Genomic DNA, 214070 nt, shown 5'->3' with positions numbered 1-214070 from the left:
ATCATGTAATTAGCATGTCGTTTCTGCCGATCCCACCAGACAAAGTCGGTGACGGCTTTATCGTATGACATAGAGATGTTTCTGAGAGCTGTTATTTCCCTTGTTTTATAGCACCCCAAAGAGTCAAGACAGATTTTTCAACAATCCTTATTCCATATTCCTAAGCCGCTTCATTCTGCTGTTCATTAGCTAAAATACTTTCTCTATATACATTCATTGGTTTTTTATAGTCCAGGGTTTCATGAAACCGTTGATGATTATAAAACTCAATATAGTCATCAACATCTTCTATTAACGCTCTAATTGAACCATATTCATTTAAATAAATACGCTCACATTTTGCACTTCGCCAAAACCGTTCAATACAAATATTATCCGTTGCTCGTCCTTTTCCATCCATAGAAATAGTAATGCCTTTGTTTTTTAGTCGTTGGGTATGAATTTCACTGGTGTATTGACTGCCTTGATCCGTATTAAAAATTTCAGGTGTTCCGTAGAGAGAAAGCGCTTCATCTAATACATCCATAACTAAAAAAGAATCCATTGTGTTTGATATTTTATGGGCGAGCACTGCTTTTGAGTGCCAATCAATAATCGCCGCTAAATAAACCATCCCTTCTTTGGTTTTAATATAGGTTATATCTGTACTCCAAACTTGGTTAGCGTGTGATATATCAAGATCTCTAAGCTTATAAGTATATTTTTTATGTTCTTTTATGGGGATCGTTGTATTGACTTGTTTTACCGCTAATACGGCTTTCAAGCCCATCTGCTGCCGATAACTCGCCACCGTGTTTAAACTGACTTTAAAACCACCTTCAAGCAACTGCTGGTGTACTTTAGCCGCACCATAAATAGGGATGTCTTTAAAAATGTGATTAATCTGAGTTTTGATCTCTTCTTTCTTTTTATTCTCTCTTTTTTTGTAATAGAGATTGCTTCTATTTAATCCTAATAATGCACACTGCTGTGTTAGAGGTAGAGTGTTAAGCTTGGGCTCAATCAACTGTTTTCTATCAGATGAGTCCAAGCTTTTTAGCTTTTTTTCGAGCCACTCCTTTTCAACCGTCATTTTTCCTACGATTTTTGTGAGCATCTCATTTTGTTCTTGAGCTGCTAATAGATCCTCTTTGTAATCTTTAACGGCTTTGGAGGGCTCCATTGCTATTTCTGCATTGTCTAAGAATATTTTTTTCCAGTTTTGTAGGTTCTTAGGTGTGATGTTATTTGCACTGGCAATTTCTTGCAGTGTTTTTTCATTCTTTAAAACTTCTAATACCAACTTGCTTTTAAATTCAGCACTGTAGACCGTTCTTTTTCTGCTCATTTTAATACTCCAATTTTTTACAAATAGTAACTAATTTGGAATAAGATTGCTTTGATTTCTTGTCTGGATTTGCTGGGGGATTATATTTTGCTTTTCAATATGATCTCGTAACACAGGTATTTCTTGATGCCTCTGAGTTCCGTTTGTCACCAGACAAAGAAATCTGAGCAACCCACTTCTGAGATTCAACGCGTAAATCCCCCCGGCCGCATAAACTTTCCCCTTGCTGTTTTTTTCAGTATGGCAGGCATGATCAATAAAATGTCCATCCGCTGCTTCTATGGTGTATTCGTCAAGTTCCGGTAATGCTTTAAGATAATCAATGCCTTGCGATAGTAGTGTTCAGAGTGAAGATGATAGCTCTGCTGTTCAAATGCCTCAAGCATACTTGTTCGTCTATGCGACTTCAGTGATTTAAAATACGTTGAGTGGGGAAGCAGCTGGCCATAAATCTGTTCATTGGTTTGGAGGAAATGGCGACCACTATCGACTACACTGATACAGCGTAATAACCCAAGGCGAATAAAGTCGATATCCTTCAACTCTGGGCATGAACGAGCCCACAAAGGATGACGCTCTGCTAACAGGGCACATTCCATACTTTCATTGCAGTGTTGGTGAATATGTTCAGAGAGTGGTAGGTCTTTAAGCACGGGTGATATCCGTTTATGAGGTGATTAAAACGGAAATTTTTAGAAAAATTTTCTCGGCAATTGCAAGCTTTATTTGAAATTATTTGTTGTTTTTTTACGGTGCCTACAGAGTGTCTATTTGCTGTTATAAGTGATTATAATCAAAAAGATGGAAATATTCGAGTGATGCTACCTTCAGGTAGGTTATAGGCTGCTTTGTTTAGGTACTTCTTCTTTCAATGGGAACACTGATGAAAAACTTAGGGAGCAAACTATGTTTATCTTTCCTGAATTTGGCTGCCTGGTTATCGTGGGTTTAATGATCCTGGTTCCGGTGTACTTAATTTATAAGAAAGCAGGTTTCAATCCTGCCTGGGGACTGCTGGTTTTTTTTACCGGGATTAGGCTTATTAATGATTTTTCTGCAGCTCGCCTTATTACCCTGGCCTAACTTAAAAGAAGAGGAGCAAGAGTAATGGAATATGTGTTAATTTTCTTGTTTATGCTGTTTACTTTATGGTTAGGCAGTAAAATTGTAGAAAAAGCTGGCTATCCCAAGATTTTCATTTTATGCCTGTTAATTCCCATCGTAAATATTGTTATGATCTGGTTCTTTGCTTTTAGCAAATGGCCTAATTTAAAACCCGATATCGACCTACTCAATTAATTTCCATGTCAAAGAAAACCAGAACCTCAATCCGGGCAACGACCAACATCGCCAGTTCCAACAAAGCCACGAATGAGTCCTATGAGCTAACGACTGCGCCTATTTTAGACCAGCGCTTCCGTAACCTGCCGCAAGCAATCCAGGATGAATTTAACAGCTTATCAGAGATCGCCGAAGTAAATGGCGCAGAAGCTATTCCTCGATTACTGGAGCTAAAACAGCAATACCCCCTGCCCTTAATTTATAGCTGCCTTGCCATCGCATACGGGCGTGTAGATCCTCTGAAACAAAAACAGGTGATCCGTGAAAATTATCAGAAAAACCCAAAAAATATCTTTGCCCGCTGTAATTATGCACGCTTATGTTTAGCTGAAAACAATCCTGATGAAATTCCAAAAATCTTTGCCAACCACTTTGAACTCAAAATACTTTACCCGAAGAGAATCCAGTTTCATATCACCGAATACACTGGGCTAACATTCGTTATTTGCGAATATTATATCCACAAAAAGCAAACGGATCAGGCGCAAGAGTTATTTGAAAAATTACAGTCCATTGCACCGGGTGCAAGTGACACATCACGCATAAAAGCCCTTTTAAAATCAGGTTTTTTCAGCGTATTAGCAAGTTATTTGCATAGCGTTATACACTCGGAAGCGGGTTCTTCAGCCCCGCCTTATTTATGCGCGACTAAAGGTCTCATTTCCATTAAGATGCAGGCGCGCCATGCTACCTCACGAAATTCCGGGACTCCTGTCGCCGTAATTCGTTCACCTACGCAGCGAATCGGGGAGTCGCTATTTTTGCGAAAGCTTGTTTTGGGCATCCCAGCCCAAGCAAGCAGCAAAAACTTAACGCGACCACTTATGCCTCCGGCGGCCCCGATTCGTCCTCGTCACCTTGTCCCGACCCAACAAGGGTTCGGAACATAGGCTCCAAATGACTTGACGCCGTGTCGGATGGCCTTTTATTTTGTCTCCACCTTCGCTAACGCTCAGACTCCGACAAAACAACGGCCCTACGGCTATCGCGGACTAAAAATCTTCACTTCGCTAAAGCTCCGTTTCCAGGATTTTCAGCGCAGGCGCGCCATGCTACCTCACGAAATTCCGGGACTCCTGTCGCCGTAATTCGTTCACCTACGCAGCGAATAGGAGATGCTCCAGCCGCCCTGCGTCCGCCACAGACTGAGCACAAAGCAGCTCAGTCATGGCTACCACAAATGGCTCTACGGCTATTCGGGATAAAATTTTAGCCTCCCTCGCGCGCTATCGCGCACTTCGGATTGGCAAATTTCCCTGCGCCTTCTGGAGACTATCAGCCCGTCCGGGGCTGACAGCGTAGGAGATGCTCCAGCCGCCCTGCGTCCGGGGCTGACAGCGAACGCCCTGCGTCCACAACGACTACGCACAAAAGCCGCTTCGTCATTACTACCTCACTGGCTGGACGGCAATTCTTGCTCCTCTCGCGTGCTGCTAGCACACGTCGAATCAGCGAATTGCCCTGTCGCCTATCTCGGGGAGTCGCTATTTTTGCGAAAGCTTGTTTTGGGCATCCCAGCCCAAGCAAGCAGCAAAAACTTAACGCGACCACTTATGCCTCCGGCGGCCCCGATTCGTCCTCGTCACCTCGTCCCGACCCAACAAGGGGTCGGAACATAGGCTCCAAATGACTTGACGCCGTGTCGGATGGCCTTTTATTTTGTCTCCACCTTCGCTAACGCTCAGACTCCGACAAAACAACGGCCCTACGGCTATCGCAGACTAAAAATCTTCACTTCGCTAAAGCTCCGTTTCCATGATTTTCAGCGATTGTCGGAAAAGAACATACCTGATTTCACAGGATTTTTATTTGTCTTCAAGGCGTGATAACAACCACATAGTCATTCTATATAACTGCTGTCGCAACGCAGAAGACGGACAAAAAGACCAGTAAGTTAGAGCCTATTCACCTAACCAGTCTTGTAGAGCCACGATAATCTCTCTAGCCTGTTTTTCACTAGAGATATTAAATTTAGACTTTTGCTGATATTCGCCATCACGTTTTTGATAGCGGCGGATGGTGAATTTGTCTGGGCTATACTCTTCTTTGCTTCTATTCCAGTCTTGATAGCGATAGATAATGGTCGCCCATGCACCTTTGGTTAAGACTTTTTTATCTAGTTCTTTTACGGTTTCTATACCACCATCTTCATAGGTGACGGTTAGCTCTTCGACTGTCTCTGCCATTTCTTGCTTCTCTTATTGTTATTCCAAACTATAGAATTAATAGCTAATCATGCATAGCTACCGTTATATTTTCCAGCAGGTATAAAAAAGGCAGATTGAAAAACCTGCCTGTCTATAATCCCGCTTACTTTGTTGCTGTTAGGCCTTTTAAGCTCGTAAAATACGCGGCGATGTCCTTAATCTCGTCATTAGATAAACCTTGTAGCATTGACTGCATTAAGGCATTTTTTCGTGCGCCAGACTGATATTCCTGCATCGCTTTTTCCAAATAATTCGCATGCTGCCCAGCTAACCGAGGGTTAGCTGCCCCGTCATTAGTATCATCATTATGACAAGCCATACATGCAGCGGCTAAGTTTTTGCCATTTGCTGCATCGCCACCATTTGCATTTGCTTTAGTAGAGCCATCCGTTACCGTCGCTAAATAAGCAGCAATATCTTCGATTTTTTGCTCAGACAAATCATAGGTATTTGCCATCATTGTACCGTGCGGACGGCTTGACTGTTTATACGCAGTCAAAGCCGCAGCCGTATAAGCCGACACCTGCCCGCCTATTTTAGGAACATAATAGGTAGGGTAAACATTGCTATACCCCGGAGCACTATGGCAACCTCTACAGCTTTCAAAAGCATCTCTACCTGCATCTATATTTGCCGCCTGTGCTGTGAACTGAACACTTGATAATGCAGTAAAACCGATAGTCAATGCCATTGCTTTGTTATTCATAATAAAACGTTTTCCTGAAGTTAATAAATTTGCAGGTATTTTACGTAAAACAGTGACTTATTCATAGTGCATACTTGCAAATGCCCTTCGGTTTTAGAATAGAAAGTAGTGCTTATACAGACAAAGCCATAGCGGGCGCTATGCGCTTTTCAGAAAATATCGGCAGGTTTTTTTGGAGAAATATTAAATTCAGCAAATAGCCGCAGTAGAAATTCTTTTTCATCATGCCGGATTCGCTCACGCATGCCATACGGGTAATGCACGACACACGCGGCTGAAATATCCAGGCAATACTCCAGAATATTCATTTTACGGGGCGCTATCACGCCATTTCCCTTGGCAATAATATTATGAAGCCCTGTGAGAAGTTTTTGTGGTGGTTTCTGGTGCGCAAAACGATCCAGAAAATCATTGGCATCCTTAACCGTTAGAACCTGGATACCTGCTGCCTGATCAATATATGCGATATGCTCTACTACAAACTGATACAGAATATTTAACTCACTCTGCTGATTTTTACCATCTAGCCACATCACTTCAATGAGCGGAATAAGTTCCAGAAAATAATAATCTGCTGGTTTTAAATCAAAATCTTCCGCTAACTGTTCAAATACTTGTTGCCTACCCATTTCTGAATCTCATGATTATTATCGCTATATGCGTTGTTATACTTCTGCAAAAAAACGTCCCATATTCTAACACCCAAATACCCAGAATTTTTTAACTCTGGATATTTGGGCAATACATAAACAGCAGAATTCGCAGCATCATAGTATCGCCCTACATGTTCAATAAAAACAATTCAACAAATCTGTTAAACCATTTTTCAGTAAGGTAATCATGTCTAATAAGGGAACTGGAAAAGAATATACCAGATTGCGCAGGATTTTTGTTTGTCTTCAAGGCGCGATAACAGGCATTTCACACTCCAGAAAACTCTACTTAGTGCTTTTTCATATGGCTATTTTATTATTTTTCTATAAAACGTGAACTACTGCACATTTTAGATATTTTGACTAATTTACTCAGTTGAATGTCCTGAACAATAAACGTATAAATTTTATGTAAATAACAAGATAACTAATTGCTTATGAACCTTGGAAATTTATTCAAAATAGGCGATTTTAGAGAACTAAAAACTAGCCCTACTCGCCATATGGAACAGTTTATAACAAACTGGGGTAGCGAGATTATTAGGCTTTTTTACAAATGATAAAACCTTCACTAAGGAGAATGGGTATGAAAACTATAAACATAAAGGAAAAACGAATAATAGCCTCAATTATAGGCTGCTTTTTATTCTATGGGCTGGGGGTTGCATCTGCAGCACCTGTTAAATGGGCTGAAAACGGGCATTATTATGAGGGTGTTGTTATTGATGCTCCCTCTATATCCTGGGAAGAAGCAAGAGACTGGGCATCCGGACAAAGCTACACGGATGATTCTGGGCAACTATATAAGGGATATCTGGCTACTATTACGTCTGCAAAAGAAAGTGATTTTATTGCAAGCCTACCTTTTAGTGAAGTAAATTTTTTATTAGGAGGGTACCAAACTCCTACCACATATGAAACCACAGCAGCTGAAAAAGAGGCTGACTGGCACTGGTTGACTGGTGAAGAATGGAATTATACCAACTGGCGATCTGGAGAACCGAACAATTTCTTCCGCTGGGCAGGCGTTACTGGAGCAGGTCGCTCTGAGGAATATCTACAATATTTTCCAAGCCACCCCCCCTCCAATAACTATGCCATATGCGGGTAACACCCCAGCGGTATGGAATGATGTATACACCGGTACTTTTACTGACGCTAACGGAGAGCAATTTTTTGGCTCAAGAAATTTTATCATTGAATATGAGTTAACTTCGCAAAATGCTGAAAGTTGCCCTACAGAGCATCCTGAACTTTGTGAAAATTAACTACCACGCTTATAAAACGTGGTTTAAATTCGACCTAAAAGGCCGTTCTCAGCAAAACCCCTATGGGGCCTTGCTGAAATAAGATCAAGTTGTTCCCAATATTTTAGTGGTTATTTATTTTCTTGGAACTTTACATACTTTCTTATCATTTCTGCATCCATACCTACGGTATCAACACAGTAACCAGCCGACCAAAAATGATTCCCCCAATACTTCTTTGTTCGCAAGCACGGAAATTTCTGGAAAGCTTGAATTGCAGTTTTTCCTTTTACTCTTCCAACTATATCTGATACTGAAACCTTGGGGGTATTTTTACAAGTAAGTGGACATGATCAGTTTGTACATTTAATTCGATAACTTCACATCCAGCTCTCTCTGTATGAGCCTGAATTCGTATAATAAGTGCATAACCCTCTGCAAGTATTGGCTAGACTAACACCTGTTGAATTAAGACAAGACATAGGTGTAAAGTAAACAGCTACCAAACAATTTACAGAGGCTACAAATGAGCTATACACACCTATGTCCTGAAGAAAGATATTATATAGAAATTGAATTAAAAAAGGGAACTTCACAGAATAAAATAGCAGAAGCCTTAGAACGAAGCCAAAGCAATATTTCACGCGAGATTAAACGCAATACAGGTCAAAGAGGCTACAGGTATAAACAAGCAGAAGATTTTGCCCAAGAACGACACAAAAACAAGCCTAAAGAGGTTAAATTAACGGATGAAATAAAAGGCATTGTTAATGTTCGCATTGAGGATGACTGGAGTCCTGAGCAGATTGCAGGGCGGTTAAAACAAAAAGGTATAATTAGTCTTCATCATGAAACAATCTACCAGCATATTCTGGCGGACAAAAAGGCAGGGGGTGAACTATACAAGCATCTTCGGCATCAGAACAAAACCTATCGCAAGCGGTATGGGTCAGCCCATAATAGGACAGGAATCCCTAATAGAGTCGATATAGATGAGCGTCCTGAAGAGGTCAACAACCGTAAGCGTATAGGTGATTGGGAGGCAGATACAATCATTGGGAAAAATCACAAAGGGGCGATTGTAACGTTGGATGAGCGAGTCTCTAAATTACGGTTGACCTTCCCTTTAGCGGGGAAAAAGGCTCAATATGTATTAGACGCAACTATTTTAATGCTTGATCCTATAAAAAGCTTTGTTAAAACAATTACTTTTGATAACGGGAAAGAGTTTACCCTGCATGAAAAAATAGCAGAAGCACTAGGCTGTGATACGTATTTTGCGACTCCCTACAGCTCTTGGGAAAGAGGGCAAAATGAGAATGCTAATGGCTTATTAAGACAGTATTTCCCTAAAGTAATGGAGTTGATTGATGTTACGATAAAAGAGGTTTTTATAGCCGTTGATAAGCTAAATAGTCGCCCTAAAAAGTGTCTCAATTACAAAACACCTTATGAGGTATTTGAAGAGCTGACTGTGATACTCGATGTTCAAGTTTTCAGCTATAACTGGGCTAAGAAAAGTAAATTTTTCCGGCTTTGTTTTATAAGTGATTGATTTACAATGATGTTGATGCTTTCTTTGTCAGTAAAATTATCAATAAAATCAATCAGTTAAAAAACTTGAACATCGAGTGATAGATATGAAAAATTTATTGGGTTATGTACTTATGACTTGAATTCAGGGAGCATAAATGCTTTGATAAACATACTTACCAAGAGCCCTTTTAAAATTTGATAACGATATTTTGGTACAAAAACAATATGGTACGGGCAAAACCAGACGACATGTGATAATTTTTGAAATCTGCTCATTTGTTTTTCCTAGTTAAATTGCGGGAACAACTTAACTACTTGATACTCTTGAGCAGATCTTTACGCAAAGCTTTTTTTACCCCCGCCTACAGGGCGCGGTTATCTAAGTTGTAATATATGGTCGGTTCCAGCAGTTGATCATGCCTTCGAATATGCACCAATCGTATCACCAGTGAAAAGTAACAAACTTGAAACCTCCTTTCCTATAGGCCTAGGGTCGGTTGCTGAGAATGGTGAGTTATTAGACTTTTCGGTTGCCATGAATGGCTTTGATGCGCCTGTTGATGTCTATCTTGGATATCAATCTACAGCCATCAATCCTGCTGAAATTTATTTATTTACCGAATCAGGCAATATACAGGAATTATTTGCAAATGGTTTAACGCCCTGGAGAAAAAATAGCGCTGAAGCTATTACTCGATGTTCAAGTTTTCAGCTATAACTGGGCTAAGAAAAGTAAATTTTTCCGGCTTTGTTTTATAAGTGATTGATTTACAATGATGTTGATGCTTTCTTTGTCAGTAAAATTATCAGTAAAATCAATCAGTTAAAAAACTTGAACATCGAGTATTAGGGGAAGCATTTTATCAAAATTTCCGGTTACTAATTTGCCGCCAGGAACCTATACTACCTATTTAATGGTAACACCAGCAGGTGCTTTAGCACCATCCTGGTTGTGGTCAACTTCTTTTCAGCACTCCGATGGTGTAAAGGGTATTTTCGTAAATACGGTAAAAGAGGATAACTGGATCATGACAGCAGTTGATCAAAATGATCTTTTTTATTCTTTTTTTGGTGCTAAAGATGATGCGGGCGTGTTGCAACATTATACTCAACTAGTATTGGATAAAAAGGACAGTAATGGTGATTTTTCATTTTATTTGAGCATGGACTTTGACCAGTATAGTCGGCTCGTTGGTGTAACATCATCTGATGATGGCGGTAGAATGGTTTTAAAGTATATCTCCGAGTCTGAGGTGAATGTTTCAATTGAATTGGATAATGGCACTACTGAAAATATCAGGCGCGCCATGCTACCTCACGAAATTCCGGGACTCCTGTCGCCGTAATTCGTTCACCTACGCAGCGAATAGGAGATGCTCCAGCCGCCCTGCGTCCGCCACAGACTGAGCACAAAGCAGCTCAGTCATGGCTACCACAAATGGCTCTACGGCTATTCGGGATAAAATTTTAGCCTCCCTCGCGCGCTATCGCGCACTTCGGATTGGCAAATTTCCCTGCGCCTTCTGGAGACTATCAGCCCGTCCGGGGCTGACAGCGTGTGATTAATAACCCTTATACCAATACCTTTGCCCGCCGTTCTGAACTTGCCCCTACAATGTCTAGTCAGGCAATGACTGTGCAACCGAGAAGCTCGCTTGATGAAAATAATTGGTTTGTTGAGGGAGAGATTACAGATTGTAAAAATGGAAAAATACCTAAAGTGATTGTCAAACGTATACTTCCTGAGGCCAGGCGCGCCATGCTACCTCACGAAATTCCGGGACTCCTGTCGCCATAATTCGTTCACCTACGCAGCGGATAGGAGATGCCCTGAACGCCCTGCGTCCGCAACGACTACGCACAAAAGACGCTTCGTCATTACTACCTCACTGGCTGGACGGCTATTCGGAATGCAATTCTTGCTCCTCTCGCGTGCTGCTAGCACACGTCGAATCAGCGAATTGCCCTGTCGCCTATCAGGGACTAAAAATCACCACTTCGCTAAGCTACGTTTCCATGATTTTCAGCGAATGTTGAAAGCGCAACCTCAGCTAGCTTTAATCAAGCCTAAAATTTATCCCCCTGATGAATATACAGATACATTTTCCTATACATACGATCTTCAGGGCTTAGATGACTATGATAATTGGTATTTAAGCTGCGTATGGAATTACACAGGCGGTATAGTCACAGGTAAGGTTACAGGTGCTCTTGGAGCGGTCGCGAAGGATCTCTATGCAGGTTATCAATATATAAGTTCAATATTTACTGATGTTGGTAAAAGAAGTATTGATACTACTGCGAACACTTTTGTTGATAGTGTGGGAGATGAAATTTTACCCATATGGTCGTTTCTTAGAAAGCTGAATGCTTTGGGCGACCTCCCCATAGATAGCAAGAATGGTCCTTGTAGCGAAAAAGTATAAGACTACTTGAATCAGCTGCAAACAGCCGATCAACAGGCGCGCCATGCTACCTCACGAAATTCCGGGACTCCTGTCGCCATAATTCGTTCACCTACGCAGCGGATGGGAGATGCCCTGAACGCCCTGCGTCCGCAACGACTACGCACAAAAGCCGCTTCGTCATTACTACCTCACTGGCTGGACGGCTATTCGGAATGCAATTCTTGCTCCTCTCGCGTGCTGCTAGCACAGGTCGAATCAGCAAATTGCCCTGTCGCCTATCAGGGACTAAAAATCACCACTTCGCTAAGCTCCGTTTCCATGATTTTCAGCGTGGGTGTAAGCACTTCAATAATTGCGTCTTTTGTCAATTCAGATTCCCCGAATTCATATAATAAATGCAACACCTCTTAAAAAGGTTAGATGGTATAGTTTCCGTCGACTAAAACCTGAAACTAAAAGAGGTACTCAATGAATACGTTCAACCATCTAACCCAAGAGGAAAGATACCATATTTACTTGATGCGAAAACAAACTATTTCTATCGGCAAAATTGCTGAATGAATGGGGCGCCATAAGTCGAGTATAAGTCGCGAACTTAAACGCAATACAGGTAAGTGTGGCTATCGTTATAAGCAAGCTCAGAGCATGGCTACACAACGACATATTGACAAGCCTAAACTGATCAAACTGACAGCTGAATTGGGACAAATAATTACGCCGTTACTAAAGCAAAAATGGAGTCCAGACTGCATCTCAGGTAGGTTAAAAAGAGAAGGGAAAGCATCCGTCAGCCATGAAACCATTTATCGCTATATTACAACTTAGATAACCGCGCCCTGTGGGCGGGGGTAAAAAAAGCTTTGCGTAAAGGTCTGCTCAAGAGTATCAATTAGTTAAGTTGTTCCCGCAATTTAACTAGGAGAAACAAATGAGCAGATTCCAAAAATTATCACATGTGGTCTAGTTTTTCCAGTACCATATTGTCTTTGTGCCAAAGTATCGTTATAAAATTTTAAAAGGAGATCTTGGACGGTATGTTTATCAAAGCATTTATGCACATACCGAAAGAGCGGGATGTGAAGTCATCGAATTAAATGTTCAGGCTGATCATGTCCATTTACTTGTAAAAATACCACCAAAGGTTTCAGTATCAAATTTAGTTGGAAGAGTAAAAGGTAAGACTGCCATTCAAGCTTTCCAGAGGTTTCCCAGCTTGCGAACAAAGAAGTATTGGGGGAATCATTTTTTGTCGGCGGGTTATTGTGTTGATACCGTAGGTATGGATGCAGGAATGATAAGAAAGTATGTAAAATTCCAAGAAAATAAATAACCACTAAAATATTGGGAACAACTTGAATCTTATTTCAGCAAGGCCCCGGCAGGGGTTTTGCTGAGAACGGCCTTCTAGGTCGAATTTAAACCACGTTTTATAAGCGTGGTAGTTAATTCTGACTGATAAAGCTGCTGGTGGTGAATTGTATACGTATTTAAGGCATCAAGCAAAACCTTACCGTAAACGCTATGGAAAAGATGATTATCGGGGTACGATTCCCGGTCGTGTTGATATTGATCAGCGCCCTCAACTTGTCGACGATAAAATTCGGTTAGGTGATTGGGAAGCTGATACTGTCATTGGTAAAGGGCATCGCGGGGTGTTGGTTACGTTGACTGAACGTGTCTCAAAACTGAACTTTGCAGTCTCAATTATTCGGAAAGAACCCGGATTCAAGCTATAAATGCAACACCCTGTGATTTATTTAAACTGAAGTTTCCCAATAATTATTTATGGTAAAATTGAAACTATGCTACAACTATATGAAAAAAATAGTCTTTTCATTCGTTTCAAATGCTATTGCCTAAGGGGAATTAAGTAGGGGTTTGCTATAAACATGGCAAAACCACCTAAAATAAACCTCGATACACCAGCATTGTGTATTTCAGCTACTCAATAATTGGGAAACTTCAGTTATTTAAATTCAACCCAGTCATTTCACAAAAAACTTCCCAGGGTGTTCTGTACAATGAGCTACTGTTTACATTGATTCAAAAAACTGGACTACGCATTAGCGAAGCACTAGGTTTAAAAGTAAGTGATATTCGTGTAGTAGATGGCATGGCGCAATCAGTAAGATTAATAGGGAAGGTCAATAAGGAAAGACAAGTGCCATTGCCTGAAGGATTTATGCGAGAGTTAGCCTTGTTTATTGCTGATAAATCACGGGATGAATACCTGTTTGCAAAGAAACCAGGTGGTAAACCTATTGGCCAACATGCAGTCCGGGCATATTTGAAAAAGATGATAGATAAAGCTGGTACTCGATGTTCAAGTTTTCAGCTATAACTGGGCTAAGAAAAGTAAATTTTTCCGGCTTTGTTTTATAAGTGATTGATTTACAATGATGTTGATGCTTTCTTTGTCAGTAAAATTATCAATAAAATCAATCAGTTAAAAAACTTGAACATCGAGTGGTATTGATAAAAAAGTTACGCCACATAAATTGCGTCATACTTACGCAACCCGCTTGCTTGAAAAAGATGTACAGCTGATTGATATACAGGCTTTGTTGGGGCATGAAAGTATTGCTACCACTCAGATTTATACACATGCAGGGCAGGAGAGGTTGAGCAAGTTGGTGGCGGATATATAAAGTATAAACTATGATTACAAATGAACCATATTGAACCAAGGTATTTATTATGGCCACTGAAGCATTTACTGTTAGAGCAGAATCAAACATCGTACACCAACTTGATGATATAGCAGGGTCACTGGATAGATCACGTAATTATTTAGTAAACCAGGCCATTCAAGAATACCTGGAAACCCATGCTTGGCAGATTGAAAAAATCACCCAAGGAATAGAAGCGGCTGATCGTGGTGAGTTAGTCGAACATAATCAAGTCATGCAAGAAATGGATACTTTGATTGAACAGAAAGCCAAAAATAAAGCGTGAAAATAGTCTGGACTGAACCTGCTCGTCAGGATTTGCGGGAAATCTTTGAATACATCGCCGAAGAAAATCTTAGAGCTGCTCGTACTTTGCTTGCTGAAATTAAAGAGCACGTAACCGTATTACAAAACAATCCTCAGCTGGGACGAAAAGGTAGGGTGGAAGGGACACGAGAGTTAGTTTTGACAGGTACACACTACCTCTTGCCCTATCGAGTAAAAAACCAACAAATTCAGATTTTGTCTGTTTTTCACACATCCAGAGAATGGTCGAATACACTTAAAAAATGATTTTATAAAACAACCCGTTCACACAATAGATAGACATGAATGGACTCCAAAAATAATAACTGAACGGCATAATGAACAATAACAATAATATTCTTCAACAGGCGCGCCATGCTACCTCACGAAATTCCGGGACTCCTGTCGCCATAATTAGTTCACCTACGCAGCGGATGGGAGATGCCCTGAACGCCCTGCGTCCGCAACGACTACGCACAAAAGACGCTTCGTCATTACTACCTCACTGGCTGGACGGCTATTCGGAATCCAATTCTTGCTCCTCTCGCGTGCTGCTAGCACACGTCGAATCAGCGAATTGCCCTGTCGCCTATCAGGGACTAAAAATCACCACTTCGCTAAGCTACGTTTCCATGATTTTCAGCGTACGAATCAAAAATATGGAACACCGCTGATTTATTGCGAGGATCAGGAATCAAAGAATCCGAATGGCCATCTTTCATGATGCTTTTTTTTGCTTTAGCAATGATCGAAAGCCGCTTAATTAGAATGCAGGCGCGCCATGCTACCTCACGAAATTCCGGGACTCCTGTCGCCATAATTCGTTCACCTACGCAGCGGATGGGAGATGCCCTGAACGCCCTGCGTCCGCAACGACTACGCACAAAAGACGCTTCGTCATTACTACCTCACTGGCTAGACGGCTATTCGGAATGCAATTCTTGCTCCTCTCGCGTGCTGCTAGCACACGTCGAATCAGCAAATTGCCCTGTCGCCTATCAGGGACTAAAAATCAACACTTCGCTAAGCTCCGTTTCCATGATTTTCAGCGTTTGATGAATTGAAGGCGGATATTGGTGAAGATGCTATAGCCGATATTGATAAAGAAGATTTTATCGACCTGATACGAGATAGAGGGCAAGGCTACAACGTTTATATCTTTGAACATGGAAAGACTCTTAAAGATATATACGCGAACGATAAATCTTTTGATATTGATTTTGATGCTTATTTGCATGGTTTTGATGGTGAGATCAAAGACTTACTTGGCGTGGATGCCAGTGAAGGTGAAAAATTCCGGTGTTTTTCAAGATAGTTTTCGCCTAAATTATTTAAGCCGCTTCATCAGTCCTGTCAGGATTTAATGAAACTGGCCCTGTAGCATCCCAGTTTCTGGTTGAGCCAGACCATCTGGAAGGTTTTTCTTTTTTCTTCTGGAGATATAATTTATCTCGCATTTCAAGAATATTTTTGTCTTTTCCTTCATGTTGTTCCGCAGGTGTGACGAATTTTATTTTGCTGTGCCGGTGCTCGTTGTTATACCATTCGACAAAGTTACCTACCCATTCCCGGGCTTCATCAAGACTATCAAAGCCACTGCCAGGCCAGTCAGGACAATACTTTACCGTTCTAAACAAAGCTTCAGAATAAGGGTTGTCATTACTCACTCGTGGGCGGCTGTATGAGCTGGTTAAGTTTAAATCATACATTTTGCTGCGCAAGGTGAGTGATTTCATTGGTGCGCCATTATCAGAATGGAGCACCAATGGGTTATACATCATTTTTTCCTTTAATAGGCTACGCTCAAGTAGTGTAGCGGCATCTTCGCCACTTTCTTGTTCATACACTTCAGCCCCGACTATTTTTCGGCTATAAATGTCCTCTATCATATATAAATAGTAGAACTGACCCACGATGGGTGTTGGCATGTAGCTGATATCCCACGTCCATACCTGGTTCGCTTTTTCTGCGATATAACTCGTTGGTTTGGAGGTGTTTTTGCGCTCTTTAGCCCGCCCTCTATGTGTGACTTGTTCTGCTTTATGCAACACTCGATAAAATGATGATTCGGAGGCAATGTAGATGCCTTTGTCTGCCAGGATAGGGACGATTTGACTCGGTGGTAAATTGGCATACTCGTCCTCATTACAGGTCATTAAAATAGCAAGTTGCTCATATTCGCTTAATTTATTATTAGGAGATGAACGTATGGCATCCGACCTTCTATCGGCCTCTACTCCTCCGTTAACTTGCCAGTTTTGTAAGGTACGAATGCTGATACCAACAATATCACAGGCTTTGCCCTTTCTGGCACCTTGTCCAATGGCTTCATTGATCCATGTGACATAATTTACGCGCTCTGAGTGAGGAATTAAGCGTCCTCGTTTTCCTCCCAGAGCGCATCCAGCTTTTTTCTAAGCACCAATAAGGCCACTGTTTCTGCAAGTGCTTTCTCTTTGCGATTAAGCTCTTTCTTTAATTTTTTGTTTTCACTACGTAATTGTTTTAATACGTTTCTATCTGTTTTTTCTTGCGTCACGTTTTGCTCTGATCCTTTAATAAAATGGGTCTTCCAGGACTCAAGTTCAGCTTTATAAAGCCCATGTGTACGACAATATTCATTACACTCTTGCTCGCTCAGGGTACTTGTTTCTATAATGGCTGATAATTTTTTCTCGGCTGTCCACTGTATAGGAGAATGGCTTGTGTTTTTAGTGTTTTTGCACTTCTTATCAACATAAGTTTGCTTCCACGTATACAGCGTTCCGTAAGGAATATTTTCGGCCTTAGCTAATTCAGGTACGCTCATATTTAAGGGGGGAAGCATTTTGTTACTGAAGTTTCCCAATAATTATTTATGGTAAAATTGAAACTATGCTACAACTATATGAAAAAAATAGTCTTTTCATTCGCTTCAAATGCTATTGCCTAAGGGGAATTAAGTAGGGGTTTGCTATAAACATGGCAAAACCACCTAAAATAAACCTCGATACACCAGCATTGTGTATTTCAGCTACTCAATAATTGGGAAACTTCAGTTATTAAATACTCGCTCTTTAGTATCTGGCCAACAGGAAAGTGAAAAGAGCCTATATTTGTCCGTTGTCCTTAGCCCATATTCGTCACTATTGATGATGTAGTTGTTATAAATCAATTGGTTGAAATTTTAAAAAGTAGCCAGTTGGCACTACAGATTTTGTGTTTTTGTATAAAACGTTGGATTTTTTAGAGTATTTTTGTCGCATGTAAATTACACTCAAATAATGATGATTTTTTTGACAAAAGTCAATGAATTTATCGACAAAAATAATATAAATGGCACTACAAAACTTTCAAAAAAAACACCATTGATTTTAAAGAGAATTTTTCGACAAAAAATCGCTTAAACCGATGAATCAATGGCTTAGAAAGATGAAAGTGACGAAGATGGGTTAGCCTATTTTTCCAAATCAAATACTTTTTTAAAATACTCTTTCACCGCCTCACTCACCATATCTTGAGGATGTAGACCACCAAATGTCCACCAAGTACCAACTAAATTAAAAATTGCGTTATCGACAGTAACTTTTGTATCCGTGTCAATAAGTTCTAATTTAATTTTTGCCCTATCGCGTAAACCACTCCATTCAGTTGCTCTGTCTTCCCAGTGTAAAATAGTTTGGTAAATTAAAAAAACATACCCTTGTTGTTTGGCACTGAGAAGTGAGTCAATCTTGCTCAATGTTTTATCTGCCTTTTCAGTTTTAACACCTAGGGTAGATAGCTCATTGAATAATGCATCTCTCGTCATTTCACCTGAATTAACATAATTAATTTCATCATATTTCATCAGTGTTCCCATTGAAAGAAGAAGTACCTAAACAAAGCAGCCTATAACCTACCTGAAGGTAGCACCACTCGAATATTTCCATCTTTTTGATTTTAATCACTTATATCGGGGAGTCGCTATTTTTGCGAAAGCTTGTTTTGGGCATCCCAGCCCAAGCAAGCAGCAAAAACTTAACGCGACCACTTATGCCTCCGGCGGCCCCGATTCGTCCTCGTCACCTCGTCCCGACCCAACAAGGGGTCGGAACATAGGCTCCAAATGACTTGACGCCGTGTCGGATGGCCTTTTATTTTGTCTCCACCTTCGCTAACGCTCAGACTCCGACAAAATAACGGCCCTACGGCTATCGCGGACTAAAAATCATCACTTCGCTTAGGCTCCGTTTCCCTGATTTTCAGCGACAGCAAATAGACACTCTGTAGGCACCGTAAAAAAACAACAAATAATTTCAAATAAAGCTTGCAATTGCCGAAAAAATTCTTCTAAAAATTTCCGTTTTAATCAGCTCATAAACGGATATCACCCATGCTTAAAGACCTACCACTCTCTGAACATATTCACCAACACTGCAATGAAAGTATGGAACGTGCCCTGTTAGCAGAGCGTCATCCTTTGTGGGCTCGTTCATGCCCAGAGTTGAAGGATATCGACTTTATTCGCCTTGGGTTATTACGCTGTATCAGTGTAGTCGATAGTGGTCGCCATTTCCTCCAAACCAATGAACAGATTTATGGCCAGCTGCTTCCCCACTCAACGTATTTTAAATCACTGAAGTCGCATAGACGAACAAGTATGCTTGAGGCATTTGAACAGCAGAGCTATCATCTTCACGCTGAAACACTGCTATCGCAAGGCATTGATTATCTTAAAGCATTCCCGGAACTTGACGAATACACCATAGAAGCAGCGGATGGACATTTTATTGATCATGCCTGCCATACTGAAAAAAACAGCAAGGGGAAAGTTTATGCGGCCGAGGGGATTTACGCGTTGAATCTCAGAAGTGGGTTGCTCAGATTTCTTTGTCTGGTGACAAACGGAACTCAGAGACATCAAGAAATACCTGTGTTACGAGATCATATTGAAAAGCAAAACAAGGGAAATAACAGCTCTCAGAAACATCTCTATGTCTACGATAAAGCCGTCACCGACTTTGTCTGGTGGGATCGGCAGAAACGACATGCTAATTACATGATTTCAATGCTAAAAGAAAAGTAACTACTCAGCGTAATTTAAACTCATAACAGATTGATTTAAAATAATAATTAATGTATCTCTCTGAATTTTAGTCCAATTTTCACCCCTTTTTAAAGGTGAAAATGACTAAAGTCAGGTTAAATTAAAATATATCCATTTGATTTTAAAGTTAAAAAACACGCTGAGTAGTTACAAAGAAAATTCAATTGCGACTCTGGTTGAGTCTATCCCTTTTGACTCCCAGCATGAGATCAATACAGGAGTTGAAGCATACAGTGTGTACGAAAACAAGGGCATCAAATTTAACGTGGTGGATTACCGTGATCCAGAAACCGGAAAACTTTACCGGTTTGTGACAACCTTGCCAATGACTATTAACCCTGGAGCCATTGCCATGCTATATTTCAAACGATGGACGATTGAAAAGACATTCAATAACACTAAAAGTAATTTCAAGGAAACTTCAAAGCTTGGTCTTCCAATACCCGCTCACTTGAAAATCAAATGCGCCTGACTGCAATGAGCTATAATTTAATGCGCGTGTTTGAAGAGATTTCAAAAACACAACAGCCAGAATTGATTCATCCATCGGATAAAAAATATAGCGAGGCTCTGGAGATAAGGCAGCAACAGGCCCAAAAACGAGATCGTTTTGTGAATCCATTATTTTTCCATGCAAGAATATCTCGTATCAGCTCGTATACCATTCGAGCAGTTCAAAACGCAATAATAACAGGAATGTCTTTACAGTGCTTTATGAGCTCTCTTGTGGCGAGGTTAGTTTCACGGCCTCAATTGATAGGGGAACACTGATGTCATATTTACCATCTTTGGGGTTTGATATGTAATAGCTATCATTTATTGATAATTGCGTATTATCATACCTAATAGCGTCATACTTGGCGGTACATCCGGATAAAATAAACATTATGAATAACTGAAGTTTCCCAATTATTGAGTAGCTGAAATACACAATGCTGGTGTATCGAGGTTTATTTTAGGTGGTTTTGCCATGTTTATAGCAAACCCCTACTTAATTCCCCTTAGGCAATAGCATTTGAAACGAATGAAAAGACTGTTTTTTTCATATAGTTGTAGCATAGTTTCAATTTTACCATAAATAATTATTGGGAAACTTCAGTGAATAATAACCCTGATTTTTTCATTTATTGCCCAATTTAATTTAGTCAAAATTTAGGTTCTGTCGCAAAAACTAAATCACCTACGATCATACTCACATTGAGCGGGTATGGATTGATACTTTAATATAAAAACCAGAAAATAGACCCGCTCAATGTAAGTAATAACCCTAAAAGTCAACGTCATTAAATTGCCGTTAACATAATCGAGTCACTGGCAAAAAGTGGCTTTGAGACGCTAGGCTATTTCGGGTATATCATCAGCGATAAGTGCGCGTCTCTAAATAAGACAATGCAACCAAAGTCCGCACGGCGTGGGCTTTGTGAATCTTTTCGCAAGTCACTGGGCATTGAGAATAAAACAATGGCGGAGAGCAAGAGATTCGAACTCTTGATACGTTGCCGTATACACACTTTCCAGGCGTGCGCCTTCGGCCACTCGGCCAGCTCTCCACATAAGACTATTCAACGAACGTTGAATAATAGAGTATGATAAAACAGCTTTGATCTTATTGCAATCAATTATTCTGCCAAGGCTTCTAGCTCATCCCAGCGCGCATAGGCCTGTTCTAAATCGGTGTTGATCTTTGCCAGCCCTTCAAGTACCAGGTTTATTTTTTGCTGATCTTGTTGATAAAACTCTGGCATTGCAATTTGCTGGTTTATCTCTACTTGATTACTTTCCAGGTCTTCGATAACAACGGGCAATTCGGTCAGTTCTTTTTGCTCTTTATAGCTTAGCTTTTTCTTTTTGGTCGCTGTTTCGGGAGGCTGTTTTTTGTCTGCCTTGCTTATCTTATTGGCTTTAGCCTGTTGTTTTGCCTGCGCCTGGTTATAAGCTAACCAGTCCGAGTAGCCGCCAATATATTCACTGACCTGCCCATGACCTTCAAATACAATAACGCTGGTAACAACATTATCTAAAAACACCCGGTCATGGCTGACGATTAATAAGGTGCCCTTATATTCGACTAAACGCTCTTCCAGCAATTCCAGAGTTTCCATATCCAGGTCATTAGTCGGCTCATCCATAATGATTAAATTTGCGGTTTTGGTAAACAGCTTCGCTAGCAATAAACGGTTTTTTTCGCCGCCCGACAGGGTTTTTACCGGTGAGCGCGCTCGCTCTGGTGCAAATAGAAAGTCACTTAAATACGAAACAACATGACGCGGTTCGCCGTTGATCAGTACATGATCGTTACCTTCGGCTATGGTATCTGCTACGTTTATGTCTGGGTTTAGCTCTTCTCTAAGCTGGTCAAAATAAGCAACCTGTAATTTTGTCCCCTGGCTAACGCTACCGCTATCGGGCTCTAGCTCTTTTAGCAAGAGCTTTAAAAAGCTGGTTTTACCCGCGCCATTCGGACCGATTAAGCCTATCTTGTCACCCTGCTGAATAACGGTAGAGAAGTTCTTGACGATCACTTTGTCTGGATAAGCAAAGCTAACATCCTGCATTTCAATTACTTTTTTCCCTGACGCTTCACCACTTTCCATAGACAATTTACTGGTACCTTGTAAATTGCGTCGTTGTGAGCGCTCTTTACGCAATGCCATTAGCGCACGAACACGACCTTCATTACGCGTTCTACGCGCTTTGATTCCCTGGCGTATCCAGACTTCTTCTTCGGCCAGTTTTTTATCAAACAAGGCATTCTGGGTTGCTTCTTCTTCTAATGCTGCTGCTTTTTTTACCAGGTAGTCAGCATAATCACCAGGCCAGGAAACTAACTGTCCTCTATCGAGGTCAATAATACGGGTGGCTAGTTTTTGCAGGAAGGAACGATCATGTGTAACAAATAAAATTGCTCCTTTAAAACTCAGTAATTGCTCTTCCAGCCACAGTATGCTTTCCAGATCAAGGTGATTGGTTGGCTCATCAAGTAATAACACTTCGGGCTCGATGACTAATGCTTTAGCCAGTGATACCCGGCGCTTCCAGCCTCCTGACAAGCCTTTGACGAGGGTTTCTGCTGGCAGATTCAGACGGCTTAAGATATTTTCTACGCGCTGTTGTATTTGCCAGCCATTATGCACATCAAGTTTATGCTGCAAGTCACCCATTTCCTTCATCACGGCATTAGTATAGTCCGTCAATAGCGTCAGTTCGTGGTAGCGTCTAATCCACAAGCCGACTTCACCCAGGCCACCCGCAACCACATCATAAATGGTTTCTTCATCAGGTAAGTGCGGCATCTGCTCCAGCACCGCTATGCGTAATTCAGGCTTGTACCAGACCTCGCCTTCATCCTGATGAACTTCCCGCATTATTACCTTCATTAAGTTGGACTTACCTTCACCATTGCGCCCTAATAGCCCCACCCGTTCGCCATCGAGTAATTGAAATTCGGCCTGTTTAAGTAATGCATGCGTGCCAAATGCAATGGAGACTTTCTTTAAGCGTAGTAGTGCCATATGGTTTTATTCTAAATTCAGTAGATATGTTGCTTTGCTGTTAGCGGGCTGAAGTCCGCACTACACTATGCAAAAAAGAAGAGGAGCAATGCTCCTCTTTTTATATTGCATAGCAGGTGTAATATTTAAGCTGTCAGTTTTAGATACTTTTGATACAAAGAGTCCTGTTCTTCAGCTTTATCTGGATCTTTATCGATGCAGTCTACCGGGCAAACTTCAACACATTGTGGCAAGTCATAATGCCCTACACATTCCGTACATAGATCCGGGTCGATAATATAGATATCTTCACCTTGTGAGATCGCTCCGTTTGGACACTCTGGCTCGCAAACATCGCAATTTATACATTCATCGTCAATTAGTAGTGACATGATTATCCTCTATTAAACTTTTCAATTAAACGCTGTAGTACATTATCAGGAACAAACGCTGAGACATCACCGCCTAATCTGGCTATTTCCTTAATCATGCTCGAAGAAATAAACCCATATTGTTCAGCGGGAGTTAGAAACATGGTTTCCAGCTCAGGAAATAGGCGGCGGTTCATGCCCGCTAATTGAAACTCATATTCAAAGTCTGAAATAGCCCTCAAGCCACGCAGAACGACATTTGCCTCCTGCTGTTTAGCACAGTCAACCAGCAAATTATCAAAGCCGATGATCTCCACATTAGTGAACTCAGTCGTTACCTGTCCAATTAATGCGACACGTTGGTCGACATCAAATAATGGCTGTTTGTTTCTATTGACAGCAACCGCAACAATTACCTTATGATATAACTTTGCGGCACGGGCAATAATATCAAGATGCCCATTGGTAACGGGATCAAATGTCCCCGGGTATATCGCGGTTATATTCATGATGTTCTGCTAATCCGGCGGTATATAATGTACAGAATTTTTCTCAGCCGAGCATTATAGCTTGTTATGCTAATGACTGGGAATTATTTTATTTTCATGCTGTTAGCCTATCTTCGTGACATATACAGTCAATTTCCCATTATTTCAATGAGTTAAATTTTCAATCGGCCCCAGTTGGCACTACAGGTTTCATATCAACGATCGTTTTAACTTTTCCAATCGGGTCGGGGTTAATATTCAACGCAGTGTATATTTGTTTTTGTCTGGTTTCTGCTTTGCTTGTGGTTCGCAGGTGAATGATTGTATCGTTATCCGTGGGTAAAGTAATGGTCATGCGTTGCTGGGTCGACATCCTGTTGCGAATGCTTTCCCAGCTTAGATGGATGTCCTGCAATCTAAGTTGATAACGCAGTACATGTACCAGGTGGTAAGCTAATAATGTGATGAATAGGTGTCCGGTAACCCGCTCTTCTTTTTTGTGATAGACAGGGCGCAAGCCTAGCTCGGTTTTCAGGCTTCTAAAGGTCGCTTCAATCTCAGTCAGCATGGTATAGGTTAGCCATAACTGTTCTTCCGACCAGTCAGGGATATTCGTTCTTAGGCAGTAAACACCACAGTGCTTATCTTTTTGGTCACTTTCAGGTTTACGTTGCCATTCTATACCGATGGCTTTGTTTTTTTTGTCATCCGCGATAACGTTAATGGTGTAATCTGCAGCAACACGGCTATGTTTTTCACGTAGTCGTCCGATACGTTCCAGTATTTTGTCGTATTTTTTAAGGGTGCCTTTTTTGCTCAGACCTGTGTGCAGTTTTTCCAGGACCTCTTCCAGACGAGCATGGAAGCGATTACGGATACCTTGTTCTTTTTTTGCTTTTTGTTCTGAATGACAATAGAGTCGGGTTTCCCCGGTTTCTTGATCAACTTCACGATAAACAACAACATTGCTGTCCCGGGTATCCCTGACCGCTACCGGAGTTTTCTGATCTCTTGGGTTTTTTACATGTTGTTCTCGACTGACAACGAGATAATGATAATCTTGTTCGATTAACCAGGCAATATTGTCAGCGCTGGCAATGCCGGCATCCATGATAACCACCGGCTTTATTTGATGAAAGGGATCCTTCGCTGAAAATCAGGGAAACGTAGCCTAAGCGAAGTGATGATTTTTAGTCCGCGATAGCCGTAGGGCCGTTGTTTTGTCGGAGTCTGAGCGTTAGCGAAGGTGGAGACAAAATAAAAGGCCATCCGACACGGCGTCAAGTCATTTGGAGCCTATGTTCCGACCCCTTGTTGGGTCGGGACGAGGTGACGAGGACGAATCGGGGCCGCCGGAGGCATAAGTGGTCGCGTTAAGTTTTTGCTGCTTGCTTGGGCTGGGATGCCCAAAACAAGCTTTCGCAAAAATAGCGACTCCCCGTGTCTCGCAGTTCGTCAAGCATCAGTTTCAAGGTCGCGGGCTCACTGGCGTTGCCGGGAAAAACCTGACTACTCAATGGAAAGCCGCCACCATCCAGAACCAGCCCCAGAGTAACCAACGGGCAATCAGTGCGTTTCTCTTTAGAGCGACCGAATTTCGCTTTCGGGTTTCGGGCGCACTGGCCTTCAAAATAAGTATTGGTCAGATCGTACAATACAATCTTGCGGTTTAAATTGAACAACGTCTGCTCTCGGTCAGCCAGAAAATATTCAAGAGTTGCCTGATGTTTGAGTAGCTTGTCACTGACTGTATATAATCGCGTCAGGCTGGTGTTACCGTAGTCATGACCCAGTAATTCGCCCAGGCCTGTTTGATTTTGCAACCAGTCATGTGTTTGCAGTTCACTGCCGGGTGAAACCATACGTCCTATGATAGTGCCCAGGGCCGTCGCCGTATCTACTTTATTAAAGCCCAGCGCCATGAGTTTCTCGTCTAGCTGTAACTGCTGTGCGGGGCATGCAGTGCCAGGGTTTCAACACCAATACTACGGGCATTAATGGCTTCGACATGATTAATATCGACATGATGAAAATCTCGCGTTGTTGTTTCTGAATCTAGCGGTTGTGACAGTTTTGCAGTCATCAGTGAGCTATAGCGCCAGGCGCGCCATGCTACCTCACGAAATTCCGGGACTCCTGTCGCCGTAATTCGTTCACCTACGCAGCGAATAGGAGATGCTCCAGCCGCCCTGCGTCCGCCACAGACTGAGCACAAAGCAGCTCAGTCATGGCTACCACAAATGGCTCTACGGCTATTCGGGATAAAATTTTAGCCTCCCTCGCGCGCTATCGCGCACTTCGGATTGGCAAATTTCCCTGCGCCTTCTGGAGACTATCAGCCCGTCCGGGGCTGACAGCGTGGGCTGTTGCTTCCAGAAGTTGATTTAAATCATCGGCTAAATTGAATAGCTCTTCCTGATGTGGTTCCAAACCTTGCTGTAATTGTTCGATTCTGGCCGTCAGCAAGGGCCAGTACTTTTTATCAATCGTAAAGTCCGCACCTATATTGAGCAATGTACGTTGCTTGACTTGTTTTCCTATACGCACAGATTCTACAATGCGGTAAGTGAAATAAGCTGAGCCGTCTTCAAGGCTTTTTGTTTTGGTTCTTCGAATATACATACCACTAGCATCGGTGAAAAACCAGGGAAAATCAAGGGGCAGAGCAAGTTAAGATGGCACTACAGAGACCCTCAAAAAAACACCATTGATTCTAAAGGGATTTTTACCAGGCGCGCCATGCTACCTCACGAAATTCCGAGACTCCTGTCGCCATAATTCGTTCACCTACGCAGCGGATGGGAGATGCCCTGAACGCCCTGCGTCCGCAACGACTACGCACAAAAGCAGCTTCGTCATTACTACCTCACTGGCTGGACGGCTATTCGGAATGCAATTCTTGCTCCTCTCGCGTGCTGCTAGCACACGTCGAATCAGCGAATTGCCCTGTCCGCCTATCAGGGACTAAAAAATCACCACTTCGCTAAGCTCAGTTTCCATGATTTTCAGCGACAGAATCTTTGTCCTGCCTTTTCCCGTGACGTTTATCACCCTGACTCTTAATCAACGCAACTCACGGTGGTTTGATAACGACTACTGGAAGTCGTCACCGAAGGGCCATCCTTCATCTTTCTTACCGTTACGAGCAAAAATAAAAAATTTGCTCTCGTGGCACACCGTAGCCTGTTATGCGCCGGTTACTACGTCTTGAATACGAACAAAATCCTGCCCAATATTAGACAATTATTTATTTCCAGCTCCCTTTCGGTGTTTTTATTCAGATGTAATATAAATCGTGACTTTAGTCCGTCAACATAAAATATCAGCAGTCTAAAGCCACGCTCTACGATTCTGCTACCCGCTCAAATAAATAATAAGCAACTTCACCTGCTGTTTTGTATTTTAACTGCGTCCAGTTTTCTGGAAGACCGGTTAATTTTAATTGGCGCTCTACTTCAATATAAATTTTGGCATGACTTGCCAACCATAGTTTATCTTCTAACCAGTTTGCTGCTTGTACCGCATAACCCTGAGCAAAGGGCGGGTCTAAAAATACCAGATCAAAAAGCTCGGCATCCCCTGCAAGATAGCGAAACACCTCTTGTTGTATAATTTTCACCTGGGTTGCAGCAACTAATTCAGTATTTTGTTTTAGCTGTCTACATACCTGCGCATGGCTTTCTATCAGCACCACCTGCTTTGCCCCACGGGATGCTGCTTCCATCCCTAATGCACCGCTGCCTGCATATAAATCCAGGCAGCGACTGGCAAGCACATCATATTGCAACCAGTTAAAAAGCGTTTCACGCACTCTTGCAGGCGTTGGGCGTAAACCTTGCACATCAGGAAATAACAGATTTCGCCCACGCCATAGACCGCCAATAATCCTGATTTTATTACTCACTATTGACCGCCAACGCTAATGATTTGTAATAAATCAGTCTGCACCCAGCGCTGAAAGGCGGATTTAATGTCAGCAACAGTCACTTGCAAGACTTTACCCGGAAAACTGTCCAGGTAATCCAGCGGCAGCTGGTAAAAAGCGATTGTTGCGACATAGTTTAATAATTTCTTATTATTATCGAAGCGTAAGGCAAAGCCACCGGTCAGATTTTTCTGCGCTGCGGTTAATTGTTCTTGCGTCGGCCCTTTACTGATAAAGTCAGCCAATGTTTGTTGCATGACTTTTGTTGCCATAACGCGTTGCTTATTTTGCGTTTGCAATCCCATGGTAAATGGCCCCATCTTTTCTAATGGCGAAAAATAGCTATAGGCACTATAAGCCAGACCCCGCTGTTCGCGTATCTCATTAAACAACAGGGAAACCAGGCCACTGCCACCTAAAATATGATTACCTACATATAAAGGGAAATAATCAGCATCTTTTCTGCTTAACACTGGCAAGCCTGCCAGAATATGCGTCTGGCTCGAAGGAAACACAATATGCTTTTGCCTGGCTTTTGCAGGTGATTTTACCTGTGGCAATGGCTTGGCCTTTTCACCTGGCTCTAGCTTTGCATATAGCGTTTCCGCTATTTTCCGCGCCTGTTGCTCAGTGAGGTCACCGACTATGGCTAACACCGCATTCTTGCTAACATAGTACTGTTGATGAAATTGCCTGATATCCGCTAGCTGTATTGCCTTTATGGTATCTATTTCCCCGGCAACCAGATGTGCATAGGGGTGTTTGCCATAGATAAATTGATAAAAGGTTTTTTTTGCGATAAAGCCTGGCTTTTCCTGTTGCTGTTGAAGGCCAATCAATGTTTGCTCTTTGATACGCTGAAACTCGGCTACCGTAAATTGAGGCTGAGCAATGATTTGCTCAAAAGTATCTAAAGCCTGCGCTAATAAACCGGCCTGCGTCAAGCTACGTAAGCCCACCCAGCTAGTATCACGACTAGTAGACGCACTATATTTTGCACCAATAGCATCAAATCGCTGCGCAATCTGATCGGCATTCCACTGCCCTGCTCCTGTTTCCAAAAGGTTAGAGGTTAATGCCGCAATGCCATACTGTTTGCCATCTCGCGCACTACCCGCAGCAAACACTAAGCGAATATCCACCATCGGTAAACCCGGGCTGGGGACAAAATAGACTTGTCCACCCTGGCTGGTTTGCCAATGTTTAATAGCCTGGGCAAATGCAGATGCACTTGGCAAGCTGAATAATATACTGATTAATAATAATTTAATGCGCATGCTTAACTCCCTGCTGTGTATTTTCTGACATAGTTTGTGGTTCTAAATAGGCAATACTCAATTGTGATTCAACCAGATACTTATCTGCTACTAAGCGTACCTGCTCTGCAGTCACCTGATTAATTTTCTCTCTATATTGCTCGGCTGTTTGCCAGCCTAAGCCCACTGTTTCAGCCATACCTAATTTCATCGCCTGATAAAACAGTGAATCTTGCTCATAAATTGAGTTAGCCATGACTTGTGCTTTAACTCTTGCCAATTCTTCCGCGCTAATTACTTTGCGTTGCAAGGCGCGTATTTCTGTCTTGAGTGCGATTTCCATATCCAATAAGCTCTTACCTTTTATCGGCGTTGCCTCAAACATAAACAGCTCTTCTAAACGCCCGCCCAGGTCATAGCCTGCACCCACTGAACTGGCTAATTGCTGGCCACGCTGCAACCTGGCTGGTAACCGCGCACTTTCCCCACCATCGAGCACTGTGGCTAAAACATCTAAAGCATAGGCTTCCCATTCCTGACCCACAGTTTTCAGACTAGAGACTTTATACGCCATAAGTATATAGGGCACTTTAGCAGGCAGTTTAATGGTCATACGCCTGACTCCGACCTGTGGCACTTCAGTTTGCGGTTTTAATACTGCAATTTCCCGTGCTGGAATAGCGCCAAAGTATTGCTCAGCTAATTTAAATACCTTTTCAGCGTGCACATCCCCCACGACAATCAATATCGCATTATTCGGCGCATACCATTGCTGATACCAGCGCTGTAAATCATCTATCCGATAATTTTCTATATCGGCCGGCCAGCCTATGACTGGATTTCGATACGGAGAATTAGAGTAGGCCATGGCCATTAAATACTCTTGTAGCTTGGCACGAGGCTTATCTTCGGTACGCATACGTCGCTCTTCCATAACCACTTGCAACTCTTTTGTTAGCTCTGCTGCTAATAAATGTAGATGTTGCATACGGTCTGCTTCCAGCTCAAAGCTAATGGCCAAGCGAGACTTTTCCAACGCCTGAAAATATGCGGTATAATCACGCCCGGTAAAGGCATTTTCCCGCCCCCCGTTTGCTGCAATAATCTCGGAAAATTCGCCAGCAGGGTGACTATCTGTACCTTTAAACATCATATGTTCGAGCATATGAGATATACCCGTAATACCTGATGGCTCATAACTTGAACCTACCTTGTACCAGATTTGCGAAACAACGACAGGAGAACGATGCTCTTCTTTCACTAACACCTTGAGTCCATTTGCTAATACCCGCTCTTGAACTCTATTGGCATGGACACTAAATGAACAACACATTAACACCATCAAAACGCGGACAATCATAAATAAACGTCTCCTGAACAGCACAAAATAAAAAATCATTAAATAGAGTATTCTATCCCAGATACGAATGAATAAAACAAGCAAAGCATGACTAACGAAAAAATAACCATCAGCTGGAAAAACTACCTTGAACTGTGCAAACCCAAAGTCGTTGCATTACTGGTTTTTACTGCCAATGTCGGGATGTTGCTAGCGGTTCCGGGAATGCCGCCAGTAGCGCTATTTATCTATGCAACACTAGGTATCGGGCTGGCGTCTGCTTCGGCTGCGGCAATCAACCATTTTATCGACCAGAAAGCAGATGCTGAAATGGCACGCACACAGAACCGTCCCTTACCGCAAGGCGATCTCAGTTCAGGCAATGTGCTGATATTTGCCGGAATATTAGGTATTTCTGCAATGCTGATACTGGTTTTTCTGGTCAATACACTAACAGCAGCACTCGCCTTTATTTCGCTGATAGGCTACGCGGTTATCTATACCGTATACCTTAAACGCATGACCCCACAGAATATTGTGATTGGTGGTGCGGCAGGAGCAGCACCACCACTACTAGGCTGGTGCGCCATGACCGGCGAAGTACATCCCTATGCCTTATTATTATTCCTGTTGATTTTTGTCTGGACACCACCGCATTTCTGGGCACTCGCCATTGCCAGACGTGATGAATATGCAAAAGTAAATATTCCTATGTTACCGGTTACACATGGCACAGAATTTACTCGTTTACATATTTTGCTGTATACCATTTTATTATTTATCGTTACCCTCCTTCCCTATTTAACCGGAATGAGTGGCTTGATTTATGTGATACCAGGTAGTTTCTTAAGTTTAGGTTTTATTTACTTTGCGATTAAGATGATGCGCACCAAAGATGATAAAACCGCCATGCAAACATTTGGCTATTCTATAGTTTATTTGATGCTGATTTTTGCGCTATTATTAGTCGATCATTATTTCAAATATACGCTTGTTTGACGCTAACAACGTAGCATAAGAACCTGGAAAATACACCCTCATACGGAGTAAAACAGCTTTAGCTTTTTTGCTGCAGTAACAGCTAAAGCTGAAGTTTCCCAATTATTGAGTAGCTGAAATACACAATGCTGGTGTATCGAGGTTTATTTTAGGTGGTTTTGCCATGTTTATAGCAAACCCCTACTTAATTCCCCTTAGGCAATAGCATTTGAAACGAATGAAAAGACTGTTTTTTTCATATAGTTGTAGCATAGTTTCAATTTTACCATAAATAATTATTGGGAAACTTCAGCAGCTAAAGCAATCGCACCGTCTGTTCAGTGCTTTTCAAACACATGGATAACGACCACTCCGGAAATAATCAAAGCCATGCCTAGCATCGTCGGAACATCAGGTATTTCCTTGTAAACAATAGCACCCACAACAGCAACTAACACGATACCCAGACCCGCCCAGATTGCGTAAGTGATGCCGATTGGCATGGTTTTTAACACCAGTGTCATAAAGTAAAATGCCACCCCATAGCCAACTATGACAATCAGACTGGGAATAATCCGCGTGAACTCTGCCGATGCTTTTAAAGCACTGGTTGCTGAAACTTCTGCCAATATTGCAATAGCTAGATATAGATAAGCGAGTGTCTGCGATGTTAACCCATCTTCGTCACTATTGATGATGTAGTTGTTATAAATCAATTGGTTGAAATTTTAAAAAGTAGCCAGTTGGCACTACAGATTTTGTGTTTTTGTATAAAACGTTGGATTTTTTAGAGTATTTTTGTCGCATGTAAATTACACTCAAATAATGATGATTTTTTTGACAAAAGTCAATGAATTTATCGACAAAGATAATATAAATGGCACTACAAAACTTTCAAAAAAAACACCATTGATTTTAAAGAGAATTTATCGACAAAAAATCGCTTAAACCGGTGAATCAATGGCTTAGAAAGATGAAAGTGACGAAGATGGGTTAAGTTCATAGTGCCATTGTTTAAAAACTGAAGTTTCCCAATAATTATTTATGGTAAAATTGAAACTATGCTACAACTATATGAAAAAATAGTCTTTTCATTCGTTTCAAATGCTATTGCCTAAGGGGAATTAAGTAGGGGTTTGCTATAAACATGGCAAAACCACCTAAAATAAACCTCGATACACCAGCATTGTGTATTTCAGCTACTCAATAATTGGGAAACTTCAGCTTTTAATTGTCGAGCCAAAAATTCAATTAACAATAAGTGATGACGTTTTTTATATTCCTCTGACTCTGAGTTGGCTCGTTGTTGAAAAGTCTCTATCATAGAGCGCATTAAAGGCTCAGAAATACCACATTCAGTTACACAGTTTATAAGGTCAGCCCGAACGCCATAGTCATCTGTTTCAGATAGCTTTAATAGCAAAGTAGTGATTTTTTCTTGTCTTCACAGCGCAGAGCATAATCAACAAATAAATCCTTAGCGTCCGCAAATATACCCCCGATAGAACCACTGGAATCATCGCAACGCTCAAACACACTACGGAGATAGCTGACCATGCTATTCGATCCCGGCCTGATTCACTCGCATCATGGCCTGATTGATTCACAACAAACTGCTGGCGAAAGATAAATTCATTTTTCGCCACCGGCAATGCGGTGTTAAAAGTGACTGGAGCACTCCAGCTTATTCGGCTAATACCAATCAATAGCATCAGCAGTAATAATAAGCCGTTCAAACAACCGCGTTTACCGGCTGGGCGCATAAGGTTTATCTTCGTTCATATAACTGGCTCAGATTGGGATACTTTATTCTTTAATCTGTTTAAAAGAACGCAAGGTAAATCCAGCATCAGTGACAGCCTGTTGAGCCTGTTTTTTATTGAAGAGTCTATCTTGCTGCATGGTGACATTAACCAGACCCTTACTAATATCCACCACAACGCTGTCAACACCGTCAATTGCACTCAATTGCTTTTCTATCCCATAAGCACAAAAGGGACAGCTGAGTCCATCGACCTGTATCGTATAAACTGCTTCATCTGCCTGGGCGATAGATAACATCAATAAAATACCAACGCCTGTTAATATTTTTCGCATCATTTTCATATTGACTCCCTAAAAAATAATCGTTTTTCTAAAACAAGTAAGAGTAGGATGTGCTGAGGTACGAAGCGCATCACCCATATAGTTTTAAAGTATAGTTAACTCAAGGTCAAGAAGTTTAAACTTTTTTCACTTCCAACCCTTCCAATAAGAATAAACTACTGGAAAAACCAGCAAAACGATAAAAAGAGAAGAAACTATGCCACCCACCATAGGCGCTGCAATACGTTTCATGACATCAGCTCCAGCACCTCTACTCTACAAAATAGGTAATAAATCAATAAAAGAGGCCAGACTGGTCATTAGCATAGGGCGGATACGCTGGCTTACTGGCTTCAAAAAGAGCTGCCTTAGTGAGTAAACCTTTGTTGGTTTGTAACTACTCAGCGTACGCTTAAGATCAGGGAAACGGAGCCTAAGCGGAGTGATGATTTTTAGTCTCTGGTAGGCGACAGGGCAATTCGCTGATCCGAAGTGCGCTAGTAGCGCGCGAGGGAGGCAAGAATTGCATTCCGAATAGCCGTCCAGCCATTTGAGGTAGACTTAACTAAGCAGGGTTTTGTGCGTAGTTGAGTAGTTGAGACGGACGCAGGGCGACCAGGGCATCTCCCATTCGCTGCGTAGGCGAATGAATGTTGGTGACAGGAGTCCCAGAATGTTGTGAGGTAGCATGGCGCGCCTGAATAATTAAAAAAGTTCTTGACAGGGTTTTAGTCTGGTTTTTGTGATTTTTAGTAAACTGCCCAACAGTCGATTAATCCACGCTTTATTGCTTCTATCGCTATAGTCATCACAAAATGTCCCCTTAAACATCTACGACCTCGAAGAACTTTTTTATTCGCCTTACAATCGCTTAAAACAAGGAAAATTCGGGATTTAAAACCCATGAGATAATAAGCCTGTCCTTAAAGCAATACAGGTTACCCTTTGAAAATAGACTTCATCGATGTTGATTCCGCAATCAGTCATGCCAAACAGTTACTTGAAACTGAGCGTGATATATCGCCTGCGCTAAAATCAGCACTGGAAGTGATTCTATTATTAGTCACGGTATTACTCAATCGAGTGACACTGAACAGCAAAAATAGCAGTAAACCACCTGCAAGTGATCCCAACCGTAAAAAAGGGAATCGAAAAAAATCAGATAAGCCTTCTGGCGGACAAAAATCGCATGTCGGCACGACACTTCAAAAAATAGATGACCCGGATGAAATCGAGATCATTACCATTGATCGCCGTACCTTGCCAAAAGGGCGATACACGGCAGATGGCTTTGAAACACGCCAGGTATTCGATATTGATATCTCAAGGGTAGTGACAGAATACCAGGCGCAACGGTTGATAAATGGAAAAGGTCAGTGTTTTATCGCTCCTTTTCCAGATGAGGTTACTAAGGCTGCGCAATATGGTAATGGGATAAAAGCCCATGTGGTTTATCTTTCGCAATATCAGTTATTGCCCTACAACCGAATACAGGAGTATTTCGCTGATCAATTAGGTATGCCGATTAGTGAAGGCTCTATCTATAATTTCAATGAACTGGCCTATGAGAAGTTGGCTGGGTTTGAAACTATCAGTAAAGAACACTTAGTCGAATCAGCGTGCATTCATGCGGATGAAACAGGCATTAATATTAATGGTAAGCGCCATTGGCTACATGGGGCCTCCAATGTTCAGTGGACACACTTCTTTCCCCATGCCAAACGTGGCACAGAGGCAATGAATGACATTGGTATTTTACCCCATTTTCATGGGATTTTATGTCATGATCATTGGAAGCCCTACTATAAATATGATTGTACTCATTCGCTTTGTAATGCACATCATTTGAGGGAATTAACGCGCGCCTGGGAGCAGGATAAACAGGAGTGGGCGCTTGAAATGAAACGACTACTTGAAAAAATGAATGATGCCGTCAATGAAGCAGGTGGCATGCTACTACATAAAGAAGCAGAAAACAGGCGCGCCATGCTACCTCACGAAATTCCGGGACTCCTATCGCCGTAATTCGTTCACCTACGCAGCGAATAGGAGATGCTCCAGCCGCCCTGCGTCCGCCACAGACTGAGCACAAAGCAGCTCAGTCATGGCTACCACAAATGGCTCTACGGCTATTCGGGATAAAATTTTAGCCTCCCTCGCGCGCTATCGCGCACTTCGGATTGGCAAATTTCCCTGCGCCTTCTGGAGACTATCAGCCCGTCCTGGGCTGACAGCGATGGAAGGTACAATACAGAGAATTACTTGGCAAAGCGGAGATCGAATGCCCACCACCCGATAAGCCTAAAGAAGTAAAACGGGAGCGAATAAAACGCAGTAAAGCTAGAAACTTACTGGAAAGGCTGATTAATTATGAAGAGGATGTCTTGCGCTTCATGACAAATACCTGGGTGCCATTTACCAATAATGCCGCAGAAAATTCGATTCGGATGACCAAGGTTCAACAGAAAATATCCGGCTGCTTTCGTAGTACCAAGGGTGCAGAGATATTTTGTCGTGTCAGAGGGTATTTATCAACGTGCCGTAAACAAGGTCTAAGTGCAACTCAGGCAATGACCTTGGTCTTTGAGGGAAAGTTACCTGAATTTGCTTTATAATTTCATTGAACTACTCAGCTTCGCTGAGTAGTTACGTTGGTTTTATGCTGCTGATAACTTAAGGTAACTCGCAAGAAATAACCCACCCACCTTGCTTGTCTTTTTGTCTGTCTTCTGCGTTGTAGAAAAAGTTACGTAGCCGGCTATGCGCCGTGTCTACGCCTTGAAGGCGAACAAAAATCCCAGGCGCGCCATGCTACCTCACGAAATTCCGGGACTCCTGTCGCCGTAATTCGTTCACCTACGCAGCGAATAGGAGATGCTCCAGCCGCCCTGCGTCCGCCACAGACTGAGCACAAAGCAGCTCAGTCATGGCTACCACAAATGGCTCTACGGCTATTCGGGATAAAATTTTAGCCTCCCTCGCGCGCTATCGCGCACTTCGGATTGGCAAATTTCCCTGCGCCTTCTGGAGACTATCAGCCCGTCTGGGGCTGACAGCGTGCGCAATATTGGTAGGTTATTTATTGCATGTTACCTAAGCCTAAATAAAGCATCATTAACACGCCCATTTCAGCGGCCAGTACAATCATACCAACCCCCACTGCAATGCTTATATTGTAATCCAGTGCTGCAAGTAACCACACAGCGCCTGTAAATGAAAAAGGAATCGTGATCAAAATAATCAGGGCTTCGACCATTGATCCGTGATTGATGACGAGTAAGAAAATAACAATGATCAATAAAGTGATAGTCACCAGCATAATTAATTTCTCTTTAGCGCGTTCAAATTACTAGAATTGTCCCGCCCAGGCTATCCGAATCCCTTGAGGAAGAATGGCTTTTTCATTCAACACTTGTTTGGCAGCCACCACATAATCAACGATGCACAGTTTATGTACATCAACAAAAACAACCGTGGCCCACGGCGAAACCGTTCTAAAGTCAAGAACTTTAGAACGGTTTCGCCGTGCTCTTCATGCCCTTCATGGTGAACAACATTTATTATAAAATAAAAAAATGGCCAGCTTGCTTTGATAAGCAAACCAGCCCTTTCTTAAACAATCGTGCATCCAAATACTTACATGGTTTCTACACCAGACTCTTTAGCAATCAGCACCACATCAGCCGGTCTTACGCCAAAAATACCCACGGTAACGACACCGGCAATATTATTCACCAGTCGTTCCAGAGCAAGTGGCTCGGCTATTTCCATATTATGCACATCGATAATTTCACAGCCATTATCGGTAAGATAGTTTTCCCGCCAGATAGGCTGACCACCAAGCTTAACAATTTCCCGCGCTACATAGCTACGTGCCATGGGAATCACTTCAATTGGCAATGGGAACTCACCCAGCACTTTAACTGTTTTGCTTTCATCCACGATACAAACAAATTTCTCGCTGGCGCCAGCAATGATTTTCTCTCGTGTTAAGGCCCCACCGCCGCCTTTAATAAGCTCTTTTAGTGGGTTAACTTCATCTGCACCATCGACGTACACATCCAGGTTACCTGATTCACTGAGTTCCATCACCGGAATACCAATTTTCTTTAGTCTCTCAGTGGTCGCAATTGAGCTGGAAACAGCGCCTTTAATATCATTAGTCAGGTTAAAGTCGGCTAGACAGTCAATAAAATGATTAACCGTTGAGCCAGTACCTACGCCTAAAATTTCAACATCTTTAATATAAGGTAAAGCCGCTTCTGCAGCTTTACGCTTGCTTTCGTCTTGTGCCATGCGTTTATCTTCCTAAACATTATGTAAGAACAAATTGGGGAGTAGGCTTTAGACTACCTGTAACCGTTTTGTGTAAGCTAAAGCTGACTCCCTCGCTGTTGCATTAAAGCAGTAACGCCTATGCTTTTGCCAATTCAGCACGCATTTCGTCGATAACCGTTTTATAATCTGGCTGACTAAAAATCGCTGAGCCAGCTACAAACATATCTGCGCCCGCTGCTTTGATTTCACGAATATTATCAACTTTTACGCCGCCATCAATTTCCAGACGTATATCAAAGCCACTGTCATCAATTCTCTTTCTTGCTTCACGTAATTTATCGAGTGTCGAAGGAATAAAAGACTGCCCACCAAAGCCAGGGTTGACTGACATTAACAAGATAACGTCTACTTTATCCATCACATAATCAAGATAAGATAATGAGGTAGCCGGGTTAAATACCAGGCCTGATTTACAGCCTAGGTCACGTACCATTTGTAAAGATCGATCAATATGTCTGGATGCTTCAGGGTGGAAAGTAATCATACTCGCACCAGCTTTAGCAAAGTCGGGGATAATGCGGTCTACCGGTTCTACCATTAAATGCACATCAATAGGCGCTGTGACACCATGTTTTCTAAGCGCATCACAAACCAGCGGGCCAATCGTTAAATTAGGAACAAAGTGATTGTCCATTACATCAAAATGCACTACATCTGCACCATCAGCCAGAACTTTATCAACTTCTTCACCTAGTTTTGCGAAATCCGCAGATAGTATTGAGGGTGCAATCCAGTTATCAGTCATATCATTTCTCCAATTTAATAATTTTTGTTATTATACATTGTGTTATAGCTTAATGTTGTGCTTTTTATAGCGCACATTAAACAATAGCAAAGAGCCATTCGTTCTGTAACACCGTCGCCATTCCCACTTGTTTTAACACAAGAATAAGCGTTGCATATACTTAACGCACTGTATATATTGCCGGGTTACGTTTTTAGTGCTACGCAATAAAAAAATCTAACCCGGCCTACGGCTATCAATTTATTTACCTTCCTGACTTAAGGCCTCTGCCAGTTTTTTAGCAGGCATATATCCAGGGTAAACCGCTCCTTTGGGGCTAATCATCATCGGTGTACCACGTACACCTAATTCATCACCTAAAGCCATCTGCTCATCCACCGGGTTGTCACAGTTTTTTTCAGGTGGAGGGTTTTTATTGGATTTAGCTGCGGTTAATGCTGCATTTCTATCATCAGCACACCAGACTGAAACAGCCTTTTTGTACGACTCTGAGTCTTTTCCTGCTCTAGGGAAGAATAAGTACCGTACGGTAATGCCTTCAGCCAGATATTGATCAATTTCTGAATGTAACTTACGACAATAGCCACAATCAATATCGGTAAACACATTAATCACATATTTCTGCATCGGTGCTTTGAAAATGATCATTTCTTCTAATGGAACTGCATTGATCATTGCCGCTTTTGCCACTGCCAGTTTTTCTTCAGTTAGGTCTTTTTTATCCACTAAATCAAACATGCGTCCCTGAATCAGGTATCTGCCATCTTCAGACACATAGTAGATTTCAGCGCCGACCATTACCTCGTATAAGCCAGGTATGGCCGATGCAGTAATATTGGACTCCTCTACCGTGAGTGACGGCATACTCTGCATCAGTTTTTTTTTCAATGCTGTTTTATCCACTTCCGCATGTGCGCAAAAGGACAAGTACAGGCTAGCAATAAATAAGGTCTGTATAATTTTTTTCATAACAATCCATAGAATTTAAGAACAAGACTTTAAGGAATGTGCATGGATAAAAATCTACAACTATTTATGGAAACGGGTCTTTAGCCCCGCACCAAGCTACGGGGCTAAAGACCCCGTTTCCAAGTTGCCTAAGTTATTTCACGCACGCTCTTAATGTGTTGTTCATTACTGAAATAAACGCTCTATATCTAAAAACATTGCCAAAGCCATCAATGCTAGCAATGCTGTCATACCAATTTGCTGAAAGAATATTTGCACAGCATCAGACACCGGACTACCTTTGATTGCTTCTATAGCAAACATTAATAAATGCCCGCCATCTAACACCGGAATCGGTAATAAATTGAGAATTCCTAGACTAATGCTGACTATCGCCAAGAATTTTAAAAATGATACCAGCCCCATTTCTGCTGACTTTCCTGCGTAATTTGCAATGCTAATCGGTCCACTCAGGTTTTCAACTGATGCTTTGCCAACAAACATATAGCCCATCATTTTCAAGGTGGCGCCAGAATAATACCAGGTGCGCTCCACTGCTGCTTTAAGCGCAGTCAAAGGCGGCAGGGAGTATTCAACCATTAATGACTCGCGCAAGCCTTCTGGAACCTGTACTCCGACCCCAATTTTACCGATAATCTTTTCATTCTCGATCACACTGTCCGGTGTTAGCTTAATCGCCAATATCTGACCATCACGCTCGATCAGGATATCCATAAGCTGCCCAGCATGAGTTTGCACATAATCCACCCAGACCATCCATTCAGTAAATTCAATGCCATCCGCACTCATAATCAAGTCACCCGGCTGCAATCCAGCCTCGACAGCAACGCTGTTTTCAATCACTCGACCTATCACCGGAAAAATAGCAGGCTGCCAGGCTGTTAAGCCCAGTTTTTTAAATAAGTGCTCGGGTTGCTGACTGTCTTCAACGTGAATAAATAATGTGCGTGTTAATAAAGTACCATCTGCGGTTTTTACTTCTACCGGCAAGCCATCTTCTGCGTCCATCGCCGAAGACAAAATAGTTTCGTTCGTTTCTCGCCAGGTTTTGGTCTTGATATTATTCACCGCAACGATCTCTTCGCCTTCAATAAAACCAGCCTGTGCAATTAATGTACTCGGCTCCACTTTACCGACTAGCGGGCGTATTCCTGTATCGCCGATCATAAAAACAGCCCAATACAGAACAACGGCCAGTAACAAGTTGAATACGGGACCAGCCGCCACTATCGCTGTTCGAGCCCACAGGGGTTTCTGGGTAAATGCATAAGGCAAATCCTCGGCAGAAACATCGCCTTCACGCTCATCAACCATTTTCACATAGCCACCCAGCGGGATTGCTGATAATACATATTCTGTAGAGCCGCTATCTTTCTGGTATTTCCAGATAACCTTGCCGAAGCCGATTGAAAAGCGCAGTACTTTTACCCCAGTTTTTTTCGCCACCCAAAAATGGCCAAATTCATGAATTGCAACCAGCAAACCGATCGCGACTATAAAGTAAAACAGGGCGTTGAAGGTTTCCATTAAACGACCAAGGCCTTAATTACTTGCTGCGCCTGTTCACGCGCTTGTTTATCTGCTTCAAGAATATGCTCCAGGGTGTCGGCCTGAGTTGCTGTGAATTCATTCATGCTGCGCTCAATCACCACGGGAATATCTGTAAAGCGTATTTGCTCATTTAAAAAGGCTTCTACAGCAACCTCATTCGCAGCATTTAAAACAGTCGGCATAATACCCCCTGCTGAAATGGCTTCCATCGCCAGACGCAGGCATGGAAAGCGCTTTAAATTAGCAGGTTCAAAATCCATCCGCTGAACTGAAAAGATATCAAGCGGTGCAACGCCAGAATCAAAGCGTTCCGGCCATGCCATCGCATGGGCAATCGGAATGCGCATATCTGGATTACCCATTTGCGCCAGCACACTGCCATCGACATAATCCACCATTGAGTGAATAATGCTTTGCGGATGAATTACCACCTGGATTTTCTCTGGACGCATATTAAATAGTAGACAGGCTTCGATTAATTCCAGACCTTTATTCATCATGGTCGCAGAATCAACTGAAATCTTTCTGCCCATATCCCATTTGGGATGCGCAACAGCCTGCGCCACCGTGACTTTAGACAAGTCTTTTAACGGCGTTGTTCTAAACGGGCCACCCGATGCAGTGAGCAAAATACGTCTGGCTGTCGGCGCATCATGCCCGGCTGTATAATTAGCAGGCATGCATTGAAAGATGGCGTTATGTTCGCTATCAATCGGTAATAATACTGCACCTGCGTCTTTAATTGCCTGCATAAAAATATCACCCGACATCACCAGCGACTCTTTATTAGCCAATAATACTGTTTTTCCCGCTTGTGCCGCAGCTAAAGCAGAGAGCAGCCCGGCCGCACCGACTATCGCCGCCATCACCGAGTCAACTGAGTCCAGAGTCGCCACTGTGACCAGCGCCTCTGCACCAATCAACACAGTCATATCAGCAATTTTAGTACCGACTATCTGGGCTTTAAATTCTTCGCCTTTTGCCTCGTTAACCACCACCGCATAGTCAGGCTTAAATTCCATACACTGGTTAAATAAAGCATAAATATTAGTATTTGCCGTAAGTACAACGACCCGATATTGGTCATCATGACGCTTAACAACATCTAAAGTACTAACACCGATAGAGCCCGTTGCTCCTAATATACATATGCCCTTCATGAGTACATCCATCTAATAAACCAAACTCCGGCATAAAACACCGGGATTGCCGCAATAAAGCTATCTAGTCGGTCCAGAATGCCACCGTGTCCCGGCAATATAGAGCCACTGTCTTTGACCCCCCGGATACGTTTTGCCGCACTGAAAAACAAATCTCCATAGATAGAAACCATAACGGTAATCACCGACAACAGAATAAAATCGATTATGGTTAATGCAGAAAAATTGAAATACAGGGTAAAGCATAAACCCATGACTATAGCCGAAGCTATCGCGCCATACATGCCTTCCACAGTTTTGCCCGGGCTTATTTCAATTGCTAACTTGGTAATACCAAATTTTTTACCTGCAAAATAAGCAGCTACATCAGCCGCCCAGATTAATAAAAATAAATACATCGTCATCGGTGGCTCTTCTAATATCATTAGCCGGGTTAAAAAGAACCATGCCGACACTAAGACAAAGCCACCAATAAATAACTTCTTACCCTTGCTTAATTGCATTTCTAATAATTCAGCACCAGATTTGCGGATTTTAAGCATCATCCAGAACCAGAACAGCACAATAGGAATCATCAACGACTCTATTATTCCTGAATAATTTCTAATTTCAGGATAATCCGTTAACTGGGTGATGATTTCCAGGACATAAGTCCAGAAGTGCAGAAATAACATCGGCAACACCAGCGCAAATAAAAATGCAAGCTTTCCCAGGAATGACTTAACCTCTGCCAGGTTTGCCCATTCCCAGGCGGCAATAAGCATAATCACCGCCCACAAGATTGAAAAATAAAGGTGGTCTAATTTAAACACAGCCAATGCCACCAAGGGGGCCAGGATCGAAGCTGTAATAATGCGTTGAAGTAACATATTTTATTATTTTTTCTGAAAGGGGTTATAACAAAGACAGGTAAACAGTAAACTGAAGTTTCCCAATTATTGAGTAGCTGAAATACACAATGCTGGTGTATCGAGGTTTATTTTAGGTGGTTTTGCCATGTTTATAGCAAACCCCTACTTAATTCCCCTTAGGCAATAGCATTTGAAACGAATGAAAAGACTGTTTTTTTCATATAGTTGTAGCATAGTTTCAATTTTACCATAAATAATTATTGGGAAACTTCAGTTTCATAAGCTAATGATTTAAAATACAACACACATCTATTGAACCGTCTAACACAGTGCTGTACTAGCTCGACAGGTTTTGCACTTGTTCGCTGGTTCGGCCAAAGCGCCGCTCGCGAGTGAGAAAATCATCGATCGCTGCCTGCATAGTTTCCGCTTTGAAGTCTGGCCAGAGTTCGGAAGTAAAATAAAATTCGGTATAAGCCAGCTGCCATAATAGAAAATTACTGACGCGTTCCTCACCACCCGAACGAATGAATAAATCAGGGTCAGGTAAGTCCGGAATAGATAAGGCATTGGCAATCATGCTTTCATCGATGTCCTCTGGCTGAATAATTCCCTCTTTAACCCGTTGCGCAATTACCTGCATCGCCAGTGTTATATCCCTATGCCCGCCATAATTTGCGGCTATAACCAGCGTTAGACCGGTATTATTTTCCGTTTGCTGCTCACTGTCTGCCATTTTCTGCTGAATTTTCTCAGAAAAATCAGCACGCTCTCCGATAAAGCGCAGGCGAATATTATTTTTATCCAGCCGATTGACTTCCTTTTGCATGGTCATCATAAACAGACTCATAAGCTTGGAAACTTCATCTTTAGGGCGGCGCCAGTTCTCACTGCTAAATGCAAATAAGGTGAGTACCTGTATTTCCTGTTCCGCACAAAACTGAACCACTCGTTTAACCGCTTTAACCCCAGCTGGATGACCCATAATCCGAGGTAAATGGCGCTGCTGAGCCCAACGACCATTACCATCCATAATAATGGCAATATGTCTGGGGTAGCGAGACTTATCCTTATCGCCTGGTTCATTTTGCATAATCAGGTCCCTTATATCGACAGTAAATCCGCCTCTTTTTCCTCTAAAAGCCGTTCTACCTGCTTGATGTAATCATCGGTAATTTTCTGCACTTTTTCTTCACCTGAGTGCGCTTCATCCTTAGATACCATTTTTTCTTTTAAGGCTTCTTTAATTTCAGTATTTGCATCACGACGGATGCTACGAATCGACACGCGGCCATTTTCTGCTTCGGCTTTAACAACCTTAACCAGGTCTCGTCGACGTTCCTCTGTCAGCATCGGCAGTGGCACACGAATAATATTGCCATTAGTCACCGGATTCAAACCCAGATCCGAGGACATAATCGCTTTTTCTATCGCTTGCATCAGACTTTTTTCCCAGGGCGTTACCGCCAATGTACGTGAATCATCAACCGTTACATTCGCGACCTGAGATAAAGGTGTATCCGCACCATAATAAGAAACCACTACCTGATCCAGCAAGCTGGGGTGCGCGCGCCCTGTTCTTATTTTAGTAAAACTTTTTTTCAGAGCTTCGATGCTCTTATCCATCCGGCTGGATGCGTCTTGTTGAATATCACTAATCATTATTATTATCCTCGCTCTATCAGAGAGCCTATCTCTTCACCTTGCATCAGGCGCATCACTTCACCTGATTCAAAAATATTCATCACCCGCATGGGCAAATGATTATCCCTGCATAACACTAATGCCGTTGTGTCCATAACGTTCAGGCGCTGATCTAATGCTTCATCATAAGTGAGTGTCGGATAAAAAACCGCATCCGCCACTTTTTCTGGATCAGCCGAATAAACGCCTTTCACCTTGGTCGCCTTTATCATCAGCTGCGCATCAATCTCTATTGCCCGCAAACTGGCTGCCGAATCAGTAGTGAAAAAAGGGTTCCCGGTACCTGCAGCAAAGATCACTACACGCCCTCTTTCTAAATGCCTAACCGCCTTTCTGCGGATATAATCTTCACAAACCTCATTGATTTGCAGCGCACTCATCACTCTGACAGGCTGACCTAAAAATTCCAGCGAGTCCTGCATTGCCAAGGCATTCATCACCGTGGCCAGCATCCCCATTTGATCTGCAGTAACACGGTTCAGGCCTTCAGTTTCCTGCTCTGCACCGCGTAATATATTTCCACCACCGATAACTAAGCCAACTTGTACACCTGCATCACAGAGGTCTTTTATTTCTGTCGCCAGGCGCTTTAAGATTGCAGCATCGATATTCCCGCCATTCTCGCTCATTAGCGCTTCGCCACTTAATTTAAGCATGATTCTTTGGCAAATAAGTTTAGTCATCAATGTCTCCTGTTCTGGCTAATGATTAGAATTTTTTAAATCTGTATTTCTATAAACGGCAGCGCATAGATTTATCCTTAATCTATGTCTGCAACACTCCTGTATTTATCTATACTGTATATCTCTACGGTTTTTTAAAGCAGCTGGCTAACTACTATGCTTTAACACAGCTGCTTTAATGAAGATCTAAAGCGTTATTAACCGCCTCTAACTTGCGCCATTACCTCAGCAGCAAAATCTTCTTCCACTTTTTCTATGCCTTCACCCACTTCAAAGCGATAAAAACTTAGAACTTTATTGCCTTTTCCACTTACCAGTTTGCCCACAGTGACTTTATCATCTTTAATAAATGCCTGACCTTCCAGCGTTACTTCGGCCAGGAATTTACGAATACGACCGCCAATCATTTTTTCAATAATTTCTGCCGGCTTGCCACTTTCTTCAGCCTGCGCAACAAAGATCGCTTTTTCTTTTTCCACAGTTTCTGCAGGTACATCAGCTTCAGCAACACACATAGGTTTACTTGCAGCAATATGCATAGCAACATCTTTAGCTAGTTCCGCATCTGCTGTGGCTAATTCTACTAATACGCCAATTTTCTCTCCATGCAGGTAAAAACCAGTGCCGCCCTCGCTAGCCACCTTTTGGAAGCGTCTTAAAGTGATATTCTCACCCAAAGTAGAAATTAAGCCGCGACGTGTTTCATCTATGCTTTTACCATCCGCAAGCTTGAGTTCCTGGGCTTCTTCTACCGTGCTAACATCTGCTACCAGAATTGCGGCTGCAATTGCATTAGCAAACTCTTTGAAAGCATCACCTTTAGCAACAAAATCAGTTTCACTATTCACATCGATAATCACCGCGTTTTTAGTATCTGCACTTTGCGCGACAGCTATGCGCCCTTCGGCAGCAACACGACTCGATTTTTTATCTGCTTTTGCCAAACCTGCTTTACGCATGTTTTCAATCGCCAACTCCATATCAGCATTGGCTTCAACCAATGCTCTTCTACATTCCATCATGCCAGAACCCGTTCTTTGACGCAGTTCCTTAACCATTGCCGCAGTAACACTCATGCTCTTAACCCTTAAATACTTTAACCTACCTCAGTGACATCACGCGCCAGCAGACTCAGGTCTAATTCTATAAAAACGCCCCCAAATGGAGGCGTCAAAAAAACAAAGCAATCCGCAACTGTTCAGTTGCGGATTGTTGCAAACTGTTTTATTCAGCGTCCGCTACTTGTTCTACAAATTCATCCGCTTTAGCAGAGACATCGAGTCTTGCTGCTTTCGCTTCTAAAATAGCAGTTGCAATGCTTTCCGTATACAGCTTAACGGCACGAATTGAATCATCATTACCAGGAATAATATAATCAACTCCATCAGGTGAGTTATTAGTATCAACAACACCAATAACCGGGATACCTAATCTTCTCGCTTCGCTTAGTGCATTCTTTTCATAACCAACATCCAGTACAAAAATTGCATCCGGTGTACCGCGCATATCTTTAATACCACCCAGGCTACGCTCCAGCTTTTCAAGTTCACGCTCCATACCTAGCGCCTCTTTTTTGCTAAATTTTTGCAGCATAGTTCCATCGACTTTCATTGCTTCCAGTTCTTTTAAACGAGCAATTGATTTTTTAATCGTTTTAAAGTTAGTTAGCATACCACCTAACCAACGGTGGTTTACGTACGGCATACCACAACGAGCAGCTTGCTCGGCAACTGCCTTACGTGCAGATTTTTTAGTTCCAACAAACAGGATGTTGCCTTTGTTTGCTGTCATTTGCCCAACATAATTCATTGCATCATTAAACAACGGAAGTGTTTTTTCCAGGTTAATGATATGAATTTTGCTGCGTGCACCAAAAATATAAGGTGCCATTTGCGGGTTCCAGTAACGAGTCTGATGTCCAAAATGAACACCCGCTTCTAACATTTGACGCATTGATACTGCGGCCATTTTCTTCTCCAATAATTTTCGGAATTTCTCCGAAAGGGTTACGCCTCCACCTACCCCAGCTGGAAACCAGTTTAAAAAACTGGCACCCTACCAACTGTGACGATAGATGTGAGTTTTAACGCGCTTCACACAACTATCTTTCTAATCACGCAAAACACTAATGAACTTACCTTTATATCATATTTATCTTTTTACAACAACGAAAAAACTGTTAAAGCTCCACCATCCCTAAAGTCTGCTAACATACTTGCTCACTTACATTCATTAAGCTTACAACCATGACCATCACCCTTAAAACAGCAGCTGAAATTGGAAAAATGCGCCTCGCTGGTAAGCTGGCTTCAGAAGTACTGGAGTTCATTGAACCCTATATAGTACCGGGCATTACGACCAATGAAATTGACCAACTTTGTCATGATTACATCATTAATGAACAGGACGCGATTCCGGCACCACTGAATTATCGAGGTTTTCCAAAGTCAATTTGTACCTCCGTCAATTATACTATTTGTCATGGTATACCTAATGATAAAAAGTTAAAAAAGGGGGATATTGTCAATGTGGATATTACTGTACTCAAAGACGAATATCATGGCGATACCAGTAAAATGTTTTACCTGGGCGAAGTTTCCCCACACGCCAAGCGTCTGTGCAAAATCACTCAGGAATGTTTAATGCTGGCAATAAAGCAAGTCAAACCTGGGTGCACATTGGGCGACATAGGCTATGCCATACAAAAACATGCCGAATCAAATCGTTATTCTGTGGTGCGTGAGTTTTGCGGTCATGGCATAGGCAAAAAATTTCATGAAGAACCTCAGGTTTTACATTATGGTAAGCTAGGCACCGGCATTGCCCTGCAAGAAAACATGATTCTCACCATTGAACCTATGATCAATATTGGCAAGCGCCATATCAAAGTATTAAAAGATGGCTGGACTGCAGTAAGCAAAGATCGCTCGCTCTCGGCACAGTGGGAACATACTATCCTGGTCACCCCTACGGGACATGAAATCCTGACTTTACGCAAAGAAGAACAGTGAATACTTTTAACCAGCAGAACCTAAATAATGCCAGGCAAATCAAACAGGCCATCAAGCACCACAACAACTATCTGAAAGAAACTTTTTCACCAGACAAGCCGATACTAGATTTTTTACACGCCAAGTCACTGTTTGTAGATAAAGCACTGAGCATGCTATGGAATCGCTTTATCACTCAGAATACTGAAAATTTTGCCCTGATCGCTGTTGGCGGATATGGTCGCCAGGAGATGTTCCCCCATTCCGATATTGATATTCTGCTGCTGTTCCACGACCAGACACCGGAACAAGACAAGCAGCAACTCAGCAAGCTCTGCACTTTTCTCTGGGATATAGGCCTAAAGCTAGGCTTAAGCGTGCGTAGCACCTCCGAGTGCATTCAAGCCTGTAGCGACGATCAAACTATACTCACTAACCTGATGGAGTCCCGACATCTCGCAGGCAATGCTGAGTTGCTCTCAGACTTTAACACCCAGCTAACAAAGCTTCGCCCCTGGTCATCCAAAGACTTTTATGATGCAAAAATTGCAGAACAACAATTACGTTACACCAAATACCATAATACCGTCTACAATCTAGAACCTAATATAAAGGAAGGTCCTGGGGGGTTGCGCGACCTGCAAATTTTAGGCTGGGTTTTTAAGCACCACTACCATTGCAAAACCCTAAGCGAATTAACTCAACACAATTTTCTCCCACTAGCAGAGTATGAGGAACTGCATGCTGCACAGGAATTATTATGGAAAATTCGCTTTGCTCTGCATTTACTGACTGACCGCTGCGAAGACCGCTTATTATTCGATTACCAGCGGGATATAGCCTCGCTATTCGGCTTTACCGAGCAGCAAAATAACGCTGGCATAGAGCAATTTATGCAGCATTATTTTAAAACAGTCATGCAACTGGAGCGTTTGAATGAAATGCTGTTGCAGTTATTCAATGAATACTGCCTACCACACGACGGCAAAGCGTATCAGGCGAAGGTCATCAACCAAAGATTTGACAGCATAGCCGGATATATTGCGGCGCGCAGTGCAACCACCTTTCAAACTCATCCGCACGCACTCTTAGAAATATTTATCCTGCTGCAAAAAATACCATCTCTAAAAGGCATCAGAGCGACCACAATCCGGCTGATTAGAAGTAACCTGCATCTGATCGATGACAACTTCCGTAAAGACCCGGAAAATCGCCAGATTTTTATTAATATACTGCATCAGCCACGCGGGATTACCACCGTGTTACGGCGCATGAATCGCTATGGATTACTGCCTACCTACCTACCAGGCTTTGCCAACATAGTCGCGCGTATGCAATACGACTTATTTCATATCTATACTGTTGATGAACATACAATGTTTGTCATCCGTAATCTGCGTCGCTTTGCCCTGGCTAAACATAATAACGAACTGCCTTTTTGCAATGATATTTTTCTGTTAATTCCCAAGCCCCATATTCTTTATATCGCCGGTTTATTTCATGATATAGCCAAGGGAAAAAAAGGCGATCACTCTGAACTAGGACAGGTGATAGCAGAGCAGTTTTGCATAGATCATAATATTTCAGAGCACGATACCCTACTGATTTGCTGGCTAGTCAAAAACCACCTGATCATGTCCTCCACAGCCCAACACAAGGACCTTAGCGATCCGGAAGTCATCCATGAATTTTCGACCAAAGTTAGCAAAGCAGAAAACCTGAACTACCTATACCTGCTAACCGTCGCTGATATTCGGGCAACCAACCCAAAGCTCTGGACTTCGTGGAAAGACTCCTTGCTGAAAGAGCTGTATACCGCAACCCTCAATGCCTTGAGGCGCGGCCTGGAAAACCCGATAAATCAGCAAGACACTATCAATGAAACTAAAGCCGAAGCGCGTAAAGAACTGATCAGAAAAGGGCTATCGGAGAGCAGCATAGGTAAAGTATGGCAGCATATTAGCTCGGATTACTTCCTGCGCTATTATTCCAATGAAATCATCTGGCATACAATTGCCATTAAAAACTGTTCAGAACAAGATTTGCCACTGGTACTGTTACGCCCGCAAAACCAGCGTGGTAGCGCCGAAATCTTTATCTACGCACGCGACCAGCAGGAGGGCTATATATTCTCAAACACAACAGCTGCGCTAGACAAACTTGGTCTGACCATTCTGGATGCACGGATTATTAGTACGCAAAATCAATACGCACTGAATAGCTTTCAGGTATTAGAGCAATCGGGTGAGCCGATCAGTGATCTACGCCGGGAGCTACATATTTGCGCCACCGTAAACCAGCAACTCCATGGACAGTCCAGCAGGCAAGTGCTTAACATAAACCACCCATCACGCCAGGCCGAGTACTTCCCGATCGCAACAAAAGCGCATTTTCGGCAAGATCCACAAAACCGCCATCATACTTTAGAGTTGGTAACTACAGATCACCCTGGGCTATTATCAAAATTAGGCCGGCTATTCCGCAAGTATCACTTTAACCTGTTGAATGCAAAGATCACCACTATCGGCAGCCGTGCAGAAGATATGTTTACCCTGACCACGCAAGATAGGCAACTGATCAGCCCTGAGCAACAGCAGTCTTTTATTGATGAGCTAAAGCAACTATTGGCAAATTAGCAACAGTGTAGAAAAATTTAGGTGACGATTTATGCGGTAGCTCATAAGTACAAACTACCGCACAAACGTCATTGTATGACTTATAACAAGTCTAAAATCAGAAATAAGAAAACTGTTAAGCCAAGACCACTATAGATAACACCATTAACACTAGTGTAAAGCTTCATATTGCCGCCTTCAGGCAGTTTTTTGAATGCCTCTATATGCTTAATAGCAGGATATGCTCCATTAAACTCTAGTGCAACGATAGCAACAACGGCAACAATAAATGCCAATATGCTAAAACTATGCGGATAATGCGCTGACGCACCCATGAAAAATAGCATTGGAATAGAAAATAAGGTATTAGTTCTTGAAGCCAGGCCTGCAGTTGCCAATGCACCTGCCGCTTCTGGCAACGCTTCGCCGCCTTCCGCCACTTGTGTAGCCGAAGCTATAACAATTTGCTGACTAGGCCAGATGATTAACCAGACATTTAAAAACATAAACAATCCGAGTAACGCGCCTACATAAATATCCATAGACATCCCGCCACCCCGTATAGCGAAGATTCCCAAGCCGGTGATTAAAGTAAACATCGCACCCCAGCGAAACCACAATAGTGCCTTGGGTACTAACTTTTGTATCGCATCAGACTTTGATGCAGGCTCTGCTTCTTTAAAATATTCAGTTTGAACGAAGTTAAAATAATACAGTAACCCTATCCAGGTAATTCCCGCCATAAAATGTCCCCAACGCAAAAGCATTTCAAAGCCGAGACTCGTCGTAATTAATTCCATACTCATTCCTCTTTATTCTTATAGTAAACCCACACTTCCCAGGAAAGCGCGCTGCCCAGTATATGCACGGTTATAGCTTTTTCGTCAAATAATTATGTTAAATAAAAATGATATGTTTTTTAGGGTATTATGCGAGCTGTTGCCAGTAAAGACTTTCTGGCATATTAAAGATAATAATTCAGCCATCAACATTCCGCCATCATTGCCCAATAACCCTATAATTTATAAGCAAATTATTTTTCAGGTTTACAAGTAAAGGCACTGGTACTTCATTTATATCCGCATCAATATTTGAAAAAGTGATATAGATAACATCCACGCCTTTATACCACCACTTGCATACACCTATAGTTTCTCAGATAAATAATTTCCAAATTTGGAGCGCTTAAACTTAGGCGGTAACAACGAAATCTTTCCGCAATTTTTGCATAACACAAATCACTTTACTGGCATCATGCATATAAGTGTTAAAAGTTTGCACAACTGAATCATGAAGATCTTCAAAAGTTTTAAAATACTTCATATGAGTCGAATCGCGTTTCGTATTTTTCCATAATTTCTCAATCGGATTAAAATCCGGCGAGAACGCAGGGAGACGTTCTACTGTCAAACGATCTACATTAGCTAACTTAAATTCCTTAATAACACCGCTTCCATGATACGGGGCACCATCTTCAATTAGAATAATCTTGCCTTTATAATAAGCCAGCAATTGTGTTAAAAACTCAACATAGCTTTCACCATTAAAACGCCCAGATGTTTCAGCGTGTTGTAATATCATTGGCTTATAACTCTCGATTAAGACGTTGTCGGCAATAGAATATATCGCTTCCATAAAAAGCTTCTGTGTTGGATATTTCTCATTTTTTAAGCTTTTAAGAATAGCTAAAAATTCTTGAGGCAGCCCAGCTTCTTTTAAAAGTCTAAGTGACTTTGGTTTTATCTCATAAGCCAATGATTCTCGGTATTGAAAACTCCCTCCTTCGAGTTCGATCGTACCAAACATTTTCAACCCTTTTCGAATCCCTGATGTTTTCACTGTGGGTTGCTCTCCTATTGGAGCCCAGGTTCGTGCCAATGAACCCCACATAGCAAATGACACCTCATCACCGAATAAAACGACACTCTTTTCTTCTACCGCCTTTTCCATAATGGCAGGCAATGTTTCTTCCAGCCACGTTTTTCTTTCAAGCTCGTACTTTTCTTCTTCTTGGCGATCAGTCACAAAACGAGCTTTTTGATAACTGAAGCCCAGTTTTTTCATTAGGCTTGATAAATAGTTCAAGTTATAACGAACTTCAAATTTTAACCAAATAAGCTCGGCAATCATCGCAGTATTCCATATTCCACAATGAAATCCATTGTCTTCTGGGCCTTTCTTTATCAACTCAACCAATCTATTTTTCTGGTCTTTAGTTAACTTTGACTTCCGACCACGTCCTTGATAGTGTTGCCCTATTAACCAACCGACACCTTTATGCATGAATGTTTTCAGCCAATTTATAATGGTTTTTTCACAGACTCCCATTAGGCGTGCTATTTCTTTGATTCCCATGCATTCACTGAACCAGAGTAAAGCTTGAGTTAATCGATATAAACAAATATTACTTAGCTTGAGAGCTGTCGCCATATTTTTTTTAGTCGGTCTACAATTGACTTTGAAAAAGTGAGGGATACCATTTTTGACTGTTTCCGTTAGTGTTGGGACGAAAATTATAAGCCAGTTTCCCCTCTGTCGTTTTTGTTTGTTCGGAAATTAATTTTCTGAAAGTCTATAGGTAACTTGTATAATCTTTAGCGCCCAAGCTAATTTACACGTACTGTACATAGCGCGCCACACATACCAACAACATCTTTTATTAAGCTGAAGTTTCCCAATTATTGAGTAGCTGAAATACACAATGCTGGTGTATCGAGGTTTATTTTAGGTAGTTTTGCCATGTTTATAGCAAACCCCTACTTAATTCCCCTTAGGCAATAGCATTTGAAACGAATGAAAAGACTATTTTTTTCATATAGTTGTAGCATAGTTTCAATTTTACCATAAATAATTATTGGGAAACTTCAGTTATTAAGGACACCTCTATTAAAACTAACACTCGATGTTCAAGTTTTTGATATTGAGAAGGTAAAATCAGGTATTCTGAGGTTGTTGTAATTTTATCGGTGTAAGCCCATGTTAATGAATGCCCCAGCCACCTTTATCCAAAGCTATATTGACGATTTAAATGATGCGCTCAATCAGCTAAAACCCGGAGCCGCTTTGACACGGATTCAAGCCGCTTGGTTGGGCACTTGTTTAACGGGCATACTGCTAATGAACTCTGTTTGCTGGGCTAAGTTTGAGCGAGCAAGCCTTGGAGATTGCAAAGTAGCCGCATTATCCTGGGTGTTTCGTAAAGCAAGTATACCCTGGGACTGGTTGCTACGGGTGAGTGTGGTCTTAATTTTAAAACGTTATGGCATTACTGAAGGTGTGTTGGCCTTTGATGAATCAGACCGAGCACGATCTAAGTCTACAAAACGTATTTATAAAGTTTACAAGCAGAAACACAAAGGCTCCGGCGGGTATGTTAATGGACAAACGATAGTATTATTGCTGCTAGTTACCTCATCCATTACAGTGCCTGTCGGTTTTTTCTTTTATATGCCGGATCCAGCCTTAAAGCAGTGGGATAAAGAAGATAAACGGTTGAAAAAGAGCGGTATAGCAAAAAAAGATCGGCCTATTAAGCCTGAACGTGACAGTGCCTACCCGACCAAAACAGAGATTGCATTAGGCTTATTAAAAGAGTTTAAAGTTGCGCATAGCCTGATTAAAATTAAAGGCGTACTGGCTGATGCGCTGTATGGTGAAAAAGCCTTTATGGACGAAGCCGCTAAAGAATCTGGAGGCTCGCAGGTGATTAGCCAATTACGTAAAAACCAAAATATTGAATATAGAGGTAGAATAAGGTCAGTCGAGAGCTACTTTAATTCGATTAACAAAGGCATTGATCAGATAATACGTGTACGTGGCGGCAAAGAGATTAAAGTGACTGTCAGCAGTGCACGATTAAAGGTGAGTTCTCACAGTAAAAAACGCTTTGTCATTGCCTTAAAATATGACGGTGAAAACTACTATCGCTATTTAGTGGCGACAGACCTGACTTGGCGCACACAAGATATTATTCAAGCCTATACGTTGAGATGGCTGATTGAGGTTTTCTTTGAGGACTGGAAGCTTTATGAAGGATGGGGGCGTGAGGCCAAACAATTAGATGAAGAGGGATCAAGCCGTGGCCTGATTTTGAGTCTTTTGTTTGACCATTGCCTTCTCCTTCACCCAGAGCAAATAGCCCGCATTGAAAGCAAACTACCTGCGTATACCCTAGGAAGCTTACAGCGCAAGTCTCAAATGGATGTACTGCTTGAGTTCATCACGTCATTGCTAGAGTTTCCAGATCCTGGTGATAAGCTGAAAGAGTTAGGTGAATTAATAAAGGATGTGTTTCAACTGATGCCATCAGGAAAACATATGATTGGCAGAGATTTAGGTCGCTTAGGGCCAACAGCATCATTAAAGTATTGTTGTGCTGGGTGAAGGTAAGAGTTTGATGGCAATGGGATGGAAAAACTTGAACATCGAGTAACAGCAAACCTTCTTCAGTGTTGTACACAGTAGTTTAGTAAAATATAATCAAGCGCTCGCATACTAGTTTATTTAAAAATGAAGCTTTGGCAATCAAAACACGACCCTCACTGCAAACTATCACAACAAAGCTTGCTAGATATTAGCGAGAAAATCACTCAGGAATATGCGCCATACGACTCTCACCATCAACCAGAACTCGTGTTAATGCCGGTTGACCCGGTTAATTTGTATGCCTACTGGAATTTAAAACAGCATGAAACGGACCAGACCATAGAGCATGTAGACAAGCCCCTAGCCCTGAGAATTTATTCTTTGACTGAATCTGACACAGATCCCGAGAATATCAAATTAAGCTTTGACATTACGGTTGAAGGCTTGCAAAAACAACAGAAAATTCACTTGCCGCTCGCCGCATCTGCCTATTCCGCAGTTATTGGCGAGATCAATGCTGATCATAGTTTTAGCCCTTTAGCCTCATCCGACACCATTCATGTACCACGTGAGCACCCGGCAACTGAAAACATTGCCAATGACCTTGTGAATATGCCGCAAACCGATACACAACAGCAAGCAATCTTTGCTACAGATCAATCACAGGTTCCATGCCAGTTACCGCTAGACTACCTAGAAAATAATGCCCCTACTCTGGTAACAGAACAATTACCGGACAAGCTCACTATCGTTATGCCTCCCCCGGCAGAGCCTTATTCCGAAACATTGATTTTGCAGAACTTTAAAGGCTACGGATACGATTTAAAAGTTCATCAGCCTCTCTTCGACATTGAAGCTGATGCAATATTGCAGCGATCAACTGAGCCTATGCAAGCTGGCAAGCCACAAACTCGCTCGACAAATATCAGCAATAATCAGAAAAATACATCTGGTCACGGTCGTTTATCCTAGTGCACATGGAAAGAGGCTTTCTCAGCATCATTCTGCATGCGCACTTGCCGTTTGTGCGTCACCCGGAATACGACAGTTTTTTCGAGGAAATCTGGCTTTTTGAGGCGATTACCGAATGTTATGTGCCGCTTATTCGTTCGCTAACACGCTTGCGCCAGGATCGCGTTAACTATAGATTAACCCTGTCGCTGTCACCGCCACTTATTTTAATGCTCAGTGACCCTTTGTTGCAGTCGCGCTACCTCAGCTATATTGATAACCGCCTGGCACTGGCTGAGAAAGAAATTGTACGCAGCAAAAATACGCCTGAATATCAAAAGCTAGCCCGCTTATACCGCCGATTTTACCTGGATACGCGAGATATTTTTGCAAACCAGTACGACTGTAATTTATTAACTGCTTTTAAGCAGTTTAATGCCACTGGCAATCTGGAATTAATCTCCTGCGCAGCCACCCACGGATTTTTACCTTTACTTAATAAGAGCGAAGCCGCTGTGCGTAATCAAATCAATACAGGCGTAGAAACCTTTATAGCGCATCTTGGCCTTCCCCCTAAAGGCTTCTGGTTACCCGAGTGCGGTTATTACCCGGGGCTGGAAAAGCACCTGAAAAATGCAGGCATTGATTATTTTTTTGTTGATTCCCATGGCATCGAGAATGCCAGCATACCACCTCGAAATAGCGTCTACGCACCGCTAGATTGTGGCAATAATGTAATGGCATTTGCCCGCGACCCAGAATCATCACGTCAAGTCTGGAGCTCTCATGAAGGCTATCCGGGCGACTATGATTATCGTGAATATTATAGTGATATCGGTTTCGATCTGGATATGGATTATATTGCCCCGCATATCCTGGATGGGCATATCCGCATCAATACCGGGATTAAATATCACCGGGTCACCGGCGCAGACCTGCCTAAGGAAATATACCAGCCCAGACAGGCACTGCATAAAGCCCAATTACATGCCCACGACTTCATCAGCAAGAGCCAGTTGCAGATCAACAGGATAAGTCCGGCTATGGACCGCCCACCAGTAATTGTATCACCCTACGATGCAGAGTTATTCGGCCACTGGTGGTTTGAAGGGCCGCACTGGCTGGAATGGGTATTGCGTTTTGCGGATGAAGATAGCAACCGGATAACAACGACTAGCTGCACTGATTATTTACAGCAGATTCCAGCTCATCAGCAAGCAACGCCCTCTGCGTCTACCTGGGGTGACCAGGGATATTCGAGCTTCTGGATTAATGAAACCAATGACTGGATCTACCCTTTATTACATAAAGCTGGGGCAGATATGGAGCAACTAGCAACAGTTTTTCACAAGGTCAAGACCAGTCCTTTGCAAGCAAGAACCTTAAATCAGGCGGCACGTTCGCTATTACTGGCACAAGCATCGGACTGGCCATTTATTATGCAAACTGGCACCACTGTTGAATATGCCACAAAGCGAATCACTGACCATTTAGCGAGATTTAATTACTTACGTGATAGTATTCGTAATAATGCAATTGATGAGCGTAATTTAACTGCCCTGGAAATTTTAGATGATGTTTTCCCCGAGCTTGATTTCCACAATTATTATCTGCCCAAAAGGACAAAGTAATGCCGTTAACAACAATGACTAGTAAGGAGTACCGTTAAGCATGAATAAAATCCAATTGCTCTATGTGGAAAATGTCATTGTTCGCAAAGCTAAGCAGGTACAACAACAATTAACCTTCTTCCTGGCGCTGGAAAATATCGACTATAACAAGCAGGTAGATATTTTTTGGGCGGGAGAAGACAAGAACTGGCAGGAATTAGCTGCGCATTTTCACAGCATACGGGGTAATGACCAGGAGTACTGGCGCGCAAGCATTAGCTTAAACCTGACTGAAAAACAGTCTCTGCCAGGAAATATTGAGTTTAATATACGTTACCGGGCGGCTGATAACGAATTTATACTCAATAATCACGGCCATAATTTCACCAGCGATGCGGATTCCGGCATTCAATTAACTGATAGGCAGGTGCTGCAAAATGCCGCTTTTAGCAACCAGTTACAAGCTGGGCAGCAAACCATTACACTCACTGCCGCTGTCGACCAGTCTTTTGCTGCAAAAAAAGTCACCATACACTGGACCACCAATGACTGGAAAACCACCCGGGAAACGGTATGTGAACTGCAGCGCACGTATTGGAATAAAGCATTCCACAGTAATGCGCGCAACCCTAACCAATATGGTACGCAAATCTGGATTGGAAAAATCCATCATGCAGAATTATATAAAATAAAATATGCCATTGGCTGTGAAAATAGCCAGGAAATAATCTGGGATAACAATAAAGGGCATAATTATTCCTTTCAGCGCGAGCAACTCAAGGTATTAATCTTAAACTTGCATTGCTATCAGGAAGAAAATCAGGATGCTAAATTGACTACCATTGCCAACACTATTCACGAACTAGAAGTGGATATCGTCTGTCTGCAAGAAGTGGCGGAGAACTGGAATGATGGCCAGGGCGATTGGGAATCTAATTCTGCCAGAATCATTAATGAACGCCTACCACAGCCATATCACCTGCATCACGACTGGTCACACCTAGGCTTTGACAAATACCGCGAGGGGGTGGCAATATTAAGTCGCTATCCCTTATCAAATCAGGACTCTGGCTATGTATCTGACAGCCAGGATATCTACGACATTAATTCCAGAAAGGTAGTCACTGCTCGTGTCTCCGTACCCTATATAGGTTTTATCACAGTTTTTTCTGTGCATTTAAGCTGGCTGGAAGGCGGCTTTCAGGAGCAATTTCACCGGCTACGTGAATGGGCGGCTAACACTAACACTAACACTAACACTAATGATATCAAGGCGACCTTATTATGCGGTGATTTTAATATTACCGCAGGTTCAAATGGCTATCAACAAGTGGTTGCATCGAAGGAATACGAAGACCAATATTTGGCGGTGAATAAACAGGGCGTGTTTGATAAAATATTCAAGGTACGCGATGCGCACTGGCAAGACCTGCTTGCAGATGATTACCGGATTGACTATATTTTCATGCATAAGAAAAGTCAGTTACGCCCCACCTCCGCGAGAGTCATTTTTACAGATGAAGATTATGGCCGTGTCTCCGATCATTGTGGTTACTTAATGACATTTGAATCCCTTTAATAAAAATAAAAAGGAAATGGTATGCAACAAATAGCTGAGCACTTTGCCAAACCAGTTCATGGTGAGCTGGGCGGATCATTTGCACGCGTTAATGATTTTAACCATCAGTTCTTTCTGCGCTGGGGGAAGATTGACTTTGAAATGTATCATGGCGAGCAGGTTAACCTGAAAGCCATCCTTAAAGTCTATCGTCAGCATAATATTTGCGAAACCTATGTGGTCGATACCGATGCCTATGATATTAAATGGAATCATCACAGACGGCGCACCCGGGATTTTTATATCCATCCTTATTCCAATTCTTTTGGCGTGATCAATTGCGTCAAGTTCTCCTTTCTTATCCATAAAGATGAGCGCTCGATCGCTTCAGAGAAAGAGTATATTTTTATGGACTGGGGGCAATTACATCCCGATGCCGATACCCCGCAATACCGAGAAATAAACGGCCTGCATTCCACCCAGAACCACTACCGCACTTATGAATTACAGGAGCATGAATTGCAATCCGATGTAGACTGGATCAATCACCATTTTGAATCACTGCACCTGGTACCTAAATTTACCAAAGGACAGCCAAATCATCCGTATCATCCCAAGCGTTATATCCATGACCTGATCGACAAAGTTATTCATAATAAACACGAATTTCAGGACAAATTTTGCACTATTAAAGTCAGTGTCGATTGTATCGATGACGCCGACTTTGCCAGCCACCTGATTTATGCCAGCGAACAGGGCGTGTTTGTGCAGTGCATCGTAGACTGGCGCAAAATGACCATGACTAACAGCGACAACTATGCGCGCTTAAAACGCGCAGGTGTCGAATTGATTGGCGTAATCTGCAGTCCGGATCACCATTTAATTGAAGTCGAGCCCGATATGCATACTAAATTCATTATTTTTAATGATGAAGATTGCATCCTCGGATCGTTTAATATTACCTTTGACCGCTGGTGGGCCAACTGGGAATCCGGCATGACCTTTCACTCCCAGGGCATGTGCCGACTGCTGGATAATATTTTTCAGAGCCAGCGTGGCGGCGTCATTCAAGGCTATGGTATCGATCCTTTCAGCCAGTTTAATTTACTGTATACCTTTGGCAGACATCATATGCAGAGCGGTGAAAACTATCTGCCGCATCATGCTATTCTGGCTGAAATCAACCGTGCTCACCATTCCATCAAAATTAGCTTGTTTCTGATCGGTGAACTACTAGGTAATTACAATGACAGTGTAATATGCGCGTTAATTAATGCGAAGAACCGGGGCGTGTATGTGCATATCCTGTTCAATGGACATTTGGCCAGACAAGGTAAAATTGGTATCGAACGTAGCATGGAAGAAGAACTCAATCGACCGCTATTACCGGTTATTGAGCGCTTAAGAAATTCTGGCGTGCATGTAGGGCTGGTATATGGGCAGGACGACCACGCAGTACCTTATTCTCCGATCCACTCCAAATATTGTATTATTGATGATTATATAGTGATCGACGGTAGTTTTAACTGGTATAACACGTCAGTGTTCTCCCATGATCTAGTGATTATCGCCGCGAACCACGAAGTTGCAAAACCCTATCTGTATGAATTCGAACAGATTCAGCAGTCGTTCAGGATTTATTAGGTTTATTTTTCTATCAGGAATCGGGAGCGCAATACTTGTGAACGAGACTTTTTGACTTATATTTTCATCACGAAGATCATGAAGGACACGAAGTTTGTTTTCTTTTTCTTCATGATCTTCGTGGTGAGTTTTGTCTGATTTAGCAACTTCTCGAAACACTATGTGCGCTCGCTGAAAATCATGGAAACGGAGCTTAGCGAAGTGGTGATTTTTAGTCCCTGATAGGCGACAGGGCAATTCGCTGATTCGACGTGTGCTAGCAGCACGCGAGAGGAGCAAGAATTGCATTCCGAATAGCCGTCCAGCCAGTGAGGTAGTAATGACGAAGCGGCTTTTGTGCGTAGTCGTTGCGGACGCAGGGCGTTCAGGGCATCTCCCATCCGCTGCGTAGGTGAACGAATTATGGCGACAGGAGTCCCGGAATTTCGTGAGGTAGCATGGCGCGCCTGGAAACGGCAGTACCTATTTGCATCACACCGGCAAAGCCGGTAACTTAATGTTTGGTGTGAAATATTCACTCACCAAAAGCCTTGCTCGGATTTCTTGATCGCTGCCAGCTTTTTACGCAAAGACTTACGCGCACTATCGGTAATATCGGGTTTAATAAATTCAGAGTCTTTACGCAGCAAATAGCGCTTCACCATATCTAGAAAATCATGATCAATAGCATCTGCTTCCCAGGACTCAGTATACACTGAAAAATGGCTGTAGTTATTAATCATCACCTTGATCAGTGAATTTTCATAGTCTACTTCAAAGCGAAAGCGCACCGGTATTTTACGTAATACCTGGAACTTAAGTGCATCATTTTGCCTATGTCCGGGAACTCTCTTCGTACTAGAAGCCAGCCGCTTGGCATGAAAAAAAGAGATTTCATGCTCAATATCCACCTTGGTACGTACGATATACTCAAACGTCCCCTCTCCTGCACAGTAAAAAGTTATATCGATATGTCTTATTTTTTCTATATCAGCCAGGCCGCCAAAGTCATCCGTGCTAATCCTGTAATCCTTTTGCATCAGGGTACCTAGATCAGGATAGCGCGAACTATAGTGCTATACCAACACCGGCACTTCAAGATAATTTAAGTATTTCACTAGTTCCTGCATATAGGCAAATATCTCCTGCATTTTAGGCAAAATTTCATTTTTATAGCGTTGCGCCTGTATTTGCTGCTGATCTACCTCTTTTTGTTCAGAATACTTCTTCTGGCAGGCGCGCCATGCTACCTCACGAAATTCCGGGACTCCTGTCGCCATAATTCGCTCACCTACGCAGCGGATGGGAGATGCCCTGAACGCCCTGCGTCCGCAACGACTACGCACAAAAGCCGCTTCGTCATTACTTCCTCACTGGCTGGACGGCTATTCGGAATGCAATTCTTGCTCCTCTCGCGTGCTGCTAGCACACGTCGAATCAGCGAATTGCCCTGTCGCCTATCAGGGACTAAAAATCACCACTTCGCTAAGCTCCGTTTCCATGATTTTCAGCGTCTGTCTGCACTCTTAACTGATCAAAAATGCCCACCACTACGCTCCCAATCTTTGTCTAAAAATCTCATAAATCAATACACCTGCAGCAACTGAAACATTCAAGCTTTCTACACTACCTTGCATAGGAATTTTCACTAAAAAATCACACTGCTCCCGAGTCAATCGGCGCATACCCCTTTCTTCTGCGCCCATCACCAAAGCCAGCGGCATATTAACATCCATTTCGTAAATCGTTTTTTCAGCTTCCCCTGCAGCGCCAGCAATCCAGATGCCCTGCTCCTTCAACCAACCTAGAGTGCGGCTTAAATTAGTCACCTGGTAGACTGGCACGGTTTCCGCCGCGCCACTCGCCACCTTGCATACCGTCGGTGTTATCCCTACCGCCTGATCTTTAGTTACAATCACACCTTGTACACCAGCTGCATCTGCCGTTCTTAAGCAAGCGCCCAGATTTTGTGGATCCTGCACATGGTCAAGAATCAACCAGAAAGGAACTTGTTTATTGCTTTCTACTACTGCATTTAAATCACTCTCGGAGCGCATCGCGGGCATTTCAACCTCTAACACAATCCCTTGATTATTACTGCCCTTGGACAAGTTATCCAGCTTCTTACGGTCTGCTTTTTCCGCTCTTATATTATGTTTTTGCAAGCCCTTCAGCAAAGAGAGTAGACGCTCATCCTTGCGATTTTGGTCTACCCAGGCTTGCTTGATCTTTGTAGGCGCATAATCCAGTGTTGCCTGTGCTGCGTGTACGCCAAATATTTTAGCTACACTCATTTAGCTACCTTTTTACGCGCTCTGGCTTTGCTTTTGCTCTTTTTATATTTGGATTTTTTAGGTTTCTTGTTGGCCGCTGACAAACTACCTCTACCCTGCACACCTACCAGGTCAAAGTCAATTTTCTTATCATCCAGATTGACGCTGGCAACCGTCACATTAACACTATCGCCCAACCGATAACGTACCCCGGTACGCTCCCCTTTTAGTTGGTGACTGGTTGGGTCAAATTTAAAAAAGTCCTGCCTTAGAGACGTCACATGCACCAGTCCTTCCACATAAAGATCTGATAGCTCGACAAAAAAACCGAAACTGGTCACCGCAGATATAACACCAGCAAATGACTCGCCAATTTTATCCTGCATATATTCGCATTTCAGCCAGCTAACCACATCTCGTGTTGCTTCATCCGCACGCCGCTCATTTGCTGAACAATGCTCACCCAGAGTCGCAATCTCGGGGAATCCACAATAAAAACTTTCCGGTGATTTACCTTGCAAGCAATGGCGAATAGCCCGGTGCACCATTAAGTCAGGATAGCGGCGTATCGGTGAGGTAAAGTGCGTGTATGCATCCAGTGCCAGACCAAAATGGCCTTTTTTCTCCGGGCTATATACCGCCTGCGACATAGAGCGCAAAAGCACGGTTTGAATCAAGTGCGCATCTGGCCTGTCCTTGATACTGCTGGTCAAATGCATATAGTCAACTGGTGTCGGCTTATCTCCGCCCCCCATATGCAAACCAACTTCACCTAGAAAGATTTTTAAGCTGCGAATTTTTTCTTCTGATGGCCCTTCATGGATGCGCAACAGGCGCGGCATTTTTTTCCGATTCAAGTAGCGTGCAGCAGCGCTATTGGCAGCAATCATAAACTCTTCAATCAATTTATGCGCATCATTACGCTGCACCGGAATAATTTTTTCTATCTTTCGGTCTGCACCAAAAACAATCTGCGTTTCCTGTGTGTCAAAGTCCATTGCACCACGAATTTCACGTTGTCCACGCATGGCCTTATATAAGGCATACATTTCCTCTAAGTGGGGCAAAACAGCGCTATATTTTTTACGTAATTTAGTGTGATTATGCTCCAGCATTGCGGACACCTTGTCGTAGGTTAACCGCGCATGCGAGCACATAACAGCATCAAAAAACCTGGCGCGAGTCACTTGCCCTTGCTCATTAATGAGCATCTCGCAGACCATGCTCAGGCGATCCTCATCCGGATTTATCGAACATAAGCCATTGGATAACACCTCAGGCAGCATTGGGATTACCTGTTCAGGAAAATACACCGAGGTGCTGCGTTTGCGTGCCTCTATATCCAGCGCACTGCCAGGCTGTACATAATGTGATACATCGGCAATAGCAACCAGAAGCTTCCAACCCTTGGTCGTTTTACTACAAAATACTGCATCATCAAAGTCTCGCGCATCAGCACCATCGATAGTCACTAACGGGACATCGCGTAAATCAACCCTGCCTTGCTTGGCATCCTCTGAAACCACTTTAGCAAATGGCTTAATTTGCTCAACCACGTCATCCGGCCAGACACTAGGTAAATCATAACTGCGTATTGCAATATCGATTTCCATTCCAGGCGCCATATGTGCACCCAGCACCTCGCTAATCTTGCCGATAGGCTGGCTTCTTGATGTTGGCTGCTCAATAATCGTTGCAACGACCATTTGGCCTTTTTTTGCACCACCGCCCTTGCCTTTAGGAATCAGTATATTTTGCGTGATCTTTTTATTATCCGGCTGCACAAATTGTACGCCGTGTTCTTTTATAAAACGCCCGACAACTTGCTGAGTATTACGTTCCAGCACTTCAACTATCTTGCCTTCTCTACGCCCTTTTCTATCGACCCCGGAGACCCGTACTAAAGCACGGTCATTATGCAGCACCCGATTCATTTCCCTAGGGGATAAAAATAAATCTTCACCCGCATCATCAGGCCTTAAAAATCCGAAGCCATCGGCATAGCTTAAGATTCGACCAGGAATCAGATCATGATTATCCACCAGGCAATATTGCTGACGACGATTAAATAATAACTGCCCGTCGCGCTCCATTGCTCTTAGCCGCCTGCGTAAAGCTTCTAACTGGTCGTCTGATTCCAGTGCAAAAGCCTCTGCAATCTGCCTGCGCCCTACAGGCCGACCACCTTTTTCCAGCAGTTGTAAGATCAACTCCCGACTAGGTATGGGCTGTGCATATTTCTCAGCTTCACGCTGAGCATAAGGGTCAGTTATGCTACTAAAGTCCAGACTATTTTCAGCACCTTGCTGCATAATTTTAATATTATTTTTTTTATTCAATGTTTTTTTCTGTTATAAATTTATTAAGCCATCATACCCCAAGATACATAGTGTTGCGTAAAAGTTTCTCCTGCTTTATAGCTCTACATTATCAAGTCCATCTGGAAATTATTTTTACTGGAACTATGCCTACGGCTTTGTGCCGTTAGGATTCCTGGTTTGTTTTTTAGGCTCTATGTGATTTGTAGTGGGTTGTTGCGATGACTAGTACAGGCATCCCTTAAATGCAACTAAATATGAATCCTAATGAGATCATCAGTGTTCCCATTGAAAGAAGAAGCACCTAAACAAAGCAGCCTATAACCTACCTGAAGGTAGCACCACTCGAATATTTCCATCTTTTTGATTTTAATCACTTATAACAGCAAATAGACACTCTGTAGGCACCGTAAAAAAACAACAAATAATTTCAAATAAAGCTTGCAATTGCCGAAAAAATTCTTCTAGAAATTTCCGTTTTAATCACCTCATAAACGGATATCACCCATGCTTAAAGACCTACCACTCTCTGAACATATTCACCAACACTGCAATGAAAGTATGGAACGTGCCCTGTTAGCAGAGCGTCATCCTTTGTGGGCTCGTTCATGCCCAGAGTTGAAGGATATCGACTTTATTCGCCTTGGGTTATTACGCTGTATCAGTGTGGTCGATAGTGGTCGCCATTTCCTCCAAACCAATGAACAGATTTATGGCCAGCTGCTTCCCCACTCAACGTATTTTAAATCACTGAAGTCGCATAGACGAACAAGTATGCTTGAGGCATTTGAACAGCAGAGCTATCATCTTCACTCTGAACACTGCTATCGCAAGGCATTGATTATCTTAAAGCATTCCCGGAACTTGACGAATACACCATAGAAGCAGCGGATGGACATTTTATTGATCATACCTGCCATACTGAAAAAAACAGTAAGGGGAAAGTTTATGCGGCCGGGGGGATTTACGCGTTGAATCTCAGAAGTGGGTTGCTCAGATTTCTTTGTCTGGTGACAAACGGAACTCAGAGACATCAAGAAATACCTGTGTTACGAGATCATATTGAAAAGCAAAACCAGGCGCGCCATGCTACCTCACGAAATTCCGGGACTCCTGTCGCCGTAATTCGTTTACCTACGCAGCGAATAGGAGATGCTCCAGCCGCCCTGCGTCCGCCACAGACTGAGCACAAAGCAGCTCAGTCATGGCTACCACAAATGGCTCTACGGCTATTCGGGATAAAATTTTAGCCTCCCTCGCGCGCTATCGCGCACTTCGGATTGGCAAATTTCCCTGCGCCTTCTGGAGACTATCAGCCCGTCCGGGGCTGACAGCGAAGGAAAATAACAGCTCTCAGAAACATCTCTATGTCTACGATAAAGCCGTCACCGACTTTGTCTGGTGGGATCGGCAGAAACGACGTGCTAATTACATGATTTCAATGCTAAAAGAAAAGTAACTACTCAGCGTGTTTTTTAACTTTAAAATCAAATGGATATATTTTAATTTAACCTGACTTTAGTCATTTTCACCTTTAAAAAGGGGTGAAAATTGGACTAAAATTCAGAGAGATACATTAATTATTATTTTAAATCAATCTGTTATGAGTTTAAATTACGCTGAGTAGTTACAAAGAAAATTCAATTGCGACTCTGGTTGAGTCTATCCCTTTTGACTCCCAGCATGAGATCAATACAGGAGTTGAAGCCAGGCGCGCCATGCTACCTCACGAAATTCCGGGACTCCTGTCGCCGTAATTCGTTCACCTACGCAGCGAATAGGAGATGCTCCAGCCGCCCTGCGTCCGCCACAGACTGAGCACAAAGCAGCTCAGTCATGGCTACCACAAATGGCTCTACGGCTATTCGGGATAAAATTTTAGCCTCCCTCGCGCGCTATCGCGCACTTCGGATTGGCAAATTTCCCTGCGCCTTCTGGAGACTATCAGCCCGTCCGGGGCTGACAGCGATAGTGTACGAAAACAAGGGCATCAAATTTAACGTGGTGGATTACCGTGATCCAGAAACCGGAAAACTTCACCGGTTTGTGACAACCTTGCCAATGACTATTAACCCTGGAGCCATTGCCATGCTATATTTCAAACGATGGAGGATTGAAAAGACATTCAATAACACTAAAAGTAATTTCAAGGAAACTAAAGCTTGGTCTTCCAATACCCGCTCACTTGAAAATCAAATGCGCCTGGCTGCAATGAGCTATAATTTAATCCGCGTGTTTGAAGAGATCTCAAAAACACAACAGCCAGAATTGATTCATCCATCGGATAAAAAATATAGCGAGGCTCTGGAGATAAGGCAGCAACAGACCCAAAAACGAGATCGTTTTGTGAATCCATTATTTTTCCAGGCAAGAATATCTCGTATCAGCTCGTATACCATTCGAGCAGTTCAAAACGCAATAATAACAGGAATGTCTTTACAGTGCTTTATGAGCTCTCTTGTGGCGAGGTTAGTTTCACGGCCTCAATTGATAGGGGAACACTGATGGTTTCAATAGTGTACTTCATGAAAGGTGATGAACGGGCCGGACTTGTCCAACAAACGGTTCGGATGATGGCTTCGCGCTACGCGCGAATCAGCATCTAACGCTGAAAATCAGGGAAACGGAGCCTAAGCGAAGTGATGATTTTTAGTCCGCGATAGCCGTAGGGCCGTTATTTTGTCGGAGTCTGAGCGTTAGCGAAGGTGGAGACAAAATAAAAGGCCATCCGACACGGCGTCAAGTCATTTGGAGCCTATGTTCCGACCCCTTGTTGGGTCGGGACGAGATGACGAGGACGAATCGGGGCCGCCGGAGGCATAAGTGGTCGCGTTAAGTTTTTGCTGCTTGCTTGGGCTGGGATGCCCAAAACAAGCTTTCGCAAAAATAGCGACTCCCCGACACGCGCATTAAATTATAGCTCATTGCAGTCAGGCGCATTTGATTTTCAAGTGAGCGGGTATTGGAAGACCAAGCTTTAGTTTCCTTGAAATTACTTTTAGTGTTATTGAATGTCTTTTCAATCGTCCATCGCTTGAAATACAGCATGGCAATGGTTCCAGGGTTAATGGTCATTGGCAAGGTTGTCACAAACCGGTGAAGTTTTCCGGTTTCTGGATCACGGTAATCCACCACGTTAAATTTGATGCCCTTGTTTTCGTACACACTGTATGCTTCAACCCCTGTATTGATCTCATGGCGGGAGTCAAAAGGGATAGACTCAACCAGAGTCGCAATTGAATTTTCTTTTAGCATTGAAATCATGTAATTAGCATGTCGTTTCTGCCGATCCCACCAGACAAAGTCGGTGACGGCTTTATCGTAGACATAGAGATGTTTCTGAGAGCTGTTATTTCCCTTGTTTTGCTTTTCAATATGATTTCGTAACACAGGTATTTCTTGATGTCTCTGAGTTCCGTTTGTCACCAGACAAAGAAATCTGAGCAACCCACTTCTGAGATTCAACGCGTAAATCCCCCCGGCCGCATAAACTTTCCCCTTGCTGTTTTTTTCAGTATGGCAGGCATGATCAATAAAATGTCCATCCGCTGCTTCTATGGTGTATTCGTCAAGTTCTGGGAATGCTTTAAGATAATCAATGCCTTGCGATAGCAGTGTTTCAGCGTGAAGATGGTAGCTCTGCTGTTCAAATGCCTCAAGCATACTTGTTCGTCTATGCGACTTCAGTGATTTAAAATACGTTGAGTGGGGAAGCAGCTGGCCATAAATCTGTTCATTGGTTTGGAGGAAATGGCGACCACTATCGACTACACTGATACAGCGTAATAACCCAAGGCGAATAAAGTCGATATCCTTCAACTCTGGGCATGAACGAGCCCACAAAGGATGACGCTCTGCTAACAGGGCACGTTCCATACTTTCATTGCAGTGTTGGTGAATATGTTCAGAGAGTGGTAGGTCTTTAAGCATGGGTGATATCCGTTTATGAGGTGATTAAAACGGAAATTTTTAGAAAAATTTTTTCGGCAAATGCAAGCTTTATTTGAAATTATTTGTTGTTTTTTACGGTGCCTACAGAGTGTCTATTTGCTGTTATAAGTGATTAAAATCAAAAAGATGGAAATATTCGAGTGGTGCTACCTTCAGGTAGGTTATAGGCTGCTTTGTTTAGGTACTTCTTCTTTCAATGGGAACACTGATGATAAACATGGCAAAACCACCTAAAATAAACCTCGATACACCAGCATTGTGTATTTCAGCTACTCAATAATTGGAAAACTTCAGCTTTATATAGAATTAAGCACTTTAATAATGGGCTTAATAATACCATTACACATTTATGTTGACCATTAGCCATTACCCGATTCAGTCTTCGCAAGCAGTTTTTATCTACACTACTGAACACACGCAATATTAGACACCTAAAATAGTTTACATCGTTTGGGATTGAAACGCAATCAGCTACTTGAACGGTTTGCCCCCAGCAATATTTGAGACTGTACAAAAGTCTCTAATAAAAGTGTCCGGTTTGACTTGACCGGTACATTCTATGGTTATGCGCATTTATCGAGTGATCATTTAAAATGAGTATGCTCCAAATATAGAAAACAAAAACCAGATACTTGAGACAAATTTACTACAGTTAAAAAATAACAACTTAGGTAACACGCAATAAATAACCTACCAATATTGCGCAGGATTTTTGTTCGCCTTCAAGGCGTAGAAGACGGCCAAAAAGACAAGCAAGGTGGGTAGGTTATTTCTTGCGAGTTACCTTACTTTCTGCCAAAACCCCATACTCCGTTGCAAAGCGCTACACCGCGTGACGGTCTAATTTCAAATCGTTGTACCCAATATCAGGATCCTATAAATAATTTTCGAGTAAATCGTTAGCCCAATTTGGTAAGGGTATTTTCTGTCGTAATTGACCATTACGAATTACCGCCACTTGCTGGAATGGATTTTCAATGCTGGAATTATTACGAATATGAACCTGATCGCATAATGGCAGCGTTTTTTTAATATTTTGCAGTAATTTTGGGATTCTACTAGCTATTTTTTCATCAGAAACATTATGTCCACCTTCACTGACACGCTGAGCAACACGTGCTTGGTTTAGAGAAACTGTATCCAGATGAATAAACACTAATATAATCTCATAAGCTAATACTTTCGCCTGAGCAACAAAATCGATTTTTGATGGATGGGAGAAAACTGTTTCAAAACAGAAACGCCTCCCTTCATGTAGGAGTCGAAAGCGCATTTCAGTTGCAAGTTTAGCAGCATCATAACTATGCTCTTCAGGTGATTGTGGATATAACTCTTTTGCCAGAATATCTGCATTAATAAATGGTAACCCTAATGGTGCTAATTGCGTTCGATAAAAGGTACTTTTTCCAGCCCCATTACCGCCTGCCAAAATCCATAATTGCTTACGTTCCGTCAAGAGGTGAATTTTTCAGCAGATATAAATTCACCATTTTCAAACTGCCCCACTAAAACATTTCCATGCTGATCAATTCGCTCCAGATAACCTGGCTGAGTTAAAGAGGATTGATACTTAAAGGCACTGCCTGTCACTGCTTGCGTTAATGCTCCCTGTTGCTGTTGGGCTTCAAGCAAATTAAAAACATCATCAGGATCAACTGGCTTGCCATAGATGGGTTCAACCTTTACTTGTGTCAGCCCTGTTGCAATAGATATTAATGTATCAGGGCCTAGCACTGTAGATACTTTTCTACCTATATCGGCCCAATATTCTATCTGTTCAGCAGTGCTACGATGAAATCGCTCTCCAGTTGATTTTGCTGCTTGCATCAAATCATCCTGTAAACGTACTGGTGATGAGGCTTTAGCCATTGTTGTAACCTATAAATTAATAACCAATAGCTTAATTGTAGCATAATGCTACAAATCTTACGTTAAGTTTTATTGCTCTTTGCCACAACAAAACTGGACTGATTTTTCATCCCGTTCTAAATCTTGGAATAGCACTCTAATTTTTGGTTATATCTATAATCAGCGTAACTACTCAGCGAAGCTGAGTAGTTACAAAAAACAATCCTGACATTAGCTATTAACAGACCCAAAGCATTGAATTTAATAATATTTATTGATCTGTATAAAATTAATACAATTTAACAACAAGGTAAGAACACTAAGTGTTAAGGTTACTTTTGTACTCTTAATCCACAGACTTATCCACAGATAATGTGCACAAGTATTTTTCTGTATGCATGTTAAATATTTAGCACAATAAGCAAGAAACAAACTTTACAATATCACTAAAATGACTGCCATAATGTACAGGTGATTAGATTTCATGATTTACTTCTGTGCCCCAGAGTTATCATGCGTTGCTCCTGCTAGTGCTGCATCCATTTTTGACAGGTGGATAAATGGATGAAATTTTCAAGTTAAATCAACAATGATATAATTCTTGGCTAACTTCGCAAATTCTATCTATTATTAAATGACTACAGCTAATCAAGACAAACTTTCCAGCGCGCGCTTTTCCGAAGCGACTGATGCGTTTGTTGAAGTATTTACTGCCTCGGTTGATTTTGACCAGCGTATGGCACAACAAGACATTCAAGGCTCGGTTGCTCATGCAAGCATGCTGTGCAAAATTGGTATTTTGACTGAAAAAGAACGTGATGCTATTTTTCAGGGTCTACAAAAAATTAGTGAGGAAATAGAGCGCGGTGAATTTGCCTGGTCGATCAAGCAGGAAGATGTGCATATGAATATAGAGGCACGTCTAACTGACTTAATTGGCATGGCAGGTAAAAAGCTGCACACTGGTCGCTCACGTAATGATCAGGTAGCGACTGACATCCGCCTCTATATGCGTGCTGAAATTAATGCGATTATTGCGGTCATTACTCGCCTGCAATCTGCTTTACTGGATCTGTCGGAACGCGAGGCAGATACTATAATGCCAGGCTTCACCCATTTACAAGTAGCTCAGCCAGTGACGTTTGGACATCATCTAATGGCCTGGTTTGAAATGCTCGTACGTGACAAGCAACGCCTTGAAGATTGTTTGAAGCGGGTTAATATCATGCCTCTGGGGGCCGCCGCTTTAGCAGGCACTAGCTATCCTATTGATCGCGAAATGACCGCTGAATTATTGGGTTTTTCCCGCCCGTCTGCAAACTCTCTGGATTCGGTTAGTGACCGTGATTTTGCTATTGAATTTACTGCCGCAGGTAGTATTATCATGATGCATTTATCACGCTTTTCAGAAGAGCTGGTGTTATGGGCGAGCGCGCAGTTTGCATTTATTGAATTGCCCGATGCCTTTTGCACCGGCTCTTCGATTATGCCACAAAAGAAAAATCCCGATGTACCCGAATTAGTTCGCGGTAAATCAGGCCGGGTTACAGGTCATCTGGTTTCCTTGTTAATGTTAATGAAGAGCCAGCCACTAGCATACAACAAGGATAACCAGGAAGATAAAGAGCCTTTATTTGATACCGCAGATACCCTGAATAATTGCCTGCGTGCCTTTGCTGATATGGTGCCCCATATTACCGCTAAGCGTGAAAATATGCTTAATGCAGCAAAAAAAGGCTTTGCTACCGCGACCGACCTGGCCGATTACCTGGTACGTAAAGGCATGGCATTCCGTGATGCACATGAAGTAGTGGGACTCGCCGTGCGTTTGGGACTCGATTCTGAGCGTGATTTATCTGAGCTATCATTAACCGAGTTACAGGGGTTTTCCGAGATGATCGATGAGGATATATTTGATGTGCTCTCACTGCAAGGCTCTGTTTTTGCACGCAGGCATATCGGCGGCACTGCTCCTGACACAGTGCGCGCTGCCATTCAAACGGCAAGATCTGCTTTATCTTAAAATAACGAGTAGACTAACGTCTACCCTCCCCCTAACTGATTTTTAATTCTGGCGCTAAGCTATGCATTCTGAGCAACGAGCACACCCAAGAGTTGAAACTGAAAATTTAACCGCACATATTACGCTGACCCGCCCACCCGACAAAGAATTAGTGATGCAGGGAACGGTTCTGGATTTAAGCTATTCGGGCATCAAGATCAAGCTAAACTCTCCGCTACAGGCCGAAGTCAATGATAAAGTCAGTATTAAATTGCAACTACCTAAATCTGGCATTCCCATTAATATTCACGGCACTATAAAACATTGCCAGTCGCAGTCAGAGTATGGCCTACATTTTATCCAGCAGTTGCCCAAACAAGCCATGGATGATTTAATTTTCGAATGCGTACTCCGCAGCGCCTAGTCTCCAGACTGTTTTAGCAAATCAAATCAATACTTTAAAAACCAAAAACTAAAAAAATGAAAGGAATAATTTTAGCCGGTGGCTCGGGAACACGCCTATACCCAATTACTAAAGGAATCTCCAAGCAAACGCTTCCAGTGTATGACAAACCCATGGTTTATTACCCCTTATCGGTATTAATGATGGCAGGGATTACAGAAATACTGGTGATTACCACCCCCGATGACCAGCCTAGTTTTAAGCGCTTACTAGGCAATGGTACAGATATAGGCTTACAGATTGAATATATCATACAGCCCTCTCCTGATGGATTGGCTCAGGCTTTTATCCTGGGCGAGGATTTTATTGGTGGTGAAGACGTCTGTCTAGTGTTAGGAGATAATATATTTTATGGTCACGACCTTAAGAAAACCCTCGCTACAGGGGGGGCTACCGCTAGAGACGATAACAAGGCAACTGTATTTGGCTATCGTGTTGCCGATCCTGAGCGTTATGGTGTAGCAGAATTTGATCAGCAAGGTAATGCTATCAGCCTGGAAGAAAAACCTAGCTATCCAAAAAGCAATTATGCGGTAACCGGTATGTATTTTTACCCCAATGACGTGATAAAAAAAGCTGCGTCAGTCAAACCTTCGGCACGCGGGGAGCTGGAAATCACCACAGTCAATCAACTATATCTGGATGAAAACCGCTTAAAAGTACAATTACTGGGCAGAGGTTATGCCTGGTTGGACACGGGGACCCATGAAAGCCTGCTGGAGGCATCGCAATTTATCGAGACAATTGAAAAACGCCAGGGGCTAAAAGTCGCCTGTATTGAAGAAATAGCTTTTGAGCAAGGCTATATCAGCAAGGAAAAATTAATTGAACTCGCCAAACCGCTGGCAAAAAACCAATATGGCCAATACCTGCTATTAAGAGCAGAAGAAGGCAAAACCCGATAAGGCTAGTCCTGTTCGTACTTTCTAAGGTAACACGCAAACTACCGGCTATCGAACCGGTAGCCTGCAAAGCATAAATTTATCATTCCTCCCCATAGCTGATTTATGCTAGGCTAATATACTAACGATATTTCATCAGGAGTCCGCATGTCCGTAGTCAGTCTAGACAAACCAGTTGCCGATTTTTCAGTCCCCTCTACCGGCGATAAAAACATTCAGCTTTCCGATTATAAAGGCAAATATGTGCTGTTATATTTTTATCCTAGAGACAATACACCTGGCTGTATTACTGAAGGACAGAACTTTCGCGATAATATTACCCAGATTGAGCAACACAATACTGTCGTTCTTGGTGTTTCGCGTGATAGCGTACGCGTGCATGAAGGCTTTAAGAGCAAGCAGAATTTTCCATTTGATTTGCTATCTGACAAAGACGAAGAGCTATGCAGACAGTTTGATGTGATCAAAATGAAAACCATGTATGGCAAGAAAGTTCTGGGTATAGAACGCAGTACTTTTTTAATTGATCCCAATGGAATATTGATTTATGAGTGGCGTAAAGTAAAGGTTAAGGTTCACATCGATGAGGTCTTACAAAAACTTGCGGAATTAGGGGCTTAATATGAATATATCAGCGACTAAAAAATTATTTGTTCTGGACACCAATGTTTTAATGCATGATCCAACTGCCTTATTTCATTTTCAGGAACATAATATTTTTCTTCCCATGTGGTGCTGGAAGAACTAGATCATGGTAAAAGGGGCAGAAGCGATGTTGCACGTAATGTTCGTCAAGTTAGTCGCTTTATTGATGATTTATTAAAAGACCGTAACCAGGATGATATTAAAGACGGCCTGCGCTTATCGCAATTACAAAGTTCGGGGCAAAATGAAAACGCGCTGGATGGCCGACTGTATTTTCAAACCAGGCGCGCCATGCTACCTCACGAAATTCTGGGACTCCTGTCGCCATAATTCGTTCACCTACGCAGCGGATGGGAGATGCCCTGAACGCCCTGCGTCCGCAACGACTACGCACAAAAGCCGCTTCGTCATTACTACCTCACTGGCTGGACGGCTATTCGGAATGCAATTCTTGCTCCTCTCGCGTGCTGCTAGCACACGTCGAATCAGCGAATTGCCCTGTCGCCTATCAGGGACTAAAAATCACCACTTCGCTAAGCTCCGTTTCCATGATTTTCAGCGGCAGCAGATGACTGCCGCCCTGCCTGATTCTATGCCAGGTAGCCTGGCAGATAACTCGATTCTTAGTATCGTACTCACTTTAGTGAAACAATTTCCTGATACTCGATGTTCAAGTTTTTGATTCGGGGAGTCGCTATTTTTGCGAAAGCTTGTTTTGGGCATCCCAGCCCAAGCAAGCAGCAAAAACTTAACGCGACCACTTATGCCTCCGGCGGCCCCGATTCGTCCTCGTCACCTCGTCCCGACCCAACAAGGGGTCGGAACATAGGCTCCAAATGACTTGACGCCGTGTCGGATGGCCTTTTATTTTGTCTCCACCTTCGCTAACGCTCAGACTCCGACAAAACAACGGCCCTACGGCTATCGCGGACTAAAAATCTTCACTTCGCTAAAGCTCCGTTTCCCTGATTTTCAGCGATTGAGAAGGTAAAATCAGGTATTCTGAGGTTGTTGTAATTTTATCGGTGTAAGCCCATGTTAATGAATGCCCCAGCCACCTTTATCCAAAGCTATATTGACGATTTAAATGATGCGCTCAATCAGCTAAAACCCGGAGCCGCTTTGACACGGATTCAAGCCGCTTGGTTGGGCACTTGTTTAACGGGCATACTGCTAATGAACTCTGTTTGCTGGGCTAAGTTTGAGCGAGCAAGCCTTGGAGATTGCAAAGTAGCCGCATTATCCTGGGTGTTTCGTAAAGCAAGTATACCCTGGGACTGGTTGCTACGGGTGAGTGTGGTCTTAATTTTAACCCATCTTCGTCACTATTGATGATGTAGTTGTTATAAATCAATTGGTTGAAATTTTAAAAAGTAGCCAGTTGGCACTACAGATTTTGTGTTTTTGTATAAAACGTTGGATTTTTTAGAGTATTTTTGTCGCATGTAAATTACACTCAAATAATGATGATTTTTTTGACAAAAGTCAATGAGTTTATCGACAAAAATAATATAAATGGCACTACAAAACTTTCAAAAAAAACACCATTGATTTTAAAGAGAATTTTTCGACAAAAAATCGCTTAAACCGATGAATCAATGGCTTAGAAAGATGAAAGTGACGAAGATGGGTTAAAACGTTATGGCATTACTGAAGGTGTGTTGGCCTTTGATGAATCAGACCGAGCACGATCTAAGTCTACAAAACGTATTTATAAGGTTTACAAGCAGAAACACAAAGGCTCCGGCGGGTATGTTAATGGACAAACGATAGTATTATTGCTGCTAGTTACCTCATCCATTACAGTGCCTGTCGGTTTTTTCTTTTATATGCCGGATACAGCCTTGAAGCAGTGGGATAAAGAAGATAAACGGTTGAAAAAGAGCGGTATAGCAAAAAAAGATCGGCCTATTAAGCCTGAACGTGACAGTGCCTACCCGACCAAAACAGAGATTGCATTAGGCTTATTAAAAGAGTTTAAAGTTGCGCATAGCCTGATTAAAATTAAAGGCGTACTGGCTGATGCGCTGTATGGTGAAAAAGCCTTTATGGACGAAGCCGCTAAAGAATCTGGAGGCTCGCAGGTGATTAGCCAATTACGTAAAAACCAAAAAATTGAATATAGAGGTAGAATAAGGTCAGTCGAGAGCTACTTTAATTCGATTAACAAAGGCATTGATCAGATAATACGTGTACGTGGCGGCAAAGAGATTAAAGTGACTGTCAGCAGTGCACGATTAAAGGTGAGTTCTCACAGTAAAAAGCGCTTTGTCATTGCCTTAAAATATGACGGTGAAAACGACTATCGCTATTTAGTGGCGACAGACCTGACTTGGCGCACACAAGATATTATTCAAGCCTATACGTTGAGATGGCTGATTGAGGTTTTCTTTGAGGACTGGAAGCTTTATGAAGGATGGGGGCGTGAGGCCAAACAATTAGATGAAGAGGGATCAAGCCGTGGCCTGATTCTGAGTCTTTTGTTTGACCATTGCCTTCTCCTTCACCCAGAGCAAATAGCCCGCATTGAAAGCAAACTACCTGCGTATACCGTAGGAAGCTTACAGCGCAAGTCTCAAATGGATGTACTGCTTGAGTTCATCACGTCATTGCTAGAGTTTCCAGATCCTGGTGATAAGCTGAAAGAGTTAGGTGAATTAATAAAGGATGTGTTTCAACTGATGCCATCAGGAAAACATATGATTGGCAGAGATTTAGGGCGCTTAGAGCCAACACCATCATTAAAGTATTGTTCTGCTGGGTGAAGGTAAGAGTTTGATGGCAATGGGATGGAAAAACTTGAACATCGAGTGATACGCACGTCATATTAGTGTCTAAAGATCATCAGTGTTCCCCTATCAATTGAGGCCGTGAAACTAACCTCGCCACAAGAGAGCTCATAAAGCACTGTAAAGACATTCCTGTTATTATTGCGTTTTGAACTGCTCGAATGGTATACGAGCTGATACGAGATATTCTTGCCTGGAAAAATAATGGATTCACAAAACGATCTCGTTTTTGGGCCTGTTGCTGCCTTATCTCCAGAGCCTCGCTATATTTTTTATCCGATGGATGAATCAATTCTGGCTCTTGTGTTTTTGAAATCTCTTCAAACACGCGCATTAAATTATAGCTCATTGCAGTCAGGCGCATTTGATTTTCAAGTGAGCGGGTATTGGAAGACCAAGCTTTAGTTTCCTTGAAATTACTTTTAGTGTTATTGAATGTCTTTTCAATCGTCCATCGTTTGAAATATAGCATGGCAATGGCTCCAGGGTTAATAGTCATTGGCAAGGTTGTCACAAACCGGTAAAGTTTTCCGGTTTCTGGATCACGGTAATCCACCACGTTAAATTTGATGCCCTTGTTTTCGTACACACTGTATGCTTCAACTCCTGTATTGATCTCATGCTGGGAGTCAAAAGGGATAGACTCAACCAGAGTCGCAATTGAATTTTCTTTTAGCATTGAAATCATGTAATTAGCATGTCGTTTCTGCCGATCCCACCAGACAAAGTCGGTGACGGCTTTATCGTAGACATAGAGATGTTTCTGAGAGCTGTTATTTCCCTTGTTTTGCTTTTCAATATGATCTCGTAACACAGGTATTTCTTGATGTCTCTGAGTTCCGTTTGTCACCAGACAAAGAAATCTGAGCAACCCACTTCTGAGATTCAACGCGTAAATCCCCCCGGCCGCATAAACTTTCCCCTTGCTGTTTTTTTCAGTATGGCAGGCATGATCAATAAAATGTCCATCCGCTGCTTCTATGGTGTATTCGTCAAGTTCCGGGAATGCTTTAAGATAATCAATGCCTTGCGATAGCAGTGTTTCAGCGTGAAGATGATAGCTCTGCTGTTCAAATGCCTCAAGCATACTTGTTCGTCTATGCGACTTCAGTGATTTAAAATACGTTGAGTGGGGAAGCAGCTGGCCATAAATCTGTTCATTGGTTTGGAGGAAATGGCGACCACTATCGACTACACTGATACAGCGTAATAACCCAAGGCGAATAAAGTCGATATCCTTCAACTCTGGGCATGAACGAGCCCACAAAGGATGACGCTCTGCTAACAGGGCACGTTCCATACTTTCATTGCAGTGTTGGTGAATATGTTCAGAGAGTGGTAGGTCTTTAAGCATGGGTGATATCCGTTTATGAGGTGATTAAAACGGAAATTTTTAGAAAATTTTTTTCGGCAATTGCAAGCTTTATTTGAAATTATTTGTTGTTTTTTTACGGTGCCTACAGAGTGTCTATTTGCTGTTATAAGTGATTAAAATCAAAAAGTCGGGGAGTCGCTATTTTTGCGAAAGCTTGTTTTGGGCATCCCAGCCCAAGCAAGCAGCAAAAACTTAACGCGACCACTTATGCCTCCGGCGGCCCCGATTCGTCCTCGTCACCTCGTCCCGACCCAACAAGGGGTCGGAACATAGGCTCCAAATGACTTGACGCCGTGTCGGATGGCCTTTTATTTTGTCTCCACCTTCGCTAACGCTCAGACTCCGACAAAACAACGGCCCTACGGCTATCGCGGACTAAAAATCTTCACTTCGCTAAAGCTCCGTTTCCAGGATTTTCAGCGATGGAAATATTCGAGTGGTGCTACCTTCAGGTAGGTTATAGGCTGCTTTGTTTAGCCTATCTTCGTGACATATACAGTCAATTCCCCATTATTTCAATGAGTTAAATTTTTCAATCGGCCCCAGTTGGCACTACAGGTTTCATATCAACGATCGTTTTAACTTTTCCAATCGGGTCGGGGTTAATATTCAACGCAGTGTATATTTGTTTTTGTCTGGTTTCTGCTTTGCTTGTGGTTCGCAGGTGAATGATTGTATCGTTATCCGTGGGTAAAGTAATGGTCATGCGTTGCTGGGTCGACATCCTGTTGCGAATGCTTTCCCAGCTTAGATGGATGCCCTGCAATCTAAGTTGATAACGCAGTACATGTACCAGGTGGTAAGCTAATACTCGATGTTCAAGTTTTTCCATCCCATTGCCATCAAACTCTTACCTTCACCCAGCAGAACAATACTTTAATGATGGTGTTGGCTCTAAGCGCCCTAAATCTCTGCCAATCATATGTTTTCCTGATGGCATCAGCTGAAACACATCCTTTATTAATTCACCTAACTCTTTCAGCTTATCACCAGGATCTGGAAACTCTAGCAATGACGTGATGAACTCAAGCAGTACATCCACTTGAGACTTGCGCTGTAAGCTTCCTACGGTATACGCAGGTAGTTTGCTTTCAATGCGGGCTATTTGCTCTGGGTGAAGGAGAAGGCAATGGTCAAACAAAAGACTCAGAATCAGGCCACGGCTTGATCCCTCTTCATCTAATTGTTTGGCCTCACGCCCCCATCCTTCATAAAGCTTCCAGCCCTCAAAGAAAACCTCAATCAGCCATCTCAACGTATAGGCTTGAATAATATCTTGGGGAGTCGCTATTTTTGCGAAAGCTTGTTTTGGGCATCCCAGCCCAAGCAAGCAGCAAAAACTTAACGCGACCACTTATGCCTCCGGCGGCCCCGATTCGTCCTCGTCACCTCGTCCCGACCCAACAAGGGGTCGGAACATAGGCTCCAAATGACTTGACGCCGTGTCGGATGGCCTTTTATTTTGTCTCCACCTTCGCTAACGCTCAGACTCCGACAAAATAACGGCCCTACGGCTATCGCGGACTAAAAATCATCACTTCGCTTAGGCTCCGTTTCCCTGATTTTCAGCGTGTGTGCGCCAAGTCAGGTCTGTCGCCACTAAATAGCGATAGTCGTTTTCACCGTCATATTTTAAGGCAATGACAAAGCGCTTTTTACTGTGAGAACTCACCTTTAATCGTGCACTGCTGACAGTCACTTTAATCTCTTTGCCGCCACGTACACGTATTATCTGATCAATGCCTTTGTTAATCGAATTAAAGTAGCTCTCGACTGACCTTATTCTACCTCTATATTCAATATTTTGGTTTTTACGTAACAGGCGCGCCATGCTACCTCACGAAATTCCGGGACTCCTGTCGCCGTAATTCGTTCACCTACGCAGCGAATAGGAGATGCTCCAGCCGCCCTGCGTCCGCCACAGACTGAGCACAAAGCAGCTCAGTCATGGCTACCACAAATGGCTCTACGGCTATTCGGGATAAAATTTTAGCCTCCCTCGCGCGCTATCGCGCACTTCGGATTGGCAAATTTCCCTGCGCCTTCTGGAGACTATCAGCCCGTCCGGGGCTGACAGCGTACGAAACACCCAGGATAATGCGGCTACTTTGCAATCTCCAAGGCTTGCTCGCTCAAACTTAGCCCAGCAAACAGAGTTCATTAGCAGTATGCCCGTTAAACAAGTGCCCAACCAAGCGGCTTGAATCCGTGTCAAAGCGGCTCCGGGTTTTAGCTGATTGAGCGCATCATTTAAATCGTCAATATAGCTTTGGATAAAGCAGGCGCGCCATGCTACCTCACGAAATTCCGGGACTCCTGTCGCCGTAATTCGTTCACCTACGCAGCGAATAGGAGATGCTCCAGCCGCCCTGCGTCCGCCACAGACTGAGCACAAAGCAGCTCAGTCATGGCTACCACAAATGGCTCTACGGCTATTCGGGATAAAATCTTAGCCTCCCTCGCGCGCTATCGCGCACTTCGGATTGGCAAATTTCCCTGCGCCTTCTGGAGACTATCAGCCCGTCCGGGGCTGACAGCGGTGGCTGGGGCATTCATTAACATTGGCTTACACCGATAAAATTACAACAACCTCAGAATACCTGATTTTACCTTCTCAATATCAAAAACTTGAACATCGAGTTATAATGTGATGAATAGGTGTCCGGTAACCCGCTCTTCTTTTTTGTGATAGACAGGGCGCAAGCCTAGCTCGGTTTTCAGGCTTCTAAAGGTCGCTTCAATCTCAGTCAGCATGGTATAGGTTAGCCATAACTGTTCTTCCGACCAGTCAGGGATATTCGTTCTTAGGCAGTAAACACCACAGTGCTTATCTTTTTGGTCACTTTCAGGTTTATGTTGCCATTCTATACCGATGGCTTTGTTTTTTTTGTCATCCGCGATAACGTTAATGGTGTAATCTGCAGCAACACGGCTATGTTTTTCACGTAGTCGTCCGATACGTTCCAGTATTTTGTCGTATTTTTTAAGGGTGCCTTTTTTGCTCAGACCTGTGTGCAGTTTTTCCAGGGCCTCTTCCAGACGAGCATGGAAGCGATTACGGATACCTTGTTCTTTTTTTGCTTTTTGTTCTGAATGACAATAGAGTCGGGTTTCCCCGGTTTCTTGATCAACTTCACGATAAACAACAACATTGCTGTCCCGGGTATCCCTGACCGCTACCGGAGTTTTCTGATCTCTTGGGTTTTTTACATGTTGTTCTCGACTGACAACGAGATAATGATAATCTTGTTCGATTAACCAGGCAATATTGTCAGCGCTGGCAATGCCGGCATCCATGATAACCACCGGCTTTATTTGATGAAAGGGATCCTTGTCTCGCAGTTCGTCAAGCATCAGTTTCAAGGTCGCGGGCTCACTGGCGTTGCCGGGAAAAACCTGACTACTCAATGGAAAGCCGTCACCATCCAGAACCAGCCCCAGAGTAACCAACGGGCAATCAGTGCGTTTCTCTTTAGAGCGACCGAATTTCGCTTTCGGGTTTCGGGCGCACTGGCCTTCAAAATAAGTATTGGTCAGATCGTACAATACAATCTTGCGGTTTAAATTGAACAACGTCTGCTCTCGGTCAGCCAGAAAATATTCAAGAGTTGCCTGATGTTTGAGTAGCTTGTCACTGACTGTATATAATCGCGTCAGGCTGGTGTTACCGTAGTCATGACCCAGTAATTCGCCCAGGCCTGTTCGATTTTGCAACCAGTCATGTGTTTGCAGTTCACTGCCGGGTGAAACCATACGTCCTATGATAGTGCCCAGGGCCGTCGCCGTATCTACTTTATTAAAGCCCAGCGCCATGAGTTTCTCGTCTAGCTGTAACTGCTGTGCGGGGCATGCAGTGCCAGGGTTTCAACACCAATACTACGGGCATTAATGGCTTCGACATGATTAATATCGACATGATGAAAATCTCGCGTTGTTGTTTTTGAATCTAGCGGTTGTGACAGTTTTGCAGTCATCAGTGAGCTATAGCGCTGGGCTGTTGCTTCCAGAAGTTGATTTAAATCATCGGCTAAATTGAATAGCTCTTCCTGATGTGGTTCCAAACCTTGCTGTAATTGTTCGATTCTGGCCGTCAGCAAGGGCCAGTACTTTTTATCAATCGTAAAGTCCGCACCTATATTGAGCAATGTACGTTGCTTGACTTGTTTTCCTATACGCACAGATTCTACAATGCGGTAAGTGAAATAAGCTGAGCCGTCTTCAAGGCTTTTTGTTTTGGTTCTTCGAATATACATACCACTAGCATCGGTGAAAAACCAGGGAAAATCAAGGGCCAGAGCAAGTTAAGATGGCACTACAGAGACCCTCAAAAAAAACACCATTGATTCTAAAGGGATTTTTACGATGAATTTTTAATGCGAATTATAAATCAATGACTTGAAGAGATAAAAGTGACGAAGATAGGTTAGGTACTTCTTCTTTCAATGGGAACACTGATGCTAAAGATATTAATATGCGTATTAAGGCCGCAGCTCTGGAATTAAAAGCCGAAGATTATCATACCGACCAGACCCTGGATGATATAGACTTACTGTACAGCGGTGCAACTGCCCTGCCGGATGATTTCTGGGAAACCCATGGTAATAAAATGCAGTCATGGATAGAAGAGGGGCCCACCTATTACAAACTTGAAGGCCCACTAGTCACTGACTGGCACCCCAACCAGTATCTGTATATAGAGAACAACTCAGACTTTGAAGCCATCGTACGTACCGTAGATAATGACCAGGCAACCCTGGAACTGGCCATTAATTACCGTAAAGGTCATCACTCTGCCTGGGGCGTTTTTGCTAAAAACCGGGAACAAAACTTTGCCTTTAATGTATTAATGGACCCTGACATTGACTTCGTTACTTTACTGGGTACCGCCGGTACCGGTAAAACATTATTAGCCTTGGCAGCTGGACTGACGAAAACCATGGATGACAAGCTCTATCACGAAATCGTCATGACCCGTGAAACAGTTCCAGTCGGTGAAGATATAGGTTTTCTACCTGGCACTGAAGAAGAAAAAATGGCTCCTTGGATGGGCGCGCTGATCGATAACCTGGAGCTCCTAGGCAAGCAAGAAGATACTGACTGGGAAAAAGATGTCACAAAAAATATTTTGATGAACAAAATCAAAATTCGCTCACTTAATTTTATGCGTGGCCGCACCTTTCTAAACCGCTACCTGATTATTGATGAAGCGCAGAATTTAACTCCTAAGCAACTTAAAACACTGATTACCCGTGCGGGCCCTGGTACAAAAATAATCTGTATCGGAAATTTATCGCAGATTGATACACCTTATTTAACTGCAACCAGTTCAGGCCTGACCTATGTGGTGGATAAGTTTAAATCCTGGCAGTATGGCGCACATATCACGCTAAAGCGTGGTGAACGCTCACGGCTGGCAGATCATGCTTCAGATGTATTGTAGAAAAGCGTAGATTAGGGTTGAGGTACGAAACCCGGCAAAGGAATTTAAAGAAATTATAAGAACTCACCACCCTATGCAAACCATATTTAATGAGAAGTCGGGGTTACGCTTGTGCCGCACAAGTTTCATCTCAGCTTACGGAAAACAACTATGGATAACGTCAAGTCCTTCATGGTAAAAGCAATTTAATCATTGCAGCTACGCACATAAACAAAGGCTTAGCATTAACATCAGCAAATAACTTAGCTTCTCAATTTGACATATCAAGCTAACAACAGTAAGTTATTGGGTTGAATTAAAACCTTACCCAACACCACTTTAAAAGAGTCCCAAGCCCCAATGGAAGAATTTCACCGTATTAGTCGCCTACCGCCTTATGTCTTTAACATAGTTAATGATTTAAAAGCAAAAGCACGGGCTCAGGGCGAAGATATCATTGATTTTGGTATGGGCAACCCAGACCAGCCGACACCAAAGCATATAGTAGATAAAATGGTGGAAGCGACGCAACGTACTGACACCCATCGTTATTCAGTGTCGCGTGGTGTTCCAAGACTAAGACGCGCTATCTGTAACTGGTATAAAAATCGCTTCGATGTAAATTTAGATCCTGAAACGCAGGCAATTGTAACAATCGGCTCGAAAGAAGGCCTGGCGCATCTGGCATTAGCCACCCTAGGGCCTGGCGACACAGTGATGGTACCTAACCCTGCCTACCCCATCCACCCATACGGCATAGTGATCGCAGGTGCCGATTTAAGACATGTAAAAATGGTGCCCGGGGTAGATTTTGTCGAGGAATTGCATAAAGCCATTGCCGAATCCTGGCCCAAGCCTAAAATGCTGATTCTTAACTTTCCCGGCAACCCGACTACCCAATGCGTAGAACTGGATTTTTTTGAGAAAATTATTACTGTTGCCAGAGAACACAAGATCTGGGTGGTGCATGATATAGCTTATGCGGATATTGTATTTGATGGTTATAAAGCCCCTTCCATTCTTCAAGTCCCTGGCGCCGAAGAAGTGGCAGTGGAGTTCTTTTCGCTATCAAAAAGCTATAATATGCCCGGCTGGCGGGTCGGCTTTATGTGTGGTAATAAAGAGTTGGTGGCCGCCCTCGCTCGCATTAAGTCATACCTGGACTATGGTATGTTTACACCAATTCAGATTGCTGCGATCACTGCACTGGAAGGACCGCAGGACTGTGTGGCAGAAATTTGTGCCATGTATAAAGAACGCCGCGACGTGCTATGTGATGGCTTAAATTCAATCGACTGGGCTATAGAAAAACCCAAAGCAACCATGTTTGTCTGGGCACCTATTCCCGATGCCTATAAGGAAATGGGCTCTATCGAATTTTGTAAAAAAATGATCACCGATGCCAAGGTTGCGGTTTCGCCAGGGATTGGTTTTGGCCAGTTTGGCGATAATCATGTGCGCTTTAGTTTAATAGAAAACGAACACCGCACGCGTCAAGCCATACGCGGTATACGCGCCATGTTTAAAAAAGATAGTTTGATTTAATCTACAACACTCAGTAGAGCACGGCTTTAGCCCGCCTGTTATACACAAGAAATTTTCCATATCAGCTTAGGAGTTTGATTTGAAGCCAGTAAAAGTTGGCATTTTAGGTTTAGGTACTGTCGGAGGCGGTACGGTAAATGTCTTAAAACGCAATGCACATGAAATCTCACGTCGTGCTGGAAGAGAAATTATCATTACCCGCGCGTCAGCAAGAGACCTAACGCGCGATCGTATCTGCGACACTCAGGACTTAGCACTAAGCACTGACCCTTACGATATTATTAATGACCCTGAGATTGAAATCATCCTGGAGTTAATTGGCGGCACTAGTCTGGCTAAAGAGCTGGTTTTACAGGCAATAGCCAATGGCAAGCATATAGTCACTGCCAATAAAGCGCTAATTGCTTTACATGGCAATGAAATATTTGCAGCTGCCAGCAAAGCCAATGTGATGGTCGCTTATGAAGCGGCTGTGGCCGGTGGTATTCCGATTATCAAAGCTATCCGCGAAGGGCTTAGCGGCAATCAGATTGAATGGCTAGCGGGCATTATCAATGGTACGGGCAACTTTATCCTGACCGAAATGCGCGATAAAGGCCGTGACTTTGCAGATGTACTCACCGAAGCTCAGGAGCTAGGTTATGCAGAAGCCGATCCGACTTTTGATGTCGAAGGTATAGATGCCGGGCATAAATTGATGATCCTGGCCTCTATTGCATTTGGCATTCCACTTCAGTTTGATAATGTATTTACCGAAGGCATTACTAAAATTACGCGTACAGATGTTGAGTATGCGGGTGAATTAGGCTACCGCATCAAACATTTAGGCATTGCGCGTAAAACCGCAAAGGGTATAGAACTGAGAGTCCACCCTACCCTGATTCCTGAGCGCCGCTTAATAGCCAATGTCGATGGCGTAATAAATGCGATTTTAGTGCAGGCCGATGCGGTTGGCTCTACTCTGTATTATGGTGCGGGGGCTGGCGCTGAAGCGACGGCTTCAGCAGTGGTTGCAGACGTGATTGATGTAGTTCGTGCATTAACCCTGGATGTAGAAAATAGAGTACCTTACTTGGGCTTTCAGGAAAATGCGATTATTGATTTGCCAATCCTGCCTCGCGAGGAAATAGAAACCACCTATTACTTGCGTCTAACCGTTGATGATAAACCCGGCGCATTAGCAGATATTAGCAATATCCTGGCGCAACAAAATATTAGTATCGAAGCACTAATACAAAAAGAACCGCAACATGGTGAGCCCCGAATCCCTATCATTATGCTCACCCAAAAAACCATAGAAAAAGAAATGGATGCAGCGATTGCTGCTATCGAAAATTTAGCGTCTGTTACAGGACAGGTAACGCGCATCCGTCTTGAAACCTTAGGATAAAAAAATGCCAACATCCACACGTTATACAGGCTTAATCGAACGCTACCGCGACCGCCTTCCGGTTATTGAATCTACACGTATTATCAGCATAGGCGAAGGCGACACGCCCCTGATTCAATTACAAAACATTCCAAAACTGATTGGCAAAGATGTTGATATCTATGTTAAATTTGAAGGTTTAAACCCAACAGGCTCGTTTAAAGATCGCGGCATGACTATGGCGGTGACTAAAGCGGTTGAAAATGGGAGTGAGGCCATTGTTTGTGCGTCTACCGGAAATACCTCTGCCTCCGCGGCGGCCTATGCGGTACGTGCGGGTATTACTGCTTTTGTATTAATTCCGGAGGGTAAAATCGCCCAGGGGAAGCTTGCACAAACCTTAATGTATGGCGCACAAATTATTCAGATCAGAGGCAACTTTGACCAAGGCATGAGCCTGGTTAAAGAAGTAGCTGACCACGCACCCGTAACGATTGTAAATTCAATTAACCCATTCAGAATTGATGGCCAGAAAACTGCGGCCTTTGAAATTGTAGATGCCTTAGGTAAAGCACCTGATTACCACTGCCTACCCGTGGGTAATGCAGGAAATATTACTGCCTACTGGAAGGGTTATAGCGAATATGCAACCGAAACCAATGGTATCGCAGCTGTCTGTGACAAACGTCCGGTTATGTGTGGTTATCAAGCGGCTGGTGCTGCGCCTTTTATCGCGGGAAAAATGATTGATAACCCGGAAACAGTTGCAACGGCAATTCGTATTGGCCATCCGCAATCCTGGGATTATGCCTGGGCTGCACAAAAAGAATCCGGCGGTTGGTTTGATAGCTTTGCGGATGAGAAAATTCTTGCTGCGCAAAAAATGCTGGCCAGCTACGAAGGTATCTTCTGTGAACCTGCTTCAGCCGCCTCATTAGTAGGGGCACTCAAAGATATAGGCTCAGGTAAAATTCCTGAGGGCAGCACTATCGTTTGTACCTTAACGGGTAACGGCTTAAAAGATCCTGAGACCGCTATTTCACAATGCTCTGATACCCACCCGGTATCGATTGATGCATCGCTGGATGCTGTGAAAAAAGAAATTCTGGATAATATGTAATTACAATTCCAAACAAAAAAAGATAACCCAAAACCATGTAGGTTGGGTTAGATTATCAAGCGTAGAGTAGATAACGACTTGTTAAAGCGCGAAGCGAAGCCCGTATATAGTAATACCTTATTTGCTGGGTTACGTTTTTTAATGCTTCCAATAAAAAATCTAACCCAGCCTACATGTCTATATACAATAAGGAATATAATAATGAGCAATGTTTTCAGTTTCACTGGAACGATAGGCAGAGATGCCGAAGTAAGAACTACCCCCAATGGACAAACTGTACTGAATGTTACTGTAGCGAATAATATAGGCTTTGGAGATAGACAGCAGACCCTATGGATTCGTGTCGCTTTATGGGGAAGACGCGCAGAAGGCCAGCTACATAATTACCTTAAAAAAGGCCAACAGGTATTTGTTTCAGGTGAGTTAAGCCAGCGAGAATATCAGGCGAATGATGGTACCACAAAATCCAGCCTGGAATTGAATGCCAATATTATTGACCTGCTCGGTAACCGTAATGAACAAAGTAGTGTTGCCCAGCCTCAGCAGAGTTATCAAGCTCAGCAACCAGCTCAGCCTAGTATCCCCGCTAATGATAGCTATGATGATGTGCCGTTCTAAATCCAGGGTGGAATAGCGTAGCGTTTTCCGCCACAAGGTTTAAATCAACTCTTCAACAGTGTAACTGTATGCCGGAAAACGCTACGCTATTCCGGCCTACGGTGACGGCTACATAGTATGCGTAGAGCGCTCTGACTCCAAAGAACCTGCGAGGCAGGTTTCGATTTTACTTCTCGCCAGCCCTCCGTCCTGATCACTAAACTGCACGCCTATTCCTGCCGTTCGATAGCCTTGCGCGCCAGAGGGTGTCAGCCAGATCGCCTTGGCCGGCGACAGGGATGCGCTCAGTCTCTTCCATTAAATTGAGCAACATAAACACTTCTTGTCCCATTTTATAAGCGCGGTTTGTTGGAATAACAGGCGCGCCATGCTACCTCACGAAATTCCGGGACTCCTGTCGCCATAATTCGTTCACCTACGCAGCGGATGGGAGATGCCCTGAACGCCCTGCGTCCGCAACGACTACGCACAAAAGCCGCTTCGTCATTACTACCTCACTGGCTGGACGGCTATTCGGAATGCAATTCTTGCTCCTCTCGCGTGCTGCTAGCACACGTCGAATCAGCGAATTGCCCTGTCGCCTATCAGGGACTAAAAATCACCACTTCGCTAAGCTACGTTTCCATGATTTTCAGCGATAGCCCCCCGTTTTCAACAAAGGGCATATAAGCGGTATAGAGAGCATGCTTTTCTTTGATGGACAAGGATAAAATTCCCTGCCGTGCGGATGATTCTGCCATAATTATTTATTTACGGTTACTTGCGACCAGGTAATAAGCATTTCTTCAAATAATAGTTGCTTATTCAATTGCGTTTTTATTCTATAAGTATCTTTTAATAATAAGTCATAAAAACCAAATAATCTATTTAAGTCTAGTCGCATTGCCAATACACGCAAGTGTTTTTCTAAATCAACATTAAGCAGCAGGCTTTTATCTATTTGAAAATAGCACTTGATTAAATCTTCTGTCCAGCTCAGTAGCCAGTGTACTAATTGATTATCCGGAATTTTTTGCCATTTTTCTGCAATCTGAACCGGGCACGCTTTTTCCTGGGAAACCTTTTGCCATTCAGTAAAGCAGCTATTACGCTGCGCTAGTACATTTTCCTGCGCATAAGCGAGCGCCCTAAGTGGCGCGCCTTGTGCCAAATGTAATAACAAGGTCTGCTCTGCATCGATGCCCTGATCCTGTAACCAATGTACAGCACTATTAATTTCAGGGGGTTTTATAAGCATTTTTTGACAGCGACTTCTAATGGTCGCTGGTAGAGCCTGCATCTGCTCGCTGAGCAATAAAAAAACTGTACGCTCTGGTGGCTCTTCCAGACATTTCAGAAAGGCATTGGCTGCGTTGATATTCATCTTATCTGCTGGCCTGATGATCACCACACGATAGCCGCTATACTGCGGCTTTAAGTTTAACTTGCTGATTAACCCTCTGATGGCAGCAACCACAATTGCCTTGCCTGGCTCTTCAGGTTGCAGAAGCAAAAAATCAGGATGGGTATTCGCGCTAAATAATTTACAGCTAGCACATTTACCACAATAAGTAGTTTCTTGCTTATCCAAACAGATTAAATATTGTGCAAACTGCTTTGCCAGCTCATGCTTTCCTAGTCCGGCAATGCCATTAATTAACAAAGCCTGTGGAATGCGCTGTTGCTTAACACAGGAGGATAAATTCTGTCTATAGGCTTGCAGCCAAGGATAAAACATATCACTCATGGACAAACCGGGCTTGTGCAGTATCTATTTTAGATAGATTAATAAATGCTTGTAATTTTAGTATCAACGACATACAAATATTTTACCCCTCAAACTTAAATAGCTGCTGCATTAATGTTTGTTTGATCTGCTTTTGCACACTTTCCAGGCTTTGCGTGGCATCAATAATCATCACCCGCTCCGGTTGCTGTTCGGCGATATTTAAATAGGCCTGGCGCACTTGCTCAAAAAAAGTCATCTGCTCTGACTCAAAGCGATCCAGCTTACCGCGTTGTACCGCTCTCTGCATTCCTAGCTGTATAGGCGCATCCAGCAATAAAGTTAAATCCGGGCGAAAATCACCTTGCACAAAATTCTCCAGCCATTGAATAGTGGACAGATCCATATTTCTGCCCCCCCCTTGATACGCATAGGTGGCATCGGTAAAACGGTCACACAGCACCCAGGTTCCTTTGTCTAGTACTGGCTGTATCACATGTTTGATATGTTGCGCCCGTGCAGCAAACATCATCAGTAATTCGGTTTGTTCAGCAATCGCTTCCTGCTCATTATCGAGTAGTAATTGCCTTATACTTTCAGCCAGGGCCGTGCCGCCAGGTTCACGGGTCAGCAAAACCGAAATGTTATGTTCCGCTAATAATGCCTGGATATAGGCGATATTAGTCGTTTTACCCACGCCTTCTCCACCTTCCAGCGTAATAAATCGTCCTGACATTAGCGTTGTTTCCTTTGAAATTTATTGACTGCCCGATTATGTTCTTTCAAGGTCGCTGAAAAAATATGGCTGCCATCCCCATTCGCCACAAAATAAAGGCTATTTCCTTTAGCTGGGTGCAGTACCGCATTAATCGCCTCGAACCCTGGCATAGCTATAGGGGTTGGGGGTAAGCCGTTAATTCGATAGGTATTATAAGGCGTTACAGTTTGTAAATCTTTTTTACGGATATTCCCCAGATAGCTATCTCCCATACCATAGATTACCGTAGGATCTGTTTGCAGGCGCATGCCCTTGTTGAGCCTACGGATAAAAACCCCGGCAATGGCAGGCCGTTCCGTAGCAAGCCCGGTTTCTTTTTCTACGATTGATGCTAATATTAATGCCTCATAGGCTGCTGTCAAAGGTAAGCCTTGCTCTCTACCTACCCATTGTTCGCTAAGTACCTGCTGCATTTTCTGATAGGCTTGCTGCAAAATAGCAAAGTCTGTGGTATTTTTCTCAAAGCGATAGGTGTCAGGGAAAAACAGGCCCTCTGGATGCGTATAATCACTGTTTAGCTTATGTAAAATTTCAGTATTGCTTACTGCTGTGATTATCGGCTTTAAATTGTTATCTGCTTCTAGCGCCCGACGTATTTGTTTAAACGTCCAGCCTTCAGGAAAGGTAATGCTATGCTGCAGTGTTGCTCCACTACTAAGCAAAACTAAAAACTCTTTTGGTGTGGTGCCCACAGGTATCTCGTACTCACCTGCTTTTAATTGATTAATCAAACCTTGCTGGCGTGCCAGTATTTTAAACCAGAGTTTAGCCATACCAGGGCGCTGAAAATCTATCTGGCTATTAAGCTGCTGAATGATACTGCGAAAGGAACTCCCTCTGGCAATATCCACAATAATCGCTTGCTGTACTACCAGTGGTTTTGTGATAAACCTTTGATAGTCCTGCCATCCCCATCCCAAAGCAGCACTTATAATAAGTAACAGGGCAATAGCAATTCGTACAATCATGCGACAAACTCTCTTGCTTTATAATTCTCTAAAGTCGCCTGTATTTTTTTCGTCAGCATACCAACAGCGTAAGCTTTATTTTCTAAAGATCTAATCGGCCAGATGCCAATAACCGAATTACTGACAAATAACTCATCTGCCTGCAGGACAAAGTCCTTGCTTAACAATGCTTCCTGTAGCGGTATATTGTTGTGCTCGGCAATATTGATAATAACCTGGCGCATCACCCCTTTTATCCCAGAGACCTTAATCTCCGGCGTATAGACTATTTGCTCTTTAATGACAAACAGATTGCTCATCGTGCCTTCGATAACATACCCATCTAGATTAAGCATCAGCCCTTCCTGAAATTCATCCTGCCATTCAGCACGGGCCAGCACTTGTTCCAGACGGTTATTATGTTTTAAACCTGCAAGCAGCGGATTAAGACCTAATCGAGTACTGCAAAAACGCGCCTGTATCCCTTGCGTTTTGTTGTGTTCTGGGTAATCTGGAAAGGGGTATAATGCAATAATTCGGGTAGGCGTTATAAGCTCTGGCTGGCGATAGCCCCGGCCACCTGAGCCACGCGTTAGCATTAATTTAATAACACCTTGCTCGCAGCCAGTACTGACTTGCTTGAATTCATCCAGCAGAAGAGCTGCATCTGGGTATGGAATTTTCAGAATTTGGCAGCCTGTTTTTAAGCGTGCTAAGTGCTGCTTTAAAAAAATAGGTTTTTGCTGAATAACTTCAATGGTTTCAAACAGACCATCACCATAGTGTATACCACGATCTGTGGCGTCTAATGTATTTTTACGTTCGCCATTGATTAAGATCATTAGGGGTATGGAAAAAAACAATCATTCAGAATAAATGGATTAAATATCACCCCAGCCTTTCAAGTTCTACCACTCAGTTAAGGGAGGGAGTGTAGAATGTGCTGACGATAGGAAGCCCATCCTACGTTAACCCTTTTAAAGCGGTAACTTATGAATCTGAAGTTTCCCAATTATTGAATAGCTGAAATACACAATGCTGGTGTATCGAGGTTTATTTTAGGTGGTTTTGCCATGTTTATAGCAAACACCTACTTAATTCCCCTTAGGCAATAGCATCTGAAACGAATGAAAAGACTATTTTTTTCATATAGTTGTAGCATAGTTTCAATTTTACCATAAGTAATTATTGGGAAACTTCAGTTATGAATTTAACACATTGGATAATTAATTACTTCCATTTCCCATTGCAAAGCTTAACCACTATTCGTAGCGTTTAAATACTAGTGTGCCATTGGTACCACCAAAACCAAATGAATTGGAAATGGCAACATCAATTTTCATATCCCGCGCAGTATTAGGTACAAAATCAAGGTCACATTCCGGATCCTGGTTTTCAAGATTAATCGTAGGAGGAGCTATTTGATTTTTAATGCTTAAGGCACCAAATACAGCCTCAATACCACCCGCAGCACCCAGCAAATGACCAATCATTGATTTTGTGGAACTAACTGCAACCTTATAAGCATGATCACCTAGTGCCGCTTTCATTGCCTGCGTTTCACCTAAATCACCTGCAGATGTAGAAGTGCCATGAGCATTGATATAATCTACATCAGCCGGATTTATACCAGCATCGCGCAAAGCATTTTTCATACAACGCGCAGCCCCTTCGCCGCCTTCTGATGGTGTGGTCATATGATAGGCATCGCCACTCATACCATAACCCACCACTTCAGCATAAATTTTAGCACCTCGTGCTTTGGCATGTTCCAGCTCTTCCAGTACGACTACGCCTGAGCCATCACTTAAGACAAAGCCATCACGATCTTTATCCCAGGGACGACTCGCGGCCTGTGGGTCATCATTACGACGAGAAAGTGCTTTAGCCGAACAAAAGCCCCCCATCGCTGTTGCGGATGATGTACAACGCTCTGCTCCCCCTGCCACCATAACATCCGCATCACCATATTTAATAATACGTGCTGCATCACCAATATTGTGTGCGCCTGTGGTGCATGCAGTCACAATTGCAAAATTGGGCCCTTTTAGTCCATATTTTATGGATAGGTTCCCTGAAATCATATTGGTGATGTTTCCCGGTACAAAGAAAGGCGATATACGTCGTGGACCACTTTTCGTATAAGTTGCATGACATTCCTCTATGCCTGTTATCCCCCCAATACCTGAACCAATCGCGACACCTATTCTTCCTGAATTTTCATCTGTTACTTCTATTCCCGAGTCTTCAATTGCCTGACTCCCTGCGGCAATCCCATAATGAATGAAGCCATCCATACGTTTTGCATCTTTTGCCGGAATATATTCGCTGATATCAAAATTTCTGATGACGCCGCCAAAGGTTGTGGCAAAAGGAGAGATATCAAAGGAATCAATCGGGCTAATACCACTTTTTCCGTTAATAATACCATCCCATGTTTCAGAAACTGTGTTTGCAAGAGGCGTAATTGCGCCTAGCCCTGTAATAACAACGCGACGTGTACTCAATGGAGGATACCTGAAATAGAGAGAGAAATAAGAAGGGGATATTAATGGGTAATATCAATTACCCATTAATTCGTAACAAGCCAGGATATTAGCCGTTAGCATTTACGTAGTCTATAGCTTGTTGTACAGTTGTAATTTTTTCAGCGTCATCATCAGGTATTTCACATTCGAATTCTTCTTCTAATGCCATAACTAATTCAACTGTATCAAGTGAGTCAGCGCCTAAATCATCGACAAATGATGCGTCATTAGCGATATCTTCTTTAACACCTAGTTGCTCAGCGACAATCTTTTTTACACGTTCTTCAATGCTACTCATATTATTTTTTCCTTAATGGATGCTGATTTCAATGATTCAGCATCGCTATTATTATTAATCTGGTTCGGCTTATAGGTATTTTTTATAAGCCGTGCAATTATACTTGAAAATTATGCGTTGGCATAATTTTACGCCATAAACATACCACCATTCACATGCAGAGTTTCACCGGTGATATAGGCAGCACCATCAGACGCTAAAAATGCAACCGCGTGTGCTATTTCCTGTGCATCTCCAAGACGTGCCAAGGGGATACCCGCCAATAAAGCCTGCTTAACTTCATCAGATAATTCACGTGTCATATCAGTACCGATAAAACCAGGTGCCACTGTATTAACAGTGATACCACGAGAACCTACTTCTTTAGCCATAGATTTAGCAAAGCCGAGCATACCTGCTTTTGCTGCCGCGTAATTTGCCTGCCCGGCATTACCGGTCGCGCCCACGACAGAGGATATATTGATAATACGCCCTGACCTGGCTTTCATCATACCTCTTAATACCGCCTTGCTCATTCTGAAAACCGAAGTTAGATTGGTATTGATAATATCGTCCCATTCGTCTTCTTTCATGCGCACCAATAAATTATCCCGGGTAATTCCGGCATTATTGACCAGGATTTCCGGAGCACCATACTCATCAGCAATACTTTTTATGACTGTAGCGATTGAATCAGGATCAGAGACATTCAACTTCATGCCTTTGCCGTTATCTGCCAGATAAGTAGAAATCGCATCAGCCCCATTATCTGAGGTTGCAGTGCCGATAACAAAACAACCATCTGCAACTAATTTCTCTGCAATGGCACGGCCAATTCCACGGCTGGCACCGGTTACTAAAGCGACTTTTTTAGTCATTTGCGTAATGCTCCAATAATTTATTTAAGGTATCAGGGTTATAAACAGTAAAGTGGTCTGCTGCTTTAACAATACGTTTATTCAAGCCCATAAGTACTTTGCCTGGAGCAATTTCAGCAATCGTCGTTACACCTTGTTCAGTCAAGGCCTTCACTGTATCTACCCAGCGCACCGGCATAAATAGCTGCTGCTGCAAAGCCAGGCGGATCTCTTCTGCCCCCTTGTGCACACTAACATCAACATTATGTAATAAGGTAACATCAGGTTCAGCAAACGGCATATCCTGCATTTTGGCATACAGTTTTTCAGCTGCAGACTGCATCAAAGCGCAGTGTGATGGCACACTAACAGGTAATTTAAGCGCACGCCTGGCAACGGCTTCTTTTGCTGCCGCCATCGCTCTATCAATTGCTGCACTATTGCCGGCAATCACCACCTGTCCCGGTGAATTAAAATTCACTGCTGCACAAACTTCACCTTGTGCAGCATCCCTACACACTTGTATTACTTGCTCATCAGCTAGCCCTAGCACTGCCGCCATAGCACCCACACCTTCAGGAACAGCTTGCTGCATAAACCGACCTCGCGCTGCTACCAGCTCAATTGCATCGGCAAAATCCAGCACCCCTGAGCAAACTAATGCGGTGTATTCACCGAGACTATGCCCGGCCATATAAGCAGGCCGAATATCAGAGTGCGCACACCAGACTTTCCATAATGCAACCCCTGCTGCCAGCATGGCTGGCTGAGTATTATGCGTCTGATTTAAGTCTTCTGCAGGCCCATCAGCCACCAAAGTCCATAGATCCAGACCTAGCACCGACGATGCCTGTGCAAAAGTATCTTTAATATCCGGATAGCTCTCAGCCATTTCGGTCAGCATGCCCACTGATTGCGAACCTTGCCCCGGAAAGACAAAGGCGAGTTGATTGTTTTGTGTACTCATAATTATCCTAAAACTTGATAAGCGCAGAACCCCAGGTAAAGCCTGCACCAAATGCTTCTAATAACACGATATGTCCACGCTGTATGCGCCCGTCCCTGACTGCTTCATTAAAAGCCAGTAACACCGATGCTGAAGAGGTATTACCCTGGTTTTCCAGAGTTAATACCACATGATCCATAGACATTTTTAATTTTTTAGCCGTGGCAGCGATAATACGACTGTTTGCCTGATGGGGTACTAACCAGTCGATATCTTCTTTTTGCATATTATTCGCTGCCAGCGTTTCATCGACAATCCGACCCAGCGTATTCACTGCAACTTTAAATACTTCATTACCCTTCATGGAAATATAGCTTGGCGTATCCGTTTTTCCTAAAGCCTGATGATTAGGGCAGTTTAATAAATCTTCAAATCGACCATCCGAGTGAATATGCGTGGATAAAATCCCTGCTTCATCAGCTGCCTGCAATAACATTGCGCCTGCGCCATCACCAAATAAAATACAGGTTCCACGGTCGGTCCAGTCAACAATTCGTGAATTAATTTCAGTTCCAACGACTAAAACGAGTTTAGCAGCTCCTGACTTGATATATTGACTCGCCATATCCAGACCAAAGATGGATCCTGAGCAAGCGGCCTGTATATCAAAGGCCACACATTCTTTCACACCTAAGCGGTGCTGCAACATACACCCGGTACTGGGGTAAATATTATCCGGTGTTCCAGTGGCAACAATAATTAAATCGATATCTTTAGGATCGATATCCGCCATTGCTATTGCTTGCCTGGCAGCGACTTCTGCCATACTTGAAGTGGTTTCATCCTTTGCAGCGATGCGTCGACTTTTAATACCGGTACGCTCAAAAATCCAGCTATCAGAGGTATCGACTGTACGTGAAATATCCTCATTAGTTCTTATTTCAGCGGGTAAATAGCCACCTGTACCAATTACTTCTGCATACGCTGTCATGTGTTTTCTCTCCTGCTTAAAGCGTGCTCGACTTGCTCGCTAATTTTTTGGATCACATTTTTTTCTACTTCAATTTCTGCCACATGGATAGCCGTTTTGAATGCCAAAGCATCCGCTCCGCCATGACTTTTAATCACAAGACCTTTCAGACCTAAAAAGCTAGCGCCATTATACAGCCTGGGGTCTATACGGTTCTTAATCGCTTTTAATACTGGATATGAAATTAATGCAGCAACTTTAGTAAACAGACTACTGGAAAACGACTCCTTCATCACAGAAGTAATCATCTTTGCTGCTCCTTCAATCGATTTTAAAGCGATATTCCCGACAAAGCCATCACAAACAATCAAATCGACTTTTTCATCACCGGCATTCAGCGAATTCCCTTCCACATAACCAATATAATTAAGCTTGGAATTTTCCAGTAACTTTGCTGCGGCTTTAACCTGCTCATTACCTTTGGTTTCTTCTTCACCAATATTTAGCAAGCCCACAGTCGGGTCACTAATATTTTCCAGAGCCTTGACGACCTCTGCGCCCATCACCGCAAATTGAAATAGACTTGCTGCCGGACTGTCTACATTAGCACCTAAATCTAGCACATGCGTATGCCCAAAAATTGATGGCATAGACGAGATAATCGCCGGCCTGTCTATGCCGGGAATCATTTTTAATACAAATCTTGCAGTCGCCATCAGCGCACCTGTATTTCCGGCACTAACGCAGGCATCCGCCTTACCTTCACGCACCAGATTAATAGCTACGCGCATTGATGAGTCTTTTTTATTTCTCAACGCCTTGGATGGCGATTCATCCATAGCTACACACTGCGATGCATGTTGTAGAGATAAGCGCCCTGAAAATTCTACTAACGCATGCTCTAGCAAAGGCGCAAGTATCTGCTCATTACCCACCAATATAAGCTGCAAATCCGGATTCTCGCGCAAGCAATCCAGTGAGGCTGGGATGGTCGAATCTGGGCCATGATCGCCCCCCATCGCATCAATCGAAATTATTAAACTCACCTACAAACTCCAGTCGCTATTATAAAAAAGCCGGACATATAGCCCGGCTTTTTAAACTGATAAAACCAGGCGCGCCATGCTACCTCACAACATTCTGGGACTCCTGTCACCAACATTCATTCGCCTACGCAGCGAATGGGAGATGCCCTGGTCGCCCTGCGTCCGTCTCAAATGGCTGGACGGCTATTCGGAATGCAATTCTTGCCTCCCTCGCGCGCTACTAGCGCACTTCGGATCAGCGAATTTCCCTGTCGCCTACCAGGGACTAAAAATCATCACTCCGCTTAGGCTCCGTTTCCCTGATTTTAAGCGTAAGCTGCACAATACAAATGCGCATTCCTAAGCAATCAAGTCTTAATCTTCTTCACTTACAACTATTTGACGGCCTTTAAAAAAACCATCAGGCGTCATATGATGACGTAAATGCATTTCACCAGTCGTTGGATCTTGAGATAATGTTTTCGAAGTCAATGAATCATGCGAACGACGCTGACCGCGTCTTGAACGAGTTACTTTACTTTTTTGTACGGCCATTATTGGTCTCCAGTAATTTTTAGTTTAGCTAAAACAGCAAAAGGGTTTTCAGATTTTTGTTCAATAGTCCTGGCATCGGCAGACTGAACATTGCCTTTATATTGCAAACATTGATGCGCATGCCGTGGATAGTCAGGCAGTGAAATAATCACTTCATCCTCAATAAGCCCCGGCAGTGACATTTTTTCTTCTGCCACCATCAACGGTTCAAACCCGTCTTGCAAGCGGTCCGCCTGCTCAATGGTTTGCACCATAGCTATTTTGACTAGCTTATCCACATCCCAAGCTAATGTTTCCAGGCAACTTTGACATATTAAATTTATATTCCCTTCCAAACACCCTTCTATAACAGGCACTTTCCCTTGTTTATAAAAATATAAATCAACTTTCAGCTCACCCTGTTCATCAAAAAGCATTTCGGCAAGACGATCCAGACGCTGCAGTCCCAGCAGCCCCTGTATAGAACTTTGCCGCTCAGCAAAAACCACAGGATCTATAAGTTCAGGTATTTGATCTGACATATCTATGCAATAATAGCCGGTATCAACACCTTCTGTCAATTGAATTCTTATGCAAGCCAATCAGCTAGTACAGCACCGTAATGGAAATATCGATAAATATTTAAAACTAGTATGTTAAATAACCTGAATTCGTATAAATAAGTGCATAACCCTCTGCAAGTATTGGCTAGACTAACACCTGTTGAATTAAGACAAGACATAGGTGTAAAGTAAACAGCTACCAAACAATTTACAGAGGCTACAAATGAGCTATACACACCTATGTCCTGAAGAAAGATATTATATAGAAATTGAATTAGAAAAGGGAACTTCACAGAATAAAATAGCAGAAGCCTTAGAACGAAGCCAAAGCAATATTTCACGCGAGATTAAACGCAATACAGGTCAAAGAGGCTACAGACATAAACAAGCAGAAGATTTTGCCCAAGAACGACACAAAAACAAGCCTTCGGGGAGTCGCTATTTTTGCGAAAGCTTGTTTTGGGCATCCCAGCCCAAGCAAGCAGCAAAAACTTAACGCGACCACTTATGCCTCCGGCGGCCCCGATTCGTCCTCGTCACCTCGTCCCGACCCAACAAGGGGTCGGAACATAGGCTCCAAATGACTTGACGCCGTGTCGGATGGCCTTTTATTTTGTCTCCACCTTCGCTAACGCTCAGACTCCGACAAAACAACGGCCCTACGGCTATCGCGGACTAAAAATCATCACTTCGCTTAGGCTCCGTTTCCCTGATTTTCAGCGAAAGAGGTTAAATTAACGGATGAAATAAAAGGCATTGTTAATGTTCGCATTGAGGATGACTGGAGTCCTGAGCAGATTGCAGGGCGGTTAAAACAAGAGAGTATAATTAGTCTTCATCATGAAACAATCTACCAGCATATTCTGGCGGACAAAAAGGCAGGGGGTGAACTATACAAGCATCTTCGGCATCAGAACAAAACCTATCGCAAGCGGTATGGGTCAGCCCATAATAGGACAGGAATCCCTAATACTCGATGTTCAAGTTTTCAGCTATAACTGGGCTAAGAAAAGTAAATTTTTCCGGCTTTGTTTTATAAGTGATTGATTTACAATGATGTTGATGCTTTCTTTGTCAGTAAAATTGTCAATAAAATCAATCAGTTAAAAAACTTGAACATCGAGTAATAGAGTCGATATAGATGAGCGTCCTGAAGAGGTCAACAACCGTAAGCGTATAGGTGATTGGGAGGCAGATACAATCATTGGGAAAAATCACAAAGGGGCGATTGTAACGTTGGATGAGCGAGTCTCTAAATTACGGTTGGCCTTCCCTTTAGCGGGGAAAAAGGCTCAATATGTATTAGACGCAACTATTTTAATGCTTGATCCTATAAAAAGCTTTGTTAAAACAATTACTTTTGATAACGGGAAAGAGTTTACCCTGCATGAAAAAATAGCAGAAGCACTAGGTTGTGATACGTATTTTTCGACTCCATACAGCTCTTGGGAAAGAGGGCAAAATGAGAATGCTAATGGCTTATTAAGACAGTATTTCCCTAAAGTAATGGAGTTGATTGATGTTACGATAAAAGAGGTTTTTATAGCCGTTGATAAGCTAAATAGTCGCCCTAAAAAGTGTCTCAATTACAAAACACCTTATGAGGTATTTGAAGAGCTGACTGGGATAGATATGAAAAATTTATTGGGTTATGTACTTATGACTTGAATTCAGGTAAGAAGCTTAAAAACACCTCACCACCTCAAAGCAACACTGATGCTGAACTAGTCCTGGCATCCAGCTCCAGTTACCGAAAAGCGCTATTACTCGATGTTCAAGTTTTCAGCTATAACTGGGCTAAGAAAAGTAAATTTTTCCGGCTTTGTTTTATAAGTGATTGATTTACAATGATGTTGATGCTTTCTTTGTCAGTAAAATTATCAATAAAATCAATCAGTTAAAAAACTTGAACATCGAGTATTAGAAAAATTATACTTGAACTTTACTTGCGCAACGCCTGCTATTAATGAAGCTGCAAAAAAAGACGAGACTCCCAGCATGCAGGCTTTACGCCTAGCCAAAGAAAAATCCCGGGCACTGGCTAGCGATTACCCTAGTCACCTGATTATTGCGGCAGACCAGGTTGCGATGTCAGGTCAGATACAGCTGACAAAGCCAGGCAACAAACATAATGCGATCAAACAATTACAACTTTCGTCCGGCTCTAAAGTTATTTTCTACACCAGTATCTGCATACTTGACAGTGCCACAGGTAAGATAATCAGCGATCTTGATATTTGTACGGTGTACTTTAAAAAACTTAGCGATCAGCAGATTGCAAATTATATAGCCCTTGAGCAACCCTATGATTGCGCGGGCAGTTTTAAGTCTGAAGGTCTGGGTATTGCCCTGTTTGAGCGCATTGAAGGTGATGACCCTAATGCACTGATAGGTTTGCCATTGATCAAGCTGATTGCCCTGCTTGCAGCATTAGATATCAATGTATTAGAAAAAATATAAGCGCGATTGTTAACCAGGCTCAACAGTCATATTTTGTTTAATATGCAGTTACTGCAAGATCGACTCTAGCGAGTAGCCACTCACTTCAATAATCTCTTTGAGCTTTTTCAAGCCATCCATTTGTATTTGTCGCACCCGTTCACGCGTAACGCCTAATTCACAGGCAACAATTTCAAGTGTTGCATTTTCGTAACCACACAAGCCATAGCGGCGACAGATCACTTCAGCCTGTTTTTTGGATAACTTTGCAGGCGCGCCATGCTACCTCACAACATCCTGGGGCTCCTGTCACCAACATTCATTCGCCTACGCAGCGAATGGGAGATGCCCTGGTCGCCCTGCGTCCGTCTCAACTACGCACAAAACCCTGCTCCGTTAAGACTACCTCAAATGGCTGGACGGCTATTCGGAATGCAATTCTTGCCTCCCTCGCGCGCTACTAGCGCACTTCGGATCAGCGAATTGCCCTGTCGCCTACCAGGGACTAAAAATCATCACTCCGCTTAGGCCCCGTTTCCCTGATTCTAAGCGACAGCCAAGTTTTAATATTTTCTTTAACACCCTCATCATGAATCTGCTCCAGCAACGTCATCGCCTCATTATCAGCAATTGAATCCACCAGCGCTCTCTCCGAATCAAATGGACTAGGTGCATCCATCGAAGTCACTCGCTCATTCAGCTTGAGCATTTTCTCCACCAACTTTACTGGCTTATCCAGGTATCTGGCTATATCTTCGGTACTAGGCTCGGTTTCCTGAGTCTGCAGTAAATATCGCTGCGCCTTTAAAAACACGCTCATTTCCTTCAGCACATGAATAGGCAGCCTTATAGTACAAGTCTGATTCATCACTGCACGTTCAATCGTTTGTCGTATCCACCAGGTAGCATACGTTGAGAAGCGAAACCCCAGCTCAGGATCAAATTTTTCTACTGCGCGAATTAAACCCAGACTCCCTTCTTCAATCAAATCAAGCAAGGGCAACCCTCGGTTTAAATAGCGCAGGGCTATTTTTACCACTAGACGCGAATTACTCTCGATCATGATCTGCCGCGCTTTTTGATCGCCCTGCACGACCTGCATCCCGTATAACTTCTCTTGCTCTGCGGTTAATTCGGGGAGTCGCTATTTTTGCGAAAGCTTGTTTTGGGCATCCCAGCCCAAGCAAGCAGCAAAAACTTAACGCGACCACTTATGCCTCCGGCGGCCCCGATTCGTCCTCGTCACCTCGTCCCGACCCAACAAGGGGTCGGAACATAGGCTCCAAATGACTTGACGCCGTGTCGGATGGCCTTTTATTTTGTCTCCACCTTCGCTAACGCTCAGACTCCGACAAAACAACGGCCCTACGGCTATCGCAGACTAAAAATCATCACTTCGCTTAGGCTACGTTTCCCTGATTTTCAGCGAAAGTCGAGTGACTCAGTTCACTAAGATAAAACCGGGTAGCATCAAAGTTAAGGTCTTTTTTCTCTTGTATCTCTGGCACCGGCTCAACCGGAGCCTCACTTACCGCCGGCACATCACTGTCAGCGTTGACAATATCATCAGAAGACTGCACATCTGTGCTTTCAGGTAGACTATTGTCTGAAGTACTCATTAATTCTTCCATCGTTATTAACTCCTACTTTTCTTATTACTGAAGTTTCCCAATAATTATTTATGGTAAAATTGAAACTATGCTACAACTATATGAAAAAAACAGTCTTTTCATTCGTTTCAAATGCTATTGCCTAAGGGGAATTAAGTAGGGGTTTGCTATAAACATGGCAAAACCACCTAAAATAAACCTCGATACACCAGCATTGTGTATTTCAGCTACTCAATAATTGGGAAACTTCAGCTTATTATTCCCGGCTGCAATACCCTATGCCTATTTAGGCAAATAATTTATAGGGTTAACCGATTTACCATTTCTTCTGATTTCGAAATGTAGTGCAGGCTTAGCATTAGCCCCTACCCCCATCTCTGCGATCAACTGCCCTTTTTTAACTTTATCGCCGTCCTTAACCAATAAGCGACGATTATGCGCATAGGCACTTAAATATAAATAATTATGCTTAATAATTAACAAGTTGCCATAGCCAACTAAACCACTACCGCTGTAAACCACAATACCCGATTCGGCTGCTCTAATTTTCTTACCTGCGTAGCCGGCAATATCAATTCCTTTGTGACCTGTCCCGTAAAAACTCCGCAACAATTTCCCTCGTACCGGCCACTGCCAGTACAACTTTAACACCTTTTTGTTATTAATTGAAATACTTGATATTTTTTTATTATATTTTTTCTTATTTCGTACTTTGTTAGACGCAGTTCTAGGAAATAATTTTATTTTTTGCCCCTGATAGACTTTATAGGGTGGGGGGATTTTATTCCACGCTGCCAGGCGCTTATAACCGTGTCCCGAGCGAAAGCCAATAGAGTACAAAGTATCGCCTTTTTTAACCGTGTAATACTTGACTTTAGTCAGGTCACGCTTATACGGCTGTATAGGCGCTTTGGGCTGCGTACCTACACAAGCCAGCAGACAGATAAACAGTATGATAAAGCTAACAGCTCTAGTTAAACGACGCATAAGCGAATTTAAACCTGCCGGAAAAAAACGGTTCTGTCGCATAAATCCCCCTTCCCGACGTTATCTGCTATCATAATTATCAATTTCAATAAAAGGTGGATCACATGCTCAGCTTCAAAGGCACTCACTTTCCAAAAGATGTCATTCTTTATGCTGTTTTCTTTTATGTCAGGTATGGCGTTTCGTATCGCGACCTTGAAGAAATTATGGAAGAAAGAGGCGTTGAAGTGGATCATGCTACGCTCAATCGTTGGGTTATCCGTTATTCTCCTGCCATTGCTGTAAAAGCTAAATCTCAGAAACGAGAAACCAATAAATCGTGGCGCATGGATGAAACGTATATCAAAGTGAAGGGTCAGTGGACCTATTTATACCGAGCTGTTGATAGTCACGGGGATACGCTTGATTTCATGCTTTCTGAGCGCCGTGATGAAGAGGCTGCAACCGCATTTTTTAAACAAACGATTAACAATAATGGATTTCCTGATAAGGTCGTTATGGATAAAAGTGGCGCTAACTATGCAGGATTAGCCAATATTAACCTCTTGTTAATCCTCGCTGGGTTTGCCACTATGATTGACATATTACAAGTTAAATATTTGAATAACATCATCGAACAGGATCATCGCTTTATCAAAAAAATAACAAAACCGATGATGGGCTTTAAAGCGTTTCACTCCGCCCAAGCAACAATTGATGGAATTCAAACGGCACATATCATCCGAAAGGGGCAATTGTCTGAGGAAAATATTCCTGCTTATAAGCAGTTTATGGCTTTAGCAGGATAGTTATGCCTCAGGCGCGCCATGCTACCTCACGAAATTCCGGGACTCCTGTCGCCATAATTCGTTCACCTACGCAGCGGATGGGAGATGCCCTGAACGCCCTGCGTCCGCAACGACTACGCACAAAAGCCGCTTCGTCATTACTACCTCACTGGCTGGACGGCTATTCGGAATGCAATTCTTGCTCCTCTCGCGTGCTGCTAGCACACGTCGAATCAGCGAATTGCCCTGTCGCCTATCAGGGACTAAAAATCACCACTTCGCTAAGCTACGTTTCCATGATTTTCAGCGGAAGACCAGGAGGTCTGTGCTTTTGATAATTATTGCGACAGAACCGATTCAAGTGATATTTCTGTTTTGCAGATAGCCAGCTAAAAACTGTATCAATAAATATAAACTCAGCAGTGAAGAAATGATCAATATGCTATAAACCGGCATAAAATATAACTTTGCCAGTGCTGGAAATGAGCTGATATGTACCAGAAATAAAATCGTTAGTCGCGCTAAAACTGCGCCCCACATAGCCGCACTGAATATAAATAAAGTAGAAAGAGATCTCTGCTTGATAGCGATAACAGACAACACTACAAAAGCGATTAGGCCCAAAATCAGCATGACAGGAAAAATAATTTTAAACATCTCAAATAGCCGCTGGCGTAGTTTGAGGGTTCGTATTTCACCCGCGCCGACAATACCAGTAATTTGCCTTTTTCCACTCTCTAGCTGATCAAAAAAAACCAGTAAATTTCCCAGTTCTATGGCTTGTTCCTGCTTAAATGATTGATCACGATCAGGAATCACTGCATTAATTTTGTCCAGCCCATCAATACTAATTGCAAGACGACACCCGTTAAGACAAGAAGTTTGCAGACTAAAAGGGTAAAATTTATTCACATCTGCTATACCAGAAAGCTGCCTGAGAGTATGCGCATAAGTCTTACCCTGTTTATCTGTTATTTGGAAATCTAACTCTTGAATTTTTTTATTTACAATCGCGTATCGGCCAAAAACCTCTACGTCTTTATTATCCAGATAAAATCGCTCCTGACTATGTAAAAAATTCAGTACAGATTGTTTACCTGAAAAACTACCATCTATCTCCGAGTGCAAGCGCATATTGTTCGCTGAAAAATGACTCAATAGCAACATATCAATTAACTGCTGTAAGGTGTCAGGAATATTTTTTATATCTCGCTGGGAAATTTCAGGCATAAAAGCTGTGAGACTTTTACTGCAACTAAGCCTCTTATCAGCACAGGCCTGGTTAATTTCCTGCTCGACTTTAGCATAAAAAGCAGCTGCTTTTGCAGGAGTCTTATAATAGCCTTTGCTCGCTACAGCCTCCCTTAAAGCCCAGATAAACCAGCCCCCAGCAATCTCATTACAGGCCCAGGGATAGAACCAACACCCAAGTTTGCGCCAGTTCAACCCAGTAGTGGCAAAAAAATCCTGCAGTTCAGCAAAGCCTGGGCTAACCTGATAAATTTCCTGCATGGTTGCATCCGTAACCGGCACGTGTGAAATGGCTTCCTCAACACGCACACTCTGTAATGCAGCTAAAGCGGCCTTAAAGTTCTGCTCTTTAATATCAACCCCCACATACTGACCATAGACACGCCAGTTCATCAATTGAAAAGTAATGTGTATGCTAGAAAAGCTCAAAATAAGCACGAATACTGAACTAATTAATCCTTGTTTTAAGGTATTGTTGCGCCAATACTTCCAAACCGCAAATATCGTCAGTACAGCAATAGAAGGAAGAATCCACACACCTTCTTCACGTGTCAGCCAGAGCCAGGCAAACATCACCCCAGCCAATAAGGCTGAGCAAATTCTTTGCATATTACTTGTTGCCACAAACAAACTAAATAGCAAGGCAGAAAAACCTAACAAAAATTGATCGGGATAAATCTGGTCACGGATAATACGCCCGCTCGAAATAACCAGGGGTAAGAATAATAGCAATACAAACAACAGCACTACCAATATGCGTGACTGACTAAGCCGAAACAAAGTCCATGCAAAGAAACTGACCGCAAGACAATGAAAAATAGCGGTTAAGGAATATAAAGAGATACCCACAAAATGAGTCAATACCAGAAAGAAAGGATATCCGGGGCCTTTCATCAAGGTATATTGAGAATATGTTCCCAGCCAGTCTCCCACAGCCAGAGAATTTGCCAGTCTGATAAATAAGCCATCATCATGCCCTGAATATAAATTGACACTCCAAGGCATATAATAATATAGATTAATATAGACTATGCAGAGCAGTAGCCATGCTGATATTAGCAGCATGCTTCGCCAATGATGCTGTATTGACATTACGGGACGTATGCTTGAAAAAGCCAAATCTGCAGATATATTTGTTTCAGCTTCTTGCTCCGATGCATCCGCAAACACCCAGCAAGAAGAAACAATATAGCTAGTACCACTGGTCAATACGGTAGCCAGACCTGAGAGTAATAGAGGTGATACGTTAGTATACGAAACAAATGCTTGAGTAAAGGTGGCCGCGAATGTCGCACAACAGGCCTGCAATACCGCATAGCGAAACAGCGTTACTGAATGTGGCGCAATGCACCGAAAAGCCCAAAATTTCTGGCCTAAATAGGCAAAACCAAACGAGCAGGCATAGGCCAATAAACTTGCTATAAAAGCGGGTAGTTCTGTATAGGTTAAAAACAGATAACTAGCAATAAAATAGACCAGCGCGCACAAAACGCCAACGACTATAAAGCGCACCGTTTTCCAGTTTAATTCGATCACTCAGCTATCTTTTTGGTATTGAATATTACTTTTAATTTCCAGAATTTCAGCTAGAAAAGAGGTAAAGGCTAATTGCACTGCAATCGCCACGGAAGTACCCGAAAGCATTAACACGCGCACCAGACTTCCGTATTCTAACACCCCAAGGTGTACTAAAAACCAGTTACTAACACAGTAAATTAATCCACCCAAACCGCCAAGAAAGAATATCGCAGCTACAATCAACACTCGTTCAAGTGTTACGGCGTCGACCAGATAGCGAACCTGATTGGTAAACGGTAAAAAACCCCGTAAAGCGGCATATCGTCTGGCAACAATAGCAAAAGATACTCCTTGCATACCCACTAACACACAGAAGCAACCGACAATCATACTGTGAATATCCAGAGTAATAGTCGGTGTGATATGGACGGCTCCCTGTGCTAATAACACAGTAAGAGTAACGCCTACTAATAGAATAAATAAGGAAGGATAAAAAAATAGCCAGCGCGGGCTGAACATCAATAAAAACCTTAAATGCCGCCAGCCATCCTGCCAGGTATTTAAGTGCGGTGGACGGCTGCGCCCGTCTTTAGAAAGTGTTGTAGGCACTTCTTTGATTGAACCGCCTGCCAGAGCCATTCTAACGACTAATTCACTGGCATATTCCATACCCGGAGTTGTCAACCCTAAGGAAAGCGCTGTATCACGACGAAAACCACGTAATCCACAATGAAAATCACCGACCGGAATTTTAAAAAACAAGCGCCCCAGAAAGCTCAGTACCGGATTACCCAGATATTTATGCAGAAAAGGCATGGCACCTTTGGCAATTCCACCTTTAAAGCGATTGCCCATCACCAGATCATAACCCGCACGTAATTGCTCGACATAAGGCATTAAGTTGCTAAAATCATAGCTATCATCGGAGTCCCCCATAATAACAAACTCGCCTTTTGCTTCTTCTATGCCTTTTTGTAAAGCCGCGCCATAACCCCGCATAGGTACATGCACAACTCTAACACCTAGAGACTCGGCAATCTCTATCGAGCCATCAGTACTACCATTATCAGCAATAACAACTTCACCAACAATATTATTTTGTTTAATAAAAGAGTGTGCCTTTTCTATACAAACAGCGAGTGTTTCCGCCTCATTCAAGCAAGGCATTAAAATTGTTAGTTCCACATTAAATTCCTGATTATATTATTAATTTTTCTGTAAATAATTATACAAAGATTATTGTCTGGTTTACACCAATACCTTCGCCAAAAATCATACAACATTTTCATGAATCTTACCAAGTTCTGCGGCCTGAAAAACCGGATTATTTATTAAAAACTCCTCTGCATTTAAGCTGAGGGAATTAATAACTGAAGTTTCTTAGAAATTCATCAAGCAACCATTCGCAATAAAACGGCTACCACCGAATTTACAGGGGAGCTGCTGTATTTGGGGCAAACCCTTTCAAAATCCGGATCCAAAGCCGCTTCGGCAATGATGCGGCGGATATCTGAAAAGGCGAAACTGGCTCGCCCCTTCACTTTGTGCCGACGACGTTCCGGATCGGTTTTTAAACGATCCGCGTAAATCCACGTCAGCATTGTTGCCATCATACAGAAGTTCAAATGGCTGGTCACTGCCGCGTATTTCGAGCCCTTGTTTTCGTACACACTGTATGCTTCAACCCCTGTATTGATCTCATGGCGGGAGTCAAAAGGGATAGACTCAACCAGAGTCGCAATTGAATTTTCTTTCGGGGAGTCGCTATTTTTGCGAAAGCTTGTTTTGGGCATCCCAGCCCAAGCAAGCAGCAAAAACTTAACGCGACCACTTATGCCTCCGGCGGCCCCGATTCGTCCTCGTCACCTCGTCCCGACCCAACAAGGGGTCGGAACATAGGCTCCAAATGACTTGACGCCGTGTCGGATGGCCTTTTATTTTGTCTCCACCTTCGCTAACGCTCAGACTCCGACAAAACAACGGCCCTACGGCTATCGCGGACTAAAAATCTTCACTTCGCTAAAGCTCCGTTTCCAGGATTTTCAGCGTTAGCATGTCGTTTCTGCCGATCCCACCAGACAAAGTCGGTGACGGCTTTATCGTAGACATAGAGATGTTTCTGAGAGCTGTTATTTCACTTGTTTTGCTTTTCAATATGATCTCGTAACACAGGTATTTCTTGATGTCTCTGAGTTCCGTTTGTCACCAGACAAAGAAATCTGAGCAACCCACTTCTGAGATTCAACGCGTAAATCCCCCCCGGCCGCATAAACTTTCCCCTTGCTGTTTTTTTCAGTATGGCAGGCATGATCAATAAAATGTCCATCCGCTGCTTCTATGGTGTATTCGTCAAGTTCTGGGAATGCTTTAAGATAATCAATGCCTTGCGATAGCAGTGTTTCAGCGTGAAGATGATAGCTCTGCTGTTCAAATGCCTCAAGCATACTTGTTCGTCTATGCGACTTCAGTGATTTAAAATACGTTGAGTGGGTCGAAGCAGCTGGCCATAAATCTGTTCATTGGTTTGGAGGAAATGGCGACCACTATCGACTACACTGATACAGCGTAATAACCCAAGGCGAATAAAGTCGATATATCCTTCAACTCTGGGCATGAACGAGCCCACAAAGGATGACGCTCTGCTAACAGGGCACGTTCCATACTTTCATTGCAGTGTTGGTGAATATGTTCAGAGAGTGGTAGGTCTTTAAGCATGGGTGATATCCGTTTATGAGGTGATTAAAACGGAAATTTTTAGAAAAATTTTTTCGGCAATTGCAAGCTTTATTTGAAATTATTTGTTGTTTTTTTACGGTGCCTACAGAGTGTTTATTTGCTGTTATAAGTGATTAAAATCAAAAAGATGGGAATATTCGAGTGGTGCTACCTTCAGGTAGTTCATAGGCTGCTTTGTTTAGGTACTTCTTCTTTCAATGGGAACACTGATGATAGCGATAGAAGCAATAAAGCGTGGATTAATCGACTGTTGGGCAGTTTACTAAAAATCACAAAAACCAGGCTAAAACCCTGTCAAGAACTTTTTTAATTATTTACGCTGAGTAGTTACCATTAGGGTAGGTAAAATAGGGGGATAACTTTTGGTTCTGTCGCATAAATCCCCCTTCCCGACGTTATCTGCTATCATAATTATCAATTCCAATAAAAGGTAGATCATATGCTCAGCTTCAAAGGCACTCACTTTCCAAAAGATGTCATTCTTTATGCTGTTTTCTTTTATGTCAGGTATGGCGTTTCGTATCGCGACCTTGAAGAAATTATGGAAGAAAGAGGTGTTGAAGTGGATCGTGCTACGCTCAATCGTTGGGTTATCCGTTATTCTCCTGCCATTGCTGTAAAAGCTAAATCTCAGAAATGATTAAAACTCTCGTTATAACCAAAGCTATCTGAACCCGTGTTATAAGGCGGGTCGATATAAATCAACTTCACCTTTAGTACTTGAGGTTTATGAAAAATTTAAAATCAGACACCATTAAAAGGATCTTACAGGGCGAACATTAGATTCCGAATTTCTACCAAGTCCAAAATTTTGACCAGTTGAAAAAGATTTTTCTCGCGAGAAAATTCTTGACCCCCCATCCGTGGATGATCGGTAAGAGCCATAAGTGACAAAGTTACCCAGCCCATTTACTTCCAAATTGGTGTACATCAAGCCAATTTCGTCCTCAGATGGTAAATACCAATCATTAAAACCCTTTAGTTCATAAGAATCCGCTAACCGTGCTGCAATTTCTGTACTATAAGTATATTCACCCACACACCCCGCCTCTAATATAGCCGTAGTGTTTTTCTGGCCATCTCCAACCGCAGAACTACCTGCGCCTGTAATATTAACGTCGTAACATCCCCATTCAGCTTGTGGAAGATCAACTGGAGCCGCTTCCAAGCCATGTAGGCCACCTTCAGAAACACTGAATACCCATCCCCCTGCTGGACCAACCTCGCCAACCTTATAGGTTAGACAATCACCCCACTGAAGTCCACCAGGATTAGGACAAAGGGTTAAGACCAGAGGCTCGGTTCTATTCTGAGGTATAGGGGGTAAGAATTCACCCAATCCCACCATAGCTACTCTATTGGCTTTCAATCCTATAGAGTTCATTAAAACACCCTCTGAATTGACCTTTATAGTAGCAAGTCTCTTTTCCTCTTCAATGTCAATAACCACACCCCCTCCAGGAACACCTGGAGGTACAGGGAGGTCAGGATTACCGGGGGTATTGCCGTAAGCCATCACGGACTCCGATAAAACCATACACATAACGCAAACTACTTTTCTCAATCTTAATTTTTTCATAATTTAAACTTTTTTAAAAATATCCAACAAACATCCGACGTGATGTCCTATCCGGCAAGTCGTCAAATGCCCAGATTAATCCTAACAAAGGAGGTGGAGTTAAAGCTAAGACCTTCAACATTTATGGACAATTTATCCCCTACAAATCTAACATCTGAATCTTCTAGCCCAAGTGTCGTGACGGATCTATCAATTGTGGCGCTTGTGATCTTGCCGGACTCTATGACATCCTTTAACTCAAGAAGATAGGTATTTTCAATCCCAGACGTAAACTGCCCTGCGGAAACATTACTAAAATCAATTTCTATAAGATCAACACCAACATTTATCGCCACATTAGCCAAGGAGAGCCCATTACCTTCTATACATAAATCAGCAATGCTTGGAAAGTCAATCCCTGGTTCAACGACGTTAGCAGTAGTGTAGTACGTCAATATTCTGGGGTTGATGGACTGCGAAGGCTGGAAGATAACTTTTAAATCAATTTCCGTACCAATTAGGTTTAAAGGGCATGTCCCCCAATGAATGACATCGCTCCCCTTGCAAATTTTAGGAGTCATGGATTTAGTTATTTTCGAAGGTGTATCCAAAAGTACATCTTGTAAGTAATCTATGGACTCTGAGTTAGATTTTATAACATTCGAATTTCTAGTAATAGCCTCCTTGTTCATCTCAACTTGATCCGAGAATACAGGGACAGCCGTGAATGCAGCTAATGTAGCTGCTAGAATTTTAATTGGTTTTTTCATTTCATATGGTTAAAGAAAGGAAGAGTTTTAATTTTCAAACTCTTCTTAAAAAGGTTAGAAGGTCTAGTTCGGTACTACTAAAACCTGAAAGAGTGGAGCCTTAATTCAAGGAGTCTGTCAAGATGTTCTTTGATCTTACGGACTGTAGTTATCTGACAAATACCGTAAAAACAAAAACGACAACATATAATCCCTAAAGTCATCTGTATTCATTGCGCCGCGTAATTAAAATTGGTGAGTTATGATTGAATCTGGTGTTTGGAAAAAGAAAGATTGACGTATTCTGTTGCAAATTATCCTGCAAGATAAATTTACAACAAAGGAGCACGTCATTAATAATGATAATATCATTCTCCTAAAACAACCAGAAGAAAATAGCATTGATGTACTAACTGAGCTTTTACGAAATGGAGCTAGAGAACTCATCAGCAAAGCCATCCTCACTGACTTGACGGCTTATCGGGATGAAACTTTAGCTTCTCTTGCGTGCTGCCGCACACGTCGAATCTGAAAATTTACCTGTCGCCTACTGCGGACTAAAAATCATCACTTCGCTTAGGCTCCGTTTCCCTGATTTTCAGCGATCGATTGAGCTTTAGCGAAGGATAAGGGCTATGGGTAATCGGGTAAATTTAAGTATTCGTGTCAGAAGGTTCTTTTAGTGGTGGTAGGATTCTGATCGTCCCAAAATAATTTAAGGACTTTTTTATCAACCATAGAATTCTAGGACTCTTATAATCCCAAAAATATTTATCTTCAGCTTTATCGTAGTAAGTATCCCAGTAATACACTTTTATTAACAGTGAACATTCCTCTAGCGCTTCTTTTATACCTTTACTAGTTATGCTCCAAGGAAACTCAGCATGCACCACAGTTACTGATTTGATGTTACTAAAATCACATGAGGATTTATATGAGTACCATTTATCCCCTGGGGGGTCAATCCAACCAGTATAGAACTCATCTGTATTACTTGCATTGGCATGGATTGATAGTATCATTGTTGCAACTAAAATTAAAAATTTCATTTTATTTTCCTTTAAATTTCATTCAAATATAGTACCTTATTTGGCAACCAACTTAAGCTGAGACAGCTTATAAAGCTGAATAACTAAAATAATTCTTGAGATGCCTGAATTCTCTTCTGTCGCCATAATTAATTCGCCTACGCTGCGGGAATGGGAGACACCCTAGCTCAACACTGCACTCTGGTTTCAACTCCGCAAAAAAACTGTTCTGTAAAGACTAGATCAATGGCTAGGCGGCTTCGGAATGTAATTCTTCTCTTTCCTAGCTCACTACAGGTCAGAGAATGTCCTTATCGCCTAACCAAGGACTAAAAATCATCACTTTGCTTAGGTTCCGTTTTCCTAATTTTTAGCGGTTAATTTTACAGGTGTCTCATCTTAAACTGAAGTTTCCCAATAATCATTTATGGTAAAATTGAAACTATGCTACAACTATATGAAAAAAATAGTCTTTTCATTCGTTTCAAATGCTATTGCCTAAGGGGAATTAAGTAGGGGTTTGCTATAAACATGGCAAAACCACCTAAAATAAACCTCGATACACCAGCATTGTGTATTTCAGCTACTCAATAATTGGGAAACTTCAGCAATTATCATCAGTGTTCCCCTATCAATTGAGGCCGTGAAACTAACCTCGCCACAAGAGAGCTCATAAAGCACTGTAAAGACATTCCTGTTATTATTGCGTTTTGAACTGCTCGAATGGTATACGAGCTGATACGAGATATTCTTGCCTGGAAAAATAATGGATTCACAAAACGATCTCGTTTTTGGGCCTGTTGCTGCCTAATCTCCAGAGCCTCGCTATATTTTTTATCCGATGGATGAATCAATTCTGGCTGTTGTGTTTTTGAAATATCTTCAAACACGCGCATTAAATTATAGCTCATTGCAGTCAGGCGCATTTGATTTTCAAGTGAGCGGGTATTGGAAGACCAAGCTTTAGTTTCCTTGAAATTACTTTTAGTGTTATTGAATGTCTTTTCAATCGTCCGTCGCTTGAAATACAGCATGGCAATGGTTCCAGGGTTAATAGTCATTGGCAAGGTTGTCACAAACCGGTGAAGTTTTCCGGTTTCTGGATCACGGTAATCCACCACGTTAAATTTGATGCCCTTGTTTTCGTACACACTGTATGCTTCAACCCCTGTATTGATCTCATGGCGGGAGTCAAAAGGGATAGACTCAACCAGAGTCGCAATTGAATTTTCTTTTACTCGATGTTCAAGTTTTTGATATTGAGAAGGTAAAATCAGGTATTCTGAGGTTGTTGTAATTTTATCGGTGTAAGCCCATGTTAATGAATGCCCCAGCCACCTTTATCCAAAGCTATATTGACGATTTAAATGATGCGCTCAATCAGCTAAAACCCGGAGCCGCTTTGACACGGATTCAAGCCGCTTGGTTGGGCACTTGTTTAACGTGCATACTGCTAATGAACTCTGTTTGCTGGGCTAAGTTTGAGCGAGCAAGCCTTGGAGATTGCAAAGTAGCCGCATTATCCTAGCAAGTATACCCTGGGACTGGTTGCTACGGGTGAGTGTGGTCTTAATTTTAAAACGTTATGGCATTACTGAAGGTGTGTTGGCCTTTGATGAATCAGACCGAGCACGATCTAAGTCTACAAAACGTATTTATAAGGTTTACAAGCAGAAACACAAAGGCTCCGGCGGGTATGTTAATGGACAAACGATAGTATTATTGCGGGGAGTCGCTATTTTTGCGAAAGCTTGTTTTGGGCATCCCAGCCCAAGCAAGCGGCAAAAACTTAACGCGACCACTTATGCCTCCGGCGGCCCCGATTCGTCCTCGTCACCTCGTCCCGACCCAACAAGGGGTCGGAACATAGGCTCCAAATGACTTGACGCCGTGTCGGATGGCCTTTTATTTTGTCTCCACCTTCGCTAACGCTCAGACTCCGACAAAACAACGGCCCTACGGCTATCGCGGACTAAAAATCATCACTTCGCTTAGGCTCCGTTTCCCTGATTTTCAGCGGCTGCTAGTTACCTCATCCATTACAGTGCCTGTCGGTTTTTTCTTTTATATGCCGGATCCAGCCTTAAAGCAGTGGGATAAAGAAGATAAACGGTTGAAAAAGAGCGGTATAGCAAAAAAAGATCGGCCTATTAAGCCTGAACGTGACAGTGCCTACCCAACCAAAACAGAGATTGCATTAGGCTTATTAAAAGAGTTTAAAGTTGCGCATAGCCTGATTAAAATTAAAGGCGTACTGGCTGATGCGCTGTATGGTGAAAAAGCCTTTATGGACGAAGCCGCTAAAGAATCTGGAGGCTCGCAGGTGATTAGCCAATTACGTAAAAACCAAAATTCGGGGAGTCGCTATTTTTGCGAAAGCTTGTTTTGGGCATCCCAGCCCAAGCAAGCAGCAAAAACTTAACGCGACCACTTATGCCTCCGGCGGCCCCGATTCGTCCTCGTCACCTCGTCCCGACCCAACAAGGGGTCGGAACATAGGCTCCAAATGACTTGACGCCGTGTCGGATGGCCTTTTATTTTGTCTCCACCTTCGCTAACGCTCAGACTCCGACAAAACAACGGCCCTACGGCTATCGCGGACTAAAAATCATCACTTCGCTTAGGCTCCGTTTCCCTGATTTTCAGCGATGAATATAGAGTAGAATCGGGGAGTCGCTATTTTTGCGAAAGCTTGTTTTGGGCATCCCAGCCCAAGCAAGCAGCAAAAACTTAACGCGACCACTTATGCCTCCGGCGGCCCCGATTCGTCCTCGTCACCTCGTCCCGACCCAACAAGGGGTCGGAACATAGGCTCCAAATGACTTGACGCCGTGTCGGATGGCCTTTTATTTTGTCTCCACCTTCGCTAACGCTCAGACTCCGACAAAATAACGGCCCTACGGCTATCGAGGACTAAAAATCATCACTTCGCTTAGGCTCCGTTTCCCTGATTTTCAGCGAATGTGAGTAATAACCCTAAAAGTCAACGTCATTAAATTGCCGTTAACATAATCGAGGGTTCTGTCTGAAGACCAAGTTTTCTGCGTTTTCAATAACCTATGCGACAGAACCAATAGCCGAAACAAATCTTAAATTCAAAACAAAAGCTCAACAGAACCTAGGCTCTCTGCGTTTTCAATATCTTTTGCGACAGAGCCATTTATTTCCTCCATCCTTCGCTAAAAATCAGCTAAAACTGAGCTTTAGCGAAGGATAAGGGCTATGGGTAATCGGGTAAAGTTAAGTATTCGTGTCAGAAGGTTCTTTTAGTGGTGGTAGGATTTTGATCGTCCCAAAATAATTTAAGGACTTTTTTATCAACCATAGAATTCTAGGACTCTTATAATCCCAAAAATATTTATCTTCAGTTTCATCGTAGTAAGTATCCCAGTAATACACTTTTATTAACAGTGAACATTCCTCTAGCGCTTCTTCTATACCTTTACTAGTTATGCTCGAAGGAAAATCAGCATGCATCACAGTTACTGATTTTATGTTACTAAAATCACATGAGGATTTATATGAGTACCATTTATCCCCTGGGGGGTCAATCCAACCAGTATAGAACTCATCTGTATTACTTGCATTGGCATGGATTGATAGCATCATTGTTGCAACTAAAATTAAAAATTTCATTTTATTTTCCTTTAAATTTCATTCAAATATAGTACCTTATTTGGCAACCAACTTAAGCTGAGACAGCTTATAAAGCTGAATAACTAAAATAAATTCTTGAGATGCCTGGATTCTCTTCTGTCGCCATAATTAATTCGCCTACACAGCGGGAATGGGAGACACCCTAGCTCACACCCCTGCACTCTGGTTTCAACTCCGCAAAAAAACTGTTCTGTAAAGACTACATCAATGGCTAGGCGGCTTCGGAATGTAATTCTTCTCTTTCCTAGCTCACTACAGGTCAGCGAATGTCCTTATCGCCTAACCAAGGACTAAAAATCATCACTTTGCTTAGGTTCCGTTTTCCTGATTTTTAGCGGTTAATTTTACAGGTGTCTCATCTTAAAGTAAGCACTCAAAAAATAGTGCTAGAAATCTCGAATAGCACGGACGTTAAGCTTACGGGACTTACCGTACCCGTGCTGGTCTCCATAGTTGAAGTTCTGAGACCAAGCTAAAGCAAGGTTACCATGGCTATACTCAGACGAGCTCCAATAATTCCCATTAGAAAACCCCCCTAAACCTACGGTTTTTAGATTCACAAACATTAAATTTAATGCATCCTGTGATGGCAAATACCAATCGTCGAATCCTCCGTGTGCATAATCAGATGCCGCTTTAGCGGCAATATCTCCACCATCTCCGCTTTTGCATTGATTACTTATAATGGTTTCTGTGTTTTCTTCTCCTGTACCTATAGCTAGGCCGTCAGCTCCATTACCTCCGCTAACATTAATACGATAACACCCCCATTCTGAGCTTACTTGATCCTTCGGAGCTGCTTCTATCCCATGTAAACCCGCATCGGTAACATAAAACACAAAACCTCCTGCCGGCCCAATATCTCCTATTTTGTAAGTGATAATATCACTACTCTTAGGGTCTATAGGTTTTAACTTTTGAGTCAGTGGTATAAATGTTACAGAGCCATAACTCTGAAGAAGGGATATTGTCATTTCTGAGATAACGTCATTATCCTGATCCCAACCAAAAACAAATTCAGAAAACGTACGCTTATCTACTCTTATCACAACCGAACATTCATCTAGTGCTGTTTTCTCAGCTTCACTCCCTATCCACCAAGTAGAGTATTCACTTACCACAGTTGCTGATACGCTGTCCGTCAAACCACACTTAGTTTGATAGCTACCCCAAGGGGTTTGGCCTTCATTAGAATAGTCTGCGCTAGCCTGTATTGATACCATCATCATCACCGCTAAAATTAATTTTTTCATTTTATTTTATTTTCCTCTATCTAAATTTCGTGGATTCAACTTTGACCTAAAGCTTCTTGATTTTGTTCGGTTCTGTCGCATAGGTTATTGAAACGCAGAAAACCTGGTCTTCAAGCATAACTATCCTGCTAAAGCCATAAACTGCTTATAAGCTGGAATATTTTCCTCAGAGAACTACGCCTTTCCAATCATATGCGCTGTTTCAATTCCATCAACTGTTGCTTGAGCGGAGTGAAGCGCTTTAAAGGGTTCTGTCGCAAAAACTAACGCTGTCAGCCCCGGACGGGCTGACAGCGAATGTAAGTAATAACCCTAAAAGTCAACGTCATTAAATTGCCGTTAACATAATCGAGTCACTGGCAAAAAGCGCCTTTGAGACGCTAGGCTATTTCGGGTATATCATCAGCGATAAGTGCGCGTCTCTAAATAAGACAATGCAACCAAAGTCCGCACGGCGTGGGCTTTGTGAATCTTTTCGCAAGTCACTGGGCATTGAGAATAAAACAATGGCGGAGAGGCAGGGATTCGAACCCTGGGAGGGGATAAACCCTCAACGGTTTTCAAGACCGCCGCTTTCGGCCGCTCAGCCACCTCTCCGTAAAAGCTGGTATAATACGCAATTTTCAGCTAAATGAAAAGCGTTTTATCAAGAAAAATTTGCTGCAAATTGTTTTAATTAATAATTCAAGGATTTAACAGCTATACACAATCCTGTGGCTAGTCATTAAGGCCCGTATTTAAGGCTCCTTACTTCTAGCATGCCCTGTCTTGTGTATCAAAGTATTGTAGACTTTCATACATAAAATTAGCGATGCAAGAAACAATGTAATTGCATTCGCATAAATAATAGCGACATCGTCAAGGTATATTCCATAAATAAGCCACAGCAACACTCCGGTTGTGAAGGTACTGTACATGCCTAATGAGAGCGATTCCGTGTCTCTGGTTCTAAGTGTCATTATGGCTTGTGGTAGAAAGGATATGGTTGTCAGCGTTCCTGCCACATAGCCTATTATTTCCGGGCTGATCGTCGTCATTTTTTTGCTTGATTAATATTATTCTGAAGTTTCTTAGAAATTCATCAAGCAACCATTCGCAATAAAACGGCTACCACCGAATTTACAGGGGAGCTACTGTATTTGGGGCAAACCCTTTCAAAATCCGGCTCCAAAGCCGCTTCTGCAATGATGCGGCGGATATCTGAAAAGGCGAAACTGGCTCGCACCTTCACTTTGTGCCGCCGTTCCGGATCGGTTTTTAAACGATCCGCGTAAATCCACGTCAGCGTTGTTGCCATCATACAGAAGTCCAAATGGTTGGTCACTGCCTGCGCATTTCGACACTGACTTTTCTGACTCCCTATGTCTTGCTTGAGCTCTTTGAACCCGGATTCTATTTTCCATCGCGCACCATAATACTCAATAATCTGTGTGAGGGATAAACTTAGATCGGTCGCAAACAAAGCAATCCACTGTGTGCGACGAAACACCCAGACAACCTGAACGGGTCGTTTCAATGTTTTCAGCATGACAACGCGACTATAAGCCCTGACTTCACGCTGTTTTCCATAGAGATTCACGGTATACGATCGGGCCTTTTCAGGCGCGCCATGCTACCTCACAACATTCTGGGACTCCTGTCACTCGATGTTCAAGTTTTTCTATCCCATTGCCATCAAACTCTTACCTTCACCCAGTAGAACAATACTTTAATGATGCTGTTGGCCCTAACCCATCTTCGTCACTTTCATCTTTCTAAGCCATTGATTCATCGGTTTAAGCGATTTTTTGTCGAAAAATTCTCTTTAAAATCAATGGTGTTTTTTTTGAAAGTTTTGTAGTGCCATTTATATTATTTTTGTCGATAAATTCATTGACTTTTGTCAAAAAAATCATCATTATTTGAGTGTAATTTACATGCGACAAAAATACTCTAAAAAATCCAACGTTTTATACAAAAACACAAAATCTGTAGTGCCAACTGGCTACTTTTTAAAATTTCAACCAATTGATTTATAACAACTACATCATCAATAGTGACGAAGATGGGCTAAGCGCCCTAAATCTCTGCCAATCATATGTTTTCCTGATGGCATCAGTTGAAACACATCCTTTATTAATTCACCTAACTCTTTCAGCTTATCACCAGGATCTGGAAACTCTAGCAATGACGTGATGAACTCAAGCAGTACATCCATTTGAGACTTGCGCTGTAAGCTTCATATGGTATACGCAGGTAGTTTGCTTTCAATGCGGGCTATTTGCTCTGGGTGAAGGAGAAGACAATGGTCAAACAAAAGACTCAGAATCAGGCCACGGTTTGATCCCTCTTCATCTAATTGTTTGGCCTCACGCCCCCATCCTTCATTAAAGCTTCCAGTCCTCAAAGAAAACCTCAATCAGCCATCTCAACGTATAGGCTTGAATAATATCTTGTGTGCGCCAAGTCAGGTCTGTCGCCACTAAATAGCGATAGTCGTTTTCACCGTCATATTTTAAGGCGGGGAGTCGCTATTTTTGCGAAAGCTTGTTTTGGGCATCCCAGCCCAAGCAAGCAGCAAAAACTTAACGCGACCACTTATGCCTCCGGCGGCCCCGATTCGTCCTCGTCACCTCGTCCCGACCCAACAAGGGGTCGGAACATAGGCTCCAAATGACTTGACGCCGTGTCGGATGGCCTTTTATTTTGTCTCCACCTTCGCTAACGCTCAGACTCCGACAAAACAACGGCCCTACGGCTATCGCGGACTAAAAATCATCACTTCGCTTAGGCTCCGTTTCCCTGATTTTCAGCGACTGTGAGAACTCACCTTCAATCGTGCACTGCTGACAGTCACTTTAATCTCTTTGCCGCCACGTACACGTATTATCTGATCAATGCCTTTGTTAATCGAATTAAAGTAGCTCTCGACTGACCTTATTCTACCTCTATATTCAATATTTTGGTTTTTACGTAATTGGCTAATCACCTGCGAGCCTCCAGATTCTTTAGCGGCTTCGTCCATAAAGGCTTTTCACCATACAGCGCATCAGCCAGTACGCCTTTAATTTTAATCAGGCTATGCGCAACTTTAAACTCTTTTAATAAGCCTAATGCAATCTCTGTTTTGGTCGGGTAGGCACTGTCACGTTCAGGCTTAATAGGCAGATCTTTTTTTGCTATACCGCTCTTTTTCAACCGTTTATCTTCTTTATCCCACTGCTTTAAGGCTGGATCCGGCATATAAAAGAAAAAACCGACAGGCACTGTAATGGATGAGGTAACTAGCAGCAATAATACTATCGTTTGTCCATTAACATACCCGCCGGAGCCTTTGTGTTTCTGCTTGTAAACTTTATAAATACGTTTTGTAGACTTAGATCGTGCTCGGTCTGATTCATCAAAGGCCAACACACCTTCAGTAATGCCATAACGTTTTAAAATTAAGACCACACTCACCCGTAGCAACCAGTCCCAGGGTATACTTGCTTTACGAAACACCCAGGATAATGCGGCTACTTTGCAGTCTCCAAGGCTTGCTCGCTCAAACTTAGCCCAGCAAACAGAGTTCATTAGCAGTATGCACGTTAAACAAGCGCCCAACCAAGCGGCTTGAATCCGTGTCAAAGCCGCTCCGGGTTTTAGCTGATTGAGCGCATCATTTAAATCGTCAATATAGCTTTGGATAAAGGTGGCTGGGGCATTCATTAACATGGGCTTACACCGATAAAATTACAACAACCTCAGAATACCTGATTTTACCTTCTCAATATCAAAAACTTGAACATCGAGTATCAGGGACTAAAAATCACCACTTCGCTAAGCTCCGTTTCCATGATTTTCAGCGTAGGATCGCAAAAAAAGCACTGCCCCAAAATAATGTCTGAAATTTGATTATCTGAAGTTTCCCAATAATTATTTATGGTAAAATTGAAACTATGCTACAACTATATGAAAAAAATAGTCTTTTCATTCGTTTCAAATGCTATTGCCTAAGGGGAATTAAGTAGGGGCTTGCTATAAACATGGCAAAACCACCTAAAATAAACCTCGATACACCAGCATTGTGTATTTCAGCTACTCAATAATTGGGAAACTTCAGTTGATTAAGTGCTCTGTTTTATGGTCTGTTGCCATAGCTTTAGTCTTTTCACTTAATAGAGTGGCAAAAAAGAATACCGGCGACATCAATAACCAATAAAAAACGCCCGCCCTATCTGAAACCTCCATAAGAACTTCACCAAAAAAGCATAATAATACTAACCCAGCAAACATGATTTCATTAAAATAAATATGCTGTAAGGCTGCATGCATATTCCACTTCGCTTTGTTAGTACCCTGCTCACTCATAGAAACACCCTATTAAATTACTTTAGAAAATTGTTGCGTTTTCGCATTAAGGTAACGATCAAAGGCCATACAAATATTACGAATCAATAAGCGTCCTGCTGTTAATACCTGAATGCCCTTTGGATCTATAGTTAGTAGACCATCATTTTGCATCGTTTGTAAAATATTTAATTCAGCGGAAAAATAATCTCTAAATTGAATGCATATTGCTGCTCTATTTGCCTAAACGACAAGGAAAAATGACATATTAACTGCGTAATAACTGCACGACGCAAGCGATCGTCCTCATTTAATACTAACCCGCTGAAAACAGGAAGCGCTCCTTGCTGAATCGCTGTATCATAAGCCTCTAGGTCTTTTACATTCTGCACATAGCAATCTGCAACACGACCTATAGATGTTATCCACAGGCCAACAAGATCACAATCTGAATGCGTTGAGTAACCCTGAAAATTTCGGTAGAGCTTATTTTCACTTTGCGCAATCGCCAGCTCATCATCCGACCTAGCGAAATGATCCATGCCTATATAAATATACCCTGCTTCCTGCAAGCGCTGCATAATCATTTGCAAAATATCCAGCTTAACTTCTGCACTAGGCATGTCTGCAGCATTCATCTGTCGTTGTGTCTTAAACCGTGCTGGCAAATGCGCATAGTTAAAGATTGAAAATCGATCCGGCGCTACACTGAGAATTTTATCCAGTGTTACCCAAATGATGCCACCGTTTGCAATGATAAGCCATAAATTAAATCAATGCTGGTTGAGCGAAAGCCGTGCTTGCGTGCGGCTTCTAATACAGCAAAAGTCTGTGCCTCTGATTGAATCCGGTTAACCGCTTGCTGCACGGCTGGATCAAAATCCTGCACCCCCAAGCTGATACGATTAAACCCCAATTCACGTAGCTGCCTAATCGTCTGATCATCCGTTGCACGGGGGTCAATTTCAATCGAGTACTCGCCACTATCATCGTCTTTTAGATTAAAATGCTGGCGGGTTACAGCCATTGGGCGACTCATCTGCCCGCAGTCTAAAAAGGTCGGCGTTCCTCCACCCCAGTGCAATTGATTGACTATGCGCTTATTGTCAAATAACGCCGCCTGTAGCACTACCTCTTTAAATAAATTTTCCAGATATGGCTCGGCATGCGCCCTGTTCCTGGTAATAATTTTATTACAGGCACAGTAATAGCAAACGGTATCGCAGAAGGGAATATGAAAATACAATGAAGCTGAAGTTTCCCAATTATTGAGTAGCTGAAATACACAATGCTGGTGTATCGAGGTTTATTTTAGGTGGTTTTGCCATGTTTATAGCAAAACCCTACTTAACTCCCCTTAGGCAATAGCATTTGAAACGAATGAAAAGACTATTTTTTTCATATAGTTGTAACATAGTTTCAATTTTACCATAAATAATTATTGGGAAACTTCAGACAATGAAAGTGATCCACCACGCACATTTGATAATGCTATTTGCTGCTTGTAATCTTGCTCGCTAAAGCCGTCATGTAGCTCTAACGCGGTATGATAAGACGTATAGCGTGGCCCGGATTTATCGTAGCGTTTAATTAAACCTATAGTTTCTCAGATAAATAATTTCCAAATTTGGAGCGCTTAAACTTAGGCGGTAACAACGAAATCTTCCCGCAATTTTTGCATAACACAAATCACTTTACTGGCATCATGCATATAAGTGTTAAAAGTTTGCACAACTGAATCATGAAGATCTTCAAAAGTTTTAAAATACTTCATATGAGTCGAATCGCGTTTCGTATTTTTCCATAATTTCTCAATCGGATTAAAATCCGGCGAGAACGCAGGGAGACGTTCTACTGTCAAACGATCTACATTAGCTAACTTAAATTCCTTAATAACACCGCTTCCATGATACGGGGCACCATCTTCAATTAGAATAATCTTGCCTTTATAATAAGCCAGCAATTGTGTTAAAAACTCAACATAGCTTTCACCATTAAAACGCCCAGATGTTTCAGCGTGTTGTAATATCATTGGCTTATAACTCTCGATTAAGACGTTGTCGGCAATAGAATATATCGCTTCCATAAAAAGCTTCTGTGTTGGATATTTCTCATTTTTTAAGCTTTTAAGAATAGCTAAAAATTCTTGAGGCAGCCCAGCTTCTTTTAAAAGTCTAAGTGACTTTGGTTTTATCTCATAAGCCAATGATTCTCGGTATTGAAAACTCCCTCCTTCGAGTTCGATCGTACCAAACATTTTCAACCCTTTTCGAATCCCTGATGTTTTCACTGTGGGTTGCTCTCCTATTGGAGCCCAGGTTCGTGCCAATGAACCCCACATAGCAAATGACACCTCATCACCGAATAAAACGACACTCTTTTCTTCTACCGCCTTTTCCATAATGGCAGGCAATGTTTCTTCCAGCCACGTTCTTCTTTCAAGCTCGTACTTTTCTTCTTCTTGGCGATCAGTCACAAAACGAGCTTTTTGATAACTGAAGCCCAGTTTTTTCATTAGGCTTGATAAATAGTTCAAGTTATAACGAACTTCAAATTTTAACCAAATAAGCTCGGCAATCATCGCAGTATTCCATATTCCACAATGAAATCCATTGTCTTCTGGGCCTTTCTTTATCAACTCAACCAATCTATTTTTCTGGTCTTTAGTTAACTTTGACTTCCGACCACGTCCTTGATAGTGTTGCCCTATTAACCAACCGACACCTTTATGCATGAATGTTTTCAGCCAATTTATAATGGTTTTTTCACAGACTCCCATTAGGCGTGCTATTTCTTTGATTCCCATGCATTCACTGAACCAGAGTAGAGCTTGAGTTAATCGATATAAACAAATATTACTTAGCTTGAGAGCTGTCGCCATATTTTTTTTAGTCGGTCTACAATTGACTTTGAAAAAGTGAGGGATACCATTCCTGACTGTTTCCGTTAGTGTTGGGACGAAAATTATAAGCCAGTTTCCCCTCTGTCGTTTTTGTTTGTTCGGAAATTAATTTTCTGAAAGTCTATAGGTCGAATTTTACGGAATGATTCATGGTATTTTATTGAAACTTATATAAGTTTATTCTTATACTGAGCATAAGGAGTAGAATATAGCCGATACCACAGCTTATTTATAACTCGCGTGTGGCACTAAATGTAATATCCGGCCAGCGCTCTTCAGTCAGTTGTAAATTCACCCGACTACTCGCCAGATAAACTAGGTACCCACCCCCATCTTCAGCTAAATTATCAAAGGTTTTTTTCTTAAACTCTTCAAATTTTGCTGAATTATCCGAACTTACCCAACGCGCGGTATTAATAGCGACATTATCGTAAACACATTCCACATTATATTCTGCTTTTAAGCGAAAGGCCGTCACGTCAAACTGCAGAACCCCGACCGCACCCAATATTAAATCATTATTTTTTAAAGGCTTAAATAATTGCGTTGCACCCTCTTCGGTTAATTGTACTAAACCTTTCTGTAATGCCTTACCACGTAATGGATCTTTCAACACTACACGACGAAATAATTCAGGGGCAAAATAAGGAATACCCGAGTATTTTAAAATTCCACCTTCGGAGAAAGTATCGCCCACCTGAATAGTGCCGTGATTATGTAAACCAATGATATCGCCAGGATAAGCCTCTTCAATATTTTTTCGACTCGCTGCTTTAAAGGTAATTGCATTACCCACCTGAATCTTTTTCCCTATGCGCACATGATTAATTTTCATGCCTTTATCAAACTTGCCCGAACAGACGCGCAAAAATGCAATTCTATCGCGGTGGGATGGATCCATATTCGCCTGTACTTTAAACACAAAGCCAGTAAATTTATCTTCCTGTGCATTCACGAAGCGTTGATCTGCTTCTCGCCCTTTAGGTGCAGGCGCATAATCTGCAAAGGCATCCAGCAATTCCAGAATACCAAAATTATTAATTGCCGAACCAAAGAAAACAGGTGTTTGCTCGCCTGCTAAATAGGCTTGTAAATTAAACTCATGACTGGCGCCTTTAACCAGCTCGATTTCTTCGCGCAATTCATCCGCCTGATCACCCACCAGAGCATCTAACTCAGGATTATCCAGACCCTTGATAGTTTCACCCTGCATAATTTTCCCACCATGCGTGGCGCTAAAAATATGCACTGTATCTTCAAACAAATGATAAACACCCTTAAAGCGTTTACCCATGCCTATCGGCCAGGTTATCGGAGCACACTCAATATTTAAAACCGATTCAACTTCATCCAGTAGCTCAATCGGTTCCTTGCCTTCCCGGTCCAGCTTATTGATAAAGGTTAAAATCGGCGTAGTACGTAAGCGGCAGACTTCCATTAACTTAATGGTGCGATTCTCAACACCTTTTGCCACATCTATCACCATCAATGCGGAGTCAACGGCAGTCAGGGTACGGTAGGTATCTTCGGAGAAATCCTCATGACCTGGTGTATCCAATAAATTCATAATGGAATTTTTATGTTCAAACTGCATAACAGACGTAGTCACAGAAATACCCCGCTGTTTTTCCATTTCCATCCAGTCTGAGGTTGCATGCCGATCAGCTTTACGCCCTTTAACAGAACCCGCCTGCTGTATCGCACCACCGAATAATAATAATTTTTCGGTTAGCGTCGTTTTACCCGCATCGGGGTGAGAGATGATAGCAAACGTGCGCCTACGCTTGATTTCATTGAAAAAATTGCTATCAGCCATACCCTGTAAATCCTAATTTGTACTTAAATTTTTACTTGTTTATTAATTTACCTTTTGAAGCAATTTCAAAAGGTGTGTCATGTTACGTGAAACTTAATTTCTTCCCTGACAGCACTCAGCCATTATTTAAATGGTTATGTCTGTCAGAAGTTTTATTAAGCTGAAGTTTCCCAATAATTATTTATGGTAAAATTGAAACTATGCTACAACTATATGAAAAAAATAGTCTTTTCATTCGTTTCAAATGCTATTGCCTAAGGGGAATTAAGTAGGGGTTTGCTATAAACATGGCAAAACCACCTAAAATAAACCTCGATACACCAGCATTGTGTATTTCAGCTACTCAATAATTGGGAAACTTCAGTTATTAAGTACACTATTATTTCATACCTTAACCAATCCATAAACTGGCGTGTGTGTTTATAATAGCCAACATATAGATAACAAATGTGGCTTTAAGCCAACATTTTTCATATTTTATAATTGACTTCACCCATAAGTCAATGATACGTTGAAAATATAGAACATTTAACCTACTGAAGTTTCCCAATAATTATTTATGGTAAAATTGAAACTATGCTACAACTATATGAAAAATAGTCTTTTCATTCGTTTCAAATGCTATTGCCTAAGGGGAATTAAGTAGGGGTTTGCTATAAACATGGCAAAACCACCTAAAATAAACCTCGACACACCAGCATTGTGTATTTCAGCTACTCAATAATTGGGAAACTTCAGTTAACCTATATAAGTGGATTAAAAGAAACCTGAAAATCATGTCACGCACAAACAAAATAGCGAAAGCCCCTCCCGCTGCCGTAGAACTGGCGCTAATCCAGTTAGGGAAAAATATCCGTACCGCAAGATTGCGCCGCAAGTTGCGATTAGAAGATATGGCAGGGCGCATTGGTGTTTCGCGCTATGTCATGTCAGATATTGAAAAGGGCAAACCCTCCACTGCTATCGCCACCTATATGGGGGCTTTATGGGTTTTGGGGTTATTAGACGATATGAACCTTATCGCCGATCCAGATCATGATGATGAAGGCCAAATATTAGACAGGCGCGCCATGCTACCTCACGAAATTCCGGGACTCCTGTCGCCGTAATTCGTTCACCTACGCAGCGAATAGGAGATGCTCCAGCCGCCCTGCGTCCGCCACAGACTGAGCACAAAGCAGCTCAGTCATGGCTACCACAAATGGCTCTACGGCTATTCGGGATAAAATTTTAGCCTCCCTCGCGCGCTATCGCGCACTTCGGATTGGCAAATTTCCCTGCGCCTTCTGGAGACTATCAGCCCGTCCGGGGCTGACAGCGAAAGTCCCGCGCACCAAAAACCGCAGGGAAACGGAAAAAGGCATTAGATAATGACTTCTGAGCGTGAATGTTTTGTGTATATCGTCTTACCTAATGAAACAGAGTTTGTCACTGCGGCACGTTTTCGCATTTCACGCACCCGTGATGGTGAGCCAGTTGGCGAGCTGGTCTATGGTAAAAGCTACTTAACCAGAGCCAACGCTGTAGAGCTTGATCCAACGGAACTAAAGCTCAGTAGCACTAAATATGAAACCGCTCGCATGAGTGGTTTTTTCGGTGCCATTCGGGATGCTATGCCTACTATTGGGGGCGGCGCGTAATTGAGCGTAATGCTGGGCAAACAGGATTGGAAGAGTTTAATTTTCTCATGCAAGGTGCAGATGACAGAGCAGGTGCGTTAGGCTTTGGGCTAAATGCTGAACCTCCTGCGCCACGCCGCACCTTCAATTGCACCCTTGATCTGGGAAAGCTTCAAGCTACAGCGGAAGCCATTTTAAATAATCAAACAGACGACATTGAAAACCAAGGTGACGCTCAGCAAGTTCAAGAATTGCTGTTGGAAGGAACATCAATGGGTGGTGCTCGCCCAAAAGCTGTTGTGGAGGATGACAACAGCCTTTGGATAGCTAAATTTTCCAGCCCTCAGGATCGTTGGAATCATCCACGTGTTGAACATGCTTTTTTAAAGCTAGCCAAACATTGTGATCTTAATGTTGCAGATAGAAAAATTGTTGATGTTGGCGGCAAAGACGTACTACTTGTACGGCGCTTTGACCGTGACCATACCGATGAAGGTTATCGCCGTCACCGTATGGTGAGTGCGTTAACATTGCTTCGCTCGGAAGAAAGCCCTGCGGCTAAAAACGATTGGTCATATCTGTTACTTGCCGATGAAATTCGCCGCACAAGTAATCACCCAGAACAGGACTTAACAGAGCTTTATGGGCGCATGTGCTTTAACGCACTTGTCTCAAATCTTGATGATCACCCACGCAATCATGCCATTCTTGCTAAAAATACCCATTGGCGTTTAAGTCCAGCCTATGATTTAACACCCACTCCCACTATTGCACTGGAAAATAGGGATTTAGCAATGGCTTGCGGTTTGCATGGCCGTATGGCGAATAAAGAAAATCTTTTGAGCGGTCATGCTCGCTTTCTCCTCAATGAGGAGAAAGCGAATTTTATCATAGACGATATGATAAACATCATAAGGTCTGAGTGGGACTCCTGCTTACATCGAGCAGGAGTCAGCCATCAAGATTGTGAAACCATTCGTAGTAGCTATATTTATGAAGGATTTTTTAATCCAATATCCGAATATTAAAATAGCATAAAGCAGGGTTTAAACCCCTGCTTTATCATTAAGGTAATCTATAGAGCCTTTTGCGCCTGCGCGGATGCCTTGAAGATAAACTTCTTATCATTTTTAAGGGCTTGTAACCATGATTTTATATATCTTGCATGATCGTCTCTTCCTTGCTGTTTGATCTCAAATTGAGCACATAAAAAAGCACTTCCAAGCTCGGTGCATCTCTCCATATCGAGATGCCAATACCGCTTTTGGGGATAAGGCGTGGCGCAGGAGGAGCCGTTAACAATCCAGTGACTCCTTCACATTGACAGCCCTGAACATACATCTTTCGTTTAACACAACGGATATAGCTTTTAACCTTGATTTCAACAATACTTGAATCCTCTGTCTGTGACAGAAGCTTGTAGGGTTTGTACAAACTGAGCACAACGCGTCTTCTGCATCTTCAGCAGCAATATCTTCAATAATCGGCAAATCAGGACGCTGCGTCCATCCATGCGAGGCCGGGGGGGGGCTCTGTATGATAATATTTTCCAGAGCTATCTCTCTTGGTAACGCCCTTTTCAGTTTTTTTGCCAAATAGACGCTGTTTCAAGTCTCGGATGCGTGCATAGGCAGGTTCAAGTTCTCGCTTGAAATCGTCATTTTTCTGTTTGACTTGCTGGTACTCGATGTTCAAGTTTTTCCATCCCATTGCCATCAAACTCTTACCTTCACCCAGCAGAACAATACTTTAATGATGCTGTTGGCCCTAAGCGCCCTAAATCTCTGCCAATCATATGTTTTCCTGATGGCATCAGTTGAAACACATCCTTTATTAATTCACCTAACTCTTTCAGCTTATCACCAGGATCTGGAAACTCTAGCAATGACGTGATGAACTCAAGCAGTACATCCATTTGAGACTTGCGCTGTAAGCTTCCTACGGTATACGCAGTCTGATCAATGCCTTTGTTAATCGAATTAAAGTAGCTCTCGACTGACCTTATTCTACCTCTATATTCAATATTTTGGTTTTTACGTAATTGGCTAATCACCTGCGAGCCTCCAGATTCTTTAGCGGCTTCGTCCATAAAGGCTTTTTCACCATACAGCGCATCAGCCAGTACGCCTTTAATTTTAATCAGGCTATGCGCAACTTTAAACTCTTTTAATAAGCCTAATGCAATCTTTGTTTTGGTTGGGTAGGCACTGTCACGTTCAGGCTTAATAGGCCGATCTTTTTTTGCTATACCGCTCTTTTTCAACCGTTTATCTTCTTTATCCCACTGCTTTAAGGCTGGATCCGGCATATAAAAGAAAAAACCGACAGGCACTGTAATGGATGAGGTAACTAGCAGCAATAATACTATCGTTTGTCCATTAACATACCCGCCGGAGCCTTTGTGTTTCTGCTTGTAAACCTTATAAATACGTTTTGTAGACTTAGATCGTGCTCGGTCTGATTCATCAAAGGCCAACACACCTTCAGTAATGCCATAACGTTTTAAAATTAAGACCACACTCACCCGTAGCAACCAGTCCCAGGGTATACTTGCTAGGATAATGCGGCTACTTTGCAATCTCCAAGGCTTGCTCGCTCAAACTTAGCCCAGCAAACAGAGTTCATTAGCAGTATGCACGTTAAACAAGCGCCCAACCAAGCGGCTTGAATCCGTGTCAAAGCCGCTCCGGGTTTTAGCTGATTGAGCGCATCATTTAAATCGTCAATATAGCTTTGGATAAAGGTGGCTGGGGCATTCATTAACATGGGCTTACACCGATAAAATTACAACAACCTCAGAATACCTGATTTTACCTTCTCAATATCAAAAACTTGAACATCGAGTATAAGGTTTACAAGCAGAAACACAAAGGCTCCGGCGGGTATGTTAATGGACAAACGATAGTATTATTGCTGCTAGTTACCTCATCCATTACAGTGCCTGTCGGTTTTTTCTTTTATATGCCGGATCCAGCCTTAAAGCAGTGGGATAAAGAAGATAAACGGTTGAAAAAGAGCGGTATAGCAAAAAAAGACAGGCGCGCCATGCTACCTCACGAAATTCCGGGACTCCTGTCGCCGTAATTCGTTCACCTACGCAGCGAATAGGAGATGCTCCAGCCGCCCTGCGTCCGCCACAGACTGAGCACAAAGCAGCTCAGTCATGGCTACCTCAAATGGCTCTACGGCTATTCGGGATAAAATTTTAGCCTCCCTCGCGCGCTATCGCGCACTTCGGATTGGCAAATTTCCCTGCGCCTTCTGGAGACTATCAGCCCGTCCGGGGCTGACAGCGAGCGCAAGTCTCAAATGGATGTACTGCTTGAGTTCATCACGTCATTGCTAGAGTTTCCAGATCCTGGTGATAAGCTGAAAGAGTTAGGTGAATTAATAAAGGATGTGTTTCAACTGATGCATCAGGAAAACATATGATTGGCAGAGATTTAGGGCGCTTAGGGCCAACAGCATCATTAAAGTATTGTTCTGCTGGGTGAAGGTAAGAGTTTGATGGCAGTGGGATGGAAAAACTTGAACATCGAGTTTTACAGGTTTATTATCACCCACATATAATCGCTTTAAAGCAATACGCGCAGCGGTTTCTGCCACATTACGTGCTTTTATAATGGTTGTTTCCAGTTGTTTACGGAGTTTTTTATCTAGGGATTGTAGGCTCATATCCTTGCATGCCTCAGTGTTTTATGTTCTCGTTCCCATATTCTGCACCACTGCCATTAAATAAGTAGGATGTGCTGACGATAGGAAGCGCATCCTACATCAACTTGCTTAACTTAATGACAGTGATACTCTGAGTCAGTCACGATACGCAGAGCATTCCCGTATGAATTCCCACGGAGACCGTGGGAGTTAGGAAGGCTTGGTTTTATATTCTTAAAAACCGTATTGCAAGTAATGATGGCATATCACGTCTTCCATGCCCTTTGTTGTTGCGAAAATACGCTGTCAACACTACTTGATTTATGTGTATGCGCTTGTGTTGAGTTAAACAGGGGGACTTTCATTATTTCACCGCCCCATCTTCAATTAGCTTGTCTTCATTTCCTGTTTCTCGCTGTTGTGTATAACTTCGGTTTTTATGCTGGTTTTTTAAATCTAAAATAAGTTTAGGCGTATGGGGTGCCCGTTCAGTATGAATCCGTTGTTCAATAGGGAAAGGCAAAGACCACAAACAATATGAATATGGCAATAAAGTCTCCATAGTCAGCACCGCAAAAACCAATATTATCGTGGGCGCCGTCAGTCACGAGAGTTATATCCATGACAACCATACCTTACCCGAAGTACTGACCCATATTGAGATCAGCCGTGGTACGACCGTCAAACCGGCGGTGTGTGACAGAGGTTATCGTGGCAAGAAAAAATTTGGAGAGATCGAGATCATTCTTCCCGGTACATCCCTCAAACGGGACAATCGCTATCAACGTGATAAAAAGTGAAAGCGTTGCCGAAGACAAGTGGCGATAGAACCTATCATCAGTCACTTAAAAAAAGGTTTCAGGTTAACCCGAAATCTTTCTCAAAGGCACCGTTGGCGACAGTATTAACCTACTGATGGCAGCCTTGTGCCTGGAATATGGCAAAATGGATAAGGGAGGCCATTTTGTTCTTTTTGTGCTTACTTTTTAGTAGGAATAAGGCTTGGTACGAAAATATCAACTATTAAACAACTAATTATGGGGGTTAGTATATTTTCAATCTCAGGCAATCAAAAATAATCAACTTTTCCAGGGCTGACTAAGTATTGTAGTTTATTGGGAGTTGTTATCCTGAAGTGACCCCATGAGTGCCCCACAGGCATAAAAAAATCCCTACATTCGCATGTAAGGCTTTAGTATATATGGCTCCCCCGGACGGGCTCGAACCGCCGACCTAGTGATTAACAGTCACCCGCTCTACCAACTGAGCTACAGGGGATTAAACTTTTTTGATAAATGGCGCGCCCGGAGAGATTCGAACTCCCGACCGCTCGGTTCGTAGCCGAGTACTCTATCCAGCTGAGCTACGGGCGCCTTATTTATCTATTCAATTATCCTTTTAATTTCTTTCCTTGTCAATAAATTTTATCACTCAATTTTATCGACCCCAGTGTATGGCGAAGAGGGAGGGATTCGAACCCTCGATGGGAGATAAAGCCCATACTCCCTTAGCAGGGGAGCGCCTTCGGCCTCTCGGCCACCTCTCCAGTTCTAAACCTTATTTAATACAGAAGATATTTCTCTTTAATAATAGGCGAATGTGTGTTTATATTGTTGACTTAACACTAATATTTCATCCATTAATCTATGCTGTATTAATCGTCTGACCCCATAAGACCCGCAGATCCAGAGCCATCATCAGAGCTAGTATCAGGCACAGAAGTTGGTGCTCCACCTGATTGTTCATTTTTAATTCTTTCGTATATTTCTTCTCTGTGTACCGAAATATCTTTCGGCGCATTAATCCCGATACGAACTTGATTGCCTTTGACTCCAAGGACAGTGACAGTAACATCGTCTCCAATCATTAAAGTCTCTCCTACACGACGCGTTAATATAAGCATCTCTCGTCTCCCTGTTTATAATAAAAGCCCCGCCACTCGACATAACTGGACTTAGCTGATTATTATAACAGTGATTTAAAATAAATAAATACCTGTTTTAATTTTTTTATCATCTATTGCTATTTATTATTCGCTACGTGAGTCATTGCATCCAACAAGCTGTTTACTGCATAACTCTCGTTACTTGAGACTAACTTGTTGTATCTTGTGGCTCCTGATCTAACTCAAATGCAGCATGCAATGCTCTTACTGCAAGTTCCAGGTATTTTTCATCGACTACAACCGAGATCTTTATTTCCGAGGTAGCAATCATTTTGATATTGATCGCGTCATCTGCCAATACTTTAAACATCTTACTGGCTATCCCCGCATGCGAGCGCATTCCAACACCCACAATGGATATTTTAACAATACTATCATCCGTTGTTACTGCTCGCGCAGCCAGTTCTTTACAAGTATTTGTCAGTATGTCTCTGGCTGTTACAAAGTCGTTTCTATGCACAGTAAAAGTAAAATCCGTGGTCGCATCATCAGCGACGTTCTGGATAATCATATCGATTTCGATATTTGCATCGGCAATCGGTCCCAGTATCTTGGATGCCGCACCGGGAATATCAGGTACACCTGTAATCGTAAGTTTTGCCTCATCTTTATTAAATGCGATACCTGAAATTAACGCTTGCTCCACAGCTGATTCCTCATAAGTAATGAGCGTACCACGCCCTTCTGAAAATGATGATAAGACGCGTAATGCGACATTGTATTTACCGGCAAATTCCACCGATCTAATTTGCAGTATTTTCGAACCCAGGCTGGACATTTCCAGCATCTCTTCAAAAGTGATCTTATCTAAGCGCCGTGCCTTAGGTTCGATCCGTGGATCGGTGGTATAAACACCATCGACATCAGTGTATATATGACATTCATCTGCCTTTAAAGCTGCGGCCAATGCGACAGCCGTGGTATCCGAACCACCACGCCCCAATGTAGTGATATTGCCATGCTCATCCACTCCTTGAAAGCCTGCTACTACAACGACCTTTCCAGCATTTAAATCAGCATGAATTTTTGCATCATCTATACGTTTAATGCGCGCTTTAGTATGTGTGCTATCGGTTTCTATACGCACCTGACTACCTGTGTATGAGCAGGCAGGACAACCTAAATGATCCAGTGCCATGCTCAATAATGCCATTGTGACCTGCTCACCCGTAGACAACAACACATCCATCTCGCGAGAAACGGGGCGTTGTTGAATTTGTCCAGCTAGATCAGTTAAGCGATTGGTCTCACCACTCATTGCCGAAACAACAACCACGATTTGATCGCCTTTATCGTGAGCCAGCTTTACTTTTTCTGCAACTGCTTGAATACGCTCTACTGATCCAACAGACGTGCCGCCAAATTTATATACATAAACCGCCATTTACTTACTACCTAATTGTTCACGTACCCACTCAGGTACTTGTTTTAATGCCACGTCCAGTTTATCCGGCTCACTACCCCCTGCCCTTGCCATATCGGGACGACCACCGCCCTTGCCACCGACCTGAGAGGCGACAGAGTTAACTAGATCACCCGCTTTGAGACGCTTAGTTTGTTCTTTGGTAACTCCCGCAATTAAATTAACTTTATCCTTGCTTACCGTAGCTAAAACAATCGCAGCACTGCCTAGTTTATTTTTTAACTGATCCAGCACATCAACCATGGCTTTTGGCTCAACATCATCCAATTTAATTGCCAGTACCTGAATACCATCAATATCAACCGCCTGATTAGCCAGCTCACCACCAGCTGAACTCGCCAACTTAGCCTGTAAACGCTCCAGCTCTTTTTCCAGCAACTTACTTTTATCCACCAATTGCTGTACTTTTTCTGCAGCCGCTTCAGGTGCCGCTTTCACTACAGAGGAAATCTCGTTGATGGTTTTTTCCCGGGATTCCAGCCACTGTATCGCCGCTTCGCCAGCAATGGCTTCTACTCGTCGAACACCCGAGGCAACGCCTGTTTCACTGATAATTTTAAACAGCCCGATATCACCTGCGCGCTGCACATGTATACCGCCACACAATTCGGTTGAAAAATCGCCGATTTTTAACACCCGTACCTCATCGCCATATTTTTCACCGAACAACGCCATCGCCCCCGCATTAATAGCTTCGTCTTTAGACATAATATCTGCAGTTACTTCTGCGTTATGACGAATCTGCTGGTTCACCATACGCTCGATGATTTTTATTTCATCAGCAGTCATAGGCTCGAAATGAGAGAAATCAAAGCGTAACCGCTCGGCATTAACTAATGAGCCTTTTTGTGTGACATGATCACCTAATACCTGACGTAATGCCGCATGCAATAAGTGTGTCGCCGAATGATTCAGAGCAATAGACTGCCGACTTACCGGCTCGACCATTGCCGTGCATGTCACCATGTTTTTTAATTCGCCGCTAAGCACTTTACCGTAGTGTAAGAATAAGCTATCACCCTGCTTTTGCGTATTTGTCACTTCAAAAACAGCACCATCAATCTCAATACGCCCCAAGTCTCCTACCTGCCCTCCAGACTCAGCATAAAATGGCGTGCTATCTAGCACAACAACTCCTTTCGCGCCCTCTGTAAGCACATCGACCGCTATGCTGTTTTGGAATAGGCCTATAATTTGCGCCTGATCATTGAGCTTCTGATATCCAGTAAACTCGGTTTCAGCATCCAGTTTTATAGTTTGGTTATAATCTGCACCAAAATTTTTAGCTGCTCGCGCCCTGTCTCGCTGCGCCCCCATTGCAATATCAAAGCCCGCATGATCCACAGTCAGGTTATTTTCGCGTGCATAATCAGCGGTTAAGTCGACTGGAAAACCATAGGTATCATAAAGTTGAAATACCACGTCTCCGGGTATGACTTTGCCGCTCATTTTTTCGACACAGGCTTCCAGAATCTTCATGCCCTGCTCAAGTGTTTCTGCAAAGCGCTCTTCTTCAACTTTTAGCACCCGCTCAACCTGCCCCTGCGCAGCGGCCAATTCAGGATAAGCCTCACCCATTTCATCAACTAAAGGCGCGACTAATTGATAAAAGAATACTTCACGAATCCCCAGCCGATAACCATGCCGGATTGCACGACGTATAATACGCCTTAGCACATAGCCGCGCCCTTCATTTGATGGCAAAACGTCATCTACAACCAGAAAAGCACAGGAACGAATATGATCTGCGATGACTCTTAAAGAGCTTTCGCTTAGGTCATCAACACCCGCGAGCCTGGCCGCTGTGGTCAGTAATTTCTGAAATAAGTCGATTTCGTAATTATTGTGTACCCCTTGCAAAACAGCGGCAATACGTTCCAGCCCCATGCCGGTATCTACTGAAGGCTTGGGCAGCGAGGTTAAAACGCCGTCTGCATTCCGGTCATATTGCATAAACACCAGGTTCCATATTTCAATATAACGATCGCCATCTTCCTCCGGTGTGCCAGGCGGTCCACCAGCAATATTCTCACCGTGGTCATAAAAAATTTCGGTACAGGGACCACAAGGACCAATATCACCCATCGACCAGAAGTTATCTTTAGCACCGATACGCGAAAACCGGTTCGAGTCAATCTGGATATCTTCTAGCCAGACTCTTTCCGCTTCCGAATCTTCATTAAACACGGTCACCCAGAGTTTTTCGGCTGGAATTTCCAGTTCCTTGGTAAGAAAATCCCAAGCAAAATGAATGGCTTCCTGCTTGAAATAATCGCCAAAACTAAAATTCCCCAGCATTTCAAAAAAAGTATGATGCCTTGCGGTATAACCCACATTTTCCAGGTCATTATGTTTACCACCTGCACGCACACAACGCTGGCTGGTCGTTGCCCGCACATAATTACGTTTTTCTCTGCCTAAAAATACATCTTTAAACTGCACCATACCCGCATTGGTAAATAACAGGGTGGGGTCATTACCTGGCATTAATGAACTAGAAGACTGGATTGAATGCTCCTGGTTTGCAAAGAATTGTAAAAAGGCAGTACGTAATTCTGCACCGGTCAGTTTTTTCATAATTTATTAGACTGTATAAACGTTTTTCTAATTATTAGCTCTATAGTAAGAGCATGTTTTTTCCTGGTCGCACACTTGGTTAACTTATCAAACAAAGCGTGATAACAATTAATTTTACTTGGCTCAAAAAGCAGATTAAAACGCTGGTTATACCGATCAACAGGCGCGCCATGCTACCTCACGAAATTCCGGGACTCCTGTCGCCATAATTCGTTCACCTACGCAGCGGATGGGAGATGCACTGAACGCCCTGCGTCCGCAACGACTACGCACAAAAGCCGCTTCGTCATTACTACCTCACTGGCTGGACGGCTATTCGGAATGCAATTCTTGCTCATCTCGCGTGCTGCTAGCACACGTCGAATCAGCGAATTGCCCTGTCGCCTATCAGTGACTAAAAATCACCACTTCGCTAAGCTCCGTTTCCATGATTTTCAGCGATGGTATCATTTCTTATGCATTTTTTGCAAAACCTCTAATTCTGGATCTATAAAATCCCAAGACTGACTACTTGAAGCCCAAAATACTCTCTGAGGATTAAAAATATTGGGGCTTTCTAATGTTGCCGCATGAAAGAATAGCAAGCTAGGAAAACCAGCTGATTTTTTATAAATTGGATTTCCACAAGTAGGACAAAATTGACTAACGACCGTGTTTCCATTGTCTGATTTCATTTCATAGCCTTGCAATTTCCCTGCAATCGATACTACCTTTTCAGAAACAACCAATTCAGCTGAATGACCAGTTCCGGTAATTTTTTGGCATTGCCTACATTGACACAAAAATGATAATTGTGGCTCACCTTCAATTTCATATTGCACCGAACTACAAAGGCACTGGCCTTTTAATAAATTCATATTTTATCAATTCCTATTGTGGCGCATAATAAGCTGCTAGCCCAAACTGTACCACCCTACTTTTAGGACCAACTCTGCTTTGCCGGATAACATTTTTGATTGCTATGCAATAAAAAAGCTAACCCATATATGGACTCCTCGTTTATTGCAAGCCAAGTTTTACATAATTGATGCTAATAACAGTGAACAAGATTGCAGCCATATATTCGGTCTCTAACAGAGGCTTTTTGCCTCAGGACTCCTGATGAATCTATTCGCATACTTTTTGACCCTACCAGCCTAACGGTCTCGCAATGGACTCTCTGGGTTGCACGGGTTCTGTAAAAGTATCGGTCTGACCTGTTGTTGTCATCAATATTGGTTAACTTGCCTCCACAATCTTGGTTACTCGGTTATCTCAGGGTTATCCACGCTTTGTCCACAGACGAAGAGCCCTCCTAGCTCGCAGTCGGTGGGCAAAGGGTGGGCAACCCTGCTTATGCACTCTAACTATGTCAGAGCTGCATCATATTCTTTATCCTGACTCGCCATCGCCCACAGTATTCGGGCATTTTTATTGGCCAGCGCAACGGCGGCTTTATTAAATCCACGCCGCTCAATGAGTGCTTGTAGCCATAGGCTTAATTTATCTTTTTTACCACTACAGTGCTTTAACACCGATCGTGCTCCATGAATTAACATCGTACGAATATAGCGGTTACCTCGCTTACTAATTCCTAAATAAACCTGATTATCACCACTGCTATGTTGTCTCGGAACAATCCCTAAGCTGGCTGCATAATCTCGGCTACTCTGATAGCTTTTACCTGCCCCTATGTCTGAGGCAATGATGGTGGCTGTTATTGCCCCAATACCTGGCACATCAAGAAAACGCTGGCTTAACTGATTGCTATTACATAGCCGGCTAATACGTCTGTCCTGTTGTTTAATCTCTTCATCTAGTGCAACTAGTTTTTCATATTGCTCAGCAAACATTTCTCGACTTAAATCAGTCAAATCATTGTCGCTATCTTCTAAAATCAACGGTAATTCTACTCTTACTTTCTTTATACCTTTAGGAATAACAATGCCTCTTTCACTGAGTAGCCCTCGCACTTGATTAACCAGCGCAGTACGTTTGCCAACAGGGCCTTCACGTATTCTATGAACAAGTTGAATGTCTTGCTGTTCAATCGTTTTTATCGACACTGTGCGCTTATTTGGACGGGTAACCGCATCAAATATAGCAGCGGCATCATTAAAGTCATTTTTGTTCCCCACCACAAAACCCTTTACATAACGGGCATTAAGCAAAATGACTTCATGCCCTTGTTTAGTTAACTCTCTTGCCCAGTGATGAGCTCCGCCACAGGCTTCTATTCCAATTAAGCTCACTGGATAATTTGCAAAAAATATTAAAAGCTCAGCTCGTTTTAGCTTTTTCTTAACAGGTTGTGATTTTTTTTCATCAAATGTATACATGTGAAAAATATTTTTTGCTATATCCAATCCAATTACGCTATTATTCATGTCGGGCTCCTCTTTGCTCCGTTATTACTCTTAGGTGCATTATGACACTGTTGGTGGGAGAGGAGTCCATATCATCAGCCTACATTATTTTATAAGGCTAGCTGTTTAAATAGCTGGCGCACTAGCTCATTCGGAAAGCCTCGCTGCTGTAAAAATAGACTACGACGGAATTTTTCCTTAATATCCAGACCAGTCTCCTTACCAAATTTTTTGCTATAAACTTCAGCTAATAGCTCTTGCCAGCTACCAGCAATATCTTCCACTGCCATTTCAAACGGACAACCGCTGACACCACGCTGTTGCAGTTCTGCCTTTATGCGCAACGGCCCAAAGCCTTTATGCACCCGGCTTCTTGCATAGCTTTCGGCAAACCGCGCATCACTTTGCAGACCTTGCTCGACTAACTCGCCTATAACCGCCTGTATCTCCTGCCTGACAAATCCTTTAGCAGATATTTTTTGCAGTAACTCGTGCTGACTGTGTTCGCGCCGTATTAAATACCGTAAACAGGCTGCTCTGATTACCTGGTAATTTTCAGATTCATCGGGCAATACAGACATATAAGTATGACTAAATTAAAGATTAAACAAGTCCATCCGCATCATCTGATTCTACTTTCGTGCCTTCTGTTTCTTTTACACCAAATACTTCAGCTCGAATATTCGCTTCCAGCTCTTCGACAAGCTTTGGATTATCTTTTAAATAGCTACGCACATTATCTTTACCCTGGCCAATTTTGTTTTTGCCATAGCTGTACCACGAACCTGCTTTATTAATAAAGCCATACTTCACGCCTAGGTCTATTAACTCCCCCAGAAAGGAAACGCCCTCACCATAGAGAATTTCAAACTCGGCCTGCTTAAATGGCGGTGCCACTTTATTTTTAACGACTTTAACCCGAGTTTCATTACCGACAATCTCATCGCCTTTTTTAATCGCGCCGATACGACGTATATCCAGACGAACCGAAGCGTAGAACTTTAAAGCATTACCACCGGTTGTGGTTTCCGGGCTACCAAACATCACGCCGATTTTCATACGAATCTGGTTAATAAAAATCACCATCGTATTTGAGCGCTTAATATTTGCAGTGAGCTTACGCAATGCCTGGGACATAAGTCGCGCCTGCAAGCCCATATGCGAATCACCCATATCACCTTCAATTTCGGCTTTGGGTGTTAAAGCTGCCACTGAATCAACCACGACTATATCAACCGCATTGGAACGCACTAGCATATCGACAATTTCCAACGCCTGCTCACCAGTATCGGGCTGTGAAACCAGCAAGTCATCCACATTAACCCCTATCTTTTCGGCATAAGCAGGATCTAGCGCATGTTCTGCATCAATAAAAGCAGCAGCCCCCCCTGATTTTTGCATTTGCGCAATCGTGGATAAAGTCATCGTGGTTTTACCGGATGACTCAGGCCCGTAGATTTCGATCACTCGCCCACGAGGCAAACCGCCAACGCCCAGGGCAATATCCAATGTTAAAGAACCAGTAGAAACAGTCTGTATATCACGTGATGTAGTATCATCACCCATACGCATAATTGCGCCTTTACCAAACTGCTTTTCAATTTGCATTAAGGCCGCGCCTAATGCTTTCTGCTTATTCTCATCCATATATTGAAGCCCTAAGATACGCATTAAAATGCGCCATTATCACATAGCCTGATTAAAGCGCATAACAAAATTAACGTATATCTTTTAAATAACAAAAAAGCCAGCATATAGCTGGCTTTTTTGGGGCTTAAATTTGAAATATCTCAGTTCAAATTAGAATGTTAGCTGTGTACGTAGTGTAAAACCATGAATACCAGTTCCAGCACTCTGACCATTTCTTAGTACAGCTGAATCCTGTATATCAAATGCATAACGGTAATCAGCCATTAAGCGTATATTACGGTTTAAATACCAGTTCAGTGCTAGTGTTAGAGCTGTTTCCTTACCACCTTGAATATTACCAGAGTTCAGGTCATTACCATCAATCCGGGTTGCCAATTCCCAGGCTCCCCAAGTACCTTTTGCCCAACTAAACGGATTGTTTGGCTTTAAGCGTTTGAACTTACCCTGCGACCCTTTGTAACTTCGTGACTCTCCTGTTAAGGTCCAGGCGGCTTGCACATAATAAGCACCAAAATCCAGTCCACTCAGGCCATTATTCCGAGAAAGCCAGGTATGCGCATATTCACCCTGTACAGAGAATGGACCAAACATATATGCAGTATCTAAGCCTGCTAAGGTTGCACCATCGACATTCGTTATTGCGTTAGTATTAGTAAAATACACACTCGACATATGAGTTGTTTCGTACGCAAAGCGAACATTTCCATTATTTAGGCTACGATAACCAATACTTGCTCCTAGATGTAGTAGATGCGTAGGCGTCATGATGGGTGCAAAAGTTGCTCGCGATGTAATTGCCCAACTACCTGTCTGGCTTTTATTAATTGACGAACCAAAACCACCGAATTGTGCTGACCAGTTTTTACCTGAAGAACTGGCTCTCACACCCAGCGCACGATCAAATAGCGGCTCGGTTAATGAGTAAATCAGTGAACGCTCAGTAAACATAATATCGTTAGAACTTTCTTGCAACTCCTGACTAATAGTTTGTTTCTGGTTACCTACAGTAAGTTGAAGCCAGTCAAAACCAGTGTATTTTACGAATAAATCTTTGATTCTAACTTTATTGCCTGCAAAATCAAATTGTGCTTTGTAGTCAAAATCACTCCATACGGTTCCTGAAGCATATAAACGCGCGCGCCGCAGATCAAAGCCTTCCGTAGGCGTAGGGTCAAAATCCTGGCCGTTAGCGCTAAAATTCACATCCGCCTGAATACGGCCACCCATTTTAAATTTAAATGCTTTATCTCTCGTTTCTACCCGAAAGCCTTTAGAGTCCAGTTTTACGATAACATCATCACCGCTTTCTTTATTAGCTTCTTGCTTAACGGCTTCCTGTTTAGCAATCTCCTTGTTGAGCAGCTGATCGTATTGAGCCTGATTAATCAGCTTATTTCTCAGCATTATATCCAGCAGCGCCAGATCTTCTGCATTACTGCTTTCCGCTTTTTTTTGCTTGGTCAGATCATTGTACTGTGTCTGGGTAATCTTGCCATTTTCTAGCAGTATTTCATATAACCCCTGACCTTCAGCATGAACCACCGGATTACCCAGCAGCAGCAGCAGCATAGACCCCAAAGCCAGAGCTTGAGCTGTTTTGTTAATCACCATTGTTTATGTACTCCGAAATCAAAATTAAATAAATTTTGACTGATAATAGGTGATTTTTGTGACAGCATTATGACAAGCAAATGATTAAGCTTCTATTCTAAAAACAGCAGTTGGGTACAGGTATTGTGGAAAATGGGCATGAAAGACAAACAAATATACTTCGCGCGGTCACGGATGCGGAAAATATAGTGAGCTGATTTTTGTCGAGAGCAAGGCGCTGAAACTAGCGCATAGCTGGCTACGTAACGGTTTCAGCAACGTAGCTATTGGCAAAAACTCAGCCGCTAGAAATCCACAGTCGTGACCGTGCTAACCCATCTTCGTCACTTTTATCTTTCTAAGCTATTGATTCATCGGTTTAAACGATTTTTTTTCGAAAAATTCTCTCCTGAATTCGTATAATAAGTGCATAACCCTCTGCAAGTATTGGCTAGACTAACACCTGTTGAATTAAGACAAGACATAGGTGTAAAGTAAACAGCTACCAAACAATTTACAGAGGCTACAAATGAGCTATACACACCTATGTCCTGAAGAAAGATATTATATAGAAATTGAATTAAAAAAGGGAACTTCACAGAATAAAATAGCAGAAGCCTTAGAACGAAGCCAAAGCAATATTTCACGCGAGATTAAACGCAATACAGGTCAAAGAGGCTACAGGCATAAACAAGCAGAAGATTTTGCCCAAGAACGACACAAAAACAAGCCTATAGCAGAAGCACTAGGTTGTGATACGTATTTTGCGACTCCCTACAGCTCTTGGGAAAGAGGGCAACAGGCGCGCCATGCTACCTCACGAAATTCCGGGACTCCTGTCACCGTAATTCGTTCACCTACGCAGCGAATAGGAGATGCTCCAGCCGCCCTGCGTCCGCCACAGACTGAGCACAAAGCAGCTCAGTCATGGCTACCACAAATGGCTCTACGGCTATTCGGGATAAAATTTTAGCCTCCCTCGCGCGCTATCGCGCACTTCGGATTGGCAAATTTCCCTGCGCCTTCTGGAGACTATCAGCCCGTCCGGGGCTGACAGCGAATGAGAATGCTAATGGCTTATTAAGACAGTATTTCCCTAAAGTAATGGACAGGTGCGCCATGCTACCTCACGAAATTCCGGGACTCCTGTCGCCATAATTAGTTCACCTACGCAGCGGATGGGAGATGCCCTGAACGCCCTGCGTCCGCAACGACTACGCACAAAAGACGCTTCGTCATTACTACCTCACTGGCTGGACGGCTATTCGGAATGCAATTCTTGCTCCTCTCGCGTGCTGCTAGCACACGTCGAATCAGCGAATTGCCCTGTCGCCTATCAGGGACTAAAAATCACCACTTCGCTAAGCTACGTTTCCATGATTTTCAGCGATAGTTGTGGACTTATCCAGAACTGAATAAACAGTTCCTACCTTATCTTGCCCACAAGATGCGTGAGCAGGAAGATCAGGCTACCAGCTTTGTGCTACACGATCTAAGCACCCGATTGGGACAGGTTATTCTAAAGCATATCGATAAAATTCAGAGTTATACCGGGTCTAAACAGGATGAGCATAAAACGCACTTAATTAATGGTTTATCCGATGAAACTCTGGCGCGTATGGTCGGCTCGGTACGTCAGGTTGTCAACAAGCAATTACAGCATTGGAAATCTCAGGGGATTCTGAATAAAAAACGCAACCAGATCATGATTAATGACCTGGATGCGATTTATAAAGCCTCGGAAATGACTTTACTGAAGTTTCCCAATAATTATTTATGGTAAAATTGAAACTATGCTACAACTATATGAAAAAATAGTCTTTTCATTCGTTTCAAATGCTATTGCCTAAGGGGAATTAAGTAGGGGTTTGCTATAAACATGGCAAAACCACCTAAAATAAACCTCGATACACCAGCATTGTGTATTTCAGCTACTCAATAATTGGGAAACTTCAGCTTAGATAAAACCAGCACCTGGATAACACCAGGTGCTAGCTGAGACAGCTTATTAGAAATTAATTAGCGTTAAAAACAAATTGCTCGTTTTCAACCGTTACCGCAATAGTATCCCCAGGAAGAAATTTACCCGCGAGTATTTTGTGCTAAGGGGTTTTCAATACTGGTTTGTATCGCCCTTTTTAGAGGACGAGTGCCATAGGCAGGGTCAAACCCAGCCGCACTCAACAAGTCTAACGCAGCATCTGATACCTGCAATTGCATCTCTCTGTCTGCCAAACGTTTATCCAGATTTTGCAACTGTATTTTAGCCCCCTGGTAGATCGCCTCTTTATCTAACGGTCTGAAAACCACTGCATCATCAATCCGGTTGATAAATTCAGGTCTAAAATGCGCGCCAACAATTTCCATTACAGCCGCTTTCATCTTGTCATAATCACCCTCTTCCGCCATTTCCTGAATCACATGCGAACCCAGATTTGAGGTCATAATAATCACTGTATTTCTAAAATCAACGGTACGCCCCTGACCATCGGTTAAACGACCATCACCCAATACCTGCAAGAGGATATTGAATACATCCGCATGCGCTTTTTCCACCTCGTCCAGTAAGATTACCGAATAAGGTTTACATCTGACTGCCTCGGTCAAATAACCGCCTTCTTCATAACCCACATAGCCTGGGGGTGCGCCGATCAAACGTGCCACTGAATGTTTTTCCATAAACTCGGACATATCAATCCGTACCATCGCATCTTCGGTATCAAACAGAAAAGTTGCCAGAGCTTTACTCAATTCAGTTTTACCCACCCCGGTTGGCCCTAAAAATAAAAATGAACCATTGGGACGGTTTGGGGAGTCGCTATTTTTGCGAAAGCTTGTTTTGGGCATCCCAGCCCAAGCAAGCAGCAAAAACTTAACGCGACCACTTATGCCTCCGGCGGCCCCGATTCGTCCTCGTCACCTCGTCCCGACCCAACAAGGGGTCGGAACATAGGCTCCAAATGACTTGACGCCGTGTCGGATGGCCTTTTATTTTGTCTCCACCTTCGCTAACGCTCAGACTCCGACAAAATAACGGCCCTACGGCTATCGCGGACTAAAAATCATCACTTCGCTTAGGCTCCGTTTCCCTGATTTTCAGCGTAGGGTCTGACAAGCCTGCACGAGAACGTCTGATTGCATTCGCTACAGCAGCCACCGCTTCTTGCTGCCCGATCACACGCTGCGCAATTTCAGTTTCCATTCTGAGCAATTTATCCCGCTCACCCTCCAGCATCTTGGATACTGGAATACCTGTCCAGTGCGCTACCACTTCAGCAATTTCTTCCTCACCTACTTTATTACGCAATAACTGAAAATCAGTGGTTTCCGCCACAGATGCTTGCTCAAGCTGCTGTTCAAGCTCGGGTATACGCCCATATTGCAATTCAGACATACGCTGCAAATCTCCAGCTCTACGCGCTGTTTCCAGCTCCATTTTGACTTGCTCCAGAGACTCCTTAACCTATCTTCGTGACATATACAGTCAATTTCCCATTATTTCAATGAGTTAAATTTTCAATCGGCCCCAGTTGGCACTACAGGTTTCATATCAACGATCGTTTTAACTTTTCCAATCGGGTCGGGGTTAATATTCAACGCAGTGTATATTTGTTTTTGTCTGGTTTCTGCTTTGCTTGTGGTTCGCAGGTGAATGATTGTATCGTTATCCGTGGGTAAAGTAATGGTCATGCGTTGCTGGGTCGACATCCTGTTGCGAATGCTTTCCCAGCTTAGATGGATGTCCTGCAATCTAAGTTGATAACGCAGTACATGTACCAGGTGGTAAGCTAATAATGTGATGAATAGGTGTCCGGTAACCCGCTCTTCTTTTTTGTGATAGACAGGGCGCAAGCCTAGCTCGGTTTTCAGGCTTCTAAAGGTCGCTTCAATCTCAGTCAGCATGGTATAGGTTAGCCATAACTGTTCTTCCGACCAGTCAGGGATATTCGTTCTTAGGCAGTAAACACCACAGTGCTTATCTTTTTGGTCACTTTCAGGTTTACGTTGCCATTCTATACCGATGGCTTTGTTTTTTTTGTCATCCGCGATAACGTTAATGGTGTAATCTGCAGCAACACGGCTATGTTTTTCACGTAGTCGTCCGATACGTTCCAGTATTTTGTCGTATTTTTTAAGGGTGCCTTTTTTGCTCAGACCTGTGTGCAGTTTTTCCAGGGCCTCTTCCAGACGAGCATGGAAGCGATTACGGATACCTTGTTCTTTTTTTGCTTTTTGTTCTGAATGACAATAGAGTCGGGTTTCCCCGGTTTCTTGATCAACTTCACGATAAACAACAACATTGCTGTCCCGGGTATCCCTGACCGCTACCGGAGTTTTCTGATCTCTTGGGTTTTTTACATGTTGTTCTCGACTGACAACGAGATAATGATAATCTTGTTCGATTAACCAGGCAATATTGTCAGCGCTGGCAATGCCGGCATCCATGATAACCACCGGCTTTATTTGATGAAAGGGATCCTTGTCTCGCAGTTCGTCAAGCATCAGTTTCAAGGTCGCGGGCTCACTGGCGTTGCCGGGAAAAACCTGACTACTCAATGGAAAGCCGTCACCATCCAGAACCAGCCCCAGAGTAACCAACGGGCAATCAGTGCGTTTCTCTTTAGAGCGACCGAATTTCGCTTTCGGGTTTCGGGCGCACTGGCCTTCAAAATAAGTATTGGTCAGATCGTACAATACAATCTTGCGGTTTAAATTGAACAACGTCTGCTCTCGGTCAGCCAGAAAATATTCAAGAGTTGCCTGATGTTTGAGTAGCTTGTCACTGACTGCATATAATCGCGTCAGGCTGGTGTTACCGTAGTCATGACCCAGTAATTCGCCCAGGCCTGTTCGATTTTGCAACCAGTCATGTGTTTGCAGTTCACTGCCGGGTGAAACCATACGTTCTATGATAGTGCCCAGGGCCGTCGCCGTATCTACTTTATTAAAGCCCAGCGCCATGAGTTTTTCGTCTAGCTGTAACTGCTGTGCGGCATGCAGTGCCAGGGTTTCAACACCAATACTACGGGCATTAATGGCTTCGACATGATTAATATCGACATGATGAAAATCTCGCGTTGTTGTTTTTGAATCTAGCGGTTGTGACAGTTTTGCAGTCATCAGTGAGCTATAGCGCTGGGCTGTTGCTTCCAGAAGTTGATTTAAATCATCGGCTAAATTGAATAGCTCTTCCTGATGTGGTTCCAAACCTTGCTGTAATTGTTCGATTCTGGCCGTCAGCAAGGGCCAGTACTTTTTATCAATCGTAAAGTCCGCACCTATATTGAGCAATGTACGTTGCTTGACTTGTTTTCCTATACGCACAGATTCTACAATGCGGTAAGTGAAATAAGCTGAGCCGTCTTCAAGGCTTTTTGTTTTGGTTCTTCGAATATACATACCACTAGCATCGGTGAAAAACCAGGGAAAATCAAGGGGCAGAGCAAGTTAAGATGGCACTACAGAGACCCTCAAAAAAAACACCATTGATTCTAAAGGGATTTTTACAGAGAAGTTTTATCCATAAAGAGAAAGCATTCATCAACCCCGGATCACGGTTGCAATCGAAGTTTTTGGTCTAAATATGAGGTGCGTTAGTCTCCGCTTAAGCTGACTAAAGCAAATGATTAAAAGCAGCGGTATAATCCAGGCATAAAAAAAGCCCTGTTACATGATTTTGCAACAGGGCTTTTATATATGGAGCTGGTGATGGGAATCGAACCCGCGACCTGCTGATTACAAATCAGCTGCTCTACCGATTGAGCTACACCAGCCAAAGAGCGATTATTATAGTCGCTTTTTTAATACTTGAAAAGACTTTTATTGGGAATTATCTAGATGCTTTAAAAAATCTAAAAAATATCGGGGAGTCGCTATTTTTGCGAAAGCTTGTTTTGGGCATCCCAGCCCAAGCAAGCAGCAAAAACTTAACGCGACCACTTATGCCTCCGGCGGCCCCGATTCGTCCTCGTCACCTTGTCCCGACCCAACAAGGGGTCGGAACATAGGCTCCAAATGACTTGACGCCGTGTCGGATGGCCTTTTATTTTGTCTCCACCTTCGCTAACGCTCAGACTCCGACAAAACAACGGCCCTACGGCTATCGCGGACTAAAAATCTTCACTTCGCTAAAGCTCCGTTTCCAGGATTTTCAGCGGGTGCCTGGTATGGCTTCCGCCCCAAATATATAAAGGTTTTCCATCGGAAGGACGGACTGAAAAGATTGCAAAAGTATTCAATGTAGACTGAGGTGCGAAACCCAGCAATGTTAAAACCAAGATTACACTATAGTTTCACCCCAGCCTACAGGAGTCCGTCCCCCGGATATAGGCTAATATTTTTACAGCCTCTGAAGCCGTGCCTACGTACAAGTCTTATAAATCTGAAGTTTCCCAATAATTATTTATGGTAAAATTGAAACTATGCTACAACTATATGAAAAAAATAGTCTTTCATTCGTTTCAAATGCTATTGCCTAAGGGGAATTTCGGGGAGTCGCTATTTTTGCGAAAGCTTGTTTTGGGCATCCCAGCCCAAGCAAGCAGCAAAAACTTAACGCGACCACTTATGCCTCCGGCGGCCCCGATTCGTCCTCGTCACCTCGTCCCGACCCAACAAGGGGTCGGAACATAGGCTCCAAATGACTTGACGCCGTGTCGGATGGCCTTTTATTTTGTCTCCACCTTCGCTAACGCTCAGACTCCGACAAAACAACGGCCCTACGGCTATCGCGGACTAAAAATCTTCACTTCGCTAAAGCTCCGTTTCCAGGATTTTCAGCGAAGTAGGGGTTTGCTATAAACATGGCAAAACCACCTAAAATAAACCTCGATACACCAGCATTGTGTATTTCAGCTACTCAATAATTGGGAAACTTCAGTTATAAATAATTGGCTTATTGATTACAGGTTGCTATCATGCCCCCTTCTCGTTGGCGCGCGGCGTTGTTTATTATCTGTGCGCTGGGTTCTGAAGGTTTGGCTTTTACCTTTAATTCTGTCGTTTTTGCCACCTTCTTTTGGCTGCCAGTTAGGCACGAGCTGCCGCTTACCATTGCCAATTAAATCTGCACGCCCCATGTTTTTTAACGCCTCACGCAATAATGGCCAATTTTTAGGGTCATGATAACGTAAAAAAGCCTTATGCAGCCGGCGCTGCTTTATACCTTTGGGAATGGACATATTGGAAATATCCCGCCGACTGACTTTATTCAAGGTATCTTTGCCCGAATGATACATGGCTGTGGCAATTGACATCGGCGATGGTAAAAAGGCCTGTACCTGATCAGCCCGAAAACCGTTACGCTTTAACCACAGCGCAAGATTAAGCATATCCAGGTCATCTGTACCCGGGTGTGCAGCTATAAAATAAGGAATCAGGTATTGCTCTTTCCCCGCTTCTTTAGAATATCTTTCAAACATTTTCTTGAAATTATTATAGGTTCCCATACCGGGCTTCATCATTTTAGATAAGGGGCCTTGCTCGGTGTGTTCCGGTGCAATTTTCAAATAACCACCAACATGATGCGTAACCAGCTCTTTCACATACTCAGGTGACTCGACTGCCAGATCGTAGCGCAGCCCAGAGGCAATTAATATTTTCTTGATACCCGGCAAGGCACGCGCACGTCTATATAATTTGATTAATGGCGTATGATCCGTATTCAGATTTTCACAGATTCCAGGGAAAACACAGGACGGTCTGCGACACGCCTGCTCTATTTTTTCATCTTTACATGCCAAGCGGTACATATTAGCCGTGGGGCCTCCCAGGTCAGAGATATGCCCGGTAAAATTAGGTGAGGTATCTCTAATCGCTTCAATTTCCTTGATAATGGAATCTTCTGACCGGCTTTGAATAATACGGCCTTCATGCTCGGTAATCGAACAGAACGAGCAACCACCAAAGCAACCGCGCATGATATTTACCGAATGCTGAATCATTTCAAACGCAGGAATATTAGCCTTGCCATAACGAGTATGTGGCACGCGCGAATAAGATAGGTCAAACACACCATCCATTTCGCTCATGGTCAAGGGTATCGGTGGTGGATTAACCCAGATATAGCGCTGCATATGCTTTTGTAATAAGGGTCGGGCATTACCTGGATTTGTCTCACCATGCATCACTCTTGACGCATGAGCATATTGTATGGGGTCGTCTTTGACAGTATCAAAGTCAGGCAGACGAATAACGGTCTTGGCGCGCTGCGCATTACTAATCCTAGAATTTAACGACGCTTGTCGCGGCATATCTGTTTGTTTTTCGTCACAAACAGCTTGCTCTTCCATTTGATAAGGGTCTTTAGGTTTCATGACCTTGCCAGGCATATCGATATCCGAAGAGTCTTTAACTGCCCAGCCTACTGGCACCTGTTTTACAAAGTGCACTGTGCCGCGTATGCCTTTAATATCAGCCATAGCCTCGCCCTCAGCCAGACGATGGGCAATTTCTGTAATCTGTCGCTCAGCATTGCCGTAAACCAGTAGGTCTGCCTTGGAATCAAGCAAAACTGATTTTCTAACCTTGTCCGACCAATAGTCATAATGCGCAATACGCCTTAAACTCGCCTCGATGCCGCCGATGATAATAGGCACGTCCTTATAAGCTTCGCGGCAGCGATGTGAATACACATTCACCGCTCTATCCGGTCTTTTTCCTCCTTCCCCATTGGCGGTGTACGCATCATTGGAACGTATTTTCTTATCCGCAGTATAACGATTAACCATCGAGTCCATATTTCCCCCGGTCACGCCAAAAAATAAATTAGGCCGTCCTAACTGGGTAAAATCATCCGCACTATGCCAATCGGGCTGGGAAATAATACCCACACGAAAGCCCTGAGCCTCGAGCACCCGACCAATCAAAGCCATGCCAAAACTGGGATGATCGATATACGCATCCCCAGTGACTAATACGACATCGCAACTGTCCCAACCCAGAATATCCATTTCTGTTTTACTCATTGGCAACTCTTGTGCCGTACCGAATCGTTGCGCCCAATATTTCCGGTAGGAAAATATATGTTTGGCGTCTAAAATATTCATGCTTTGATAACTCGTTTTAATTCTTTACTATTGTTTCTCTTTAAATCTTTAAGAAAGTCTATATATTCAATCTGATACTGCTCTTCAAGTAGCCTGGCGCGTAGCTTTAATGCCCGCATGGAATACTGATCGCCCCCACCTGCAAAGGCTATAGCAATAATATTGCCGCGCCCCCGCACCGGTAAAAACAGTACTTTTCCCTGAAAAACAACATCCATTTCCCAACTTATTTGCTTAAATAATTCCTTACTGGTTCCCCATAAATTTATCACCAGCAAACCTTCATCTGTTAGTAATTGCTTACATGCAGAAAATAAATTGATGCCTTGCATAGTGTCAGCCATATCAACTTCATTAAAGGCATCAATGATAATTAAATCATGTAGTTCTGATTGGTTCTCGCTTTGCCGTTTGATATAGCGCGCACCTTCACTTATTTTTACTTTTAGGCGAGGATCAAGGGGTAAAGCAAAAAAACGCTGGGCAATCTTGATAATAGCCTGGCGCAACTCTACCGCCTTTATCTGGCATTGGGGAAAATGGTAGAGCAAGTATTTGCTTAATGACCCACCTCCTACCCCGACCATTAAAACACTATCCGGCTGCTGTTTAAACAATAGCCAGACCATCATTGCCCGGACATACTTTGAGTGTAATTCGTTGGGCGCACTCAGCAACATACTGCTTTGCCTTGGATCAGTACCAAAATGCAAGGCTCTAACACCTTCAGTTTCAACGATTTCTATTAGACCTTGCTCATCAACTTCTTGATGCACCAGGAGGCCGTCATATTTGTACATCTGAAGTTTCCCAATAATTATTTATGGTAAAATTGAAACTATGCTACAACTATATGAAAAAATAGTCTTTTCATTCGTTTCAAATGCTATTGCCTAAGGGGAATTAAGTAGGGGTTTGCTATAAACATGGCAAAACCACCTAAAATAAACCTCGATACACCAGCATTGTGTATTTCAGCTACTCAATAATTGGGAAACTTCAGTTTGTACATAACAAAAAGGTTAATAAGACATCAAGCCATGGATATTTATTGCAAACTTAGAATCAGCTCATAAGTGCAACTCATTTTTAAGGGGCAGAAAGGACTAGCAAATATACAGTGCGGGCTGTATCAGCCCGGCCAAAGATGAAGAAGTTGAGTTGAGCAGCCAATGCAATATTATAACCGACACACCTGTTAACTACTACGAGCAATAGTTTAAGCTGTGCTTTCTTTGCAGGCGAATTTTCAGTTTAGAATAATTTCTCAAAATTGATTACACCCACCAGAAACAAAAAAGGCTTTTACTCGATGTTCAAGTTTTTCCATCCCATTGCCATCAAACTCTTACCTTCACCCAGCAGAACAATACTTTAATGATGCTGTTGGCCCTAAGCGCCCTAAATCTCTGCCAGTCATATGTTTTCCTGATGGCATCAGTTGAAACACATCCTTTATTAATTCACCTAACTCTTTCAGCTTATCACCAGGATCTGGAAACTCTAGCAATGACGTGATGAACTCAAGCAGTACATCCATTTGAGACTTGCGCTGTAAGCTTCCTACGGTATACGCAGGTAGTTTGCTTTCAATGCGGGCTATTTGCTCTGGGTGAAGGAGAAGGCAATGGTCAAACAAAAGACTCAGAATCAGGCCACGGCTTGACCCCTCTTCATCTAATTGTTTGGCCTCACGCCCCCATCCTTCATACGCTGTCAGCCCCGGACGGGCTGATAGTCTCCAGAAGGCGCAGGGAAATTTGCCAATCCGAAGTGCGCGATAGCGCGCGAGGGAGGCTAAAATTTTATCCCGAATAGCCGTAGAGCCATTTGTGGTAGCCATGACTGAGCTGCTTTGTGCTCAGTCTGTGGCGGACGCAGGGCGGCTGGAGCATCTCCTATTCGCTGCGTAGGTGAACGAATTACGGCGACAGGAGTCCCGGAATTTCGTGAGGTAGCATGGCGCGCCTGAAGCTTCCAGTCCTCAAAGAAAACCTCAATCAGCCATCTCAACGTATAGGCTTGAATAATATCAGGCGCGCCATGCTACCTCACGAAATTCCGGGACTCCTGTCGCCATAATTCGTTCACCTACGCAGCGGATGGGAGATGCCCTGAACGCCCTGCGTCCGCAACGACTACGCACAAAAGCCGCTTCGTCATTACTACCTCACTGGCTGGACGGCTATTCGGAATGCAATTCTTGCTCCTCTCGCGTGCTGCTAGCACACGTCGAATCAGCGAATTGCCCTGTCGCCTATCAGGGACTAAAAATCACCACTTCGCTAAGCTACGTTTCCATGATTTTCAGCGATTGTCATCCTGCATAACAGGCGGAAATAGGTGCGGTAAAAAAGTAGCAATAACACTGTATATCCAGGCAACGCCTATGCCTAGCGATACCAGGGTAAACATATTTAAACTACGATGAATAATAGATGCCCAGCCACGCTGGGAAAAGGGTAATCCACACCAGAGTACTACTGGTGTTGCCAAGACAAATTCAAACCACTGTATTTGCTGTAAGGAGATGCTTTCCGGTATTAAATCAGGTGCCATATCATGGACCATGGCTATGGCAAACACGGGGAAAGAAAGCAGTAAACTAATCCAGAAACGACGATTCATATTAATTAATTCAAAATTTTCAGAATCGTCTGTAATAGTGCGTGCTTCTAAAGCCATACCACACAAAGGACAATCCCCCGGGTGGTCTTGTTGTATTTCAGGGTGCATAGCGCAAGTGTAGCGTTAAGCATGTTCTGACATATCTGGAGTATGCCCATTTTTATGTTGATGGTGACCGTGGTTCGAATCCATAATGTTCTCCTATTACAATCAAAAATAAGCCATTATTATCATTCTTCTACAAGCTGAATCTGTCGGCGTTTCATCCACTCCTGAAACTCTAATACCAGGCTATAAATCACAGGAAAAACCAGTAAGGTCAACAATAACACCGTGAACATGCCGCCCAATACTGGTGCTGCAATTCGTTGGGTCACATCTGCGCCTGTCCCGGTACTCCACATAATGGGAATTAAGCCAATCATGGTAGAAAAAGCCGTAATAGCAACGGGGCGAACACGCAACGCAGTTGCTGACTCAACCACTACTCTGATTTCTTTCGAAGACAACAATTGTTGCTTTTGCCTGCGTAGTTTAGCCATTTCTATATCAATAAAGTTCAACACCATCACACCTGTTTCTGCTGCTGTACCCGCCAGCGCGATAAATCCGACATAGACGGCGACCGATAAATTAAAACCATAGACATACACAATCCAGATCCCTCCGATCAACCCAAAAGGAACACTGAGCATGACAATAACCGGTTCCATCATGTTACCGAAGGTGAGATAGAGTAAAAAGAAGATAAGCATCAGGGTAATAGGCACGACTATCTTTAAGCGTTTCGCCGCCCGTTCCATATATTCAAACTGACCTGACCAGGTAACAGTATAGCCAGCAGGAATTTTAACCTGTTCCGCCAATACTTTTTTTGCCTTTTCAACAAAGCCCCCAATATCAGAACTACTAATATCCACATAAATCCAGGCATTTGGGCGGGCATCTTCACTTTTAATAGAGGGGGGGCCGCGCCTTAGATTTAATTTAGCGACTAATGTTAAAGGAATCTGACTGCCTGTCGGTGTAGGGATCAACACGCGTTTTAAGCTCTCCATATTATCGCGTAGTTCACGCGGATAACGCAGGTTGACAGGGTAACGCTCCAGACCTTCGACGGTTTCGGTAATATTCATTCCACCGATAGCACTTTGTATCACATCCTGAACATCACCGACGGTTAAGCCATACCGTGCAGCCGCTTCTCGATCAATATCAAAATCCATATAATAGCCACCCACAGCTCGATCACCAAATGCAGAGGTGGTTTCAGGCAGGGTTTTCATGGCCATTTCTATTTGCTCTGACACGTTTTGTAATACATTCAAATCGGGGCCTGATACCTTAATACCAATCGGTGTTTTAATCCCCGTTGATAACATGTCAATACGCGTTTTAATCGGCATGGTCCAGGCATTTGCCACCCCCGGGAACTGAATAGCCTTATCCATTTCACTCATCAGTTGCTGCATGGTTTTATCAGGATCAGGCCATTGCTTTTTAGGTTTTAGGCGAATCGTTGTTTCCATCATGGATAATGGTGCGGCATCGGTTGCTGTCTCAGCACGTCCTACTTTACCAAAAACATGATGAACCTCTGGAAATGTTTTCAAAATCTTATCAGTTTGCTGCAATAACTCCCTGGCTTTAGTAATAGAGATGCCTGGAAAAGTTGTGGGCATATATAAAATATCCCCTTCATTTAAAGGCGGCATAAATTCGCTGCCAATTTTCGACAAAGGGTAATAGGTTGACCCTAGTAATAGCACGGCTAAAAGCAATGTGATACCGCGAAAACGCATGGCCATGTTTAAAACGGGGCTATGTAGAAAATGTAAGCCACGATTAATGGGGTTTTTATGCTCGGGAATAACTTTGCCGCGAATAAAATAGCCCAGTAATACAGGCACAACAGTCACGGTTAAAATAGCCGCCGCTCCCATCGCATACGACTTGGTAAAAGCAAGCGGGCTAAATAAACGTCCTTCTTGCGCCTGCATGGTAAAAATGGGGATAAATGAAACAGTAATAATCAGTAACGAGAAAAATAAAGCCGGCCCTACTTCACTTGAGGCTTCACGAATGGCTTGCCAGCGTTCTTCAGAAGTCAAATCCCGCTGCTTTTGCTCGCGCATCTTGGCCAAATGCTTATGCGCATTTTCGACCATGACAATAGCGCCATCGACCATGTCTCCAATCGCAATTGCGATTCCCCCTAATGACATAATATTGGCATTTAAGCCTTGAAAACGCATCACGATAAAGGCACACAAAATACCCAGCGGTAAACTGATGACAATAACTAATGACGAACGTAAATGTAATAAAAATAAGCCAACCAACACACTGACAATAATTAACTCTTGTATCAATGCGGTATTTAAGGTTTCAACTGCCCGACTAATTAAATCACTACGGTCATAAACGGGAATAATTTCAACCCCGGCGGGTAGACCTTTTTTGAGTTCTTCCAGTTTATCTTTAACGGCTTGAATGGTTGCCTTTGCATTTTCACCAAAACGCATAATAATAATCCCGGCGGCGACTTCACCCTCGCCATTTAATTCAACCAGACCACGGCGTAATTCAGGCCCTAACTGGACATGAGCAATATCCTGCAAGCGTATTGGCGTACCGTTAGCATCAACGCCAACGGGAATCGTATTTAAATCAGCGATGGAGCGAATATAGCCTAAGCCCCGTACCATATACTCCGTTTCTGCCATTTCGACCAGGCGTCCTCCCACATCATTATTGGAGCGAATAATCGCTTGTTTAACTTTAGAGAGTGGAATGTTGTAGGCTTGTAATGCATTTGGGTCGACTTCAACCTGGTATTGTTTGACAAAGCCACCGATGGAAGCCACTTCAGAGACACCTTTAACCGTTTGTAACGGATAACGTAAGTACCAATCTTGTATTGAACGTAATTCCGATAAATCATGTTTTCCGGTTTTATCAACCAAAGCGTATTCGTACACCCAGCCGACTCCCGTTGCATCGGGGCCTAAGGTGGGAGTGACACCCTTAGGTAAATCACCACTGACATAATTTAGTGATTCTAAAACACGTGAACGCGCCCAATAGAGGTCTGTGCCATCTTCAAAAATAATATAAACAAATGAAAGGCCAAAAAAAGAGTAACCCCGCACTACTTTGGAATAAGGAACAGCCAGCATCGCGGTGGTTAAAGGATAAGTCACCTGGTCTTCAACGACCTGGGGAGATTGCCCCGGGAACTCGGTAAAGACAATCACTTGCACATCTGATAAGTCTGGAATGGCATCTAGCGGCATATTTTTATAAGACCAGTACCCCCCCACGCCAAGCAAGATAGCCATAATCAGCACGATCATGCGGTTTTTAATCGAGCTTGCAATGATTGAACTAATCATTTTTTATCTCCTTGAGTGCCATGGTCCATACCTTCATGATTCATACCTTCGTTATTCTTACTTTCAGGATTGACTGAAGAATCATTGGTATCAACTGAATTCTCACCCATCACATCATTAAGCATTTTAGCCGTCGCTTCACGTAATTTTGACTCTGAGTCTATTAAGAACTGTGCTGAGGTGACAACGCTCTCCCTCGCATTAACACCTTTTAATACAATGACTTTTCCTCTTGATGCAAGACCTAAGGTTACTAGTCTAGGTTCAAACTTACCTGGCTCTCGCACGACAAAAACCTGGTTTCGCGCACCTGAACGAATCACTGCCTCAGATGGAATCACGATGGCATCCATTTGCTTGCCTGCATAAATAGTCACTTCGGCAAACATCTCTGGTTTTAATAGTAATTCCTCATTATCAAAAACCAGGCGCACTTTGATGGTGCGTGTTTTTGACTCTGCATAGGGATAGATATAAGCCAAATGTCCTTTAAAGGTTCTTCCCGGAATACCCGCCAGCTGCATTTCAACCGGATCGCCTTCTTTAACCCAGGGTAGCTCATATTCATAAATATCGGCGTAAACCCAGATCTTGCGTAAATCAGAAATCATATAGATTTCAGTGGCTGGTGTCACAAACTGGCCTTCACGCGCACCAATTTTCATCACAATGCCCCCTTCGGGAGCATGGATATGTAAACTTTTTTTAATTTTATGGCTACGTTGTAATTCGCGTAATTGATGTTCAGGAACATCCAGTAATTTCAGACGTTCACGTGAGCTTGCAACTAGTTCTTCTGCACCACGTCGAATATCTTCAATTGGACTGTTTTCCAAGGCTTTCAAATTACTCAAAGCCAGGATATATTCCTGTTGACTGGATACCAGTTGTGGAGAATAAATACTCAATAAGTCGGTATCCTTTTTCACCCACTGGCCTGTTTTATCAACATTTAAATGTTCAATCCAGCCTTCAATTTTAGGGTGCAGGTGCACCATGCGCTCTTCATCATAGGTGACTCTACCGACAGCACGTACCGTATGAGATAACGATGTTTTAACAGCCTTGGCGGTACGTACACCGATAGTCTGTATCATTGTTCCATCAATTTCTACAGTACCCGCCGGTGATTTTGTATCGCTATCATCTTCTGCGTAGACTGCAATATAATCCATTCCCATGGCATCTTTCGCTGGAGTGGGCGATGTAACGGATGGGTTCATTGGACTACGGTAGAATAGTATCTTACGTTCTTTCTGTTGATCTTCTTCCGCATAAACAGGGACATAATCCATACCCATCGAGTCCTTCATAGCAACAGCTGATGTCACAGCAGGGTTCATCGGGTTACGATAAAACAAGGGTTGCCTGGCCTGCAGTTTTTCATTAACAGGCATGTTCTTGTGTCCCAGCGGGTAAGGTGTGTTTTCAAGGATATAGTCTAGCGAACTGCCAATGCCGATACCTAAAAGTAACATCAAGATAGCGGTTAACAATACAGACTTATTCATAAATTTCTTCCTTGCCGACCACGGCAGTCAATTGTGCGAGTGCCTGATTAGCTTGCGTTAAAGCTTTCCAGTATTGGGTTTCATAGTTATAGAGTGTGATTTGGCTACGGACCAGATTTAAAAAATCGACCTTATTGACCTGATAGCCTGCCAGCATGGACGCTACGGTTTGTCTTGCCTGGGGGATAATGCCACTTTTAAATAACAAGGCCTGATTTTTAGTTTGCTGAAAATCACTATAGGCGGTGGAGATTTCAACGCGAACATTATTCCATTGATCCTGTAAAGCGTAGCGTTGTTGCATCAGTTCGCTATGACGCTGATCCACGGCTTTACTTTGTTTACTGGCGGCAAAAATAGGTACCGTCATACTCAGCTTTAAGCTCAGAAAATCAGCACGCTCTTTACCAGAAAGCGTGTCGGCACGCCCGCCATAATAAGCACCAACTTTAAAATCAGGGTAGAAGTCTTTTTCCGCCAGAGCAAGGCGTGATTGGGCTGCATGAATAGTCTCACGCCTGGAAGCTAGTAAAGCACGATAGCTTTCCGCTTGTACGAACAAGGCCGATTCTGACTGCAGGACAGGCAGGTTTTCTGCTATCTGCTTCGGGATGTTGATTTTGCGATTTGCTGGCAGATCAAGCAGAGCGTTTAATTGTGCTTTGCTTTTAGCTATCGCACCTGTCAATACGATTTCAGAATCTAATAGTTTAGATAATTCTAGTTGTGCCAATAATACATCTTGTTGCAAGCCCTCACCGACTTCATATTTGGTGCTCGCAATTTTAACGAATTGGCGTAACAGATCCTGGTTGACGATAATAATTTCTAAGGCCCGTTCCAGATAAAACAATGCCCACCAGGCCTTTTTAACATCGCGTAACAGACGAAAACGGGCTTCGGTGACATCATGTGTGGCGGCTTCTGCCTGATAAGTGGCCGCTTCTTCACGCAAGGCGAGTTTGCCGAAAAAGGGAAACGCCTGAGAAATACCGCCCTGCATCTGGGTCATATTTTCCTGACCTAGATTAAAAGTATCCACTGGTAAATTTAAGGCATTAAAACTAATCACTGGGTCAGGCAAACTGCCAAGTTGTGAGGGAATAGCCGCTAGGGCTTCGGAGCGTGCCTGAATTTGTGCCAGACTGGGGTTGTCTTGCACAGCAATATCAACGGCTGATTGCAGCGTTAATAAAGGCGCTTGTTCAGCGTTAACAATGCCGGATAAAACCAGTAGCATCAAAAATAGCGTGGTTTTGTTGGATAAAATCATAAAATCCTCTTACACAAGAGAAGAAAAAACTGGCATAACCAGAGTGTGTATGCAGAGGAATGTAATCAGCGGTAGGATGTGCTGAGGTACGAAGCGCATCCTACATATGGTATACAAATCCTCTGTTAGAGGATAGCTATTGGCGGTCTTATTTCTGAAGTTAAAACGGCGCTATAGAGTGAGGTGTCTTCAAAAATTGAAAAGTTACTAGTAGTAGCAAGATTTAGCGTAGGGGCAGAAGTGCTCACGGCATAAGACCCACACAGATGAAGCGTACAACTGCCACTGCTGTGGCAGTCCATATTCATTTGCTTAGCTTGCGAGCTATTAAGCATTATTTGATGCTCTAAAGAACTTACCACATCCATTGACTGGACGATAGACATCTTTTGATTTACAGAGTCATGAGACATATCCATCCCTGCACAATGTTCAAACGCCGATGCAATAGGCGTAATCAGCATCATCAGTATAAGTAAAATGGACAGACTCTGTTTTTTCATTTGATTCAGTTATTTATTATGTCTATTTTTAGATTAGGCTAATTGATAATCGTTGTCAATTACTATTTTCGTCATCAGTGTTCCCCTATCAATTGAGGCCGTGAAACTAACCTCGCCACAAGAGAGCTCATAAAGCACTGTAAAGACATTCCTGTTATTATTGCGTTTTGAACTGATCGAATGGTATACGAGCTGATACGAGATATTCTTGCCTGGAAAAATAATGGATTCACAAAACGATCTCGTTTTTGAGCCTGTTGCTGCCTTATCTCCAGAGCCTCGCTATATTTTTTATCCGATGGATGAATCAATTCTGGCTGTTGTGTTTTTGAAATCTCTTCAAACACGCGCATTAAATTATAGCTCATTGCAGTCAGACGCATTTGATCTTCAAGTGAGCGGGTATTGGAAGACCAAGCTTTAGTTTCCTTGAAATTACTTTTAGTGTTATTGAATGTCTTTTCAATCGTCCATCGCTTGAAATACAGCATGGCAATGGTTCCAGGGTTAATAGTCATTGGCAAGGTTGTCACAAACCGGTGAAGTTTTCCGGTTTCTGGATCACGGTAATCCACCACGTTAAATTTGATGCCCTTGTTTTCGTACACACTGTATGCTTCAACTCCTGTATTGATCTCATGCTGGGAGTCAAAAGGGATAGACTCAACCAGAGTCGCAATTGAATTTTCTTTTAGCATTGAAATCATGTAATTAGCATGTCGTTTCTGCCGATCCCACCAGACAAAGTCGGTGACGGCTTTATCGTAGACATAGAGATGTTTCTGAGAGCTGTTATTTCCCTTGTTTTGCTTTTCAATATGATCTCGTAACACAGGTATTTCTTGATGTCTCTGAGTTCCGTTTGTCACCAGACAAAGAAATCTGAGCAACCCACTTCTGAGATTCAACGCGTAAATCCCCCCCGGCCGCATAAACTTTCCCCTTGCTGTTTTTTTCAGTATGGCAGGCATGATCAATAAAATGTCCATCCGCTGCTTCTATGGTGTATTCGTCAAGTTCTGGGAATGCTTTAAGATAATCAATGCCTTGCGATAGCAGTGTTTCAGCGTGAAGATGATAGCTCTGCTGTTCAAATGCCTCAAGCATACTTGTTCGTCTATGCGACTTCAGTGATTTAAAATACGTTGAGTGGGGAAGCAGCTGGCCATAAATCTGTTCATTGGTTTGCAGGCGCGCCATGCTACCTCACGAAATTCCGGGACTCCTATCGCCATAATTCGTTCACCTACGCAGCGGATGGGAGATGCCCTGAACGCCCTGCGTCCGCAACGACTACGCACAAAAGCCGCTTCGTCATTACTACCTCACTGGCTGGACGGCTATTCGGAATGCAATTCTTGCTCCTCTCGCGTGCTGCTAGCACACGTCGAATCAGCGAATTGCCCTGTCGCCTATCAGGGACTAAAAATCACCACTTCGCTAAGCTCCGTTTCCATGATTTTCAGCGGAGGAAATGGCGGCCACTATCGACTACACTGATACAGCGTAATAACCCAAGGCGAATAAAGTCGATATCCTTCAACTCTGGGCATGAACGAGCCCACAAAGGATGACGCTCTGCTAACAGGGCACGTTCCATACTTTCATTGCAGTGTTGGTGAATATGTTCAGAGAGTGGTAGGTCTTTAAGCATGGGTGATATCCGTTTATGAGGTGATTAAAACGGAAAATTTTTTCGGCAATTGCAAGCTTTATTTGAAATTATTTGTTGTTCTTTTACGGTGCCTACAGAGTGTCTATTTGCTGTTATAAGTGATTAAAATCAAAAATATGGAAATATTCGAGTGGTGCTACCTTCAGGTAGGTTATAGGCTGCTTTGTTTAGGTACTTCTTCTTTCAATGGGAACACTGATGATTTTCGTTTGAAAAAGTTATTGTCTGATTCTGCACATGGAGTATAAAAACAAGTATTTATACTTCCTGAACTGAAGTTTCCCAATTATTGAGTAGCTGAAATACACAATGCTGGTGTATCAAGGTTTATTTTAGGTGGTTTTGCCATGTTTATAGCAAACCCCTACTTAATTCCCCTTAGGCAATAGCATTTGAAACGAATGAAAAGACTATTTTTTTCATATAGTTGTAGCATAGTTTCAATCTTACCATAAATAATTATTGGGAAACTTCAGTTCAGGTTTAATTAATTTTTTATTTTTGATAACAATTTTCTTTGACCTTTAACTGATTCTTGTTATCATTTAAAAAATGAAACGAATGAGTATTTATTTTTTAGCATTTTTGACGTTCTGGGTGTCTACCTGGATGGTGACGGATATCCATGACTGGTCTATAGCCAGTGCGGATCAAGCTCACCCTGTTTTCTCTGCGCAACAAACTCAGCTCGTTTCTGATGATCATACGCCAACTCAAGATCATCAACCACATTGTGGTGTTTGTATTTATGACCATGGCGGACATATGGGACAAACACTTGCAAGCAGTGATTTTGTAGCAAAAAGTCTTGTTATACAAAAAGCTATCAATTCCCCCCTCCCTGCTGATTTCTGGTATTCCAGAAATACCTTACCTAAGTTACGACCTCCTATTGCCTGAACGTTTTGGCGTTTGGTAAAGGAGTAGGATGCGCTGAGGTACGAAGCGCATCAAATATAAGCACACTTGCGTATCAACGATACGCACACCTGCACATCATTGATGCGCTTCGTGCCTCAGCACATCCTACACTAACCTTTATCTAACGCCGCCCTATTTCATTTCTCAAGTATGACTTGAGGTTTTGTTATCAGTTCAGGAGGTTCAATGAACCCACGAGTAAAAAATAGTTCTTACGCGCGTGCGATAGTCTCGCTCACGGCGGTAGGATTTTGTTTATCCTTTTCTCAAGCTTATGCAGAAACAGTCGTTAATGGCTCTCAGCATCAGCTTAGCTTACAATCGCCCGATATAACGGCACAGCGCCCTATTACTTTAGTGCCTATTAAAGAGCCAACGGCTCAACTGGTGTTAGCACAAGCACTGGCACAGGTATTAACGGGTAACCCTAAACTTGCGGCATTTTCTCAGGAAACCCGCGCCCGCGAAGCAGCGACCCTACAAGCCACTCTGTTACCCAACCCGAAGTTTCGCGTGCAAGCCCAAAATTTCGGCAATAACAAGTTTAAAGGAGCCGATGGCGATGCAATTACCATCGTATTAAGTCAATTAGTTGAATTAGGTGGCAAGCGCGCTGCCAGAACCGAAGTCGCTATATTAAATCATGAACTGGCTAATTGGGATTATGAAACGCAACGCATTAATGTTTTAACTCAGGTCACACAGGCTTATATTGAAGTGCTTGCGGCTCAGCAGCGCCTGCATTTAGCAGGGCAATTACTGGATTTAGCCAGAAAAATGGTTGATATTTCGACGGCAAAGGTTCGCTCAGGAAGCGTGGCACCACTGGAAGAAACTAAAGCAAAAGTAATCAAGGCTTCTGCTCAGATAGATCTGCAACGTACCCAGAAACAATTACTGGCCAGTCGCCAGCGCCTGGCCAGCACTTGGGGAAGCACGGAGGCATTATTCCAGTCTGCACTGGGTGACTTGGAAGATATTCAGCCCCCCCCTGAATTACAGGATTTAATCCAGCGCATTCAAGAAAATCCCGATCTAGCGCGATGGGCAACGGAAATTAATCAGCGCCAGGCATTCATCAGTATGGAGAAATCCAAAGCAATTCCAGACATCACCTTTAATTTTGGCACTAATACCTATCTGGATGGGCATGATTACAATATGAATGCCGGATTTTCCATGCCGCTGCCTTTATTTGACCGTAATCAGGGCAGTATTCTTGCTGCACAACGGCGCTTGAACAAAGCAGAGGATGAGCGTAGAAATGCCGAAATCAATACCATGACAGCGCTCAATGTCGTTTATCAGCAACTCCATTCAGCTTATGTAGAAGTCACAACTTTACGCAACGATGTCATACCCGGCGCAGAAAGCGCTTTTAAAGTGGCAAGCCGTGGTTACCGTTTAGGTGAATACGATTTTCTGCAAGTGCTCGATGCCCAGCGCACACTTGTCGGTGTAAAAACACAATATATACAGGCTCAAACAGATTATCACCTGAATGTTGCCAGAATTGAACGATTAATCGGTGGAAGTCTCAACCCATCGTCTATAACAATGAGCGAGGACATCCAATGAAGCGAGTCACTACAAAATTAATAGCCTGTGTTTTTTCCCTATGCATTTTTTTATCTGTACCGCCTTTCGCTTTTGCCGAGGAACATGGACATGAGCATGGGGAACACGAAAACCATGAGGAACATGAAGACCATGAAGAACCTGAGCTCAATTTTTCTGCCGCTCAATTGCAAGAGTTCGATATAAAACTGGCTCAGACAAAATCAGGAGTCATTAATAAAACCCTGAGTTTAACCGGAGAAGTCATTGTTGCACCTGAACGTTTGTTTCATATTGTCCCGCGTGTTTCAGGCGTGGTACGCCAGGTATTTAAACATTTAGGTGATAAGGTGATTGCAGGCGACCTTTTGGCGACACTTTCCAGTCGTGAACTGGCAAATGCCAAAGCGGAATTTGTCGCTGCAGAAAGTCGATTACAGCTGGCTAATACCAATCTAAAACGTGAGCGGGATTTGTACAAAGGCAACATCACGGCAAAGCGAAACTATCTGTCAGCCCAGCAAGTTCAGGCTGAAATGTCGATTAAACGTAAAGCGGCCGAACAGCGGCTATTGGCTATCGGGTTGACTAAAAAATCTATTCTTGCTGTGCTGCAGCATGCCGATAAAGACCTGACTTTATATGAATTACGCGCACCTGCAGAGGGTGTTATTATTGAAAAACATGCCGTTCAAGGTGAAGTACTTACGACCAATACCCGTAGCTTTACAATCGCGGATTTATCTCAAGTCTGGGTAAACCTAACGGTTTATCAAAAAGACTTATCCTTTATTCATCAAGGGCAACAAGTTTTAATCAGTACGCGCTTTGGCGTAACGGACAAACAAACGGTCGCAAAGAGTGATATCAGCTGGTTAAGCCCTACATTAAATGAAAAAACTCGTAGCGCAATGGCCGGAGTGGTCATTGACAACCCTAGTGGTTATTGGCGGCCTGGGTTATTTGTTAATGCTAAGGTGGCTATCGCACAAAAACAGGCTGACATTGTGATTCCTTTAACCGCACTGCAAACCATTGACGGACAAACCAGTGTTTTTATACAACATGATGATGGCGGCTTTGAACCTCAAGCGGTACAAATTGGACGCCAGGATTTTCTACAAGTAGAAATTATCCAGGGCTTAAAACCTGGGCAAACCTATGTCAGCCAGAATGCTTTTTCTTTGAAAGCACAATTGCAGAAAGGTGAATTTGGCGAAGGCCACAGCCACTAATATACCTAACAAAGTAGGATGTGCTGAGGTACGAAGCGCATCAATGATGTACAAATATGCATATATTTGATGCGCTTCCTATCGTCAGCACATCCTACACTAGGGTCAGACAAAATGTTTTTTCCTTGAAAGCACAGTTGCAGAAAGGTGAATTTGGCGAAAGCCACAACCACTAATATACCTAACAAAGTAGGATGATGAGGTACGAAGCGCATCAACTATGTACAAATGTGCATATATTTGATGCGCTTCCTATCGTCAGCACATCCTACACAAAACTCCCTTTGGAGATTTTATGATCAATCAAATAATTAATTTATCTTTACGCAGTCGGCTGTTAATACTGGTACTTGCCGTTGTGGTAGTTGCAACGGGCTATCGAAGTTATCAGGGTTTACCCGTCGATGCCTTTCCTGATGTCTCACCTAATCTGGTACAAATATTCACCATTACTGAAGGTCTGGCACCTGAAGAAATTGAAATGTACGTCACATACCCCGTTGAAGCTGCCATGACCGGCTTACCGGGTATAGAGAAAATCCGTTCAGTGTCGAATTTCGGCTTATCAGTAGTCAATCTCTATTTTGATGATGATGTCAGTATTTACTTTGCCAGGCAACTGGTGGGCGAACGCTTACAGGAAGCCCGGAATCAGATTCCCGCCAGTTTTGGTGAGCCATCCATGGGACCTATCTCAACCGGGATGGGTCTGGTACTGTTTTATTATCTAAAAGATGATACCCATAAATATACACTGGAAGACCTGCGTAGCATGCAGGACTGGGTTGTTAAATTCAATTTGCAAACAGTACGTGGAGTCACGGAAGTACTGGGTATTGGTGGGTTTGAAAAGCAATTTCATGTAGTGGTACAACCCGATGCATTATTACGCTATCAAGTTACCTTAAATGAGTTAATCGAGCGTGTACGTGCTAATAACCTTAATGTCGGCGCTCAATATCTGGAAAAAAACAATGAACAATTTATTATTCGCTCAGTAGGTTTGGCAAAAGGTATACCCGATATTGAAAATATTGTGGTAAAAACCGTTGATGGGCGTCCCATTTATTTATCGGAACTGGCGGAAATAAAAATTGGCGGAGCGATTAGACGCGGACTACAGACTCGTAATGGTGAAGGTGAAGTGGTTGCCGGTATGGCCATTAAATTATATGGCACCAATGCCTCTACGGTGATAGAGCGAGTTGAACAAAAAATACAAGAGATCAATCGAACTTTGCCCAAAGGGGTCAGTATCGTCCCCTATTATCAACAGAAAGATATTGTTGAAGGAGCTGTTAATACTGTCAGTAGTGCTTTGATACAGGGTATTATTCTGGTTGCCTTGGTGTTATTGGTGTTTATGGGCGGTTTTCGCCCTAGTATAGTGGTTGCTCTTGCCATTCCCTTTTCGGTGATGTTTGCATTTATCGCCATGGGTTTATTGGGCATGTCGGCTAATTTAATGTCATTAGGCGGACTAGCGATTGCCATTGGTATGATGGTCGATGGCACGATTGTAATGGTCGAGAATGTAGACCGTTTATTGCGCGAATCAAAGCCAGATGAATCACGTTTACATGTCGTGGGGAGAGCCTGCCGTGAAGTAGGAAAACCCATTTTATTTGCCATTGCCATTATCATTATCGTTTTTTTACCTTTGTTTACTTTGGAGGGTGTGGAAGGTAAAACCTTTAGACCTCTGGCTTATACGGTAGCATTAGCCATGCTGGGTTCTTTGATTTATGCACTATTTCTGGCTCCTGTCTTATCTGACGTATTAATGCGACGCAATTCAACAAAGGATGGGAAACCAGGGTTGGATGAGCGTATTCTCAATGCTTTGCTAAAACCGTATCGACCTTTGGTTGAATACTTTGTCAATAATCGAAAAATTGCAGTTGCATTATCAGCTGGACTATTATTATTGGGTATGGTGATTTTTCCTTTTCTAGGCTCTGAATTTACCCCGAAACTACAGGAAGGCACTATTGTAGTGCGTTTGACCATGGCTCCCTCAATATCCATCAATGAAAGTAAACGCAATACCTTGATTGTGGAAAGACGCTTGTTAAAGATTCCTGAGGTGATCGAAGTCACTAGTCGAATTGGGCGAGGCGAAGTAGGTGCTCATGCAGATCCTATTAATTCAGCGGAAATGTATATCATCCTTAAAGATAAGGATGAATGGCGAGATCCGGGAAATCAAGGACTTATCGAAAATGGAATTCGAAAAATTGTGGCTGATTTACCGGGTATTACCGCGAATTTAACCCAGCCGATTGAAATGACTGTGGATGAGCTAATGGAAGGCGTTAGGGCGGAACTGGCCGTTAAATTATTTGGTGATAATTTAGCACAGCTTAAAACTAAAGCCGATGAAATCGCCGCTGTGATTAAAAAGGTTGAGGGTGCGGCTGATGTTCAGGTTGACCAGGTTTCTGGTACACCACAGCTGGTTATCACACCAGATCGCCTTGCCATTGCCCGTTATGGTCTTAATTTAATTGATGTGCAAGAGGTTATTAGTGGTGCTATTGGAGGTATAACTGCAGGGCAAGTCTTTGAAGGCATACGTCGTTTTGATATTCTCGTGCGTTATCAAAAGCAAGACCGAGATAGTATCGAAGCAATTCGTAATTTATTGATCAGTGGACCAGATGGGATCAGTGTTCCATTGGTTCAAATTGCCCGCATTGAGGAAATAGTAGGCCCTAGACAAATCACCAGGGAAAATAACCAACGCTTTATCAGTATTCAAGCCAATGTGATTGATCGGGATATAGTGTCGTTTGTTGAAGAGGCTCAACAGGTGATTGATAGTGAAATTAAATTGCCACCTGGTTATTTCACTACCTGGGGCGGACAGTTCCGTTTGCAACAGGAAGCGAATAAACGTCTGGCGATAGTGATTCCAGTGACTTTGGTCATTATTTCATTATTGTTGTTCAGCAGTTTTGGGTCGGTTAAAAATGCGGCGTTGATTTTACTCAATATTCCATTAGCGCTAGTTGGTGGAGTGATTGCCTTGTGGCTCAGCGGACAAAACCTTTCTGTTCCTGCATCGGTAGGTTTTATTGCCTTGTTTGGTATTACGCTGGAAAATGGCATGGTGTTAATGACTTATTTAAATCAACTGGTTAAAGATGGAATTCCTATTGATGAAGCCTCCATTAAAGGCGCTTGTTTAAGAGTGAGGCCTGTTTTAATGACCACGGTAACCACCGCATTAGGACTGATTCCATTATTGCTGGCATCCGGCACCGGATCTGAGGTGCAAAAACCTTTAGCAACCGTGGTTGTTGGAGGTCTGGTGACTTCGACCTTTCTGACTTTACTGGTGATTCCTGCCTTGTATAAATGGTTTGTATCATCTGATAAATAAATTGATGCACTTCCTATCGTCAGCACATCCTACGGCGGTGGTAATACCACAACCATTAAATACCCCCTTTGTAGGATGTGCTGAGGGACGAAGCGCATCAAATTAAATATTTAAAATTAAGCGTAAATATTATGAAACAAGTTATTGCCTATACTGAAGTTTCCCAATAATTATTTATGGTAAAATTAAAACTATGCTACAACTATATGAAAAAAATAGTCTTTTCATTCGTTTCAAATGCTATTGCCTAAGGGGAATTAAGTAGGGGTTTGCTATAAACATGGCAAAACCACCTAAAATAAACCTCGATACACCAGCATTGTGTATTTCAGCTACTCAATAATTGGGAAACTTCAGTTTAAAAATTGCGATCTGTCTGTTTGATCTGATAAACCAGAAAGTTACTACAACGCAGAATACGGACAAAAAGAGCAGCAGTTCTGGATGATAAGTGTCTCCATCTCCCTCATCAGTGTTCCCCTATCAATTGAGGCCGTGAAACTAACCTCGCCACAAGAGAGCTCATAAAGCACTGTAAAGACATTCCTGTTATTATTGCGTTTTGAACTGCCCGAATGGTATACGAGCTGATACGAGATATTCTTGCCTGGAAAAATAATGGATTCACAAAACGATCTCGTTTTTGAGCCTGTTGCTGCCTTATCTCCAGAGCCTCGCTATATTTTTTATCCGATGGATGAATCAATTCTGGCTGTTGTGTTTTTGAAATCTCTTCAAACACGCGCATTAAATTATAGCTCATTGCAGTCAGGCGCATTTGATTTTCAAGTGAGCGGGTATTGGAAGACCAAGCTTTAGTTTCCTTGAAATTACTTTTACTCGATGTTCAAGTTTTTCCATCCCATTGCCATCAAACTCTTACCTTCACCCAGTAGAACAATACTTTAATGATGCTGTTGGCCCTAAGCGCCCTAAATCTCTGCCAATCATATGTTTTCCTGATGGCATCAGTTGAAACACATCCTTTATTAATTCACCTAACTCTTTCAGCTTATCACCAGGATCTGGAAACTCTAGCAATGACGTGATGAACTCAAGCAGTACATCCACAGGCGCGCCATGCTACCTCACGAAATTCCGGGACTCCTGTCGCCGTAATTCGTTCACCTACGCAGCGAATAGGAGATGCTCCAGCCGCCCTGCGTCCGCCACAGACTGAGCACAAAGCAGCTCAGTCATGGCTACCACAAATGGCTCTACGGCTATTCGGGATAAAATTTTAGCCTCCCTCGCGCGCTATCGCGCACTTCGGATTGGCAAATTTCCCTGCGCCTTCTGGAGACTATCAGCCCGTCCGGGGCTGACAGCGTTTGAGACTTGCGCTGTAAGCTTCCTACGGTATACTCAGGTAGTTTGCTTTCAATGCGGGCTATTTGCTCTGGGTGAAGGAGAAGGCAATGGTCAAACAAAAGACTCAGAATCAGGCCACGGCTTGATCCCTCTTCATCTAATTGTTTGGCCTCACGCCCCCATCCTTCATAAAGCTTCCAGTCCTCAAAGAAAACCTCAATCAGCCATCTCAACGTATAGGCTTGAATAATATCTTGTGTGCGCCAAGTCAGGTCTGTCGCCACTAAATAGCGATAGTCGTTTTCACCGTCATATTTTAAGGCAATGACAAAGCGTTTTTTACTGTGAGAACTCACCTTTAATCGTGCACTGCTGACAGTCACTTTAATCTCTTTGCCGCCACGTACACGTATTATCTGATCAATGCCTTTGTTAATCGAATTAAAGTAGCTCTCGACTGACCTTATTCTACCTCTATATTCAATATTTTGGTTTTTACGTAATTGGCTAATCACCTGCGAGCCTCCAGATTCTTTAGCGGCTTCGTCCATAAAGGCTTTTTCACCATACAGCGCATCAGCCAGTACGCCTTTAATTTTAATCAGGCTATGCGCAACTTTAAACTCTTTTAATAAGCCTAATGCAATCTCTGTTTTGGTCGGGTAGGCACTGTCACGTTCAGGCTTAATAGGCCGATCTTTTTTTGCTATACCGCTCTTTTTCAACCGTTTATCTTCTTTATCCCACTGCTTTAAGGCTGGATCCGGCATATAAAAGAAAAAACCGACAGGCACTGTAATGGATGAGGTAACTAGCAGCAATAATACTATCGTTTGTCCATTAACATACCCGCCGGAGCCTTTGTGTTTCTGCTTGTAAACCTTATAAATACGTTTTGTAGACTTAGATCGTGCTCGGTCTGATTCATCAAAGGCCAACACACCTTCAGTAATGCCATAACGTTTTAAAATTAAGACCACACTCAACCGTAGCAACCAGTCCCAGGGTATACTTGCTTTACGAAACACCCAGGATAATGCGGCTACTTTGCAATCTCCAAGGCTTGCTCGCTCAAACTTAGCCCAGCAAACAGAGTTCATTAGCAGTATGCACGTTAAACAAGTGCCCAACCAAGCGGCTTGAATCCGTGTCAAAGCGGCTCCGGGTTTTAGCTGATTGAGCGCATCATTTAAATCGTCAATATAGCTTTGGATAAAGGTGGCTGGGGCATTCATTAACATGGGCTTACACCGATAAAATTACAACAACCTCAGAATACCTGATTTTACCTTCTCAATATCAAAAACTTGAACATCGAGTTTTAGTGTTATTGAATGTCTTTTCAATCGTCCATCGCTTGAAATACAGCATAGCAATGGTTCCAGGGTTAATGGTCATTGGCAAGGTTGTCACAAACCGGTGAAGTTTTCCGGTTTCTGGATCACGGTAATCCACCACGTTAAATTTGATGCCCTTGTTTTCGTACACACTGTATGCTTCAACCCCTGTATTGATCTCATGGCGGGAGTCAAAAGGGATAGACTCAACCAGAGTCGCAATTGAATTTTCTTTTAGCATTGAAATCATGTAATTAGCATGTCGTTTCTGCCGATCCCACCAGACAAAGTCGGTGACGGCTTTATCGTAGACATAGAGATGTTTCTGAGAGCTGTTATTTCCCTTGTTTTGCTTTTCAATATGATCTCGTAACACAGGTATTTCTTGATGCCTCTGAGTTCCGTTTGTCACCAGACAAAGAAATCTGAGCAACCCACTTCTGAGATTCAACGCGTAAATCCCCCCCGGCCGCATAAACTTTCCCCTTGCTGTTTTTTTCAGTATGGCAGGCATGATCAATAAAATGTCCATCCGCTGCTTCTATGGTGTATTCGTCAAGTTCTGGGAATGCTTTAAGATAATCAATGCCTTGTGATAGCAGTGTTTCAGCGTGAAGATGATAGCTCTGCTGTTCAAATGCCTCAAGCATACTTGTTCGTCTATGCGACTTCAGTGATTTAAAATACGTTGAGTGGGGAAGCAGCTGGCCATAAATCTGTTCATTGGTTTGGAGGAAATGGCTACCACTATCGACTACACTGATACAGCGTAATAACCCAAGGCGAATAAAGTCGATATCCTTCAACTCTGGGCATGAACGAGCCCACAAAGGATGACGCTCTGCTAACAGGGCACGTTCCATACCCCCCCCGTGTCAGGATAGTTTTCGCCTTATTTGAAAAATAATAACTCAAACAAGGGGCGGAAAAATAAAACCATGACAACTCAATACCCAAAAGAAAGAAAAGATGCCATCATTAACAAAATGCTTCCCCCCTTAAATACGAGCGTACCTGAATTAGCTAAGGCCGAAAATATTCCTTACGGAACGCTGTATACGTGGAAGCAAACTTATGTTGATAAGAAGTGCAAAAACACTAAAAACACAAGCCATTCTCCTATACAGTGGACATCCGAGAAAAAATTATCAGCCATTATAGAAACAAGTACCCTGAGCGAGCAAGAGTGTAATGAATATTGTCGTACACATGGGCTTTATAAAGCTGAACTTGAGTCCTGGAAGACCCATTTTATTAAAGGATCAGAGCAAAACGTGACGCAAGAAAAAACAGATAAAAACGTATTAAAACAATTACGTAGTGAAAACAAAAAATTAAAGTCGGGGAGTCGCTATTTTTGCGAAAGCTTGTTTTGGGCATCCCAGCCCAAGCAAGCAGCAAAAACTTAACGCGACCACTTATGCCTCCGGCGGCCCCGATTCGTCCTCGTCACCTCGTCCCGACCCAACAAGGGGTCGGAACATAGGCTCCAAATGACTTGACGCCGTGTCGGATGGCCTTTTATTTTGTCTCCACCTTCGCTAACGCTCAGACTCCGACAAAACAACGGCCCTACGGCTATCGCGGACTAAAAATCTTCACTTCGCTAAAGCTCCGTTTCCCTGATTTTCAGCGAAAGAGCTTAATCGCAAAGAGAAAGCACTTGCAGAAACAGCGGCCTTATTGGTGCTTAGAAAAAAGCTGGATGCGCTCTGGGAGGAAAACGAGGACGCTTAATTCCTCACTCAGAGCGCGTAAATTATGTCACATGGATCAATGAAGCCATTGGACAAGGTGCCAGAAAGGGCAAAGCCTGTGATATTGTTGGTATCAGCATTCGTACCTTACAAAACTGGCAAGTTAACGGAGGAGTAGAGGCCGATAGAAGGTCGGATGCCATACGCCCATCTCCTAATAATAAATTAAGCGAATATGAGCAACTTGCTATTTTAATGACCTGTAATGAGGACGAGTATGCCAATTTACCACCGAGTCAAATCGTCCCTATCCTGGCAGACAAAGGCATCTACATTGCCTCCGAATCATCATTTTATCGAGTGTTGCATAAAGCAGAACAAGTCACACATAGAGGGCGGGCTAAAGAGCGCAAAAACACCTCCAAACCAACGAGTTATATCGCAGAAAAAGCGAACCAGGTATGGACGTGGGATATCAGCTACATGCCAACACCCATCGTGGGTCAGTTCTACTATTTATATATGATAGAGGACATTTATAGCCGAAAAATAGTCGGGGCTGAAGTGTATGAACAAGAAAGTGGCGAAGATGCCGCTACACTACTTGAGCGTAGCCTATTAAAGGAAAAAATGATGTATAACCCATTGGTGCTCCATTCTGATAATGGCGCACCAATGAAATCACTCACCTTGCGCAGCAAAATGTATGATTTAAACTTAACCAGCTCATACAGCCGCCCACGAGTGAGTAATGACAACCCTTATTCTGAAGCTTTGTTTAGAACGGTAAAGTATTGTCCTGACTGGCCTGGCAGTGGCTTTGATAGTCTTGATGAAGCCCGGGAATGGGTAGGTAACTTTGTCGAATGGTATAACAACGAGCACCGGCACAGCAAAATAAAATTCGTCACACCTGCGGAACAACATGAAGGAAAAGACAAAAATATTCTTGAAATGCGAGATAAATTATATCTCCAGAAGAAAAAAGAAAAAAAAGAAAAACCTTCCAGATGGTCTGGCTCAACCAGAAACTGGGATGCTACAGGGCCAGTTTCATTAAATCCTGACAGGACTGATGAAGCGGCTTAAATAATTTAGGCGAAAACTATCTTGAAAAACACCGATACTTTCATTGCAGTGTTGGTGAATATGTTCAGAGAGTGGTAGGTCTTTAAGCATGGGTGATATCCGTTTATGAGGTGATTAAAACGGAAATTTTTAGAAAACTTTTTTCGGCAATTGCAAGCTTTATTTGAAATTATTTGTTGTTTTTTTTACGGTGCCTACAGAGTGTCTATTTGCTGTTATAAGTGATTAAAATCAAAAAGATGGAAATATTCGAGTGGCGCTACCTTCAGGTAGGTTATAGGCTGCTTTGTTTAGGTACTTCTTCTTTCAATGGGAACACTGATGATCTCCCTTATCTTATAGTTCACAATTAGTCATAAATTTAAGATCAAAGGCTGGGTTAAGATTTTGGTATTGGGAAGCATATGCGTCCCAATACCAATAGATGTTTCACCCGTTAGCGTTGACAGTTAATCGGGTAAGATTTTTTTACATTTTCATACTGCCCTTTTTTTGCATCATTTTCTGATGATGTTTTTGCATCATCTTCATTTTCATTTGGCGCTTTTTTTCTTGATGATCTTTAATTAGCTGTAGTTGTTCGTCCATTAATGCCTGTTTCTTTTTAGCATTTTTCTCATCCTGAATGCGGTCGGAAAGATCATTCATTTTCAAGATATATATTTGCTTCTTGCGCGCCATCTTGTCTTTCATTTCATCAGACATTTCCATAGCCATACCCTGACCGGAAGCATTTCCAGGCTGCATGTTCATGGGCTTATCTTTAGCTAATGCCGAAATGCTGGCAACTGATAAAACAAGAACTGCTATTGATTTAACGATGTACTTCATGATTTTAACCTTTTATAAAAATCGGGGAGTCGCTATTTTTGCGAAAGCTTGTTTTTGGCATCCCAGCCCAAGCAAGCAGCAAAAACTTAACGCGACCACTTATGCCTCCGGCGGCCCCGATTCGTCCTCGTCACCTCGTCCCGACCCAACAAGGGGTCGGAACATAGGCTCCAAATGACTTGACGCCGTGTCGGATGGCCTTTTATTTTGTCTCCACCTTCGCTAACGCTCAGACTCCGACAAAATAACGGCCCTACGGCTATCGCGGACTAAAAATCATCACTTCGCTTAGGCTCCGTTTCCCTGATTTTCAGCGGTAGTGGAGGTGCTAGGCACTATATTAGGGAATTATAAAACCCCTGAATGCAGACCATAACACTTTAGCGAATATTGAACTACAAAACCTTTCATTAATTAAATATCTGAAGTTTCCCAATAATTATTTATGGTAAAATTGAAACTATGCTACAACTATAGTTTCTCAGATAAATAATTTCCAAATTTGGAGCGCTTAAACTTAGGCGGTAACAACGAAATCTTCCCGCAATTTTTGCATAACACAAATCACTTTACTGGCATCATGCATATAAGTGTTAAAAGTTTGCACAACTGAATCATGAAGATCTTCAAAAGTTTTAAAATACTTCATATGAGTCGAATCGCGTTTCGTATTTTTCCATAATTTCTCAATCGGATTAAAATCCGGCGAGAACGCAGGGAGACATTCTACTGTCAAACGATCTACATTAGCTAACTTAAATTCCTTAATAACACCGCTTCCATGATACGGGGCACCATCTTCAATTAGAATAATCTTGCCTTTATAATAAGCCAGCAATTGTGTTAAAAACTCAACATAGCTTTCACCATTAAAACGCCCAGATGTTTCAGCGTGTTGTAATATCATTGGCTTATAACTCTCGATTAAGACGTTGTCGGCAATAGAATATATCGCTTCCATAAAAAGCTTCTGTGTTGGATATTTCTCATTTTTTAAGCTTTTAAGAATAGCTAAAAATTCTTGAGGCAGCCCAGCTTCTTTTAAAAGTCTAAGTGACTTTGGTTTTATCTCATAAGCCAATGATTCTCGGTATTGAAAACTCCCTCCTTCGAGTTCGATCGTACCAAACATTTTCAACCCTTTTCGAATCCCTGATGTTTTCACTGTGGGTTGCTCTCCTATTGGAGCCCAGGTTCGTGCCAATGAACCCCACATAGCAAATGACACCTCATCACCGAATAAAACGACACTCTTTTCTTCTACCGCCTTTTCCATAATGGCAGGCAATGTTTCTTCCAGCCACGTTTTTCTTTCAAGCTCGTACTTTTCTTCTTCTTGGCGATCAGTCACAAAACGAGCTTTTTGATAACTGAAGCCCAGTTTTTTCATTAGGCTTGATAAATAGTTCAAGTTATAACGAACTTCAAATTTTAACCAAATAAGCTCGGCAATCATCGCAGTATTCCATATTCCACAATGAAATCCATTGTCTTCTGGGCCTTTCTTTATCAACTCAACCAATCTATTTTTCTGGTCTTTAGTTAACTTTGACTTCCGACCACGTCCTTGATAGTGTTGCCCTATTAACCAACCGACACCTTTATGCATGAATGTTTTCAGCCAATTTATAATGGTTTTTTCACAGACTCCCATTAGGCGTGCTATTTCTTTGATTCCCATGCATTCACTGAACCAGAGTAGAGCTTGAGTTAATCGATATAAACAAATATTACTTAGCTTGAGAGCTGTCGCCATATTTTTTTTTAGTCGGCCTACAATTGACTTTGAAAAAGTGAGGGATACCATTTTTGACTGTTTCCGTTAGTGTTGGGACGAAAATTATAAGCCAGTTTCCCCTCTGTCGTTTTTGTTTGTTCGTAAATTAATTTTCTGAAAGTCTATAGCAACAATTTCATCAGCGGGAGATAAAATTTATCTTATAGTTCGCTTTGCATTTTGAAAGCCTGGATATTAAACTTGATTTCTACTTAGCATATTCATTTTAAAAATTCAAAGGAGATTTACATGATAAGAACTATGGGGATTTTATTTAGTAGCATGCTATTCGCTGTGTGTTACTCGCTTGGTTCTATCGCTGCAGAAAGCAACAAATCTAAGCGAATTATTGTTGCTAACGCTGGCTTTATGACACCTGAGTCCATCGAATATTATGCTGCCGAAGATGTGTATTTAGTCAGTAATCTTAATGGTGATGGTTTAACGGCAGACGGTAATGGATTTATCTCAAAAGTCCACCCTGATGGCCGTATTATCAAACTCAAATGGCTCGATGGCACGACAAAAGGCGTGAGCTTAAATTCGCCCAAGGGTCTTGCCATTCAAGGTAATAATCTGTATGTCGCTGATATTAATGAAGTACATATTTTCGACCTTCCCAGCGGCAAGCAGAAAACATCGATTAATATTAGCAACAGCACTTTTCTCAATGGCATAACCCCAGGTACAGGCGATTTCGTTTATGTCACAGACAGCGGCTTAAAAGCAGGAAAAGATTCTTTAGCTGCTTCGGGTACTGATGCCATCTACAAAGTCTTGGCTAACGGCAAATATGAGCTGCTTTATAAAAATAAGCAAATGGGTCATCCCAATGGAATTATTGCGCAAGGCAAACGACTTACTGTGGTAACTTTCGGCTCTGGCGAAGTCTTTAGTATTGATGCGCACGGTAAGCGTCATAACCTGGTCAAGCCGCCAAAGGGAGATCTTGACGGACTCATAAAGTTAGCTGATGGTCGCTTAATCATGTCTAGCTGGGCTGGCTCTGCTCTGTATATATTAAACAAGGATAATAGCTACAGTATTCTGGCTGACGGGCTTGATGCGCCTGCTGACCTGGGGTTTGATAGCAAGCGTCAGCGTGTATTAATCCCGCTGTTTAAACAGGATAAACTGGTTTTCCTGCAACTGTAAGCTGCATTTCAAATGGACAAGACCCGGCCCAATGTGGCTGTATTACTTGCCGCCTACAATGGCGCAGCATTTATTGACGAGCAATTACACAGCATATTACGCCAACAAGGCGTTGCTCTGAGTATTTTTATCAGTGTGGATTTATCGACCGATGATTGTTATCAAATCTGCTGTGATTTTGCTGAGCAGCACTCGCAAATAACAGTATTAACTTATGGTCAAAAATTTGGTGGTGCTGCCGTCAATTTTTATCGTTTAATCAAAGATGTTGATTTCTCAGCCTATGATTTTGTCGCCCTGTGCGATCAGGATGATATCTGGCTGGATGACAAACTGATGACTGCCTGTACTAGGCTAGCACAGGGAGACTATGCAGCATACTCTGGAAATGTGCTGGCATTCTGGCCAGATGGTCTTGAATTATTAATCAACAAGGCTCTGCCGCAACGTCAGTATGACTATTTATTTGAGGCAGCTGGTCCCGGCTGCACTTATGTTTTGCGCATCGAACCGATGTTATTATTTAAAAATTTAATTCTGTCACACTGGCAGCAGGTTCAGCAAGTCAGTTTACATGACTGGTTTATTTATGCATTTTTTAGGGCGCAAGGCTTATCCTGGTTTATAGACCCTGAGTATAAATTATTATATCGACAGCATGCTAAAAATCAGGTGGGCATACACAAGGGCTGGCGGGCGAGTGGCAAACGCTTTAATCTGTTACGTAATGGCTGGTGTAAGCAGCAAGTGGTCTGTGTAGCAGACTTAATAGATGAGCATCATCTGGATGTAGATTCACGCATAACTATTCTGCAAAATATTAGTCAGTTAAGGCGGCGATTTCGCGACCGGTGCATACTGTTTTTTATTGCTCTAACCGGACTCTATTAAATATGACAAAAGTTTTAGTGACCGGCGCAACCGGGTTTATAGGCAAGGCACTAGTACACGCACTAAACCAACAAGCATTCGATGTGGTTGCGGTCGTGCGTCATATAAGCCAGCTTGTATCAGAGCAACAGATAGAACTCGGTGATCTATCGTCCACCACTGAATACACTGACGCTTTGCAGGATGTTGACGTCGTTATTCATTTAGCCGCTCGTGCACATATTATGCATGATACGGCATCAGACCCACTAGCTGAATTCCGTCAAGTCAATACCGCCGCTACTTTAAACCTGGCAATACAGGCTGCAGAGGCCGGCGTAAAAAGATTTATCTTTATCAGCAGCATTAAGGTAAATGGTGAACAGACTGCTCCTAATTCTCCGTTTCAAGAGCAGGTCGCTAGCCCACCGATTGATCCCTATGCACTCTCTAAATATGAGGCAGAACATGGCTTAATGTCTCTAGCGCAGTGTAGCGCCATGCAGGTAGTTATCATCCGCCCGCCTCTGGTTTATGGCCCTGGGGTAAAAGCAAATTTTGCAAGCATGATCAATTGGCTAATCAAGGGGATTCCCTTACCGTTCGGTGCAATTGATAATAAGCGCTCGCTGATCGCTTTAGACAATTTGCTGAACTTTATTATGCTCTGCATCACTCACCCTAAGGCTGCAAACGAAACCTTTCTAATTTCTGACCAGGAAGATGTATCGACTACACAGTTATTACAAAAAATCACCAAGGCATTCAACAAAAACACACTATTATTACCCGTTCCTGTTAGCTGGATGCGCTTTACAGGCATGTTATCAGGCAAGCAAGATGTGGCCGACCGGCTGTTTGCTTCACTCCAGGTGGATAGCTCTAAAGCTACTGATTTACTGGGCTGGTTGCCAGTTTCTAATATGCATGAGCAATTAAAGAAAATAGCAGCGTTTTATTCAACCTAGGAAACGAAAATTAAATAACATTTAGGTGATTTTGGGGAGTCGCTATTTTTGCGAAAGCTTGTTTTGGGCATCCCAGCCCAAGCAAGCAGCAAAAACTTAACGCGACCACTTATGCCTCCGGCGGCCCCGATTCGTCCTCGTCACCTCGTCCCGACCCAACAAGGGGTCGGAACATAGGCTCCAAATGACTTGACGCCGTGTCGGATGGCCTTTTATTTTGTCTCCACCTTCGCTAACGCTCAGACTCCGACAAAATAACGGCCCTACGGCTATCGCGGACTAAAAATCATCACTTCGCTTAGGCTCCGTTTCCCTGATTTTCAGCGTCTGTCAAAGAGTAAAAAACAAAATGACCGTAAAAATTCAAAACCCTGATGCTGACCTAGCAATTCTGTATTCCTTTCGCCGCTGTCCTTATGCCATGCGTGCCCGCATGGCATTGCAATATAGTGGCGTTAAAGTCAACCTGCGTGAAGTCGAATTAAAAAATAAACCGCAGCAATTGTTACAGTACTCAGCAAAAGGAACCGTGCCTGTCTTGGTCTTAACAGGTGGATTTATTATCGATGAAAGCCGGGATATTATGTACTGGGCGCTAGCAAAAAATGATCCAGATAACTGGATACCCAGAGCAAATATTGAAGAAGCACGTAATCAAATTGATCGACTGTTAGATGAGAATGACTTTAACTTTAAGAGCTGGCTGGATCGCTACAAATACTCTGATCGCTATCCCGAACAAACAGCAGAATATTATCGTCACCAAGGCGAGCAATTCCTGGCATCACTTGAGTTTCGGCTCAGTAAGCATCGCTTTCTGATGGGTGATAATATCTCTATGGCCGATATAGGTATTTTTCCGTTTATCCGTCAGTTTGCCTTTGTTGATAAAGACTGGTTCTATCAATCTGACTACCCTTACCTGCATGCCTGGCTGGATTATTTTCTTCAGTCAGAGCTATTTAATCGTATTATGAAAAAATATCCCGCGTGGACTGAAGTTTCAGCGCCAATAATATTAGGCGATTGCGGAAAAACAAGCTAGTGCAGCATTAGTTACAGGCAGGAATAAAAAAGCTTTAGCTTTTTTTAGTGCAGACAATAGTCTAAACTGAAGTTTCCCAATTATTGAGTAGCTGAAATACACAATGCTGGTGTATCGAGGTTTATTTTAGGTGGTTTTGCCATGTTTATCATCAGTGTTCCCCTATCAATTGATGCCGTGAAACTAACCTCGCCACAAGAGAGCTCATAAAGCACTGTAAAGACATTCCTGTTATTATTGCGTTTTGAACTGATCGAATGGTATACGAGCTGATACGAGATATTCTTGCCTGGAAAAATAATGGATTCACAAAACGATCTCGTTTTTGGGCCTGTTGCTGCCTAATCTCCAGAGCCTCGCTATATTTTTTATCCGATGGATGAATCAATTCTGGCTGTTGTGTTTTTGAAATCTCTTCAAACACGCGCATTAAATTATAGCTCATTGCAGTCAGGCGCATTTGATTTTCAAGTGAGCGGGTATTGGAAGACCAAGCTTTAGTTTCCTTGAAATTACTTTTAGTGTTATTGAATGTCTTTTCAATCGTCCATCGCTTGAAATACAGCATGGCAATGGTTCCAGGGTTAATGGTCATTGGCAAGGTTGTCACAAACCGGTGAAGTTTTCCGGTTTCTGGATCACGGTAATCCACCACGTTAAATTTGATGCCCTTGTTTTCGTACACACTGTATGCTTCAACCCCTGTATTGATCTCATGGCGGGAGTCAAAAGGGATAGACTCAACCAGAGTCGCAATTGAATTTTCTTTTAGCATTGAAATCATGTAATTAGCATGTCGTTTCTGCCGATCCCACCAGACAAAGTCGGTGACGGCTTTATCGTAGACATAGAGATGTTTCTGAGAGCTGTTATTTCCCTTGTTTTGCTTTTCAATATGATTTCGTAACACAGGTATTTCTTGATGTCTCTGAGTTCCGTTTGTCACCAGACAAAGAAATCTGAGCAACCCACTTCTGAGATTCAACGCGTAAATCCCCCCGGCCGCATAAACTTTCCCCTTGCTGTTTTTTTCAGTATGGCAGGCATGATCAATAAAATGTCCATCCGCTGCTTCTATGGTGTATTCGTCAAGTTCTGGGAATGCTTTAAGATAATCAATGCCTTGCGATAGCAGTGTTTCAGCGTGAAGATGATAGCTCTGCTGTTCAAATGCCTCAAGCATACTTGTTCGTCTATGCGACTTCAGTGATTTAAAATACGTTGAGTGGGGAAGCAGCTGGCCATAAATCTGTTCATTGGTTTGGAGGAAATGGCGACCACTATCGACTACACTGATACAGCGTAATAACCCAAGGCGAATAAAGTCGATATATCCTTCAACTCTGGGCATGAACGAGCCCACAAAGGATGACGCTCTGCTAACAGGGCACGTTCCATACTTTCATTGCAGTGTTGGTGAATATGTTCAGAGAGTGGTAGGTCTTTAAGCATGGGTGATATCCGTTTATGAGGTGATTAAAACGGAAATTTTTAGAAAACTTTTTTCGGCAATTGCAAGCTTTATTTGAAATTATTTGTTGTTTTTTTACGGTGCCTACAGAGTGTTTATTTGCTGTTATAAGTGATTAAAATCAAAAAGATGGAAATATTCGAGTGGTGCTACCTTCAGGTAGGTCATAGGCTGCTTTGTTTAGGTACTTCTTCTTTCAATGGGAACACTGATGATGTTTATAGCAAACCCCTACTTAATTCCCCTTAGGCAATAGCATTTGAAACGAATGAAAAGACTATTTTTTTTCATATATAGACTTTCAGAAAATTAATTTCCGAACAAACAAAAACGACAGAGGGGAAACTGGCTTATAATTTTCGTCCCAACACTAACGGAAACAGTCAAAAATGGTATCCCTCACTTTTTCAAAGTCAATTGTAGACCGACTAAAAAAAAATATGGCGACAGCTCTCAAGCTAAGTAATATTTGTTTATATCGATTAACTCAAGCTCTACTCTGGTTCAGTGAATGCATGGGAATCAAAGAAATAGCACGCCTAATGTGAGTCTGTGAAAAAACCATTATAAATTGGCTGAAAACATTCATGCATAAAGGTGTCGGTTGGTTAATAGGGCAACACTATCAAGGACGTGGTCGGAAGTCAAAGTTAACTAAAGACCAGAAAAATAAATTGGTTGAGTTGATAAAGAAAGGCCCAGAAGACAATGGATTTCATTGTGGAATATGGAATACTGCGATGATTGCCGAGCTTATTTGGTTAAAATTTGAAGTTCGTTATAACTTGAACTATTTATCAAGCCTAATGAAAAAACTGGGCTTCAGTTATCAAAAAGCTCGTTTTGTGACTGATCGCCAAGAAGAAGAAAAGTACGAGCTTGAAAGAAAAACGTGGCTGGAAGAAACATTGCCTGCCATTATGGAAAAGGCGGTAGAAGAAAAGAGTGTCGTTTTATTCGGTGATGAGGTGTCATTTGCTATGTGGGGTTCATTGGCACGAACCTGGGCTCCAATAGGAGAGCAACCCACAGTGAAAACATCAGGGATTCGAAAAGGGTTGAAAATGTTTGGTACGATCGAACTCGAAGGAGGGAGTTTTCAATACCGAGAATCATTGGCTTATGAGATAAAACCAAAGTCACTTAGACTTTTAAAAGAAGCTGGGCTGCCTCAAGAATTTTTAGCTATTCTTAAAAGCTTAAAAAATGAGAAATATCCAACACAGAAGCTTTTTATGGAAGCGATATATTCTATTGCCGACAACGTCTTAATCGAGAGTTATAAGCCAATGATATTACAACACGCTGAAACATCTGGGCGTTTTAATGGTGAAAGCTATGTTGAGTTTTTAACACAATTGCTGGCTTATTATAAAGGCAAGATTATTCTAATTGAAGATGGTGCCCCGTATCATGGAAGCGGTGTTATTAAGGAATTTAAGTTAGCTAATGTAGATCGTTTGACAGTAGAACGTCTCCCTGCGTTCTCGCCGGATTTTAATCCGATTGAGAAATTATGGAAAAATACGAAACGCGATTCGACTCATATGAAGTATTTTAAAACTTTTGAAGATCTTCATGATTCAGTTGTGCAAACTTTTAACACTTATATGTATGATGCCAGTAAAGTGATTTGTGTTATGCAAAAATTGCGGGAAGATTTCGTTGTTACCGCCTAAGTTTAAGCGCTCCAAATTTGGAAATTATTTATCTGAGAAACTATAGTTGTAGCATAGTTTCAATTTTACCATAAATAATTATTGGGAAACTTCAGAAGTCTAAAGCTATTGCACTCCTCCACAACCCATAGAATAAGGGGGGTTGAGTAGGCTGATGATATGGACTCCTCTCCCACCAACAGTGTCATAATGCACCTAAGAGTAATAACGGAGCAAAGAGGAGCCCGACATGAATAATAGCGTAATTGGATTGGATATAGCAAAAGATATTTTTCACATGTATACATCTGATGAAAAAAAATCAAAACCTGTTAAGAAAAAGCTAAAACGAGCTGAGCTTTTAATATTTTTTGCAAATTATCCAGTGAGCTTAATTGGAATAGAAGCCTGTGGCGGAGCTCATCACTGGGCAAGAGAGTTAACTAAACAAGGGCATGAAGTCATTTTGCTTAATGCCCGTTATGTAAAGGGTTTTGTGGTGGGGAACAAAAATGACTTTTTCGTCATTACTACCTCACTGGCTGGACGGCTATTTGGGGAGTCGCTATTTTTGCGAAAGCTTGTTTTGGGCATCCCAGCCCAAGCAAGCAGCAAAAACTTAACGCGACCACTTATGCCTCCGGCGGCCCCGATTCGTCCTCGTCACCTCGTCCCGACCCAACAAGGGGTCGGAACATAGGCTCCAAATGACTTGACGCCGTGTCGGATGGCCTTTTATTTTGTCTCCACCTTCGCTAACGCTCAGACTCCGACAAAACAACGGCCCTACGGCTATCGCGGACTAAAAATCTTCACTTCGCTAAAGCTCCGTTTCCAGGATTTTCAGCGGAAGTACCTAAACAAAGCAGCCTATAACCTACCTGAAGGTAGCACCACTCGAATATTTCCATCTTTTTGATTTTAATCACTTATAACAGCAAATAGACACTCTGTAGGCACCGTAAAAAAACAACAAATAATTTCAAATAAAGCTTGCAATTGCCGAAAAAGGTTTTCTAAAGAATTCCGTTTTAATCACCTCATAAACGGATATCACCCATGCTTAAAGACCTACCACTCTCTGAACATATTCACCAACACTGCAATGAAAGTATGGAACGTGCCCTGTTAGCAGAGCGTCATCCTTTGTGGGCTCGTTCATGCACAGAGTTGAAGGATATATCGACTTTATTCGCCTTGGGTTATTACGCTGTATCAGTGTAGTCGATAGTGGTCGCCATTTCCTCCAAACCAATGAACAGATTCATGGCCAGCTGCTTCCCCACTCAACGTATTTTAAATCACTGAAGTCGCATAGACGAACAAGTATGCTTGAGGCATCTGAACAGCAGAGCTATCATCTTCACGCTGAAACACTGCTATCGCAAGGCATTGATTATCTTAAAGCATTCCCAGAACTTGACGAATACACCATAGAAGCAGCGGATGGACATTTTATTGATCATGCCTGCCATACTGAAAAAAACAGCAAGGGGAAAGTTTATGCGGCTGGGGGGATTTACGCGTTGAATCTCAGAAGTGGGTTGCTCAGATTTCTTTGTCTGGTGACAAACGGAACTCAGAGACATCAAGAAATACCTGTGTTACGAGATCATATTGAAAAGCAAAACAAGGGAAATAACAGCTCTCAGAAACATCTCTATGTCTACGATAAAGCCGTCACCGACTTTGTCTGGTGGGATCGGCAGAAACGACATGCTAATTACATGATTTCAATGCTAAAAGAAAATTCAATTGCGACTCTGGTTGAGTCTATCCCTTTTGACTCCCAGCATGAGATCAATACAGGAGTTGAAGCATACAGTGTGTACGAAAACAAGGGCATCAAATTTAACGTGGTGGATTACCGTGATCCAGAAACCGGAAAACTTCACCGGTTTGTGACAACCTTGCCAATGACTATTAACCCTGGAACCATTGCCATGCTGTATTTCAAGCGATGGACGATTGAAAAGACATTCAATAACACTAAAAGTAATTTCAAGGAAACTAAAGCTTGGTCTTCCAATACCCGCTCACTTGAAGATCAAATGCGTCTGACTGCAATGAGCTATAATTTAATGCGCGTGTTTGAAGAGATTTCAAAAACACAACAGCCAGAATTGATTCATCCATCGGATAAAAAATATAGCGAGGCTCTGGAGATAAGGCAGCAACAGGCTCAAAAACGAGATCGTTTTGTGAATCCATTATTTTTCCAGGCAAGAATATCTCGTATCAGCTCGTATACCATTCGATCAGTTCAAAACGCAATAATAACAGGAATGTCTTTACAGTGCTTTATGAGCTCTCTTGTGGCGAGGTTAGTTTCACGGCCTCAATTGATAGGGGAACACTGATTCTCTGCATAGCGAATTTTTCTAAAATCATTCAGCCCCTTACCTAATGTTGCAGCAGCGACTTCCCCTTCGATAAACAAATTAGTCCATAATGTACAACCTAAAAAGCGCACACCATTATATTTAAAGGTATTTTTTTCCAGAAAATGGATATTGGTATTTGCACATTTTCCTTTTAACATGCGCAAAGTGTCGCGGTATTCGTGGTTGTAAAATTCATGATTTCCGGCGACATAAACCCCCGGCTTATTTAGCGACTGTAGCCATTCTATGGCTTGATCGTAAACCCCAATATCGCCAGCGGCAATAATAAGATCCGCATTATTATCATGCTGAAGTTTCCCAATTATTGAGAAACCTTACATGAACCAGACCACCAGCTATTTTTTTTAGCATGGTTCATATATACTTTAGTGTAATTGTAATTATGAAAAATAACCATACACCATGTCAATTAGCCCCAGAAAAAATACTCACCAAGTCTTAATCGGCAATGTTAAAGTCGGTGGTGCTGCACCTATCGTTGTGCAATCCATGACTAACACCGATACTGCAAATATTGCAGCCACAGTACAGCAAGTTATGGAACTCGCTAATGCTGGCTCAGAGCTTGTGCGCATTACTGTGAATAACGAAGAGGCAGCTGCTGCAGTCCCTGAGATACGCAAGCAACTGGATGCTAACGGTTTTTTAGTTCCTCTGGTGGGTGATTTTCATTTTAACGGACATAAGCTACTGGAAAAATATCCGCAATGTGCCAAGGCATTAGGTAAGTTCAGAATCAACCCGGGGAATGTTGGTAAAGGTGCTAAACGCGATACGCAATTCCAGCAAATGATTGAGTGTGCAGTTAAATATGATAAACCAGTACGTATTGGGGTCAATGGCGGTAGCCTGGATCAAGCCGTACTGACCCGCCTGCTGGATGAAAATAGACAAAAAGTCGAGCCTGAAGAACTCCCGGCAGTGACCCGTGAAGCTATTATTGTGTCTGCCCTGGAAAGTGCCGCTGCCGCTGAATCTTTCGGTCTATCTAAAAATAAAATCATCCTTTCATGTAAAATCAGCAATGTTCAGGAACTTATCAGTATTTACCAGGACCTTTCTAGTCGCTGTGAATATGCTTTACACCTAGGTTTAACTGAAGCAGGCATTGGCTCCAAAGGTATCGTCGCCTCATCAGCAGCGTTATCTGTATTAATGCAAAAAGGCATAGGCGATACTATTCGCATTTCCCTGACACCAGAGCCCGGAGCCGCACGTACCAAAGAAGTGATCGTTGGCCAGGAAATCCTACAGACCATGGGCTTTCGATCTTTTACACCGATGGTTATTGCCTGTCCAGGCTGTGGTCGTACAACTAGTGACTATTTCCAGAAATTGGCCATGGATATTCAGGGTTATCTGCGCGAGCAAATGCCAACATGGCGCGATCAATATAAAGGCGTAGAAGAAATGGAAGTCGCCGTTATGGGCTGCGTAGTGAATGGTCCGGGCGAGAGTAAAAATGCCAATATCGGGATTAGCTTGCCTGGTACCGGCGAATCGCCTGTTGCACCTGTTTATGAAGATGGCGAGAAAACTGTTACTTTAAAAGGTGATAGAATCGCAGAAGAATTCCAGGTTATTGTTGAAAAATATATTGAACGCACCTATAGTGCTTAAAACTGACGACAAAGCGAATAACGGGGAGTCGCTATTTTTGCGAAAGCTTGTTTTGGGCATCCCAGCCCAAGCAAGCAGCAAAAACTTAACGCGACCACTTATGCCTCCGGCGGCCCCGATTCGTCCTCGTCACCTCGTCCCGACCCAACAAGGGGTCGGAACATAGGCTCCAAATGACTTGACGCCGTGTCGGATGGCCTTTTATTTTGTCTCCACCTTCGCTAACGCTCAGACTCCGACAAAATAACGGCCCTACGGCTATCGCGGACTAAAAATCATCACTTCGCTTAGGCTCCGTTTCCCTGATTTTCAGCGATTGCCAACAAGCTTTATAATTTTTGCTTGAGCTATGGTTATGTTTGCTACTTGAAAACGAGGAAATACCCCTTTACTTAATAAATCATCGACTAAACGGTTCTTAAATCAAATGAGTACAACTGAAAAATCTGTAAGCTCCTCACAGCATCTACTGGAACAACAACTTGCGGATAAAAATCCGGCATTACTGCAGGCATTCAGGCTTTATCATGAACTGGACCAGGTAGCATATGACCTGGGACTTATAGGCATGGATGACTCATTAGCCAATAAGACCTCATGGTCGCCTATAATAACTGTAATAGGTGACCCGTCTTCAGGGCGCAATGAATTTATCAACCGCTATCTGGATACAACAACTCCGGCTATCGACGCCTTTACTAATCACTCACACTTTACTGTTCTCATCTATCGCCCTGATGAAACGCCCATCGCCTTACCAGGTACCGCTGTTGATGGTGATCCACGCCTTCCTTTTTACCATATTAGCGATCGCCTGGAGCAACTTGAATCTGGCGAAAGCAGGCATATCAATACTTACCTGGAATTAACCACCAATAATAGCCCTAAGTTAAAAGACAAAACAATTATTCTTGCTCCTGGTTTTTCTGCCAAAATTAAGAGCGAAGGTGTTGCGCTTTTACGTGAACACGCAGCGACACTTTCTGATCTTGTCTTTGTATTTCTCGATGCCAGCAAGCCAAATCTGGAAGATGTTCAGCAAGAACTTAAGCCTTTCCTGAAAATGACGACTGCAAGCCATAATCCCGGGAAGTTTATCTATGTCATCAATCAGGCTCAGGGTAGTGCCAATAATGTTGACCTCGCCAGCTGGAAGCAACAGTTAAGCAAGCTTGGACTACAGTCAGGTCAATTTTTTGTCTTAAAGCAAAGTACTGAAACTAATAACCAACTGGCAATAGAACAAAAACTCGCAAACATCGATGTCGAAAGTGCGTACCGTATTTTGCATACACTAGAGCGGCATATCGATGAATTTGATTCGGTAGTTATACATGAAGTTAAAAAAGCCATCGTGCTGTGGAAAGATCGCTCACATTTTACCGTTATCGTGGTACTTAGCTTTATTGCTCTGACACTAGTTGCGGGTGAAATTCAATTTGGGCTAGTCGCATTACTGCTTGATCCTTTTATCGCATCGATTTTTTTATTTTTGCTTGTGGTCACAATGATTCACCTACATATTTATAGCAGTAAAATCCACGCTAGATTTATCCGTAAAAAGCTGCTTGAGCGCCAGAAAGAGTTAGGGCTAATGGAAAACCTGGCCGCTTTATTTGACAAAAGTTTAACTTTTTGGCGAATTTTGCTCCCTTATGAAAAACCGGTAGGCTGGAACAAAGATGTCAAGGAAACATTAGAGATGATAAAAACACGTGCCAAAGGCTTGGTACAATCACTCAACAACACCTTTAATACCAGCTCTTTAGCCGCTAATAACAAAAAAGAAGAAACATTCTTAAATTTGTAACAGTAAGTTCAGGCTGAACATCAATACTGTGCGCAAAGAGATCTGTGAGACTTTTTCTAATCACGGTTACGCGCTGTATTATAAAGCTATTTCAGCCCTACTTAGAATGTAATTTATTTTTTAAATCAAGCGCATACTGCTCCAGTTGATCGAGCAAATGCTGGTCTACATCTGCTTGCTGTCTTAATTGCTTAATTTTAGCCTGGTAGTTATTGAAATCAAGAAAGCCGGTGGTATCTATATGGCTTAACCGAGCCAGGCAAAACTTCTGCCAACGTGACTTTTCAGCACTGTTTAACGTCTCTGGGTAATTTCTTGCCCTGTATCTAAATAGCATTTCTTCTAGCCTTGCACCTCCCCGCGGAAAAGAAAAGCTCGCTAACTGAGTTGGCTTTGTGGAGCGCAGCTTATCCATCATCTGTTTATCTTGATTAGAAAAAAAGCCACCACTATAGATCATTAAATCAGGGTCTGGGTCTGCATCAACTGAAAAAGAGTGCCCACTGAATACCTGATGCAGTCTGCTTTGTAAATCGCCAGACTGCTGGATTAAGTCCTTATGTTTCTGACATTTTGTAATATCGATGCCTAATCTCTCGGCATCACAGGCACGCAATACCTTTGCTGGAGCAACAATGGGGCATTTATTAATATGAACTGTCTTTAAAGGGATGCGCTCAACCCCTACAGGTAAATCTGCTTTAGCCGTGAATATACGCTGCTGAATCTCTTCGGCAGACAAGCTTAGCATCGCTTCCGGGTCGATAGATAAATCATAGACGATGATGCCATTATTATTTACCGGGTGCTGGCAGACAGGTAAAACCAGTGCTAAATATTGTTTTTCCGCGCCATACATTCCAGAGACATGCACTAGCGGTGTATAGCTACCCAGTTGCAGCAACTGCTTGACCTGGTGTTTGCCACGATTGCGCAAGAAAAACTCAAATAGTCTGGGCTGTGCGTGGTGAATTAATTTGGCTAAGGCGATGGTCGCATAAACATCCGATAAGGCATCATGAGCCTCGGCATGTTCGATGCCATTTTCTGCGGTGAGCTTTTCCAGGCGGAAGCTGATCTTGCCTTCGTCATCTACTGGCCAGCGTATGCCTTCAGGCCGTAGTGCATGGACGGTACGAATAAGGTCAATTAAATCCCAGCGAGAATTACCATTTTGCCATTCTCTGGCATAAGGGTCATAAAAATTGCGATACAAAAGATTACGCGTCACTTCATCATCAAAGCGTAAATTGTTATAACCCAGAGTACAGGTATTTTCTTGCACCATTTGCTGATAAATCTGCGCAATAAACTCAGCCTCACAAACACCTTTTTGCGCAGCAAGTTGTGGCGTTATTCCGGTCACACAACAAGCTTCAGGTTGTGGCAAGGTCTCATCAGCAGGCCGGCAATAAATAACCAGGGGCTTACTGATAATATTAAAATCATAGTCTGTTCTGATACCAGCAAACTGCACTGCTCTATCCCTCTGCGGGTCAACGCCAAAGGTTTCATAATCATGCCAGTAGAAGCTATTTTCTGTCATACGCGTTATTAAATTTCTGCAAAGAGCTTACATAGAATTGTTAATGTAACAGATAGTTGCAGCTTTGCAGAAAAAATTAGCTGTTCCGAAGCGCTATGTAGACCTGTAAGGATTGAGAATTAAATAAAATCCGGAACCTATAGGATAAGCTGAGGAACGAAGCGCATCACACACAATGGGGCGCTTCGTTCCTCAGCTCATCCTACGGAATATATAGCTTCGGGTATGAATAAATTCTGCTTCCTAAGGGGGGAGCGTAAAGTAGCTGCGTATGAATTCCCATTAGAATATAGGAATCCAAATTGTTTATAAAGTGTCAATCCCCAGATTTGCTAATTGATCTGCCTTCTCATTACCTGGATTACCTGAATGCCCCTTCACCCATATCCAATCGATTTGATGCTTCTGCATCACACTGTCCAGCCGTCGCCATAGATCTTCATTTTTGACTGGCTTTTTGGCTGCGGTTTTCCAGCCGCGTTTTTTCCAGTTAGTCATCCATTCGGTAATTCCCTGTAAAACATACCTGGAATCACTGTATAGCTTAACGGCGCATGGTCTATTTAATGCTTCCAGCGCCTGAATGGCTGCCATAAGCTCCATGCGATTATTAGTCGTCTGCTGCTCACCACCGTACAGTTGCTTTTCAGATTGACCTCTTTTTAACCAGACTCCCCAACCTCCAGGCCCGGGGTTTCCACGACAGGCACCATCGGTGTATATCTCAACTATCTGCGTCATTTTGTCTTTGCCTTATAGGTATATCTATTATCCTTGCCATTGCAACTCTGGGTTGATAGTCTTTTACTGGTGCTAGTGGGATAAGGTGATAACTCCTTTTAATCGCTTTAATACCAAAAGCTGCAACACGTAACTCCTGCCCTCTTCCCTCTGCATGCCCTGAATTAATTCGTGTTGCGTCAAAGTTAAACCCTGCGGCTAGTTCAACTTCAAAATTTAATAAACGCAACCAGCCTTCAATCCGAGTGCGACTGACTAGACCAGGAAACCAGGGCGTATTTTTTTCCCTACGGCGCATATATTGCAGATTTATATAAATATTCCACGGATTAAAGCTAATAATAGTTAACTTGCCTTCAGGTTTTAAAATACGCTCTACTTCACGCAAAACCTGATGTTTATGCTGGTCAAATTCCAGTAAGTGCGGCAAGATAACCATATCGACAGAAGCAGTCTTAAAAGGTAGGCCGACAGTCGTCGCCCTGAGTAATTTGCTCCCATACCATGGACTCTGTTCATCATCCATCACATAAAATTGCTCATACAGGCTGCAATCAATAAAATCATTTTCCCAGCCCAGGGCGCCGATTTGTACAATAACCTGCTTGCAACTAACGGTAATAGAACGCTTTAAAAAAGCCGTTTCCTGCTGTTGTAAAATCTGGCCTTTAGGCGTGGTAAACCATTCGTGTAATACTTTGCGGTGCATTATCTTTACTCATAAGATTACATGCGCTTAAAGATACCAGATTGTGATAACTATTAAAGTAAAAAGATATTTAATTACCAAATAATACGGTTCTGTCGCATAAATCCCCCTTCCCAACGCTATCTGCTATCATAATTCTAAATTTCAATAAAAGGTGGATCACATGCTCAGCTTCAAAGGCACTCACTTTCAAAAAGATGTCATTCTTTATGCTGTTTTCTTTTATGTCAGGTATGGCGTTTCGTATCGCGACCTTGAAGAAATTATGGAAGAAAGAGGTGTTGAAGTGGATCATGCTACGCTCAATCGTTGGGTGATCCGTTATTCGCCCGACATTGCTGTAAAAGCTAAATCTCAGAAACGAGAAACAAATAAATCGTGGCGCATGGATGAAACGTATATCAAAGTGAAGGGTCAGTGGACCTATTTATACCGAGCTGTTGATAGTCACGGTGATACGCTTGATTTTATGCTTTCTGAGCGCCGTGATGAAGAGGCTGCAACCGCATTTTTCAAACAAACGATTAACAATAATGGCTTTCCTGATAAGGTCGTTATGGATAAAAGTGGCGCTAACTATGCAGGATTAGCCAATATTAACCTCTTGTTAATCCTTGCTGGGTTTGCCACTATGATCGACATATTACAGGTTAAATATTTGAATAACATCATCGAACAGGATCATCGATTTATCAAAAAAATAACAAAGCCAATGATGGGCTTTAAAGCGTTTCACTCCGCTCAAGCAACCATTGATGGAATTGAAACAGCACATATGATCCGAAAGGGACAATTGTCTGAGGAAAATATTCCTGCTTATAAGCAGTTTATGGCTTTAGCAGGATAGTTATGCCTGAAGACCAGGAGCTCTGCGCTTTTGATAATTATTGCGACAGAACCTTATTGAGTATCATTACGTCAATGCCTATCAGCCAACAGAAAAGAAAAGCACACGCCACGCCGGAATCAGAAGAACAAGCTAGTAGCGCGCTGTTAATAGCGTCTTAAGTAAGTAGCATTAGAATTTGAGTGAATAGTAGTATCCGCTCTTTTTATGCTGATGAAATTAAACCTTTTGAAATACCATCTAAAATAGGAGTTTAGATGGTAGGCACGAGTGAATTCGAATCACCGACCCCTACCATGTCAAGGTAGTGCTCTAACCAACTGAGCTACGCGCCTAGAGAATCTTAAATATCTTTTGGTAGGCGCGAATAGATTCGAACTACTGACCCTCACCATGTAATGGTGATGCTCTAACCAACTGAGCTACACGCCTATCTAATCTTAACTGAGATAAGTCAAGAGCGGGTATTATATCTAAGGTGACTATTTTTGCAATAGTTATATCAACATTTCTGCCTGTAATTGTTTTATTTCATCCCTGACTCGTGCAGCCTCTTCAAATTCCAGGTTTTTAGCATGTTTATACATCTGGTCTTCTAGTTGTGCTAACTTTTTCTGTTTATCTTTTGCGGATAACCCTTTGTAACTTGCACCATCTTCGGCTACTTTAAGTTTTGATGTTTGATTCAGTCCTGCCCCGGGGATGGTAAGCTCTAAAATATCAGTGACAGATTTAAAAATTGTCGTAGGCGTTATACCCCGCTGCCTATTAAATTCTATCTGCTTTTCGCGGCGGCGCTGTGTTTCTTCTATAGCTTGAGCCATCGATTTTGTTACTTTATCGCCGTACAGGATTGCCTTGCCATTGGCATTTCTCGCTGCCCGTCCGATGGTTTGAATCAATGAAACCACCGAGCGCAAAAAGCCCTCTTTATCGGCATCCAGAATAGCAACTAAAGACACTTCAGGTATATCCAGACCCTCACGCAATAAGTTAATGCCCACCAGTACATCAAATACACCCAGACGTAAATCACGAATAATTTCCACCCGTTCCACGGTATCTACATCTGAATGTAAATAGCGCACACGCACACCATGTTCCATTAGGTATTCAGTTAGATCTTCGGACATTCTTTTGGTTAATGTGGTCACTAAGACCCGTTCTTTTTTTTCTACATGCAGGTTTATTTCAGATAATAAATCATCCACCTGGGTGGTCGCGGGGCGCACTTCTATTTCCGGATCCAGTAAACCTGTTGGCCTGACTACTTGCTCGATAAATTGCCCTGAATGTTCTTTTTCATACTTACTTGGCGTCGCTGATACATAAATTCTTTGCCCTATCTGGGCTTCAAATTCATCAAACCTCATGGGTCTATTATCCAGCGCTGAAGGCAATCTAAAGCCGTATTCAACCAGGGTTTCTTTACGTGAGCGGTCGCCTTTATACATCGCCCCTATTTGCGGCACAGTCACATGACTTTCATCAATAATAACTACCGCATTCTTGGGTAAATAATCAAACATGGTCGGAGGTGATTCGCCATCATCCCGCCCAGATAAATAGCGTGAATAATTTTCGATTCCGGAGCAATAGCCCACTTCGTAGATCATTTCTATATCAAATAAAGTACGCTGCTCCAGGCGCTGCGCTTCGACTAATTTGTTAAGCGAGCGTAATTGCTCTAGGCGTTCTTTTAACTCGACTTTGATTTTTTCTACTGCTTCCAGCAATCTTTCGCGAGGTGCTACATAGTGACTTCTCGGATAAATGGTATAACGCGCAACTCGGTGTAAAATTTCACCTGTTAAGGGGTCGAATAAAGATAGGCGCTCGATTTCATCGTCAAACAATTCGATACGTAATGCAGCTTCGTCTGATTCAGCCGGGAATATGTCGATAACATCACCGCGCACACGATAAGTTCCCCGGCGTAATTCAATATCATTGCGGGTGTATTGCATATTGGCTAAACGGCGCAAAATATCGCGTTGCTTGAGCATATCTCCGCGCACCAGGTGCAAGACCATCTTAAAATAGGACTCTGGCTCCCCTAGACCATAGATAGCTGACACGGTGGCAACAACAATGGTGTCCTTGCGCTCTAGCAATGTTTTAGTTGCAGATAGGCGCATTTGTTCTATATGCTCATTGCGCGACGCATCTTTATCTATAAAGGTATCTGACGCAGGCACATAGGCTTCAGGCTGATAATAATCGTAATAAGAAACAAAATACTCGACACTGTTTTCCGGAAAAAACTCCTTCATTTCCCCGTAGAGCTGTGCTGCTAGGGTTTTATTCGGCGCCATAATCATCGCCGGGCGTTGTATCTCATTAATCATATTGGCGATAGTAAAGGTTTTTCCTGACCCCGTTACACCTAATAGCGTCTGATGCACCTCTCCATCTACCAGGCCCTCAACCAATTTCTTAATTGCTGCAGGTTGGTCGCCTGCTGGTTTAAATGGGCTTTTTATATTAAATAGCTTGCTCACGACTGCGTATCTTTAGCGCGGATATATCGTTGCGAATATTGCAAGGCATTACGTCCAATTGCAAGTAGGTCTGGCGATGTTTTTAACACGTCAGCAAAAACACTTTGCAGAGCATCATCTAAATATTCATGCACAATTTCATTACGAATATCTTTATTTTGCCTGGTCGATTCAATATCTAAAAAGAGTCCGCGCTTATGCGCATTATTGACAACATCCATCAGAGTTCCTTGATTTTCAAATTCAACATCAAGACAGCGGAAATATTTACGCACTAAAAAATCAATTGTCCGCACATAACGACTACATAAGTTTTCGAACTGATTAAATTCTTCTATGCTAAATTTATCGGGGGAAGATAGATCTTTTACCTGCTGATAAGAATAATCCAGCCAAAATAGCTGTTTCTCCAGAGCAAGACTCAGTTCTTGTAGATAAACCAGACTCATAATTTAATCGCATTGGGTTTAATCATATTAATAAATGCGTTATTTGTATCCCCTGCATCAAGAAACAGGTCCATTTTCTGTTCACCAAAGCGATCAAAAAACTGCCTACGAATTGTTCTTAAATTCTGTTCATTCAATCTTGTTGAGGTGATCAACAAATCTATATCGCCACCACGTTTGCTATCATCAACACGACTTCCAAACAAATAAACATCGGCACTGGCATCCAGTGTTAAAACGCTGTTTTTAATATTATTGATTTCATCCTTTGTTAAGCGCATAGGTTTATCCGCGAGGGTGATAATTAGTCGTCTGAGCTACTGGCTGTATAGCTTCATTAAGCCAATCTCCATCAACAGTGCATGACTTCACAAGGTTTTTGAAATGACTGAATTCCTGTTTGCATAATTTGTTTCTTATTTGCTCAAATACTTTAACCACATTTTCAGGGTAAAGCCTTTCACCACAATGCAAGCAGACTTCTGCTGACACTCTCATTGAAACAGTGTTACCCCCCCCCCTTAATAGCTTTTCTACTTGTTTTGATTCCAGCTCGCCACCACAAATGGGGTACTTCTCAGAAAGTTTCATTGCTTCACTCTCACTTTCCATCGAGCCCATCGATTCGGATCTGGTCTGTAAACTGTAATTAATACCGCCCACTGGCTCGTTGGATTCTAAGTCCGTACACTGCGAATCGGTTCACCTGAAAAATGCCTTCCAAAAATCAAACCACTAGGATAAGGAGTATCGTTTTAATCACTTCGCCATGATGAACAGAACAATATATTTCTTCATATGTCAAACAACCACCAACCCTTCGTCATCCGCATGATGACTAATTTTTACCTGACTACTGTGGATAGCAGTCATTATCTTTCCTATGTCCATGATAAAATTCTTGCAAAAATATTTGTACGATTTGCAATGCGTACTCTATATAATCAAACCTCAACCGTATCTGCCTTATCCTGATAAGTTTTAATCTGATCAAAATTCAAATAGCGATAAGAATCATCAGCCGTTTCATCTATCTGTTGTGCATAGACTCTATATTCTTCAGCAGTAGGAATCCTGCCTAAAATAGAGCATACTGCTGCCAGTTCTGCAGAGGCTAAATAAACATTGGCATCTTTACCCAAACGGCTGGGAAAGTTCCGCGTTGATGTTGAAACTACTGTCGCATTATCCGCAACTCGTGCCTGATTGCCCATACATAATGAACAGCCAGGCATTTCTGTACGTGCGCCTGATTTACCAAAAATTCTGTAATACCCCTCATCGGTTAACTTGTCCTGATCCATTTTTGTCGGTGGCGCGATCCACAGTTTGGTCGGCACCTGCCCTTGCAGTTTATCTAATAGCTTACCCGCGGCACGAAAATGGCCAATATTAGTCATACAAGAGCCTAAAAAGACTTCATCAATTTTAGTACCTGCAACATCCGATAATGTTTTTACATCATCAGGGTCATTCGGGCATGCCATGATAGGTTCTTTAATGGCACTGATATCAATATCCAGCACAGTATGATATTCAGCATCGGCATCTGGCTCCATCAATACCGGGTTGGTAAGCCAGCCCTGCATTTCCTGCACTCGGCGCTTAATCGTACGCGCATCGCCATAACCTTCAGATATCATCCATTTCAACATGGTAATATTTGAATTGATATATTCACGTATTGGCGCTTCTCCCAGACGAATTGTACAACCTGCTGAGGAGCGTTCTGCCGAGGCATCCGACAACTCAAATGCCTGCTCGACTTTTAAATCGGGTAATCCTTCGATTTCTAACACGCGCCCTGAAAAGACATTTTTCTTACCTTTTTTCTCAACGGTTAATAAACCTTGTTTAATCGCAGCCAGAGGAATAGCATTCACCAGATCCCGTAAAGTTATACCCGGCTGCATTTCACCGTTAAAGCGCACTAACACCGATTCCGGCATATCCAGTGGCATTACCCCAGTTGCAGCAGCAAAAGCGACCAGACCTGATCCGGCCGGAAATGAAATCCCAATGGGGAAACGGGTATGCGAGTCTCCCCCAGTCCCGACCGTGTCTGGTAATAACATGCGGTTCAACCAGGAGTGAATAATACCATCGCCCGGACGTAAAGCAACGCCACCACGATTCATAATAAAATCAGGCAGGGTGTGCTGCATCTCCACATCAATCGGCTTAGGATAAGCTGCAGTGTGGCAAAAGGATTGCAAGACTAGATCCGCAGAAAACCCTAAACATGCCAGGTCTTTCAACTCGTCACGAGTCATCGGTCCGGTAGTATCTTGTGAACCGACAGTCGTCATATGTGGTTCACAATAAGTATTAGGCCGCACACCTGCAACACCGCAGGCCTTACCCACCATTTTCTGCGCCAAGGTAAAGCCCTTAGTACTTTGTTCTGCATCCCCAGGTCTACGAAATACAGTGGAAGGCTCAAGGTTCAGAGCTTTACGCGCACGATCGGTCAAGCCGCGCCCTATGATCAAAGGAATACGTCCACCCGCACGAACCTCATCTAATAGAATTTCAGTTTTCAAGCTAAATTCACACACGACTTCATCGCTGTCATGGCGCTGAACCACGCCCTGATAGGGATAAATATCAATCACATCGCCCATCGCCATGTTTTCTACATCGCACTCAAATGGCAATGCACCCGAATCTTCCATGGTGTTAAAGAAAATAGGGGCGATTTTCCCACCGATACACACACCACCTGCGCGTTTATTAGGCACATAGGGAATATCATCCCCTGTAAACCACAACACAGAATTCGTTGCTGACTTACGTGAAGAGCCCGTACCTACGACATCACCTACATAAGCGACTGGAAAGCCTTTTGCTTTTAGCTCATTGATTTGCTGTTCTGCATTAGTTATCCCCTCTCTGGGAATTTTTAACATCGCCTGGGCATGTAATGGAATATCAGGACGCGACCAGGCATCCGGCGCAGGTGATAAATCATCAGTATTGGTTTCACCTGTCACTTTAAACACAGTGACCGTTAATTTTTCAGGCACTTCGGCTTTGCTGGTAAACCACTCTGCTTCAGCCCAGGATTTAATAATTTTCTCAGCAAACTGATTACCTGCATCCGCTTTTTCCTGCACATCATGAAAAGCATCGAATACCAATAAGGTATGTGACAAGGCTTTTGCTGCGATAGGAGCTAATACGTCAACATCTAGCAAATCAATAAGCGGCGCGATATTGTATCCACCTAACATGGTTCCTAGAAGTTCAGTCGCACGCGGCGGACCGATAATAGCGGAAGTGACTTCACCTTTTGCAATCGCGGCAAGGAACCCAGCCTTAACATAGGCGGCTTCATCCACTCCAGCAGGTACGCGGTAAGTCAATAATTCTAATAAAAAGTCTGCTTCACCTGCAGGTGGTTGCTTAATTAGTTCCACAACTGCTGTTACTTGTTCAACATTTAGCGGCTGTGGTACAACGCCCTGCTTTGCTCTTGCTTCTACATGCTGTCGGTATTGTGCTAATACTTCAGTTGGGTTTAATGTGTCTGTAGACATTTAATAACCTATTCTCTATTGTAAATTTATCATTCTCATACACGGTATGGCGGTTAACTCTTTACCATCCCTGTCACAATCTATATTCGAAGGGGCGAGGGCTCAATTCCTTTCAACCAGTGATCAAAATGCATATATTCCTACGCTGAAAATCAGGGAAACGGAGCCTAAGCGAAGTGATGATTTTTAGTCCGCGATAGCCGTAGGGCCGTTATTTTGTCGGAGTCTGAGCGTTAGCGAAGGTGGAGACAAAATAAAAGGCCATCCGACACGGCGTCAAGTCATTTGGAGCCTATGTTCCGACCCCTTGTTGGGTCGGGACGAGGTGACGAGGACGAATCGGGGCCGCCGGAGGCATAAGTGGTCGCGTTAAGTTTTTGCTGCTTGCTTGGGCTGGGATGCCCAAAACAAGCTTTCGCAAAAATAGCGACTCCCCAATCTTATTTTCATAATGTCAGTAGCATCAAAAATAACCGTTTCCAATATCACTTTTATAGCCGTTCAACGTCGGCGTTCAGACCCCAAGGCCATTAAAGAGCTCAAAGATTTAATAAAACCCGCAAGTATTGCACAGCTGAAGTTTCCCAATTATTGAGTAGCTGAAATACACAATGCTGGTGTATCGAGGTTTATTTTAGGTGGTTTTGCCATGTTTATAGCAAACCCCTACTTAATTCCCCTTAGGCAATAGCATTTGAAACGAATGAAAAGACTGTTTTTTTCATATAGTTGTAGCATAGTTTCAATTTTACCATAAATAATTATTGGGAAACTTCAGTTGCACAGATTTTTAGCTTCACAGGCGTATTAGTGAAATTGGCACATAGCAGGCTATGAAAAATTTTTCTAGTGCGTCTGTGAAGTCAAAAGACAAATCAGACTCGGGTGTTATTGAATTCTCCTAAGTTTGGCAAACTGTTGCAAAGTGTGCTGAGGAACGAAGCGTACAATCGAAAATATACGCTTCCTATCGTCAGCACATCCTACAGTCTGTCCTTAACTTAGGCAACTCGCGTTACCTTAACAGCTCTGGTTCACAAGCTCTTTTGATCATTTTGATGGATGATAAGAAAGCTCTCAATGAATATCATCCATCTATACCTAGAAACCGAAGTTGATCGCTATATAACACTGTAAACAGCTGAATATTAAAAATAATGATTGTAAAAACTTGCCCCCTGTTGAGTGAGTGTCCTACGCTTCACGGTTTAGTGAATAAATCTGTGCTCAACTGCGTTTTCCAGGATAAATGTGTTTCTTAAATGCAACATGGGCATTAGGGACACCATACCTTGAAGGAATGGTGTCCCTATCTATTCATCTTCAACCTCGCGTATCAACTCCATCATTTCATTTACCGACATCTTACCACTAACCTCGCCGCCCTCTAATAAACTACTGGCTAAATCACGTTTATGCGCGTGTAAATCGACAATTTTATCTTCAATTGTATCTTTTGCCACTAAACGATAAATAGTCACCGGGCGTTTCTGTCCCATTCGGTGTGCTCTATCGGAAGCTTGATCTTCTACTGCCGGATTCCACCAGGGATCCATATGGATAACATAATCAGCGGCGGTTAGATTTAATCCCGAGCCACCGGCTTTCAGGCTAATTAAAAACACATCTCCTTCACCTGCCTGGAAGGCATTGACTGCTTTTTTACGCTTGGCAACTGGTGTGCTGCCATCAAGGTATTGATAGTGGATGTCTTTTTTATCTAATAACTCTTTAAGAATCGTTAAATGACCAACGAACTGACTAAATACCAGAGCTTTATGCCGATTTGAAATAAGCTCATCGACTAACTCTCCAAAGGCCTGTAATTTAGCACTGCTTATTTGACTGTTTTGCATCACTAACTTAGGGTGACAACAGGCACGGCGCAGTTTCATGATTTCGGCTAACACCTTAAGATGCTGCTGTCCTGCTTGCTGCCCCTCGGCTTGTGCTGCCTTCATAGCTTGTACTGCATTTCGGCGCATAGCTTCGTAAAAAGCACGTTCTTCCTGACTTAGTTCAACATGGATAGTAATTTCTGTTTTAGCCGGTAATTCTTTTAGCACATCATTTTTAAGCCGGCGTAAGATAAACGGCCTGAGTAATTTCTTTAAACGCTGCTGAGCACTATGATCTTTATTATTTTCTATCGCTTGCGCATAACGCTCATTGAACTTTTTCAAGGAACCTAATAATCCAGGGTTAATAAAATGAAATAAATTCCATAGTTCACCTAGATGGTTTTCAATTGGTGTGCCGGTGGTGATTAATTTAAAATCACCTTGCAGTGCCATTGCAGCTTGTGAGCGCTTGGTTAAACCATTTTTTATGGCCTGTGCTTCGTCCGCAACAATAGTACTCCACTGTTTGTCTATCAGTAATTCTGCTTCTGTCTGTAGCAATCCATAACTACACACGACGATATCAAACTCTGCGGCTTCCTCAATAGTTTTCTGTCGATCACCTGTCCCAAACTGATGCACATTGAGTGTCGGTGCAAAATGCCGGGCTTCATCTAACCAGTTCATACACACCGAAGTCGGTGCTACTATCAATGTAGGTCCTAGCGTCGCACGAGATAATATTAAACTGAGTGCCTGTATGGTTTTCCCTAGCCCCATATCATCCGCTAAGCAAGCACCTGCGCCCCAGTGCGCTAGACGTGCCATCCATTGATAGCCTTCCACCTGGTAATCACGCAGCTCACCTTGTAAAGTAGACGGAATTTCGGGCTCTAAATCTACCATAGATGCCAGTTTTTTAAGCTGATCTTTCCATTGCTTACCTGCCTTAACATCCATGCCTTCCAGCACTTCATTTAAGGCCGGTGCTGCTAAGCCATGGAAGTGCAATTTATTACCTTTTTGCTCACCCAAACCCGCAATATCATCCAGGCGTTGTCGCAATTCGCCGGTGAGTGCAACAAATTGCCCATCTTCCAGCTTTAAAAACCGCCCTGATGTCGTCCGCAATAAATTGATTAAGCGTTGCATATCATAGATTTGTTCATCATCTATTTGTACTTCACCTGACACGCTAAACCAGTCTTTTTCTTTACGCACTGAGAAATGCGTCTGCTTTAACCCTGCTTCACGGCTTACTTTAATTTTCTGCCCCTTAGGCCATTCCATCACGACCAGGTCACCCACTTCCTGTATTTTCAATAATGCTTCCAGAGCCATTTCGGGGTCATCTAAAGTCCATTTCTGGTCTGTTGTTTGATACAGTTCAGGGCATTGTTCTAGTAATTGTTGTAAATGCTGATTTTCAACAGCAAAATCACGAGTGGTTTGCACTTGTTTACCATCAATTTCTGCTACAACTGTCGTACCACCTGTTGCAGGTTTAAAAATAGGGCCTGCATCTGTGAAGGGCTGAATAAATACTTCACACTGCAAGCCTTCACCTACCGGTTGCAGATGTAAATGCAGACGGGCATCGGCCTCAACACTTTCAATGTTCTGAACCTGACTACCGATACCAATATCAGACTGCACTGTTAAAGTAGAGGCAATTGCGGCAATTGAGTCGATCACTTGTTGCTTGGCTTTCTGTGGAACAGTTAAGCCTTTCCTGCCTAATATTTCAGCAACCTGGCGGTGCTGCGTGCTGACTTGATAGATCTGTATTTCGTTATCCGCCTTTCTCTCAATAACTAAGGATTCATCACCAATCACAGGATATAAGGAAATCAATAGGCTTTTTGCTTTGCTGGTAACGAGCAATTGGAGTTCTGCTTTACCAATGGTTATAGGAGTATCATATTTATATGCCGCCGCCCAATAAACATATGGATGCCCTATCGCCGCAACAAGCGCATTCCCGCCTAAAGAATAATACTCTGTATGCCGATACCCGTAATAATTTGATTCATGTTCTACTTCAATCTGATTACAAATAAGATTGTCTTGATCGGTTAAATAGTCAAAGTTCTCGCGCTCATAGGCCAGTCTTTTTAGAGCAACAGGACGACCTTTAGTCCAGCGACCTGATTTAGCTATTTTTTGTTCGCGCGGCTCTAATATCGCGTGGTTACCATGCAGTGTTAATAGCCAGGCCATTCGTGATTCGGCATTCATGGTGCCCGCATCATCAGTATTTATCGCATTTACCTGAGTTAGAGCCTGTAATGCTCTTTCCCATTTTTCTACACGCGGCACTAAATCAACTATATGAACACAACTCGCATTTTTATACTTAATAGCAAGGCGTTTAATTTTAGAGTCTTTTATTGCCAGTTTTTGTAGCAGCGTTGCACTCACAGCCGCATACAATAATGCCCCCACCCGATCTGCCTGGATACTAAATGTTGTTAACTTTTCTAAAAACCTGGCATCATTTGCATTGCTTAGGGAAAGTGAGTCACACCAATACAATATTAGGCTATAAAATAAGATTTCGTAAGGATCATGTACTTGCAGTAACAATAAAGAATTATCTGCCATATTTCTTTGCAGACCCTGAATCACATTAACTCCATGCTGCAATTGTATTTGAATGCCCTTAAAATAATCTTCTTCTTTGGATTTAACAATAATGGCTAATTGCTTCTTTAAGTAACTTAAATTTTCAGGCTCTCTGGTTTTAAGTAAGGCTAAATTAAAAAAGAAACCATGTATGCCTGGCAAAAATATATTGCGTTTGCGCGTCTGTTTTTTAATTTGTTGCACTGCGGCGGCATAGAGTTCCAGAGCAGCATCATTACGATTTTCTAAAAAGCATAAGCTGCCTCTTAGCATTAAACCGCGCACTGAATAATCCTGTTTAATCAACTTTTCTATACCCTGGCATTGACCAAGGGCAATTTTGTAGTTTGCTAAAGTAAGAAGAGCTGCATTAGAACGAGTATCACTAGAATTAATACTGCTCTCTAATTCCTGTAAAGGAAAACTAATATCCTGCAGACTTAAAAAACCGTATTCAGCATAATTAGATAAAACAAATGCTTTAATATTGTCATTTAGTGATTCAAACCAGCTTTGATCAAAAGGTGAGAAAAATAGTAATTCCAGTGCAGACATTGCTTCTTTAGGAAACTCATATTCTATTTCCTGGAAACATCCTTCAAACTGCTTATCTTCACCAAGATAAAGAAAAAATCGCAGTCTCCTGACTTTATCGACTAATTGATATTGTTTAGCTACATAATCCCTACTGGCTAAACTAAACTTAGCTAGCTTGGCAAATAAATCAGAGTATTGTTGCACTCCGATCCGCATTAACACCTCACTAATTCCCCCGGTAGTACAGCGCCAGCCAAATTGAGTATCTTCAATAAAGCATTGCTTAACGAGCTTTTCTCTTAGAGGTTTTGCAATTTGTTGATAAACTTTAGGTTTTACACAATTTAATGCACGTAGAATCTCTTGCAGTCTGGTCTGGCGGGTGGGGTAAAAAAGAATAGCAAGTGATATAAGAATCTGTTGCTCACCTTCAGAAAGTTGGTGAAATTTTTTTAATAAAGTATCAGTTTTGGACATCTGTATTTTAACTATTACTAGTGCTGCACTAGATTCCTGCTAGGATGCTTGCTTCTTTACCGTATGTTGTACGGCAAGTCGATGAGAAAAATGAATTCACAGGGATATTATCCTTAATCGCATACCTGCTATTTAAACCAGACTTGCCCTAATCTGCTGTACGGTTGCTTCGGTTAAATGCTGCTGGTCTTGATCCAGCACGTCGCCTTGTAGCACAGCCGATAATTGACCTATTGTTTCAATCATTTCATCAAATACCTGCGCGGCATCTTCGACTTCTCTGGGCTGCATAAAAAAAGTGACGCCGGGACACAGATAGCTTTCCCAGTTGTCGTCTGGAAAAATACCCGGTTCAGCCATACTGGCAACCGCATAATCAACCTGATTTAAATCATCCAGCTTTTCAAAGACCTTAACACTACCATAGATTAAGCCTACATTTTCAAATGCTTCTACCAACTGAATCACGCTAAAGCCTGCTGCTGTTTTTGCCACAATGCTTAATTGTAATAACTGCGGCAAATCACTTGCTGACGTTTGCTCTTCGGTAACATTAAAAGTTTGCGTATTTGCATCAGCCCCACTTTGCAGTGCTTCCTGCATATATTCCGTATTTAAGCGCGTTTCCACCGGTGACGGATTATCTCCTGTACTGATCGAAACGATATCAAAATCGTCATCCTCGGTATTCACAACCAGGCTTGGATCTATATTTTCAAGTGGGTCGTGATCGTCATAGAAATTGATTTTCTTGCGCTTTGAGCCATTACTCATCATTGCCCATACAATCATGCCTAAAATAACCACGGCCCCCACCGCAATAATGACTATTCTTAGTAAATCTTTATCCATTTTAATTCTCTGCCATTGCTACTGCTTCTTGAATATCCACCGCTACCATACGTGAAACACCGGGTTCCTTCATGGTAACACCTGCTAGTTGCTGCGCAATTTCCATGGTCACTTTATTATGTGAAATATATAAAAATTGAACGCTCGCAGACATTTCCTCAACCATTGCCGAAAAACGCCTTACATTCGCCTCATCTAAGGGCGCATCAACCTCATCCAACAGACAAAAAGGTGCCGGATTAAGATCAAAAATAGAAAATACCAATGCGACTGCGGTTAATGCCTTTTCTCCACCCGATAACAAATGGATGGAACTATTACGCTTACCAGGGGGCTGGGCAATAATATTTACCCCGCTTTCCAGCAGGTCATCATCGGTTAATGATAAATAGGCCTTGCCACCGCCAAATAGTTTAGGAAACTTTTCCTGCAAGCCGCTATTTATTTTATCAAAGGTTTGCTTAAATCTCTGCCGACTTTCTTCATCAATTTTTGCAATCGCTTGCTCTAAGGTTTCTAGTGCTTCCAGCAAATCAGCATTCTGTTCATTAAGAAAATTCATGCGCTCGGATTGCGCCTTGTATTCCTCTATCGCCGTTAAATTGATTGTGCCCAGGCGCTCTATCTGCCGTGCTAGGTCATCGACTTTAATTTTCCACGCTGATTCATCCGCATGCGCCGCGATAGTCTGGATGATTTTCTCCGCATCAGCCTCCAGCTCATCAAGTTGCTCGGTCACAGTTTGTTGCCGTACCTGACTTTCCTGCTGCTCAAAGCGGATGCTATCGAGCAATTCCTTTTTCTTTTCTAAATGTTGCTGCACAGCGGCATACTGCTCTGCAGATTCGGTAATTTCAGCCTCTAACGCTTGCTGCTGATCCCGAACTTGCTTTAAATCCTGTTCAAATTTATCTTTATTCTGCTGCAGAGTTTCCAGTTGATAACGCTCATCATCCATCGGTTCCAGAGTTGAATGTAATTTCTTATCCAGCTCAGCGATACGCTCACGGGCATGCTGATATTGTTGATGCAAGCGCTCAATCTGCTTGGTTGTTAGCGCGTCAGATGATTTCAAACTAGCTATATTAACCTGTAAGGCATGTACTTGCTGACGGCTTTCATTGACCAGCTTATCGCTTTGCTCACTTTGTGTCTGCAGGCTGTCACTATTTTGCTCTAACTCCAGCCTGGTTTCTTCCAGCGCCAGCATGGCTTCTTCGGCCTGCTCTTTAATCATCACCGCTTCTTCGCGCGCTTCGGTATTATCGAGTAACTCCCGATTAATATCCGCCATTTCATTCATTACTTGAGCCAGGCGTTGCTGCTGCTGTTCTACTCGTGCAGAATGCGCGCTGAAATCGGCATTTTTTTGTGCCAGCTCGATACTTACCTGTTTATATTTTTGCTGACTATCTTCACGTTGCCTTTCGGACTGTTTTAAAAATTCTTCCGCAGTTTCCAGCTGTTCTTCTGTCACAACCACGCGTGCCTGCAGCTCAATCTGCTCTTCTTTCAATAAACGTAATTCTTTCTCCCTCTGCAAAACACCTGACTTTGCATCATGGTCATGAGTCACCCTGACCCAGCCATACCCCATCCAGGTACCCTGGGTCGTTATTACTGATTCATAGGGTTTTAACTTGCTCATTATCTCCCTGGCCTGCTCGGAGCTTTCGGCACAATAAATACCAGTTAATAGGCCATGCAAATTCCACGGTGTTTTAATCTTGTCGATAAGTCGCACTAAACCGTTAACAGGTTCAGCCGTTAGAGAGTGCTGGGTTTCAAACAAGGTGATTGACTCATCGCTTAATGAGGAAAGTTCTGCAATCACACTATCGGCATTATCAATACATACCGCCTCCAGGTATGTGCCTAATACCGTTTCTACAGCACCATCCCAGCCTGCTTCTACATCAATAAACTCGGCCAGGCGCTGGTTTTCAGTTAATGTCATCCGATCCAGCCAGTGCGTTAGCTTCTGATTATCCTTACCCATCGCATGTTGCTGCAGCATTTCCAGCGAGGTAACTTTACCTTTTATGGTTTGCAGTTCCGAACGATCGCTGTGCAGCACCTCGTGATATTGTTTTATTTGCTTTCTTAATTCGGTAATGGATAAATGTACCGTATCCAGCTCAATCTGTGTCTGGTCACGTTGTTCTTCAATCAACTGAATCGACTGATCCAAAGTTTCAATCTCTTCTTGCACGCCTTTTTCATTCAATTCATCATGCTCGCCCTGCAAGCGCTGTAGGCGACTCTGCATTTGAAAGGTCTGATTTTCCAGTTGTGCAATCAACATGCGTTTTACTTCTGCCTGCTCGCGATAATTCGCATATTGATTTTTATAGGCTTCCCATTCCTGCTGCCAGGCTAAACGCTGCTCCTGTGCGACACTCTGAATTTCCAGCAACTCATCTTCTCTTTCCTGCGCAACCAGCAAGGACTCTTCGGCTTCCAACAAGGACTCTTTGATCTCATCTAATTGCCGCAGGTCTTCATCTAAGGTCACATTTAAATGCTCGGCCTGCTCACGCAAACGCGCCAGCTCTAATTCGGCCTCTTCATGCGATTGTTCATTATGCTTGATAATCTGATCCAGCCGACTCACTTCGGCAACCACATGATAGTATTCGCCTTGCTGCTTATCCACCGCTTGTTGCTGGGTTTTATACGCAAGCCTTTTTTGCTCTAGCGTCTGTTCTAACTCTTTACGCTCCATAAACAACTGGTTATGCGCCTCTGCGGCATCCTGCAGCTTAACTTCCAGCTGTTCTGCCATTTGCTGATGTGCGCGCCAGCGCATGGCTAGCAATTCCAGCTTTAGCTGACGCTCCTGGATTTTTAGCGTAGTATATTTTTCAGCTTTTTCAGCTTGTTTATGTAAATGATTGAGCTGCTTTTCCACTTCATCTCGCACATCATCCAGACGCTCCAGGTTCTCACGCGTATGGCGCATGCGCATT

Annotated in this window: 259 protein-coding genes, 8 tRNA genes and 27 pseudogenes (1 of these 294 only partly in view); 129 read left to right on the top strand and 165 right to left on the bottom strand. The window is 42.7% G+C overall.

The window, feature by feature from the left end; translation table 11 throughout:
- Positions 1-160 precede the first annotated feature (160 nt).
- The 3 genes from K6984_RS04880 to K6984_RS04870 form a co-directional block, all read right to left on the bottom strand.
- On the bottom strand, positions 161-1327 hold the full coding sequence (locus K6984_RS04880) for an IS3 family transposase (RefSeq protein WP_087870166.1): 1167 nt from the start codon (positions 1325-1327) through the stop codon (positions 161-163).
- A 30-nt stretch (positions 1328-1357) separates the two neighbouring features.
- Positions 1358-1516: a hypothetical protein gene (locus K6984_RS04875; protein ID WP_221894458.1), complete on the bottom strand. Its 159-nt coding sequence runs from the start codon at positions 1514-1516 to the stop codon at positions 1358-1360.
- Positions 1517-1605: 89 nt separating this feature from the next.
- Entirely contained in the window at positions 1606-1980 is a 375-nt protein-coding gene (locus K6984_RS04870; RefSeq protein WP_221894457.1) for a hypothetical protein, read from the bottom strand.
- A 253-nt stretch (positions 1981-2233) separates the two neighbouring features.
- Between K6984_RS04870 and K6984_RS04865 the strand changes: the two genes are divergently transcribed.
- Positions 2234-2410: a hypothetical protein gene (locus K6984_RS04865; RefSeq protein ID WP_338024438.1), complete on the top strand. Its 177-nt coding sequence runs from the start codon at positions 2234-2236 to the stop codon at positions 2408-2410.
- 892 nt (positions 2411-3302) lie between these two features.
- Here K6984_RS04865 and K6984_RS04860 read toward each other — a convergent pair.
- Positions 3303-3452: a hypothetical protein gene (locus tag K6984_RS04860; RefSeq protein ID WP_221894456.1), complete on the bottom strand. Its 150-nt coding sequence runs from the start codon at positions 3450-3452 to the stop codon at positions 3303-3305.
- Between K6984_RS04860 and K6984_RS32630 the strand changes: the two genes are divergently transcribed.
- From K6984_RS32630 to K6984_RS04850, 5 genes are all read left to right on the top strand, one after another.
- Positions 3430-3558: a hypothetical protein gene (locus K6984_RS32630; protein ID WP_263458642.1), complete on the top strand. Its 129-nt coding sequence runs from the start codon at positions 3430-3432 to the stop codon at positions 3556-3558. The two genes, K6984_RS04860 and K6984_RS32630, sit on opposite strands and share 23 nt — an antisense overlap.
- Positions 3559-3585: 27 nt before the next feature.
- The gene (locus K6984_RS04855) at positions 3586-3756 is read left to right on the top strand and encodes a hypothetical protein (RefSeq protein ID WP_221894455.1); all 171 of its coding nucleotides are present in this window, start codon (positions 3586-3588) and stop codon (positions 3754-3756) included.
- Positions 3757-3835: 79 nt separating this feature from the next.
- The gene (locus K6984_RS32625) at positions 3836-3970 is read left to right on the top strand and encodes a hypothetical protein (protein WP_263458593.1); all 135 of its coding nucleotides are present in this window, start codon (positions 3836-3838) and stop codon (positions 3968-3970) included.
- Between the two features lie 188 nt (positions 3971-4158).
- Positions 4159-4287 (top strand): hypothetical protein, encoded by a 129-nt coding sequence (locus K6984_RS32620; protein ID WP_263458596.1) that lies wholly within the window; start codon positions 4159-4161, stop codon positions 4285-4287.
- A 27-nt stretch (positions 4288-4314) separates the two neighbouring features.
- Entirely contained in the window at positions 4315-4494 is a 180-nt protein-coding gene (locus K6984_RS04850) for a hypothetical protein (RefSeq protein WP_221894454.1), read from the top strand.
- Between the two features lie 75 nt (positions 4495-4569).
- Here K6984_RS04850 and K6984_RS04845 read toward each other — a convergent pair whose 3' ends face one another.
- The 3 genes from K6984_RS04845 to K6984_RS04835 all read right to left on the bottom strand — a co-directional run bounded on the left by K6984_RS04845 (position 4570) and on the right by K6984_RS04835 (position 6210).
- Positions 4570-4854, bottom strand: coding sequence for a hypothetical protein (locus K6984_RS04845; RefSeq protein WP_221894453.1), 285 nt, complete (start codon positions 4852-4854; stop codon positions 4570-4572).
- A gap of 124 nt (positions 4855-4978) precedes the next feature.
- Positions 4979-5581, bottom strand: coding sequence for a c-type cytochrome (locus K6984_RS04840; protein WP_221894452.1), 603 nt, complete (start codon positions 5579-5581; stop codon positions 4979-4981).
- Positions 5582-5730: 149 nt separating this feature from the next.
- Positions 5731-6210 (bottom strand): hypothetical protein, encoded by a 480-nt coding sequence (locus K6984_RS04835; protein WP_221894451.1) that lies wholly within the window; start codon positions 6208-6210, stop codon positions 5731-5733.
- Between the two features lie 604 nt (positions 6211-6814).
- Here K6984_RS04835 and K6984_RS04830 point away from each other — a divergent pair.
- A complete protein-coding gene (locus tag K6984_RS04830; protein ID WP_221894450.1) occupies positions 6815-7345 on the top strand; it encodes a C-type lectin-like domain-containing protein in 531 nt (176 codons plus the stop codon).
- A gap of 267 nt (positions 7346-7612) precedes the next feature.
- Here K6984_RS04830 and tnpA (K6984_RS04825) read toward each other — a convergent pair.
- Positions 7613-7893, bottom strand: a pseudogene (tnpA, locus tag K6984_RS04825) (IS200/IS605 family transposase); the annotation flags it as partial.
- Between the two features lie 114 nt (positions 7894-8007).
- On the opposite strand from tnpA (K6984_RS04825), the gene K6984_RS04815 reads away from it, so the two are divergent.
- Positions 8008-9036, top strand: a complete 1029-nt coding sequence (locus K6984_RS04815) for an IS30 family transposase (RefSeq protein ID WP_230987899.1) — start codon at positions 8008-8010, stop codon at positions 9034-9036.
- Between the two features lie 164 nt (positions 9037-9200).
- On the opposite strand, the pseudogene K6984_RS30600 reads toward K6984_RS04815, so the two are convergent.
- A pseudogene (locus tag K6984_RS30600) lies at positions 9201-9293 on the bottom strand (IS200/IS605 family transposase); the annotation flags it as partial.
- Positions 9294-9552: 259 nt separating this feature from the next.
- On the opposite strand from K6984_RS30600, the gene K6984_RS04810 reads away from it, so the two are divergent.
- The 3 genes from K6984_RS04810 to K6984_RS04800 all read left to right on the top strand — a co-directional run bounded on the left by K6984_RS04810 (position 9553) and on the right by K6984_RS04800 (position 10583).
- Complete coding sequence (locus K6984_RS04810; protein WP_221894449.1) at positions 9553-9735, top strand: hypothetical protein; 183 nt, start codon at positions 9553-9555, stop codon at positions 9733-9735.
- A gap of 166 nt (positions 9736-9901) precedes the next feature.
- A complete protein-coding gene (locus K6984_RS04805) occupies positions 9902-10363 on the top strand; it encodes a hypothetical protein (protein WP_221894448.1) in 462 nt (153 codons plus the stop codon).
- A 79-nt stretch (positions 10364-10442) separates the two neighbouring features.
- Positions 10443-10583, top strand: coding sequence for a hypothetical protein (locus K6984_RS04800; protein ID WP_221894447.1), 141 nt, complete (start codon positions 10443-10445; stop codon positions 10581-10583).
- Between the two features lie 161 nt (positions 10584-10744).
- Here K6984_RS04800 and K6984_RS32615 read toward each other — a convergent pair whose 3' ends face one another.
- Complete coding sequence (locus tag K6984_RS32615; protein WP_263458656.1) at positions 10745-10879, bottom strand: hypothetical protein; 135 nt, start codon at positions 10877-10879, stop codon at positions 10745-10747.
- Between the two features lie 168 nt (positions 10880-11047).
- On the opposite strand from K6984_RS32615, the gene K6984_RS04795 reads away from it, so the two are divergent.
- The 10 genes and pseudogenes from K6984_RS04795 to K6984_RS04750 all read left to right on the top strand — a co-directional run bounded on the left by K6984_RS04795 (position 11048) and on the right by K6984_RS04750 (position 15074).
- Complete coding sequence (locus K6984_RS04795; protein ID WP_221894446.1) at positions 11048-11443, top strand: hypothetical protein; 396 nt, start codon at positions 11048-11050, stop codon at positions 11441-11443.
- Between the two features lie 102 nt (positions 11444-11545).
- Positions 11546-11836: a hypothetical protein gene (locus K6984_RS04790; protein WP_221894445.1), complete on the top strand. Its 291-nt coding sequence runs from the start codon at positions 11546-11548 to the stop codon at positions 11834-11836.
- Between the two features lie 234 nt (positions 11837-12070).
- Positions 12071-12250 (top strand): hypothetical protein, encoded by a 180-nt coding sequence (locus K6984_RS04785; RefSeq protein ID WP_338024437.1) that lies wholly within the window; start codon positions 12071-12073, stop codon positions 12248-12250.
- A 154-nt stretch (positions 12251-12404) separates the two neighbouring features.
- The gene (gene tnpA, locus K6984_RS04780) at positions 12405-12755 is read left to right on the top strand and encodes an IS200/IS605 family transposase (RefSeq protein WP_230987907.1); all 351 of its coding nucleotides are present in this window, start codon (positions 12405-12407) and stop codon (positions 12753-12755) included.
- Positions 12756-12870: 115 nt separating this feature from the next.
- Positions 12871-13143 (top strand): annotated as a pseudogene (locus K6984_RS04775) (IS30 family transposase); the annotation flags it as partial.
- A 320-nt stretch (positions 13144-13463) separates the two neighbouring features.
- On the top strand, positions 13464-13766 hold the full coding sequence (locus tag K6984_RS04770) for a tyrosine-type recombinase/integrase (RefSeq protein WP_230987898.1): 303 nt from the start codon (positions 13464-13466) through the stop codon (positions 13764-13766).
- A gap of 181 nt (positions 13767-13947) precedes the next feature.
- Positions 13948-14073, top strand: a complete 126-nt coding sequence (locus tag K6984_RS04765; protein ID WP_420831643.1) for a tyrosine-type recombinase/integrase — start codon at positions 13948-13950, stop codon at positions 14071-14073.
- 49 nt (positions 14074-14122) lie between these two features.
- A complete protein-coding gene (locus tag K6984_RS04760) occupies positions 14123-14380 on the top strand; it encodes a CopG family ribbon-helix-helix protein (RefSeq protein ID WP_221894442.1) in 258 nt (85 codons plus the stop codon).
- Entirely contained in the window at positions 14377-14667 is a 291-nt protein-coding gene (locus tag K6984_RS04755) for a type II toxin-antitoxin system RelE/ParE family toxin (RefSeq protein WP_221894441.1), read from the top strand. The genes K6984_RS04760 and K6984_RS04755 overlap by 4 nt, the downstream gene beginning before the upstream one ends.
- A 167-nt stretch (positions 14668-14834) precedes the next feature.
- Complete coding sequence (locus tag K6984_RS04750) at positions 14835-15074, top strand: hypothetical protein (RefSeq protein WP_221894440.1); 240 nt, start codon at positions 14835-14837, stop codon at positions 15072-15074.
- Here K6984_RS04750 and K6984_RS04745 read toward each other — a convergent pair.
- Positions 15018-15284, bottom strand: a complete 267-nt coding sequence (locus K6984_RS04745; protein WP_221894439.1) for a hypothetical protein — start codon at positions 15282-15284, stop codon at positions 15018-15020. The genes K6984_RS04750 and K6984_RS04745 overlap by 57 nt on opposite strands.
- On the opposite strand from K6984_RS04745, the gene K6984_RS04740 reads away from it, so the two are divergent.
- Positions 15241-15456, top strand: coding sequence for a hypothetical protein (locus tag K6984_RS04740; RefSeq protein ID WP_221894438.1), 216 nt, complete (start codon positions 15241-15243; stop codon positions 15454-15456). The two genes, K6984_RS04745 and K6984_RS04740, sit on opposite strands and share 44 nt — an antisense overlap.
- Before the next feature lie 4 nt (positions 15457-15460).
- Positions 15461-15715 carry a hypothetical protein gene (locus K6984_RS04735; protein ID WP_230987897.1) on the top strand — a complete coding sequence of 85 codons (255 nt, stop codon included), beginning with the start codon at positions 15461-15463 and terminating at the stop codon, positions 15713-15715.
- Between the two features lie 16 nt (positions 15716-15731).
- Here the strand turns inward: K6984_RS04735 and K6984_RS04730 are convergent.
- Together K6984_RS04730 and K6984_RS04725 are read right to left on the bottom strand one after the other, a co-directional pair.
- A protein-coding gene (locus tag K6984_RS04730) for an IS3 family transposase (protein ID WP_420831644.1) occupies positions 15732-17227 on the bottom strand; the annotation gives its coding sequence in 2 pieces (ribosomal slippage) (positions 15732-16801 and positions 16801-17227; 1497 coding nt in all).
- A gap of 609 nt (positions 17228-17836) precedes the next feature.
- Positions 17837-18241, bottom strand: coding sequence for a DUF4823 domain-containing protein (locus K6984_RS04725; protein WP_221894437.1), 405 nt, complete (start codon positions 18239-18241; stop codon positions 17837-17839).
- A 110-nt stretch (positions 18242-18351) separates the two neighbouring features.
- Between K6984_RS04725 and K6984_RS32610 the strand changes: the two genes are divergently transcribed.
- The 4 genes from K6984_RS32610 to K6984_RS04710 all read left to right on the top strand — a co-directional run bounded on the left by K6984_RS32610 (position 18352) and on the right by K6984_RS04710 (position 20239).
- Positions 18352-18480, top strand: coding sequence for a hypothetical protein (locus K6984_RS32610; protein WP_263458596.1), 129 nt, complete (start codon positions 18352-18354; stop codon positions 18478-18480).
- A gap of 274 nt (positions 18481-18754) precedes the next feature.
- Positions 18755-19447 (top strand): hypothetical protein, encoded by a 693-nt coding sequence (locus tag K6984_RS04720; protein ID WP_221894436.1) that lies wholly within the window; start codon positions 18755-18757, stop codon positions 19445-19447.
- Between the two features lie 136 nt (positions 19448-19583).
- The gene (locus K6984_RS04715; protein ID WP_221894435.1) at positions 19584-19940 is read left to right on the top strand and encodes a hypothetical protein; all 357 of its coding nucleotides are present in this window, start codon (positions 19584-19586) and stop codon (positions 19938-19940) included.
- Positions 19931-20239, top strand: coding sequence for a hypothetical protein (locus tag K6984_RS04710; protein WP_221894434.1), 309 nt, complete (start codon positions 19931-19933; stop codon positions 20237-20239). The genes K6984_RS04715 and K6984_RS04710 overlap by 10 nt, the downstream gene beginning before the upstream one ends.
- A 691-nt stretch (positions 20240-20930) precedes the next feature.
- Here K6984_RS04710 and K6984_RS04705 read toward each other — a convergent pair.
- The 8 genes and pseudogenes from K6984_RS04705 to K6984_RS04675 all read right to left on the bottom strand — a co-directional run.
- Positions 20931-21018 (bottom strand) — tRNA-Ser (locus tag K6984_RS04705).
- A 69-nt stretch (positions 21019-21087) separates the two neighbouring features.
- Complete coding sequence (locus K6984_RS04700; protein WP_221894433.1) at positions 21088-22980, bottom strand: ATP-binding cassette domain-containing protein; 1893 nt, start codon at positions 22978-22980, stop codon at positions 21088-21090.
- 125 nt (positions 22981-23105) lie between these two features.
- On the bottom strand, positions 23106-23351 hold the full coding sequence (locus K6984_RS04695) for a YfhL family 4Fe-4S dicluster ferredoxin (RefSeq protein ID WP_221894432.1): 246 nt from the start codon (positions 23349-23351) through the stop codon (positions 23106-23108).
- Positions 23352-23353: 2 nt separating this feature from the next.
- On the bottom strand, positions 23354-23839 hold the full coding sequence (gene coaD, locus K6984_RS04690; RefSeq protein WP_221894431.1) for a pantetheine-phosphate adenylyltransferase: 486 nt from the start codon (positions 23837-23839) through the stop codon (positions 23354-23356).
- Positions 23840-23999: 160 nt separating this feature from the next.
- Positions 24000-24965: pseudogene (locus K6984_RS04685) on the bottom strand (IS1634 family transposase); the annotation flags it as partial.
- On the bottom strand, positions 24944-25087 hold the full coding sequence (locus tag K6984_RS04680) for a hypothetical protein (protein WP_221894429.1): 144 nt from the start codon (positions 25085-25087) through the stop codon (positions 24944-24946). The gene K6984_RS04680 and the pseudogene K6984_RS04685, both read right to left, overlap by 22 nt.
- A gap of 27 nt (positions 25088-25114) precedes the next feature.
- Entirely contained in the window at positions 25115-25243 is a 129-nt protein-coding gene (locus K6984_RS32605) for a hypothetical protein (protein ID WP_263458596.1), read from the bottom strand.
- Positions 25244-25260: 17 nt separating this feature from the next.
- A pseudogene (locus tag K6984_RS04675) lies at positions 25261-25922 on the bottom strand (IS1634 family transposase); the annotation flags it as partial.
- 123 nt (positions 25923-26045) lie between these two features.
- Between K6984_RS04675 and K6984_RS04665 the strand changes: the two are divergent.
- Complete coding sequence (locus tag K6984_RS04665) at positions 26046-26201, top strand: hypothetical protein (protein ID WP_221894426.1); 156 nt, start codon at positions 26046-26048, stop codon at positions 26199-26201.
- Positions 26202-26616: 415 nt separating this feature from the next.
- Positions 26617-26805 (top strand): hypothetical protein, encoded by a 189-nt coding sequence (locus K6984_RS04660; RefSeq protein ID WP_221894425.1) that lies wholly within the window; start codon positions 26617-26619, stop codon positions 26803-26805.
- Between the two features lie 356 nt (positions 26806-27161).
- Here K6984_RS04660 and rsmD read toward each other — a convergent pair whose 3' ends face one another.
- From rsmD to K6984_RS04645, 3 genes are read right to left on the bottom strand one after another with little or no spacing between them, the layout of a single operon-like run.
- Positions 27162-27722, bottom strand: coding sequence for a 16S rRNA (guanine(966)-N(2))-methyltransferase RsmD (gene rsmD, locus K6984_RS04655; RefSeq protein WP_221894424.1), 561 nt, complete (start codon positions 27720-27722; stop codon positions 27162-27164).
- Positions 27722-29020 carry a M16 family metallopeptidase gene (locus K6984_RS04650; protein WP_221894423.1) on the bottom strand — a complete coding sequence of 433 codons (1299 nt, stop codon included), beginning with the start codon at positions 29018-29020 and terminating at the stop codon, positions 27722-27724. Before K6984_RS04650 ends, rsmD begins: the two co-directional genes overlap by 1 nt.
- The gene (locus K6984_RS04645; RefSeq protein ID WP_221894488.1) at positions 29010-30359 is read right to left on the bottom strand and encodes a M16 family metallopeptidase; all 1350 of its coding nucleotides are present in this window, start codon (positions 30357-30359) and stop codon (positions 29010-29012) included. Before K6984_RS04645 ends, K6984_RS04650 begins: the two co-directional genes overlap by 11 nt.
- Before the next feature lie 87 nt (positions 30360-30446).
- Here K6984_RS04645 and cyoE point away from each other — a divergent pair, with 87 nt between their 5' ends.
- A complete protein-coding gene (gene cyoE / locus K6984_RS04640; protein WP_221894422.1) occupies positions 30447-31337 on the top strand; it encodes a heme o synthase in 891 nt (296 codons plus the stop codon).
- A 317-nt stretch (positions 31338-31654) separates the two neighbouring features.
- On the opposite strand, the gene K6984_RS04635 is transcribed toward cyoE, so the two are convergent.
- The 3 genes from K6984_RS04635 to K6984_RS04625 all read right to left on the bottom strand — a co-directional run bounded on the left by K6984_RS04635 (position 31655) and on the right by K6984_RS04625 (position 33422).
- On the bottom strand, positions 31655-32011 hold the full coding sequence (locus K6984_RS04635; protein ID WP_221894487.1) for a DMT family transporter: 357 nt from the start codon (positions 32009-32011) through the stop codon (positions 31655-31657).
- Positions 32012-32719: 708 nt separating this feature from the next.
- Entirely contained in the window at positions 32720-33079 is a 360-nt protein-coding gene (locus tag K6984_RS04630) for a hypothetical protein (protein ID WP_221894421.1), read from the bottom strand.
- 43 nt (positions 33080-33122) lie between these two features.
- Entirely contained in the window at positions 33123-33422 is a 300-nt protein-coding gene (locus tag K6984_RS04625; RefSeq protein ID WP_230987896.1) for a heavy-metal-associated domain-containing protein, read from the bottom strand.
- A 924-nt stretch (positions 33423-34346) separates the two neighbouring features.
- Between K6984_RS04625 and tnpC the strand changes: the two are divergent.
- A pseudogene (gene tnpC / locus K6984_RS04620) lies at positions 34347-35384 on the top strand (IS66 family transposase); the annotation flags it as partial.
- Here tnpC and K6984_RS30595 read toward each other — a convergent pair.
- Positions 35335-35493 (bottom strand): hypothetical protein, encoded by a 159-nt coding sequence (locus K6984_RS30595; RefSeq protein WP_230987895.1) that lies wholly within the window; start codon positions 35491-35493, stop codon positions 35335-35337. The pseudogene tnpC and the gene K6984_RS30595 overlap by 50 nt on opposite strands.
- Before the next feature lie 12 nt (positions 35494-35505).
- Between K6984_RS30595 and K6984_RS04615 the strand changes: the two genes are divergently transcribed.
- Positions 35506-35700: a hypothetical protein gene (locus K6984_RS04615; protein ID WP_221894419.1), complete on the top strand. Its 195-nt coding sequence runs from the start codon at positions 35506-35508 to the stop codon at positions 35698-35700.
- Positions 35633-36016 (top strand): annotated as a pseudogene (locus tag K6984_RS04610) (IS66 family transposase); the annotation flags it as partial. The gene K6984_RS04615 and the pseudogene K6984_RS04610, both read left to right, overlap by 68 nt.
- Before the next feature lie 143 nt (positions 36017-36159).
- Here K6984_RS04610 and K6984_RS04605 read toward each other — a convergent pair.
- Positions 36160-36315: a hypothetical protein gene (locus K6984_RS04605; protein ID WP_221894418.1), complete on the bottom strand. Its 156-nt coding sequence runs from the start codon at positions 36313-36315 to the stop codon at positions 36160-36162.
- Between the two features lie 12 nt (positions 36316-36327).
- Between K6984_RS04605 and K6984_RS04600 the strand changes: the two genes are divergently transcribed.
- The gene (locus K6984_RS04600; RefSeq protein ID WP_221894417.1) at positions 36328-36498 is read left to right on the top strand and encodes a hypothetical protein; all 171 of its coding nucleotides are present in this window, start codon (positions 36328-36330) and stop codon (positions 36496-36498) included.
- Here K6984_RS04600 and K6984_RS04595 read toward each other — a convergent pair.
- The 12 genes and pseudogenes from K6984_RS04595 to rpsB form a co-directional block, all read right to left on the bottom strand.
- Positions 36481-36732, bottom strand: a pseudogene (locus tag K6984_RS04595) (hypothetical protein); the annotation flags it as partial. The gene K6984_RS04600 and the pseudogene K6984_RS04595 sit on opposite strands and share 18 nt — an antisense overlap.
- 305 nt (positions 36733-37037) lie before the next feature.
- The gene (gene rpiA / locus K6984_RS04590; RefSeq protein WP_221894415.1) at positions 37038-37697 is read right to left on the bottom strand and encodes a ribose-5-phosphate isomerase RpiA; all 660 of its coding nucleotides are present in this window, start codon (positions 37695-37697) and stop codon (positions 37038-37040) included.
- Positions 37698-37815: 118 nt separating this feature from the next.
- Entirely contained in the window at positions 37816-38484 is a 669-nt protein-coding gene (gene rpe, locus K6984_RS04585; RefSeq protein ID WP_221894414.1) for a ribulose-phosphate 3-epimerase, read from the bottom strand.
- Between the two features lie 240 nt (positions 38485-38724).
- Positions 38725-39387, bottom strand: coding sequence for a DsbC family protein (locus K6984_RS04580; protein ID WP_338024436.1), 663 nt, complete (start codon positions 39385-39387; stop codon positions 38725-38727).
- Positions 39388-39618: 231 nt separating this feature from the next.
- Entirely contained in the window at positions 39619-40980 is a 1362-nt protein-coding gene (gene rseP, locus K6984_RS04575) for an RIP metalloprotease RseP (protein ID WP_221894412.1), read from the bottom strand.
- Entirely contained in the window at positions 40980-42164 is a 1185-nt protein-coding gene (ispC, locus tag K6984_RS04570; protein WP_221894485.1) for a 1-deoxy-D-xylulose-5-phosphate reductoisomerase, read from the bottom strand. The genes rseP and ispC overlap by 1 nt, the downstream gene beginning before the upstream one ends.
- Positions 42161-43033: a phosphatidate cytidylyltransferase gene (locus K6984_RS04565; RefSeq protein WP_221894411.1), complete on the bottom strand. Its 873-nt coding sequence runs from the start codon at positions 43031-43033 to the stop codon at positions 42161-42163. Before K6984_RS04565 ends, ispC begins: the two co-directional genes overlap by 4 nt.
- Positions 43034-43352: 319 nt before the next feature.
- Positions 43353-44108 (bottom strand): isoprenyl transferase, encoded by a 756-nt coding sequence (locus K6984_RS04560; RefSeq protein ID WP_221894410.1) that lies wholly within the window; start codon positions 44106-44108, stop codon positions 43353-43355.
- Between the two features lie 11 nt (positions 44109-44119).
- Positions 44120-44677 carry a ribosome recycling factor gene (frr, locus tag K6984_RS04555; RefSeq protein WP_221894409.1) on the bottom strand — a complete coding sequence of 186 codons (558 nt, stop codon included), beginning with the start codon at positions 44675-44677 and terminating at the stop codon, positions 44120-44122.
- A 5-nt stretch (positions 44678-44682) separates the two neighbouring features.
- Positions 44683-45402, bottom strand: a complete 720-nt coding sequence (gene pyrH, locus K6984_RS04550) for a UMP kinase (RefSeq protein WP_221894484.1) — start codon at positions 45400-45402, stop codon at positions 44683-44685.
- A gap of 197 nt (positions 45403-45599) precedes the next feature.
- Positions 45600-46478 (bottom strand): translation elongation factor Ts, encoded by an 879-nt coding sequence (gene tsf, locus K6984_RS04545; RefSeq protein WP_221894408.1) that lies wholly within the window; start codon positions 46476-46478, stop codon positions 45600-45602.
- A gap of 148 nt (positions 46479-46626) precedes the next feature.
- Positions 46627-47370, bottom strand: a complete 744-nt coding sequence (rpsB, locus tag K6984_RS04540) for a 30S ribosomal protein S2 (protein WP_221894407.1) — start codon at positions 47368-47370, stop codon at positions 46627-46629.
- 278 nt (positions 47371-47648) lie between these two features.
- On the opposite strand from rpsB, the gene map reads away from it, so the two are divergent.
- Both map and glnD read left to right on the top strand, forming a co-directional pair.
- A complete protein-coding gene (map, locus tag K6984_RS04535; protein WP_221894406.1) occupies positions 47649-48413 on the top strand; it encodes a type I methionyl aminopeptidase in 765 nt (254 codons plus the stop codon).
- Complete coding sequence (glnD, locus tag K6984_RS04530; protein ID WP_221894405.1) at positions 48410-51028, top strand: [protein-PII] uridylyltransferase; 2619 nt, start codon at positions 48410-48412, stop codon at positions 51026-51028. Before map ends, glnD begins: the two co-directional genes overlap by 4 nt.
- An 80-nt stretch (positions 51029-51108) precedes the next feature.
- On the opposite strand, the gene K6984_RS04525 is transcribed toward glnD, so the two are convergent.
- Positions 51109-51807: a urate hydroxylase PuuD gene (locus K6984_RS04525; RefSeq protein ID WP_221894483.1), complete on the bottom strand. Its 699-nt coding sequence runs from the start codon at positions 51805-51807 to the stop codon at positions 51109-51111.
- 391 nt (positions 51808-52198) lie between these two features.
- Positions 52199-53437, bottom strand: coding sequence for an IS630 family transposase (locus tag K6984_RS04520; protein WP_221894404.1), 1239 nt, complete (start codon positions 53435-53437; stop codon positions 52199-52201).
- A 546-nt stretch (positions 53438-53983) separates the two neighbouring features.
- Here K6984_RS04520 and K6984_RS04515 point away from each other — a divergent pair.
- The 5 genes from K6984_RS04515 (at position 53984) to K6984_RS04495 (ending at position 61135) form a co-directional block, all read left to right on the top strand.
- On the top strand, positions 53984-55390 hold the full coding sequence (locus K6984_RS04515; protein ID WP_221894403.1) for a transposase: 1407 nt from the start codon (positions 53984-53986) through the stop codon (positions 55388-55390).
- 180 nt (positions 55391-55570) lie between these two features.
- The gene (locus K6984_RS04510) at positions 55571-56344 is read left to right on the top strand and encodes a DUF4912 domain-containing protein (protein WP_221894402.1); all 774 of its coding nucleotides are present in this window, start codon (positions 55571-55573) and stop codon (positions 56342-56344) included.
- A 5-nt stretch (positions 56345-56349) separates the two neighbouring features.
- Entirely contained in the window at positions 56350-57954 is a 1605-nt protein-coding gene (locus tag K6984_RS04505) for a glycoside hydrolase family 57 protein (protein WP_221894482.1), read from the top strand.
- A 40-nt stretch (positions 57955-57994) separates the two neighbouring features.
- Positions 57995-59512 (top strand): endonuclease/exonuclease/phosphatase family protein, encoded by a 1518-nt coding sequence (locus K6984_RS04500; protein WP_221894401.1) that lies wholly within the window; start codon positions 57995-57997, stop codon positions 59510-59512.
- Between the two features lie 21 nt (positions 59513-59533).
- Complete coding sequence (locus K6984_RS04495) at positions 59534-61135, top strand: phospholipase D-like domain-containing protein (RefSeq protein ID WP_221894400.1); 1602 nt, start codon at positions 59534-59536, stop codon at positions 61133-61135.
- A 158-nt stretch (positions 61136-61293) separates the two neighbouring features.
- Here the strand turns inward: K6984_RS04495 and K6984_RS04490 are convergent, their stop codons facing one another.
- Positions 61294-61515 carry a hypothetical protein gene (locus K6984_RS04490; RefSeq protein ID WP_221894399.1) on the bottom strand — a complete coding sequence of 74 codons (222 nt, stop codon included), beginning with the start codon at positions 61513-61515 and terminating at the stop codon, positions 61294-61296.
- On the opposite strand from K6984_RS04490, the gene K6984_RS04485 reads away from it, so the two are divergent.
- Positions 61472-61627, top strand: a complete 156-nt coding sequence (locus K6984_RS04485) for a hypothetical protein (RefSeq protein WP_221894398.1) — start codon at positions 61472-61474, stop codon at positions 61625-61627. The genes K6984_RS04490 and K6984_RS04485 overlap by 44 nt on opposite strands.
- Positions 61628-61653: 26 nt before the next feature.
- On the opposite strand, the gene K6984_RS04480 is transcribed toward K6984_RS04485, so the two are convergent.
- Entirely contained in the window at positions 61654-62154 is a 501-nt protein-coding gene (locus tag K6984_RS04480) for a hypothetical protein (protein ID WP_221894397.1), read from the bottom strand.
- Positions 62155-62190: 36 nt separating this feature from the next.
- Entirely contained in the window at positions 62191-62460 is a 270-nt protein-coding gene (locus tag K6984_RS04475; RefSeq protein WP_221894396.1) for a hypothetical protein, read from the bottom strand.
- Between K6984_RS04475 and K6984_RS04470 the strand changes: the two genes are divergently transcribed.
- Positions 62417-62644: a hypothetical protein gene (locus K6984_RS04470; RefSeq protein ID WP_221894395.1), complete on the top strand. Its 228-nt coding sequence runs from the start codon at positions 62417-62419 to the stop codon at positions 62642-62644. The two genes, K6984_RS04475 and K6984_RS04470, sit on opposite strands and share 44 nt — an antisense overlap.
- Before the next feature lie 20 nt (positions 62645-62664).
- Here the strand turns inward: K6984_RS04470 and rlmB are convergent, their stop codons facing one another.
- Positions 62665-63408, bottom strand: a complete 744-nt coding sequence (gene rlmB / locus K6984_RS04465; protein WP_221894394.1) for a 23S rRNA (guanosine(2251)-2'-O)-methyltransferase RlmB — start codon at positions 63406-63408, stop codon at positions 62665-62667.
- Complete coding sequence (rnr, locus tag K6984_RS04460) at positions 63405-65699, bottom strand: ribonuclease R (protein ID WP_221894481.1); 2295 nt, start codon at positions 65697-65699, stop codon at positions 63405-63407. Before rnr ends, rlmB begins: the two co-directional genes overlap by 4 nt.
- Before the next feature lie 513 nt (positions 65700-66212).
- Between rnr and K6984_RS04455 the strand changes: the two genes are divergently transcribed.
- Entirely contained in the window at positions 66213-66587 is a 375-nt protein-coding gene (locus tag K6984_RS04455) for a hypothetical protein (RefSeq protein ID WP_221894393.1), read from the top strand.
- A 175-nt stretch (positions 66588-66762) separates the two neighbouring features.
- Here the strand turns inward: K6984_RS04455 and K6984_RS32600 are convergent, their stop codons facing one another.
- Positions 66763-66897: a hypothetical protein gene (locus K6984_RS32600; RefSeq protein ID WP_263458653.1), complete on the bottom strand. Its 135-nt coding sequence runs from the start codon at positions 66895-66897 to the stop codon at positions 66763-66765.
- 12 nt (positions 66898-66909) lie between these two features.
- Here K6984_RS32600 and K6984_RS04450 point away from each other — a divergent pair, with 12 nt between their 5' ends.
- Positions 66910-67164 (top strand): hypothetical protein, encoded by a 255-nt coding sequence (locus tag K6984_RS04450; RefSeq protein WP_221894392.1) that lies wholly within the window; start codon positions 66910-66912, stop codon positions 67162-67164.
- 230 nt (positions 67165-67394) lie between these two features.
- Here the strand turns inward: K6984_RS04450 and K6984_RS32595 are convergent, their stop codons facing one another.
- Positions 67395-67529 carry a hypothetical protein gene (locus K6984_RS32595; protein WP_263458652.1) on the bottom strand — a complete coding sequence of 45 codons (135 nt, stop codon included), beginning with the start codon at positions 67527-67529 and terminating at the stop codon, positions 67395-67397.
- Positions 67530-67541: 12 nt separating this feature from the next.
- Between K6984_RS32595 and K6984_RS04445 the strand changes: the two genes are divergently transcribed.
- Positions 67542-68210: a transposase gene (locus K6984_RS04445; RefSeq protein ID WP_221894391.1), complete on the top strand. Its 669-nt coding sequence runs from the start codon at positions 67542-67544 to the stop codon at positions 68208-68210.
- A 250-nt stretch (positions 68211-68460) separates the two neighbouring features.
- Here K6984_RS04445 and K6984_RS32590 read toward each other — a convergent pair whose 3' ends face one another.
- The 4 genes from K6984_RS32590 to K6984_RS04430 form a co-directional block, all read right to left on the bottom strand.
- Positions 68461-68589: a hypothetical protein gene (locus K6984_RS32590; RefSeq protein WP_263458596.1), complete on the bottom strand. Its 129-nt coding sequence runs from the start codon at positions 68587-68589 to the stop codon at positions 68461-68463.
- The gene (locus K6984_RS04440; protein WP_221894390.1) at positions 68538-69635 is read right to left on the bottom strand and encodes a transposase; all 1098 of its coding nucleotides are present in this window, start codon (positions 69633-69635) and stop codon (positions 68538-68540) included. Before K6984_RS04440 ends, K6984_RS32590 begins: the two co-directional genes overlap by 52 nt.
- A gap of 895 nt (positions 69636-70530) precedes the next feature.
- The gene (locus tag K6984_RS04435) at positions 70531-71112 is read right to left on the bottom strand and encodes an ATPase (RefSeq protein WP_221894389.1); all 582 of its coding nucleotides are present in this window, start codon (positions 71110-71112) and stop codon (positions 70531-70533) included.
- The gene (locus tag K6984_RS04430; protein ID WP_221894388.1) at positions 71109-71525 is read right to left on the bottom strand and encodes a ParD-like family protein; all 417 of its coding nucleotides are present in this window, start codon (positions 71523-71525) and stop codon (positions 71109-71111) included. Before K6984_RS04430 ends, K6984_RS04435 begins: the two co-directional genes overlap by 4 nt.
- Positions 71526-72138: 613 nt before the next feature.
- Here K6984_RS04430 and argH point away from each other — a divergent pair.
- The 11 genes and pseudogenes from argH (at position 72139) to K6984_RS04385 (ending at position 78281) form a co-directional block, all read left to right on the top strand.
- Positions 72139-73527 carry an argininosuccinate lyase gene (gene argH / locus K6984_RS04425; protein WP_221894387.1) on the top strand — a complete coding sequence of 463 codons (1389 nt, stop codon included), beginning with the start codon at positions 72139-72141 and terminating at the stop codon, positions 73525-73527.
- A 61-nt stretch (positions 73528-73588) separates the two neighbouring features.
- Entirely contained in the window at positions 73589-73930 is a 342-nt protein-coding gene (locus K6984_RS04420) for a PilZ domain-containing protein (RefSeq protein WP_221894386.1), read from the top strand.
- 56 nt (positions 73931-73986) lie between these two features.
- Positions 73987-74874, top strand: coding sequence for a glucose-1-phosphate thymidylyltransferase RfbA (gene rfbA, locus K6984_RS04415; RefSeq protein ID WP_221894385.1), 888 nt, complete (start codon positions 73987-73989; stop codon positions 74872-74874).
- A 144-nt stretch (positions 74875-75018) separates the two neighbouring features.
- Complete coding sequence (locus K6984_RS04410) at positions 75019-75492, top strand: peroxiredoxin (RefSeq protein ID WP_221894384.1); 474 nt, start codon at positions 75019-75021, stop codon at positions 75490-75492.
- A 1-nt stretch (position 75493) separates the two neighbouring features.
- A pseudogene (locus K6984_RS04405) lies at positions 75494-75831 on the top strand (PIN domain-containing protein); the annotation flags it as partial.
- Positions 75832-75866: 35 nt separating this feature from the next.
- On the top strand, positions 75867-76088 hold the full coding sequence (locus tag K6984_RS04400; RefSeq protein ID WP_221894383.1) for a hypothetical protein: 222 nt from the start codon (positions 75867-75869) through the stop codon (positions 76086-76088).
- Positions 76010-76198, top strand: a complete 189-nt coding sequence (locus tag K6984_RS04395; protein ID WP_221894382.1) for a hypothetical protein — start codon at positions 76010-76012, stop codon at positions 76196-76198. Before K6984_RS04400 ends, K6984_RS04395 begins: the two co-directional genes overlap by 79 nt.
- A gap of 18 nt (positions 76199-76216) precedes the next feature.
- Positions 76217-76345: a hypothetical protein gene (locus tag K6984_RS32585; RefSeq protein ID WP_263458596.1), complete on the top strand. Its 129-nt coding sequence runs from the start codon at positions 76217-76219 to the stop codon at positions 76343-76345.
- 27 nt (positions 76346-76372) lie between these two features.
- Positions 76373-76507, top strand: coding sequence for a hypothetical protein (locus K6984_RS32580; protein ID WP_263458651.1), 135 nt, complete (start codon positions 76373-76375; stop codon positions 76505-76507).
- Between the two features lie 44 nt (positions 76508-76551).
- Positions 76552-76848 carry a hypothetical protein gene (locus tag K6984_RS04390; protein ID WP_221894381.1) on the top strand — a complete coding sequence of 99 codons (297 nt, stop codon included), beginning with the start codon at positions 76552-76554 and terminating at the stop codon, positions 76846-76848.
- Positions 76849-77177: 329 nt separating this feature from the next.
- Entirely contained in the window at positions 77178-78281 is a 1104-nt protein-coding gene (locus tag K6984_RS04385; protein ID WP_221894380.1) for a transposase, read from the top strand.
- Between the two features lie 79 nt (positions 78282-78360).
- Here the strand turns inward: K6984_RS04385 and K6984_RS04380 are convergent, their stop codons facing one another.
- Positions 78361-79659 (bottom strand): transposase, encoded by a 1299-nt coding sequence (locus tag K6984_RS04380; RefSeq protein ID WP_221894379.1) that lies wholly within the window; start codon positions 79657-79659, stop codon positions 78361-78363.
- Between the two features lie 165 nt (positions 79660-79824).
- On the opposite strand from K6984_RS04380, the gene K6984_RS32575 reads away from it, so the two are divergent.
- Both K6984_RS32575 and K6984_RS04375 read left to right on the top strand, forming a co-directional pair.
- Positions 79825-79953, top strand: coding sequence for a hypothetical protein (locus K6984_RS32575; protein ID WP_263458596.1), 129 nt, complete (start codon positions 79825-79827; stop codon positions 79951-79953).
- Between the two features lie 27 nt (positions 79954-79980).
- Positions 79981-80136: a hypothetical protein gene (locus K6984_RS04375; protein ID WP_221894378.1), complete on the top strand. Its 156-nt coding sequence runs from the start codon at positions 79981-79983 to the stop codon at positions 80134-80136.
- A gap of 76 nt (positions 80137-80212) precedes the next feature.
- Here the strand turns inward: K6984_RS04375 and K6984_RS04370 are convergent.
- Positions 80213-80491 (bottom strand): annotated as a pseudogene (locus tag K6984_RS04370) (IS1634 family transposase); the annotation flags it as partial.
- A 45-nt stretch (positions 80492-80536) separates the two neighbouring features.
- On the bottom strand, positions 80537-81010 hold the full coding sequence (locus K6984_RS04365) for a hypothetical protein (protein ID WP_221894376.1): 474 nt from the start codon (positions 81008-81010) through the stop codon (positions 80537-80539).
- On the opposite strand from K6984_RS04365, the gene K6984_RS32570 reads away from it, so the two are divergent.
- A complete protein-coding gene (locus K6984_RS32570; RefSeq protein WP_263458596.1) occupies positions 80974-81102 on the top strand; it encodes a hypothetical protein in 129 nt (42 codons plus the stop codon). The two genes, K6984_RS04365 and K6984_RS32570, sit on opposite strands and share 37 nt — an antisense overlap.
- Before the next feature lie 121 nt (positions 81103-81223).
- Here the strand turns inward: K6984_RS32570 and K6984_RS04360 are convergent, their stop codons facing one another.
- Genes K6984_RS04360 through K6984_RS04350 form a run of 3 tightly spaced genes read right to left on the bottom strand, consistent with a single transcriptional unit; the run spans position 81224 to position 82075 of the window.
- Complete coding sequence (locus K6984_RS04360; protein ID WP_221894375.1) at positions 81224-81511, bottom strand: hypothetical protein; 288 nt, start codon at positions 81509-81511, stop codon at positions 81224-81226.
- Positions 81460-81615 (bottom strand): hypothetical protein, encoded by a 156-nt coding sequence (locus tag K6984_RS04355; protein WP_221894374.1) that lies wholly within the window; start codon positions 81613-81615, stop codon positions 81460-81462. The genes K6984_RS04360 and K6984_RS04355 overlap by 52 nt, the downstream gene beginning before the upstream one ends.
- 37 nt (positions 81616-81652) lie before the next feature.
- Entirely contained in the window at positions 81653-82075 is a 423-nt protein-coding gene (locus K6984_RS04350; RefSeq protein WP_221894373.1) for a hypothetical protein, read from the bottom strand.
- Positions 82076-82087: 12 nt separating this feature from the next.
- On the opposite strand from K6984_RS04350, the gene K6984_RS04345 reads away from it, so the two are divergent.
- Positions 82088-82258 carry a hypothetical protein gene (locus tag K6984_RS04345; RefSeq protein ID WP_221894372.1) on the top strand — a complete coding sequence of 57 codons (171 nt, stop codon included), beginning with the start codon at positions 82088-82090 and terminating at the stop codon, positions 82256-82258.
- A 65-nt stretch (positions 82259-82323) separates the two neighbouring features.
- Here K6984_RS04345 and K6984_RS04340 read toward each other — a convergent pair.
- Positions 82324-83933 (bottom strand): annotated as a pseudogene (locus tag K6984_RS04340) (IS1634 family transposase); the annotation flags it as partial.
- Positions 83934-84136: 203 nt separating this feature from the next.
- Between K6984_RS04340 and K6984_RS04330 the strand changes: the two are divergent.
- From K6984_RS04330 to K6984_RS04310, 5 genes and pseudogenes are all read left to right on the top strand, one after another.
- Positions 84137-85120 (top strand): annotated as a pseudogene (locus K6984_RS04330) (PhoH family protein); the annotation flags it as partial.
- Positions 85121-85459: 339 nt separating this feature from the next.
- Positions 85460-86644: an alanine transaminase gene (gene alaC / locus K6984_RS04325; RefSeq protein WP_221894368.1), complete on the top strand. Its 1185-nt coding sequence runs from the start codon at positions 85460-85462 to the stop codon at positions 86642-86644.
- 79 nt (positions 86645-86723) lie between these two features.
- Complete coding sequence (locus K6984_RS04320) at positions 86724-88034, top strand: homoserine dehydrogenase (protein WP_221894367.1); 1311 nt, start codon at positions 86724-86726, stop codon at positions 88032-88034.
- Positions 88035-88038: 4 nt separating this feature from the next.
- Complete coding sequence (thrC, locus tag K6984_RS04315; RefSeq protein ID WP_221894366.1) at positions 88039-89133, top strand: threonine synthase; 1095 nt, start codon at positions 88039-88041, stop codon at positions 89131-89133.
- A gap of 78 nt (positions 89134-89211) precedes the next feature.
- On the top strand, positions 89212-89751 hold the full coding sequence (locus K6984_RS04310) for a single-stranded DNA-binding protein (RefSeq protein ID WP_230987893.1): 540 nt from the start codon (positions 89212-89214) through the stop codon (positions 89749-89751).
- Positions 89752-89859: 108 nt separating this feature from the next.
- Here the strand turns inward: K6984_RS04310 and K6984_RS30590 are convergent.
- Positions 89860-90121, bottom strand: a pseudogene (locus K6984_RS30590) (PilZ domain-containing protein); the annotation flags it as partial.
- On the bottom strand, positions 90084-90221 hold the full coding sequence (locus tag K6984_RS04305) for a hypothetical protein (protein ID WP_221894365.1): 138 nt from the start codon (positions 90219-90221) through the stop codon (positions 90084-90086). The pseudogene K6984_RS30590 and the gene K6984_RS04305, both read right to left, overlap by 38 nt.
- Between K6984_RS04305 and K6984_RS04300 the strand changes: the two genes are divergently transcribed.
- Positions 90178-90420, top strand: coding sequence for a hypothetical protein (locus K6984_RS04300; RefSeq protein ID WP_221894364.1), 243 nt, complete (start codon positions 90178-90180; stop codon positions 90418-90420). The genes K6984_RS04305 and K6984_RS04300 overlap by 44 nt on opposite strands.
- A 73-nt stretch (positions 90421-90493) precedes the next feature.
- Here the strand turns inward: K6984_RS04300 and K6984_RS04295 are convergent, their stop codons facing one another.
- The 10 genes from K6984_RS04295 to plsX all read right to left on the bottom strand — a co-directional run bounded on the left by K6984_RS04295 (position 90494) and on the right by plsX (position 99805).
- A complete protein-coding gene (locus tag K6984_RS04295; protein WP_230987892.1) occupies positions 90494-91477 on the bottom strand; it encodes a DNA polymerase III subunit delta' in 984 nt (327 codons plus the stop codon).
- A gap of 82 nt (positions 91478-91559) precedes the next feature.
- Positions 91560-92192 (bottom strand): dTMP kinase, encoded by a 633-nt coding sequence (gene tmk / locus K6984_RS04290; protein WP_221894363.1) that lies wholly within the window; start codon positions 92190-92192, stop codon positions 91560-91562.
- On the bottom strand, positions 92192-93202 hold the full coding sequence (mltG, locus tag K6984_RS04285; RefSeq protein ID WP_221894362.1) for an endolytic transglycosylase MltG: 1011 nt from the start codon (positions 93200-93202) through the stop codon (positions 92192-92194). The genes tmk and mltG overlap by 1 nt, the downstream gene beginning before the upstream one ends.
- Positions 93199-94023: an aminodeoxychorismate lyase gene (gene pabC, locus K6984_RS04280; RefSeq protein ID WP_221894361.1), complete on the bottom strand. Its 825-nt coding sequence runs from the start codon at positions 94021-94023 to the stop codon at positions 93199-93201. The genes mltG and pabC overlap by 4 nt, the downstream gene beginning before the upstream one ends.
- A 420-nt stretch (positions 94024-94443) precedes the next feature.
- Complete coding sequence (gene fabF, locus K6984_RS04275) at positions 94444-95688, bottom strand: beta-ketoacyl-ACP synthase II (RefSeq protein ID WP_221894360.1); 1245 nt, start codon at positions 95686-95688, stop codon at positions 94444-94446.
- An 88-nt stretch (positions 95689-95776) separates the two neighbouring features.
- Entirely contained in the window at positions 95777-96007 is a 231-nt protein-coding gene (gene acpP / locus K6984_RS04270; protein WP_080523927.1) for an acyl carrier protein, read from the bottom strand.
- Positions 96008-96135: 128 nt separating this feature from the next.
- Positions 96136-96864, bottom strand: coding sequence for a 3-oxoacyl-ACP reductase FabG (gene fabG, locus K6984_RS04265; RefSeq protein ID WP_221894359.1), 729 nt, complete (start codon positions 96862-96864; stop codon positions 96136-96138).
- On the bottom strand, positions 96857-97810 hold the full coding sequence (fabD, locus tag K6984_RS04260; RefSeq protein WP_221894358.1) for an ACP S-malonyltransferase: 954 nt from the start codon (positions 97808-97810) through the stop codon (positions 96857-96859). The genes fabG and fabD overlap by 8 nt, the downstream gene beginning before the upstream one ends.
- Before the next feature lie 7 nt (positions 97811-97817).
- Entirely contained in the window at positions 97818-98780 is a 963-nt protein-coding gene (locus tag K6984_RS04255; RefSeq protein WP_221894357.1) for a beta-ketoacyl-ACP synthase III, read from the bottom strand.
- Positions 98777-99805 (bottom strand): phosphate acyltransferase PlsX, encoded by a 1029-nt coding sequence (gene plsX / locus K6984_RS04250; RefSeq protein ID WP_263458650.1) that lies wholly within the window; start codon positions 99803-99805, stop codon positions 98777-98779. Before plsX ends, K6984_RS04255 begins: the two co-directional genes overlap by 4 nt.
- A gap of 135 nt (positions 99806-99940) precedes the next feature.
- Between plsX and K6984_RS04245 the strand changes: the two genes are divergently transcribed.
- On the top strand, positions 99941-100093 hold the full coding sequence (locus K6984_RS04245; RefSeq protein ID WP_221894356.1) for a hypothetical protein: 153 nt from the start codon (positions 99941-99943) through the stop codon (positions 100091-100093).
- Positions 100094-100159: 66 nt separating this feature from the next.
- Here K6984_RS04245 and rpmF read toward each other — a convergent pair whose 3' ends face one another.
- The gene (gene rpmF, locus K6984_RS04240) at positions 100160-100339 is read right to left on the bottom strand and encodes a 50S ribosomal protein L32 (protein ID WP_221894355.1); all 180 of its coding nucleotides are present in this window, start codon (positions 100337-100339) and stop codon (positions 100160-100162) included.
- Positions 100339-100899, bottom strand: a complete 561-nt coding sequence (locus K6984_RS04235) for a YceD family protein (RefSeq protein ID WP_221894354.1) — start codon at positions 100897-100899, stop codon at positions 100339-100341. Before K6984_RS04235 ends, rpmF begins: the two co-directional genes overlap by 1 nt.
- A 205-nt stretch (positions 100900-101104) precedes the next feature.
- Here K6984_RS04235 and K6984_RS32565 point away from each other — a divergent pair, with 205 nt between their 5' ends.
- The 5 genes and pseudogenes from K6984_RS32565 (at position 101105) to K6984_RS04215 (ending at position 103341) form a co-directional block, all read left to right on the top strand.
- The gene (locus K6984_RS32565; RefSeq protein ID WP_221894353.1) at positions 101105-101377 is read left to right on the top strand and encodes a helix-turn-helix domain-containing protein; all 273 of its coding nucleotides are present in this window, start codon (positions 101105-101107) and stop codon (positions 101375-101377) included.
- Complete coding sequence (locus K6984_RS32560) at positions 101326-101454, top strand: hypothetical protein (protein ID WP_263458596.1); 129 nt, start codon at positions 101326-101328, stop codon at positions 101452-101454. Before K6984_RS32565 ends, K6984_RS32560 begins: the two co-directional genes overlap by 52 nt.
- A gap of 27 nt (positions 101455-101481) precedes the next feature.
- A complete protein-coding gene (locus K6984_RS04225) occupies positions 101482-101619 on the top strand; it encodes a hypothetical protein (protein ID WP_221894352.1) in 138 nt (45 codons plus the stop codon).
- Positions 101620-101666: 47 nt separating this feature from the next.
- A pseudogene (locus K6984_RS35975) lies at positions 101667-102549 on the top strand (IS30 family transposase); the annotation flags it as partial.
- 267 nt (positions 102550-102816) lie between these two features.
- A complete protein-coding gene (locus tag K6984_RS04215; protein WP_221894351.1) occupies positions 102817-103341 on the top strand; it encodes a Maf family protein in 525 nt (174 codons plus the stop codon).
- Between the two features lie 48 nt (positions 103342-103389).
- On the opposite strand, the pseudogene K6984_RS04210 reads toward K6984_RS04215, so the two are convergent.
- Positions 103390-103587 (bottom strand): annotated as a pseudogene (locus K6984_RS04210) (sigma factor-like helix-turn-helix DNA-binding protein); the annotation flags it as partial.
- Positions 103588-103658: 71 nt separating this feature from the next.
- Here K6984_RS04210 and K6984_RS32555 point away from each other — a divergent pair.
- Positions 103659-103784 carry a hypothetical protein gene (locus K6984_RS32555; protein ID WP_263458613.1) on the top strand — a complete coding sequence of 42 codons (126 nt, stop codon included), beginning with the start codon at positions 103659-103661 and terminating at the stop codon, positions 103782-103784.
- An 89-nt stretch (positions 103785-103873) separates the two neighbouring features.
- Here the strand turns inward: K6984_RS32555 and K6984_RS04205 are convergent.
- A pseudogene (locus K6984_RS04205) lies at positions 103874-104452 on the bottom strand (sigma-70 family RNA polymerase sigma factor); the annotation flags it as partial.
- Between the two features lie 18 nt (positions 104453-104470).
- On the opposite strand from K6984_RS04205, the gene K6984_RS32550 reads away from it, so the two are divergent.
- Both K6984_RS32550 and K6984_RS04200 read left to right on the top strand, forming a co-directional pair.
- Positions 104471-104599: a hypothetical protein gene (locus tag K6984_RS32550; RefSeq protein WP_263458596.1), complete on the top strand. Its 129-nt coding sequence runs from the start codon at positions 104471-104473 to the stop codon at positions 104597-104599.
- A gap of 27 nt (positions 104600-104626) precedes the next feature.
- Entirely contained in the window at positions 104627-104773 is a 147-nt protein-coding gene (locus K6984_RS04200) for a hypothetical protein (protein ID WP_221894349.1), read from the top strand.
- A gap of 439 nt (positions 104774-105212) precedes the next feature.
- Here the strand turns inward: K6984_RS04200 and K6984_RS04195 are convergent, their stop codons facing one another.
- The gene (locus K6984_RS04195; RefSeq protein WP_221894348.1) at positions 105213-105959 is read right to left on the bottom strand and encodes a peptidoglycan DD-metalloendopeptidase family protein; all 747 of its coding nucleotides are present in this window, start codon (positions 105957-105959) and stop codon (positions 105213-105215) included.
- 62 nt (positions 105960-106021) lie between these two features.
- Between K6984_RS04195 and K6984_RS04190 the strand changes: the two genes are divergently transcribed.
- Entirely contained in the window at positions 106022-106705 is a 684-nt protein-coding gene (locus K6984_RS04190; RefSeq protein WP_221894347.1) for an IS6 family transposase, read from the top strand.
- Between the two features lie 77 nt (positions 106706-106782).
- On the top strand, positions 106783-107019 hold the full coding sequence (locus K6984_RS04185) for a hypothetical protein (protein WP_221894346.1): 237 nt from the start codon (positions 106783-106785) through the stop codon (positions 107017-107019).
- 22 nt (positions 107020-107041) lie between these two features.
- On the opposite strand, the gene K6984_RS04180 is transcribed toward K6984_RS04185, so the two are convergent.
- The 3 genes from K6984_RS04180 to K6984_RS30565 form a co-directional block, all read right to left on the bottom strand.
- The gene (locus K6984_RS04180; protein WP_221894345.1) at positions 107042-109447 is read right to left on the bottom strand and encodes a GtrA family protein; all 2406 of its coding nucleotides are present in this window, start codon (positions 109445-109447) and stop codon (positions 107042-107044) included.
- 24 nt (positions 109448-109471) lie between these two features.
- The gene (locus tag K6984_RS04175; RefSeq protein WP_230987891.1) at positions 109472-110638 is read right to left on the bottom strand and encodes a glycosyltransferase family 2 protein; all 1167 of its coding nucleotides are present in this window, start codon (positions 110636-110638) and stop codon (positions 109472-109474) included.
- A gap of 206 nt (positions 110639-110844) precedes the next feature.
- Positions 110845-111246, bottom strand: a complete 402-nt coding sequence (locus K6984_RS30565; protein WP_230987890.1) for a hypothetical protein — start codon at positions 111244-111246, stop codon at positions 110845-110847.
- Here K6984_RS30565 and K6984_RS32545 point away from each other — a divergent pair.
- Together K6984_RS32545 and K6984_RS32540 are read left to right on the top strand one after the other, a co-directional pair.
- Complete coding sequence (locus tag K6984_RS32545; RefSeq protein WP_263458596.1) at positions 111224-111352, top strand: hypothetical protein; 129 nt, start codon at positions 111224-111226, stop codon at positions 111350-111352. The two genes, K6984_RS30565 and K6984_RS32545, sit on opposite strands and share 23 nt — an antisense overlap.
- A 27-nt stretch (positions 111353-111379) precedes the next feature.
- Positions 111380-111505, top strand: a complete 126-nt coding sequence (locus K6984_RS32540) for a hypothetical protein (RefSeq protein ID WP_263458618.1) — start codon at positions 111380-111382, stop codon at positions 111503-111505.
- A 98-nt stretch (positions 111506-111603) separates the two neighbouring features.
- Here the strand turns inward: K6984_RS32540 and K6984_RS04165 are convergent, their stop codons facing one another.
- Genes K6984_RS04165 through K6984_RS04155 form a run of 3 tightly spaced genes read right to left on the bottom strand, consistent with a single transcriptional unit; the run spans position 111604 to position 112168 of the window.
- On the bottom strand, positions 111604-111897 hold the full coding sequence (locus K6984_RS04165) for a hypothetical protein (protein ID WP_221894344.1): 294 nt from the start codon (positions 111895-111897) through the stop codon (positions 111604-111606).
- Between the two features lie 20 nt (positions 111898-111917).
- Positions 111918-112067, bottom strand: coding sequence for a hypothetical protein (locus K6984_RS04160; protein ID WP_221894343.1), 150 nt, complete (start codon positions 112065-112067; stop codon positions 111918-111920).
- Positions 112004-112168, bottom strand: a complete 165-nt coding sequence (locus K6984_RS04155; RefSeq protein ID WP_221894278.1) for a hypothetical protein — start codon at positions 112166-112168, stop codon at positions 112004-112006. The genes K6984_RS04160 and K6984_RS04155 overlap by 64 nt, the downstream gene beginning before the upstream one ends.
- A gap of 460 nt (positions 112169-112628) precedes the next feature.
- Between K6984_RS04155 and K6984_RS04150 the strand changes: the two are divergent.
- Positions 112629-112826 (top strand): annotated as a pseudogene (locus K6984_RS04150) (IS6 family transposase); the annotation flags it as partial.
- A 117-nt stretch (positions 112827-112943) separates the two neighbouring features.
- Here K6984_RS04150 and K6984_RS04145 read toward each other — a convergent pair.
- The 5 genes and pseudogenes from K6984_RS04145 to K6984_RS04125 all read right to left on the bottom strand — a co-directional run bounded on the left by K6984_RS04145 (position 112944) and on the right by K6984_RS04125 (position 116702).
- Positions 112944-113768 carry a hypothetical protein gene (locus K6984_RS04145; protein WP_221894342.1) on the bottom strand — a complete coding sequence of 275 codons (825 nt, stop codon included), beginning with the start codon at positions 113766-113768 and terminating at the stop codon, positions 112944-112946.
- Between the two features lie 62 nt (positions 113769-113830).
- Positions 113831-114517 carry a hypothetical protein gene (locus K6984_RS04140; RefSeq protein WP_221894341.1) on the bottom strand — a complete coding sequence of 229 codons (687 nt, stop codon included), beginning with the start codon at positions 114515-114517 and terminating at the stop codon, positions 113831-113833.
- 144 nt (positions 114518-114661) lie between these two features.
- Positions 114662-114730 (bottom strand): annotated as a pseudogene (locus tag K6984_RS04135) (hypothetical protein); the annotation flags it as partial.
- Between the two features lie 419 nt (positions 114731-115149).
- A complete protein-coding gene (locus K6984_RS04130) occupies positions 115150-115545 on the bottom strand; it encodes a hypothetical protein (RefSeq protein ID WP_221894340.1) in 396 nt (131 codons plus the stop codon).
- 596 nt (positions 115546-116141) lie between these two features.
- On the bottom strand, positions 116142-116702 hold the full coding sequence (locus K6984_RS04125) for a transposase (RefSeq protein WP_338024442.1): 561 nt from the start codon (positions 116700-116702) through the stop codon (positions 116142-116144).
- A 137-nt stretch (positions 116703-116839) separates the two neighbouring features.
- Here K6984_RS04125 and K6984_RS04120 point away from each other — a divergent pair, with 137 nt between their 5' ends.
- From K6984_RS04120 to K6984_RS32520, 6 genes are all read left to right on the top strand, one after another.
- On the top strand, positions 116840-117052 hold the full coding sequence (locus K6984_RS04120; protein ID WP_221894258.1) for a hypothetical protein: 213 nt from the start codon (positions 116840-116842) through the stop codon (positions 117050-117052).
- 213 nt (positions 117053-117265) lie between these two features.
- Positions 117266-117394, top strand: a complete 129-nt coding sequence (locus K6984_RS32535) for a hypothetical protein (protein ID WP_263458600.1) — start codon at positions 117266-117268, stop codon at positions 117392-117394.
- Positions 117395-117421: 27 nt separating this feature from the next.
- Complete coding sequence (locus tag K6984_RS04115; RefSeq protein ID WP_221894338.1) at positions 117422-117946, top strand: hypothetical protein; 525 nt, start codon at positions 117422-117424, stop codon at positions 117944-117946.
- On the top strand, positions 117895-118023 hold the full coding sequence (locus tag K6984_RS32530; RefSeq protein WP_263458596.1) for a hypothetical protein: 129 nt from the start codon (positions 117895-117897) through the stop codon (positions 118021-118023). The genes K6984_RS04115 and K6984_RS32530 overlap by 52 nt, the downstream gene beginning before the upstream one ends.
- Before the next feature lie 27 nt (positions 118024-118050).
- On the top strand, positions 118051-118176 hold the full coding sequence (locus K6984_RS32525; RefSeq protein ID WP_263458605.1) for a hypothetical protein: 126 nt from the start codon (positions 118051-118053) through the stop codon (positions 118174-118176).
- Positions 118177-118206: 30 nt separating this feature from the next.
- On the top strand, positions 118207-118335 hold the full coding sequence (locus K6984_RS32520) for a hypothetical protein (RefSeq protein ID WP_263458596.1): 129 nt from the start codon (positions 118207-118209) through the stop codon (positions 118333-118335).
- A 429-nt stretch (positions 118336-118764) separates the two neighbouring features.
- On the opposite strand, the gene K6984_RS04110 is transcribed toward K6984_RS32520, so the two are convergent.
- From K6984_RS04110 to K6984_RS04080, 7 genes and pseudogenes are all read right to left on the bottom strand, one after another.
- Positions 118765-119160, bottom strand: coding sequence for a hypothetical protein (locus K6984_RS04110; RefSeq protein WP_221894337.1), 396 nt, complete (start codon positions 119158-119160; stop codon positions 118765-118767).
- A gap of 407 nt (positions 119161-119567) precedes the next feature.
- Complete coding sequence (locus K6984_RS04105) at positions 119568-120434, bottom strand: DUF1566 domain-containing protein (protein ID WP_221894336.1); 867 nt, start codon at positions 120432-120434, stop codon at positions 119568-119570.
- 507 nt (positions 120435-120941) lie between these two features.
- A tRNA-Ser gene (locus K6984_RS04100) sits at positions 120942-121031 on the bottom strand.
- Positions 121032-121171: 140 nt separating this feature from the next.
- Positions 121172-121471, bottom strand: coding sequence for a SemiSWEET transporter (locus tag K6984_RS04095; RefSeq protein ID WP_221894335.1), 300 nt, complete (start codon positions 121469-121471; stop codon positions 121172-121174).
- Between the two features lie 44 nt (positions 121472-121515).
- A pseudogene (locus K6984_RS04090) lies at positions 121516-122031 on the bottom strand (transposase); the annotation flags it as partial.
- Between the two features lie 432 nt (positions 122032-122463).
- The gene (locus K6984_RS04085; protein ID WP_221894334.1) at positions 122464-122631 is read right to left on the bottom strand and encodes a hypothetical protein; all 168 of its coding nucleotides are present in this window, start codon (positions 122629-122631) and stop codon (positions 122464-122466) included.
- 21 nt (positions 122632-122652) lie between these two features.
- Positions 122653-122820 carry a hypothetical protein gene (locus K6984_RS04080; RefSeq protein ID WP_221894333.1) on the bottom strand — a complete coding sequence of 56 codons (168 nt, stop codon included), beginning with the start codon at positions 122818-122820 and terminating at the stop codon, positions 122653-122655.
- A 130-nt stretch (positions 122821-122950) separates the two neighbouring features.
- Here K6984_RS04080 and K6984_RS32515 point away from each other — a divergent pair, with 130 nt between their 5' ends.
- Positions 122951-123079 (top strand): hypothetical protein, encoded by a 129-nt coding sequence (locus K6984_RS32515; protein WP_263458596.1) that lies wholly within the window; start codon positions 122951-122953, stop codon positions 123077-123079.
- A 27-nt stretch (positions 123080-123106) separates the two neighbouring features.
- Positions 123107-123235 carry a hypothetical protein gene (locus K6984_RS32510; protein WP_263458649.1) on the top strand — a complete coding sequence of 43 codons (129 nt, stop codon included), beginning with the start codon at positions 123107-123109 and terminating at the stop codon, positions 123233-123235.
- Here the strand turns inward: K6984_RS32510 and K6984_RS04075 are convergent.
- The 7 genes and pseudogenes from K6984_RS04075 to K6984_RS04045 all read right to left on the bottom strand — a co-directional run bounded on the left by K6984_RS04075 (position 123223) and on the right by K6984_RS04045 (position 130636).
- A complete protein-coding gene (locus K6984_RS04075) occupies positions 123223-123438 on the bottom strand; it encodes a hypothetical protein (protein WP_221894332.1) in 216 nt (71 codons plus the stop codon). The two genes, K6984_RS32510 and K6984_RS04075, sit on opposite strands and share 13 nt — an antisense overlap.
- Positions 123399-124127, bottom strand: a complete 729-nt coding sequence (locus K6984_RS04070) for a transposase (RefSeq protein ID WP_221894331.1) — start codon at positions 124125-124127, stop codon at positions 123399-123401. The genes K6984_RS04075 and K6984_RS04070 overlap by 40 nt, the downstream gene beginning before the upstream one ends.
- 384 nt (positions 124128-124511) lie before the next feature.
- Entirely contained in the window at positions 124512-124763 is a 252-nt protein-coding gene (locus K6984_RS04065) for a hypothetical protein (protein ID WP_221894330.1), read from the bottom strand.
- Positions 124764-124775: 12 nt separating this feature from the next.
- Positions 124776-125991: pseudogene (gene hemN / locus K6984_RS04060) on the bottom strand (oxygen-independent coproporphyrinogen III oxidase); the annotation flags it as partial.
- Positions 125992-126384: 393 nt separating this feature from the next.
- Entirely contained in the window at positions 126385-127623 is a 1239-nt protein-coding gene (locus K6984_RS04055) for an IS630 family transposase (RefSeq protein WP_221894329.1), read from the bottom strand.
- A 250-nt stretch (positions 127624-127873) separates the two neighbouring features.
- Positions 127874-129460, bottom strand: coding sequence for a peptide chain release factor 3 (locus K6984_RS04050; RefSeq protein ID WP_221894328.1), 1587 nt, complete (start codon positions 129458-129460; stop codon positions 127874-127876).
- Between the two features lie 1017 nt (positions 129461-130477).
- Entirely contained in the window at positions 130478-130636 is a 159-nt protein-coding gene (locus K6984_RS04045) for a hypothetical protein (RefSeq protein WP_221894327.1), read from the bottom strand.
- Between the two features lie 12 nt (positions 130637-130648).
- Between K6984_RS04045 and K6984_RS04040 the strand changes: the two genes are divergently transcribed.
- Both K6984_RS04040 and K6984_RS04035 read left to right on the top strand, forming a co-directional pair.
- Entirely contained in the window at positions 130649-130831 is a 183-nt protein-coding gene (locus K6984_RS04040; RefSeq protein WP_221894326.1) for a hypothetical protein, read from the top strand.
- Positions 130831-132107, top strand: a pseudogene (locus K6984_RS04035) (type II toxin-antitoxin system HipA family toxin). The gene K6984_RS04040 and the pseudogene K6984_RS04035 overlap by 1 nt, the downstream one beginning before the upstream one ends.
- 47 nt (positions 132108-132154) lie before the next feature.
- Here K6984_RS04035 and K6984_RS35970 read toward each other — a convergent pair.
- The 5 genes from K6984_RS35970 to K6984_RS04015 form a co-directional block, all read right to left on the bottom strand.
- Entirely contained in the window at positions 132155-132322 is a 168-nt protein-coding gene (locus K6984_RS35970; RefSeq protein ID WP_221894325.1) for a zincin-like metallopeptidase domain-containing protein, read from the bottom strand.
- A gap of 248 nt (positions 132323-132570) precedes the next feature.
- Positions 132571-132798, bottom strand: coding sequence for a hypothetical protein (locus tag K6984_RS04025; RefSeq protein WP_221894324.1), 228 nt, complete (start codon positions 132796-132798; stop codon positions 132571-132573).
- Positions 132799-132808: 10 nt separating this feature from the next.
- Positions 132809-133657 carry a transposase gene (locus K6984_RS04020; RefSeq protein ID WP_230987887.1) on the bottom strand — a complete coding sequence of 283 codons (849 nt, stop codon included), beginning with the start codon at positions 133655-133657 and terminating at the stop codon, positions 132809-132811.
- Entirely contained in the window at positions 133633-133845 is a 213-nt protein-coding gene (locus tag K6984_RS30550) for a hypothetical protein (RefSeq protein WP_230987886.1), read from the bottom strand. Before K6984_RS30550 ends, K6984_RS04020 begins: the two co-directional genes overlap by 25 nt.
- 166 nt (positions 133846-134011) lie before the next feature.
- Positions 134012-134230: a hypothetical protein gene (locus K6984_RS04015; RefSeq protein ID WP_221894323.1), complete on the bottom strand. Its 219-nt coding sequence runs from the start codon at positions 134228-134230 to the stop codon at positions 134012-134014.
- Between the two features lie 12 nt (positions 134231-134242).
- Between K6984_RS04015 and K6984_RS04010 the strand changes: the two genes are divergently transcribed.
- Positions 134243-134425: a hypothetical protein gene (locus K6984_RS04010; protein ID WP_221894322.1), complete on the top strand. Its 183-nt coding sequence runs from the start codon at positions 134243-134245 to the stop codon at positions 134423-134425.
- Positions 134389-134511: a hypothetical protein gene (locus K6984_RS32505; protein WP_263458648.1), complete on the top strand. Its 123-nt coding sequence runs from the start codon at positions 134389-134391 to the stop codon at positions 134509-134511. The genes K6984_RS04010 and K6984_RS32505 overlap by 37 nt, the downstream gene beginning before the upstream one ends.
- A 586-nt stretch (positions 134512-135097) precedes the next feature.
- Here K6984_RS32505 and K6984_RS04005 read toward each other — a convergent pair.
- On the bottom strand, positions 135098-135295 hold the full coding sequence (locus tag K6984_RS04005) for a hypothetical protein (protein WP_221894321.1): 198 nt from the start codon (positions 135293-135295) through the stop codon (positions 135098-135100).
- On the opposite strand from K6984_RS04005, the gene K6984_RS04000 reads away from it, so the two are divergent.
- Complete coding sequence (locus K6984_RS04000; RefSeq protein WP_221894474.1) at positions 135231-135533, top strand: transposase; 303 nt, start codon at positions 135231-135233, stop codon at positions 135531-135533. The genes K6984_RS04005 and K6984_RS04000 overlap by 65 nt on opposite strands.
- Positions 135534-135935: 402 nt before the next feature.
- Here the strand turns inward: K6984_RS04000 and K6984_RS03995 are convergent.
- The 6 genes from K6984_RS03995 to alaS all read right to left on the bottom strand — a co-directional run bounded on the left by K6984_RS03995 (position 135936) and on the right by alaS (position 140678).
- Positions 135936-136011, bottom strand: a tRNA-Asn gene (locus K6984_RS03995).
- 18 nt (positions 136012-136029) lie between these two features.
- Positions 136030-136106: transfer RNA gene (locus K6984_RS03990), tRNA-Arg, on the bottom strand.
- An 81-nt stretch (positions 136107-136187) separates the two neighbouring features.
- A tRNA-Ser gene (locus tag K6984_RS03985) sits at positions 136188-136279 on the bottom strand.
- A gap of 108 nt (positions 136280-136387) precedes the next feature.
- A complete protein-coding gene (csrA, locus tag K6984_RS03980) occupies positions 136388-136636 on the bottom strand; it encodes a carbon storage regulator CsrA (RefSeq protein WP_230987885.1) in 249 nt (82 codons plus the stop codon).
- A gap of 190 nt (positions 136637-136826) precedes the next feature.
- A complete protein-coding gene (locus K6984_RS03975; protein ID WP_221894320.1) occupies positions 136827-138062 on the bottom strand; it encodes an aspartate kinase in 1236 nt (411 codons plus the stop codon).
- Positions 138063-140678: an alanine--tRNA ligase gene (alaS, locus tag K6984_RS03970; RefSeq protein WP_221894319.1), complete on the bottom strand. Its 2616-nt coding sequence runs from the start codon at positions 140676-140678 to the stop codon at positions 138063-138065.
- Between the two features lie 229 nt (positions 140679-140907).
- Between alaS and K6984_RS03965 the strand changes: the two genes are divergently transcribed.
- Entirely contained in the window at positions 140908-141072 is a 165-nt protein-coding gene (locus tag K6984_RS03965; protein WP_221894318.1) for a hypothetical protein, read from the top strand.
- 52 nt (positions 141073-141124) lie between these two features.
- Here the strand turns inward: K6984_RS03965 and K6984_RS03960 are convergent, their stop codons facing one another.
- The 5 genes from K6984_RS03960 to K6984_RS03940 form a co-directional block, all read right to left on the bottom strand.
- The gene (locus K6984_RS03960) at positions 141125-141535 is read right to left on the bottom strand and encodes a GFA family protein (protein WP_221894317.1); all 411 of its coding nucleotides are present in this window, start codon (positions 141533-141535) and stop codon (positions 141125-141127) included.
- Between the two features lie 489 nt (positions 141536-142024).
- Complete coding sequence (locus K6984_RS03955) at positions 142025-143044, bottom strand: IS110 family RNA-guided transposase (RefSeq protein ID WP_221894316.1); 1020 nt, start codon at positions 143042-143044, stop codon at positions 142025-142027.
- An 89-nt stretch (positions 143045-143133) separates the two neighbouring features.
- Positions 143134-143595, bottom strand: a complete 462-nt coding sequence (locus K6984_RS03950) for a regulatory protein RecX (RefSeq protein ID WP_230987884.1) — start codon at positions 143593-143595, stop codon at positions 143134-143136.
- 31 nt (positions 143596-143626) lie between these two features.
- Positions 143627-144670, bottom strand: coding sequence for a recombinase RecA (gene recA, locus K6984_RS03945; protein ID WP_221894473.1), 1044 nt, complete (start codon positions 144668-144670; stop codon positions 143627-143629).
- 153 nt (positions 144671-144823) lie between these two features.
- Positions 144824-146242, bottom strand: coding sequence for an OprO/OprP family phosphate-selective porin (locus tag K6984_RS03940; protein ID WP_221894314.1), 1419 nt, complete (start codon positions 146240-146242; stop codon positions 144824-144826).
- Between the two features lie 550 nt (positions 146243-146792).
- Between K6984_RS03940 and K6984_RS32500 the strand changes: the two are divergent.
- Positions 146793-146996, top strand: a pseudogene (locus tag K6984_RS32500) (helix-turn-helix domain-containing protein); the annotation flags it as partial.
- Positions 146997-147037: 41 nt separating this feature from the next.
- Here K6984_RS32500 and K6984_RS03930 read toward each other — a convergent pair.
- The gene (locus tag K6984_RS03930) at positions 147038-147178 is read right to left on the bottom strand and encodes a hypothetical protein (protein ID WP_221894492.1); all 141 of its coding nucleotides are present in this window, start codon (positions 147176-147178) and stop codon (positions 147038-147040) included.
- Positions 147179-147190: 12 nt separating this feature from the next.
- Between K6984_RS03930 and K6984_RS03925 the strand changes: the two genes are divergently transcribed.
- Entirely contained in the window at positions 147191-147421 is a 231-nt protein-coding gene (locus K6984_RS03925; protein WP_221894313.1) for a hypothetical protein, read from the top strand.
- Here the strand turns inward: K6984_RS03925 and K6984_RS32495 are convergent.
- A complete protein-coding gene (locus K6984_RS32495) occupies positions 147360-147485 on the bottom strand; it encodes a hypothetical protein (protein WP_263458647.1) in 126 nt (41 codons plus the stop codon). The two genes, K6984_RS03925 and K6984_RS32495, sit on opposite strands and share 62 nt — an antisense overlap.
- Between K6984_RS32495 and K6984_RS03920 the strand changes: the two genes are divergently transcribed.
- Together K6984_RS03920 and K6984_RS03915 are read left to right on the top strand one after the other, a co-directional pair.
- Positions 147442-147678: a hypothetical protein gene (locus K6984_RS03920; RefSeq protein WP_221894312.1), complete on the top strand. Its 237-nt coding sequence runs from the start codon at positions 147442-147444 to the stop codon at positions 147676-147678. The genes K6984_RS32495 and K6984_RS03920 overlap by 44 nt on opposite strands.
- Positions 147657-148046 (top strand): Crp/Fnr family transcriptional regulator, encoded by a 390-nt coding sequence (locus K6984_RS03915; RefSeq protein WP_230987883.1) that lies wholly within the window; start codon positions 147657-147659, stop codon positions 148044-148046. The genes K6984_RS03920 and K6984_RS03915 overlap by 22 nt, the downstream gene beginning before the upstream one ends.
- 232 nt (positions 148047-148278) lie before the next feature.
- Here K6984_RS03915 and K6984_RS03910 read toward each other — a convergent pair.
- Positions 148279-149074, bottom strand: a pseudogene (locus tag K6984_RS03910) (AAA family ATPase); the annotation flags it as partial.
- 13 nt (positions 149075-149087) lie between these two features.
- On the opposite strand from K6984_RS03910, the gene K6984_RS32490 reads away from it, so the two are divergent.
- On the top strand, positions 149088-149216 hold the full coding sequence (locus K6984_RS32490; protein WP_263458596.1) for a hypothetical protein: 129 nt from the start codon (positions 149088-149090) through the stop codon (positions 149214-149216).
- Positions 149217-149366: 150 nt separating this feature from the next.
- Here the strand turns inward: K6984_RS32490 and K6984_RS03905 are convergent.
- From K6984_RS03905 to K6984_RS03895, 3 genes and pseudogenes are all read right to left on the bottom strand, one after another.
- Positions 149367-149726 (bottom strand): annotated as a pseudogene (locus K6984_RS03905) (type VI secretion system ATPase TssH); the annotation flags it as partial.
- 53 nt (positions 149727-149779) lie between these two features.
- Complete coding sequence (locus K6984_RS03900; protein WP_221894311.1) at positions 149780-151663, bottom strand: IS1634 family transposase; 1884 nt, start codon at positions 151661-151663, stop codon at positions 149780-149782.
- Positions 151664-151961: 298 nt separating this feature from the next.
- A tRNA-Thr gene (locus K6984_RS03895) sits at positions 151962-152037 on the bottom strand.
- A gap of 105 nt (positions 152038-152142) precedes the next feature.
- Here K6984_RS03895 and K6984_RS32485 point away from each other — a divergent pair.
- From K6984_RS32485 to K6984_RS03885, 4 genes are all read left to right on the top strand, one after another.
- On the top strand, positions 152143-152271 hold the full coding sequence (locus K6984_RS32485) for a hypothetical protein (RefSeq protein WP_263458596.1): 129 nt from the start codon (positions 152143-152145) through the stop codon (positions 152269-152271).
- A gap of 27 nt (positions 152272-152298) precedes the next feature.
- The gene (locus tag K6984_RS03890; protein WP_221894310.1) at positions 152299-152454 is read left to right on the top strand and encodes a hypothetical protein; all 156 of its coding nucleotides are present in this window, start codon (positions 152299-152301) and stop codon (positions 152452-152454) included.
- 313 nt (positions 152455-152767) lie between these two features.
- Positions 152768-152896: a hypothetical protein gene (locus K6984_RS32480; RefSeq protein WP_263458596.1), complete on the top strand. Its 129-nt coding sequence runs from the start codon at positions 152768-152770 to the stop codon at positions 152894-152896.
- A 27-nt stretch (positions 152897-152923) separates the two neighbouring features.
- Positions 152924-153064: a hypothetical protein gene (locus K6984_RS03885; RefSeq protein ID WP_221894309.1), complete on the top strand. Its 141-nt coding sequence runs from the start codon at positions 152924-152926 to the stop codon at positions 153062-153064.
- A gap of 101 nt (positions 153065-153165) precedes the next feature.
- On the opposite strand, the gene K6984_RS03880 is transcribed toward K6984_RS03885, so the two are convergent.
- The 3 genes from K6984_RS03880 to K6984_RS03870 all read right to left on the bottom strand — a co-directional run bounded on the left by K6984_RS03880 (position 153166) and on the right by K6984_RS03870 (position 157153).
- The gene (locus K6984_RS03880; RefSeq protein ID WP_221894308.1) at positions 153166-155310 is read right to left on the bottom strand and encodes a YgiQ family radical SAM protein; all 2145 of its coding nucleotides are present in this window, start codon (positions 155308-155310) and stop codon (positions 153166-153168) included.
- The gene (locus tag K6984_RS03875; RefSeq protein WP_230987882.1) at positions 155307-156086 is read right to left on the bottom strand and encodes a spermine/spermidine synthase domain-containing protein; all 780 of its coding nucleotides are present in this window, start codon (positions 156084-156086) and stop codon (positions 155307-155309) included. Before K6984_RS03875 ends, K6984_RS03880 begins: the two co-directional genes overlap by 4 nt.
- A gap of 578 nt (positions 156087-156664) precedes the next feature.
- Positions 156665-157153 carry a hypothetical protein gene (locus K6984_RS03870; RefSeq protein WP_221894306.1) on the bottom strand — a complete coding sequence of 163 codons (489 nt, stop codon included), beginning with the start codon at positions 157151-157153 and terminating at the stop codon, positions 156665-156667.
- A 259-nt stretch (positions 157154-157412) separates the two neighbouring features.
- Here K6984_RS03870 and K6984_RS03865 point away from each other — a divergent pair, with 259 nt between their 5' ends.
- Positions 157413-157640: a hypothetical protein gene (locus K6984_RS03865; protein WP_221894305.1), complete on the top strand. Its 228-nt coding sequence runs from the start codon at positions 157413-157415 to the stop codon at positions 157638-157640.
- Here K6984_RS03865 and K6984_RS03860 read toward each other — a convergent pair.
- The 8 genes and pseudogenes from K6984_RS03860 to K6984_RS03825 all read right to left on the bottom strand — a co-directional run.
- Positions 157618-158049: pseudogene (locus tag K6984_RS03860) on the bottom strand (heavy metal-binding domain-containing protein); the annotation flags it as partial. The gene K6984_RS03865 and the pseudogene K6984_RS03860 sit on opposite strands and share 23 nt — an antisense overlap.
- A 119-nt stretch (positions 158050-158168) precedes the next feature.
- Positions 158169-161333: an efflux RND transporter permease subunit gene (locus K6984_RS03855; protein WP_221894303.1), complete on the bottom strand. Its 3165-nt coding sequence runs from the start codon at positions 161331-161333 to the stop codon at positions 158169-158171.
- Positions 161330-162844 (bottom strand): efflux RND transporter periplasmic adaptor subunit, encoded by a 1515-nt coding sequence (locus tag K6984_RS03850; protein WP_221894302.1) that lies wholly within the window; start codon positions 162842-162844, stop codon positions 161330-161332. The genes K6984_RS03855 and K6984_RS03850 overlap by 4 nt, the downstream gene beginning before the upstream one ends.
- Positions 162837-164084 carry a TolC family protein gene (locus K6984_RS03845; protein WP_230987902.1) on the bottom strand — a complete coding sequence of 416 codons (1248 nt, stop codon included), beginning with the start codon at positions 164082-164084 and terminating at the stop codon, positions 162837-162839. The genes K6984_RS03850 and K6984_RS03845 overlap by 8 nt, the downstream gene beginning before the upstream one ends.
- Before the next feature lie 158 nt (positions 164085-164242).
- A complete protein-coding gene (locus K6984_RS03840; protein ID WP_221894300.1) occupies positions 164243-164620 on the bottom strand; it encodes a hypothetical protein in 378 nt (125 codons plus the stop codon).
- Between the two features lie 74 nt (positions 164621-164694).
- Positions 164695-165552 (bottom strand): transposase, encoded by an 858-nt coding sequence (locus K6984_RS03835; RefSeq protein WP_221894299.1) that lies wholly within the window; start codon positions 165550-165552, stop codon positions 164695-164697.
- A complete protein-coding gene (locus tag K6984_RS03830; RefSeq protein ID WP_221894298.1) occupies positions 165434-165820 on the bottom strand; it encodes a hypothetical protein in 387 nt (128 codons plus the stop codon). The genes K6984_RS03835 and K6984_RS03830 overlap by 119 nt, the downstream gene beginning before the upstream one ends.
- Complete coding sequence (locus K6984_RS03825) at positions 165748-165921, bottom strand: hypothetical protein (protein WP_221894297.1); 174 nt, start codon at positions 165919-165921, stop codon at positions 165748-165750. The genes K6984_RS03830 and K6984_RS03825 overlap by 73 nt, the downstream gene beginning before the upstream one ends.
- Between K6984_RS03825 and K6984_RS03820 the strand changes: the two genes are divergently transcribed.
- Complete coding sequence (locus tag K6984_RS03820; protein ID WP_221894296.1) at positions 165878-166120, top strand: hypothetical protein; 243 nt, start codon at positions 165878-165880, stop codon at positions 166118-166120. The two genes, K6984_RS03825 and K6984_RS03820, sit on opposite strands and share 44 nt — an antisense overlap.
- Here K6984_RS03820 and K6984_RS03815 read toward each other — a convergent pair.
- A complete protein-coding gene (locus K6984_RS03815; protein WP_221894295.1) occupies positions 166083-166274 on the bottom strand; it encodes a hypothetical protein in 192 nt (63 codons plus the stop codon). The genes K6984_RS03820 and K6984_RS03815 overlap by 38 nt on opposite strands.
- A gap of 582 nt (positions 166275-166856) precedes the next feature.
- Between K6984_RS03815 and K6984_RS03810 the strand changes: the two genes are divergently transcribed.
- From K6984_RS03810 to K6984_RS03795, 4 genes are all read left to right on the top strand, one after another.
- Positions 166857-167195, top strand: coding sequence for a hypothetical protein (locus K6984_RS03810; protein WP_221894294.1), 339 nt, complete (start codon positions 166857-166859; stop codon positions 167193-167195).
- A gap of 207 nt (positions 167196-167402) precedes the next feature.
- A complete protein-coding gene (locus K6984_RS03805) occupies positions 167403-168794 on the top strand; it encodes a TolC family protein (RefSeq protein ID WP_221894293.1) in 1392 nt (463 codons plus the stop codon).
- On the top strand, positions 168791-170008 hold the full coding sequence (locus K6984_RS03800) for an efflux RND transporter periplasmic adaptor subunit (RefSeq protein ID WP_221894292.1): 1218 nt from the start codon (positions 168791-168793) through the stop codon (positions 170006-170008). Before K6984_RS03805 ends, K6984_RS03800 begins: the two co-directional genes overlap by 4 nt.
- A 295-nt stretch (positions 170009-170303) precedes the next feature.
- Entirely contained in the window at positions 170304-173393 is a 3090-nt protein-coding gene (locus K6984_RS03795; protein ID WP_230987881.1) for an efflux RND transporter permease subunit, read from the top strand.
- 469 nt (positions 173394-173862) lie between these two features.
- Here the strand turns inward: K6984_RS03795 and K6984_RS03790 are convergent, their stop codons facing one another.
- From K6984_RS03790 to K6984_RS03770, 6 genes are all read right to left on the bottom strand, one after another.
- Entirely contained in the window at positions 173863-174171 is a 309-nt protein-coding gene (locus K6984_RS03790) for a hypothetical protein (RefSeq protein ID WP_221894087.1), read from the bottom strand.
- 107 nt (positions 174172-174278) lie between these two features.
- A complete protein-coding gene (locus K6984_RS03785; protein ID WP_221894291.1) occupies positions 174279-174464 on the bottom strand; it encodes a hypothetical protein in 186 nt (61 codons plus the stop codon).
- Positions 174448-174579, bottom strand: coding sequence for a hypothetical protein (locus tag K6984_RS32475; protein WP_263458646.1), 132 nt, complete (start codon positions 174577-174579; stop codon positions 174448-174450). Before K6984_RS32475 ends, K6984_RS03785 begins: the two co-directional genes overlap by 17 nt.
- A 37-nt stretch (positions 174580-174616) precedes the next feature.
- On the bottom strand, positions 174617-175945 hold the full coding sequence (locus tag K6984_RS03780) for a transposase (protein ID WP_221894290.1): 1329 nt from the start codon (positions 175943-175945) through the stop codon (positions 174617-174619).
- A 58-nt stretch (positions 175946-176003) separates the two neighbouring features.
- The gene (locus K6984_RS03775) at positions 176004-176516 is read right to left on the bottom strand and encodes a transposase (protein WP_221894289.1); all 513 of its coding nucleotides are present in this window, start codon (positions 176514-176516) and stop codon (positions 176004-176006) included.
- Positions 176398-176904, bottom strand: a complete 507-nt coding sequence (locus K6984_RS03770; protein ID WP_221894288.1) for a hypothetical protein — start codon at positions 176902-176904, stop codon at positions 176398-176400. Before K6984_RS03770 ends, K6984_RS03775 begins: the two co-directional genes overlap by 119 nt.
- Before the next feature lie 33 nt (positions 176905-176937).
- On the opposite strand from K6984_RS03770, the gene K6984_RS03765 reads away from it, so the two are divergent.
- The 3 genes and pseudogenes from K6984_RS03765 to K6984_RS03755 form a co-directional block, all read left to right on the top strand.
- Complete coding sequence (locus K6984_RS03765; RefSeq protein WP_221894287.1) at positions 176938-177450, top strand: transposase; 513 nt, start codon at positions 176938-176940, stop codon at positions 177448-177450.
- A complete protein-coding gene (locus K6984_RS32470; protein WP_263458596.1) occupies positions 177399-177527 on the top strand; it encodes a hypothetical protein in 129 nt (42 codons plus the stop codon). The genes K6984_RS03765 and K6984_RS32470 overlap by 52 nt, the downstream gene beginning before the upstream one ends.
- 149 nt (positions 177528-177676) lie before the next feature.
- Positions 177677-178827, top strand: a pseudogene (locus K6984_RS03755) (IS3 family transposase); the annotation flags it as partial.
- On the opposite strand, the gene K6984_RS32465 reads toward K6984_RS03755, so the two are convergent.
- Positions 178795-178917, bottom strand: a complete 123-nt coding sequence (locus K6984_RS32465; protein WP_263458645.1) for a hypothetical protein — start codon at positions 178915-178917, stop codon at positions 178795-178797. The pseudogene K6984_RS03755 and the gene K6984_RS32465 sit on opposite strands and share 33 nt — an antisense overlap.
- A gap of 378 nt (positions 178918-179295) precedes the next feature.
- Positions 179296-179658: a hypothetical protein gene (locus K6984_RS03750; protein WP_221894285.1), complete on the bottom strand. Its 363-nt coding sequence runs from the start codon at positions 179656-179658 to the stop codon at positions 179296-179298.
- Between the two features lie 38 nt (positions 179659-179696).
- Here K6984_RS03750 and K6984_RS32460 point away from each other — a divergent pair, with 38 nt between their 5' ends.
- Entirely contained in the window at positions 179697-179825 is a 129-nt protein-coding gene (locus K6984_RS32460) for a hypothetical protein (protein WP_263458628.1), read from the top strand.
- Positions 179826-180175: 350 nt separating this feature from the next.
- Here K6984_RS32460 and K6984_RS03745 read toward each other — a convergent pair whose 3' ends face one another.
- Complete coding sequence (locus K6984_RS03745; RefSeq protein WP_221894284.1) at positions 180176-181465, bottom strand: IS630 family transposase; 1290 nt, start codon at positions 181463-181465, stop codon at positions 180176-180178.
- Between the two features lie 219 nt (positions 181466-181684).
- Between K6984_RS03745 and K6984_RS03740 the strand changes: the two genes are divergently transcribed.
- The 5 genes from K6984_RS03740 to K6984_RS03725 all read left to right on the top strand — a co-directional run bounded on the left by K6984_RS03740 (position 181685) and on the right by K6984_RS03725 (position 185473).
- Entirely contained in the window at positions 181685-182590 is a 906-nt protein-coding gene (locus K6984_RS03740) for an SMP-30/gluconolactonase/LRE family protein (protein WP_221894283.1), read from the top strand.
- 12 nt (positions 182591-182602) lie between these two features.
- Positions 182603-183481, top strand: a complete 879-nt coding sequence (locus K6984_RS03735) for a glycosyltransferase (RefSeq protein ID WP_221894282.1) — start codon at positions 182603-182605, stop codon at positions 183479-183481.
- A gap of 2 nt (positions 183482-183483) precedes the next feature.
- Positions 183484-184428 carry a UDP-glucose 4-epimerase family protein gene (locus K6984_RS03730; RefSeq protein WP_221894281.1) on the top strand — a complete coding sequence of 315 codons (945 nt, stop codon included), beginning with the start codon at positions 183484-183486 and terminating at the stop codon, positions 184426-184428.
- A 48-nt stretch (positions 184429-184476) separates the two neighbouring features.
- Positions 184477-184605 carry a hypothetical protein gene (locus K6984_RS32455; RefSeq protein WP_263458596.1) on the top strand — a complete coding sequence of 43 codons (129 nt, stop codon included), beginning with the start codon at positions 184477-184479 and terminating at the stop codon, positions 184603-184605.
- 172 nt (positions 184606-184777) lie between these two features.
- Positions 184778-185473, top strand: coding sequence for a glutathione S-transferase (locus tag K6984_RS03725; protein WP_221894280.1), 696 nt, complete (start codon positions 184778-184780; stop codon positions 185471-185473).
- Positions 185474-185624: 151 nt separating this feature from the next.
- On the opposite strand, the gene K6984_RS03720 is transcribed toward K6984_RS03725, so the two are convergent.
- Entirely contained in the window at positions 185625-186824 is a 1200-nt protein-coding gene (locus K6984_RS03720; RefSeq protein WP_221894279.1) for a transposase, read from the bottom strand.
- Entirely contained in the window at positions 186761-186925 is a 165-nt protein-coding gene (locus K6984_RS03715) for a hypothetical protein (RefSeq protein WP_221894278.1), read from the bottom strand. Before K6984_RS03715 ends, K6984_RS03720 begins: the two co-directional genes overlap by 64 nt.
- 408 nt (positions 186926-187333) lie before the next feature.
- Here K6984_RS03715 and K6984_RS03710 point away from each other — a divergent pair, with 408 nt between their 5' ends.
- The 6 genes from K6984_RS03710 to K6984_RS03690 all read left to right on the top strand — a co-directional run bounded on the left by K6984_RS03710 (position 187334) and on the right by K6984_RS03690 (position 190962).
- The gene (locus K6984_RS03710; RefSeq protein ID WP_221893723.1) at positions 187334-187492 is read left to right on the top strand and encodes a hypothetical protein; all 159 of its coding nucleotides are present in this window, start codon (positions 187334-187336) and stop codon (positions 187490-187492) included.
- 39 nt (positions 187493-187531) lie between these two features.
- A complete protein-coding gene (locus tag K6984_RS03705) occupies positions 187532-188623 on the top strand; it encodes a transposase (RefSeq protein ID WP_221894277.1) in 1092 nt (363 codons plus the stop codon).
- Positions 188624-189173: 550 nt separating this feature from the next.
- Positions 189174-189302 (top strand): hypothetical protein, encoded by a 129-nt coding sequence (locus K6984_RS32450; protein WP_263458596.1) that lies wholly within the window; start codon positions 189174-189176, stop codon positions 189300-189302.
- Between the two features lie 27 nt (positions 189303-189329).
- Positions 189330-189521 (top strand): hypothetical protein, encoded by a 192-nt coding sequence (locus K6984_RS03700; protein ID WP_221894276.1) that lies wholly within the window; start codon positions 189330-189332, stop codon positions 189519-189521.
- A gap of 140 nt (positions 189522-189661) precedes the next feature.
- Positions 189662-189826, top strand: a complete 165-nt coding sequence (locus K6984_RS03695) for a hypothetical protein (protein WP_221894275.1) — start codon at positions 189662-189664, stop codon at positions 189824-189826.
- Positions 189763-190962 carry a transposase gene (locus K6984_RS03690; protein WP_221894274.1) on the top strand — a complete coding sequence of 400 codons (1200 nt, stop codon included), beginning with the start codon at positions 189763-189765 and terminating at the stop codon, positions 190960-190962. Before K6984_RS03695 ends, K6984_RS03690 begins: the two co-directional genes overlap by 64 nt.
- Here K6984_RS03690 and K6984_RS36890 read toward each other — a convergent pair.
- Positions 190941-191144 carry a metallophosphoesterase family protein gene (locus tag K6984_RS36890; RefSeq protein WP_230987880.1) on the bottom strand — a complete coding sequence of 68 codons (204 nt, stop codon included), beginning with the start codon at positions 191142-191144 and terminating at the stop codon, positions 190941-190943. The genes K6984_RS03690 and K6984_RS36890 overlap by 22 nt on opposite strands.
- 6 nt (positions 191145-191150) lie before the next feature.
- Positions 191151-191309 (bottom strand): annotated as a pseudogene (locus K6984_RS36885) (metallophosphoesterase); the annotation flags it as partial.
- A 100-nt stretch (positions 191310-191409) separates the two neighbouring features.
- Here K6984_RS36885 and ispG point away from each other — a divergent pair.
- The 3 genes from ispG to K6984_RS03675 all read left to right on the top strand — a co-directional run bounded on the left by ispG (position 191410) and on the right by K6984_RS03675 (position 194437).
- On the top strand, positions 191410-192627 hold the full coding sequence (ispG, locus tag K6984_RS03680; RefSeq protein ID WP_221894273.1) for a flavodoxin-dependent (E)-4-hydroxy-3-methylbut-2-enyl-diphosphate synthase: 1218 nt from the start codon (positions 191410-191412) through the stop codon (positions 192625-192627).
- Between the two features lie 37 nt (positions 192628-192664).
- A complete protein-coding gene (locus K6984_RS32440; protein WP_263458596.1) occupies positions 192665-192793 on the top strand; it encodes a hypothetical protein in 129 nt (42 codons plus the stop codon).
- Positions 192794-193054: 261 nt separating this feature from the next.
- Positions 193055-194437 carry a P-loop NTPase family protein gene (locus tag K6984_RS03675; protein ID WP_221894272.1) on the top strand — a complete coding sequence of 461 codons (1383 nt, stop codon included), beginning with the start codon at positions 193055-193057 and terminating at the stop codon, positions 194435-194437.
- A 97-nt stretch (positions 194438-194534) separates the two neighbouring features.
- Here the strand turns inward: K6984_RS03675 and sbcB are convergent, their stop codons facing one another.
- From sbcB to K6984_RS03660, 3 genes are all read right to left on the bottom strand, one after another.
- Positions 194535-195983: an exodeoxyribonuclease I gene (sbcB, locus tag K6984_RS03670; RefSeq protein ID WP_221894271.1), complete on the bottom strand. Its 1449-nt coding sequence runs from the start codon at positions 195981-195983 to the stop codon at positions 194535-194537.
- 306 nt (positions 195984-196289) lie between these two features.
- The gene (gene rnhA, locus K6984_RS03665; RefSeq protein ID WP_221894270.1) at positions 196290-196724 is read right to left on the bottom strand and encodes a ribonuclease HI; all 435 of its coding nucleotides are present in this window, start codon (positions 196722-196724) and stop codon (positions 196290-196292) included.
- Complete coding sequence (locus K6984_RS03660) at positions 196708-197433, bottom strand: class I SAM-dependent methyltransferase (RefSeq protein WP_221894269.1); 726 nt, start codon at positions 197431-197433, stop codon at positions 196708-196710. The genes rnhA and K6984_RS03660 overlap by 17 nt, the downstream gene beginning before the upstream one ends.
- Before the next feature lie 163 nt (positions 197434-197596).
- Between K6984_RS03660 and K6984_RS03655 the strand changes: the two genes are divergently transcribed.
- A complete protein-coding gene (locus tag K6984_RS03655; protein WP_221894268.1) occupies positions 197597-198280 on the top strand; it encodes an IS6 family transposase in 684 nt (227 codons plus the stop codon).
- Positions 198281-198538: 258 nt separating this feature from the next.
- Here the strand turns inward: K6984_RS03655 and K6984_RS03650 are convergent.
- From K6984_RS03650 to smc, 11 genes are all read right to left on the bottom strand, one after another.
- Positions 198539-198615: transfer RNA gene (locus K6984_RS03650), tRNA-Val, on the bottom strand.
- A 20-nt stretch (positions 198616-198635) separates the two neighbouring features.
- Positions 198636-198712, bottom strand: a tRNA-Val gene (locus tag K6984_RS03645).
- A 65-nt stretch (positions 198713-198777) separates the two neighbouring features.
- The gene (gene uvrB / locus K6984_RS03640) at positions 198778-200781 is read right to left on the bottom strand and encodes an excinuclease ABC subunit UvrB (protein WP_221894267.1); all 2004 of its coding nucleotides are present in this window, start codon (positions 200779-200781) and stop codon (positions 198778-198780) included.
- Complete coding sequence (locus K6984_RS03635) at positions 200778-201230, bottom strand: hypothetical protein (protein WP_221894266.1); 453 nt, start codon at positions 201228-201230, stop codon at positions 200778-200780. The genes uvrB and K6984_RS03635 overlap by 4 nt, the downstream gene beginning before the upstream one ends.
- Positions 201227-201511, bottom strand: coding sequence for a nucleotidyltransferase domain-containing protein (locus tag K6984_RS03630; protein ID WP_221894265.1), 285 nt, complete (start codon positions 201509-201511; stop codon positions 201227-201229). The genes K6984_RS03635 and K6984_RS03630 overlap by 4 nt, the downstream gene beginning before the upstream one ends.
- Before the next feature lie 4 nt (positions 201512-201515).
- Complete coding sequence (locus tag K6984_RS03625) at positions 201516-201842, bottom strand: YgiT-type zinc finger protein (protein WP_338024434.1); 327 nt, start codon at positions 201840-201842, stop codon at positions 201516-201518.
- 332 nt (positions 201843-202174) lie between these two features.
- Positions 202175-204769 carry a bifunctional aconitate hydratase 2/2-methylisocitrate dehydratase gene (acnB, locus tag K6984_RS03620; RefSeq protein WP_221894264.1) on the bottom strand — a complete coding sequence of 865 codons (2595 nt, stop codon included), beginning with the start codon at positions 204767-204769 and terminating at the stop codon, positions 202175-202177.
- 292 nt (positions 204770-205061) lie between these two features.
- Positions 205062-205190, bottom strand: coding sequence for a hypothetical protein (locus K6984_RS32435; protein ID WP_263458596.1), 129 nt, complete (start codon positions 205188-205190; stop codon positions 205062-205064).
- Between the two features lie 892 nt (positions 205191-206082).
- Positions 206083-210249: a DEAD/DEAH box helicase gene (locus K6984_RS03615; protein ID WP_221894263.1), complete on the bottom strand. Its 4167-nt coding sequence runs from the start codon at positions 210247-210249 to the stop codon at positions 206083-206085.
- Positions 210250-210381: 132 nt separating this feature from the next.
- A complete protein-coding gene (locus K6984_RS03610; RefSeq protein ID WP_221894262.1) occupies positions 210382-211101 on the bottom strand; it encodes a cell division protein ZipA C-terminal FtsZ-binding domain-containing protein in 720 nt (239 codons plus the stop codon).
- 1 nt (position 211102) lies between these two features.
- Positions 211103-214070: the 3' portion of a chromosome segregation protein SMC gene (gene smc / locus K6984_RS03605; protein ID WP_221894261.1), read on the bottom strand. Its footprint extends 542 nt past the window's final position; the window shows 2968 of its 3510 coding nt (coding positions 543-3510); its start codon lies off the right edge, out of view; its stop codon occupies positions 211103-211105.

Origin of the sequence: Bathymodiolus japonicus methanotrophic gill symbiont (assembly GCF_019721995.1) — a bacterium.
Lineage (GTDB): Bacteria > Pseudomonadota > Gammaproteobacteria > Methylococcales > Methylomonadaceae > Methyloprofundus.
The sequence above is the reverse complement of the archived record's forward strand: the minus strand, read 5'-3'. Positions and strand labels throughout refer to the sequence as shown.

Excerpts from the sequence above, each read along its gene's own strand:
- K6984_RS04455 (WP_221894393.1), top strand. The coding sequence starts at position 66,213 with ATGCTTAAAGACCTACCACTCTCTGAACATATTCACCAACACTGCAAT.
- K6984_RS03880 (WP_221894308.1), bottom strand. The coding sequence starts at position 155,310 with ATGAATATTTTAGACGCCAAACATATATTTTCCTACCGGAAATATTGG.
- K6984_RS03850 (WP_221894302.1), bottom strand. The coding sequence starts at position 162,844 with ATGAATAAGTCTGTATTGTTAACCGCTATCTTGATGTTACTTTTAGGT.
- K6984_RS04055 (WP_221894329.1), bottom strand. The coding sequence starts at position 127,623 with ATGGCGACAGCTCTCAAGCTAAGTAATATTTGTTTATATCGATTAACT.
- K6984_RS03610 (WP_221894262.1), bottom strand. The coding sequence starts at position 211,101 with ATGGATAAAGATTTACTAAGAATAGTCATTATTGCGGTGGGGGCCGTG.
- K6984_RS04145 (WP_221894342.1), bottom strand. The coding sequence starts at position 113,768 with ATGAAAAAATTAAGATTGAGAAAAGTAGTTTGCGTTATGTGTATGGTT.
- K6984_RS03840 (WP_221894300.1), bottom strand. The coding sequence starts at position 164,620 with ATGAAAAAACAGAGTCTGTCCATTTTACTTATACTGATGATGCTGATT.
- K6984_RS04140 (WP_221894341.1), bottom strand. The coding sequence starts at position 114,517 with ATGAAAAAACCAATTAAAATTCTAGCAGCTACATTAGCTGCATTCACG.
- K6984_RS03800 (WP_221894292.1), top strand. The coding sequence starts at position 168,791 with ATGAAGCGAGTCACTACAAAATTAATAGCCTGTGTTTTTTCCCTATGC.
- thrC (WP_221894366.1), top strand. The coding sequence starts at position 88,039 with ATGCCAACATCCACACGTTATACAGGCTTAATCGAACGCTACCGCGAC.
- K6984_RS03725 (WP_221894280.1), top strand. The coding sequence starts at position 184,778 with ATGACCGTAAAAATTCAAAACCCTGATGCTGACCTAGCAATTCTGTAT.
- K6984_RS04110 (WP_221894337.1), bottom strand. The coding sequence starts at position 119,160 with ATGAAATTTTTAATTTTAGTTGCAACAATGATGCTATCAATCCATGCC.
- K6984_RS04760 (WP_221894442.1), top strand. The coding sequence starts at position 14,123 with ATGGCCACTGAAGCATTTACTGTTAGAGCAGAATCAAACATCGTACAC.
- rpe (WP_221894414.1), bottom strand. The coding sequence starts at position 38,484 with ATGACTGATAACTGGATTGCACCCTCAATACTATCTGCGGATTTCGCA.
- K6984_RS04500 (WP_221894401.1), top strand. The coding sequence starts at position 57,995 with ATGAATAAAATCCAATTGCTCTATGTGGAAAATGTCATTGTTCGCAAA.
- rnhA (WP_221894270.1), bottom strand. The coding sequence starts at position 196,724 with ATGACGCAGATAGTTGAGATATACACCGATGGTGCCTGTCGTGGAAAC.
- K6984_RS35970 (WP_221894325.1), bottom strand. The coding sequence starts at position 132,322 with ATGGAGAGATGCACCGAGCTTGGAAGTGCTTTTTTATGTGCTCAATTT.
- K6984_RS04130 (WP_221894340.1), bottom strand. The coding sequence starts at position 115,545 with ATGAAATTTTTAATTTTAGTTGCAACAATGATACTATCAATCCATGCC.
- K6984_RS03870 (WP_221894306.1), bottom strand. The coding sequence starts at position 157,153 with ATGGCTACCACAAATGGCTCTACGGCTATTCGGGATAAAATTTTAGCC.
- K6984_RS04645 (WP_221894488.1), bottom strand. The coding sequence starts at position 30,359 with ATGATTGTCCGCGTTTTGATGGTGTTAATGTGTTGTTCATTTAGTGTC.
- K6984_RS04070 (WP_221894331.1), bottom strand. The coding sequence starts at position 124,127 with ATGTTAATGAATGCCCCAGCCACCTTTATCCAAAGCTATATTGACGAT.
- argH (WP_221894387.1), top strand. The coding sequence starts at position 72,139 with ATGACTACAGCTAATCAAGACAAACTTTCCAGCGCGCGCTTTTCCGAA.
- K6984_RS32540 (WP_263458618.1), top strand. The coding sequence starts at position 111,380 with ATGGCCTTTTATTTTGTCTCCACCTTCGCTAACGCTCAGACTCCGACA.
- K6984_RS30550 (WP_230987886.1), bottom strand. The coding sequence starts at position 133,845 with ATGTTAATGAATGCCCCAGCCACCTTTATCCAAAGCTATATTGACGAT.
- K6984_RS32505 (WP_263458648.1), top strand. The coding sequence starts at position 134,389 with ATGGATGTACTGCTTGAGTTCATCACGTCATTGCTAGAGTTTCCAGAT.
- K6984_RS04160 (WP_221894343.1), bottom strand. The coding sequence starts at position 112,067 with ATGCCCAGAGTTGAAGGATATATCGACTTTATTCGCCTTGGGTTATTA.
- K6984_RS04750 (WP_221894440.1), top strand. The coding sequence starts at position 14,835 with ATGGGAGATGCCCTGAACGCCCTGCGTCCGCAACGACTACGCACAAAA.
- K6984_RS03655 (WP_221894268.1), top strand. The coding sequence starts at position 197,597 with ATGCTCAGCTTCAAAGGCACTCACTTTCAAAAAGATGTCATTCTTTAT.
- K6984_RS04565 (WP_221894411.1), bottom strand. The coding sequence starts at position 43,033 with ATGTTACTTCAACGCATTATTACAGCTTCGATCCTGGCCCCCTTGGTG.
- K6984_RS03790 (WP_221894087.1), bottom strand. The coding sequence starts at position 174,171 with ATGCGCCTGACTGCAATGAGCTATAATTTAATGCGCGTGTTTGAAGAG.
- K6984_RS03925 (WP_221894313.1), top strand. The coding sequence starts at position 147,191 with ATGGCTACCACAAATGGCTCTACGGCTATTCGGGATAAAATTTTAGCC.
- K6984_RS04660 (WP_221894425.1), top strand. The coding sequence starts at position 26,617 with ATGGGAGATGCCCTGAACGCCCTGCGTCCGCAACGACTACGCACAAAA.
- K6984_RS04200 (WP_221894349.1), top strand. The coding sequence starts at position 104,627 with ATGGCCTTTTATTTTGTCTCCACCTTCGCTAACGCTCAGACTCCGACA.
- K6984_RS04615 (WP_221894419.1), top strand. The coding sequence starts at position 35,506 with ATGGCTACCACAAATGGCTCTACGGCTATTCGGGATAAAATTTTAGCC.
- frr (WP_221894409.1), bottom strand. The coding sequence starts at position 44,677 with ATGATTAGTGATATTCAACAAGACGCATCCAGCCGGATGGATAAGAGC.
- K6984_RS04115 (WP_221894338.1), top strand. The coding sequence starts at position 117,422 with ATGGCCTTTTATTTTGTCTCCACCTTCGCTAACGCTCAGACTCCGACA.
- K6984_RS04865 (WP_338024438.1), top strand. The coding sequence starts at position 2,234 with ATGTTTATCTTTCCTGAATTTGGCTGCCTGGTTATCGTGGGTTTAATG.
- rfbA (WP_221894385.1), top strand. The coding sequence starts at position 73,987 with ATGAAAGGAATAATTTTAGCCGGTGGCTCGGGAACACGCCTATACCCA.
- K6984_RS04720 (WP_221894436.1), top strand. The coding sequence starts at position 18,755 with ATGCTTAAAGACCTACCACTCTCTGAACATATTCACCAACACTGCAAT.
- K6984_RS03690 (WP_221894274.1), top strand. The coding sequence starts at position 189,763 with ATGCACAGAGTTGAAGGATATATCGACTTTATTCGCCTTGGGTTATTA.
- K6984_RS03865 (WP_221894305.1), top strand. The coding sequence starts at position 157,413 with ATGGGAGATGCCCTGAACGCCCTGCGTCCGCAACGACTACGCACAAAA.
- K6984_RS03890 (WP_221894310.1), top strand. The coding sequence starts at position 152,299 with ATGGCCTTTTATTTTGTCTCCACCTTCGCTAACGCTCAGACTCCGACA.
- K6984_RS03920 (WP_221894312.1), top strand. The coding sequence starts at position 147,442 with ATGGGAGATGCCCTGAACGCCCTGCGTCCGCAACGACTACGCACAAAA.
- K6984_RS04410 (WP_221894384.1), top strand. The coding sequence starts at position 75,019 with ATGTCCGTAGTCAGTCTAGACAAACCAGTTGCCGATTTTTCAGTCCCC.
- K6984_RS03795 (WP_230987881.1), top strand. The coding sequence starts at position 170,304 with ATGATCAATCAAATAATTAATTTATCTTTACGCAGTCGGCTGTTAATA.
- K6984_RS32625 (WP_263458593.1), top strand. The coding sequence starts at position 3,836 with ATGGCTACCACAAATGGCTCTACGGCTATTCGGGATAAAATTTTAGCC.
- K6984_RS03745 (WP_221894284.1), bottom strand. The coding sequence starts at position 181,465 with ATGGTATCCCTCACTTTTTCAAAGTCAATTGTAGGCCGACTAAAAAAA.
- K6984_RS04625 (WP_230987896.1), bottom strand. The coding sequence starts at position 33,422 with ATGAAAATGATGCGAAAAATATTAACAGGCGTTGGTATTTTATTGATG.
- cyoE (WP_221894422.1), top strand. The coding sequence starts at position 30,447 with ATGACTAACGAAAAAATAACCATCAGCTGGAAAAACTACCTTGAACTG.
- K6984_RS04185 (WP_221894346.1), top strand. The coding sequence starts at position 106,783 with ATGGGAGATGCCCTGAACGCCCTGCGTCCGCAACGACTACGCACAAAA.
- K6984_RS04040 (WP_221894326.1), top strand. The coding sequence starts at position 130,649 with ATGGCTACCACAAATGGCTCTACGGCTATTCGGGATAAAATTTTAGCC.
- K6984_RS03820 (WP_221894296.1), top strand. The coding sequence starts at position 165,878 with ATGGGAGATGCCCTGAACGCCCTGCGTCCGCAACGACTACGCACAAAA.
- K6984_RS04345 (WP_221894372.1), top strand. The coding sequence starts at position 82,088 with ATGGCTACCACAAATGGCTCTACGGCTATTCGGGATAAAATCTTAGCC.
- K6984_RS03815 (WP_221894295.1), bottom strand. The coding sequence starts at position 166,274 with ATGCTTAAAGACCTACCACTCTCTGAACATATTCACCAACACTGCAAT.
- K6984_RS30565 (WP_230987890.1), bottom strand. The coding sequence starts at position 111,246 with ATGCCCAAAACAAGCTTTCGCAAAAATAGCGACTCCCCGAAAGAAAAT.
- K6984_RS03955 (WP_221894316.1), bottom strand. The coding sequence starts at position 143,044 with ATGAATAATAGCGTAATTGGATTGGATATAGCAAAAAATATTTTTCAC.
- K6984_RS03700 (WP_221894276.1), top strand. The coding sequence starts at position 189,330 with ATGGCCTTTTATTTTGTCTCCACCTTCGCTAACGCTCAGACTCCGACA.
- K6984_RS04815 (WP_230987899.1), top strand. The coding sequence starts at position 8,008 with ATGAGCTATACACACCTATGTCCTGAAGAAAGATATTATATAGAAATT.
- K6984_RS04515 (WP_221894403.1), top strand. The coding sequence starts at position 53,984 with ATGTTAATGAATGCCCCAGCCACCTTTATCCAAAGCTATATTGACGAT.
- K6984_RS04630 (WP_221894421.1), bottom strand. The coding sequence starts at position 33,079 with ATGCGCCCAGCCGGTAAACGCGGTTGTTTGAACGGCTTATTATTACTG.
- K6984_RS03715 (WP_221894278.1), bottom strand. The coding sequence starts at position 186,925 with ATGCTTAAAGACCTACCACTCTCTGAACATATTCACCAACACTGCAAT.
- K6984_RS04155 (WP_221894278.1), bottom strand. The coding sequence starts at position 112,168 with ATGCTTAAAGACCTACCACTCTCTGAACATATTCACCAACACTGCAAT.
- rlmB (WP_221894394.1), bottom strand. The coding sequence starts at position 63,408 with ATGAGTGTAGCTAAAATATTTGGCGTACACGCAGCACAGGCAACACTG.
- rnr (WP_221894481.1), bottom strand. The coding sequence starts at position 65,699 with ATGCAGCAAGGTGCTGAAAATAGTCTGGACTTTAGTAGCATAACTGAC.
- K6984_RS03630 (WP_221894265.1), bottom strand. The coding sequence starts at position 201,511 with ATGCGCTTAACAAAGGATGAAATCAATAATATTAAAAACAGCGTTTTA.
- K6984_RS04855 (WP_221894455.1), top strand. The coding sequence starts at position 3,586 with ATGGCCTTTTATTTTGTCTCCACCTTCGCTAACGCTCAGACTCCGACA.
- alaC (WP_221894368.1), top strand. The coding sequence starts at position 85,460 with ATGGAAGAATTTCACCGTATTAGTCGCCTACCGCCTTATGTCTTTAAC.
- K6984_RS04300 (WP_221894364.1), top strand. The coding sequence starts at position 90,178 with ATGGGAGATGCCCTGAACGCCCTGCGTCCGCAACGACTACGCACAAAA.
- K6984_RS04650 (WP_221894423.1), bottom strand. The coding sequence starts at position 29,020 with ATGCGCATTAAATTATTATTAATCAGTATATTATTCAGCTTGCCAAGT.
- K6984_RS03965 (WP_221894318.1), top strand. The coding sequence starts at position 140,908 with ATGGGAGATGCACTGAACGCCCTGCGTCCGCAACGACTACGCACAAAA.
- K6984_RS04680 (WP_221894429.1), bottom strand. The coding sequence starts at position 25,087 with ATGGCCTTTTATTTTGTCTCCACCTTCGCTAACGCTCAGACTCCGACA.
- K6984_RS04390 (WP_221894381.1), top strand. The coding sequence starts at position 76,552 with ATGTTAATGAATGCCCCAGCCACCTTTATCCAAAGCTATATTGACGAT.
- K6984_RS03770 (WP_221894288.1), bottom strand. The coding sequence starts at position 176,904 with ATGGAACGTGCCCTGTTAGCAGAGCGTCATCCTTTGTGGGCTCGTTCA.
- K6984_RS03740 (WP_221894283.1), top strand. The coding sequence starts at position 181,685 with ATGATAAGAACTATGGGGATTTTATTTAGTAGCATGCTATTCGCTGTG.
- K6984_RS04860 (WP_221894456.1), bottom strand. The coding sequence starts at position 3,452 with ATGCCCAAAACAAGCTTTCGCAAAAATAGCGACTCCCCGATTCGCTGC.
- K6984_RS04840 (WP_221894452.1), bottom strand. The coding sequence starts at position 5,581 with ATGAATAACAAAGCAATGGCATTGACTATCGGTTTTACTGCATTATCA.
- K6984_RS04810 (WP_221894449.1), top strand. The coding sequence starts at position 9,553 with ATGAATGGCTTTGATGCGCCTGTTGATGTCTATCTTGGATATCAATCT.
- K6984_RS03810 (WP_221894294.1), top strand. The coding sequence starts at position 166,857 with ATGAGTATTTATTTTTTAGCATTTTTGACGTTCTGGGTGTCTACCTGG.
- K6984_RS04440 (WP_221894390.1), bottom strand. The coding sequence starts at position 69,635 with ATGCTTAAAGACCTACCACTCTCTGAACATATTCACCAACACTGCAAT.
- K6984_RS03615 (WP_221894263.1), bottom strand. The coding sequence starts at position 210,249 with ATGTCCAAAACTGATACTTTATTAAAAAAATTTCACCAACTTTCTGAA.
- K6984_RS03635 (WP_221894266.1), bottom strand. The coding sequence starts at position 201,230 with ATGAGTCTGGTTTATCTACAAGAACTGAGTCTTGCTCTGGAGAAACAG.
- K6984_RS32465 (WP_263458645.1), bottom strand. The coding sequence starts at position 178,917 with ATGCTTAAAGACCTACCACTCTCTGAACATATTCACCAACACTGCAAT.
- K6984_RS32525 (WP_263458605.1), top strand. The coding sequence starts at position 118,051 with ATGGCCTTTTATTTTGTCTCCACCTTCGCTAACGCTCAGACTCCGACA.
- K6984_RS03975 (WP_221894320.1), bottom strand. The coding sequence starts at position 138,062 with ATGGCGGTTTATGTATATAAATTTGGCGGCACGTCTGTTGGATCAGTA.
- K6984_RS03775 (WP_221894289.1), bottom strand. The coding sequence starts at position 176,516 with ATGCGGCCGGGGGGGATTTACGCGTTGAATCTCAGAAGTGGGTTGCTC.
- K6984_RS04710 (WP_221894434.1), top strand. The coding sequence starts at position 19,931 with ATGCGCCTGACTGCAATGAGCTATAATTTAATGCGCGTGTTTGAAGAG.
- K6984_RS03750 (WP_221894285.1), bottom strand. The coding sequence starts at position 179,658 with ATGAAGTACATCGTTAAATCAATAGCAGTTCTTGTTTTATCAGTTGCC.
- K6984_RS32510 (WP_263458649.1), top strand. The coding sequence starts at position 123,107 with ATGGCCTTTTATTTTGTCTCCACCTTCGCTAACGCTCAGACTCCGACA.
- K6984_RS03720 (WP_221894279.1), bottom strand. The coding sequence starts at position 186,824 with ATGCCCAGAGTTGAAGGATATATCGACTTTATTCGCCTTGGGTTATTA.
- K6984_RS32555 (WP_263458613.1), top strand. The coding sequence starts at position 103,659 with ATGGGAGATGCCCTGGTCGCCCTGCGTCCGTCTCAACTACGCACAAAA.
- K6984_RS03845 (WP_230987902.1), bottom strand. The coding sequence starts at position 164,084 with ATGCTACTGGTTTTATCCGGCATTGTTAACGCTGAACAAGCGCCTTTA.
- K6984_RS04430 (WP_221894388.1), bottom strand. The coding sequence starts at position 71,525 with ATGGCTAAAGCCTCATCACCAGTACGTTTACAGGATGATTTGATGCAA.
- K6984_RS04375 (WP_221894378.1), top strand. The coding sequence starts at position 79,981 with ATGGCCTTTTATTTTGTCTCCACCTTCGCTAACGCTCAGACTCCGACA.
- K6984_RS03735 (WP_221894282.1), top strand. The coding sequence starts at position 182,603 with ATGGACAAGACCCGGCCCAATGTGGCTGTATTACTTGCCGCCTACAAT.
- K6984_RS03730 (WP_221894281.1), top strand. The coding sequence starts at position 183,484 with ATGACAAAAGTTTTAGTGACCGGCGCAACCGGGTTTATAGGCAAGGCA.
- K6984_RS04190 (WP_221894347.1), top strand. The coding sequence starts at position 106,022 with ATGCTCAGCTTCAAAGGCACTCACTTTCCAAAAGATGTCATTCTTTAT.
- K6984_RS04830 (WP_221894450.1), top strand. The coding sequence starts at position 6,815 with ATGGGTATGAAAACTATAAACATAAAGGAAAAACGAATAATAGCCTCA.
- K6984_RS04850 (WP_221894454.1), top strand. The coding sequence starts at position 4,315 with ATGGCCTTTTATTTTGTCTCCACCTTCGCTAACGCTCAGACTCCGACA.
- K6984_RS04880 (WP_087870166.1), bottom strand. The coding sequence starts at position 1,327 with ATGAGCAGAAAAAGAACGGTCTACAGTGCTGAATTTAAAAGCAAGTTG.
- K6984_RS04470 (WP_221894395.1), top strand. The coding sequence starts at position 62,417 with ATGGGAGATGCCCTGAACGCCCTGCGTCCGCAACGACTACGCACAAAA.
- K6984_RS04085 (WP_221894334.1), bottom strand. The coding sequence starts at position 122,631 with ATGGATGTACTGCTTGAGTTCATCACGTCATTGCTAGAGTTTCCAGAT.
- K6984_RS04845 (WP_221894453.1), bottom strand. The coding sequence starts at position 4,854 with ATGGCAGAGACAGTCGAAGAGCTAACCGTCACCTATGAAGATGGTGGT.
- K6984_RS04490 (WP_221894399.1), bottom strand. The coding sequence starts at position 61,515 with ATGGGAGATGCCCTGAACGCCCTGCGTCCGCAACGACTACGCACAAAA.
- coaD (WP_221894431.1), bottom strand. The coding sequence starts at position 23,839 with ATGAATATAACCGCGATATACCCGGGGACATTTGATCCCGTTACCAAT.
- K6984_RS04255 (WP_221894357.1), bottom strand. The coding sequence starts at position 98,780 with ATGACAGCGTATGCAGAAGTAATTGGTACAGGTGGCTATTTACCCGCT.
- K6984_RS03855 (WP_221894303.1), bottom strand. The coding sequence starts at position 161,333 with ATGATTAGTTCAATCATTGCAAGCTCGATTAAAAACCGCATGATCGTG.
- rseP (WP_221894412.1), bottom strand. The coding sequence starts at position 40,980 with ATGGAAACCTTCAACGCCCTGTTTTACTTTATAGTCGCGATCGGTTTG.
- K6984_RS03660 (WP_221894269.1), bottom strand. The coding sequence starts at position 197,433 with ATGCACCGCAAAGTATTACACGAATGGTTTACCACGCCTAAAGGCCAG.
- rpiA (WP_221894415.1), bottom strand. The coding sequence starts at position 37,697 with ATGGCACAAGACGAAAGCAAGCGTAAAGCTGCAGAAGCGGCTTTACCT.
- K6984_RS04075 (WP_221894332.1), bottom strand. The coding sequence starts at position 123,438 with ATGGACGAAGCCGCTAAAGAATCTGGAGGCTCGCAGGTGATTAGCCAA.
- K6984_RS03835 (WP_221894299.1), bottom strand. The coding sequence starts at position 165,552 with ATGCGGCCGGGGGGGATTTACGCGTTGAATCTCAGAAGTGGGTTGCTC.
- ispC (WP_221894485.1), bottom strand. The coding sequence starts at position 42,164 with ATGAAGGGCATATGTATATTAGGAGCAACGGGCTCTATCGGTGTTAGT.
- map (WP_221894406.1), top strand. The coding sequence starts at position 47,649 with ATGACCATCACCCTTAAAACAGCAGCTGAAATTGGAAAAATGCGCCTC.
- K6984_RS04095 (WP_221894335.1), bottom strand. The coding sequence starts at position 121,471 with ATGACGACGATCAGCCCGGAAATAATAGGCTATGTGGCAGGAACGCTG.
- K6984_RS04495 (WP_221894400.1), top strand. The coding sequence starts at position 59,534 with ATGCAACAAATAGCTGAGCACTTTGCCAAACCAGTTCATGGTGAGCTG.
- K6984_RS04120 (WP_221894258.1), top strand. The coding sequence starts at position 116,840 with ATGTTAATGAATGCCCCAGCCACCTTTATCCAAAGCTATATTGACGAT.
- K6984_RS04795 (WP_221894446.1), top strand. The coding sequence starts at position 11,048 with ATGTTGAAAGCGCAACCTCAGCTAGCTTTAATCAAGCCTAAAATTTAT.
- K6984_RS04790 (WP_221894445.1), top strand. The coding sequence starts at position 11,546 with ATGGGAGATGCCCTGAACGCCCTGCGTCCGCAACGACTACGCACAAAA.
- K6984_RS03710 (WP_221893723.1), top strand. The coding sequence starts at position 187,334 with ATGGTATCCCTCACTTTTTCAAAGTCAATTGTAGACCGACTAAAAAAA.
- K6984_RS04165 (WP_221894344.1), bottom strand. The coding sequence starts at position 111,897 with ATGCTTGAGGCATTTGAACAGCAGAGCTATCATCTTCACGCTGAAACA.
- fabD (WP_221894358.1), bottom strand. The coding sequence starts at position 97,810 with ATGAGTACACAAAACAATCAACTCGCCTTTGTCTTTCCGGGGCAAGGT.
- K6984_RS03900 (WP_221894311.1), bottom strand. The coding sequence starts at position 151,663 with ATGTATATTCGAAGAACCAAAACAAAAAGCCTTGAAGACGGCTCAGCT.
- K6984_RS03885 (WP_221894309.1), top strand. The coding sequence starts at position 152,924 with ATGGCCTTTTATTTTGTCTCCACCTTCGCTAACGCTCAGACTCCGACA.
- K6984_RS04445 (WP_221894391.1), top strand. The coding sequence starts at position 67,542 with ATGGCTACCACAAATGGCTCTACGGCTATTCGGGATAAAATTTTAGCC.
- pyrH (WP_221894484.1), bottom strand. The coding sequence starts at position 45,402 with ATGACTAAACTTATTTGCCAAAGAATCATGCTTAAATTAAGTGGCGAA.
- K6984_RS04105 (WP_221894336.1), bottom strand. The coding sequence starts at position 120,434 with ATGAAAAAATTAATTTTAGCGGTGATGATGATGGTATCAATACAGGCT.
- tsf (WP_221894408.1), bottom strand. The coding sequence starts at position 46,478 with ATGAGTGTTACTGCGGCAATGGTTAAGGAACTGCGTCAAAGAACGGGT.
- K6984_RS04505 (WP_221894482.1), top strand. The coding sequence starts at position 56,350 with ATGGAAAGAGGCTTTCTCAGCATCATTCTGCATGCGCACTTGCCGTTT.
- K6984_RS03675 (WP_221894272.1), top strand. The coding sequence starts at position 193,055 with ATGAGTACAACTGAAAAATCTGTAAGCTCCTCACAGCATCTACTGGAA.
- K6984_RS04520 (WP_221894404.1), bottom strand. The coding sequence starts at position 53,437 with ATGGCGACAGCTCTCAAGCTAAGTAATATTTGTTTATATCGATTAACT.
- rpsB (WP_221894407.1), bottom strand. The coding sequence starts at position 47,370 with ATGGCCGCAGTATCAATGCGTCAAATGTTAGAAGCGGGTGTTCATTTT.
- tmk (WP_221894363.1), bottom strand. The coding sequence starts at position 92,192 with ATGTCAGGACGATTTATTACGCTGGAAGGTGGAGAAGGCGTGGGTAAA.
- K6984_RS04700 (WP_221894433.1), bottom strand. The coding sequence starts at position 22,980 with ATGGCACTACTACGCTTAAAGAAAGTCTCCATTGCATTTGGCACGCAT.
- K6984_RS04740 (WP_221894438.1), top strand. The coding sequence starts at position 15,241 with ATGGGAGATGCCCTGAACGCCCTGCGTCCGCAACGACTACGCACAAAA.
- K6984_RS04665 (WP_221894426.1), top strand. The coding sequence starts at position 26,046 with ATGGCTACCACAAATGGCTCTACGGCTATTCGGGATAAAATTTTAGCC.
- sbcB (WP_221894271.1), bottom strand. The coding sequence starts at position 195,983 with ATGACAGAAAATAGCTTCTACTGGCATGATTATGAAACCTTTGGCGTT.
- K6984_RS03780 (WP_221894290.1), bottom strand. The coding sequence starts at position 175,945 with ATGTTAATGAATGCCCCAGCCACCTTTATCCAAAGCTATATTGACGAT.
- K6984_RS04450 (WP_221894392.1), top strand. The coding sequence starts at position 66,910 with ATGGCTACCACAAATGGCTCTACGGCTATTCGGGATAAAATTTTAGCC.
- K6984_RS04245 (WP_221894356.1), top strand. The coding sequence starts at position 99,941 with ATGGGAGATGCCCTGGTCGCCCTGCGTCCGTCTCAAATGGCTGGACGG.
- K6984_RS04800 (WP_221894447.1), top strand. The coding sequence starts at position 10,443 with ATGGCTACCACAAATGGCTCTACGGCTATTCGGGATAAAATTTTAGCC.
- K6984_RS32565 (WP_221894353.1), top strand. The coding sequence starts at position 101,105 with ATGAGCTATACACACCTATGTCCTGAAGAAAGATATTATATAGAAATT.
- K6984_RS04600 (WP_221894417.1), top strand. The coding sequence starts at position 36,328 with ATGGCTACCACAAATGGCTCTACGGCTATTCGGGATAAAATTTTAGCC.
- K6984_RS04360 (WP_221894375.1), bottom strand. The coding sequence starts at position 81,511 with ATGGCGCGCCTGTTACGTAAAAACCAAAATATTGAATATAGAGGTAGA.
- K6984_RS04785 (WP_338024437.1), top strand. The coding sequence starts at position 12,071 with ATGGCTACACAACGACATATTGACAAGCCTAAACTGATCAAACTGACA.
- pabC (WP_221894361.1), bottom strand. The coding sequence starts at position 94,023 with ATGATCTTAATCAATGGCGAACGTAAAAATACATTAGACGCCACAGAT.
- recA (WP_221894473.1), bottom strand. The coding sequence starts at position 144,670 with ATGGATGAGAATAAGCAGAAAGCATTAGGCGCGGCCTTAATGCAAATT.
- K6984_RS04400 (WP_221894383.1), top strand. The coding sequence starts at position 75,867 with ATGGGAGATGCCCTGAACGCCCTGCGTCCGCAACGACTACGCACAAAA.
- mltG (WP_221894362.1), bottom strand. The coding sequence starts at position 93,202 with ATGATTGTACGAATTGCTATTGCCCTGTTACTTATTATAAGTGCTGCT.
- ispG (WP_221894273.1), top strand. The coding sequence starts at position 191,410 with ATGTCAATTAGCCCCAGAAAAAATACTCACCAAGTCTTAATCGGCAAT.
- K6984_RS04225 (WP_221894352.1), top strand. The coding sequence starts at position 101,482 with ATGGCCTTTTATTTTGTCTCCACCTTCGCTAACGCTCAGACTCCGACA.
- K6984_RS04480 (WP_221894397.1), bottom strand. The coding sequence starts at position 62,154 with ATGCAAAAGGATTACAGGATTAGCACGGATGACTTTGGCGGCCTGGCT.
- fabG (WP_221894359.1), bottom strand. The coding sequence starts at position 96,864 with ATGACTAAAAAAGTCGCTTTAGTAACCGGTGCCAGCCGTGGAATTGGC.
- K6984_RS04065 (WP_221894330.1), bottom strand. The coding sequence starts at position 124,763 with ATGAGTGAGCAGGGTACTAACAAAGCGAAGTGGAATATGCATGCAGCC.
- alaS (WP_221894319.1), bottom strand. The coding sequence starts at position 140,678 with ATGAAAAAACTGACCGGTGCAGAATTACGTACTGCCTTTTTACAATTC.
- K6984_RS04195 (WP_221894348.1), bottom strand. The coding sequence starts at position 105,959 with ATGCGACAGAACCGTTTTTTTCCGGCAGGTTTAAATTCGCTTATGCGT.
- acnB (WP_221894264.1), bottom strand. The coding sequence starts at position 204,769 with ATGTCTACAGACACATTAAACCCAACTGAAGTATTAGCACAATACCGA.
- K6984_RS03960 (WP_221894317.1), bottom strand. The coding sequence starts at position 141,535 with ATGAATTTATTAAAAGGCCAGTGCCTTTGTAGTTCGGTGCAATATGAA.
- csrA (WP_230987885.1), bottom strand. The coding sequence starts at position 136,636 with ATGCTTATATTAACGCGTCGTGTAGGAGAGACTTTAATGATTGGAGAC.
- K6984_RS32580 (WP_263458651.1), top strand. The coding sequence starts at position 76,373 with ATGGCCTTTTATTTTGTCTCCACCTTCGCTAACGCTCAGACTCCGACA.
- K6984_RS04560 (WP_221894410.1), bottom strand. The coding sequence starts at position 44,108 with ATGCAAAATGAACCAGGCGATAAGGATAAGTCTCGCTACCCCAGACAT.
- K6984_RS04420 (WP_221894386.1), top strand. The coding sequence starts at position 73,589 with ATGCATTCTGAGCAACGAGCACACCCAAGAGTTGAAACTGAAAATTTA.
- K6984_RS04050 (WP_221894328.1), bottom strand. The coding sequence starts at position 129,460 with ATGGCTGATAGCAATTTTTTCAATGAAATCAAGCGTAGGCGCACGTTT.
- rpmF (WP_221894355.1), bottom strand. The coding sequence starts at position 100,339 with ATGGCCGTACAAAAAAGTAAAGTAACTCGTTCAAGACGCGGTCAGCGT.
- acpP (WP_080523927.1), bottom strand. The coding sequence starts at position 96,007 with ATGAGTAGCATTGAAGAACGTGTAAAAAAGATTGTCGCTGAGCAACTA.
- K6984_RS04525 (WP_221894483.1), bottom strand. The coding sequence starts at position 51,807 with ATGGAATTAATTACGACGAGTCTCGGCTTTGAAATGCTTTTGCGTTGG.
- K6984_RS03805 (WP_221894293.1), top strand. The coding sequence starts at position 167,403 with ATGAACCCACGAGTAAAAAATAGTTCTTACGCGCGTGCGATAGTCTCG.
- K6984_RS04010 (WP_221894322.1), top strand. The coding sequence starts at position 134,243 with ATGGCTACCTCAAATGGCTCTACGGCTATTCGGGATAAAATTTTAGCC.
- K6984_RS36890 (WP_230987880.1), bottom strand. The coding sequence starts at position 191,144 with ATGTTAAAAGGAAAATGTGCAAATACCAATATCCATTTTCTGGAAAAA.
- K6984_RS03830 (WP_221894298.1), bottom strand. The coding sequence starts at position 165,820 with ATGGCGCGCCTGCAAACCAATGAACAGATTTATGGCCAGCTGCTTCCC.
- K6984_RS04835 (WP_221894451.1), bottom strand. The coding sequence starts at position 6,210 with ATGGGTAGGCAACAAGTATTTGAACAGTTAGCGGAAGATTTTGATTTA.
- K6984_RS04295 (WP_230987892.1), bottom strand. The coding sequence starts at position 91,477 with ATGAGTGATATGTTTTATCCTTGGCTGCAAGCCTATAGACAGAATTTA.
- K6984_RS03940 (WP_221894314.1), bottom strand. The coding sequence starts at position 146,242 with ATGCTGCTGCTGCTGCTGGGTAATCCGGTGGTTCATGCTGAAGGTCAG.
- K6984_RS03705 (WP_221894277.1), top strand. The coding sequence starts at position 187,532 with ATGCATAAAGGTGTCGGTTGGTTAATAGGGCAACACTATCAAGGACGT.
- K6984_RS04725 (WP_221894437.1), bottom strand. The coding sequence starts at position 18,241 with ATGGGAACACTGATGAAATATGATGAAATTAATTATGTTAATTCAGGT.
- K6984_RS03695 (WP_221894275.1), top strand. The coding sequence starts at position 189,662 with ATGCTTAAAGACCTACCACTCTCTGAACATATTCACCAACACTGCAAT.
- K6984_RS04695 (WP_221894432.1), bottom strand. The coding sequence starts at position 23,351 with ATGTCACTACTAATTGACGATGAATGTATAAATTGCGATGTTTGCGAG.
- K6984_RS04005 (WP_221894321.1), bottom strand. The coding sequence starts at position 135,295 with ATGGAGACTTTATTGCCATATTCATATTGTTTGTGGTCTTTGCCTTTC.
- K6984_RS04380 (WP_221894379.1), bottom strand. The coding sequence starts at position 79,659 with ATGCTTAAAGACCTACCACTCTCTGAACATATTCACCAACACTGCAAT.
- K6984_RS03625 (WP_338024434.1), bottom strand. The coding sequence starts at position 201,842 with ATGGAAAGTGAGAGTGAAGCAATGAAACTTTCTGAGAAGTACCCCATT.